Consider the following 230,686-nt stretch of genomic DNA (forward strand, 5'->3'; position numbering starts at 1 on the left):
CGCCGGTCGGACCCGCCTTCCAGCCGGTCCGGACCGATGCCTCGGCGCGGGCGGCGAAATATTCCGTGTCGGCGAAGTAGTTCTCGTTGAGAACTACGAGGAGCCCCTCGCCGTCCGGCAGCGAATCCGCCGCAGCGAAGGTGTCCTCGGCCAATGGTGCGACGATAAGCGAAAAATTCGGGAGAGTGGGATCCTCGGCGATCGCATCGACGATTGCATTCCGAATGGACAGATCGGTCTTGACGGAAATACCTGGCTTGTCCAGTCCCAGCACCTCGATGCCGAACGTTTCGAACAGCTGTGCTGCGATCGCCTGTTTGACACCGGCATCGGGATCCGAAGCGGGGGAGTCGGGCACGGCGGAAGCTTCTTCACGCACCGGTGTCGCCGACGCCGGGGTCGGTCGGTCGTTGGAAACCACGGCCGCCGGCTCTGGCATGAGGACTACATCGGTGCCTTCTGCCCAAGTGAAGCCCGAAGGTGCTGTCGGGCTGGGCGCGAAAACCAGTCCGGTAAGGGCGTCGGAATCATTCGGCACCGGATCGCTCGCATAGCGCAGCTGTCGGAAACCCAGTTGGCCCACCGCGTCCCACACCCGGCGGGCGATATCCGGCTCGAGTACCTCATTGCCCTGGAGTACGCGGTGGACCGCGATACTACTGACCCCGACCGCCTGAGCCACGTCTTCGATCCGTACGCGTCGTAAGGCGCTCTGGCGTGGCAGATCCACATCGATTGCATCTTGCAAGTGGTCCGACAATTGACGAATCGCTGCTTGGCCGATTCGTTGGGATGCTTGCGGCGCAAGCCCCACGGCGGCCGTGGCTTGTGCGGGCGTGAGTCCGTCCAGATAACGCAGCGCCACATAGGTAGCCAGCCTCTCCGGAAGCCGGCCGATGGCACGTTCCAGCGCCCCGCGTGGGACAGCGACCTTATCCGCGTGTAGGGGCATCGCGGACTCGGGTAAAAGTACGCTGACGGCGTCCCACACTCGGCGGGTGATGGTCGGATCGACAATCGCGCCGCCGAGTACCCTCTGGACCTCCATGTCGGTCACGCCGGCTCGCTGTGCCACATCCGGCACCGTCACGGGCCGCTGCCCGTCCACGCGATCCGGCGCCCCGGTTGCCGGCGGCCGGTACGGGTACCCGAGGCCATCGGCCGAATCGAGCACTTGGCGAACAGTGTCCGGGCCAGGCCCGGATCCGCCGAGCAAAACCCAGTGCGTAGTCGCTATGTCGACGTCGGCCGCTTGGGCCACTCGAGCCAATGTGGCATGGTCCGGACCGTCCGCGAGCTTCGGTCGAGCAGCTCGGTTCTGCATCAGGTCTGCCCCGGGGAGACCGATACCCGACTCCGGTTCCTTCTCGAAAACCAGCCCTGTTGCCGCATTCGGCTCGGAGCCCGGAGTCGAATCGCCGAGCAGGCCGATCCGCCCTGCCGCCTCCATTACCCGGTTCGCCGGCTCTTCGGTGACTTCGTCGCCCGCGAGCGCGCGGGCCGCCGTATCGGTGGTTGTTCCGGCAAGCCACGCCGCATCCGCGACAGTGGCTTCCCGCACGGTGCCGTACACCACGGCGTTCTCACTGAGCTCAGCGGCGAAGAAGGCACCGAGATAGGAGAGGGCGGACCTGTGTAGCTGGTCGATATCCGCGTCCGGACCGAGAGCGGCCCGGGTGCCTTCCGGTGAGCGACCCTCCAGATAGCGGAGGGTGACGTACTCCGCCACCTCGGCGGGAAGGTCCTCGGTGGCGCGGCGCAGCGCGGCATGGGTAACCGCCCGAAGCTCCGGCGCACCACCGGACTGGGGTCGGAATCCAGCCGCATCGGCCTCTTCCAATACGCGGGCAGCCGTTTCCGGATCGCGGCTGCCCGCGCCGCGCAGCACGCTGTAGACCTTCTGGGGGGACACCCCCGCCCGCTCGGCAACCTCGACCGCGGTTGCCTCGGCAGCCACCTGGCCGGCGCGGGGCAAGCCTCGGTCCGAAGGCGGCTGGAGGAGCCCGCGACGGCGGAGTTCGTCGCGAACGACGTTCGCGGTCTCCGAGGTCAGCACGGGTCCGTCGCGCAGAACCTTCTCGACGGTCGATACGCCGACGCCGGCCGCGCGGGCCACTGCGGCGCGGGTGATCCGGCCGGTGTAGCCGATTTCCGCGGCTGCCGTGAGCACTAGTTGTCTGGTGTGGTCGTCCACTGTGCCGCGCCCGTTGCCCAGCACCTTGTCGACCGTGGTCAAGCTGACGCCCGCGGCGCGGGCCACGTCAGGTTTCGTGACCTGGTTCCAATACCCGAGGCGATCGGCCGCCTCCCGCACCTGGGCAACGGCTTGCTCGGCGACCGCGGACCGGCCCTGCAGCACCATCTCGACGATGTCGGTACCGACGCCGAGATCAGCGGCGACCTCGGCGATGGCCGCTCGGCGCTCGGCCTCCAGTCGCACGGCTGCCGCCGTCGCCTCCGGATCGGATGTGACAGGAGCAGCGTCGGCGTCTTCGACGTCGGGCTCTGGAGCGCTGACGTTGCGCTCCACCGGCGCGGGTAGCGCCAATCTGTCGAGCGCGCCGCGCTGTAGCAGGCTGATGTCTGCGCCACGTCGCCGCGCGTTCAGAGCCTCCAGAATGAGCTTGCGCTGGTTGGAATTCAGTTGGCGCCACCGGTCCACTACTTCGCCCGCGACGCCCCGCAACCATTCGCCGACACCCGTCCCCTCGGGTACCTGCCACTCTCGACTGTCCGCGAACCCGAACACGATGCCGTTGATCTCTTGCGCCAGCAGCACCAGCGGCGCGACATCCCGGCCGACGGGCGAAGCCGGAACTCCAAGCCTGTCCAATACCTCACGGAATACGTTCTGCCCGTGTTGATTACGCAGCTCTCGAAGCACCGCCGGATCACGGTGCTGTGGCCGTGGCGGTGTCGTGCCTGTGTCCGGCTGCCCGGCAGCACTGGCAGGATCGTCCGCGGTCGAATCCGACGATCGGGCCGCATCCTCGACGTGTGGGTTGGTGACCTGTTGTCGGAGCACCCCGTCTGCCACGGGCGGGCGCGATAACTGGACCTCCATCCAGACCGTCTTGCCCGGCAGTCCATCACGGGCCAGGTCCACCCCGCGCGCGGTCGCGAGCTCCGCGATGATCCCGGAGCCCCGGCCGTGGGTTCCGTCCGCACGCTCCCCCAACGGGTCGGAGTCGGCGGCGTCCAAGTCGTCGAGGGTGAAACGGGCGAGCAGCGCGTCCCGAGCGCCCCGGTCGACCGCGGTCAACGGTGTCGCGTCGTCGTCCTGCTCGACGTCGCTCTCCGGTCGCCACTTCGGCAGACCGCGTGACGCGTCCGCGACTTCCACCCGCAACTTATCGTCGAGCAGCCATGCCCGTATCTCCGCGCCGCCCTGCTTGGCATACAGGCTGACATTGCCGACCAGTTCCGACACCGCCAGCTGTACGTCGTCGATCAGACTGTCGTCCGCGCCTGCGCGCTCCAGCAACTCGCGTGCCATCCGCCGGGCCGTAGAGGTACCGGCCTGGACTTCACCGCGCTGGAGTACCAATTCCGCTGCCGACTCGGGCGTCACCTTCGATGGGTCGTTCTGCCCAGGAGCCGCGAAGAGCGTGAAGTACCGTGTTCGTTCCCCGTTCGCGCGTAACTCGAAACCCCATGTGCCGGACAACCGCTCCACCAGTTCGATTGCTCGACCGGAGTCGGTCGACGCAACCGACTGCTCGTCGCGCGCCGGGGTTTCTCGGCTCTGGTCGGTGACTTCGACCGATATCCACCGGTCGTTTCCCTCCCCGCCGTTCGTCACCCGAATCACCGCGGCCCCTTGCGTAGCCCGCAGAAGTGCCGCGATCATGACCTCGGCCGCCTCGGCGTGATTCTGGACCGGCCAATCGCTCATCACCGTGTCCTGCAGCTGGTGCCGCAATTCTCGGGCTCGTTCCACCGTGATGTCGGTGCCGTCGTCCGGCTGTTGTGTGCGGGAGCCGGGTGGGTTTGCGGTGTGGCCCCACTCCGCGCCGTTGTCGGGATTCCGGTTGAAGCCCATTGCCCACCGAGGCACGTCGCGGGGTATATGGCCCGCCGTCACATCGCGTCGCGCGGGTAGTCCGAGTGCCGAGTCTTGATCCGGGTCATAGTAGGCGTCTACAGCGCCATGCGGTGGTCTGGTTCGCCGGCTCCTTCCGGGAACGGCGCCGCCCCCTCTTGGAGGCGTATGAGCCGCGGCGCTATCCGACGACTCGGTGAGGGGGAGAAGGCCTACGCGGAGCGCCGCCGCCACCATTCCCGCGCGATGATGAGTGCCCAGCTTCTGATTGATGTTGTACACGTAGGTTTTCGCGGACTGGCGGGTCACGCCGAGCGCCGCCGCTATCTCGTTGTCGTCCTTGCCTTCTGCGACATAGGTGAGTACTTCGATCTCGCGAGGAGCCAGGTCGGCTTTGCCGGCCGCAGCTCCCGACCTGCCGGTGACGACGGGCCCAGTCGGCAGGATTCCTGTGCGTATGGCTACCGCGACCGATGCGGCGCGGGTTTCCACACCGAGTTTGCGGTTGGTTCGAGACGCATAGGACTCCACAGTCTGCTGGGTCAGACCTAGTTCCGTGGCTATTTCGGCGCTCGTCATGCCTGCCGCGACCAGGGCGAGTACTTCGATTTCGCGAGCCTTCAGTTCCGGCGCGACAGCGTTGGAAGCGGTTGCCTCCACCGTGCGGGGAAGGATGCCCGTGCTCACTGCCACCGCGACCATTCCCGCGCGTGTGCCCGAGCCGAGTTTGTCGCCAATGCGGTCGGCATGGGCATTCACGGTGTCCGCGGAAAGCCCGAGCGCCGTCGCGATTTGGGTGCTCGATTTGCCATCCGCGATCAGACTCAGCACTTCGATTTCGCGAGGAGTCAACTCGGGCAGGGTTGAATGGTCTGGGTCGGCGTTCTCCTCCTGCGTGTGCGGCAGGATGCCGCGTCGGAGGGCCGCCACCACCGCCGTTACCCGATCCTCCGCGCCGAGTTTGTGTTCGATACGTCCGATGTGCGCCCGGACCGTCGTTTCCTTCAGTCCGAGCAGAACTCCGATTTCTCGGAGCGACTTGTCCTCCGCAACCAGTCGAAGTTCGGTGAGCTCGAGATCGGTCAGTGTGCCGGTGCTGTCGAGCGGCTCCATCGGCAGCAAGCGGGCGAATGTCCGGATCGAGTCGCTCTGTAGAGGGGTGAGTTCCTTGCCCTCGTGGGCCGCGCGTGCCGCGTCTATTACGCGTCGGCGAACGAGCGGACTCAACTCGCCGAGAGTGAGCAGGTCGGCCGGGGCCATTCGCCCTAATGCCTGGCTCACCGGGTGGAGCTCTCCCACCCCCTCCGATTGACGATAGGCGGCAGTGATTCCATCCCTTATGCGGCTGAAGGAGCCCTCGACGGCGACGGTGCTGTGCTCTTCAGCCTGCTTCGACTGTTTCCGACCATTTTCCTGTTGACGTGGCTTGGAGTCCTCGAGCTCGGACCGCGCACTCGGCGGTGGCTGTGGAGGTTCGGGTGGGGGTTGTTTGCGGGGACGTCTGCGTTTGTTGTCGGGATCGCCACCCATCCGGGTGACGAGGCGCTTGGGTTCCGTCTTCTTCGGTTGTGGCGCAGGTTGGAACGGTGGGAGTCCGCCTACGGTTGGAAGGCGGCTGGGGTCCTCGTTGTATTCGAGGGAGTGTGGGTTCAGCTGGGGGCTCGCCGGTTTCTGCGGCGCGCCGGGGGCATCGGGGCTCGGTTCGGTCGCGTACCGGGCGGGCATGACGGGCGCCGCGGGTGGCTTGTCCAGCCCCGCGTCCAGATTGGTTCCCGGCGCGGCGGGATGACGATCCGACAGGGGGTTGAGCACATCCGGGGGGCGTGGCGATGCGGGATCGGGGTTGTCGGGGTTCTGGGAGGTGCGGGCCAAGCCGACGGAATCGTCGGGTAAGGGGGTAAACGCCGGTGGGCGCGGTATGACAGGTATGGCGTCGGCGGGTGGTTCGTCCTCCAGCGGGTAGGAGACGCCGGGGATGGTGACATAGTCCCCAGACGGTTTCTTCTGGACGTTGTGCTCCCGCGGGTCTTCCCAGACGTTGTGCTCCCGCGGGTCTTTCTGGACGTTGTGCTCCCGGGGGTCGTCCACGACGGTTCCCGGCGGTGTGGGGAACTCCTCTGGATCGGCATCGGGTTCGTCGTCGGTTCCCGGCCGGCCGGTTGCGGCGATGGGGGCCGGTGGTGTTGCGGCGTTCTGCGAGGTTTCTCCGGGATCGGTTGTCAGGAACCCTGCGGCCGGAGACGGTGTTGTCGGCGGGTTGGCGTGGGCGGCAGGGTCGTAGACATCCGGCGCGTGGCCCGCCAGCGCGGCCGGTGCGGCGTAAGAGAGGGGGTTTACGCCTCGCGGGGGCCCCGGAGGTGGTGTCGGTCCACCGGCGTGCGGCGTGGTGCCGCTCGCCTCCGGCCTGCTGGGCGGCGGCGTCGAGCGCGTCGCCTCCGGCGCAGCTTTCGATGGGTTCGTCTGGGTGGCGGAGTTCCTGGGCTCCGCGGTGGCATTCGGCGCTGGCTCGGCTTTCGGGCTCGGAACGCTGGTCGCCGTGCCGGAAGTCGGCATGTCGTTCCCGGTGTGCGGCGCGGCATTCGAGGCGGATTCGGTGCTCGCGGGCGACCCGGGGTTTTCCGGAGCGGTGAGCGGAGACGGCGCGGAGTCCGGGGCCTTCGCCGGTGTGTGCACCGAGGGGGCGGCGGTATCCGCACCAACTGGTGCCGGGTTCTGCGCGAATTCCGCTTCGAGCCGGGCGAAGTCGAAATCGGGATCGAGGAGGGGTTGTTCCTCGCGCACGGGCCCGGCCTCGTCCAGAGTTTCGCCGGTCGACCGCGGATTCGTCGCGTCTTGGGAGGCGTCACCGCCGGCCTGACCCAACTCCACCAGACGCATCTCCCCGGCAGGTCCGTGCTCGACCACGTATGCACCACTGCCGTCGTCGCCGACGAGAATCTCACTGGTCGGTTGTCCGATCGTCTCTCCCGCGACCACATCGATAGCCCGCTGATCCGGGCGCACCTGAGGATCGCTGATCTGGAAATGACGGGGCGGAGTCGGTGCGATTGCACCTGCGTCGGGGGGCGCGGCGACCGCGACCGAGCCCTGCGCGGGCTCGGACATGTTCCATGCGGGCCATCCGCCGCGGCGTCCAGGGGATGACGGTGACGAGGGGTGCGACGGGGAGTTCGGGCCACCTGATGGGTGCTCCGGAGCGTTCGGTGTGATTCCGCCGCCTTGGTCGGGTGACTGTCCCGGCCCGTCACCCCGCATGAACGCGACGAGGGCGTCGCGCTCCGGTCCCGCCGGCAGGTCGGCGAACAGATCGCGGAAGATCTGATCGCCTTCCGCCATCATGTCGGGAGTCAGGTCGTCGGGTCGGCCGGTAGAGCCATCCCGGAAGCGCGGCTCGGGAATTCTCCCGCTCGGCGGGTCCATCCGACTGGTGGTGGATGTGGGTTCGGGGGTCGCTGTCCGTGTCTGGGGCGGCTGACCATCCCGTGGCGCGGAAATCCTGGCCATCGGCGCGGCGTCGGGGGGTGCGCCCGAATTCTCGGGCACCCCGGTGTAGGCCCCGGCCCGCACGGCCCGCACCGACGCTCCGATCGACCCCGCCATGCCGGAGCCGAACCCGGTCCACACCATGGCGGCCAGGTCCTTGCCGCGGAGTTCACCTCCGGTCAATCCCCATGCGGTCACTCCGCCCGCCAAGCCACCGGCCATACCGCCCACGCCGCCCGCTGCGACGGTGCCCAGCACGCGCCCGCCCGTCCGGATCGCCGCGGGCGCGATGCGACGGCCTACCTCGACACCGACCAACCCACCGACGGCGCCGGCCGCCGCTCCGATCTTGACCTTCTGCCAATCCACCGTCGTTCGGGAATCGTCCTGCCGACCGCGGGCGCGGTCGGCTTCGCCCTGTGCGATCTGAACACGTTGCGCGATATAGGGGACTCCGCCGCCGATCGCCGCGCCGAAAAACGTGCCTTTCGTGGCCAGCACGAGTCGTGGGTGCTCTGTGACGAACCGTGCGGCCCGCGTCAGCATGGTCAGCACCATGTCGCGCCAGGCGAGTTCCATCCCCACCTTCGCCTCGGCACGATCGGCGATCATCTTCGCGATGCTGCCCGGCGGAGGCAGCGCCATATCGATGATCACCTGGGCCAGCAGCGCTCCCGCGATGCCGATGATGACGTACTGCTGGTACTCGATGGCCGTGGCGTTGTCGTACAACTGCTTGGCCATAGCGTTGTTGAACTCGATCTGCCCTTGGGTGTGGGCGACGATCTTGCGGTACTGCTCCCGCATCTCCGCACCGGTCGCACCCTCGACCGCCTTCTCCAACTGCTCCAACGCCGCTCGCTGCCGGGCCAGCACCGGGACGAGCCCGTTCGCCGCGTCCGACCAGGCGTCGGCGCTGCGCCGCATCGCCTCCGGATCCCCCTCCGGGAAGTGCCCCAGCACCAGATCGGTCAGCCACTGGGGGAAATAGTCCGGAATCTGTACCACTAGGCGCTCGATTGCCCGCGGGCGTGTTCGACGACCATTCGGTGCAGCACTTTCGCCGGCCCGCACGCGGCCTCGCCACGCAGCTCGACCTCGGTGAACGCTTCCACCACCGCCGCCACGGGATCGAAACCGCCGGACAAGCAAGCGCGGATCAGCTGGGCGCGCCACTCCCGGTAACCGCGAACAACCCCCGCCAGCGTGTCGCCGCGATCCCACGGTCCGCTGACGCGCCGGTACTCCATGATCAACGACCGGTGCGCCGACTGCCGGACGTGAGGACCGGACCCCGCTTCGAGGATCCGGCCGAGGTCGCGCACGATGGTCGAATACATCGGTCGCTCCTCGGACCCGGCTACACGCTCGCCCGACCGGATTGCGGCATCGACCTTTTCGGCCAGCAGCACACGATTCGCCGCGGTCACCCGGTCGAGCAGGATCCATCCGCCGACGACCGGGTCTGCCCCCTCGTCGATGGTGCGCTCCCACACCACACGGGACACGGTGCCGTCCGGCAGGTCGGTGATCTCGATCCCGGCCGGCCGCACGAATGGGTACTTGCCGAGGATGTGGTCGACGGCCGCCGCGATCTCGTCGACCGTGTGTTTCGCCACGCCGGAATCGCCGAATCCGACGACCCGCAGGTTATGGCGCGCGGCAAGCGCTTCCGCGGCGGCCACGGCATCCGGGTCGGTTCGCACGCGGGAGCGCTTCGGTTCCGGCGATACCGGCTTCGGCTTGCGCTGTTTCGTGTCCTTGCCGGGTTGGGCCGGTCTCGCCGCGCCGGGGTCGGGACCCTTGCGCCGCGGTGGATAGACCTGACCCGGCCCGGAGCTTCCGGGTGCGCTCCGCGACCACGGCGTACCAGGGGCGTTGCGCAGCCAAGGTGATTGGGCGGGTGGCCTCGACAGTCGGTTTTCCGGGGGTCGTCGCTCGGCCGCCGGGTCGGGTGCGCCGGCTTTGGGGGTTGCCGCGGCCGGGGGTGGGTTAGCCGTGGAAGGTGTGGCAGCAGAAGGTGTGGCCGCGGTGGGCGACGGCGGCTTTTGCCCGGTCGGCGCGGTGCTTCGCGAGGTCGGCGCCGGGCGGTCCGGTACCGAAGGCGTCGGGGTGGCGCCGGGAGACGCCTGCTGGTCGGGCAGGTAGGGGCTGCTGTGCGGGCCGTAGTCGCCGGGGTATGGCTGACCGGGCACGACCGGGTTGCCGCCGCCCGACTGGTAGCCGGGCTGGTCCGATGGCCGTGCGGCATCGGGGTCGGGCGTCTGGTCGGGTGCGGTGGCGCGGGGAGCGGAATTCGGATCGGCGACGTCCGGCGCGGTGGCGGGTCGCAACGGCTCCGGGGTCTGCCATGGCGGTTGATCGTAGGAAGGGCCGACGACGGGGTCGTAGCCGAATGGATCCTGGTTGCGCAGCTGGGAGCCGACGTTCTGATCCTGGTCCTGCAGAGCGTCGCCCGCGTCGGCGACGCTGCTGCTCATCCCGCGCAAATTGTGGACCAGGTTCTCGAATCCGGTGATTCCTTTCTCGGCCGCGGGCTCGTAGCTGTCGCCGAAGACCCGGCCCGGTTCGTCCTCGCCCCAGCACTCGCCCTCGGTGGCGAGCCGGTCCTTCAGGCGCGCGAGTTCCTGCTGTGCCGCGTCGGCGATGGCGGCGAGTTCCGGGGTCAGCGCTCGCAGCAGGTCCGTATCCACCCGCAACGATTGAGCCATACCGCGGCAAACCCTTCACCCTGCGTCAACGACACCGAGAGAAGACATTGTCCTATCGGACGGTCCCGATACGGCGACAGGTCTTCTCGATGCTGGGAAGGAGCGAGGGGTGGCTCGGTTCGATGCGGATATGTCCGGCGAAGCCGGTTACCTCTGTGGTGAAGTCAGCGTCGGCTTGTGCAGGTCGAAGTAGGCGACCTCGGCCATGAGTTCGTTCTCCTCCTCGAACAGCGACCGCAGATCGTCCGGTATCTCCATCTTCTCGTGTTCGCGTGCTTCGGCTTCGGAGGTGAAGTACACGGTCTCGACGAATCCGTCGTCGCCGTAGGTCCCCATCGTGCCGCCGAGGATCTCCGGGCGAACTTCGTGCAGCCGATCGCCGGCCTGGGTCAGGATTTCGCGCATCCGGCCCGCGTTACGGGTGTGGCCTGCCATGACCTGCACGAATCCGGCGCGGTCGGAGCCGCCACCCATCCACTGCGTGACATCGGCGCAGTCCATGAACGTGACCGGCCCGTCGAAGCACTTCTCGGTCTCTTCCCACCAGGCGCGCTGCTCCGGGCGCTCGCTGTTGCGGCGAGCGTCCTGCTCGGATTCGAATCGGGCGAGCGCGAGGAAGGTCCCGTCGTCGCACAGTCCGCTCGTCGTGCCGAGATAGCCGACGGCTCCCGGTTGCAGTTCCTCGTTCCACCGATCCATGCACTGACGCAATCGGGCCGGGTCGGCGGCCTTGCCTTGAATGACTTGGATGAACATCGGTTCCTCCTGAGGCGGAGCGATCACTCCGCGGTGCCGCCGGGCCGTCACGTCGTGGTCCACCGCGGGTGTGACACCGCACGGCCCGCGACCGCGGCCGGCGCACAGTCAATCGTTCGCCGCTGCGTTGCCGCACGCAAGTGCCGTACGCCGCCGATCGGGATCGACGTACCGGAAGATCGAGATGGCGCGGTGGGTGTTCCCGCCGCGAAGACCGCGGGCATACGCGTGCCCGGTCGCGCTCAGGCGGCCGGGAGCGGCGTGTGGGCGCAGCGGGCACCCTCGTTGTCGCGCTCCGCGATGCGGAGGTACAGCCGGAGGAGCACATCGCGCAGGGAGATGCCGAGCTCCGCGGCGTGGATGGCAGCCAGTTCGAGTGCGAGGTCGCTGGTGAGGGTGGTGGGATCGCTGAGCATTTCGTCGAGCACCATTCCGCTCACGGCCTGCTCGCGGGTGAGGGTGACGGTGGGCAGCCAGCTGAGCTCCCAGGCCGTGCCGGTGGAAAAGGGAAGCAGCCGTGCGCTTTCCGGGGTGATGTCGCTGGTGATGATGGACTGGGTGATGTCGAGTGCCATGATCCGCTCTCATTCACTCTGTTTCGGGATGACGCGGACCCACCGTCGGCCGGTGTGCGGTGACCGTGCTCGGTCACGGCCCGAACGCGGTGGATTCGTCCGTGCCTGAGTTGCTGGGGGCCCGAATGCTTTCGGGAGGTCGGCGCGAGTGGTGCAGGTGGGATGGTCACACCCGGCCACGGGCGATGCCTGCGCGGCCCGGCCCGCGCCATGGTGAGGTATCCGTGTCCGGCACCTCCCTGGAGTGATCGGGCCACCTAGGCCGGCGGGGCGGAAAACCGTTGCGCCGACATCGAATTGCGATGGCTTCGAGAACCAGGCTAGGTACGGCCACCCAATGCTGTCAATAAAGCTTTAACGCTTTGTGATGATATAAAATAAGCTTTGAAGCTATGAAATAGACATGTAGCTCAGCGCTGGTCGCGAGTTTGCGTGCTTATCGTTTCTCGGCGGTGAGAGGAAGCCGGTGAAGCGTTTTCTGAGCCTGAGTGGCAGCGCTTGCCTCGCGCGGCTCGGCGGAGCTGCTCGCGCGGCCGGATCTCGCGTTGACAACGAAATTCGGCGAACGCGATTCGTCGGTCACCACTTGACACTCGATGATTAGAATGTCGCCTCGTGACACTTTGTGAGCATGCGTATGCAAGGTGCGGAATGGGAGGCACGGCATGGCTGACTCGGGCTCGCACGAGCAGGTCGGCAACCTGGTTCGCAGGCTACGCCTAGAACGCGGCTACACCCAGGCGGCGCTCGCCACCAGAGCCGGTTGCTCCCGCAGTCTCATTCAGCAGATCGAGAACGGCAGTCGCATACCGCCGCTGGCGCTGCGGGAACGACTGAGCCTGGCCCTCGGTGCGGAACTGCCGACCGACGGCAGCGCCGATCCCGCGACCGATCCGACCAGCAGCGCCTACTACGACCTGCGGATGCGATTCAACGTCCTGCTGGGCAAGAACCCGGAATTGGTCGAGCGCGCACTGGGTATCGCGCAGAGCCTGATCGACGCCTCCGGCGCGCGGGCGGAGATCGAGCCGCTGCGCCTGATCGCGGATCGGCAGTTGGAGCGGGCCGAGGAGATCCTCGCGCAGATTCCGTCGCGCAGCGCCACGGTATGGGAATGGAACACCGTCACCGACTGGCTGACGATCCTGGAGCAGGCGACCGCCTCGGTCCGCGCGATCCACACCGCGGACCTGGGCACGATCGGCGGTGACGTCGGCGACGACTATCACGCGGCGATCCTGCGCCTGGCGGACAAGTCCCATCCGCCGAAGATCGATGTGCGGCGCATGTATGTGCTGGACGACATCTCGGATGTCTGGCCCTATGACGACAAACTGTGGAAACAGGCTCGCTCGGGGGTGGAGAGCGTGCTGGTCAAGCGCGAGTACGCGCGCAACGCGCAGAGCATGCTCGTGGTCGACGATCGCTACGTCGCGGTGGGCGAGTACGACTACTCGCGCCAGGCCAGGGTCGCCACGCGCTTCTCGGTGCTGAAGCACGACGTGGCGTTCGCGGTCCGGCGGTTCGAGAAACTCTACGACCTCAGGCGCGCGGGGACGGCCATCGTGGTCGACCAGATCGTCACGCAACCGCCGCTGGCGGAGTTCGAACGACTCACCGAAGGCAACTGCCGCAGCCTGTTCCGCGCCGCACTGCAGGAGCGGTGGAACGCCATGCCCGCACCGGGGGACTCTTCAGAAGGCGAGGTGCCGTGACTCAGAGCCAGGTGCTCACCGATCCGCTCGCCGACCTGGCGACGCTGACCAAACGCTCGGAGGCCAGGAAAAGGGAAGTGCGCGGCCACCTTTCCCGGGACGCGTGGTTCGCGGGGACCGGCGGCCGCAGCTACACGGGCGTCATCGACGCCTACCACGGTGAAACCGGGCGGGCGCCGGACGCACACGCCGTCGCGGCGCTGGACCGAGCGTGGCGGGAGAGCCTGCACATCGCGCCCTCCGCCGAATTTGTCGACGGCCGGCTGTACGACAAGCGGCAGCCGCTGATCCTGCGCGAGCTGGCGGCCCGCAGGCTTTTCCAGCGCCTGTCGCATCCGGTGGAAGGGGTGCCCGGGGTCCGGGTGCGCGCGGAGGAGGTGATCGTCTGCCCGTATTCCAGCACCATGCTGCTCGAGGAGGCCGTCGCCACCCTGGCCAGGCCCGGTGGGGTCATCGTGTGCCCGGAGGGGTTCTACAAGAGCTCCAGCATCCACGTGGAGAAGTTCGGCTTGCGAATCGTGTCGTGCCCGGTGGCTGCGGACGACGCCTTCAAGATCGACCCGGCCCGCTTGGCCCGCTGCCTCGACGAGCTGCGTGCGACAGGCGAACTCTGCGGCGTGCTGCTCACGCTGCCGGGCAATCCGGTGGTCGCCGACTACACCGCTGCCGAGCTGGCGCAGATCGGGCGGGTTCTGCTCGACTGCGGCGTGCCCGTGATCTGCGATATGGCCTTCGACCGGCTGGTGGCCTCGCACATCCCGATCGCCGCGCTGCACGTGGAAACCGAGCAGGGCACCCGGCGGCTGTACGACGTGGTGCTGACGCTGACCGGAAACTCGAAGGGCTACAACGCCTTCGGTCCGTGCAAGATGGGCGCGGCGTGCACGGGGGACAGTGCGTGGCTGGAGCGGATCCGGGAACGGCTCACCATCTCGTTCCAGCGCGAGACCACGCACCTGGCGCGTGCGATCCTGGAGCACACCCCCGAGGACTATTTCGACCGCAACCACACGCTGATGCGCGCGCAGATCGATCGGGCCTGCGGCCATATCGCCGCGATCAACGCCCGGCTCGGGGCCGACGTGCTGCGACCGCTGGGCAGTCCGGAAGGGATGTTCGTCTCGGTCGTGTTCGATCGCGCGCTCCTCGACCGGGCGGGCGTGCACACCAGCGCGCAGGTGGAGGACATGGTGCTCGCCGTGGCAGGCGTCGACAGCGTCGCGCTGGACCGGACCGGCTCGCTGCGTCCGGGCATCCGGTTGAACATCCTCGCCCCGCGCAAAGCGCCGCGACATGAATCGCCCGCTCTGATCGAGGAACTGTTCGACCGGCTGGAGCAATTGATCCGCGACATCGCGGGCGGACTCACCTATCGGGATGCGCTCGCCACTCGGGGCCTGACCGCCCTAGCCGCTGATCCCGGGGTTGCGCGGTGATCGTCGGGGTGCTGCGTGAGACGGCTCCGCGGGAGGCCCGTGTGGCGCTCACGCCCGAGGGGGTGCGCACGCTTTCGACGGCCGGCCTGGAGATTGTCGTGGAGGAAGGCGCGGGGCAGGGCGCGGGTTTCGCCGACGCGGCCTACCGCGCGTCGGGGGCGGTCGTCGTCTCGCACCGCGCGACGGTCTTCGAGCGGGCGGGCATCGTGGTCTGGGTGAAACCGCCCGCGTTCGCATTGGATTCGATGCCGCTGCGCGCGGGGACCACGCTGGTCGGTTTCCAGGATCCGCACTATCGCCGCGACGAGATCGATCGGTTGCGCGGCCGCGGCATCGAGTCGGTCGCCTTCGAGTGGGTGCCGCGCGAGGCCGCGACCACCGAGTTCGACGCGCTGTCCACCATGAGCCGGATCGCGGGCGCGGTGGCCTACGCCGAAGGCAGGCGACTGCTGGCCGCGCCGCGGCTCACGCGCCCGGTGCGCGCTCTCGTGCTGGGGTGCGGGGTGGCCGGGCTCGCCGCGGTCGCGGCCGCGCGCACGTTCGCCGACGAGAAGCCGACGGCGGTCGGTAACCGCCTCGCGCAGCGGGCGGCCGCTTTCGAGGCGGGGGCAGGGCATTTCGTGCCGAGCCAGGACGACAACGCGGCGGTGCTGGAATCGCTCGCCACGACGCGGCCCGATCTCGTCGTCTGCACCGCCGTGCACCGCGGATCCCGGGCGCCGCGCCTGCTCGAACAGGAGGCGTTGGATCTGCTCGGCTCGGGGACCGTCGTCGTGGATCTGGTAGCGAAGGCGGGCGGCAATTGCGTCGCCACCGTTGCCGACAAGACGGTGACCCTGCCCAACGGTGTGGTGGTCACGCATCGCTCCAACTACCCGGCCAGCCGTCCCGCGGCGGCCAGTCACGCGTACGGCGCGGCGGCGGCCGCGATGGTGCTGCGAATCGCCCGGGCAACGACCGAAGTGCCTTGACGCCCGACGAGAACGTGTTCTAATTTTTGGCATGCGCAGATTTGACGGACGCCGCGTGCTGGTGACGGGAGCGGGCTCCGGCATCGGGCAGGGCATCGCCTTGCGGTTGCTGGACGAAGGGGCGCAGCTGGTCGCCGCCGATATCGACGCGGCGGGCCTGGCGGCCACCGCGGACAAGGCGGGCGACGGCGCCGAACGCCTGCGAACCGTCCAGGTCGACACGGCCGATCCGGCGTCCGTGCGCACGGCGACCGGACAGGCGCTCGAGTTCCTCGGTGGGCTGGACGTGCTGGTCAACGCGGCGGGCATCCTACGGCCCGCGCGCACCCACGAGATGCCGCTCGAGGTGTGGGACCGGGTGATCCGGGTGAATCTCACCGGCACCTTCCTGATGACCCAGGCCGCGCTGCCCGCTCTGCTGGACACCGGACGCGGCGTGGTGGTCAACATCTCCTCGACGGCGGCCTTCAGCGCGGCGCCCTACCTCGCCTCCTACGCCGCGTCCAAGGGCGGCGTGAACGCCTTCACCCACGCCATCGCCCTGGAGTACGCCAAGCAGGGATTGCGCGCGGTGAACATCGTTCCGGCGGGCATCACCAGCGGTATCACGACGAAGTCCATCCTGGACCAGCCCGAGGGGTTCGATCCGCAGCTGTTCTCCCGGATGACCGGATGGCTCAATGGTGGCGCGCTGGGCAGTCCGGAGGACATCGCCGGAGTGGTGGCCATGGTCGCCTCCGACGACGGGCGGTACATGACCGGCACCGAGATCCGGGTGGACGGCGGCGCGCTGATGTAGTCAGCGCGGGGTCGCGACCAGCAGGTGATGCGGGATCGGCTTATTCGCCAGCGGCCGGTGCTCGACATCGCAGCCCGCCTGTTCCAGCGCCGCGATCACCTCCGGCACCGGACGCAGCGTGAAGCCGTAGGACGTGAACGGCAGTTTCGCCATCGCGTCCGGATCGCCGATGCCGATCACCAGCCGGCCGCCCGGCCGGACCACCCGGGACAGCTCGGCGCAGGCCGCGGTCAGATCCGGCACGAAATAGACGGTGTTCACCGTGATCGCGGCGTCGAGGCTGTCGTCCGCCAGCGGCAGCGCGGTGAGCGAACCCTCGGCCAGGCGCAGGCGACCGGAATCGAGGTCGCTCGCATGGACCGAGCGTGCCCGGGCCAGCATGTCGGCCGAGATCTCCACACCGTGCACCACGCCGTCCGCGCCGACCCGATCGAGCAGCAGCGAAAGGCCCGCGCCGCCGCCGAATCCGACGTCGGCGGCGGTGGCGCCCGGTACGACGCCCGTGGCCGAGACCGCCCCGGCGATGGCGACCTTGTTGCCGCGATTGAGCAGGAAGGCGACACCTTTGCCGAGCACGCCGTGCGGATTGCCGAGCTGACCGGCGAGGGTGGACAGCAGGCGGGCGCGAACGGAGTTCATGGGCGTCATCGTATCGGCACCGCCGTACCGGACGAGGCGGTGAATGTCCGAATACTGTTCCCCTGGTATCCGTTCGGATACCGCGCTGCCTAGCGAAGGACGACCGCGATGCGCCGACCGATGATCGTTTTCGCCGCCTGCGCGCTGGCTCTGCTGTCCGGTCGGCCCGCATCGGCTGCCGAGCCGTGGGGGCCGCTCGCGTCGCCGAATCCTTTCCTCGGGCCGCCCGGCACCGCGACCATGCACGGCGACGCTGGGTCCTCGGACGTGACCGCGCTCGCCGGGCCCGGCGTCCGTGCCGCGCCGGTCGCGGCGTATCCGCTGGCCTCCGCGTGCCCCACGCTGCTGGAAGGATCGGACCGTCTCGTGGTGGCCCTGTGCACCGCGATCGCGGGACAGACCCCGACGGTGCAGCTGCTCGATCCCGCGGCTCCAGGACCGCTGGCGGGCTCGCTCGCGGCGCTGCCGTTGACCAAAGGCAGTTTGCTCGGCGGCGTCTATGCCTACCTAGACCAGGACGACCGCTTGGTGGTCGTGGACGGCACCGACCGGCTCCTCCGGATACGCCACGAGCGGGACGCGGCGGGGGCCTGGCGGCTGATCAGTGAGAACGCCGCCGATCTCGGCGCGGTGCTCCCGCCCGGGGACGATGTGACCGGTCTCGTGCCGGATTGGTCGGGCAATGTGTGGTTCGCGACCGGCCAGGGCGTGGTGGGATTCACCACCGCCGCCGGTCAGGTGTCGACGCTGGCGCTGCCCGCGGGAGAACGCGTGGCCAACAGCATCTCGGCGGCGCCGAGCGGGCACGTCGCGGTGGCGACGACGCACGCGCTGTACGAACTGCGCGTCGCCGCGTCCGGGGTCGCGGAGATCGTATGGCGCGCGGCCTACGACCGGGGATCGGCGCGCAAGCCGGGGCAGCTCAGCTGGGGCACCGGCTCCACACCCACCTACTTCGGGCCCGCGACCGGCGCGGACTATCTGACCATCGTCGACAACGCCGACGGACAGGTGCACGCGCTGGTATTCCGTTCGGGGACCGGCCAATTGATTTGTGCGGCGCCGGTGCTCGGCGAAGGCGGCCCCGGCAGCGAGAACTCGCCGATCGGGATCGGCCGCTCGGTCTTCGTGGCCGGCACGTACGGATACCCGTACCCGGCGATCCCAGAGGGCGCGGGACCGGCGGTGCCGGCGAGCGCGCCGTTCACGGGCGGGATGACGCGCGTCGATGTGACCGGCGACGGATGCCGCGTGGTGTGGGAGAACACGATTCGCAGTGCGGCCGTACCGCGCCTGTCCACCGTGGACGGGCGGCTGTACACGGTCACCCGCGTCGGCGCCGACCACACCACGCCCCTCGACGGGTACGCGTTCACCGTCCTCGACCCGGAGACCGGAGCGGTCACCGCCTCGCACCCCCTTCCCGGCACCATCATCGACGATCCGCTCCAGACCGCGCCGCTGATCAGCCAGGACGGTCACCTGCTGCAAGGAACGATCACCGGAATCTTGCGCGTGGGCTGACCCGCGATCTGCCGTCAGCCACGTCCGCGGATCGCCGTTGTGGTTGTGCCGCGGCAGCATCGCGGGCCGCCCGACGGTGGTCGCGGCCGGTCAGCGGACTGTGATGTGCGTCTCTCGAACTCGGATGTCGCGGTGTCGATTTCGCGAGGTTCCGGCCTGCGCGGAGGGTAGTGAGGCGAAGATCACATACCGCGTTACGGTTGCGGCCGAGGTGCTGAATCGATCGGGCGAACCGGTCGTCTCGCCCCCTTTTTCCCGCCCGGTTAATCCGGAGCCTGTCGGGGAACTGGCCGGTCTTCCTCGCGTGCCACTATGTCCTTACCCGGTTTATTACCGCGTAAACAAACTTGTGGTCTCTTTCTTTCGCGGGAGTGTCAGCAACTGACATTTAGTGCAAATGAACGTGCAGGTGGGAGGCTATGTCGGCAACCATGGAGAGGTCTATCTTCTGGCCCGGCTAACGCCGCGGAGAAGTTCCCGAGCTATTGCGAAGCCGATTCCGGGTGCGTGTTTCGCCGCGCTCGCCGACATGGTGCCGGGTCGTCGAAACGGCGAGCGCGCGGGTCGCATACGGTTAGCTGGCACGGGGTCGAAGAGGGGGCCCGCAAGGGTTTGCTGGAGCGCTGCTTTATACGCTTGACCTCGGCGGGGAGGGTTGCGTAGGGATAACGATTGTGTAGAGTTGACGGTAACGCTGGCCGCAGCTCGAGCCGGACTCGCTGCGGCCAGCGGAACTCAAATGGGGGAGTGCCGAAGCGATCTGGAAGCCACGTAGCTGCCGATTGTCCCGACTGTGTCGCTCAGGGTGTGCTGAATGTTGGCTGCGTCACAGTGGAGAGCACATCGCCCCTCGTCACGCCGGCCGGGTTCGCCTGCGTCGTCACCGCACGCCGCCCCACACCGAACACGTACACCAGGAACAACGCCTCGGCGGTGAACCCGATCGCGATGCGTATCGGTGCGGGCAGCGGACTCGGCGTCACGAACCCCTCGATGAAGCCACACACCAGCAACACTCCGACCAGGCCGAGCGCCACGGTCGCGGTCGCCCTGCCCTGCCTGGCCACCGCCTCCACCCGGCTGAGCCGGCCGGGATCGATCAGTGTCCAGCCGAGTTTCAGGCCCGCGCCGCCCGCCACGAACACCGCGGTCAGCTCCAGCGTGCCGTGCGGAAGGATGAAGCCGAAGAACGAATCCAGCCGCCCCGCGTCGGCCATCAGCCCCGCGCTGACGCCCAGATTGAGCGCGTTCATGAACAGCAGGTAGACCGCGGGCAGGATCAGCACCCCGGTGAACAAGGCGATCGCCGCCACCCACGCGTTGTTCGTCCACACCTGGGCGGCGAAAGCCCCCTGCGGATGCTCCGAGTAGTACGTTTCGAACGCGCCGCCCGGCGCGGTGAGACTCCGTGTGTCGCTCGGAATCCCGAGCACTTCGCGAGCCGAATCGAACCGGTCCACCCAGACGGCCAAGCCGGCCGAGACGAACAGGAACACCGTCGCCACGCCGACCCACCACGGCGACGAGCGATAGAGCGCCGCCGGGAAGCGGTGGCTGAAGAACCGGCCGATCTCCTGCCAGGTGTCGGCTCGCGTCCCGAGCACCCGGCCCCGCGCACGCGCCAGCAGCGCGCTGAGTCCGGCGATCAGCTCCGGGTCCGGGCTGTGCGACTGCAGCCGCGCCAGCTGCTGGGAGGTGCGGCGGTAGAGCATGACGAGTTCGTCCGCCTCCGCCCCGGTCAGCTTGCTCCGTTTGGACAAGTAGTCGAGCCGGTCCCACGCCCTGCGGTGCGCCAGGCTGTATGCGTCCACGTCCATTCGGTTGCCTCCCACTCCCGCCGGTCGCAAGAATGCTATCGACATGGCTGAGTTCACCACCGGCGAAGCAGTAGCCCTCGAGCTGCCGATCGCCCGGATCCCCACGAGGGCCAGCGCGTTCCTGATCGACGTGCTGGCCCAGTGCACGCTCGCGTTCGTGCTGCTGTTCGCGACCGTCACGCTGCTGTTGCCCGCGGGCGTCGACTCGGCCTGGCTGGACGTGGTGATGCTGGTCACCATCGTGACCGTGCTGGTCGGCTATCCGGTGACCTGTGAGACCGCTTGGCGGGGACGCACACTGGGCAAACTGATGCTCGGGCTGCGCGTGGTGCGCGAGGACGGCGGGCCGATCGACTTCCGGCACGCGCTCACCCGCGGCCTGGCGGGCGCGATCGTCGATTTCTGGATGCTCGGCGGGTTCGGCGCCATCGCGGTGCTCACCTCGATGTGCTCGCCGCATGCGCGCCGGATCGGTGACGTGCTCGCCGGCACCGTGGTGGTGCACGCGCAACGACCGCTGCCGCCGCCCGCGCTGGCGATCGCGCCGCCGTGGCTGACCGGGTGGAGCGCCCAGCTGGATCTGGCCGGGCTACCGGAGGATCTGGCGTTGGCGGTGCGGCAGTACCTGACGCGCTTCCGCACGCTGACGCCCGCGGCGCGACATCATCTGGGCACGGCGCTGGTGTCCGAGGTGTGCGGGCGGCTGCGTGTCGCGCCGCCCACCGGTTGTCCCCCGCTGCAGATCCTCGGCGCGGTCATCGCCGAACGACAGCGCCGGGTGCTGCCGCCGCCGGTGTTCCCGGTGTTCCCGCCGCGGCTGCCGCTGCCGCGCGCCGGTCAGCCGTACGCCGCGACGTAGTCGTCGACCTCGCGGACGAAGGCGTCCTGGCGAGCGGGCGTGATCCAGGAGGCGCGGAACGAGTTCCTGGCCAACTCGGCCAGCCGATCGATCCCGAGACCGGCCTGCTCGGCTAGTGCGAGGTAGTTGTCGGCCACGTACGCGCCGAAGTACGCGGGGTCGTCGCTGTTGACCGTCACGGTCAGGCCGCGATCGAGCAGACCGGCGATCTCCGCCGACTTCATCTGCGCGGTGACGAACGAGTTCGACACCGGACAGCAGGTGAGCGCGATTCCCCCGGACTTCGCCAGTTCCACCAGGCGGTCGTCCGCCACGATGTTCGTGCCGTGATCGAGGCGGTCGACGGCGATGTCCTCCAGCGCCTGGCGGATGTGCTCGACGGAATCCGGCTGGTCGATGTCGCAGTGCATGGTCAAGAGGAACCCTTCGGCACGGGCGCGCTCGAAGACGGCGGCGAACTTGCTCGGCGGGTTGCCGCGCTCGTCGGAGTCGAGCCCCACGCCGACGATCCAGCTCTTGTAGGGCAGCGCTTCCAGCAGCGTCGCCATGGCGTACTCCGCCGAGTGGTCGCGCAGGAAGCACAGGATGAGCTCGGCCGAGATCCCCAGCTCACGCCGCGCCCGTGCGATCGCCGACCGGTATCCGCTGATCACCGTGGGAAACGGAACCCCGCGCCCGGTGTGCGCCTGCGGATCGAAGAACAATTCGGCATGACGCACGCCTTGCCCGTGTGCCCGGCGCAGATAGTCGAACGCGAGATCGTGGAAATCCTCAGGGCGCTGCAATACGCGCATCGCGGGGTAGTAGACCTGGAGGAACGACGTCAGGTCGTGGAATCGATAGGTCTGCTCGACCTCCTCCACGCTTTTCTCCGGCAGGTCGATACCGTTGCGCCGGGCGAGGCGGAACTTCAGCTCCGGCTCCAGCGTCCCTTCCAGATGCAGGTGCAGCTCCGCTTTGGGCAATCCGCGGACGAAGGCGGCGAGATCCGAGGCCATAGGGACATGATCCTCCTCAGAGGGCGCCGGACTGCTTCAGTTCCAGGTATTCGTCCGCCAGGGCTTCCGGCAATCGTGCCGGGGACGCCGCCACCACCGCGATCCCGGTGCGGCGCAGTGATTCCCGCACCAGCGCCCGTTCGGCCAGCACGGATTCGGCCGCGGCCGCCGCGTAGAGGTCGGGCAGGGTGTCGCGCCGAACGGCGGCCGCGGCGACATCGGGGTCGGTCACCGAGACGATGAGCACCCGGTGCCGCTGCGCGAGAACCGGCAGCACGGGCAACAGGTTCTCCTCGACCGCCGCGCCGTCGAGGCTGGTGAACCAGACCACCAAGCTGCGCCGGCGGGTGCGCTGGATGGCCGCCCGCACCAGTCCGGAGCTGTCGGTGTCGACCAGGGCCGCGGTGATCCCCGCCATCGCGTGCATCAGCTTCAGCTGCAACCCTTTTCCACCGGCGCCACGGACCTCGGCGCGCGGCCGGCGGTCGAAGGCGAGCAGGTCGACCGAGTCCCCGGCCGCCGCCGCCAGACCGCCCAGCAGCAGGGCCGCCTCGATGCTCGCGTCCAAGCGCGTGCCGTCACCGACCCGGCCCGCGCTGACCCGCCCGGTGTCCAGGAGCATCAGCATGTGCCGGTTGCGCTCCGGACGCCAGGTGCGGACCAGGACGTCGGTGGCGCGGGCCGTGGCGCGCCAGTCGATGGCGCGCACGTCGTCCCCGGCGACGTACTCGCGGAACGAGTCGAATTCGGTGCCCTGCCCGCGCAGGTTGGCCACATTGCGGCCGTCGAGATGTTGCAACCGCTTGACTTTCGACCGCAGCAGCCGCTCGGCGCGGAACGCGGGCAGCGCGCGGATCCGGGCGGGCACGCTGCGCCTGGTCTGCCTGCCCGCCAGTCCCAGTGGGCCGAGCAGCCGCACCGTGACCTGGCCCGCGACCCGATCGCCCCGGTAGGTGGGCGTGAGCGTGGTGCGCAGCCGGACCTTGGTGCCAGGGGCGAGATCCAGCCGGTGCGCGCGGTGTTCGGCGCGTGCGCTGTCGGGCCAGTCGTCCCACACCGTGCCGCGCAGCACGCGGGTTCCGGTGTTGACCGCCACGAGCTCCACCTCGGCGGAGCGCCCGAGCCGCACCGTGGTCATGGCCGCGCGCGACAGTGTCAGGTCGCGCGCCCGCCCGGCCGCAGCGAGGTCGATGAGCAGCCCGGCCGCCAGGACAGAGGTCAGCGCCACCACGCCGAGCAGGGACGGCAGGACCAGGGTGACGAACAGGGCCGCCACGCCTGCCGCGGCGGCCAGCCGACCGGTGACGACCATCGCTACACCGGGACCGGAACCGACAGCAGCAGCGACGACAGCACGCCCTCGGTGGTCACGCCGTCGAGTTCGGCCTCCGGACGCAGGTGCAGACGGTGCCGCAGCACGGCGACCGCGACGGCTTTCACATCGTCCGGCGTGACGAATCCGCGACCGTTGAGCCAGGCGAACGCGCGCGAGGCCGCCATCAGCGCGGTCGCGCCGCGGGTCGAGGCGCCGTGCTGCACGGCGGGCGAGGTGCGGGTGGCCCGGCAGACGTCGACGGTGTAGGCGAGTACCTCCGGGCTGATCGTCGTCTGCGCGATCGCCGCGCGGGCGGCGGTGATGTGCTCGGGGCCCGCCACGGGACGCAAGCCCGCGGCGGTCAGATCGCGGGGATCGAAGCCGGCGGCGTGGCGTTGCAGAATGCGGAACTCGTCGTCGCGGCCGGGCAGGTGGATGTCCACCTTGAACAGGAACCGGTCCAATTGCGCCTCCGGCAGCGGATAGGTGCCCTCCTGCTCGATCGGATTCTGGGTGGCGACCACGACGAACGGATCGGGCAGCGGCTGCGGCTTCCCGTCCACCGAGACCTGCCGTTCCTCCATCGATTCCAGCAGCGACGACTGGGTTTTCGGCGGCGTGCGGTTGATCTCGTCGGCGAGCAGCAGGTTGGTGAACACCGGACCGTGCCGGAAGGTGAACTCCGCGGAGTGCGGATCGTAGATCTGCGACCCGGTGACGTCACCGGGCATCAGGTCCGGGGTGAACTGCACTCGGGCGTGCTCCAGATCCAGCGCCGTGGCCAGCGCCCGCACCAGCAGCGTCTTCGCCACCCCCGGCACGCCTTCGAGCAGCACATGCCCCCGGCACAGCAGGGCGAGCACCAGGTACATGACCGCGGAGTCGTTGCCGACCACCGCTTTGCCGATCTCGGCGCGCAGAGCGTGGAACGCGGCGGCCGCTTGCTCCGCCGTCGGGGTGGTCTCGGTGCTGGTCATCGCATCTCCTGTGGTTCGCGGGAGTTCCCGCCTGCCGTTGGCCGGACAAGGGTGGGGCGAGGGCGTCTCATCCGACCTCCGATTCGATCCATTCGAGCTGCGCCGCGACTACCTGGAGCGCCCCGGTATCGGGGACGGGGCCGAACAAGGCCGCGCCGATCAGCGCGGGATCGGTTCCCAGGCGCGCGGCGAGTTCGGCGACGATACGGTCCGGCGGAGTGCCGGCCGTGATGCCGAGCGGAGTGCGGACGCGGCGCAGCGTGGCCGCGCGCAGCTTGCCGGCGACGTGGTCGTGGTCCTTCGAGCGGCGGTACAGGGCGGCCTGTCCGGCGAGCAGTTCGTTCGCCGCCACCTCGACCGGACGCGGCTCGCGCACCAGGGCGCCACGCCTGCGGGCACGCCACCACACCACCAGCGCGGCGGCGATCAGGAACTGCACGCCGCCGTAGAAGACCGGCGCGGGAAGCCGGTCCCAGATCGGGTCGTCGCCCGGCCCGAAGCCCGGAGCGTCCGGCGGAGGAACATCGGGCAGCTCTGGTGGCGGCTGCGTAGGCGGAGGGGTGGGCGCGGTCGGCGCGCCGCAGGATTGCAGGGAGCCGTAGACCACCAGCAGCAACGCGGCCGCCCCGGCGAGCACCGCCCAGAACTTGGGGTCGCGCAGCAGCTTCGGCAGCGGCGGCAGCGTGCGCCTGGTGCGCGGCGCCTTCTCCACCGCCTCGACTTCGGTGGGTTCCGGCGCGGGCGGCGGCGCGGAGGCGGAGAACCGGTCGGCGTATTCCAGCCTGCGGTATTCGTCCTCGGTGGCGCGGCGGCCGCCGTAGACCACCTCGTCGAAACTGTGTGCGGCGGGTTGGATCTCGGTGGCGACCTCGAGCGGCAACGCGGTCGTGACGTCGTCGGCGGTTTCCCGCGCGGTGCGTGATCGCCGGACCTCGAGCACGCCACCCTGTTCCAGGCCGCGCAGCACGGCGCGGAAACGTTCGCGCAGGGCACGGTCGAAATCCCGGTGCCGCGCGGCCGCTTCGGCGGCGGCGCGGTGGTGGGCGGCGGCGCCGAGCCGTGGTGTGCCTGGCGCCGGATCGTGCGTCGTGGCGGGGTCCTTGTTCAGCGTGACCTCGTGCGACGGTCGGGGATCGCTCATCGCGTCTCCTGCCGGGGGACGCGAATGTCCAACCCTTCCCTGCGGCAACGGCGGTCGACATAGCAGACCACGCGCGAAGAAGCTTCGACCACCTCGCCGAATGCCGCGAGCAGCAGCACCGCCGAGGTGGTCAGCACGATCACCGGCCACTTGTGGGTGCCGGAGAAGTCCGAGACGAACAGCGGAACGGCCAGCAGCGGGACCGCGAGCAAGCCGAACAGGGCGCGCTGGGCGATCCACAGCCCGGTGGTCGGCCACTCCGCGCCCTCGGTGAGCAGTTTCGCGCGGGCGATGCCGTCGCGGTGCGAGGTGCGCTCGACGAACAGCACGGGCACCGCGACCCAGCGGCGGGCGCGCAGCCGGCCCAGCCAGATCACCGCGAGCGGTAGCGTCACGATCGGCAGGCCGCTCACCGCGAGCACGCCCCCGCCCGCCAGCGTGAACAACAGCTGGAACACCAGCAGCGGGCCGAATGCGGCGCCGAACCGGCGCAGCGCCGTCGTCAGGCCGATCGGTGCGCCGCCGACGGTCGCGACGCCCAGCGCCACGGTCGTGCCGCGTAGCGCGAACCGCAGCAGCCACGCACAGCCCGCGGTGGACAGGATCGCCGCCCAGGCGGTGCCCGGGTCGGAGCCGTCGGTCAACTCCGAGACGCCCGCGGTCACCGCGATCACCACCGTCTCGGCGATGAGCAAACCCGTCGCGCTCACCGCGGCCAAGGCGCGGATGTTCGCCTGGATCAGCGCGAACGGCACATCGAGCAGTTCACGGAAACTCAGCGGTCGGATCGGCACCGTCGTTCCAGGAGACCCCGGTACCGGATCTGTTCCCGCCCCGACGGCGCCGGCCGGTTCGGCGGCTGGCAGCACGGGCCGAGTCTAACCGTCAGCCCCGCAGCAGGCGGTCCACCACAGGGCGGTAACGGGCACCACGAGTTCATCAGCCCGGCCATCGCCTGCTGCACCTCGCCGGGCGCCGGGGTGGCGTCGATGGTGCGCATGGCCGCGCGTAACCAGGCGGGACGGCCCGCAGGGCTTGCGCTCTTGGCGCGATGCGCTGCGGGACCGCTATGCGGGGCGCGCGAGGCGGGTAGGCGCGAGGCGGCCGCGCAGCGTGACGGATTCGCCGAGCCGCCACTGCTCGGCTTCGGTCACGGCGGCCGCCGCGACGGTGTTGCCGGAGGCGAGCAGCAGACCCTCCTGCTTGGCGAGCTCGCACAGGCGGGCGGCCTCGTTGACGGCGTCGCCGATCACGGTGAACTCGTAGCGTTGATGAGCGCCGACATTGCCCGCGACCACCCGCCCCGCCGCCACACCGATGGCGGCCACGAAATCGCCGCCTGCGGTGTCGAGCCGGGCCCGGATCGCACGGGCGGTGGCCAGCGCCGCACCCGCCGCGTCGGACAGGCGCGCGGGCGTGCCGAAGACGGCGAGGGCGGCGTCACCCTCGAATTTGTTGACCAGCCCGCCGTGGCGTTCCACCTCGTCCACCACGATGCCGAAGAACCGGTTGAGGATGGCGACCATCTCCGGCGCGGGGATGGTCGCGGCCATGGTGGTCGATCCGACGATGTCGATGAACAGCGCCGCCGCGTCGGTCTCCACGCCGCCGAGCGCCGGGTCGCTCGCCAGCGCAGCGGCGGCGACCTCCCGCCCGACGTGTCTGCCGAACAGGTCCCTGATCTGTTCGCGCTCGCGCAGCCCCTCCACCATGTGGTTGAAACCGCTTTGCAGCTCACCGAGTTCGGTGCCGTCGTAGACGGCCAGCGCGACATCGAGGTCGCCGTCCTCCACCTGACGCATCGCGCGGCGCACACCGAGGATCGGGGCCACCGTGGCGGCCAGGGTCTGCGTCATCAGCAGCAGCCCGAAAACCAGGGTCGCGCCGCCGAGGGACAGCACACAGACCGCCAGCCGCGCCTTGCTCACGTCGTCCAGCACGAGCGCGAGCACCGCGAGAACCATCATCCCGGCCACCGGAACGCCCGAGCCGACCAGCCAGACCACCAGCGATCGCCCGAAGACGCCGATGCCGCGCCGCCGACCGGAAGCCGCGGCTTCCAGCACCCGGGCGGTGACCGGCCGCAGCGCGAATTCGATGATCAGGTAGCTGTTCGCGCACACCACGATGGCGCTGATCGCGATGCCGAAAGCCACTTTCGGCACGAGCCGCGGTTCGGCCAGGCCGTACAGCGTGGTCAACAGGACCAGTCCGCCGAACCACAGCAGCGCTTGGTCACGCACCAGCCTGCGCGGGATCGCCGTGGCCGCGGCCTGTTCCTCCTCGGTCGGTACGCGCTCCGGATCGGTGGCCCAGCGCAGCGCGCGCAGTCCGCGGGTGGTGCCCCACCACAGCCCGATCAGCAGCGCGCAGGTCGCGTAGAGCGGTGCGGCGAGCACGTCGAGCAGGAGCAGATCCCGGGTGAACACCGACGGCCCCGGCAAGACGAAGCCGACCAGGGCGATCGACACGACCATGCCCGTCAGATTTCCCAACAGGGTGGGCACGGTGATCAACAGCTGGACGCGGATGCGTCGCAGCCCCGACGACTCCTCAGCCGACCCGAGCAGTCGCGACCCCCACGGCGCCGCGGCGAGCGTCACCTCCCTGTGTTGCATGCGTGCAGCGTATGCCGACCGGCGACCTGCCGCCCCAGGTCGTCTTCCCCCCGATCTTCGCACGCGCGCAACCGGCCCCCTGGGCTCCGGTCAGCGCCCGGGTGGCAGTTCGCGGCGGCTGGGCTCGGGCAGTTCCGGCTGGTGGTGAGCGGGCAGTTCGTCTCGGCGGGCGCCGGTGGGTAGTCCGTAACCCGCGGCGCCGGTGGGCGGGAGAGAGGAGTACCGCGGGGCGTGCGGCGCCGGGTAGTCGGCGTCGACGACGGTGGAGGCGATGTGCTGGGCGTGCGCGATCTCCGGGGAGCCGGGCTGGAGCTGGTAGCCGGCGGCCTGCGGCTGCGACGCGTGCCCATCGACGGTGACCTTGCGCGTACGGCGCAGCGTGAAGGTGATCTCCTCGACCTCTTCGAACGCCTGTCGCGCGGTACGCAGCGGATGCGTCGCCGTGTCGATCGCGTTGGCGACGAACGACGGGACCAGCGGCCGGATGAAACGCGCCGCGGTATCGCTGAACGGCACTGTGCCGATCAGTGGCAGCTCGAGGCCGCCGCCGCTGTGTGGCGGCGCCGGTGTGGCCGCGGCCGGGGGATGCACCGCCACCGGGGCGGGTAGGTGCGGCGTCACCTCGTGGGGCATGGCGCTGTCCTTTCGATCGCCCGCCGCGGCGGGAAGTTCGGGGCGGCGCGGCGGTTCGGTGATTCCGATCTCGATGCCACCGATCGCCGCGATGATGCGAGTGCGCTGCCGTTCCCGGTCGATGGCCGTGTCCGCCTCGACGGCGAGGCGGGCGGCGGTGAGCTGCTGCTCGGCGCGCAGGGTCTCGGCCTCGGCGCGCACCTCGGCCTGCTTGACCGCGATGGCCGCGTCGGCCTCGCGTTCGGCGCGGTCGTGCACGGTGCGCGCCGCGTTGTGCCGGTCGAACGACGTCTCGCCACGCCACCAGCGCAGCACCAGCGGCAGCAGGGCCAGCGCGACGAACGCCACGATGGTGAGGATGCGCAGCGGCAGCGCCTCGCGCACGGTGTAGTCGTTCATCGCCTGCCAGCGCGCACCGAGCCCGCGGTCGGCGTCGTCGAAGGCGGCGGTCCGTGCGGCTGCCAGAGCGTTCTGGCCTGCGTCGATCCGGCGGTCGGCGGCATCAACCCGGCTCTGCGCGGTGGCGAGCTGCTTGCGGGCGTCGTCGAGCATGGCGTTGGCCGTCTGCGCCTCCGGCCCGCGGCCGGGCACACCGGTGATCCTGGTCCGCGGGCACTCCGGGGTCGGATTGAATTCGCAGCGGGCGATCACCAGGGCGTGATCGATGTCGTTCTGTGCCATGCCGATCGCCTGTTCGAGCGCTGCCCGGTCGGCTTTCGCCCGGTCCAGGTCGGCGTGCGCCGCCACGACCCGCGGCGCCGAATCGAGCGAGCGCTGCGCCTTCTCGTCCAGCAGCCGGTCGACGGACCCGCTGAACAGCACGATCGCGGCGAGTTCGGCGATCAATCCACCGGCCAGCACGGCGAGCGCGATGCGGCCGATCAGCCCGAGCCGGTCCGGCCCACCGCTCGGCCGCGCCGTCGCCAGCGCCCGGGCGAGTGCGCCGGTCAGCGCCGCGGCCACGATTCCCGCCGCCACCGCGGCAGGCCACGGCCAGGCGGATCCTGCGGCGAGGGCGCCGACTACACCGGAGATCGTCGCGAACAACAGCACGACAGCGCCCGTGACGGCATACCCGGCGCGCTCGTGGCGATCGGTGATCCCGCTGGTCCTGCCTCCGCCGAGCCAGGTGAACAAGCCGGTGACGCTCATCGGAATACCCATCCTCCACGTCCCAGGCGCTTTCACGGGCGCGACGAAACTGTCACGGATTCGTTGTGACAGCGTGACAGGCCCCTCGGCCCGGCAGCGAGCAGGGAAGGCCGGATGTGTTCAGGCTCACAGGCCGGTCACGGTCGTACCCGGTGTGGCGGGCGGATGCGCCTACGCTGGCGCGGTGATTCGTTTCGGTGCGAACGATCCGAGGAGGTCCTTGCGTGCGCGGAGTGGTGCTGGCGCTCCTCGTGGCGGCGCTGCCGATGTGGCCGGTTAGCGCGGGCGCGTCCCCGGCGGACGGGTCACTGGACCGGCTGGTCGCTCTGGTGGTCGAGCGCCTGGATACCGCCGACGCCGTGGCCGCGGCGAAGTGGGCGGCCGCGGGCGAGCACGGCGTCGAGCCCGCCATCGACGATCCGGCCAGGGAAGCCGAGGTCTACGACGCGATGGCGCGGCTCGGCAACATCCGTGACCTGCCGGAGAACTGGGTGCGGCAGGTTTTCCTCGGGCAGATCGAGGCTCACAAGACGGTGCAGCGGGGCCTGATGCTGCGGTGGCGCTTCGACCCGGCGGCGGCACCCGAAGCGACCGCGGGGCTCGCGTCGGTGCGCCCGGCGATCGACCGCGTGAACGTCGAGATCCTCGACCAGCTGGCCACCCGCCGAGCGCAACTGACCGCGCCGGATTGCGCGGAACGATTGGCGCGCAGCGTGTTCAGCGTGTTCACCACCGGCGGCGGCGACCCACTGCACCGAGCGGCGCTGGTGCGGGCGGCCGCGTCGCTCTGCCCGGCGTAGGCCCGGCCCGGCGGGTCGTCCGGAGTGCATCGGAAAGATGTGTCCAATACCACTTCCCGATATTTGCTGGCTATGTGCTGAATGACACATCGGACAAAAGAGGCCGGACGGTCGGATCGCATTCATGGCTTGTCACGCCCGTGTCGCAAATATCTCACCCGCCCGTTCGGCGAGTTAGCCGCCGCCGCTTGGTTTGCCGTGTCGCGAACCGGGGAAATCCTTTTCGACGCAGGTGAGGGCGGTTTCCCGGCCTGGTGAGGAAGGTCTCCGGGCGGTGTCGCGCGCCGGTTTTCCCAGCTGGCACCGGGTGCCACGGGGATCGATCGCACGGCACTCGCTGCTTTACACTGGACGACGCGCACACGTGGAGGACCGAATGCAGAAGCCCAGCTAAACCCGGTTATTAGCGCAACCTAAGTTGGTTGGGCCCTGGACCTGACTTATCGTTTGCTCTTACGCCGAACACAGAACGTTCGGCTACCTAGCCCGCTCGGGCAGCCCCTAGCCAGGTGCTCAGCGTAGCGGGCGGGCACCCGCTCGGAGGTAAGGATCTTGTTAGGGATCCGTTACCGAAGGGCACCCACTACGTCACAGAAGCGGGTGGAGACAACTGCAGACCTGACTGCACGCCGAAGACCATCAGCGCGGCTGGCTTCGGAACGTACGGGCGCAGTCTTGTACGGAGGCATTCGACGAAAGGCCGTTTTTTCTTCGAAGGCCGACTTTCTTGAAGGCAGAGGCATGACGCAACTTCCTGGCCACCGGTCACCTGGACCCATCGGGCTCTACGACCCGGCGAACGAGCACGACGCTTGCGGCGTCGCGTTCGTCGTCGACATGCACGGCCGCCGCAGCCGCGACATCGTCGACAAGGCTATTACGGCTCTGTTGAACCTGGAGCACCGTGGCGCCGCGGGCGCCGAGCCCAACAGTGGTGACGGCGCGGGCATCCTGATCCAGGTCCCGGACCGCTTCTTCCGCGCCATCGTGGACTTCGAGTTGCCGCCGGAGGGCTCCTACGCCACCGGTATCGCCTTCCTTCCGCAGGCCCGCCGCGAAGCCGCGCGCGCGGCCTACGGCGTGGAGAAGATCGTCAAGGAAGAGGGCCTCGAGGTCTTGGGCTGGCGCGAGGTGCCGATCGACGAGTCGTCGCTCGGCGCGCTGGCGCGCGACGCCATGCCGACCTTCCGGCAGATCTTCATCGCCTCGCCGAAGAACGCTTCCGATCCACTGTCGGATCTGGATCTGGAGCGTCGCGCCTACGTGGTGCGCAAGCGGGTCGAGCGCGAGCTCGGGTCGGCCGGTGCGGGTGAGGGCGCGGTCGGCAGGGAGTCGGTCTACTTCCCGAGCCTGTCCGGGCAGACCTTCGTCTACAAGGGCATGTTCACCACGCCGCAGCTGCGCGCGTTCTACCTGGACCTGCAGGACTCCCGGGTGGAGAGCGCGCTGGGCATCGTGCACTCTCGCTTCTCCACCAACACCTTCCCGTCCTGGCCGCTCGCGCACCCGTTCCGCCGGGTGGCGCACAACGGTGAGATCAACACCGTCACCGGCAACGAGAACTGGATGCGCGCTCGCGAGGCGCTGCTGCGCAGCGACGTCTTCGGCGTCGACTCCGCGGGCAAGAACCGGCTGGAGAAGATCTTCCCCGTCTGTACCCCGGGGGCGAGCGACACCGCCCGGTTCGACGAGGTGCTGGAACTGCTGCACCTCGGCGGCCGCAGCTTGCCCCACGCCGTGCTCATGATGATTCCCGAGGCATGGGAACGCAACGAGACCATGGACCCGCGTCAGCGGGCCTTCTACGAGTACCACTCGATGCTGATGGAGCCGTGGGACGGCCCCGCATCGGTGTGCTTCACCGACGGCACCGTCGTCGGCGCCGTCCTCGACCGCAACGGCCTGCGGCCGAGCCGCATCTGGGTGACCGACGACGGCCTGGTCGTGATGGCCTCCGAGGTCGGCGTGCTGGACATCGACCCGTCCAAGGTGGTCAAGAAGGCGCGTCTGCAGCCGGGCCGCATGTTCCTGGTCGACACCGCCGAGGGCCGGATCGTCGGCGACGACGAGGTCAAGTCCCGGCTCGCCGCCGAACACCCCTACCAGGAGTGGCTGGACGCGGGCGTATCCCGCCTGGCCGACCTGCCCGACCGCCCGCACGTGCACATGTCGCACGATCGCGTGCTGATCCGTCAGCAGATCTTCGGATACACCACCGAGGAGCTCAACCTGCTGATCTCGCCGATGGCCAAGACCGGCGGCGAAGCGCTCGGCTCGATGGGCACCGACACGCCGATCGCGGTGCTCTCGGCCCGGCCGCGCCTGCTGTTCGACTACTTCTCCCAGCTGTTCGCGCAGGTCACCAACCCGCCGCTGGACGCGATCCGGGAAGAGGTGGTCACCAGTCTCAAGCGCAACATCGGCCCCGAGGCCGACCTGCTGCACCCGGGCCCGGAGTCGTGCAACATGATCGCGCTGGAGCAGCCGATCCTGGACAACGACGAGCTGGCCAAGCTCGTGCACATCAACGACGACGGATCGCACCCCGAGTTGCGCTCGGTGGTCGTGCGCGGCCTGTACCCGGTGAAGAAGGGCGGCAAGGGCCTGCGCAAGGCGCTGGAGGCGATCAACACCCAGGTGTCGGCCGCCATCGACGGCGGAGCGCGGATCATCGTGCTGTCCGACCGCGAGTCCAACGAGAAGCTGGCGCCGATCCCGTCGCTGCTGCTCACCTCTTCGGTGCACCACCACCTGGTGCGCGAGCGCACCCGCACCATGGTCGGCCTGGTCGTGGAGGCCGGTGACGCCCGCGAGGTGCACCACATGGCCACCCTGGTCGGCTTCGGCGCCGCCGCGATCAACCCGTACATGGCCTTCGAGACCATCGAGGACATGCTCGAGCGCGGCGCGCTGGAGATGCCGGGCAGCACCGGCGATCTGGCCGCCGACTACCGCAAGGCGGTCGCGAACTACAACAAGGCCGCGGGCAAGGGCGTGCTGAAGGTGATGTCCAAGATGGGCATCTCCACCCTGGCCTCCTACAACGGCGCCCAGCTGTTCCAGGTGATCGGTCTGTCGCAGGACCTGGTGAACGAGTACTTCACCGGTCTGCGCTCGCACCTGGACGGCATCGGCCTGGACGAGATCGCCGAAGACGTCGCGCAGCGGCACCGGATCGCGTTCCTGGAGAACCGCAACGAGCGCGCGCACCGCGAACTCGAGGTCGGCGGTGAGTACCAGTGGCGGCGCGAGGGCGAGTACCACCTGTTCAACCCGGACACGGTGTTCAAGCTGCAGCACGCCACCCGGTCCGGCCAGTACTCGATCTTCAAGGAGTACACCAAGCTGGTCGACGACCAGTCCGAACGGCTGGCGTCGCTGCGCGGTCTGTTCAAGTTCAAGCACCGGGCGCGCAACCCGATCCCGATCGAGGAGGTCGAGTCGGCCGCGGAGATCGTGAAGCGGTTCTCCACCGGCGCGATGAGCTACGGCTCCATCTCGGCCGAGGCGCACGAGACGCTGGCGATCGCGATGAACCGGCTCGGCGGCCGGTCGAACTCGGGTGAGGGCGGCGAGTCGCCGGCCCGCTTCGAGCCGGAGGAGAACGGCGACTGGCGGCGCAGCGCGATCAAGCAGGTGGCCTCCGGCCGCTTCGGCGTGACCGCGCACTACCTGACCAACTGCACCGACATCCAGATCAAGATGGCCCAAGGCGCGAAGCCCGGTGAGGGCGGCCAGCTTCCGGCGCACAAGGTGTACCCGTGGGTCGCCGAGGTGCGGCACTCGACGCCGGGCGTCGGCCTGATCTCGCCGCCGCCGCACCACGACATCTACTCGATCGAGGATCTGGCGCAGCTGATCCACGACCTGAAGAACGCGAACCCGCAGGCGCGCATCCACGTGAAGCTGGTCGCCGAGCCGGGCGTCGGCACCGTCGCGGCGGGCGTCTCCAAGGCGCACGCCGACGTCGTGCTGATCTCCGGTCACGACGGCGGCACCGGCGCCTCGCCGCTGACCTCGCTGAAGCACGCGGGCGGTCCCTGGGAGCTCGGCCTGGCCGAGACCCAGCAGACGTTGCTGCTCAACGGGTTGCGCGACCGCATCGTCGTGCAGGTCGACGGCCAGATGAAGACCGGCCGCGACGTGATGATCGCCGCGCTGCTCGGCGCCGAGGAGTACGGCTTCGCCACCGCTCCGCTGGTGGTCTCGGGCTGCATCATGATGCGCGTCTGCCACCTGGACACCTGCCCGGTCGGCGTCGCGACACAGAACCCGGTGCTGCGCGAGCGCTTCACCGGCAAGCCGGAATTCGTCGAGAACTTCTTCCTGTTCATCGCCGAAGAGGTCAGGGAGCTGTTGGCGCAGCTGGGCTTCCGCACGCTGGACGAGGCCATCGGCCGGGTCGACCTGCTCGACACCTCCAAGGCCAAGCAGCACTGGAAGGCCAGCAAGCTGGACCTGTCGCCGATTCTGGACGACGTCGAGACGGCGTTCATGTACCAGGACCGCCGCTGCACCAAGTCCCAGGACCACGGCCTGGACAAGGCGCTGGACCAGCAGCTGATCGTGCAGAGCCGCGACGCGCTGGAGCGGGGCCAGGCGGTGAAGTTCGAGACCAAGATCACGAACGTGAACCGCACGGTCGGCACCATGCTCGGCCACGAGGTGACCAAGCTCTACGGCGGCGCGGGCCTGCCCGACGACACCATCGACATCACCTTCACCGGGTCGGCGGGCAACAGCTTCGGCGCCTTCGTACCGGCGGGCATCACGCTGCGCGTGCAGGGTGACGCGAACGACTATGTCGGCAAGGGCCTCTCCGGCGGCCGGCTCGTGGTGCGCCCGTCGCTGGACGCGCCCGGCGAGTTCGTCGCCGAGCAGAACATCATCGCGGGCAACGTGATCCTGTTCGGCGCCACCAGTGGTCAGGTGTTCCTCAGCGGTGTGGTCGGCGAGCGGTTCGCCGTGCGCAACTCCGGCGCCACCGCGGTGGTCGAGGGCGTGGGCGACCACGGCTGCGAGTACATGACCGGCGGCCGGGTGGTCATCCTGGGCGAGACGGGACGCAACTTCGGCGCCGGTATGTCCGGCGGTGTGGCGTTCGTCTTCGACCCGGAGGGCAGCTTCGCGGCGAAGCTCAACCCCGAGCAGGCCGACGCCGTCGAGCAGCTGGCCGGTGACGACTTCACCTGGCTGCACGACATCATCACCCAGCATCGTGACCAGACGGGTTCCCCGGTGGCCGATCGCATCCTGAGCGATTGGTCGCAGCAGGTGAACCACTTCGTGAAGGTCATGCCGCGCGAATACAAGAAGGTTTTGCTCGCCATCTCCGAAGCTGAGAAGAGCGGCAAGGACGTGGACGAGGCGATTATGGAGGCCGCTCGTGGCTGACCCCCAAGGATTTCTGAAGCACACCGCACGGGAACTGCCCAAGCGGCGCCCGGTGCCGCTGCGCCTGATGGACTGGAAAGAGGTCTACGAGGAGAAGTTCTCCCACGAGACCTTGCGTACCCAGGCCAGCCGGTGCATGGACTGCGGTATCCCCTTCTGCCACAACGGCTGTCCGCTGGGGAACCTGATCCCCGAGTGGAACGACCTGGTCTACAAGGACCGCTGGCGGGAAGGCATCGACCGGCTGCACGCGACCAACAACTTCCCGGAGTTCACCGGCCGGTTGTGCCCCGCGCCGTGCGAGGCGTCCTGCGTGCTCGGCATCAACCAGGATCCGGTCACGATCAAGCAGGTCGAGGTCGAGATCATCGAGAACGCCTTCGACGAGGGCTGGGTGACCCCGGTCTACCCGACCCGCCTCACCGGCAAGAAGATCGCCGTCGTCGGTTCCGGCCCGGCCGGTCTGGCAGCGGCGCAGCAGCTGACTCGCGCCGGGCACACCGTGACCGTGTTCGAGCGCGCCGACCGCATCGGCGGCCTGCTGCGCTACGGCATCCCGGAATTCAAGATGGAGAAGCGCTTCATCGACCGCCGCCTGGCGCAGATGGAGGCCGAGGGCACCATCTTCAAGACCGGTGTGAACGTGGGCGTCGACATCACGGCCGAGCAGCTGCGTGAGCGGTACGACGCGATCGTGCTGGCCGGCGGCGCCACCCTGGCGCGTGACCTGCCGATCCCGGGCCGCGACCTGGACGGCATCCACCAGGCCATGGAGTTCCTGCCCTGGGCCAACCGGGTGCAGCACGGCGACGACGTCACCGATGACGAGGGCCTGCCGCCCATCCACGCGAAGGGCAAGAAGGTCGTCATCATCGGCGGCGGCGACACCGGCGCCGACTGCCTCGGCACCTCGCACCGGCAGGGCGCGGCCAGCGTGCACCAGTTCGAGATCATGCCGCGTCCGCCGGAGGAGCGCGCCGACTCCACCCCGTGGCCGACCTACCCGCTGATGTACCGGGTCTCCTCGGCGCACGAGGAGGGCGGCGAGCGGGTGTTCTCGGTGAACACCGAGCGCTTCGTCGGCGCGGACGGCAAGGTGACCGGCCTGGACGCGCACGAGGTCAAGATGGTCAACGGCCGCTTCGAGAAGGTCGAAGGCACCGACTTCACCCTCGAGGCCGACCTGGTGCTGCTGGCCATGGGCTTCGTCGGTCCCGAGAAGCCGGGGCTGCTCACCGATCTCGGCGTCGGCTACGACCAGCGCGGCAACGTGCAGCGCGACAAGAACTGGGCGACCAACGTTCCCGGCGTCTTCGTCGCCGGTGACATGGGCCGCGGCCAGTCGCTCATCGTCTGGGCCATCGCCGAGGGCCGCGCCGCGGCCGCGGGCGTCGACCGGTACCTGGAAGGCGAGACCGCGCTTCCGGCGCCGATCACGCCCACCATGGTGGCTCAGCGCTAGTCTCCTCTCTTACCGGAGCGGAAAGAAGGCGCCTGTGGACAACTTGTCCACAGGCGCCTTTTCGCGATCGATGAGCTTCCGCACCCGTGCTCCTGCCGGACCGGCGACGGAAATCCGACACACGAAGGCGTTCGAATGGCATTGCGGCGTTCGTGGCTTTATTGTGATCTTCGGCGTGCTGCTGATCTTGGGATGCGGTTGTGAGTGCACGTCAACCGATCGGGCGACCGGTGTTCACCCGGCGTGCACTGGAACGACATCCGGTGAGTTCAGCATTGACGCGGCAACTCGGCGGGAAGTTCGACGAGGGCGAGGTTTGGAGCGGTATGCAGTGGAAGAAGGTCGTCGCGGCTCTGGGCGCGTCCGCGACCGTGATGTCCGGCTTGGTTTTCGGCAGCGGGTCGGCGAACGCCGCTCCCGGATGCCCGAGTTTGTACGTGGTGGCGATCCCGGGTACCTGGGAGACGGGGCGGGACAAGACCCCGCAGCCCGGCATGCTCGCGGGCGTCACTCGGGGCCTGCCCTCCTCTACCGAAGTCGACTATGTGACCTACGCCGCGACCGCCTTCCCGTGGGAGGGTGAGGTTTACGGCAACTCCAAGAAAGAGGCGGTCGACAACGCGCGCGGCCTGATCGCGAACATGGCGCAGCAGTGCGGCGCGACGAAGATCGCACTGGTCGGCTACAGCCAGGGCGCGGACGCCGCAGGCGATCTCGCCGCCGAGATCGGAACCGGTCTCAGTGTCGTGCCGGCCGATCGCATCGCCGGTGTCGGCCTGATCTCCGATCCGCGCCGTTCGCCCACCGACGTCCAGGTCGGCCCGCCCGCCCCCGGTGCGGGCGCGGGCGGCCCCCGGGTCGGCGGCTTCGGCTGGGTCAGCGACCGCACCCGCACCATCTGCGCGGTCGACGACCTCTACTGCGCGACGGCGACCGACGACTTCGTCACGCGGTTCGCCGGCTTCCTCGCCCAGGCGTCGGACGCCAACCCCGCCAACATGTGGCGCTACCAGATCGAGGCGGGAAACATCCTCGGCGACCTGATGACTTCCGGTGGCGTCCCGGTCCTGCAGGCCCAGCTCACCGACTCGGCCAACCAGCAGCGAGCCAAGGACCTGGAGCGCTTCTACAAGTCGCAGGCGCACACCGTGTACGGCAGCTACTCGGTGGGCGGCGGCCAGACCGCCATCTCCTGGATGCACAACTGGATCGCCGGCATGGCCTGAGCCCCGCCGAACCATCGGGCCCACCTCCGAATTCGGAGGTGGGCCCTTTTCGATGGAGGCGACGGACTAGCTCGAACCGGTCGGCGGCAAGTCGTGCCGGAAATGCTTGATCACCGGGCCGTCCTGGCCGGGGCAGTCATCCGGCCCACGGCCCGGCCTGTCCGGCCGACCTGGGCCGTCATGCCGTTCGTAATGTTCGAAATGACGGGGCCGGCCATTGATGTCGGCGCCCTCCTGGGGCGCGTCCACCAGCTGTACCTGGCCCTGGTCGGCGGGAGTTTCGGCGGACGCGGTCGCGGTGAGGGCCGCGAGCGGGACGGCGATCAGCGCACCGGCCACGGCCACCCGGGTGAGATGCCGCAGTGGCGTAACGGTTTTGGAGAGCGACACGGAATTCCTTTCTCTCGAACCGTGAGCCACTGATCGGCAGCGGCTCACCGGTCCCATCGAAGATTCCGTCACTGGGACAGCGGTGCGACCGGCCTGGCAATCCGCTGTGAATGCTCAGCGCGGCTCGATATTGCGCGGCAACAGATCCCAGACGTGCCCGTTCTCGTTGACGGTAGCGGCCGTGCGGCGGCCGGTGCGGGAGAACAGGAGCCGGGTGATCGAGCAGTAGTCGATGGGAAAGGTCAGCGGCCGCGCCAGACCGAGGACCTCTTGCAACAGCACGTTGATCACACCGCCGTGTGCGAACGCGACCACCGTGTCGGCCGGATCGGTGGCCGCGACGATATCGGCGACGGCGGCGTGCACCCTGGCCTTGAACGACTCGCCGTCGACCTGCACGGGCAGATGCCCCGCCTTGATCCGGTCATAGGCGTCGCGGAATTCGACCTTGGCATCCTCGATCGGGATGTAAGCCGGCAGATCGCGATCGTATTCGGCGAGACCGTCGACGATCTCGACGCCGAGGCCGAGCTTCGCGGCGGTCGGCGCCGCCGTTTCCCTGGCCCGTCGCTGCGGGCTGCTCACCACCCGGGAGACCCGATGATGACCGAGCGCCGCGGGCACCCGCTCGGCTTGCTCCAGCCCCACCGGTGCCAATTCCGGATCGGCGGGCCCACCCGAACTCAGCATCCGGACCGGCTGGGCATGACGAACGAGAATCAACTGCACCCGCCCCACTCTGCCCCATGCCCCTGACCTGTTCCATCCGGCCCCCACGGACCCTACGCCCGGCACCAGCGGGGGTGACACACTCGGACCATGACTGTCGAGCGGTTTCCGCGGTGGCTGCGTCCGCCGCCGGGCGGGTTCGTCGCCGAGGATCTCGATCGCCTACCGGACCTTCCCCCGCACACCGAGTTGATCGACGGGAGTCTTGTCTTCGGGAGTCCGCAGGCGCAGTTCCATATGCTGGTCATCACGCTGCTCGACTCGACTCTCCGCCGCCTCGCCCCGTCGCAGTGGCGGGTGCGACGGGAGATGACCGTGACACTCGCCCGGGACCAGCGTCCGGAACCAGACATCATCGTGATCCACGCCGAAAGCGTCGGTGGCCCCGAACTGACGACGTACCATGCCGATGACGTCATCTTGGCAGTGGAGGTCGTGTCCGCCGAATCACGTACCCGCGATCGTGAGCGCAAACCGCAGCTCTACGCCCGCGCGGGAATCGCTCACTTCTGGCGGGTCGAGAACGTGGATGGCCGCCCGGTCGTCTATGTCTACGAGCTGGATCCGGCCACGAAGGCCTACGCTCTCACCGGGATTCACCACGATCGCCTGAAGCTGACCGTGCCGTTCGATATGGACATCGACCTCACGGAAATTGATCGGCTCTGAATCCGGTGGATCCGCTCGATCGACCGAGTACCTCGGTGGGGACCTGCGATAGTGCGCGCCCGATCCCCAGGCGCTGACCATTCGGGCTTCAGCTCGTGTGTACGAGCGCGGCATTGATGGTCGCCGTGCGGGTGGATGTGGTCGGTCGCGGCGTGGAACGGCCCGGTTCGCTTCGCGCGAGCCGGGCCGTCGATGCCTGCCTCAGTTGTTCTTCTTGCGCTTGGTCAGCAGGTAGACGCCGCCGACGATCAGCGCGACCACCAGCAGGCAGCAGATCGCGCCGATGATCAATCCGCCCTTGCTGCTCTTCTTCTTTTTGGCGGCCAGATCGAGCGCGGAGTTCCAGGTGTCCGGGCTCGCCCACACGGTGTGGTCCAGCAGGCTCGCGTTCGTCAGCAGGTCAAGGTACATATCCAAACCCCTTAAGGTGTAGCGGCCTCCTCCCGGGGCCGAATCTCCAAGGGTAGCCGTCCGATTAGCTCGATGAGAAGTCTTCGGTCCGAAGGCCCGGTCAGCGTGGTTTCACCAAAGGGAACGGCAGAGTCTCGCGAATGCTGCGTCCGGTGATCAGCATGACGATCCGGTCCACGCCCAGTCCGAGCCCGCCGGTCGGCGGCATCGCGTGCTCGAGAGCCTGCAGGAACTCCTCGTCGAGTTCCATCGCCTCCGGGTCGCCGTTGGCCGCGAGCAGTGACTGCTCGGTGAGCCTGCGCCGTTGCTCCACCGGGTCGGTGAGTTCGCTGTAGGCCGTGCCGAGTTCGACGCCCCAGGCGACCAGGTCCCAGCGCTCGGTGACGCCGGGTATCCGGCGATGCTGCCTGGTCAGCGGGGACACCGAGGTCGGGAAGTCGATGTAGAACGTCGGCTCCTCGGTGTGGGATTCGACCAGGTGCTCGTACATCTCCAGCACCACCTGGCCCGCGTCCCAGCCGTGCTGGAAAGGGACCTCGGCGTTTTCGCAGAGTTCGCGTAACTCCTCGACGCCGGTCTCGGGGGTGATCTCCGCGCCGATCGCCTCGGACACCGCGCCGTGCACCGTCCGCACCCGCCACTCGCCGGAGATGTCCACCTCTTCGAACGACCCGTTTCCGTTGGGCCGCAACGCCACCATCGCGCCGTTGGCCGCGATCGCCGCGTTCTGGATCAGCCTGCGGCAGGTGTGCATCATGCGCTCGTAGTCGCTGTGCGCCTCGTAGGCCTCGAGAATGGTGAACTCTGGGTTGTGGCTGAAGTCGACTCCTTCGTTGCGGAAGGTCCGGCCGATCTCGAACACCTTCTCCATACCGCCGACGCACAGCCGCTTCAGATACAGCTCCGGCGCGATCCGCAGATACAGGTCGAGGTCGTAGGCGTTGATGTGCGTGACGAACGGCGTGGCGTTGGCGCCACCGTGCACCTGTTGCAGGATCGGCGTCTCCACCTCCAGGTACCCCAGGGAGTTCAGCGAGTCCCGCAGTGAGCGCACCACCGCGCTCCGCTTGGCCAGCACCTCGCGGGTCTCGGGGTTGATCGCCATGTCGACGTAGCGCTGCCGCACCTTCGCCTCGGGATCGGCCAGCCCTTTCCACTTGTCCGGCAACGGGTGCAGGCACTTGCCCAGCATCCGCCAGTCCGCCGCGAGCAGCGAGAGCTCACCGCGCCTACTGGCGCCGATCTGCCCGCTCACCTCGATCAGATCACCGAGATCGAAGAACTCGCCGAACTCGGCGCTGCGTTCCGCGCCGACCCGGTCGCGATCGATGACCAGCTGGATGTCGTCGGTCCAGTCGCGCAGCACCGCGAAGATCACCCCACCGTAGTCCCGGATGCGCAGCAGCCTGCCGCAGACGCGGACCGTGGTGCCGCGTGGGGAACGCCGCGCGTCGGCGACGGTATGCGTCGGGGGGTAGGCGACCGGGTAGGGATCAATGCCGGAGTCGGTGAGGCGCGCCAGTTTGTCCATGCGCACGCGCACCTGCTCGGGCCTGCGCGGCAACTGCTGCTCGCCCTCGAGCTCGGCGATGTCGGGCGGACTGCCGTCGGTGTGCAGCCCCGTCACGGTCGAGGGCACCGCGATGTGCTCGCCGGTGTGCGTCGAAGTATCCGGTTCCTTGCCGAGCCGTGGCAGGAAGCCCTCGGCCAGCGCGCTGGCCACCGCGACGCGCGGTAGCTGCCTGCGCTCCTCGAACAGGAAGAACCGGGGCGCCCAGTGCGGCTGGTATTTCACGTTCGACCGATACAGCGCCTCGAGCTGCCACCAGCGCGAGAAGAACAGCAGCACGCCGCGCCACAAACGCAGCACGGGACCGGCACCGATCCGGCCGCCCTCCTCGAACACCGAGCGGAACACGGCGAAGTTCAACGACACCTTGGTGACGCCGTACAGCTCGGAGTTCAGCGCGAGCTGGGAGATCATCAGCTCCATCACGCCGTTGGGCCCGCCGGGGTCGCGGCGCATCAGCTCCAGCGAGGCCCCGGTGCGGCCCCACGGGACCAGCGACAGCATGCCCAGCACCCGGCCCTGCGGGTTGACCGCCTCCACCAGTAAGCAGTCACCGTCCAGCGGATCGCCCAATCTGCCCAGCGCCATGGAGAACCCGCGCTCGGTCTCGGTGTCGCGCCAGCTGTCCGCGCGGGCGATGACCCGGGGGAACTCCTCGCCGGAGATGTCGCGGTGCCTGCGGATGCGGACCATGACGCCGTGCTTGCGCAGCCGGTTCGCGGCCTGGCGCACCGGTTTCATCTCCGGCCCCGCCAGCGAGAAGTTCCTGGTGTCCAGAATGGCTTCGTCGCCGAGGCGCAGCGCGGACAGGCCCGCGCGCCGGTACGCCGTCGCACCGACTTCGCTCGCGCCCATCACCGCGGGAGCCCATCCGAACTGGTCGGCCTGCCGCAACCACGCATCGATCGCCTGCGGCCATGCCTCCCGAATGCCGATCGGGTCACCGCTGGCCAGGCTGACACCCAGCTCCACGCGATAGGTCACCGCGGCCTTGCCGCTGGGCGCGAAGACCACCGCCTTGTCCCGCCGGGTGGCGAAGTAGCCGAGTGAGTCCTCCACGTCCGAGCGCTCCAGCAATCCGCGGATCGCCGACTCGTCGGTGCCGGTCATGGCGTTCGCGGCGCGCTGCGAACGCAGCAGAATGATCACCGCGGCCAGCAGCGCGACCGCGCCGAACAGGCCAAGCAGGAAGTTGACGAACGGCGGCGGATGCCCGTCGAAGTGCTCGTTGTCCGCCAGCACCGCGGCGGTCACGCGGTAGATCGCCCAGCCCGGTCGCTGCACGCCCTGCGGCAGGCTGCCGGGGAACAATTCCACCAGTCCCCAGCCGACCAGCGCGCCGATCGCCAGACCCCCGGCCAGCACGCCGAGCGCTTTCCACCCCGCTCCGCGGCGCACCTTGGTGTAGAACTCGGGCCATGCCGCGATGAGCACGCCGATCACGGCGAGGTGCACCACCATGGCCACCAGAGCGTGGATACTGCCGCGCTCGGCGAAGGTGACGCCGTTGACCACCGTATAGATCGCGAGATAGCCGATCAGCAACCACCAGGCGATCCGTTTCCGGCTGGCTATCGCGCCTGCCGTCAGGCCGACGACCAGCGCCCACATCAGGTTCGTATCCGGCGCGTCGAAGTAATAGGTGTCGATATAGCGGCGCGGCACCTGGGTCAGGAAACGCAGACCGGGTGAAAGGCTCCAGAGGAAGCACAGCACCGCGAATACACCGAGCGCCAATCCCGCGATATGCGGCACTTCCGAAAGCCGTCCGTGACCCCGGTGTGGAACCGGCGGAGTCGGTTTATCCGCGGGTGGTGCGGTGTCGCGATGTTGCTGGGCTTGCGTCGAGGTCACGGAACCAGTGTGTACGTAGGTGTGTCTGATTTGCCAAGCCCGCGGTGGGCGTGTTTGTGCGGTATTTGCCCGACCGGGACTTCCTCGCGGCGTGTTCGTGGCCGGTTGGAGACCTGGGCGGAGGGACCGACGGGTGTCGGCGTCAATTCGGAACGTGGGGTCGATCGGTCGCATTTCTACGCGGTGCGGGCGGGACGGGTCGAGTTGCTCGGTGATCGCTGGGGGATGTGGGGCGGTGTTCGGCGATTCCAGAAGGGGCTGTAAATATTTACTTCATGTCGGAACCAGTCGAAGTACCGATCGATGAGGACGTTATTCGGCTCGGCCAGTTTCTGAAGCTGGCCAACCTGATCGAATCCGGTTCGGAGGCGAAGACGGTGATCGCCGCCGGGTTGGTGCGGGTCAACGACGAGGTCGAGCTGCGGCGCGGACGACAGCTGCACGTCGGCGACGTGGTCGCCCTGGCCGGTCACAAGGTCGTCGTGTCCGCCTGACCCACCCCGGTGGAGGTGGCCGCCGCAGAAATATCCCCGGGCGCGCCACCGGGCCCGCTCAGTCCTCGGCGCGGACGACGACGCCGTCGTGGTCGCTGTAGAGCATGTCGCCGGGCACGAAGGTGACCCCGCCGAACTCCACCGGCACGTCGCGGTCGCCGCTACCGGTCTGCGTGCTCTTACGCGGGTTGGTGCCCAGTGCCTTGATGCCGATGTCCAGGGTGCGCAGGATGGCGGAGTCACGCACCGCGCCGTTGACGACCACGCCCGCCCAGCCGTTCTCGACGCCGCGCCCGGCGATGATGTCACCGACCAGCGCGGTGTGCACGCTCGCACCGCCGTCGACCACCAGCACCTTGCCCTCGCCCGGTTCGCCGAGCGTCTGCTTCACCAGCAGGTTGTCCTGGAAGCAGCGGATGGTGGTGATGCGTCCGGAGAACGCCGCACGCCCGCCGAACTGGATGAACTGCGTATCGCAGCTCCGGATCTCCGGGCCGATCTCGTCGGCCAGGTCGGCGGTGGCGCTTACATTCTGCGATTCGGTCACTGGGCTATTTTGCAGCGCCTTCGGCGCTGCGTGTTCGCGGCCCCCTGATGGCTCGCGTCCGAGCGACCGCCGCTTGCTCCTGCGTCGCGGACGCGGCGGCCACTCGGACGCGAGCCGGGCCGCGAACGGCGCATGCTCGGTCTCGCTTCGCTCGAAACCGGAAGCTGGGCTGGTGTGGGCGGGTGGGGCGCTAGCGGTGGCCGTAGCGCAGTTCGTAGAGGTCGCGGTCGTGGTCGGTGATCTTGCCGTGGTCGACCAGTTCGGGGTTCAGGCCGTGCTGGACCAAGCGGAAGCGGCGCCAGACGTAGCTGAGAGCCACCGTGAAGACCACCATCGGAACGATCATCATCACGATCAAGCCGATCTTCAGCGGCATCGGCCCGGGGAACAGCAGGACCAGAGCGAAGAACGGGATGATCGGCCCGAGAAAACGGACGAGATAGCGTTCCATCGCCCCGTGTCCGACGAGGTCGTGGACGACCCACTCGTGTAGCTCCTCGGGGAGCTCGCGGCCCAGATCGTAGGTGATCCGCTGCCGAAACGTGGGCTTTTTCATGCTTCCAGGCTATGCCCGTGATTTACGCCACGCTAGACTTTCGCGGGCTCAACCGCGTCCGTGCCTGCGCTCGTAGTCGAGGCGTTCGCGCTCGTCCCGGCGGCGGGCGTCGGCATCCGCGAGCGCGGGGTCGAGACCGTGCTTGATCAGCCGATGCCGCCGGTAGACGTACAGCAGCGCCACTGTGAAGTAGATCAGCGGGATGTATAGCAGCGCCATCATCGCCAACCCCATCCACAACGGGCCGGGCAGCAACAGGAACAGCATGAGCACCGGAAGCACGGGCACCAGGAAGCGCAGGAGATAGCGCCGCGTAGCGCCCGGCCCGACCAGATCCTCGCGCACCCAATCGGACATCGATTCCGGCAGCGTGCGGCCGAAGACATAGCCGATCCGCTGTCCGAACGAGGGTTCAGCACTCACCCCTCCAGCATCCCGACCCCACCGTCCCCGGCGCAACCGGCCCCTACCGAGCGGCGTGGAATGCGGCGATCTGGGTGACCAGGTTGTGCGTGGTGTGCTGCACGGCGATCTTGACGAACGGTTCGATGGTCTTGCCGAGCGCCCGTCCCGCGAGGCCGCCGGGCACCCGGTAGTCCACGATGGCGTCGACGGTGCACAACCGGTCGCCCTTGTCGTGGAACAGGAACGTCGACTCGATCTGGAAACCCTTGATCGACTTGACGCCGATCGCGTAGTTCTCCTCCCAGCGGACCACCTCGATCCGCGACTTCAGCGAGGCGGGTCCCAGTTTCATGTGCCCGTCGAAAGTCGCGCCGACCCCTTCGGTCTGCTCGCCGACCGGGGTGAAGGACTCGACGCCGTGCAGGAAGCGCGGCAGGTTCTGATAGTCGTTGACGAAGGCGAACGCGGACTCCGCCGAGGCCACGCAATCCTCGACGATCTTCACTACGGTCATGCGGAAACCCTAACCGGGGCACGGCCTGGTGCCTCAGGCGGTGACGGCCAGGGTCGCGGCCAGCCCGAAGGCGAGCGCCATCACGACCACCTCGGCGATCGCGCGGCGCAGCGAGTCCTTCGCGTCCATCCGGTGGTCGGCCGCCCGGGGCACCCAACTGCGGCGCCACCACCAGCCGAGTGCGAGCAACACGAGCAGCACCACGGTCTTGGCCAGCAGGATCCGGCCGTATCCGGTGCTGACGAACGGGGTGATCCCGCCGACCCGGATCAGTCCGTTGAGCAGGCCCGTGACCGCTACGACCGCGACCAGCGGCAGCGCCACCGCCGAATACTTCGGCAGCACCACCGCCCACTCACCCCGGGTCCGCACGACCAGCGCCAGCGCGATCAGCAGTCCGAACCAGGCGCCGGCCGCCAGCGCGTGCACCGCGGCGAGCACGGAGCCGAACGCCTGCTGCGACATGTGCCCGGTGATCGGACGCAAGGCCAGCGCGACCGCCGCGAACACCAGCACCAGGTCGGCGGAGGCGGACTCGGGCCTGCGGAAGGCCAGCGCGGAGCCGCAGGCCACCGTCGCGACGCCGACCAGGATCGCGATCCCGACCTGCCCGCCGCTGACGTCCACCAGGTAGGTGCCGAATTCCGCGGCGCCGAGTTCGGTCACGGGCACACCGACCACCTCGGCCGCCTCGAAGACCAGCACGGCGAACTCGGCGGCCGCCCAGACCCCGGCGAGCGCCGCCAGCAGCCGCCAAGGTGTTCGCAGGCGCGGGGAGACCCTGGGCAGAGCGGCCAATCCCAGCACTGTCGCCCCGACGCCGTCGGCCCCCACCCGGACCACTGCCTCCCCGGGCAGCGGCCCCGGCAGGATCAGCGCCCAGGCGAGCGCTACGCCGACCAGCCCGGCCGGGACGGCGAGCAGCAGTGCCGGCCAGGGCGTTCGGCCGGGGGCGGGCCGGGTACCACCCCGTCCGCCGATCCGCATCTCGTTCACCGCCGCGGGTTGCGGCTCCTGCCGCCGAACAAGGCGAACGCGAGCCCACCGCCGAACAGCACGACCGCGCCGACGATGAACACCCACAGCGGAATGCCGCCCGAGCCGTCCGAGCTGCCGTCGGATTTGGCATTCGGTTTCGGTCCCGGCGTGCCGTTGCCCGGCTTGCCGAGCGTGAAGTGCCGTTTGCCGCTGACGGGGTGACCGTCGGCCGAGGTCACCCGGTAGGCGATGGTGTACTCGCCGGCCGGGCCCAGCTCGCCCACGGCGACGCTGACCGTCTTGCCCTCGACCACCGGGTCGCCCTTGGACCACAGATTGCCGTCGGGTCCGACGACGGTGAGCGACGGGAAGCTGGGCTGGAGTTCCTCGTTGAACGTCACGCTGGCGCGCTCCGGACCGGCGTCGACGGTCGCGTTGTCCTCCGGGACGCTTCCGGTGGCCGCGGAGTGCGCGGCGGCGATGCCCGTTGCGGCGATGCCGAATCCGAGCAGAAATACTCCCGCCACGAGGGCGGTCAGGAGGCGGCGGGTCATGCGCGCCGCCCGCGGATCACATTGCCGAGGCCGAGCGCGACACCGAGCAGGCCGAGCGCGAGGCCGATCCCGCCGAGCCAGCGGGCGGTCTGGTCGTCGTGGTCGGTGTCGTCGTCCGAGGCTTCGCTGCTTACTTTGTGCCCGTCGTCCGCGTCGTCTTTGCTTGCGGACAGGGTCAGCGACGGGGCCGGATGTTCGGGTTCGTCGCCGTCCTTTCCGATCGGCTGGTCCCAGCTGACCACCTTGCCGTCGGAATAGGTCTGCTTGGCGGGGAAGCTGACCGAATCCAGGGCGGGCAGCGGGCCGACGGAAACCGCGAAACGCTGGAACTGACCGGGCGCGATGCCCGGCGCGCCCGGATCGGCGGTCCAGGTGATCGCCGTGACCTCCTTCTTGTCGTTGCGTTCCACTTTGGCCGACCAGCCGGGAACCGGTTCGGTCCGAGCGGATTTCAGATTGGGCAGGGTGACGGTGAGCGCCGTGGTGCTCGCGGTGTCCGATTCGGTGGGCACCCGGAAGGTGGCGACGGCGTAGCCGCCTTGCGTGGCGCCGGGAGCGTCCACCGTGACGTGTGCCGCGGCGGTGCCGCCTGCGAGCAGAACGAGTGCTGTTGTGGTGACCGTTGTTCCGACGGCGCGCGAAATCGAGCTGTGCATGCTGATGCTCCTGTGCGAGAGGAATAGGGTGTCGGGGCTCAGGCCGACAGCGGCGGCGCGCGCGGACCGAGCGCACCCAGCGGAGCACAGCGACAGGGCAGGAAACCGGGATCCGACCAGGGCGGCGCGCCGGCGACGCGCGTCTGCCGCGGTGGGGCGAGTATCGCGCGCAGCGCACCGGAGACGGCGGCGTAGAGCCGCTCGGCGAGCGCGATCAACGCAGCGCAGCCGACCGCCGCCACGATGTGCGCGAGCAGCATCCAGGCGGTCGGCAGCGGGGAAACCGTTGCGACAGCTCCGGTTCCGGAGTGGTGGTGCCCCACGAGGATCGACAACGCGGCGTGGCTGAGCAGCTGACCGGCGCCGAGCAGCCCGGCCGCGACGGACGGGCGCAGGCACGCGCGCGAGGTTCCCGCCGCCGCGCCCACTCCCGCGGCGATCAACAACACCAACGTCAGTTCGGTCGAGCCCGGCACACCTGCACCGGCCGACCCGTGCGCCGCGACGGCCAGCACGCCGACGAGCACGCCGACCAGGCCACCACGCAGGTGGCCGGTGATCGGGTGCGGGGACATGGGGACGAGGAAGGTCAGCGCACGCCGAGCCGGGCCAGGATGTCGGACTCGATTCCGGACAACTCGTGGGAGATCGACGCGTGCACCGAACGGCGGCGGTTGGCGGGCATCTGGTCGGAGGTGTGCACGGCGGCGGTCAGGCTGCCGAGACGGTCCTTGGTGGCGGTGACGAACTTCTGCGTCTCGCCTTTGTCTTTGCCGTTCTGCGTGCCGACTTTGTCCAGCGCCGCTTCGGCATTCGTGATGCGCGCCTGCAGCTTGGCGCCGTGCCCGGTGAAGTCACCGAGCTGGTCGATACCGACGCCGAGTTGCTGGGCGCGGCGCGTGTCGAGTTGCCCGCGCAGGAACGTCGCGCCGCGATAGGCGAGCGGGGCGAGCACCGGAATGAGCACGCGGGCGACGCCGAGGTATTTCTTCACCTGACCGGCGCTGAACGGATCGCGTTCGGCCTTGGCCGCCGCCTTCAGTGCGGCCTTCTCCTCCGCCTGGAACGCCGCGATCTGCGCTTTGGCGACCTTGCGTTGCGTGCGGGCCTCGACGCGGCGCGCCTTGCGGTCGTTCTTCGCGGCGAGCTTGGCCTCGATCACGGCCTTGTGCTTGAGGGCTTTCGCCTCGGCCCTGCGGCTCGGCCGCCGTTTGCGCTTCGTGAACAACCCCATCGAAGGCCCTCCGTCATGCTGGGTTCGCCATGGCAGTACGACGCCGGGGAAGCCCGTCCGCCCATGTCACACGCTTTGCCGTTACCCTATCGGGTCCATGCTGACAGCTGCGAGGGTAGTGCGACCCCCGCGCGCGGCACCTGGCAATTCGCTGGTCTCGATCCGAGTGGGTCTGCCCGCGGCAGGTTGTGAGCGACCTGACGATCAGCCGCCCCGAGCCACGCGCACTTCGTCCGGCACTCGAAGACAAACGCGCCCCAATCCGGGTTTCGAGTGAAGCGTGACGCAGCATCCGCCCGTTTTCGACCCCCGCTCTCATCCGAGCATCGGCTCGTGGACCACGATCACTGGTCGATCTGACGATCAGCCGCTCCAAGCGGCTCGCGCTATGTCCTGCGCTCGAATGTCAACGTGCCCGGCGCACCCCGACCCCAGGTTTCGAGCGAAGCGAGACCGAGCATCCGCCGTTCGTGGCCCGGCTCGCGTCCGAGTGGCCGCCGCGTCCGCGACGAAGTCGCCAGCGGCGGTCACTCGGACGCGCATAAGGGGGCCGCGAACACCCAGCGCCGCAGGCGCTGGTCGAACAAGCACAGAATTCAACACTGTCGGGGGCAGGGACCATACTGCTTAGCGTGGATTCGGACATCGGTGACCAAGACGGTCGCAAGCGCAACGGAACGGCCGTGGATCGGGCCTCCGGCGCGCCGACCGCCTTCATCGACGCCAGGGCGCTGATCGGCTGTCGTCATCGCCTGCATCTGGACGCGACGCACCCCGACGCACTGGTGGGAATCACCGAGGACGCGGGCGTGCGCCAGCGCCGCGATGCCGCCGCGGCGCATCGCGGCCGGGTGCGCGACGCACTGGTCGGCGCGGCTCCCGACGCCTGGGTGGTGATCGACCCCGGGCTGCGCGCCGCCGAGCGCGCCGAGGCGACGATGCGCGCGTGCGAAGAAGGTGCGCGGCACATCTGGGGCGGACTGCTGCCGCAGGAACCGGACACCGGCAGGCGCGGTGGTTCGGAGATCCTGCTGCGCGATGCCGACCGCGGTGGCTATATCCCGATCATCGTGGTGAACCACAAGGTGACCGACCCGCGCCAACCCGAGCCGGCCGACTTCCACCCCACCACCACCGACCCCTTTCACTGGAATCCGCAACCGGATCCGCATCGCAAGCTGCGCCAGCAGCCCCGCGACCAACAGCGGCTGGCGCATTTGCACCGGATGCTGCAACGGCACGGTCTGGCCAGCCCCGCGCTGGTCGGCGGCGTGATCGGCTTCGACTTCGATCGGATTCTGGTGCACGATCTGGCGCCGCTGCTGGCCGATTACGACCGCCGCTACGCCGACCGGATCGCGGTGGTGCGCGGCGAGTTGCCGACCATCCCCTCGAAGGTGCCCGAGTGCAGGCAGTGCCCGTGGTGGACGCGGGGGATCGACGGGCCGGGCTGTGAGGGCTGGCTGATCGAACATCGCGACGTCAGCCTGGTGGCGCCGGGTTCGCGCGCCGAGGTGCTGCGCAGGCACAACGTGGAGACCATCGACGAGCTCGCCGCCTGGGTGGGCGAGGAGCCCGAGGACTGGCAGCACGGCCCGTTCGACGAGGCCGTGGTCACGGCGCGCGCGTGGATCGCGGGGGCGCCGCTGGTGCGGCGGGTCGAGCGCGTGCGGGTGCGGCGGGCCGACGTGGAGGTCGACGTCGACCTGGAGAGCTTCCAGGAGTACGGCGCGTACCTGTGGGGGACGTTGCTGAACGGTGTGTACCGCCCGTTCGTCACTTGGGATCCGTTGCCCACCGAGGACGAGGGCCGTTCCTTCGGCGAGTTCTGGACCTGGTTGATGCGAGTGCGCGCGGAGGCGGCCGCGGCGGGCAGAACGTTTGCCGCCTACTGCTATTCGCGCACCGCCGAGGACAAGTGGCTGTACGAATCGGCGCGCCGGTTCGCAGGCCGGCCCGGCGTGCCGACGGTGGAGCAGGTGCGCGCGTTCGTGGACGGGCCGCAATGGGTGGACATGTTCCAGGCCGTCTCCGACCAGTTCATCTGCCCGAACGGCAAGGGGCTCAAGAAGATCGCGCCGGTCGCCGGGTTCTCCTGGCGTGATCCCGAGGCGGGCGGCGAGGCGTCGATGAGCTGGTATCGGCTAGCGGTCGGGTACGACGGCGCCGCACCGGATCAGACCCAGCGCACCCGGTTGCTGGAGTACAACGAGGACGACGTCCGCGCCACCCAGGTGCTGCGCGAATGGATGACCACCCGCGCCGACGAAGAGGTCCCCGGTCTCGCCGACTTCCGGTCGATTGCCGATTCGCGGGCGGCCGGAGGCGTTCCGGGTTACGCGGTGGTGCCTCCTTCGACTCCGTAGCCCCGCGCGGCGGTACCATCGCGTCGTGACAGAGCACGTCGAACAACTCGAGTTCCAGGCAGAGACCCATCAGCTGCTCGAGCTGATGATCCATTCCGTCTACTCCAACAAGGACACCTTCCTGCGGGAGCTGATCTCGAATTCCTCCGACGCGCTGGACAAGCTGCGGCTGGAGTCCTTCCGGGACAAGGATCTGCACGTCGATACCTCCGACCTGCACATCGAGCTGGAGGTCGACAAGGACAATCGGATCCTGACCGTCCGGGACAACGGCATCGGCATGTCGCGCGCCGAGGTCGTCGACCTGATCGGCACCCTCGCCAAGTCCGGCACCGCCGAGCTGCGCAAGAAGCTGAACGAGGCCAAGTCCGAAGCGGCGGCCGAGGAGCTGATCGGCCAGTTCGGCATCGGTTTCTACTCGACCTTCATGGTCGCCGACACGGTCACGCTGACCACCCGGCGCGCGGGGGAGACCACCGGCACCAGGTGGCAGTCCAGCGCGGGCAGCTCCACCTACACGATCGAAGAACTCGACGAAGCCCCGCAGGGCACGTCGGTCGCACTGCAGCTGAAGGCGGTGGACGAGGAGGATCACCTCTTCGACTACACCCTGGAGTGGAAGCTGCGGGAGATCGTCAAGAAGTACTCCGACTTCATCGCCTGGCCGATCCGCATGCAGGTCGAGCGGACCGTCACCGAGGGCGAGGGCGAGGATGCCAAGGAGACGACCATCCTCGAGGACCAGACGCTCAACTCCATGAAGGCGCTGTGGACGCGCCCCAAGAGCGAGGTCTCCGACGAGGAGTACAAGGAGTTCTACAAGCACGTCAGCCACGGCTGGGACGATCCGCTGGAGATCATCCCGATGAAGGCCGAGGGCACCTTCGAATACCAAGCGCTGCTGTTCATCCCCTCGCACGCGCCGTTCGACCTGTTCACCCGCGAGCACAAGCGCGGTGTGCAGCTCTACGTCAAGCGGGTGTTCATCATGGACAACTGCGAAGAGCTCATGCCGGAGTACCTGCGCTTCGTCAAGGGCGTGGTGGACGCGCAGGACTTGTCGCTCAACGTCTCCCGCGAGATCCTGCAGCAGGACCGGCAGATCCAGATGATCCGCAAGCGGCTGGTGAAGAAGGTGCTGTCCACGGTCAAGGATCTGCAGGGCGCCGAGGACCAGACCAGCTACCAGACGTTCTGGAAGGAGTTCGGCCGCGTCCTGAAGGAGGGTCTGCTCTCGGACTTCGACAACCGCGAGACCATCCTGCAGGTGTCCTCGTTCGCCTCGACGAACTCCGAGACCGAGCTGACCACGCTGGCCCAGTACGTGGAGCGGATGCCCGAGGGGCAGGACACGATCTACTACATGACCGGCGAGACCCGTCAGCAGGTCGAGAGCTCCCCGCACCTGGAGGCGTTCAAGGCCAAGGGCCGTGAGGTGCTGATCCTGACCGACCCGGTCGACGAGATGTGGGTCGGTTCGGTGCCCGAGTTCGACGGCAAGTCGTTCCAATCCATCGCCAAGGGCGAGGTCGACCTGGAGACCGAGGAGGAGAAGAAAGCCTCCGAGGCCCTGCGTGAGCAGCAGGACAAGGACTTCGCCGATGTGCTGGCGTGGCTGGGCAAGACGCTCGAGCAGAACGTCAAGGAGGTGCGTCTGACCAATCGGCTCACCACCTCTCCGGCCTGCCTGGTCGGCGACGTCTTCGACTTCACGCCGATGCTGGAGCGGATGTACCGGGCCTCGGGTCAGGCGCTGCCGGAGAGCAAGCGGATTCTGGAGCTCAACCCGGCGCACCCGCTGGTCACCGGTTTGCGCGACGCGTACGCGGCCGAGAAGGAGCAGGCCGACGCGGGGACCGCGACCGAGCTGTCGGAAACCGCCGAACTGCTGTTCGGCACGGCGGTGCTCGCCGAGGGCGGTGAGCTGAAGGATCCGGCGCACTTCGCGCACATCCTGACCGATCGGCTCACGCGCACGTTGTGAACCGACCGCGACCGGAGGACAACGCGTCCTCCGGTCGCGGCGGGTGCGGCGGCGCGACGTTTCGGCCATTTCCCGGTTACAAGGACCGCCGAGGTGGCATATTCGCAGGACTGGGGAGTTCGCCCCTGGGTGGCGCGGTTAGATGTGGATGCCTGAAAGGATCGTCACAACATGTCCGCAAACCCGCTTGCCGTCGCCGAGCCGTGGAATCTCGTAGCCGACGGATACGCCGAGTTCGCACCCGCCATCATGCGACCGTTCTCGGCGCGGGCGCTGGAGTTCGCCTCGCTGTCGCCGCAGGCGCGCATCGTGGACGTCGCGGCGGGACCGGGCACGCTCAGTCTGCTGGCCGCGGGCTACGTGGCCGAGGTCGAGGCGATCGATTTCTCCGAGCCGATGATCGCGCGGCTGGCCAGGGACGCCGCTGCCGCCGGGTGGACGAATGTCCGCGCGCGGGTGGGTGACGGACAGGATCTGCCGTACGAATCCGACCGGTTCGACGCCGGGTTCTCCATGTTCGGACTGATGTTCTTCCCCGAGCGCGCACGGGGGTTCGCCGAGTTGTTCCGGGTGTTGCGGCCGGGCGGCACGGCGGTGGTGTCGAGCTGGGCGCCGATCGCGGACTCGCCGCTGATGCGGATGATGTTCGGCGCGTTGACCGCGGCCGACCCGAACATCCAGGAGCCGCAACCGAACTTCCTGAGTCTGGAGAATCCGGAGGTCTTCGAATCCGAGATGCGCGGAGCGGGTTTCGAAGCCGTGTCCATCCAACGGCATTCGATCGCGCTCACCTTCGACAGCCCGGAGCAGATGTGGGAGGCCATGGTGCGCAGCAGCGCCCCGCTGGAGCTCATGCGCCACAGTGTGAGCGCGGAGGTCTGGGCTCGGCGCGCCGCGGTCATGAAAGCGTTTCTGGCCGAGAAGTACCGGCCGAACTATCCGTTGTCCACCACGGCGTACCTGGGCATCGGGCACAAGCCGCAGGGCTGAGCGACAGCGGCGCGCGGCCCTTCCGGGGAAGGACCGCGCGCGGCCGGTCAGTGCGGCGGAATCAGCGCGGGGCCATGCGCAGCGCGCCGTCCATGCGGATGGTCTCGCCGTTGAGGTAGTCGTGCTCGACGATGTACTGCGACAGCTGCGCGTACTCGTCCGGACGGCCCAGGCGGGACGGGAAGGGCACGCCCGCCTCGAGGCCCTTGCGGTACTCCTCGGTGACGCCGGCCAGCATCGGGGTGTCGATGATGCCGGGAGCGATGGTGTTCACCCGGATGCCGAACTGGGCCAGGTCGCGTGCGGCCGGAACGGTCATGCCGTGCACGCCACCCTTGGAGGCCGAGTAGGCGATCTGGCCGATCTGGCCCTCGAACGCGGCGACCGAGGCGGTGTTGATGATGACGCCACGCTGGCCGTACTCGTCCACGGCGTCGGTCTTGGCGATCGCGTCGGCGGCCAACCGCATGACGTTGAAGGTGCCGAGCAGGTTGACCGTGATGACCGTGCGGAACAGCTCCAGATCGTGCGGGCCGTTCTTGGACAGGATGCGGCCCGCCCAGCCGACACCGGCGCAGTTGACCACGATGCGCAGCGGCGCGCCCGATTCGGCGACCTGCGCCACAGCGGCGCTGACCTCGTCGTTGCTGGTGACATCGGCGGGAATGAGGGTGACCCCGTCCGGCACGCTGTCGCCGGCGCGCTCGATCGACTGCGGTACGTCGAGTCCGAAGACGGTGGCGCCGAGATCGGCGAAACGCTTGGCGGTGGCGGCGCCGAGGCCCGATGCGCCTCCGGTGACAATGGCGGCGGAACCCGAAATCTCCACGATGGTCCTCTCGTTCGTGACAGCCAGTTGGCCCTTCGTCAATTGCACCCTAACCGGTGCCGGGCGCGCGGCCCCGCACGGCTCCCTCACCCCGTTGCCCACTGGCAAACTATCTGCGAACACGACTGTTCTCCGGTGGTACGGTCACACCATGGGCGCTGCGCCGTCCGGGCGTGTGCGCCCGCCCAGCCGTGCACCCTGTGCACCGGATCCACGGAACCGACCGCGCAGAATGGAGCAGCCCAGTCAGCTCGACCGAATACCGGAGTCACCGTATGACCGAATCGGCCATCAGCGCACGCCTCCCCCGGGGGAGGCATGGACTCCCGCGAGAGCAGGTGATCGCCTCACAGCGCGAGCGAATCCTCGTCGCGACGGCGGAGGCCATGGCCGAAAACGGTTACATCGGGACGTCGGTCGCGGCGATCCTGAAGCGGGCGGGCGTGTCGCGGGAGACCTTCTACGAGCAGTTCCGTTCCAAGGAGGACTGCTTCGAGGCCGCGTACGAGCGTGCGGTGCAGTTGCTACTCGACCGGATCGCCGAGGCCACCGAGACCGAAGACGGCGCGCCGGGCGACACGGATCCCATGGCTCGAATGGATCGGATCTTCCGGGCCTACCTCCAATATCTGGTGGACGATCCGGCCAGCGCGCGACTGTTCTTGGTCGAGGTCTTCGCGGTGGGATCCGCGGCCATCGCGCGCCGAGCCCAGCTGCAAGAACGGTTCGTCGAGCTGATCGCCGCCGTGCTCGACGCGCGGACCCGCCAGCAGCGCTTCGCCTGTCAGGCCCTGGCCGCCGCGGTGGGTTCGATGGTCACCGCTCGGATCGCGGCGGGGGACTCTGCCGGTCTGCTCGTGCTGCGGGAACCGCTGCTGGAGCTGTTGCGGCGGGGTGGCGGACTGTATGGAGCCGCTCTGGGCTCGTCCGCCGAGCCATCCGCGTGAGCAACAGCGCCGCACCGGCAAGTGCGGGAGCGATCGTCGCGATCGCGGCGACGGCAGCGCCGCCGAGGGCCGGTGTGGCCGCGCCCAGCAGCGTGGCCGCACCGAAATAGAGGAACAGCAGGCCCGAGCCGATGCCGATCGCGTGTTCCGGCAGGTGTTTGCCGACCAGGATGCCGGCCGCGATGGCGAGCGCGTCGGCGGCGACCATGCCGATGGTGGAGCCGAGCCACACGCCCACCCAGTCGTAATCGGTGGCCAGCGCGGCGGTCGCGAACATGGTCCGGTCGCCCAGCTCGGCGAGCAGGAACGCGGACAGCACCACGAAGAACGGCGCGCCCGCGGCCCTCGGCGTCTTCGGCGCGGGATCGTCATCGCCGGGGCCGAAGTGCTCGCGCAGGGTCCACAGGCCGACGGCCAGGAAGGTGATCGCGGCGATCAGCGAGATCGTTCTGGTGGGCAGTGCCGCACCGAGGAAATGGCCGACGCCGACCGAGATCAGGTGTACCGCGGCGGAGGCCGTCGCGATGCCGCCGAGCACCACCCACCAGCGATAGCGCAGCGCGAACGTCAGCGCCATCAGCTGGGACTTGTCGCCCAGTTCGGCGAGAAAGACTATGCCGATACTCAGCAATACGGTGGCGATCATGTGTGGTCGGCTCCCAGGTCTCCGGCCTGCCGGTCGGAGCTACTACGGGTAGCCTCCGGCCGACAACGAAATGGTTGTCCAGGCCGAAGGTCTCGCCCACCGACGGATGCCGGTTCACACAGCCGGACCCGAACCCGGAAGGACCGGTGGGTCAGTATGTCGACTGTGCGATTGGGGGCTACTCCCCTTCGCTGCAGCCGACTCTACCCGCCGGGTCAGCGCTTGCCAACTCGCTGTAATCGAAATCGCAATGCGCACAATAAGTTTGGCGATCCAACCGGCGAATTTCGGTTACCCTCACGCGGCCAGCAGCATGGCCAGAACCGCGGTGTCGGGATCGCTGATCGGGTCGAGTCCGACCCGGCTGACCAGCGAAGTGACCGTTCCGTCCGACTCCGCCTCCACCCAGGCGGCGCGGTGCTCGAGCCCCAGATGGGGCACGCCGGGCAGCAGGACGCAGCCGGACGCCGCGCCGGTGCACTCGGGTAGTGACGGGCGGGTTTCCGATGGAGGATGCAGCATCAGCAACGCCGGTGGCACATGTTCGGCGAAACGGCCCGGCTCCACCGCTTCCTCGCCCAGCACGGGGCCTTCGGCCAGCACCAGGCCGACCGTGCCGGGGGCTGGATCGTCGGGCAGGTCCTCACGGACGCCGAACACCGTCGAGGTCGTCAGCAGCCCGGGTAGCGTGGCCACGCGCACCGCGAGCACGAGCACCTGGGCCCATTCCTTGGTGGTCTCCGGCCAGCGTCCGGAGATCACGAAGCCCCGCAGCGATCCGCGCGAATGAAACGGCGTGATGCCGATCGGTTCGTTCGTGCGCATTTTCTGCCTCCCGTTTGTCGAACCCGGGGGCGACCTTGCCCGTCCCTTTGGTGTGGATTTCCCGAATATGAACCACGAGTCACCTGGCACACAAGTACCAAAGAGTGCCAATCGGACAGCCGGAGGCCGGGCGGGAAGCAAACGGGCTGCGCACGCGGCGAATCGGGCACGACCTCCCAGAGTCCGATTTCGCGGCGAGTGGGCCGGGTTCTCGGCAAAGCGTCCGCGTCCCCGGAAAACAGAACGGGCCCGCGACTCCAGCCGCGCGTAGCGCGACGGATTCGCGGACCCGGTTCCGGTATGCCGAGTCGGCTCAGCCGAAGATGAGGCCCTTGGCCTGCGACGTCGCCTTGGCGAAGCGCTCCTGGACGTCGGCCCAGTTGACCACGTTCCAGAACGCGGTGACGTAGTCCGCCTTGACGTTCTTGTACTGCAGGTAGAAGGCGTGCTCCCACATGTCGACCTGCAGCAGCGGGATGATGCCCAGCGGGACGTTGGCCTGCTGGTCGTAGAGCTGGAAGGTCAGCAGCTTCTGGCCGAGGGTGTCGAAGCCGAGCACCGCCCAGCCGGAGCCCTGCAGACCGTTGGCCGCCGCGGTGAACTGCGCGCGGAACTTGTCGAACGAACCGAACTGGTCGTCGATCGCCGCGGCCAGCTCGCCGACCGGCTTGTCACCGCCGTTGGGGGAGAGGTTCTTCCACCAGATCGTGTGGTTGACGTGCCCACCCAGGTGGAATGCGAGGTTCTTCTCGTGCAGGAAGATGGCGCTGTGATCGCCCGACTCGCGAGCGGCTTCCAGCTTCTCCAACGCGGTGTTCGCACCGGCGACGTACGCGGCGTGGTGCTTGGAATGATGAAGCTCGTTGATCTGCCCGGAGATGTGGGGCTCCAGGGCGCTGTAGTCGTAATCCAGATCTGGCAGCGTGTACTCAGCCACGATGTCCCTTCCTATGTCGGGCTGGTTGTGCCCGTTGTTCCGTGCACAGCCAACCATCATTCGTACACCCGGTCGATTCCAACCTGGGCCGACCTCCGCACATTCCGGTGACGCCGCTCACACGGGACAGGTCGCGTCCCGTCACATCACGCACATCGGCACCACTGGAAACGCACGCGTAGCATCGAACCATGTCGTGGTACGACGAACTAGTCGGGCGGCTCAGCCTTCCCGAACCCGTCATGGTCGCACCCGAGCACGCCCTCCCCGGCCGGGCGGAGCCGCTCGACGTGCCGGATACCCACTACGTCAACGGTCACCCGACCCGCCCGCCGTTTCCCGGCGGGCTGCAGCTCGCGGTCGTCGCGATGGGGTGTTTCTGGGGTGCGGAGAAGGGTTTCTGGGAACTCGACGGCGTCTACACCACCGCGGTCGGCTACGTCGGCGGGTTCACGCCGAACCCCACCTACGAAGAGGTCTGCGGCGGGCGGACGGGTCACACCGAAGCGGTGCTCGTCGCGTTCGATCCGGCGGTGATCGGCTATTCGGGCATCCTGCAGCACTTCTGGGAGAACCACGATCCCACCCAGGGCATGCGCCAGGGCAACGATCGTGGCACCCAATACCGTTCCGCCGTCTTCACCTTCGGCCCTGAGCAGGCAGCTCTGGTCCGCTCCACCGCCGAGGCATACGGCAAACGCCTCGCCGGGGCGGGATACGGCCGGATCACCACGGAGATCGCGCCGCTGCCCGGGTTGGCGGCCTTCTACTACGCCGAGGGGTACCACCAGCAGTATCTGGCGAAGAACCCCGGCGGATATTGCCCGGTGCACGCCACCGGAGTGAGCTGCCCGGTCGGCCTGGACGCCTGAACTCGCCGCGAAACCGCACGGCCGCTTCCTGCGGGCATGCGGTTCCTCGACGGCGTGATCACAGTGGCGGAGCGATACCCGGACGGGTTGCCCGTGGATCGCCCGCATCGTGCGCCCGCCACCATCGCGCGCCACCCGCCACGAAGTCCGTCAGCGGGATCTGCTTGCCCCGCGAATCGTGCACGACGATGTCGTCGAACCACACGCGGACATCCAGCTCGCGCGGATCGATGCCCTCCTCCTGGGAGAACTCCAGAACGTGCGTGGATGCGTGATCGTCGATCCGGGTATCGAAGCTGAGCAGCTCGCTCCACAGCGCCCACCCGCTGTCGTCGAGATCGATGAACTCCCAGCCGTGCAGCCGCCCGCCGCCGAAACTGCGGATGGCCTCGTCCAGGCCGTCCAGTTGCAGCGGCAGCACCTGGGGTTCCAAGTCGTCCCAGTGCTGTGTGCGCAGTGACGCGGCGACCCGGCTCACGCCGGTGAACGTCACCTGCACCCGGTAGTCCTCGGCCGCCGTCCCTTCCTCGGGAAGGGTCAGCACTTCGAGGTCGAGTCGCAGTTCGTTGGCCGTCTCGTCCACCGCGAGGCCGAGGCACGTGGCCTCGGACAGCGCGACGTTGAGACCTGCGGTGTCCATTCCGTGGCGTAGCCCCCTGCTCACGTTCATGCGCCCAGGCTACCGATCGCCACTGCCGGATCGCGGTATTTCGGCGGCGTTCCGAATTCGATGGAACCGAACGCGTCCGCGCTCCGTCCAAGTAGATATCGGAACCGCTTCGGCCGCAGGTTCCGATGTCGGCGACGAATGGCCGCTCCGGGATGGATCTGGAGGGGAGTCCCGGATCGGCCATTCGCATCGCTCGGCGGGGGAGTTGATCCGTCGTCCACCCCGGAATCACGCTGAGTACAGACCAAAAGTCGGGTATCGCCCCCGAAAGATAGCCGAGCGGTTGCTTGGTTGCCCGACACTTCCGGCAAATCGCCGTCGAAGGCCGCGCCTTGTGGATCAGGCTGTGGATTATGTGGATAACTTCGACCTAGTTATGCACAACCAGCATCGAGCAGGGGCGCGGTCGAGTTCCAGAGGGGAGAACATACCTGAAGTCGTAGCTCGCTGTCGAGGCGCTTCCCGGGCATGGAACTGCACGGCCGCTCGCCGCCCATGGCAGGATCGAATCTGTGACGAGCCCCCACGTTCCGTCGGTCACGGTGGAGGACGTGCCTGCCGAATTCGACGGCAGCGCGCCCGCGTCGGCCGACACGCCGCGACCGATCCTGCTCGACGTCCGCGAGGACGACGAGTGGCAGCTCGGACACGCCCCTGGCGCGCTGCACATCCCGATGGTCGACGTGCCCGCCCGGATCGACGAGCTTTCCTACGACGCGGAACTGTACGTCGTCTGCAGGCAGGGCGGCCGCTCCCTCCCGGTGGTGGAGTACCTCACGCATATCGGCTACGAGGCCATCCAGGTCCGCGGCGGCATGGTGGCCTGGCAGCAGGCTGGCCGGCCGCTGGTCGCGGAGGGCGACCACGAGGCGAAGATCTACTGACGAAAGAACGAGGTGCGCGGGTGAGTACGGTGGTGCAACCTTGTGCGCGCTGCGGCGCGCGCTGGGCCGTGCAAGGGGCCCCGATGCACTGGTGCCCGCGCTGTCGGGGCGTGCTCCTCTCGCCGGCGCCCATCGACGCGCCCGCCGAGCGCCGCAACTACCGCTGGGTGGCGCGCAAACCCGACCACCGCGTCCGCCGGGGGCAGCCCGCCCGCCCGGCCACGCAGAGCCGTACGCCTCGATACGCGCAGATGCCTCGCTGGGGCCTGGTCGACCCGCCACCGCAGGCCGAGGGCGTAGTACGCCGTCCGCTCGGCAGACTGACCGACGCGGTGGCCACAGTGCTCGTCGCGACCGCGTGCGTCTTCGCGCTCGCCGCCGTCGCCGAGCTGGCGCGCTACGCGGTTCTCCTGCGCAACCGGACACGTCTGATCCACCCGGCGGTACTCTTCGCCTCCGACGCGTTCGTCATCGGCACCGGGGTGCTCGCGATCGCGGTCGCGCTGGCGGCGGCCCTGGCCACGGTCGGAAGGCTGATCGCGATCAGGCGCTCGGCTTACGCCGCCGCGGGGCGGCGCGACCCGCGATCGCCGCGAGTGCTCGCGCTCGGTTGCCTGGTCCCGGTGGTCAACCTGCTGTGGCCGGGGGTCTACCTGAGCGAAGTCGCCACCCTGCAGGGTGACCCCCGGGCGCGCCGCGCGGCGCGGATCTGGTGGGCTGCGTGGGTGTTCGGCGGCCTCGTCACGGCGGCCGCGCTGCTGTGGCGGACCGCGGACTCGTTGCAGGCCAAAGCGGACGCGGTGCTGTTCACCGCGTTCACCGACGCGGTCGCCGCCGCGGTCGCGCTGGTGACCCTGTGGGTCCTGCGCACGATCGAGGGGCGCGATCTGCTCGGTCGCAGCCGCACCGCGCGCCGCTGGCTGATCGCGGTCGATCCCGCCGTACCGGTGATCGAGCCGGTGCATCCCGGCGGACGCGAACCCGCGGCCGAACCGGCACACGCCGAGCCGACCACGGCGCACGAGGACAACGGTGCTGAGGACCGTGAGCAGAAGGAGGTTATGGCCAAGTGAGCCACGGCAGTCGCGCGCCATTCGTCGTCGCGCATCGAGGCGCCTCGGCGGCGCGCCCCGAGCACACGCTCGCCGCCTACGAGCTGGCGCTGCAGGAGGGCGCCGACGGCGTCGAATGTGACGTCCGGTTGACCAGGGACGGGCATCTGGTGTGCGTGCACGATCGCACCGTCGACCGCACCTCCTCGGGCAGCGGGCTGGTCAGCGAGATGACGCTGGAGGAACTGCGAGCGCTCGATTTCGGCGCCGACGGATCGCCCGCCTCGGTGCTGACCCTCAGCGAGCTGATCGGCCTGGTGCTGGACTGGCGCAGCAGGCCGACCAAGCTGTTCATCGAGACCAAGCACCCGGTGCGCTACGGCGCGCTGGTGGAGAACAAGCTGCTCGCCGAGTTGCAGCGCTTCGGTATCGCCACGCCCGCCTCGGCCGACCATTCCCGGGCGGTCGTGATGTCGTTCGCGGCCACCGCCGTCTGGCGCATCCGCCGCGCCGCCCCGCTACTGCCCACCGTTCTGCTCGGTGAATCGTCGCGCTACCTGGGCGGTTCGGCGGCCACGACGGTCGGCGCCACCGCCGTCGGCCCCTCGGTGAAGACATTGCGTGACCATCCCGAGCTGGTCGACAAGGCCGCCGCCGCGGGCCGCGCCACCTACTGCTGGACCGTCGACGATCCGGACGACGTCCAACTGTGCGCCGACCTCGGTGTCAGCTGGGTCGCCACCAACCATCCCGGCCGAACCAAGTCCCTGCTCCCCGCCGCCTGAACCGGCCCGGCCGGGCGGTCGGGCTGCTCGGGCGCGTGCTGCGAGCCGCCTCCACGTGCAGCGACGGATTCGCGGTCGGAAGAGCAGTGGTTCCTGTCGCACACTCCCTGCGGCTGTGTCCGGCTGGCCGTCACGGCAACGAGCAACTCGGCGGCGGCACAGTCCGCGCTGTCCCGGCCACCCGATGCACCGCAGTCGCGTGGTGACGGCCCAGCGCCACGACACCGGCACAACCACAGGGTTCGGAAGGAACCCAGACCGAGCAGTGCCCGTTCGCGGCGAGGAAAACTATCGAGGGATCGCGACACGCTGCGATGAAACCGCGCCTAGTGAGTGTGAGTCCCGCGGTTCATACCCCCGGACCGCACCCGAGTGGCTGCGGTCTTTACCGCGTGCGGTATCTCGATCCTGCCGCGGAACTACCTCGAAATACGAGTAGCGCGGCTAGGCACCTATGTCACCGGTGCACCCCAACTCCAGGTTTCGAGCGAAGCGAGACCGAGCATGTGCCGTTCGCGGCCACAAAAGGGCCGCGAACACGCCGCGCCGCAGGCGCGGCCAGACCAACCCTGTGTAGGTTGACCCCTCGTGGGTAAGAGCAAGCGCAACAGTCCGAAGCCCGGCGGAAACCGGGCGCAGCGTCTCGCCGAGCGGCGGGCGGCGCAGGAGCAGGCGGCCCAGGCCGCGACGCGTCCGTTCGAGGGCCTGGCCGCGGAGTGCGATCTGGTCGCGCTGCGCGAATTCGTACCGTCGGCCACGGCGCGATTGACGCTGTCGCCCTCGGTCGCGGCCGAACGACCGGTCGTGCTCGCCACGGTGCTGCCCGGTGCGGTGGCCGCGCTGGTGCGCGCCGGTGACGAGCCGAACGGCTATGTCGGCGCGCAGGTGCAGTTCCAGGGCGCGGACCCGGCCGCCGATCTGGCCGCGGCGATCCTGTGGACGCAATCCGCTGAGCCCGGTGACTCGCTGACCTCGGTGGAAAGCGTCGCGGGCGGCCCGCGGCTGGCCGACGTCATCGATCCCGCCGCGAGCCTGGAGCTGACCGTGCACCAGGACTTCGACTGGTGGGTGCCCGAGGGTGTCGAACCCGACCCGCAGGTCGCCGCCACCATCGAGCAGGCCAAGCAGGCGATCATGCCGTCGGCGCGGCTGGGGCTGGACGCGGACGCGATCGGCGCCGCCTGGTGGGTGGATGCGGGCGAGAAGGCGCACATCCGCTGGGTACGGCCCGAGGACGAGGACGCTCTCATGCTGGCGCTGGCTCGCGTGCACGCCTCAGGCGGCCTGAACCTCGGCGAAGGTTCCCGCTTCGCGGGGTCGTTCCGCACGCACGGCGTGCTGGTTCCGGTGTTCGACCTGGACCGCGAGCGGCACCCCGACGAATGGGTGAAGCCCGCAGCCGAATTCGGCGCGCGTCTGTCGGAGGCGCTGGCTGTCGACGCCCCGTTGACGGCCGAGGAGCGGCGCTCCCGCGACGGTCTGCGGTCACGTCAGGTCACATTGCGCTGAACCGGAATCGGTGGGGAATTCGAGTGAAACGATTTCCGCCGATGGTGAGCTTCGATAGCCGCTGGCCTGCTGAGGTTAGGAAAGTCTCACCGAACCGTCGCCTGTGGCGAAATCGGGCAGGTCTTCGCGGATAACTCGGCGGGTAAGAACCAAGAACGGTGACAGGCCCGGTTCCTCTTGCGGAACCGGGCCTGTTCGTCTTTTCCGGCAAGGGTCTCAGACGGAGCCGCCTGCCGCCGAAGGCGCACCGGAGGCGTCGCTCGGGCCGCTCATTTCCCGGGCCACGAATTCCTCCAGGTCGAACAGGTTCGACCCAGCGCGATCGGCGATGGTGAGCAGGGTGGTCATGTTCGCGACTTCCTCGACCTGTTCCTTCAGGAACCACTGCATGAACTGTTCGCCGAGGTAGTCGCCCTCTTCCCGGGCCGTGCTCGCCAGCTGGATGATCTGCTCGGTGACCGTCTTCTCCTGGGCGAGCGCCAGTGCGATCGGCTCCCTGGCATTCTCGAACCGCGATTTCGCGGCGTCGATGCCGGAAATCTCGATACTGATATCCCGGTCCAGGAAGTACTGCACGATCATCATCGCGTGATTGCGTTCTTCGACCGCCTGCTTGTAGAAGCGCTTGGCCAGTTGCGGCAGGTCGGCATTGTCGAACCAGACCGCAATCGCGATGTACTGATGCTCGGCATTGAATTCATGCCGGATCTGATCGTGCAACAGGCTGTGAAATTTGCTGCGGGGGGATTCCGGATGGCTTGACATGGCATCGACATTAGCGCTGGTCAGGTTGCGTGTCATCCAAGTACAGCCTTATTGAGGCTAGTGTTGCCTAATTAATTCTTCGCTGCGCCTGCCATTTTCGGCGCCGGGATATCGGTACGCGGCCGCCCCCGCAGCTCGCGGGCGACGAACTCCTCGACGTCGAACAACTGGCCTTCGGCGCGGTCGATCACCGACAGCAATGTGGTCATCCCGGCGACGTTCTTCACCTGTTCCTCGAGAAACCACCGGACGAATCGTTCGCCCAGATAGTCACCGGAGGTGCGGGCCGCGCGGGCCAGAGCACCGATCTGGGCGCTGCGGATCTGCTCGATCTCGAGCAGCTGAGCCGTTGCCGCATGCGGGCTTTCGAAGGTCGAGTCGATCGGCTCCAGCCCGCCGATCTGCACCGGGAGATCCCGGTCCAGCAGATACTGCACCATGCGCAGCGCATTGCCGTAATGCTCGCGGGAGCGGCCGTAGGCGTGCCCGGCCAACTGTGGCAGTCTGCGGGCGTCGAAGTACACGGCGGCGGCGAGATACTGCTGGGCAGTGGTGAATCCATGGCGGATCTGCGTGCGCAGCAAGTCGGGGAAGGACTCGTCGGCATCGTCGGTGTCCGGCATGGCATCGACGCTACCGTGTCAGCAGGTCCTCCGGGATGGCGCGGTCGTCGGCCAGCGCGTCGAAGAACCGGCTCGCCTTGTCCTTGTCCCACAGCAGGACATTGCCGCTGTCGGTGTCGTCGAATCCGCCGACCGGTACCGCCGTGGCGACGGTTTCGCCCCGCAGTGCCCAGCCCAACCCGCCGAGGTCCCAGATGTGGTCGCCGTTGTCGACCTTCAGCGACTTGGCGGTGTCGGAGGCCAGCGGCCAGAGCTTGAACGGGTTGGCCAGGGTGGCGCCGCTGGTCGCCTTCTTCAGCAGGGCGGCCATGAAGATCCGCTGGTTGTTCATCCGGTCCAGGTCGGCGAGCGAGGTCGCGCGGCTGCGGACGAAGCCCAGTGCCTGCGGTCCGTTCAGGCGCTGGCAGCCCGCGGGCAGGTCGATGCCCGCGAGCGGGTCGTCGATCGGCTTCGGCACGCAGACATCGATGCCGCCGAGCGTGTCGACCACGCTGGCGAAGCCACCGAAACCGATCTGCGCGTAGTGGTCGATGCGCAGGCCGGTGGCGATCTCCACGGTCTGCACGAGCAGTGCGGGCCCGCCGAGGGCGAACGCGGCGTTCAGCTTGTCCTTGCCCTGGCCCGGGATGCTGACGTACGAGTCGCGCGGCAGGCTGACCAGGGTGGTCTTGCCCGACTTCGGCACGTGCACGAGCATGATCGTGTCGGTGCGCTCGGGGCCGACCTCACCGCCGGTGGCGAGTTCCTGCTCCTGCTCGGGGGTCAGGCCGCCGCGGCCGTCGGAGCCGACCAGCAGCCAGTTCGTGCCGGGGGTGTCGCCGACCCGCTTGGCGTAGTTCGCCAGCGCGGGGATGCGGTTGAGCGAGTTGTCCAGTTGGATGACGGCCCCGACGGCGGCGAGTACCAGCACCAGCAGGAGCACCAGGAACCAGCGGAAGGGGTGGCGCTTGCGGCGCGGTCGCGGCGCCCGGGGCGGGCGTTCGCCACGCGGCGGCACCGGAGGGGGACCTTGGCGAGAGCGGCGCGGCTGGTGCGGCGGCGCTTGGGGCGGCCCCTCGTTGTATGGGACCGGTCGTTGCGTGGGTGCGTGCGCGGGGCCGTCGTGATGCGGGACAGGTCGTTGGGTGGGGGCGTGCCTGCGAGGCGCGGGAGGCGGCGGTGTGCGCCGTGCGTGTTCCGGCGGTATCTGCGAATACGCCAACGGCTGGGCATGCGGGTCGGCTGTTCCGCCGCGGCGCATCACCTGGGTGGGCTCTATCGGCGGCGGGGCGCCCGGTCCCGGAGGGGGCATGCGCCGGCCCATCGGAGGTTCACCGGACCTGCCGGGCGGCGGCATCCGGCGCGGACGCGCGTTGCGCTGGGGGTCGTCGCCGTTCATCACTGAAACTCTACTTATCAGGTGAGTGTGAGGTGCCGCATGCGGACACCGCGCACGCGGAAGCGGCGCTGCTTCGTAATTCGCCAGGGGCGCCGCGCTGTTAGCGCTCCGAGGAGCACAATTGCGTCACGGAAGCCATGAAACATGGCCGCGCAGAACGATGTAGCCGATGTACGCGACCGAGTCGATGGTCGCGTGGGCGAGCACCAGCGGCCAGAGTCGGTTGGTGCGCTGCCAGTAGCGCCCGAATATGACGCCCATCACAATATTTCCGAGCCCGCCGCCCAATCCCTGGTACAGGTGATAGCTACCACGCAGCAGCGCGGAGGTGAGCAATGCCGAGTTCGCCGACCAACCGAGCCTGCGTAACCGGGTGAGCAGGAACGCCACCACGATCACCTCTTCGGCCAGCGCGTTCGCGCAGGCCGACAGGATGAGCGCGGGCAGCCGCCACCAATAATCGCCCAGCGAGGCGGGCACGATCGTCACGCTGAAGCCCAACGCGTGTGCGGCGAGATACAGCCCCAGCCCCGGCAGCCCGATGATCGCCGCCAGCGCCAGGCCCGGCAGCACGTCCGCGCGCCACCGCACCCGGTTCGCCAGCCCGATCAGGCGTGGCCCGATGCCGCCGCGCCACAGCAGATACAGCCCCAGCGCCGCCCATCCGACCAGTCGCAGCACGCTGAGCAGCTGAAACAGCAGATCGATGGTGGATTGCGTGGATCGCGACGGGTTCAGTGCGACGGTTCGGCCACCGATCCCGCCCGGGGCGAGCGCGCTCTCCACCAGCGAGAGCGCGGCACTGAGCCCGCTGAGCCCGAACGTGACCAGCAGCACCACGGTGATCTCGAGTTTGATCGCCAGCCGCTCCTGATCGGTCGGCTCCGCCTCGTCCCAGTGGGCATCGGACTCCGCACGCATGGGTCGAATCTATTGCGCTTGCTCGGCACGGCACGCGGCGCGTCGGCGTCGAACCCGCTCGACGGGCCGCAACCGGCGTCGATACCGCCCATGTAGGCAGGGCGCCGTCTCCCCGGCGCTGCCTGCTGGGACCGTGGCGACGGATGCGGTGGGCACCGCGATCACGGCGTCGCTGCACTGCCACACGTGGCGCACGGACGCGGGCCTCGAATCGGTGCCGGGCGTAACCGACACTGCGTGCTCCGCGTGGCCGCACGCACTGCGCACTGACTCGGCGGCGATGTCGCCCAACTTCGGCGCCACGCTTCGCGTCGTGGTCGCTCAACGCGGGCGCGCACCCGATCGGAGCTTGCGCGCGTTTTCACCCGGTACGGTGCAGGTCCCGCGCGAGCGGGCTGCGGAACCACGGGAATCGGCGAAAGCCTTTCCGCGGGAGTTTGTCAGCGTGCGCTTGCTCGCGGCGGCCAGTCGGCAAACGACGGCAGTGGAGGGGAACTGATCGCGTCGCCGGACCGGGTCAGATCCGTCGCAGGCCGTTGAGGAACGGGCAGCCTGCCAGCATGCGCACAGCCCGGCTGAGCGCCTCGATGTCGTCGGCCGGCGCGCTGAACGGCAGGCGGAAGTCGTGGTCGCCGTCGTGTCCTTCCACCCGCAGGGTGAGTCCGTAGCGGTCGATGGCCAGCGGGTGCACGATGCCGCGTTGCAGGCGCGGCGGCAGGTGCCTGGACAGCTGGGCGACGACGTCGGCGTGGTCGGCCTGCATGTGCTGCAGCCACGCGGATTCCATGGCGCAGAACGGATCCGGCTGAGCCAGCCGCAGCTCCTCGCTGCTCACCGACTCGGCGCCGGTCGAGTCGGCCACCACCGCGGAGTTGATCACCAGCCGCAGCAGGGTGGCGCCGAAGCCGATGTCGAGCAGCTCGGGATGGGGGTTCTCCTTGGCCACCTCGGTGGCCAGCGCGCGCTGCGCCTGCGTGGGCACCGCGCGCACCCAGCCGCGCAGCCAGACCAGTGCGCGCACCGGCTCGCGCAGCGGCAGCGGGGCGTGGTCGGTGAGCTCGAGCACCGCGGGCGCACCGTGCTCCCCGGAGTTGCCGGCCAGTATCGCGGCGACCGACGCGGTGGGCACCGCGATCACGGCGTCGCCGCACTGCCGTACGTGGTGCACGGACGCGGGCGTCGGATCGATGCCCGGCATGGCCAGCACCGCTTGCTCCGCGTGGGCGCACGCGCTGCGCACCCGCTCGGCGGTGGACGGTGCGACGGTCAGGGACGGACGCGGCATACAAACCTCCGTGGAGCGGGCGGCGCTTCAGCGTGTGGATTAGGTTACCCTAAGCTAAGTCACGATGTCTGGTTCCGCAAGCATTTCGATCGAGTCGAGCGAAGCGAACTGGCTCGATTCCGGGCCGATCGGGCTTGTTACGGTGAGGGCGTGGCGGAAGGAACGGAATCCGGGCAACCGGTGTTGGTGACGTTGTCCGCGCCCCCGCGGCGCGGCCTGGCCGACGGCTTGGTCCGCAACCTCGGCGCAAGCCCCGCCGCGCCGATCTTGGAGTTGGACGCTCCGGATGCCGAGATCGCCGACTTCCTCGCGCATGTGGCCCACACCGATACCGGTTTCGTCGCGCGCACCTCCTCCGGGGAGCGTGCGGTGGCGATCGTCGCGGCAACGGCGGCCGCCCTGTGCGGTGACGACGTCGGCGCCGCCTTGCGCAACCCCGATATCGCCTTTCTGACCTCGTTGAAACCCCCGGCCGTGGAAGCGGTGCGATCCGTTCTGCTCGCCGTGGAAACCGAAGCACCCGGCCGGGTGAACGACGCGTTGCGGGTGCTCAACGGAGGTTGAACGGTGCTCGTGCGGCCGTGGAACAGCAGCCGTGCGGGGGCCGGGCACTTGCAATTGATGGGGAGCCGGGCGAGTGCGCAAGTAATCTCGTAACCGTGCCGCGAATCGCGTACTTCGGGCCGTCCGGAACCTTCACCGAGATGGCCCTCGCTCAACTCGAATCCTCGGGGACGTTCGAAGGACCCGTGGAGCGGATTGCCGCGCCCAGCCAGGGGGCCGCGCTCGACCTGATCCGCTCCGGCGACGTGGACGGCGCGGTGGTGCCGATCGAGAGCTCCGTCGAGGGGTCGATCTCGGCGACGCTGGACTCACTGGCAATCGGCCCGCGTCTACAGATCGTCGCCGAGACCGAACTCGAGGTGAGCTTCACGATCCTCGGCAAGCCGGGCACCGCGCTGTCGGACGTGCGCACCCTCGCCGCGTATCCCGTGGCCGCCGCCCAGGTACGGATGTGGGTGGCGCGGCACCTCCCGCGGGCGCGGTCCTACACTTCGGCGTCCAACGCCGCGGCCGCCGAAGACGTGGTGGCGGGCCATGCCGACGCCGCCGTGTCGACCGCCCTGGCGGGAGAACGGCTCGGATTGATCGCATTGGCCTCCGGTGTCGCCGACCACGAGCAGGCGATCACGCGTTTCGTGCTGTGCACCCGGCCTACGGTGGCGCCGCCCTCCACCGGAACCGACCGCACCTCGATCGTGCTGGAGTTGCCGAACGTACCGGGCTCGCTGATGCGCGCCTTCGCCGAATTCGCGACGCGCGGTATCGATCTCACCAGGATCGAGTCGCGTCCCACCCGAACCGGCATGGGCACCTACCGTTTTTATCTCGACTGCGTCGGGCACATCGATGACACGGCGGTGGCCGAGGCGCTCAAGGCACTGCACCGCACCGCGCGGATCCGCTTTCTCGGATCCTGGCCCGCGACTTCGGCGACCGGTGCGCCGCCACCGTCGGACGAAGCCGCGGCGGAGTGGTTGATCCAGCTGAGAAAGGGGATGGCGGACCTATGACCGGAAGGTTGATCCTGGTCCGGCACGGGGAGACCGAAGGTAACGTCGCCAAGCTGCTGGACACCAGGATTCCGGGTTTACCGCTGACCGAACGCGGTGCGGCACAGGCCAAGACGTTCGGTGAGGGCCTGCTCCGCCCGCCGAAGGTGCTGTTCTCCTCGGCGGCGCTGCGCGCGCGGCAGACCGCGAGTTACATCGAGGCGGCGACCGGTGTGGCCGCCATGGTGCTCGACGGATTACACGAGGTACAAGCCGGTGACCTGGAGGGGCAGCACGGCGAGGAGGCCCACCGGACCTTCCAGCAGATCTATCGTGCCTGGCACGAAGGGGATCTCCCGCTGCGGGTGCCCGGTGGGGAATCCGCCCAGGACGTGCTGGACCGGTTTCTGCCCGTGATCGCGGAATTGCGGAACACGTACCTGACGCCCGACGACGAGAGTCATGGCGACGTGATGGTGGTCAGCCACGGCGCCGCCATGCGGCTCGTGGGCCGCACCCTCGCGGATGTACGGCCACCGTTCACCACGAACAACCACTTGGACAACACCGAGACCATCGAGTTGGTCCCGGTGCCGGACGGCGGTTGGGAGTGCATTCGCTGGGGCCGGTTCACGCCGCCGTTCGGATACGACGTCGCGCCGACCTCCGACGACCCGATGGGCTAGCCGCCTGCTCGGTGCGGTCAGGAGAGCTTCGGATTCCGGGGGAAATCTTCCCGTTCCGGCAGGGAGCTGATCAGATCCTGCACCGCCGTGCGCAGGCGTGCGGGAGTGCCGCTGCTGAGTGACGTCCACTTCACGCCGTCGTCGGACTTGCTCGCGGTCGCGATGAATCGCCCTGCGCGCGTGTTGAAGACGGCTATGTGGTTGTCCGCCACTTCTCTGCTGCCATCGCCGTACACCACGCCGACGATCTCGGCGTACGAGTGGATTTCGACCAGTGCCGCGGCCAAAGTCTTCGCATCCTGACTGGGGTTGCCCACCTTCGTCAGCCGCTCCGCGGTGGCGGCGGCATCGCCGGTGTCGCCGAAGATCGCGGCCAGCTCTTCGGTTGGGGCGTTCATGCCGTAGAGCTCGAGCGGCTCGGCGTAGCCGAGTGCTGCGAGAACTGTGCCGGGCAGGTCGGTTCCTGCCTCATCGATGACATAGGAGTCCTGCCCCCGCAGGGCGACGACCGGAAGGTCGACGCCCTGCGCCAGACAAAAGCGGCTCACCCACCCGTCGACGACCAACCGCAGCGCGATGATCCAGTGGGGCCGGTTCAGCGCGCACAGCCGATTCTCCAGATCGCGATGCACAACGCCGTCGATGAGGAGCTTGCGCTGGGCGAGCGACTCGGCGGCCGCGTCCATCGCCGCCTTGTGGTCGGTCAGGTTGTCGTAGCGTGCCCGCGCGTTCAGGACGACGGGGACTTCGATCTGCAGTTTCTCCACGAGAAACTGCATCTCATCGAGCGACAACACGACCGCCTCGAGCGTCGACGGGTCGCGGCCCGCACCGAGTACGGTCACCTAGCCGTCCCGCTGGTGTCACCACCGATGACGCCGTCGGCGGTGAACCGGCCGTCGTTGAAGTGCTCGGTCGACCGCAGGTAATCCCGGCCGTTGTGCTCGGACTCGTCGTCCTCGTCGCTACGAGCCTGATTACCGAGCAGGGGGTTGCCGCTGCCGTTGTTCGCCGACCGGACCGGTGCCGCCTCCGGGGCCTTCACCGCGACGGTCTCCTGCACCTGAGCGGCGCCGCCGCCGATAGTGCCGTTCGAGCCCCAGCCTTCCGGAAGCTTGAGCGAGCCGTTGCTGATGCCCGCCGACCCGAGGCCGGAGAACGACACCGCGCGAGTCGAGGCGCCGGCCGCGGTGGCCGCCGCACCGACGCCCACAGCCATCGGAGCCATACCGGAGAAGGTGGGCGCGGAGGTGCTGGTGGCCGCCGCGATCGCGCTGCCTGCGACATTTCCGACGGTGGAGACGCCTGTGGTCGCGATCGAGCCGACGGCCTGAGCGGCCTGGGTGGCAGCGCTCGCCACACCGGGGTTGCTCAAGAACGCCTGGGTGGCGGCGACGGCGGCCTGGATCGGATCGGCCGGGACCTCGCTCGCCGATTCCGCCGCCTGCTCGGGGGTAGCCGTACCCGCGCCCTTGGCGATCGGCGGGGGCTGCACGAACTCGGCCGGGGTCGCGATCATGGCGCTGGTCGCGGCCTCGTAGGTCTCCATCACCAGCGCGGCACGGATGTCCATGGCGTGCCTGGCCACTTCCGCGACCTCGAACGCGCCGCTCAGCACGCCCGGCGGGTTCGCGGACGCGGCCAAGGCGGTGTTGACGGCCGCGATCTCCGGCGGGCTCGGCATCGCCAGCGCGGCGACGGTGTACGCGGTGGCGTTGGCCGCGGCCTTCGCGCCCATCGCGGCCGCTTGCACGCCCTGCTGCTCGGACCAGCCGAGGAAGCCCGTGAGCTTGCCCAGCGCGGCGATGCCGTTGATGCCCTGCATCCCGACGCCGAGTTCGGCCATCACCCGGGCGACGGTCGTCGTCGCGTCGATCCAGGCGGCGGTGAGCCCGCCCCATGCGGTGGCGGCGGCCGAGATCGGGATCGCGTGCGCGCCCGCGTGAAGGGTGGCCGAATTGATCTCCGATGGGCGCGCAGCCCAGATCACCCCGGTGACTCCTGCAACCATGTTCGACTTCTCCCCTGCTTGAAACGTTGTTTTCTGGTCTCGGAACTACACCTGGATGGCGCTGATGCTCGCGGCGCGCACCACATCACCTGCGACGTGCTGGGCCAGCTGCGTGCGCAGCGTCGCCGCCGCGTGATGGCATTCCAGAATCGCCTGCGCGATCGCCCGGTCGTGCGACATCGCGCCCTGGTTGAAATGGCTCGCGCTGAGGAACGAGACTTCCTCGGCGCCGGAGGGCAGCACGTGCGTCGCGGGCGCGGTGATCGCCGCGGCGGCGGCCAGGCGTTCGGCGACGAGGTCGAGTTCGGCCGCGGCGGCGAGAATGGCTTCGGGTGCGATCAGTACATGTCCAACCATGACTCGACTCCTTCTAGTGGCTGTGGGGCGGAACCACGAGAATTCCCCCTTCGAGTGATAGGACGCGACAGCAACGCGATCGGTTCCATCGAATCCCCAGTTTTTCGATCTCCGTGCCGATTACACACCCACCGCTTGGGGTACGCAATACAGCTCGGTCCAGACTATCCCCATCCCAGCTGATGCAGGCGGTCTTCGTCAATGCCGAAATAGTGTGCGATCTCATGGATCACGGTGATCGCCACCTCTTCCACCACTTCCGCCTCGTCGGAACAGAGTTCGAGAATGACTTCGCGGTAGATGGTCACCGTGTCCGGAAGCGCTCCGCCGTACTGACTGTCGCGTTCGGTGAGGGCGATGCCGTGATACAGGCCCAGCAGATGTGGATCTTCCGGATTGCGCGGCTCGATCAGCACCACCACGTTGTCGATCGCGCGGGTCAGCTCGGGCGGAATGAGATCCAGTGCGTCGCCGACCAATTCCTCGAACCGGTCGTCGGACATCGAGACGGGCATCGGCGCTCGGCTACCTCGGCTGGGGCTGCGGCGGCAGCGGCGCGGCGCCGGGCAGCGGTGCGGGCGTGGAACGTCCGCTGTTCGGCGGCGGCACCGGAGCCTGGCCGTTGATCAGGATGTCGCCCTTGGCCGACCCGGTGATCGGCGCGAAGCCCTCCCGATCGGCGCCCTTGCCGATCATGCAGTCCAGCTTGCGGCTGCCCGCCATCCAACTGCGGGCGTCGATGTAGTCGAAGAACAGTGTGAGCGTCTTGTTGCGGATGACGTCCGGCGCGCCCAGGTACTCGGTCGAGGTGCGGGAGCACTCCTCCTCCACGAACTTGTCCTGATCCTCTTTCGCGGGCGGGCCGCCGGTGAAGTGGGTGCCGAGGTCGACGGTGGCGACGATCTCCACGGCATGCGGCTGGGCGCAGTCCACCGGATCGGTGGGCAGGTTCTGGTTGATGCCGAGGCAGACGCCCGGCTCGTACACCCTGGACTGATCGTGCTCGGTGGCGCTGCCGACCGACGGCGGCGTGCCGACGCTGGCCGCGACCTGCAATCCGCAGCGCAACGTGCGGTCTCCGTGCTGCCAGCCGTCCGGGCTCGGGTACATCAGCCCGACGATGTACTTGCCGCGCGGGTCGAAGCGGCCCGACATGTACCGCTGCACGGCGGGCACGCAGTGCTCTTCCTTCAGTTCGGTGAGCCGCAGCGAGTCCGGGAACCGCGAGCCGGGGCCGAACTCCTTGCCCGGATACCTGCTCATGTCGATGTCGGCCGCGACCTCGAACATGTGCTTGCTCGCGCAGTTCACCTTGACCAGGTCGGACCGGTCGGGCTTGGTCCAGCTCAGGCAGTCGCCCTTGGCCGCGGTGCCGAACTCCTTGTCCAGCACGGGCTGGGCGGGCGCGCCGGGATTGTGGGCCTCCAGGCCCTTCTCGTTCTCGAAGCCGGTCACGAACAACGTCACCAGGGCCGCGACCACGGCGCCGACGGCTACCGCGAGCAGGCCCCAGCGCAATGTGCGCGCCGACAGACGCACGTCGCGCAGTTCGCTCGCGGCGAGCGCCGCCTTGGCCGAGTCGAACGAGCGGCGTACCGCGTCGGCGCGCGACGACGCGCCGCGCTTGGGCGCCTTCGGGGACCGGGACACATGTTCGGAGGACATCGCGGTCCATCATGGCAGCGTCGGTGCCCTGGTGCCACGACCTGCCCCGATCGGCGCGGCACGAGCCGCGGGCGGTTCAGCCGCGCAGGGCCGACAGAAAGACCCCGGGCAGCCGGGCCGGATTGGCGCCGGAATAGAACTCGGTGAGCCTGCGCCCGGTGACGGCGGCCGTCTCGTTGCCGACGAACCACGGCGGCTTCGGGGAAAGGGCGAGTTCGCGGCCCAGCAGCGAGCGGGGCGCGGGACGGAACGGGCCGCGCACCACCGTGCGTTCCACGTCGTCGAGCAGCAGCGCGTTGTGCACCACGCCGATCCCGCTCTGCACGTCGTCCAAGGTGTGCCCGGGGAACGCGCCCCAGGCGGCCCGCGGCGCGAGGAAGGCGAGGCCGGTCCAGGTGTTCACCGCGATCGCGCCGTAGCGCAGCCGCTCGATCGCGCGGTCGAAGGCGATGCCGAGCCTGCGGATGGTCGTCGGATGGGCGATGACGTTCGCGCCCAGCGTCCCGGTCAGCTCCGCGTTCGCGAAGTCCACCGCACGCTGCAGGAACTCACCACCCGCGTAGGGCAGCTCGACCACGCCGAGCACGGGGGAGAAGTACTCGGTGCGCAGCAGCGGTGTGCCGGTTCGGGGCAACCCGGCCACCAGCACCCGCCCGGCGCCGAGCCGCTCGGCTTCCGGATACGAGGCCAGCGCACCGGCGACGCGCGTGTCGCTGCCGGGGTAGTACGCGGTGCGCTGTGGCGCCCGCTCCATGGCCAGGCGCAGCTCCGCGAGGAACTCGTCCTTGCGGTCCCATTCGGAGGCGATCACCACCGCCTGCGCCGCCACACAGTTGTAGCCGCCGTTGTGCAGCCGCTGGGTCGCCACATGTTCGGCCTGGTAGCGCAGGTCGGCGGCGGACCAGTCGCCCGGCACGACGATGGTCGGCGAGACGCCGCCCAGCTCACTGGTGATCGGCTTGTCCAGCAGCGGCCGGTTGTCCTTCTTGCGCTCCAGGCCCTCCGCGCCGGGACCCCAGACGATCGCGTCGTGGGTCTGCGCGCTGCCGGTCATGTGCACGTGGGCGACATCGGGGTGGCGCACCAGGTAACCGCCCTGCTGCGCGCCGCCGGTGAGGATGCGCAGCACGCCGAGTTCCAGCAGCGGCTCGAACACCATCTCGAACACGGTGAACAGCGGGTCGGTGATCGGGTTGAGTTTCAGCGCGACCACCCGGTTGTGCGCGAACAGCTCGTAGAGCGCGTCCAGCGGTGGAATCGACGTGATGTTGCCCGCGCCGAGTACGGCGCCGATCCCGCCGGTCGCGGTGGGGTCCAGCTGGGCGAGTCCGGCCCGCCTGCGCGCGGTGTCGGCGTCGACGCCGGGCCGCAGCCATACCTCGCCGCGGAAACCGTTGAGCAGTAGCCGGTCGTAGACGCCGAACGGAAGGATCGGCACGGCGACCCGGCCGCCAGGCGCCTCCCGCAGCGTGATGCCGGTGAGCGGGCTGCGCCCCGTGTCCAGCGCCGCGAGGGTGGCCGACAGCGCGTCGGTGGCCTGCAGCATGGCGAGCGGGCCCGACATCCATTCCTCGCCGGCCAGCGGCGAGTCCTCGGGGAGGTCCTTGACGACGCACGCGGCCCGCACCCAGTCCTCGGCGAAGCGGCCGGTTCTGGCGTGGATCTGGTCGAGCAGTTCGCGGCGGCGGCGCAGCGGGGTCGTGGCCCACACTTTCTCGCCCGCCGTCAGGTCGGCCAGCGCGTTGTCGATGGCTGTCTCGTCGAAAGCAATGCCCACCAGCCCACTATGCGCGCGATCCGGGGCCGATGGACCGCATCCTGGGATATCGGCGTGAAACGGCAACACACCGACCACTAGGCTGGTGGCCCATGATCGACCTCCGATTCCTGCGGGACGACCCCGACGCGGTCCGCGCCTCGCAGCGCGCCCGCGGCGAAGACCCCGCCCTCGTCGACGCGCTGCTCGAGGCGGACGCGGCGCGCCGTGCCGCGGTGGCCACCGCGGACAACCTGCGCGCCGAGCACAAGGCGATGGGCAAGTTGATCGGAAAGGCGAGCAAGGAGGAGCGCTCCGCGCTGCTTTCGCAGGCGTCGGAGATGTCGGTCAAGGTCAAGGAGGCCGAGGCCGCGCAGCACGCCGCCGACGCGGATCTGGACACCGCGCACCGCGCCATCTCGAACGTGGTGCAGGAGGGCGCGCCCGCCGGCGGCGAGGACGATTACGTCGTGCTGCAGACCATCGGCACCCCAAAGGAATTCGACTTCGAGCCGAAAGACCATCTGGAGCTCGGCGAGTCGCTCGGCCTGATCGACATGGAGCGCGGAGCGAAGGTGTCCGGCGCCCGCTTCTATTTCCTGACCGGTTACGGCGCGCTGTTGCAGCTGGGTCTGCTGCAACTGGCCGCGCAGAAGGCCGTGGCCAACGGCTTCACCATGATGATCCCGCCGGTGCTGGTGCGCCCCGAGGTCATGGCGGGCACCGGATTCCTCGGCCAGCACTCGGCCGAGGTCTACCACCTCGCCGACGAGGACCTCTACCTGGTCGGCACCTCGGAGGTGCCGCTGGCGGGCTACCACTCGGACGAGATCCTCGACCTGAGCGGCGGGCCCAAACGGTATGCAGGCTGGTCGTCGTGTTTCCGCAGGGAGGCGGGCAGCTACGGCAAGGACACCCGCGGCATCATCCGGGTGCACCAGTTCGACAAGGTGGAGATGTTCGTCTTCACCACCCCGGACCAGGCCGAGGCCGAGCACCAGCGCCTGCTCGCCTGGGAACAGGAGATGCTCGCGGCGGTCGAGGTGCCCTACCGGGTGATCGATGTCGCGGCGGGCGATCTCGGTAGCTCGGCCGCACGCAAATTCGATTGCGAGGCGTGGGTGCCCACCCAGCAGACCTACCGGGAACTGACCTCGACCTCCAACTGCACCACGTACCAGGCCCGCCGGCTCTCGGTGCGCTATCGCGACGAGAACGGCAAGCCGCAGATCGCCGCCACGCTGAACGGCACACTGGCGACCACCCGCTGGATCGTGGCCATCCTGGAGAACCACCAGCAAGCCGACGGGTCGGTCCGCGTTCCCGCCGCGCTGGTTCCGTTCGTCGGTACCGACGTGCTCCGACCGTCCAACTGACTACGCGCGAATGACGTTCAGGTGAATAGCTACTGGTTCGCCATGCCGGATTCCCGGGATGTGGCAACCGGCGGGATTCCTTGTGTCTAGGCTATTCATCGTGCGAGGAATCGGGTCTCGCGGCGATACCCGAACCCGGGTGCGGGCCGCGTCTGCGCTGGCGACGGCTATGGTCATGGCTCGGACCACCGGGGCGTTCTACGTCATGGGCGGGGTGCTCGGTCTGCTGATCACCGCTGTCGCCCCTGGTGAGGAGGGTAGTCGGCCGCTGGTAGGCGGGGCAGCAGCGATAGCGCTGGTGCTCGGTCTCACGCTGCTCGCGTGGGGGCCGCGGCTGCCGCATTCGATCCACCACGTCTACGTCGCGATCGCGACGGTGCTGGTGACGATCGCGGTGCACTCCTTCCCGAACACGGTGGGCGCGATCAGCCTCGCCGCGTTCTACGTCTTCATCGCGTGCGACGCCGCCCTGTTCTTCGCCTGGTCGCAGGCCGCCGCCCATATCGCGTTCGCCTTGGCGCTGTGCCTGTGGGTGCTGCCCGCGCGACCGGTGACGCCCGGGCTGCCGTGGTGGTCGGGCCTGATCCCCGCCGGTGTGACGTTCGGCGTCGGCGTCGTCGTCGGGATCCTGACCAGGATGGCGTCCGAAGCCGACATCGACGTGCTCACCGGCCTGCTCAACCGCCGCGGCTTCGACCGGGCCCTGAACACCGCGATCCAGCAGGCCACCAGGTCCGGCCACGGGCTCGCGCTGGTGCTGGTCGACCTGGACCGCTTCCAGAAGATCAACGACCATCTCGGGCACCGCGCCGGTGACGCGGTCCTGCAGCGGGTGGCCGACACCTGGTCGAAGTTGCTGGCCCCCGACCAGCGCCTGGCGCGCTACGGCGGCGACGCGTTCGCCTTGCTGCTGCCGAACACCACCGAGCAGGCCGCGATCCTGCTCACCGAGCAACTGCGCGCGGCGGTGACCACCGGCTGTTCGGCCGGCGTGACCTCCTGGCAGCCGGGGGAATCCGGATCGTTGCTGGTCAGCCGTGCCGATGTCGGCCTGTACCGGGCCAAGCAGGCCGGACGCAACCGGACGGTGCTGGAGTCCTCCCGGCAGCTGCCGCTGGCGGTGGAGCTGCGCGAGGCGATCGACCGCGGCGCGCTCGACGTGCACTACCAGCCGATCGTCAGCCTCACCGAAGGCGGCGGCAAGGCGGTCGGCGTGGAGGCGCTGCTGCGCTGGTCTTCCAGCGCACAGCCGGATGTCACCACCGAGGGCTTGATCCGCGTCGCCGAGGAGTACGACCTCATCGCCGATCTGGACGAGCTGGTGCTGCGCCGGGCGTGCGCGGACGCCGCGCGGTTGCAGGACACCTTCGCGCAGCTGGATCTGACGCTGAACGTGAACGTCAGCGGACTGGAGCTGGCCGAGGCCGGGTACGCCGACAAGGTGGCGGGCATCCTGGCCGCCACGGGGTGGCCCGCCGATCAGCTGGTGCTCGAGGTGACCGAGAGCGAGCTGGCCGCCGAATCGCAGACCGCGATCGAGAATCTGCACACGCTCCGCGATCGCGGCGTGCGCATCGCCATCGATGACTTCGGCACCGGTTACTCCTCGCTCAGCAGGCTGGCCACGCTGCCGAGCGACATCCTCAAGGTCGATCAGTCCTTCGTCGCCGCGATCCGCTCGGATTCGCCCGCGCCGCCGTTGCTCGGCGTGATCGCCGCCCTGTCCAATGCGCTGGACCTGCAAGTCATCGCCGAGGGCGTGGAGACCGAGTACCAAGCCGCGGTGCTCACCGAGCTCGGTTTCGCGCTCGCGCAGGGCTATCACTACAGCGACTCGCACCCGGTCTCCGAGCTCATCAGCGACCTCAACGAGAACCAAGGCCGAGTCGGCCCGGGTGTCACGGACCGGGAACTCGGCGACGGGGACTCCGTGGCGGCCAACGGCTGGGTACCGCTGCCGTAATTCGCTTGACGCGTGCACCGGTCGTGAGCATGCTGATCGACATGCGTTTGCTCCTCTACGGCAGTTGATTCGCCGAAGCGCTGCGTGCCCGTCGGGCGGGTAGCGCGCATCCCATCGGCCTGCGCTCGCTGACGGTTCGGGCGGTGCTCTTCAAGAGCATCGGTGAACTGATTCCGCTGTACGCGCTGTACGCCCTGCTTTTCGCCGACCACGGCATGAGCACGGGGCAGATCTCGTTGCTGTTCGCGATCTGGTCGACGACCGCGTTCCTGCTCGAGGTGCCCTCCGGTGCGTGGGCGGACACGGTGTCGCGGCGGGGACTGCTCGTGCTCAGCGGTGTCTTGCTCACGGCCGGATTCGCGCTGTGGACCGCCGCGCCCTCGTTCGCGGGTTTCGCCGCCGGATTCGTGTTGTGGGGCACCTCGGGCGCGTTGGCCTCCGGCACCTTCGAGGCGCTGCTCTACGACGACCTCGCCGCCCGCGGTGTGTCCGGGTCCTACCCGCGCATCCTCGGTTACACCCGTGCCGGTGCGGAGGCGGCCGTCGTCGTCGCGATCGTCGCCGCGACACCTCTGTACCTCTACGGTGGCTATGCCCTGGTCGGCTGGTCGAGTGTGGTGATCGCGGCCGTGCACACGCTGGTCGCGCTGTCGCTGCCCACCGCGCCCAAGGCGGTGTCCGCGGCGGATGTGGACGACCTGGAAGAAGAGTCGCCGTCGGACGCTCAGCCCATGGCGGACGCCTCCGACATCACAACCGCAACTATCGGACCGGACTCGGGCGTGCCTGCCGCCTGCGACGGCGATGCCCGCGCCGTGGATTCGCGTATCGCTATCGTATCGGAGGCCGATGGTGTCGGGCCGGAAAGTGTTGCGGCGCAGCGGCGGCCGTTCGCGCGATACCTCGGCATGCTGAAGGCCGGTGTGGGTGAGGCGGTTCGCGTGCGGGCCGTGCGTTATGGCGTGCTGCTGGAGGCGCTGCTGTTCGGGATCACGGCGTTCGACGAGTATTTCGCCCTGCTGGCGGAGGAATCGGGCGTCTCGACAGCCGTGGTGCCCCTGCTGATCGGTCTCACCGTGCTCGGTTCCTTGACCGGTTCGCTGCTGGCGGGGCGTACCGAAGGGATGTCGGGCCGGACGATGTCGATCGCGGTGGGTGTCGCGGGCCTGCTGTTCCTCGGCGGTGCGGTGATCGCCGGTCTCGCGACCGGCCGTCCGGACGCGGTGTATCTGCTGACCGGTCTCGGGTTCGCCTCGATCGGCGTCTCCTACGGCATCGTCTACAACGCCGGAATCGTCGCGGGCGCTCGCCTCCAGGACGCCATCGAGGGTCCTGCCCGAGCCACCGTCACCTCGGTCTCAGGGCTGCTCGGCGAAGTGATCGCCCTGGTGGTCTTCGGCTTCGCCGCCCTCGTGACGCTCTGGTCCTCCATGTCCACCCTCCTGGCCCTCCTCGGCGCCGCCATCCTCGCCATAGCCACTCTCGCCCCCCGCTGGCTTCCCCGACGCGCCGACCGACCGTGAGTCGAGTGGCACACCATGGAGAGTTCTTCTCGGGAAACGCCGCGACCATGTGCCCCTGGTGGCCGGTAGCGTGCGGGAGGTGAGTAGGCAGGTGCGGGTGGGGGTGGTGTTCGGGTTTTGGATCGGGGCCGGGGTGGCGGTGCAGGGGCGGATCAATGGTGCGCTCGGGGCTCGGTTGGAGGATGGGGTTGCGGCGGCGACGATCAGTTTCGGGACGGGGCTTGTTGCGCTGGCGATTGCGTTTGCGGTGAGTGGGCGGGTGCGGGATGGCGCGCGGCGGGTGCGGGGGGCGTTGTCCGAGGGGGCGCTGCGGCCGTGGCAGTTGCTCGGGGGCCTGTGTGGCGCGTTCTTCGTCGCGTGCCAGGGCCTGACCGTCGCGGCTATCGGCGTCACCGCGTTCACCGTGGCGACCGTGGCGGGACAACTGCTCAGCAGTCTGGTCGTGGACCGTCTCGGTCTGGGCCCGAGCGGACGCACGCCGATCACGGTGGTCCGTCTGGCCGGTGCGTCGCTCGGTGTGGTCGCGGTGCTGGTCGCGGGGTTCGGTCACACCCGTGCCACCGGTGGTCTCTCCGTGCCCGACGCGCTGCGCGGCACACCGGCCGCTCTGCTGATCGCCCTGCCCGCGCTGGCCGGAATCGGCCTGGCTTGGCAACAGGCGGTGAACGGTAAGGTCGGCGCGGTCGGCGGAGCCGTTTCGGCGGCCATGGTCAATTTCTGCGTCGGCCTGGTCGCGCTCTCGGTCCTCACCGCCGTGATAGTCGTGACCTCTGGAGGTCCGGCGGCCTTTCCCCCCGAGCCGTGGCTGTATCTCGGTGGAGTGATCGGCGTCGCGTTCATCGCCCTGGCCGCGCTGACGGTCCGCTGGATCGGCGTCCTGCTCCTCGGTCTCACCTCGGTGGCGGGGCAGCTGCTGGCCTCCCTGGTCCTCGATGTGCTCACCCCGACCAGTGCGGGCCTGACCGCCACCGCGATCGTCGGCTGTGTGCTGACCCTCGTCGCGGTGGCTGTCGCTACGCGATCACAGTCGTGAGGACACTCGCCCGGTCAGTCATGTTCTGAGCGCATAAGTGTGGGATGGTGCGCTCATGCTGATCGAATACGGGGTGTGGGTTTCGCGGCTGGGTCTGTGTGTGGTGTTCGGGCTGTCGGCGTGGGGCAAGCTGGCGGATCGGAGCGCGACGCGGCAGGCGGTGGCAGATTTCGGGGTGCCGCTGCGCTGGGTGCCCGCAGTGGCCTGGGGGTTGCCGGTCCTCGAGGCGACGATCGCGGTCACCGTGCTGGTTCCCTGGATTTCCGGGCTTGCCGCGGTGGCGGCGCTGGCGTTGCTCGCCGTGTTCACGGTAGCGATCGTGCGTTTGCTGCGACGCGGCGAGCGGCCCTCGTGTTCGTGTTTCGGCGGGGCGAGTGCCGCGCCCATCGGGCCGAAGACTTTGCTGCGCAACGGTGTTCTCGCTGCGCTGGCCTTGGTTGTCGATGTCGGCGCGCTGACGTATCCGGGCGTGCCGATGGGCCTCCCGGCCGACCACGCGATCGGCTGTGCGGTGGTGGCCGCGCTGGTGGCGGTGCTGGTGTGGCTGGCGGGGCAACAGCGTTCCCTGCGCCGCCGGGTGGACGAGCAGGCACTGTCCACGCTGGGCGCGGAGGGATTGCCGGTGGGTGCGGTGGCGCCCGAGTTCGAACTGTTCGACGCCACGGGAGCGAAGACCACGCTCGAGGGCCTGCTGGCCGGTGCACGTGCGGTGCTGCTGGTCTTCGTGCATCCAGGTTGCGAGCTGTGTGCGGCGCTGGCCAGGGAATTGCCCCGCTGGCACGCGCGGACCGGTGATGCGCTGGCCATAGTGGCGGTCGGCAACGGCGACGCGGCAGAACAAGCCGCATGGGGCGTCGAGAACGGATTGGGCGAGATACCGTCGCTCGTGCAGCAGGGCAACGAGGCGGCCTTGCGCTATCGCGTGCGCGGCACCCCGTCCGCTGTGCTCATCGACCCCGACGGACGCGTCGCCGCGCCGGTGGCCAGGGGCGGTATCGCGATCCGGGAGTTGATCGGCACGGTGAAGGTGGTGCGCCGCACGCCGAGCCCCGCGCACGACGGGATTCCGGCCGGGATCTCCCGCTGAGTTCCGGGTTCCACCTTCTCGCCGCACAGACCGCCCTCAGACCCGTTATGCGCTGGTTAGCAAATTTCTGGCAAATATCTTGCGTCGCGCCGATAGGATCGAGTCGCACCGGTGCGGAATTCGTCATCCATCGACCAGAGGACCCACCGACAAGAGGGGAAGACATGGCGCTCTTCGCGTTCACCGACTACTCAGGCAAAGAGTTCGTCATCCAGTTGAACAACGAACAGCGGATCCAGGAAGCCCGCCGCATCCTGTCGGGCGACGAGCAGATGTCGATCCACGTCATGGGGCGGATCCGGAAGATGCCAGCGCCCTACAACCCGGGCTGGGACTTCCATCTGGATCCCGACACCATCACCTTCTTCACCATGGCGATCGAGGTCTGCGACGCCAGCATCATGTACGTCAACGACCACTTGGACGAGGCCTGTGGCGCATTCCTGCCGGGCTGTATGTGGTGCCCGTGGTCGTCGAAGCTCACCCGCGAGGTCAACAATATGTAGCAATCGTGTGGCAACCGCTTCCGGCCGGTGTGGACACGCCGGTCGGAAGCCGGGGCCTCAGTCCAGCTTGCGCGAGCGCAGTTCGTGGCCCTTGGACGTCTTGCACCGTCCGGATTCCAGGTCCCACTGCCAGCCGTGCAGGTTGCAGGTGAGGGTGTTGCCTTCCACCACACCGAATTTCGACAGGTCCGCCTTCAGGTGCGGGCAGCGGCGCTGCACTTCCCAGCCGCTGAGTTCGGTGGAGGCGGAATCGTCGTGCGCCTCGGCGAACCAGCCGTCGGCGTAGGCGATCCGCTCGTCGGTGAGGCATTTGAAGAACGTGTAGAGGAACTCGTTGTATCCGCCGATGCGCCAGGCTTGGAAGCGGGTGGACAGGAAGATGGTGTTCACCCAGTCGGGCTCCTGGTCGCGCAGCACGGTGCGCACCAGTTCCGGGGCGATGCGGAAGCCGTAGCGGTAGCGGCCCTCGCCCTCGACCGGCTCGCGCACGGCGCGCTTGGGGAAGTCCAGCACGATGGTTTCCTCGCCGATCACCAAGCCGACCGGGTAGCCGATGCCGTCGCAGATTACGTTGCTCTGCGCCATGATCGGCTCGAACAGCTTCCGCAGCGGCTCCAGCAGGGAGCCTTCGCCGCGTTCCCAGGTCGCCTTCTCGGCCTCCAGCACCGGCGCGAGGCGCTGTGCCATCCGCTCGATGTACTCGGCTTTGTTGTCGTAGATCTCGCTGGGATCGCTCGGATGGGTCAGCGTCAGCTCGGCGCCGCGCACGTCGGCCACCGAACCCGGGATCATCAGGACGCCGCCCGTGTTGCCGTGGATCTCCATCTGTTCCAGGAACACCTTCTGGTCCGGGAAGATGTTGCCCTCGTCGCCGCGATCGTCGTTGAGGTAGCGCAGCTCGTCGTCCAAGAACACCGGCGGGCCGGCGGAGGGCACCACCCAGGTCGCGCCGACCTGCTCGATGTAGCTGCGGGCACGGTCCATGCCGCGCTGCCGCTTCTGCTTGCCGAAATTCGACTTGGTGCGGGCCGGGATGTCGTAGACCATCGGGTACCAGATCGCGCCCGAGTACTGCAGCAGGTGGATGTCGACGTGGCCGAAGGCGTCGTGCAGCACGTCCATGTCGACGGGGCGGGCGTCGTTCATGTTGAAGCAGGTGGTCTCGCCGTCGGAGACGACCAGGCCGGAGTCGCCGATCGGGCCGTCGGCGGGGGCGCGCAGCGCGATGATCATGACGTCCAGGTCCCCGCCCGGTCCGGTCACCGTGTGCTTGACCGAGTCCTCGGTCTCGAAGAACTTGTGGAAGCCCAGCTGTTCGAGTTCTCGCCGCAGGTCCGGCACGGGGTAGTCCGGCAGCAGCACGGTCGCGTCCTTGCTGACGTGCTCGGTGAGCGTCTTCGCGTCGAAGTGGTCGCGGTGCAGGTGCGAGACGTACAGGAAGTCGCATGCGCCCAGCTCGTCCCAGTCCAGCTGGGTGTTGTCGGGGAACGGGAACCAGGACCCGAAGTACGCGGGGTTCACCCAGGGATCGCAAAGGATCGACCCGGCCGCGGTGCGGATGTGGAATCCGGCGTGTCCGACGCTGGTGATCTGCACTAGCTGCTCCTCCTGCTGTTACCAGCCAACCAGGGTAGTAGTTACGGCGAGATGTCGCCGATGCAGTAGCCCTCCGGGCCGGATCGCAAGGTGAAGGTGCGGGTCTGCGTCACACCGGCGGAGTTGGTCACCGGCACGAGCACCGCGATGTACTCGGTGTTCACCTGCTCCGACCGGATCTGCTGGTCGGCGAACTCGGTGGCCCCGGTGAGCACGCCCTGGTTGTTCGCCAGCGGCGCGGGGCTCGGACGCCCGGTGCCCTTGGGATCCCAGGTCGCCGGGGACGCCTTACAGATCAGAGGGTAGTCGCCCTCCTTGTCGGCGGGGGCGAGCGGAGTGCCGACGAAGCGGGACAGGTACCGGCGCACGGTGTGCCGGGCGTCGGCGTCGTTGTAGGCGATCTCCGCGCCCGCCGTGGCGACGCGCGGACAGGCGTAGCCGGTCGCGACCTCGGCGCGCTCGACCGCGACCGTGGTGGTCGCGTTCGTCCACACGACGGTGTTCTCGACCGTCGTGCCGGGCTGCGCCAAGGCGGCGAGGATCGCCTGCGGGTCGGCGTACATGTCGGCGACGTTCTTCGGCGCGATGGTCCAGCACTTCTCCTGCAGCTCCGCGATGGTGCGTGACTGCAAGTCGGCCGCCCAGCGCTGCACTGCGGGCGCGGCCGCGGGCAGTCCGGCGACCCCGCCGACCGGTGGGGCGTCGGCGGGGACGGGCGGCAGCGCCGAGGTGCTGGGCGGGGCAGCCGCCGGGACCGCGGCCGGGGGCGTGGTGCGCACGGCCGCTTGCGGCGCGCTCTCGTCGGGAATGCCGACCACCGAGTCGCAGCCGGTCACCGCGACCGCTCCGACCAGGGCGAGGCCGCCGATCAGCGCGGCGCGCGTGCGCCGGGTGGCCGCCCGATCGCGTGCGGTGCGGTCGTGTTCACGCGATGCCGGCCGGGCGCGTTCCACTTCGACGATCCTCTTCTCTCAGGCTTGCGGTTGGGGCTGGTCAGGGTGTCCTCGCTCCGCTGCGCCGCACGATGGCGGCGAACTGCCGGTGGGGACGATCAGCGACTACGCTAGCGGACTTGTGGAACCCGTCTATCGGACGATCATCGGGCTGGCCCGTACCGTCTTCTTCATCGAAGGTCTGAAGTTCACCGTCAAGGGCGATGAACATATCCCCGCTCAGGGTGGCGCCGTGCTGGCGGTGAACCACACCGGCTACATGGACTTCACCTATGCGGGCCTGCCGGTGCGCACCCCGAAGCGCTACATCCGGTTCATGGCCAAGAAAGAGGTCTTCGACGACAAGATCTCCGGGCCGATCATGCGCGCGCTCAAGCACATCCCGGTGGACCGTTCGGCGGGCGCGGACTCCTACCAGGCCGCCGTGGAATATCTGCGCCGTGGCGAGCTCGTCGGCGTGTACCCCGAGGCGACGATCAGCCGCAGCTTCGAGATCAAGGAGTTCAAGTCCGGCGCGGCGCGCATGGCGATCGAGGCGGAGGCGCCGATCATCCCGATCGTCATCTGGGGTGCGCAGCGGGTCTGGACCAAGGGCTTCCCGAAGCGGCTCGGTCGCACCAACACGCCCATCTCGATCGCGGTGGGCGAACCGATCCAGCCGTTCGAGCCGGCCGCCGAACTCACCGCGAAGCTGCGCTCGACCATGCAGGACATGCTGCTGGACCTGCAGAAGGACTACGTGCACGAGCCCGGCGCGTACTGGGTTCCGGCCCGGCTCGGCGGCAGCGCTCCTACCCTGGAAGAGGCGGACGCGATGGATGCCGCCGAAGCCGAGGCCAAGGCCGCGCGCAAGAACGCGGCGGAGCAGTAACGGGAGCTGTGATGGCGCGCGAACCGGTCTACGACATCCTCACCGGCTTGGCCCGCGCCATCTTCTTCGCCCAGGGTCTGCGGATCGATATCGAAGGGCAAGAGCACATTCCGCGCTCCGGCGGCGCGGTGCTGGCCGTGAACCATACGGCCTACCTCGATTTCATGGAGGTCGGACTGGTCGGCCGCAAGTCCGGCCGCAACGTCCGGTTCATGATGAAGGCCGAACTCGAGCACGGCCTCGTGGGCTTCCTCATGAAGCACTGCAAGGCGATCGGCGTCGATCGCACGGCCGGAGCCGAGTCGTACGCCCGCGCGGTCACCGCTCTGCGCGAAGGCGAGTTGGTCGTGGTCTATCCCGAGGCGACGATCAGCCGGAGTTTCGAGCTGAAGGAGTTCAAATCCGGTGCGGCGCGCATGGCGGTGGAAGCCGATGTTCCGATCGTTCCCCTGGTCATCTGGGGCGCCCACCGGGTCTGGACCAAGGACATCCCGAAACAGCTCGGCCGCCACAACTTTCCGGTGCACATCCGCATCGGCGAGCCCATTCCTCCTGCCGAACCGACCGAAGAACTCACCGCCACTCTGCGCACCCGCATGAACGAACAGCTGGAGCGCGCGCAAAAGAACTACCCGATGCAACCGGGCGCCCGCTGGGTCCCCGTTCGGTTGGGCGGAACCGCACCTACCCTCGCGCAAGCCGCGGTCCTGGAGCGGGAGGAAATGGAGCGGCGTCGAGCGAAGGCGCGCCGACGCGGCGACTCGGATCCGTCGACTCGTCACTGACCGCTAGCTCGGCGCTGCGGGCCGTCGTCGGCTGATTCGCGCTGTTCAGGCCGATATCGACTCGTGGCGAGCGACATTCGGTCGCCACGGATGAGCTGTTCTCCAGCGGCCAGAGCTGCGGCTCGGGTGACGAACTCTTCGCGCAGCCCTCGGAGTTGTCCAGCGTCCAGGGTCAGGACGTCGTAGTACTTCTCGAGAGCGGACTCCCAGACTTGTTCGGGCGTGGCATGCACCGCAGGTGCGATCTCTGTCCAGGCGATCGGTTCGAAACCAGCTGGTGTCAGCAGTTCGTTCAGTCCTTCTCGCGTTCGGGTGCGGCGGTCGCCGAGAGGGGGCACAGCGTCCTGCGCCGTCGCGAATGTCGGCCGGGCCAACTTCAGGAACAGCTCGAGCCCGCTTCCCGGCGTGGGACGCCCGCCTACGACGATCGCCAGCCGGCCAGCGGGTTTCAATACTCTGGCGGTCTCGGCGACGACCTGCTCCACGTCCGACATCAGCATCAGTGCCATGTGGGACACCACGGCGTCGAACGAGTCGTCGGCGAACGGCAGTCGCTGGGCCCGCCCCTCGAGGAGTTCGGCGTCGGCCAGTTCGGGCCTCGTTCGGGCCAGCGCGAGCTCACCCGCGGACAGGTCGATGCCTGCGAGCCCGATCGCGCCGTCGCGGGCGAGCACTGCCAGTAGCGAACCGTCGCCGCATCCGAGATCGAGCACCCGTTCGGCGCCCGCCACCTGTTCAGCGAGGAGTTCATAACTCGTTCTCCCGTCAGGAAGAGGGTTCGCGGCGACATACCGCCCCATCGCTCCAGGGAATTGGTTGTGACACTTCCGCAGGAATGCCTCTCCAGCGCCTACTTCATCAACCGTGGTCATGGCGTCTACCTAACTGCATGGGGTGTCCGACATGCTCCTCGCCGCCTTCCCGCACCCGCTCGTAGCACCGTCGACACGATTGATCAGCGCAGGCGTGTGAGAACGCGGCAAGGAGAAGGGGCAGGGACTTCGCCCCTGCGGAACGACGTCGGTGGAACGCCCATCAGACTGCGGAAATCGGCCGTCATATGGGATTGGTCGTAATAGCCCGTGCCGGTGGCGATTTCGGCCAACGGCATGTCCTCGGCCTGGGAAAGGACCCGCCGGATTCGGTCGATGCGGGCGAAGTGTTTGGGGGAGACGCCGATTCCGCTGGTGAACAGGTTGCGGAGCTGCCGCTCGCTCACCGACAGGCGCGCGGCCAGCTCGGCGACGGAAAGGGGATGATCGGCGGTGATGGCGGCTACGGCGGTGGCGAGCAACCTGCGGTGCCCGCGCTGGGCCGGGTTGTCGGGAATGCGGCGCGGCAGCTCGTTCTCGAGATACGGGGCGACCTCGTCGTGCTCGAGTTCGACCAGTTCGGTGGCGAGCTGGGCGACCGGACCGGGCAGGTCGTCCAGGCGTAGCACGCGATCGGTGAGGTCCGCCGCCGAGACGCCGAGCAGTGCGGGGGTCGCGCCCGGCGCCACCCGCAGCCGGACGCAGCCCGCGGGCTTGCTCGCGCGCGAGTAGCTCGCCTTGGTCTGCGGCCCGACGACGAGCGCGACGCGGGTATCGCCGCTATCTCTGCGCGCGTCACGGCGCACGCCGACATCGCCGTGCTCGGCGCGCAGCACGATCGTGGTCGCTGTCTGCGGGAAGTGCGCGAACGGCTCGGACACGTCGAGCACCGTCGGGATGCGGCCGAATTCCGCCAGCCACGGTCGCAGCGACTCCGGCGCCGGTTCGGATACCTCGATCAGATCGTCGGTCACGACGGGCGGGCGCAGCAGGGCGGTCACCGCATCAACTGTAGGCAGTGCGCGCCCGGCGAGGTGTGCCGAAATCTCCTAGCGACCTCGGCGTATGCCCCGGCACGGTGGTTCACATGATCGTGATCACCGGTGCGACGGGCACCATCGGCAGTGAAATCATCCGGCAGTTGGCCGCTCGCGGCGAGCGGGTACGGGCCGTCACCAGGAACCCCGATCGCGCCCGAGTTCCGGCGGGCGTCGAAGTGGTGCGTGGTGACTACATCGACCTCGCGTCCATCGCCGCCGCGATGCGCGAGGCTCGGGCCGCGTTCGTCGTCGGCGTGCTCGGACCGGAATACGTGGCGGCCGACCGCGCGCTGATCACCACCGCGCGAGAGGCCGGAGTGGGCAGGATCGTCAAGCTTTCCGCCATCGGCACCGGTGATACCGGGCTCGGACGGGTCGGCGCCTGGCACCTGCCCGGCGAGCAGGCTGCGCGCGAAAGCGGCGTCGAGTGGACGATTCTGCGCCCCAGTTCCTTCGCGTCCAATACGTTGAGCTGGGCCGAGGCCATCCGCTCCGGACAGCCGGTGCCGAATATGACCGGCGATGCCGCGCAGGGTGTGATCGATCCGCGCGACGTCGCGGCGGTTGCGGTCGAAACGTTGGTGTCCGCCGAACACGCGGGCCGGATCTACACCCTCACAGGTCCCGAGCTGCGCACCACGCGTGATCTGGCCGCCACCTTGTCCGATGTCGTCGGCCGTCCGGTGGATGTCGCGGACATCCCGGAAGCCGAAGCGCGCGAATACATGCTCGCGTCCGGAATGTCCGTCGAATTCGCCGACGGTGCGCTGGCGGGTCAGGCTTACGTGCGCGCCGGGCACAATGCCATCGTCACCGATGACGTGCGGCAAATCCTCGGTCGCGCCCGGACTTACGCCGAATGGGCAACCGATCATGCGAATGCGTTCGTGGCCGACGGGAACGCATCGTAGGGTGTCTGTGATTGGCCTCACATCGAATTGCCGAACGCTTTCTGCTCGGCAAGGGTGACATGACCGGCCGGACGGCTGGTGTGCTTACACGAAAAGGGGATTCGGATGCGTCAACGGATCATGACGGTCTTGGTGGCGGTTGTAGCAGGCGGATCGGCCGCAGCGTTCGGGGGCGCGAGCGCGTCCGCGGTCGCGGTGAACCCTTTTCCCGGCGGCACGGAGGTCTACTTCGACAACGGTGAATCCGCGGCGATCGCGAACCTGAACCTCGGGCCCGCGCTGAGTCAAGTGGCCGTCGCCTGGTCCCCCGGCGCGAAAGCGATGCTCGGAGAAGGGATCACCGAACATGCCCGATGGGCGGGTGAGTCCCCGACCGGAGGCGTCTCGATCGAGGTGTACGGCAGTGTCCTCCAGCCCGAACTGGTCACCGTCACCACGTTGCGCGGCTGAGCGAAAACTTTGTTTCGGATTTCGTTGCGCTGGGGGTACTCTCACCCATGGCGTTATGCGCATGTGCGCTGACGAGTGAGCCGCCTGGCGATGCCCGGACGGGACGGCACTCCGTGTGCGGTCCCGTCCGGTGTTTCCTCGTTACGCCGCCGTCGAGCGGAAGCCGCGCAGCCGCAGGCTGTTGCTGACCACGAAGACCGAGGAGAACGCCATCGCCGCGCCCGCGAGCATCGGGTTGAGCAGACCCGCCATGGCCAGCGGGATAGCGGCCACGTTGTAGGCGAAGGCCCAGAACAGATTGCCCTTGATGGTCGCGAGAGTGCGGCGCGACAGGCGGATCGCGTCGGCCGCGGCCCGCAGGTCGCCGCGCACCAGGGTCAGATCGCCTGCCTCGATGGCCACGTCGGTGCCGGTGCCCATGGCCAGGCCCAGGTCGGCCTGGGCCAGCGCCGCGGCGTCGTTCACACCGTCGCCCACCATCGCGACCACTTTGCCTTCAGCCTGCAACCGCTCGACGGTGTCGACCTTGTCCTGCGGCAGCACCTCCGCGATCACCTCATCGATGCCGACCTGCGCGGCGATCGCGGCGGCGGCCGCCTGGTTGTCGCCGGTCAGCATGATCGGGGTGAGGCCGAGGGCACGCAGCTGGGAGATCGCTTCGGCGGAGGTCGGTTTCACCGCGTCCGCCACCACGAGCACGCCGCGCGCCTTGCCGTCCCAGCCCACCGCGACGGCGGTCTCGCCATCGGCTTCGGCCGCGCGGATCGCTTGGGACAGCTCGTCGTCGAGGTGCTGTGACCAGTCGGCGAGCAGCCTGGCGCGGCCGACGAGCACCGCGTGGCCGTCCACCATGCCCTGCACGCCGAGACCCGCTACGTTCGCGAAGTCCTCTACCGGCTTCAGCTCGCCCACTCGCTCCCGGGCGCCTTTGGCGATGGCCTGGGCGATCGGGTGCTCGGACGAATCCTCCAGCGCCCCCGCCAGTTGCAGGATTCGCGTGACCTGCTCGCCTTCGGCGGGCACCACGTCGAGCAGAGTCATCTTCCCCGCGGTGATCGTGCCGGTCTTGTCCAGCACGATCGTGTCCACTCGCCGGGTCGACTCCAGCACTTCGGGACCCTTGATCAGGATGCCCAGCTGCGCGCCGCGTCCGGTGCCGACCATCAGCGCGGTCGGCGTGGCCAGCCCGAGCGCGCACGGGCAGGCGATGATCAGCACCGCCACCGCCGCGGTGAACGCCGCGGCCACCGAACCGCCGGTGCCGAGCCAGAAGCCGAGCGTCGCGACCGACAGCGCGATCACGATCGGCACGAAGAACCCGGAGATCCGATCGGCCAGCCGCTGGGCCTGCGCCTTGCCGGTCTGCGCGTCTTCGACCAGTTTCGCCATCTGCGCCAGCTGGGTGTCCGAGCCGATCCTGGTGGCGCGTACTACGAGTCGTCCGCCCACGTTGACGGTCGCGCCCACCACGGCGTCGTCCGGGCCGACCTCCACCGGCACCGACTCACCGGTGAGCATCGAGGCGTCGACCGCCGAGGAACCTTCCACCACGACACCGTCGGTGGCGATCTTCTCGCCGGGCCGCACCACGAACCGGTCGCCGACGGTCAGCTGCTCCACCGGGATACGTCGTTCGGTCCCGTTGCGCAGCACCGAGACTTCCTTGGCGCCCAGTTCCAGCAGAGCACGCAGCGCGGCACCGGCCCGCCGCTTGGCGCGCGCCTCGAAAAAGCGCCCGGCCAGCAGGAACGTGGTGACGCCCGCCGCGGCCTCGAGGTAGATGCTGCCGGTGCCGTCCATCCGGGAGATGGTGAACTCGAACGGATGCGTCATGCCCGGTGTGCCCGCGGTGCCCCAGAACAGCGCGTACAGCGACCAGCCAAGCGCGGCCAGCGTCCCCATCGAGATCAGGGTGTCCATGGTCGCGGCGCCGTGACGCAGATTGGTCCACGCCGCGCGGTGGAACGGCAGCGCGCCCCACACCACCACCGGCGCGGCCAGGGTGAGCGAGAGCCACTGCCAATTGGTGAACTGCAGCGCCGGGATCATCGCCATGGCGATCACCGGCACCGACAGAACCAGCGAGACCAGCAGGCGAGTGCGCAGCGCGGCGGCTGGGTCCTCTTCGGGGGCGGCGGTTTCCTGCGGCTTCGGTGCGGCGGGCAGCACGGCGGTGTAACCGGCCTGCTCGACGGTGGCGATCAGCTCCTGCGGCGAGATCTCGCCGGTGACCTCGACCCTGGCCTTCTCTGTCGCGTAGTTGACGGTGGCGGTGACACCGTCGAGCTTGTTGAGTTTCTTCTCGATGCGTGCGGCGCAGGACGCGCAGGTCATTCCACCGATCACGAGTTCGACCTGCCCGGCGGGCGGCGGTTGTGTCGCGGTGGTCATCGTGGGTGCTCCGTTTCTGTGCGGCGCGGTGCGGACGTCGGATCAGTGGCCGTGGCCGTCCGGCGCCTGCTGCTGACCAGTGTGTTCGTTGTGGGTCGAGGCGTCCACGTCGGGGGTGCCCGGCGCGACGGTCAGGGTGAATTCGGCGGTGCGGACCACGCCCTCGTGCTGGAAGTCGAGGAACAGGCGATAGTCGCCCGCGTTCGGCGCGGTGACGGCGAAGGTGATGCCCGGCCCGGCCGGAGTCACGCCGTCACCGGGGTGACCTTCGGGGTGGACGTGCAGGTAGCCCAGGTCAGCGGCGCGCAGCGCCACCAGGTGGCCGTAGGCGCCGAGGTAGGGCTGCAAGTCGGTCACCGGTTTCCCGGCGCGGCTCACCGACAGCGTCACCTTCGAGGTCCGGCCGGGGGCGACGGTGCCGTCCAGCGTGACGGTGTAGTCGCCGACGGTGGCGGTGCGTGTGGGGGTGGGCAATCGCTGCGGGTCGTAACCTCCCGCTACCCGGAGGTCCGCGCCCAGCGTCAGGTTGTCGGCGCCCTCGGGTGTGAAATCGGCGAAAACCCGGTAGTCGCCCGCGCGGGTGAGATCGAGCGGGACGCTCCAGGTCCCGTTGCCGTCGAGCACCGGGTGCACGTGCTGGTACGCGGCCATGTCGCGGCGCACGACGATCAGGTGGAGATCCTTGTCGTGGCTGCGCACGTAGCGGGTGACGGGCTTTCCGTCCCGGTCGAGAATGGTGAAGCGCAGCGGCACGTTCGCCGCGGCGGCGGTCTGGGTGGTGTCGAGCCGCAAGGTGTAGCCGCGGTCGGTCGCCATCATTCCTCCAGGTAGAGCGTCTGAGCGTGTTTCGCCCTCGGCGGGGTGTGCTGTCGAGTCGTGGGTGGCGGGTTCGGTGGGCTCCGGTCCGAGGACCGAACCGGCCACGAGGGCGATCCCGAAGACCGCGGCGAGGCCGAGGGCGAAGCCGCCGAATTTGGTGGACGCGTTCATCGCCGTGCTCCTCGTCAGCCGGCGACCGTGTAGCCGGCGCGGGCCACGGCGGCGGCTACCTCGGCGCGCTCGATCGGGCTCGTGCTCTCGACGGTCACCAGTCCGTCGGCGAGATCGATCGCCACGGAGCCGACGCCGGAGATGCGGCCGATCTCGGTGCGGACCGAGGCGGCGCAGCCGCCGCAGGTCATGCCGGTCACGGTGACGGTTGTGGTGCTCATTGTGGTCCTCCTCGGGTAACTGCTTCAATGACTACGATACCCCCCTAGGGTATACGGATGTCAAGTGTGGTCTCCAGCGCATACGAGAAAGCCCGGTCCGCAGCGGGCTGGGGACCGGGCTCGGTGTGGACCGCTCAGGATGCGTAGGTCACGAGCGCGACGGCGGGAGCCGAGACGATCTGTACTGCGGCGGAATCGGAGACCTTGACGTGCAAGAACCCGCCCTCGATCGCGATGTGCGCGTCGTCGGCGGTGCGTACGGGCTGTCCGTTCCGGTCCAGCAGGGAATAGCCCTCGACCAGGGTGACCTTGGTCGCGGGCCGCCATTTCGTTTCCATCGCGGTGCCTTTCGCCGGTGCCGCGGGCGGGAAGTCGAGTTCCGGCTCGGCGACGTGGTTGAAGTAGTTGGACAGGACGTTCAGCGCGATGTGGCCGACGATCTCGCTCAGTTCGGCATCGCTCACGCCGACCGCACGCGCCGAGGCGAGGGTGGCGTCCTCGATCCGGCCGCGGGTGTGGAGCACGTCACGGGCGATGCGCAGGATCGCGTCGGTGTGCGGGTCGGCGGCGCGCGCCGCGCGGGTGTCGATGATCGCCTGCTCGGTGAAGCCCATCCGGCTCGCGCGCATGGCGTGCGCGGCTGTGCAGTAGTCGCAGCCGTTCTCGCTCGCGATCAGCAGGGCGAGCTGTTCGCGAATACGGGCCGAGAGCTTCCCTCGGCCCAGCGCTTCGCGCAAATTCAGGTAGCCGCGCAGGGTTGCCGGGCTGTTCGCCATGGCGGCATAGAGATTCGGGACGCGGCCCAATTGACGCTCTACCTCGGTGAGCAGATCGGTCTGCTCGGCGTCGGCGGAGTCGGTGTGCACAAGGGTCAGGCGGGACATCGAAGCCTCCAGCTCGGACAAGATGGTACCGATCGGTGCCGAATTGAGACGGTACTGAGTGGTTCCATCTTGGTCAAGCGGGACGGTACTGACCGGTTCCGTTCTGCTACCGTGGCAGCATGGCAACCCGGGCCAAGCAGCGCTTGCTCACCACGGCGGAGGACCTGTTCTACGCCGAGGGCATCCGTGCCGTCGGCATCGACCGCCTGCTCCATGAGTCGGGCGTGGGCCGTGCCTCCTTCTATCGCCATTTCGCGAGCAAGGACGACCTGATCGTCGCGGTGCTGGAGGACCGCGACCGCCGCTGGCTCAGCTGGCTGCGGGAATCGGTCGAGGCGAAGACCGACGACCCGGCCGCCCGCCCGCTCGCCGTCTTCGACGCCTTGGCTGACCGCTTCGCCCGCAAGGATTTCCGCGGCTGCGCGTTCATCAACACCATGGTCGAAGTCGCCGATCGCGCCAGCGCCGCCCATCAGGTCGCCGATCGGCACAAACGCCGTGTCATCGCTTATCTGAGCGAACTCCTCACCGAGGCGGGGAGATCCGACGCCACGGACCTGGCCGCCGAACTCGCGCTCCTGGTCGACGGTGCGATCGTCACCGCCGTCCGCGAGGGAACCCCGGACGCTGCGACCCGTGCGCGAACCATCGCCCGGCGTTTGCTCGCCGCACAGTAAGCACGCTGGAAACGCCGCGAAGCGTCTCCCGGATGTGCGAGCTCGGCGCGTGTCGGTAGCGCGCCGAGCTCGGGTGGAGGGTTACGACCGGCCCATCCGGAGGATGGACTCGCTGTCGCGTGACAGCGGCATCCGGCGGATCAGGCGGAGTGCAGGTTGCGGGCGGTCGGTGACGTTTCGGTGGTGGCCGGGTCGGGGTAGGTGCCGAAGAGGCGGTCTGCGGTGCCCGAACTGGTGACCGTGAACCAGTAGTGCTCGTTCTTGTAGTGGTGGTGGCGATGGTTGCGCCAGACCGCCCGGTAGAGCGAGCCTTTCGGCTTGTAGTCGGTGTGCACGAGGTAATGGGTCCACTCGTAACCGAGGCCGAGCAGGGTGATGGTGATCAGGAAGGTCAGCCCGAGGCCCAGGCGCGGGAAAGCGAACAACGCCAGCGCGACCAGCACGACGACCAGCACCGACAGTGTTTTCGTCGGGATGAAGATCAGCGGGATGTCGCGCGGGTCCACGTGGTGCTCGCGGTGCTTGCGGGCCAGCTCGCTGTCCAGCGCGATCGGGCCGAGCCGCCGTGGCCGCCAATGCAGCACGGTGACGTGCACGATCCACTCGAAGACCGGGAACATTGCCAGCATCACGGCGGGAACCAGCAGGTCGGTCGGCTGCCAGTCGCCGACGACGATCCGGGCGATCACCGCGCCCACCAGCGTGGTCCCGATCATCCACGGCGATGGATGACGGCGGAATTCTTCGAAGGCCTGTCCGAGGGTGAGTCCGCGGCGCAGTGCCCGCTCGTCCCTGCGTACTCGTGCCCGCGCGTCGGCCTCGATCGAATCGCGTTCGGATGCCTTGGATTTGGTCATGTTCGTTCCTAGTGCCGCATCAGGCTACGTTTGCCCTGTTGACGATTTCGTGTAGCCGTTGGTCTTCGACGTGCTTGTTCCGCCAGATGATGTAGCGCCGGATCATGGACGCCTGTTCACGATGACTGCCGTGGTCGGTGCCGTCGAGCGCGAAGTACCGCAACGCGGTGAACTGCGCCTCGATACGGTTCAACCATGAACTATTCGTCGGCGTGTACGCGATCTCGACGTTGTTCTCCTCGGCCCACTGGGCGACCCGTTGGCACTTCTTCGTCGTCAGATGCGGCGAGAAGTTGTCGCACACGATCGCCATGCGGACCTCGGCCGGATACAAGGTGCGCAGGTACCGGCAGAACTCGAGAAACTTCGTGCGGTTCTTCGTGGCCTTGACATGCCCATACAGCTTGTCCTTACCGAGGTCGTACGCGGCGAACAAATGCCGTACCCCGTGCGGGCGGGTATAGGTTGCCCGCCGACGGCGCCTGGGTTCGCGATCCGGATCCTTATGCTTGCCACCGCGTTCGGCCCACTGCCGGCCCGGATGCGGCTGCAAGTTCAAAGGCCCGAACTCGTCGAGACAGAAGATCACCTGTGGCTCATCGGAGTCGGGCACGACCTCACCGTCGGCGATGGCGTACAGGTGCTCGACTCGGGCCTTCTTGGCCTTGTAGTCCGGGTCTTTCGACCGCTTCCAGGTTTTCACTTTTTGAAACGAGACACCCTCCTCACGGAGCAGCACGCGCAGACCCTCGTGGCTGATGTCGTCGACCACCCCCTCAGCGACCAGGAACTCGGCGAGTTTGGTCAGGCTCCAGGTCGAGAACGGCAGATCGTGTTCGGTCGGGGCAGATTTGGCGAGCTTCTTGATCTCGCGGCGTTCGGGCAGCGTGAACGTCTTCGGTCGGCCACCGGCGTATTTCGGGTACAGCGAATCGAATCCGTCGGCATTGAAGTTGTGGATCACATCGCGGACCCGGTCAGCACTGGTGAAGCTGACCTCGGCGATCTTGGGCACCGGCATGCCCTGAGCGGAGAGCAGGATCATCTGAGCGCGCCGCCAGGTCACCACCGATCCGGTACCGCGGCGAATGATCCGCACCAACCGTCTGCCTTCATCGTCGTCGAGCTCTCGCACCCGTACTCGTTCTGCCACCCGACCAGGCTGACCGATGCCCTGACCGGCACGCCGCAACCTGTCGGCGTGTCGGTTACAACAGGGCAAAGGTTCCCGGGCGCGGCACTAGCTGTGCGTGACCGGCGGTCCGCCGAGGACCTCGATCAGAGCGGTGGTCGCCGGCTCGAGCAGCGCCCGAGCGGTGGTGGCGGCCTTCTGCGGCCGTCCCGCCGCGATGGCGGCGGCCAGTTCGCGGTATGCCTCGACGTTGCCCACCTCGGCGGACATGATCGGGGCCAGCGCCGCGAGCGCCGGTTCATAGGCGGCGCGCAACATGTTGAACATCAGCCGGAAGACGATCGAGTCGGCCGCGTCCACGACGTGATCCCAGAACTCCATCGCGTGCCGCTGCCGCGCGATCGGATCCTGTTCGACGGCAAGCGCTCCGACCGACGCTTCCAGCAGCGGGCGAATCTCGCCGGCGCCGATCACGCCGACCCGGCGCGCGGCCAACTCCGCCACCTTCGGCCCGTTGTGCAGCCGGGCCTCCAGAATGCTGCGAGCGACGGCCGGATCCAGCTCCCCGGCCTGCACCAGCAGCCTGGGCAGAACCTCGAGCCCGGCGCCGCGCCGATAGTCCAGCACAGTCGTCGCGTCACCCTGCCGCACGGACACCAGCCCCGCCGCGGCCAGCCGCTGCAGCGCTTCCCGCACCGCGGGCCGGGACACCCCCAGCGCCTCCGCCAACTGCCGCTCACTGGGCAAGGTCGCCCCCGGCGCCAGCTCGCCGCTGAGCACATCCGCGGCGATCTGCTCGAACACATCCGCCGACACCGACCGCTTGACCACAGGTTGCAACGCCATGGGTCTACTGTGCGCCGTATTGGTCAGGAGGTCAAGTGGTCAGACCAGTTGCGTTGCTTCCTTAATTCGCTTGGCCCGTCCCTCACGACGGCGCTAGCATCGCTCGTTCGATTTCGATTAGTAGTGCACCAAGGAGGTGGGGCGGGATGACCGCGCCGGAGAACGCCGTCACACACGACGCCCGGATTGTTCAATTGCCCCGGGTCCCGGTCTGATTCTCTTCGTCCGGCGTTCGTGTTGCGAGCCATCCGGCTCGCGTGACGGTGGTGCCTTGTCCTAGACCGGCCCGACCATCAGAACACGGAGAATCCGAGTTGAGTCCCACCATCGATTGGCGTGTGCGCGCCGAAACCGATGCCGATATCCCCGCCATCCACGAGATCAACCGCGCGGCCTTCGAGAGAGCCGAAGAGGTCGATCTGGTCGACGCCCTGCGCGACGACCCCGCGTGGATAGAGGGTCTGTCCCTTGTCAGCACGCTGCCGGACGGCACGCCGGTCGGCTTCGCGTTGCTGACTCGCTGCCACGTCGACACCACACCGGCCCTGTGTCTCGGCCCGTGCGCGGTGCTGCCGGAGTACCAGAAGACCGGTGCGGGTGCGACCGCGATTCGCGCCGCGCTCGCGGCCGCGACGCGGATGGGCGAGCTTTTCGTCATCGTGCTCGGTCATCCGACGTACTACCCACGCTTCGGCTTCGGCCGGGCATCCGAGTACGGCATCGGCCTGAGTATCGAGGTGCCGGATGAGGCGTTGATGGCGTTGACGCTCGACCCCGCACACCCGCTACCACGCGGCACGGTTCGCTACGCCGCGCCGTTCGGTATCGACTAGCAAGAACCGTTAGCTTCGACGGCTGACGGTACCGGTGGTGGGGCGGCTCGAGATCCGCCCCACCACCGGGGTCGGGCAGCGTGGGTGCTCGGTCAACCACCGACGCGCGCCGACCGCACGCGCCCGGCCATCGCGATGTGGCGGCACGTCGAAGGGGGGCCATCGGCCAGGCGGCTCGTCGGCTGCGCGCTCTGGATCCACGTCAGCGGAACCGTTTCGGCCGGCTCGACTATCTGTCGGTGGCGGAGGAGTTCCGAGGCAGATCGTATGGTTCGACGCTTACCCGGCATGTGCTGGCCGAAGCGGCACGTACGGAGGGGATCGAGCGTGTCTATCTCAGTGTCGACCCAGCCAACGACATCGCACGTCGCGTGTACCGTGCCTGCGGCTTCACGGAAGGGATAGCCTGGCGAAAGTACTCTTACGAGCGCGAATAGCCGGCGCGGCGGTACCGCTTGGCGGTTACGTGGGATCGGAGCCTCGAATGGCGGAGAGCCAGATCGAGCACGCGGCCGCGATGGTGGTGGCGGCGAGGAAGGCTGGAAAACCACCGCCATCGATGTAGACCCACAAAAGCGCCCCGATAGGGGCGGCGACAGTAGATTGCGCGTCGAGCAGGAGACGGCGGCGCAGCCGCGTGACCTGCGCGACGTGGGCAGGCGCGTCCGGGTCGGGGCGACTCGGGTTGTCGACGAGACGGCCGGGCGGTTCGGCCTCGCGTACGCGGCCGGACGGGTAGAGGCGTCGTCCCGCGACGTGAATCGTACGGTCGGTGATTTCCGCTCGGGTCGCGGTGAGGGTGACCAGCGCTGGATCGAAGTACACCGGTAGCCATCGTGGTCGCCCCGTGCCCTCGATCTGCAACCACGACCGGCTGACCAGGCGGTGTTGCTGGCGGACCCGAGTGACCCGCACGGTGCGCGCGGTGTCCGAACGGCGGAACGGAAGCACGCCCAAAGCGACGGCAAGCCGGTATCCCGTGTACCCGGTTATGCCGAGCGCGACGGCCACGATGGCCGCCACCTGGTCCAGAGTGCCGAACGGCGCCCAGGCGGCACAGACCGCGAGGGCGCCGATCGTCACCGTGATCGGATAGGCCAAGGTGTGGCCCGATCCGAAGCTCACTTCAAGAAACCGATTTTCGTGTAGTCGTAAGACGCCAGGCCGGGGGCGCCGTAGTTCGCCAAGTCGGCGCGCACCGCGACATTGCCCGTGGACTGCATCAGGGGCAGCGAGTGGCCTTCCTCGAACACCTTGCGATCGACCTGGTTCGCCAGCTCAATGGCCTTCTTCGGGTCGAGTTCGGACACCGTCTGCTCGATCAGCGCGTTCAGTTCCGGCGATCCGATCCGGCCGTAGTTGCCCTGCAGGTCATTCGGGTTGTAGCCGTAGATCTGGTTCAGGCTGCCGAGCGGGAACGGGTCACCCACCCAGGTCCACTGGCCGACGTCGAAGTTGCCCGGCTGGATCACGTCGGTGAAGAAGCCCTTGCCCGGCTTGGTCTCGATGTTCAGCTTTACGCCGACCGCGGCCAGGTTCTGCTGGATGATCTGCGCGATCTGCACCCAGGTGTCCTCCTGGTACATGACGTCGCGGATCTCGAGTTTGCGGCCGTCCTTCTCGCGGACGTCGCCGTTGAGCTTCCAGCCCAGATCGTCGAGTTCCTTCGCCGCGGCGGCCGGGTCGAAGCCCAGGCTATTGTCCTGGTAGCCGGCCTGCCCCTGGATGTAGATGTGGTTGTTCAGTGGCTTCGGGTTCTCCACCAGGCCGTTCTGGATAGCGGTGACGATGCCCTGCCGGTCGATCGCCTTCGAGATGGCTACGCGCAGTTTCGGATCGGCGAGGATGGAGCCGGGCGCGCCGTTGAACGTGAAGTGGTTCCAGCTGTTGCCCGGCGCCCGCCGGATCGCGATGCCCTGGGTGTTGCGCGCGGTCCGCAGTTCGTCGCGCGTACCGAGCCCGACCGCGTCGATCTCGTTGTTCTGCAACGCGGGCAGTTGCGCGGAGGAGTCGAGCACACTGAAGGTGATCGTGTCGAGCTTGGGGGTGTCACCCCACCACTTGGGATTGCGGCCGAGGACGATTCGTCCCTGCGCCCGATCGGTGGACTGCACGAGGAACGGCCCTGCGGTCAGCGTGATGCCGTCGACCTCGCCCTTGTTGAACGCCTGGGGGTTCGCGGTGACGGATTTGGGGATAAGGAAGTTGTTCCCCGCGAACTGTCCGCGCCAATCGGCGAAGTGCTGCTTGAACGTGATGATCGCCTGCCGATCATCGACACCGCGCTCGACTTTCTCGACCCGGTCGAAGCCGTTGTTATTGGCGATCAAGAACGACTTGTCGGCACCGCTGAGCGCGTTGGCCTGGGATCGGATGTCCTCCCAGGTGATCGGTGTGCCGTCGGACCACACCGCCTTCGGGTTGATCGTGTAGGTCACCTGCTGGGGATCGGTATTGGTCAGCTGGACGTCAGTGAAGTAATCGGTGTTGATCGACAGCTCGCCGGCGGCGTTGGTCTTGAACGCCCGCGGCAACATCGGTCGCTCGATGGCCGTGATCTGGGCGTCGTTCCCGTCGTTGGACAAGCTGTTCCAGTTCGCGGGGAACGACGAGATCGCCAGTCGCAGGTTGCCGCCCTCGCGCAACTCGCTGACATCGTGCGGGTTGATGTCGTTGGTGGTGCCGAGTTCGGCGGCAGAGCCCGCCGGCGCGCCTTCGTCGTCGGAACTACACCCGGAGGCCACCAATCCGATCGCGACGGCGGCGATCGCCAGACGTGTCGTGAGTGAACGAATCCGCATGGTTCGCTCCTTCCCGCAGCGCTGCTGCGTGTCTACTTCAGGAAACCGATCTTGGTGTAGTCGTACGACGCGAGCCCGGGGGAGCCGTAATTGGCGATGTCGGCGCGTACGCCGAAGTTTCCTTCCGATTGGGTCAGCGGTAGCGAGTGGCCCTCTTCGAAGACCGCGCGATCTACTTGATTGGCCAGTTCGATGGCCTTCGCGGGATCCAGCTCCGAGAGGGTGCGATCGATCAGGGCGTTGAGTTCCGGCGACCCGATCCGGCCGAAATTACCCTGCAGATCGTCGGGGTGGTAGGCGTAGATCTGCGGCAAGCTGCTCAGCGGAAACGCGTCGCCGGAGAAGATGAACTGAGCGGCGTCGAAATCACCGGGCTGGATGACTTCGGTGAAGTAGCCCGCACCCGGCCGGGTGTCGATCTGCAGCCCCACCCCGACGGCGGCCAGGTTCTGCTGGATGATCTGCGCGATCTGCACCCAGGTCGGGTCGTTGTACATGACGTCGCGGATGACCAGTTTGCGTCCGTCCTTCTCGCGGACGTCGCCGTTGAGCTTCCAGCCCAGATCATCGAGTTCCTTCGCCGCGGCGGCCGGGTCGTAGCCGAGACTGTTGTCGCGATAGCCCTCCTGCCCTTGCAGGAAGATGTGGTTGTTCAGCGGCTTCGGGTTCTCCACCAGACCGTTCTGGGTGGCGGTCGCGATGCCCTGCCGGTCGATCGCCTTCGAGATGGCTACGCGCAGTTTCGGATCGGCCAGGATGGAGCCGGGGGCGCCGTTGAAGGTGATGTGCCGCCAGCGATTGCCCGGTGCCCGGCGCACGACCATCCCCGAGGTGTTGCGGACGGTCTTGACGTCATCGATCGTGCTCAGCCGCACCGCGTCGAGTTCGTTGTTCTGCAGTGCGCCCACCCAGGCCGCGCGGTCGAGCACGCTGTAGGTGATGGTGTCCAGCTTCGGCCGCTCGCCCCACCACTTCGGGTTGCGTGCCAAGACGATGCGGCCCTGAGTGCGGTCGGTGGACTCGACCACGAAAGGCCCCGCGGTCGGACCCATCCGGTCGACCAAACTGTGGTTGAACGCCTCCGGGTCCGCGGTCACCGACTTCGGGAACAGCGCCATGTTCCCGGCGAACTGGCCCCGCCATTCCGCGTAGTGCTGCTTGAACGTGATGACGGCCTGCCGGTCGTCCACGCCGCGCTCGACTTTCTCGACCCTGTCGAACCCGTTGGTGATGGCGATCAGGAAGCGCTTGTCGGCGCCGCTGAGCGCGTTGGCCTGCGCGCGGATGTCCTCCCAGGTGATCGGGGTGCCATCGGACCACACGGCCGCAGGATTGATCGTGTAAGTGACCTGCTGCGGTTCGGTGCCGGTCAATTGGACGTCGGTGAAGTAGTCGGTGTTCACCGTCAGCTGCCCCGCCGCGTCGGTGTGGAACGCGCGCGGCATCAGTGGCCGCTCGATGTCGCCGATCTCGCCGTCGTTCCCGTCGTTGGACAGCGTGTTCCAGTTCGCCGGGAAGGTGGTGGTGGCCAAGCGCAGGTTGCCGCCCTCGCGCAGGTCGCCGGCCTCGTGCGGATTGATGTCGCTGGTGGTGCCGAGCGCGTCGGACAGGCCGGTCGCCGACTCACTGTCGTTCGCCCCGCACCCCGCGACCACCAGTCCGAGCGCGACGACCGGGACCGCCCAGCGTGCCGAGCGTCGCCGGGTGCAGCCTCGGGTGGACCGGATTCGCATCGTGCTCCCTTTCCTACCGGATCACGGCCGGCACCGGCACGGCGTCGATCAGCGCCCGGGTGTATTCGTGCGTCGGCGCCGCGAAGATCTGCTCGGCGGAGCCGTATTCCACGATCTTGCCCCGATACATCACGGCGATGTGGTGTGCGAGGTTCCGCACCACCGACAAGTCGTGCGAGACGAACAGGTAGGACAGCCCGCGCTCGGTCTGCAGATCGCGCAGCAGGTTCAGCACACCGGCCTGGATCGAGACGTCCAGCGAGGAGACCGGCTCGTCGAGCACCAGCAGTTCCGGGTCGAGGGCGAGCGCGCGGGCGATGCTGATGCGCTGCTTCTGGCCGCCGGAGAAGTCGGTGGGGTAGCGGTCGGCGTGCTCGGGGCGCAGGCCGACCTGCTCGAGCAGTTGCGGGACACGGCGTGCGATTTCGGCCTTCGGACGCCCGTCGATGCGCAACGGCTCGGCCACCGCGTCGAAGATCGGCAGGCGCGGGTCGAGCGAGGCGGTGGGATCCTGGAAGACGATCTGCATCTTGCGGCGGATCTCCCGCTTGCGGGCCTTGCTCAGCGACGCGACGTCGCTGCCCATGATCTCGATCGCGCCCGCCTGCGGGGTGACCAGATCGAGGATCTGGGTGAGCGTGGTGGACTTGCCGGAGCCGGACTCACCGACCAGCGCCAACGTCCGCCCGCGACGCACCTCGAAACTGATGCCGTCGACCGCCCTGATCTCGCCCTTGCGGCGGCGCAGCAGCACGCCCGACGTGATCGGGAAAACCTTCACCAGATCCGAGACCCGCAGCACCACATCCGACTCCACCTCGGCCTCGGCGTCCGGCTCGGAGATCTCGCTGCGATAGGCCTCGAACAGCGCGTCGGTGCCGACCTCGCCGGTACGGATGCAGGCGGCGGCGTGCCCGGGTTCGATCGGGTCCAGCGGGGGTTCCGCGGCGGTGCAGTCCTCGATCGAGACCGGGCAGCGCGGCGCGAAGGAGCATCCCGGCGGCAGCGCGTGCATGGCGGGCGGTGCGCCGACGATCGGGATCAGCGGACGTCGAGCCGGGCCGTCCATGCGCGGAATCGAGCCGAGCAGGCCCACGGTGTAGGGCATCCGCGGCGCGTTGAACAGGTCCGCGGTGGTGGCGGTCTCGACGATCCTGCCCGCGTACATGACGGCTACCCGGTCGGCCAGCGTGGCGGCGATGCCCATGTCGTGGGTGATCATGATGACGCCGGCGCCGGTGATGTCACGCGCCTTGCGCAGCAGGTTCAGGATCTGCTTCTGCACCGTCACGTCCAGCGCGGTGGTCGGCTCGTCGCAGATGATCAGCGCCGGATCGTTCGCGATCGCCATCGCGATGACCACGCGCTGACGCTGACCGCCGGAGAACTCGTGCGGAAACGCCTTCGCCCGCACCTCGGGATCCGGGATGCCGACCAGGTCGAGCAGCTCCACCGCGCGCTCGGCGGCTTCGCTCCTGCCCATCTTGCCGTGGGCCAGCAGGGCTTCGGCGATCTGATCGCCCACCCGGTACACCGGCGTGAGCGCGGAGAGCGGGTCCTGGAACACCATGCTGATGGCGCTGCCGCGCAGCTTGGACAGTTCGCGATCGCCGAGCCCGAGCAGTTCGCGTCCGTGGAACCGGATGGAACCGGTGATCCGCGCCTGCTCCGGCAGCAGCCCCATCACGGCCAGCGAGGACACCGACTTGCCCGAACCGGACTCACCGACGATGGCGAGCACCTCGCCGTCGGACACCGTGTAGGTGACGCCGCGGACCGCGTCGATCCGGCCTTCCTCGCTGGGGAAGGACACCCGCAGATCGGTGATCTCCAGCAGCGGCGCGGTCGAGGCCGTCTGCTGGGTTGCTCCTGCGCTGGTCATGCTTTCGCCTTCTTCTTCGACCGAGCCCGCTTCGCGCCGGGGTCGAACGCGTCGCGCAGTCCGTCACCCACGAGGTTCGCGCACAGCACGGTGATGATCAGCAGACCACCCGCGAACAGGAACAGCCAGGGATAGGTCAACGCTGATTTGGTGCCCGCGGCGATCAGCGAGCCGAGCGACACATCCGGCGGCTGCACACCGAACCCGAGGAAGCTCAGCCCCGTTTCGGCCATGATCGCCGAGCCGACGGTGAGGGTGGTGTCGATGATCAGGATCGAGGCGATGTTCGGGATCACGTGACTGAGGATCACCGTGCGGGTGGGCGCTCCCATGTACCTTGCGGCCCGGACGAATTCGCGATCGCGCAGGCTCAATGTCAGGCCACGCACGATCCGCGCCGAGATCATCCAGCCGAAGCAGGACAGCAGGACGATGAGCAACAGGATGGAACCGCTGCCCTTGGTGCGCGGTGCGAACAGCGCGATGATGATGAAACTCGGCACCACCAGCAGCAGGTCGACCAGCCACATGATCGCGCGGTCGGTCCACCCGCCGAGCAATCCGGCCAGCGCACCGGCGGTGGCCGCGATGGTAGTGGACAACACTGCTACGCACAGGCCGATGACCAGGGACTTCTGCAATCCGCGCAGGGTTTGCGCGAGCACGTCCTGACCGATCTGGGTGGTGCCGAACGGATGCTCCAGGCTCGGCGGCTTCAGCAGGGCGGTGTAGTCCAATTGCTGGTAGTCGTAGGGCAGCAGGGGCGGGAGCGCGAAGCTCGCGACGAACAGCACGATGAGGATCGAGCCACCCGCGACGGCCGGCTTGTTGCGCAGGAAGCGCCGCAGGACCAGCCTGCGCCGCCCGGTCGCGGTGACCTCGGGGGCGCCTTGGACGATGATTTCGGCTTCTGTCATCCCACACGCACCCTCGGGTCGAGAAACGCGTACACGATGTCGGACAGCAGACCCGACACCAGCACGACCAGTCCGGCGAACGCGGTCACCGTCACCACGACATACAGATCCTGGGCGTTGATCGAGTCGACCAGCCACTCGCCGACGCCGTGCCAGCCGAAGATCTTCTCGGTGAACGTCGCGCCGGTGATCAGGCCGCCGAGACTGTAGGCGAACAGCGTGGCCATCGGGATCAGCGCCGTGCGCAGCCCGTGCTTGTACAGCGCCTTGCTGCGGGTGAGACCTTTCGCGCGAGCGGTACGGATGAAATCGCTCTGCAGTACGTCGAGCATGGCGTTGCGCTGGTAGCGGCTGTAACCGGCCATGGCCCCGAGGGCCAGCGCGGTGGTGGGCAGCACCAGGTGCTGGATGCGGTCGAGCAACTGTGGCCAGAGCCCGTCGATCTTGTTCGCCGACGTCTCGCCGGTATACAGGAAGATCTGCGATCCGGTGAGCGAATTGATCTCCAGCGCACCGTATTTCAGCAGCGTCGCGAGCAAGAACACCGGCGTGCTCAGCACCAGGAGTGAGATCACGGTGGTGAAATAGTCGCTGAACTTGTATTGCCGGATCGCACCCGCCGCACCGATCAGCACGCCGAGCACCGTGCCGACCAGCGAGCCGACGACCAGCAGCCGCAGACTCACCGCCACCCGCCGCGGCAGCTCCGCGCTCACCGGCTGACCGGCCAGCGTGGTGCCGAAGTCGCCCTGCGGAATGCCCTTCAGCCAGGTGAGATAGCGCTGCGGGATCGGATCGTTGAGATGCAACTCCTCGGCCTTGGCGTCGATCACTGCCTGTGGCGGGCGCGGGTTGCGTTGTTCGAGACTGTCCAGCGGCCGGAACGTCAGTGACGCCAGGCTGAACGTCAGGAACGAAGCCAGCAGCAACAGCACGACATAGTTGAGCGCGCGTCGTAGCAGGAAGCCGGTCATCAGTCCTCTGGTCTTTCGGCTGGACGGGCCAGCGTCGGTATTAGCCCCGATCATAAGGACGTGGTCGGCGGCGCGCGTGCCACATGACATCCGGGCATGTCCGAGGCATGGCCGGACACGGGGCCGGGAACGCCGCGGAAGCCGTCCGGCAGGATGGAATGGGTGACGCCCCTGCACCTGCCCAAGCCGAAGATGGTCGCCACCGATGTGGACGGCACGCTGATCGATCACGACGAGCGGGTCACCGCGCGGACCAAGGCGGCGGTAGGCGCCCTGATCGCCGACGGTGTGCCGTTCGTGCTGGCCACCGGGCGTCCGCCGCGCTGGATCGCCCCGGTGGTGCAGGGCCTGGGCTACGCGCCGCTGTGCGTGTGCGGCAATGGTGCGGTGATCTACGACAGCGCCGCCGACCGGGTACTGGCCAGCATGACGTTGGACGTGCCCACGCTCTCCTGGCTCGCCGACGTCGCCGAGCGGGCGCTGCCCGGCTGCGGTCTCGCGGCCGAACGCGTCGGCGAGAGCGCGCACGACGCGGTGACCCCGCAGTTCGTCAGCTCGCCGCAGTACGAGCACGCCTGGCTGAACCCCGACGACACCTCGGTGGCCCGCGAGGAGGTCATCGACGCGCCCGCCATCAAGATGCTGATCCGCTTACCGGGCGCGCGCAGCTCGGACATGCGCACGGTGCTCGCTCCGCTGATCGGCGAACGAGCCGACATCACCTACTCGACCGAGCACGGACTCATCGAACTGTCCGCGCCCGGCATCACCAAAGCCGCGGGCCTGTCCGTGGTCGCCCAGCGACTCGGCGTGGACGAGGCGACCATTGTCGCGTTCGGCGACATGCCCAACGACGTCCCCATGCTCACCATGGCCGGCCACGGCGTCGCGATGCGCAACGCCCACCCGGAGGCCCTCGCCGCGGCCGACGAGATCGCCGAATCGAATTCCGACGACGGAGTCGCACGCGTCCTCGAACGCTGGTGGACATGAGCTGGTTTTCGCTTCGCAGCGCCGCGAACGGGCGATGCTCTCTCGCGTTGGTCGTCAGGGGGCGCGGGTCGCGCGGGCGGTGAAGTATCCGGAACGACGCGGAGCCCGCGCACCGTGCGCGGGCTCCGGATCAGGTCGGGTCGTTCGCGATCAACCTTCGGGGGATGGCGATGAGTTGGCGAATGTGTCTCCGGAAGGGGGCGCGACCTCGGGTGCTGGAACGTGCGGTCGCTGGACGGCGTCCGGCTTCTGCGCGCCTGGCGGGGACGGACCGAGCGAGGCTGGAATGCCTGCTTCCGCCGGTCCTTGGGTGAGCGGAGGCTGTCCCTCGGGACCGGCGGGAGTCGGGGCGCCTGCCTCTGCGGGTCCTTGGGTGGATGGGGTCTGTCCCTCGGGCCCGGCCGGAGTCGGGGCGCCTGCCCCTGCGGGTCCTTGGGCGAGTGGGGTCTGTCCCTCGGGACCGATCGGAGTCCGAGCGCCCGCCTCCGCCGGAGCCTGGGCGAGTGGGGTTCGCGCCTCGGGAGCAGGGCCGACGACGGAGGGCGCGGGGGTACCAGCCGGAACCGGCGCGCTGTCCGGAGCCGGTGTTCGACCCGCAACCGGGGCGCTCACCTGGGCCGCGACCGGATTGCGGCCCATTTCCTCCTGGTAGGTGTCGTTGTAGGTCTTCCACACCGTCGTGACGATGCCGGTGAGCTGGTTGAGGATCAGTGAGCCGTGCTCGAAGTCGGCGCGCAGGCCGTCCGGGACCGGGTAGGCGTTGCGCAGCGGGAGTCCGAGGACGCCCGCGTCGGCGCCGAGTTGCAGGAAGCGGTCCAGGATGGTGCCGATTACTTCGACGACCTGCCCGTCCGCCGCGGTGTAGACGTAGCCGTTGGAGAACTGCGCGTACTGCCGGCCGTGCACGGCGGGCAGCACGTCGGATCGCACGGGCCCGAGCGGTCCGTCCGGTCCCCCGGACTGCGACCAGTGCCTGGCGATGATGTTGTCGTGCACCATGTTCAGCAGCTTGGTGGTGAGCGCGGCGAGGGCCGCCACATCGGATTCGCTGGGTGCGGGGGGTTGGCTGTCGTGCGTGCGGGGCGCGCTCGGCGCACCGGCGGCGATGTCGCGGATCCGATCCATCAGCGCGTACGCGGCGTCACCGGGGCAGGTGGTGTTGCCGACGTCGCGATGCGCGAAGACGATCGGCAACCGCACGGCTTCGCCCTGTGCGTACGGGGTGAAAGAAGTGCCCTCGGAGTACATCGTGGTGTGGCCCTTGGGATCGAGTCCGGCGACCTTGGCGCGCCAGCCGACGAAAGCCCCGAGCGCCTCGATCGACGCCTCGGTCGGTTGCTCGGACTCGTAGTTGCCCATCAGGGCCACGCCCGAAGTGTTCTCGTTGAACCCGCCCGCGTGCGCACCCTGCACCGGGCGGTCGAGGCCGCCGAAGCGTCCCTCGAAGACCTGGCCGTACTTGTCCACCAGCGCGTTGTAGCCGATGTCGCACCAGCCCAACGTTTTCGCGTGGTAGGTGTAGATCGCGCGGACGATTCCCGCCGACTCGGACTTGCTGTAGTCGTTGCGGCCTGCGGTGTGGTGCACGGTGACGCCGCCGATGTGGTCGTCGTAGGTCGGCTGATCGCAGCGGATGGATTCGTCGGCGCCCCACTGGGCGCGGGTGATCACGCCCGGCCCGCCGCCGGGCAGCTCTGCGGCGACGTTGTGCAGCGCGTCGTCGACGGCGCCGCGGCCCGGATCGATGAGCACGGCGGTCAGGTCGGCGGGCTGCTGGGCCTGGTCGTCGGAGCGCGGCACGGGTTGCCGGGCCGGGTCGCCCAGCTGCGCGACCGGGCCGCCCACGATGGGGGCTGTCTCGGCCACCGGCCGGATCGTCTCTGCCGCCGCCTGCTTGCGCGTGACCAGGACCTGGACCGCGTTGGTGTCGCCGACATAGATCGGTTCGGTGCCGTTGGTCGGGCCGGGGCCGGAACGGTCGGTGCGGTGGGTGTCGACCGGTTCGGCGTCGTACCAGGGCCCCCACGTGCCGTCGGGCTGCCGAGCGCGGATCGTGGCCGTGGTGTCGGCCAACTCCTTGGCGGTGAGCGCGACCATGCTGAAGGGAGTCTCGCTGGAGAGTTCCTTCACCTGGGCCCCCACTTGGCTCATCAGTTGGGGGGTCACGGCGCCGGGAGACAGCGCGGGCGTGTCGGGAGTAGTGCCGGGCTGGAGCCGGGCGGGATCGGCGATGAAGCGCACACTGCCCGGTGCGCGTTCGGGAAGCGGCTGAGCAGGGGAATTCGGCCGGTCGGTGGTCCGGCTCGAAATGTTGGGGCCGGAGGTTTGGCCGGAATGAGAACTGGGTAGTCGTATTTCTTCTGGCCGCGGTACGTCCGGGGGTAGGGGCGGTGAGTCGGCAATCGGAATGGACTCCGGAATCGGCAGCATGCGCAGATCGGAAAGATGCAGATCAGGCAGGCTCAGTCCGGTGAGTTCACGCAGCGGCAGCACGATATCGGGCGCGTTCGTGAGCGCGACCTCGGCGAGTTCGGCCGGTACGGCGGCCGAACTCGTGGTGTTGGCGCTGCGGTAGTCGGTCGAATCATCGAGCGCGAGGGTGGCGAGCGGGGCCGCTACCGCGAGGGTCGTGACTACCGGGAGCACGTAGGAGCGTTTCGGTTTGCGGTACCGCACGAGCGTCTCCAATCAGGTCGAACCGGCGATCACCTGCGATTCAGATTGCTTCCTGATGTATCAATGATCACAATAGCCACAATTGTCACATAACTAAACCTCTTGTTGAGGATTATGTGATTGCTTGAATGTAACTCTTGGATCGCTGTCCTATCTACGCACCATGCCTGATCGATCCGCCCTGGAAACCGTGGGAGTGCACGTATGCGCCGTAATGCGAACACGCGGAGGGCATAAAAATGCTGGTGAGAAGTATCTTCGAGAGCTTCGGACGTAAGGGGCCGCGCCGGCTGCCAGGTGGCGGACCGGTGATCCGTCCTGTGTTGCTTTGTGGAGTCCTGCTGATTGCTAGCGCGGTGGTGACGCTGGCTGCCGCGCGGGATGATGTCCCGTTTCAGACACTGGCTGGTCCAGGCCACGGTCGGGGCATGAGCCAGCTGGGCGCGTTCGAGAGCGCTCGCGAGGGATGGTCGGCCGAACGCATCCTCGCGCATTTCTACCCAGGCGCGGCGCTCGCCACCATCGCGCCGACGGCCGTTCGCGTCCGGCTCACGGGGCAGGACGATTCGTCTGTCGACGCCTTCGCCGCCGCCGGTCTGCGCGTGGGCGGTCGGGAGGTCGCGCCCGGCCAGGTCGCGCATCTGACGCCGCTGCCAGGTGGCGGCGCGAACGTGGCGGTGACCGTCGGCTGCGACGGCGACGTGCTGTGGCAGGCGCAAACCGACGACCCGTGGCTACATCCCATCGATGCGCGGCCGAATCGTCCTGCGGCAGAACATCTCACGCTGTGCGGCGGCGCGGCGTACCGCGGTGCGCTCGGGGTGGCGCTCCAGGGAGGCGCGGCCCGCACGATCAACCAGGTGGACGTCGAGGACTATCTGCTCGGCGTGGTTCCGGCCGAGGTGCAGGCCAACTGGGCGGACAAGGGCGCGGCAGAGGCGTTGCGCGCCCAGGCGATCGCGGCGCGCTCGTACGCCCTTGCCGAACAGCGTTATCCATTCGCTCAGACCTGCGACACCACCGACTGCCAGAGGTATCCAGGTACCGCGCAGGAGGACCCGCGGACGGCAGTAGCCGTCGCGGCCACGGCGGGCGCGGTCCTGCTGCGCGAAGGCCGGATCCTGCGGACGGAGTACTCCGCCGCGCCCGGTGGCGGGGAACCCGCCGACATCCGGACCATGGCCGTCGGACCCGCGCCCGGCGAGCTGGTCACCACCGTGCCACCCGACGATCCGCGCGAGCAGGCGGTCGCCGAGTCCGCGATCGATGCCGAGTACCGCCGCATCGGCGGCGCGAACAGCACCATCGGTACGCCGCTCGGGCCGGAGATGATCCTGCCCCGGCGTGCGGGTACCTACCGGCACTACACCAACGGCGTCATCATCGTGACGCCCACGTTGGGCGCGCAGGTCGTGGACTACTCCCGCATGCTGCAACCGGTGCCGGAAGTGGCTGAGGGGCAGGAGGGTCCGTCCGCGCCGTTGCCCGGCAGTGCGCCTTCTCCAGTTGCGGTCGCACCTGGTGGGGCTCAGTCCGGTGCCACTGCACCCGGCGGTGGGTCCACGCCTGGCGGCGCTACCGCGTTCGATGGTGCGGCTCAGCTCGACGGCGAGGCTCTGCCTGGTGTTGCGGCTGCCCCCGATGGTGCCGCTCTGCCTGGTGGTGCCGCTCTGCCTGGTGGTGCCGCTCTGCCTGGTGGTGCCGCTCTGCCTGGTGGTGCGGCTCAGTCTGGTGGTGCGGCTGCACCCGATGGTGCCGCTCCGCCTGGTGGTGCGGCTCTGCCTGGCGGTGCGGGTCAGCCAGATGGTCCGGCTCAGCCAGGTGGTGCGGTTTCACCTGGTGGTGCGGCGGCTGCTGCTGCTGCTGCCAATGAAATGGCCGCGCCGGGCCGTGGCGCTACGCCTCGTGGTGCTGGGGCGGCCCTCCCTTCGCTTGCGGAGCCTGTCGGCTCGTCACGAGCCGCAGGAGAAGTGCCCGCCACTCCGCCTGCCTGGCAGGCGCCCTCCCGCTAGTGCGGCGCCGCCCCGGTGCGGCGTCCGCTCTCGATCCTCGCCGCGGATGCCCAGTCCGGAGGTATGTCGCCGAGTGACTCGGCCAACGTGCGCAGCGAACCGGTCAACTGCTCTCGGGAGGTGCGGTCCAAGGCCGCGAGCAACCGCTGTTCGTTCGCCATGTGCTTGGGCTGCAGCCCGCTTATCAGTGCTCGGCCCTGCTCGGTGAGGTCGATCCCGACCGCCCGGCGATCTTCCGCGCACGGTTGGCGCACATCCAGGCGTTCGGCCTCCAGCCCGATCGGTTGGTGATGGCGCCTGAGGTCACCACGACCACCTGGAGCAACGGACCTGCGGTGGGGCCGCGCGCTGCTCGGCTAGGCGGTCGGTGCACCGACGGCACCGGCTCGTACGTGCCGTCGCCCGTACTGGTCCCCCTGCTCCGAGACTGCGCCGAGCGCCGGAAATTCCTGCTGAATACGGGGTTGACCTTGACGTAGCGTCAACTTGCAAGCTGGTTACACCGACGAGAGAGAAGGGAGGACAGGGTCATGGAAGCCGGGGAATGGTCCATTCAGGATCTGGCGAAGGCGGCCGGTACCACCAGTCGCACGCTGCGCCACTACGGGCAGCTGGGGCTGTTGCCGCCCAGCCGGATCGGCGCCAACGGCTACCGCTATTACGACCAGGACTCCCTCGTGCGGTTGCAACGCATCCTGCTGCTGCGGGAACTCGGGCTCGGCCTTCCGGTCATCGCCGAAGTCCTCGCCGGAGAGCAGGGCACCGCCGCCGCGCTGCGCACGCACCTGGAACTGCTGCGGCAGGAACAGGATCGGATCCGGCGGCAGATCGAGTCGGTGCAAACCACGCTGCACAAGACGGAAAGAGGTGAACAACTCGTGGCAGCAGAAGTTTTCGACGGCTTCGACCACACGCAGTACAAAGACGAGGTGATCGAACGCTGGGGCAAGGAGGCCTACGAGAGCGGTGACCGCTGGTGGCGCTCGATGTCCGACGCGGACAAGAAGACCTTCCAGCAGACCCATCTCGACATCGCCGCCGATTACGGCCGCGCACGCGCCGGCGGGCTCGCGCCCGACGCCGACGAGGTGCAGGCCATCGTCCAGCGCCACTACGACTGGATCGGCATCGGCTGGCAGGGCCGTCCGGTGGTGAAGGAGGCCTTCGTCAACCTCGGTGAGATGTACGTGGCCGACCCGCGTTTCGCGGTCAACTACGACGTGCACGGAGCGGGCACCGCCGAGTTCGTGCGCGACGCCATGAAGATCTACGCCGAGCAGCGGCTGTAGAGCACAACTACCCGACGGCCGGTACGCAGTCACGCGTACCGGCCGTCGACCGTTCGGTGGTCGTCCAACGCCACCCATTCCGCTGGGCAGGAGCCGGTTTCGAGTCACCGCAGTCACTCCCGCCGCACTGACGCGCGGTCCGGCTCGCTCGCCGTCGCACCGTATCCACGCCACGGCGTCCTAGGCCTGGTCGTCGTCGCGTCCGAGCGCGTGCATCAATTGGTCTTCGGTGATCGGCGGCACCGGAAGAGGATGAGCGGCCTCCGCGCGTAGGCCGTCGAGTATGAGGCCGAGGTTGCGGCGCCAGGCTTCGGGGGCGATCTGACTTGTCGCCTCGACGATCCTGGTGTGTGACCAGGTGATGAAGGCGATGTCCTCCAGTACCCAGTCGGTGCGCAGAACTCCGGCTTCCTGTGCGCGGGTGATGATCCGGCGCATCAGGCCGTGGCCGTATTCCTGGGCTCGAGCGATGGCGTGGCTGGGAGCCGCGCGTACGGCGAGTTCGCTGAGCAGCCGGTCGGCGGCTTGCAGCGCGCAGACCTGTTCCACCAGGTAGACGAACGACTCCCAGGGGTCGTCCATGGCCAGCGCGGCTTCGGCGATGCGGCTGCCGGCTTCGATCCGGTCCTCGACCGCCGCCGCGATGAGGTCGTCGCGGGTGGGGAAGCGGTTGTAGAGCGTGCCGATGGCGACCCCCGCGCGGGCGGCGATCTCCTTCAGCGGTGCGTCCAGGCCGCGTTCGGTGAAGACGGCGCGGGCGGCGGTCACGAGCGCGTCCCGGTTGCGCTGGGCATCGCTGCGTAACGGCTTGTCCACGCGCCGATCCTACAAATCGGTCGCCGCAAATATGTTGAGCATAGGTTCAACTTAAGCTAACGTCGAGCGTGAACTTGAACCATGGCTCAACTTATCGGGAGCGGAAATGACCAAGACCATCGCGATCTTCGGGTACGGCCCCGGCCTCGGGGTCGGCACCGGGCGCAGATTCGGACGCGAAGGGTTCCGCGTGGCGGTCATCGGGCGCGACCCCGAGAAGGCGCGGCGGCATGCCGAGGAGTTGACGGCCGAAGGCATCGAGGCCGCCGACTTTCCCGCGGACGTGACCGTCGCCGCGCAGGTCACGGGCGTGATCGAGAAAATCGAGGCGACCTTCGGGCCGATCGACGTGGCGATGCACGGCGCGGCGGGCAATATGAGCGACCGGCTGCCCTCCACCCTGGAGGTGGACATCCCCTCCCTCGACGTGCCGATCGCGCTGAAGCTGCACTCACCGATCCTGATGACGAGGGCGCTGGCGCCGGGAATGGTGGCGCGTGGCGACGGCGCGCTGCTGTTCTCGTCGGGCTCATCCGAGCATTTCGTAGCGCCCTACCTGGCGAACTTCGGTATCGCGCTGGCCGCGCAGCGCGGTTATCTGCGCCAGCTGGAGGTGGAACTGCGCGGCACCGGCGTCTACGTCGGGCTGCTCAATATCGGCGTGCTGATCGACCGCAGCAAAGCCGCGCAGATCATCGACGAGCACCCGGAGGTGATTCCCGAGGGCCTGGAGATCGTCCGGATGAGCGGCGACGAACTCGGTGACCACTACTGGCGGCTGTACACCGAGCAGGACAAGGTCGAGCTCGATGTAGGTTTCCCGGCCTGAGCGCGGCCGACACGAGGGAAGCACCTGGATCGCGTCCCGGTTCGTGGCGGCCCATGGGAACGGACAACACCGCGAAGCGGGCGCGCTCTTTCGGCCAGGGGAGTAAACAGCCCGTTGGTTGCCGACGAAGCCCATTTCGGCAAACATCGGGCGAAATCAGGAGGTCGGAGGGGTGAAATCGGGTGCGGTGAGCGGTGCCGCTCAGCGCACTTCCGACTCCACCCGGACGCGGCGAGGACTTCCGATACTCTGGGCTCCCGTGACCGTCGCATCGTCCCCGGGTAACTCCGTCCATTCCGCCTCACAGTTCGATCTGATCGTCGTCGGCTCCGGATTCTTCGGGCTGACCGTCGCCGAACGCGCCGCCACCGTGCTGGGTAAACGGGTTCTGGTGATCGAACGGCGCCACCACCTCGGTGGCAACGCCTATTCCGAGCCGGATCCGGAAACCGGGATCGAGATCCACAAGTACGGCGCCCACCTGTTCCACACGTCGAACAAGCGGGTGTGGGATTACGTCACGCAGTTCACCGAGTTCACCGGCTACCAGCACCGTGTCTTCGCGATGCACAAGGGTCAGGCCTACCAGTTCCCGATGGGCCTCGGCCTGGTCTCCCAGTTCTTCGGCCGCTATTTCTCGCCGGAAGAAGCCCGCGAGCTGATCGCGGAGCAGGCCGCGGAGATCGAGACCAAGGACGCGCAGAACCTCGAGGAGAAGGCCATCTCGCTGATCGGCCGCCCGCTCTACGAGGCGTTCGTGCGCGACTACACCGCCAAGCAGTGGCAGACCGACCCGAAGGAGCTGCCGGCGGGCAACATCACCCGGCTCCCGGTCCGCTACACCTTCGACAACCGGTACTTCAACGACACCTACGAGGGCCTGCCCCGCGAGGGCTACACGAAGTGGCTGGAGAACATGGCCGCCTCCGACCTGATCGAGGTGCGGCTGAACACCGACTGGTTCGAGGTGCGCGAGCAGCTGCGCGCCGAGAGCCCGGACGCGCCCGTCGTCTACACCGGCCCGCTGGATCGCTACTTCGACTACCGCGAGGGCGAGCTGGGCTGGCGCACCATCGATTTCGAGACCGAGGTGCTGCCGGTCGGCGACTTCCAGGGCACCTCGGTGATGAACTACAACGACGCGGACGTGCCCTACACCCGCATCATCGAGCCGCGCCACTTCCACCCGGAGCGCGAATACCCCACCGACAAGACCGTGATCATGCGGGAGTACTCGCGCTTCGCGCAGACCGGTGACGAGCCGTACTACCCGATCAACACCCCGGAGGACCGGTCCAAGCTGCTGGCCTACCGCGAGCTGGCCAAGCAGGAGACCGCCTCGGCGAAGGTCGTCTTCGGCGGCCGTCTCGGCACCTACCAGTACCTGGATATGCACATGGCGATCGGCAGCGCGCTGAGCATGTTCGACAACGTGCTGCGGCCGCACCTGGCCGACGGCGCGCCGCTCGTGGACCAGGAGGCTTAGGAGCACCCATGACCTCCCAATCCATTCTGGAAGACATGACCACCGAGACCCGCGCGAAGTCGCTGCTGCAACGCATCATCCTGCCCCGGCCGGGCGAGCCGCTGGACGTGCGCACGCTCTACGTCGAGGAGTCGCAGACCAACGCCCGGCGCGCGCACGCGACCACGCGCACCTCGCTGTCGATCGGCGCGGAGTCCGAGGTCTCGTTCTGCACCTACTTCAACGCGCTGCCCGCGAGCTACTGGCGGCGCTGGAGCGTCCTGTCCTCGGTGGTGCTGCGGCTGGAACTGGCCGGTCACGGCCGGGTGGACGTGTACCGCTCGAAGGCCGACGGCTCGCGAATCCACGTGCAGGGCAAGGAATTCGCCGTCGCGACCGGCGCCGATTCGGTGATCGTGGAATTCGAGACCGACCTGGGCCCGTTCGAGGACGGCGGCTGGATCTGGTTCGACATCACCACCGACACGGCGGTCACGCTGCTGTCCGGCGGCTGGTACGCGCCGGTCGAGGCGCCCGGCGAGGGCAGCATCGCGGTCGGCATGCCCACCTTCAACCGGCCCGCCGACGCGGTGAAAACCCTCGCCGCCCTCGGCTCGGATCCGCTGGTGCTGGAGAAGATCAAGTCCGTCATCATCCCGGACCAGGGCACCAAGAAGGTCGTCGACGAGCCCGGCTTCGCGGAGTCCTCGGCGGCGCTCGGTGATCGCCTGTCCATTCACGACCAGCCCAACCTCGGCGGCTCCGGCGGCTACAGCCGGGTCATGTACGAGGCGCTGAAGACCACCGACGCCGAGTACATCGTCTACATGGACGACGACATCGAGATCGAGCCGGACTCGATCCTGCGCGCGCTGGCCTTCGCCCGGTTCGCCAAGTCACCGGTGCTGGTCGGCGGCCAGATGCTCAACCTGCAGGAGCGCTCGCACCTGCACGTCATGGGCGAGGTCGTCGACCGCGGCATCTTCATGTGGACCGCGGCGCCGAACGTCGAGTACGACCACGATTTCTCGAAGTACCCGCTCAAGGACCGGGACAACTCGAAGCTGCTGCACCGGCGCATCGATGTCGATTTCAACGGCTGGTGGACCTGCGTCATCCCGCGTCGCGTCGCCGAGGAACTCGGCCAGCCGCTCCCGCTGTTCCTCAAGTGGGACGACGCGGAGTACGGCCTGCGCGCCCGTGCCGCCGGGTACCCGACCGTCACCCTGCCCGGCGCCGCCGTGTGGCACATGGCCTGGAGCGACAAGGACGACGCCATCGACTGGCAGGCGTACTTCCACCTGCGCAATCGCCTGGTGGTCGCCTCGCTGCACCTGCCGGGCAACGGGCGCGCCATGGTCGTCAACACGATCAAGGCCACCCTGAAGCACTTGCTGTGCCTGGAGTACTCGACGGTCGCGATCCAGAACCTGGCCATCCGCGACTTCCTCGCCGGCCCGGAACGGCTGTTCCAGCTGCTGCCGAGCGCGCTCGGCGCGGTGCACGAACTGCGCAAGCAGTACCCGGACGCGGTGATCCTGCCCTCGTCCACCGAACTGCCGCTGGCCAGCCACGTCGGTGTCGGAGCGGTCGGCGAGCCCGCCAACCCGATCGCCAAGGTGGTGCGGTTGGCCAAGGGCGTAGTGCACAATTTCCGCCCCGCGCACACCGAACATCACGACACCCCGCAGCTGAACGTGCCCACGCTGGACGCGCGCTGGTTCCTGCTCTCGCAGGTCGACGGCGTCACCGTCACCACGGCCGACGGTCGCGGCGTCGTCTACCGCAAGCGCGACCCGCGTCAGGCGCTCGGCCTGTTCAAGGAGGCCATGCGCCTGCGCAAGGAGCTGGCCGCCCGCTTCCCGGAGATGCAGCAGCGCTACCGCGCCGCTCACCCGCAGCTGACCAGCACCGCGGCGTGGGAGAAGGTCTTCGGCATCGACACGAAGGATGGGCAGCAGTGAGTCTCGGAGCGAGCGCCCCCGACGACGCGGCGGTGCAGCCGCCCCTGCACAGCGCGAACGGTCACGGCGGCCCGGTGTCGGCGCGACCGGCGGCTGCCGAGCAGGCGCCGCCGGAGGTCGCGATCATCAACGCCGTGCAGGCCACCCTCGGCGGCAAGCCCGCCGTGGTGTCCGCGGCGCGCGGGCTGTCGCACTTCGGTGAACACGCGCTCGGCTGGGTCGGCATCGCCGCCGCTGGCTGGCTGGTGGACAAGCCGCGGCGCAGACAGTGGGCCGGGGTCGCGGTGGGCGCCGTCGGCGCGCACGCTGCCTCGATCGTCATCAAGCGCGTGGTCCGCCGTCCGCGGCCGAACGATCCGTCGGTGCAGGTCAACGTGGGGACGCCGAGCAAACTCAGCTTCCCGTCCTCGCACGCGACCTCCACGACGGCGGCGGCCGTGTTGCTCGGCAGATTGACCGGGCTACCCTTGCCTGCGGTGCTCGTCCCCCCGATGCTGCTTTCCCGGGTGGTCCTCGGGGTGCACTACCCCTCCGACGTGCTCGCCGGTTCCGCGCTCGGCGCCGCGTCCGCCGCCGCCCTGCTCGCCGCCGAAAAGAGACTCGACAGTGACCGCACAAGAAAGAGCCTTGGTTGACATGAGTGAAGAGCCGACCGGCGCCGACCTCGCCGAGGCGGTAGTCAAGGGTCCGCCCAAGACGCTGGCCGGCGGTCTGTTCAAGGCAGTCCGTCCGCGGCAGTGGGTCAAGAACGTCCTGGTGCTCGCCGCCCCGCTGGCCGCGGGCACGGCCACCGACGTGAACGTGCTCGCGCCCGTCGGTATCGCCTTCGTGGTGTTCTGCATGGCGGCCTCGGGCATCTACCTGGTGAACGACGCGCTCGACGTGGAGGCCGACCGGGCGCACCCGACCAAGCGCTTCCGGCCGATCGCCGCGGGCGTGGTCCCGGTGAACCTGGCCTACCTGCTGTCGGCGGCGCTGCTCGCCGGATCGATCGCGGGGTCGTTCCTCGCGTCGTGGCACCTGGCCGTGGTGATGGCGGTCTACATCGGTGTCCAGCTGGCCTACTGCTTCGGCCTGAAGCACCAAGCCGTGCTGGACATCTGCATCGTCTCCTCGGGCTTCCTGCTGCGCGCTGTGGCCGGTGGCGCCGCCGCGAACATCGAACTGTCGCAGTGGTTCCTGCTGATCATGGCCTTCGGCTCGTTGTTCATGGCGGCGGGCAAGCGCTACGCGGAATTGCAGATCGCGCTGAGAACCGGCGCCAAGATCCGCAAGTCGCTGGAGTACTACACGCCCACCTACCTGCGTTTCATCTGGACCCTGGCCGCTACGGCGGTCGTGGTGTTCTACGGGCTCTGGGCGTTTCAGCAGGACGGCATCAAAGACACCAACTGGTTCGCGATCTCGATGCTCCCGTTTACCATCGCAATCCTGCGTTACGCGGTCGACGTCGATGGCGGCGAGGCCGGGGAACCAGAAGAGATCGCGCTGGGGGACCGCATCCTCCAGTTCCTCGCAATCGCCTGGATCGGAGCGGTAGGTGTCGCTGTCTATCTCACCTGACGAGATGCTGGTAGCGGAGCGAACGGAATACGCGGCGCAGCGGCAGGCCGATGAGCAGAGCCGCTCCGCGTCGCGGTTCGCGCGTCTATCCAAAACCATGTTCGTCGGTGGGATCGCGCTCACCGTTGTCCTTTTCGCGATCGGTGGCTGGCAGCGGCGGTGGATCGCCGACGACGGCCTCATCGTGTTGCGCACCGTGCGCAACCTGCTGGCGGGCAACGGGCCCGTCTTCAACGAGGGCGAGCGCGTCGAAACCAACACCAGCACCGCGTGGACCTATCTGGTCTGGTTCTTCAGCTGGCTGACCCAGGCGCGGCTCGAGTACGTGGTGCTCGGCGTCGCACTCACGGTGTCGCTGGCCGCGGTGGTGTTCGCCATGCTCGGTTCCGCGCGGCTGTGGGGCGGGGCAGCCGCCGGGCTGTTGCTGCCCGCGGGTGTGCTGGTCTACATCGCACTGCCCCCGGCCCGCGACTACGTCACCTCGGGCCTGGAAAGCGGTCTGGTGATCTGCTGGATCGGCCTGCTGTGGTGGCAGCTGATGCGCTGGAGTCAGGCGAAGTCGGTGCGCGTGCCCGGCCTGATCGGACTGGTCTTCCTCGCCGGTCTCGCGCCGCTGATCCGTCCCGAGATGACGCTGGTCGGCGCGCTGGCGCTGTTGATGATCTTCTGTGCCCCCATGCCGGAGAGCAGGGTGCGCCCGATCGTGCTGCGCGCGGTGATCGTCGTGGTGGCGGGGCTGGTTCCGCTGGGCTATCAGATCTGGCGGATGGGCTACTACGGCCTGCCGTACCCGAACACCGCCGTCGCGAAGGACGCGGGCGGCGCGAAGTGGGGGCAGGGCTTCACCTACCTCTGGGACCTGGTCGGTCCGTACTTCCTGTGGGCGCCCTTGCTGGCGCTGCTGATCGCCGGTGTGCTCGCCGCGCGCACGCGGGCGCGCCGCACCGCCCCTGCCGATGGAGACGCGGCGCGCGGCTGGTCGGCCGGCCGAGTCCGGCAGTGGCTGCGCTCGCCGGGCGCGGTGGTCACCTTGGTCCTGGTCAGCGGATTCCTGCTGACCCTGTACGCGCTGCGGGTCGGCGGTGACTTCATGCACGGCCGCATGCTGCTGCCGCAGCTGTTCCTGCTGCTGCTCCCGGTCGCTGTGCTTCCCATTCGAGTGCCGCAGGGTGGCCTGCGCGCGGCGACAGCCGCCGACTGGCCCCTCGCGGCGCTCGCGGTCGCCTTCGTCGGCGTCACGGGCTGGGCGCTGTTCGCGGCCGACACCACCGCGATCAAGACCGGCACCAAGATCAGCTCGACCGGCATCGTCGACGAGCGCGTCTATTACGTCCTCAACACCGGGCACGACCACCCGATCCTGGCCGAGGACTACTTGGACTACCCGCGCATCCGCGCGATGGTCAACGACATCACCAACACCCCGAACGGCGGCCTGCTGCTCAACTCGCCCTCGTTCATGTTCTGGTACATCGCTCCGCCACCGCAGCCCATTCCGGACGGCGGCGCCGGGCACACGGTCTACTTCCTGAATCTCGGAATGACCAGCATGAACGTCCCGCTGGACGTGCCGGTGATCGATCCGATGGGCCTGGCCTATCCGCTGGCGGCGCACACCGATCGGCTCACCGACGGACGGATCGGGCACGACAAGAGCCTCTACCCGGACTGGGTCGTCGTCGACACCGGCATGGTGGACAGGAAGCCGTGGATGCCCTGGTACCTGGACGAGAAGTGGGTCACCCAGGCGCGCACCGCGATGTCCTGCCCCGACACCCAGGCGCTGATGATCTCCCACCGTGATCCGCTCACCTTCGAACGTTTCCGGCACAATCTGCGCAACGCGCTGCGGTTCGCGAAGTACCGCATCGACCGGGTGCCGAAGTACGAGATCCAGCGTTGCGGGCTGGTCGATCCGTTCCCCCAACCGCTCGCGCCGCGCTGACGCCGGAATCACACTGGGCCCATCCGTCGCGATGGGCCCAGTGATCACGACCTCCGAGGTAGATTGAGTGGCGTACGCCGCTTTATCTCTTTTTGGTAACGCCTCCGTGTCGATACCGATATACGCTACGACCGTATGCCCGGCCTGGCGTCCACCGGTCGTGGGCATCGGCGGGTTACCGTGTGGACGGCTTGCCGCTGTCGCTTGTGAAAACGAAAGGTTGAAACTGATGCGAGGCGTGATCGGGCGTCGTCTTGAAAATCGAAGAGCAGGTTCTTGGCTCAAGCGCTCCATGCTGGTGTCGCTGGCTGTTCTGCTACCGCTCGGGGTGTCGGTGGCAGGTCCTGCCGCCCCGGCCTCCGCCGCGTTCAATCCGGACGGGTTCGACTTCTGGGTCGATTCCGAGATGGGGCCGATCAAGTCGCGCGTTTTCCGCGCCGCCGACGGCAACACCGGGCGCGTGGTCTACGCGCTGGACGGCATGCGGGCGCGTACCGACCTGAGCGGCTGGGAGATCGACACCGAGGTCGTCCGCGAGCTGACCAAGTGGAACATCAACGTGGTCATGCCGGTCGGCGGCCCGTCCAGCTTCTACGCCGACTGGAACGGGCCGAGCGACTTCTTCGGCCTGGGCAGCGCGGGCTCGTCCTCCACCGGTTCGGCGAACTCGGGCTCGGGCCTGCTCACCGGTTCCGCCGGCGGACCGGGCAAGACCAGCACCTACAAGTGGGAAACCTTCCTCACCAACAACTTGCGCTGGGCGCTGCGCGACCGGCTCGGGTTCAACCCGAACGGCAACGGCGTGTTCGGTCTGTCCATGGGCGGCAGCGCCGCGCTCACCCTGGCGGCCTACCACCCCGACCAGTTCCGCTACGCGGGTTCGTACTCCGGGTACCTGAACATCTCCGCGCCGGGCATGCGCGAGGCGCTGCGCGTGGCGATGCTGGACGCGGGCGGCTACAACATCGACGCGATGGCGCCGCCGTGGGGCCCGCAGTGGCTGCGGATGGACCCGTTCGTGTTCGCGCCGCGGCTGAAGGCCAACAACACCCGCCTGTGGGTCTCGGCCGGTAGCGGCCTGCCCAGCGGGGTCGACGGCCTGAGCTTCAACACCATCAACGCGATGGGTCTGGAAGCGCTGGCCCTGGCCAACACCCGGGCCTTCCAGGTCCGCATGCTCACCCTGGGCGCGAACAATGTCACCTACGACTTCCCTGCCGTGGGTGTGCACAACTGGAACTACTGGGCCGATGAGGTCTACCGGATGATCCCGGACCTGTCCGCGAACATCGGGTAACAAGCCCGGACAAGCTCGGCGAAAGACCGCTTCGCGTCAATGGCGCGGGCGGTCTTTCGGCGTTTCCACGGACGTCCGTGGGTACACGAGCAACGAATACGAAGAGAAAACGCCTTCGGTAGTTGTGGTATGGATCACCATCCAGCAACATGAAGGCATTCGCTTCCGATTGATACACGAACAACATGCACCAAGGTCGATTCGTCCGAGTACTGGCGGAAGTCGTGCCTCGGTGCCTGATGAGGGTGCCGGTAGAGATCGCTAGATGTTTGCTGATCAGGCCGCCTGAGGGAAAGGTCGAATGTGATGCGAAGTGCGCGCAGCAAGCGCGGGCCCGAGAGGTCTCGAACATCCGGTTCCTGGTTGCGAAGGTCCGTTCTCGGCGTCGCCGTGGCGATGCTGTTGCCGCTCGGCACGGCCATCGCGGGCTCGGGCGCCACGGCATCGGCCGCGTTCAACCCCGCGGCCTTCGACTTCTGGGTCGACTCCGGCATGGGGCCGATCAAGACCCGGATCCTGCGCGCCGCGGACGGCAACACCAACCGCGTCGCCTACGTGCTGGACGGCATGCGGGCGCCGGAGTCGCTGAACGGCTGGGAGATCGAGACCAACATCCCGGAGGTTCTGGCCGGTCGGAACATCAACGTGGTGATGCCGGTCGGCGGCATGTCGAGCTTCTACGCCGACTGGAACTCGGCCAGCGAGTTCTTCGGCGTCCCGGCGGGCAGCGGCTCCAGCACCGGCTCCGGCGGACTGGACGGGTTCGCGGGCGGACCGGGCAAGAGCTACCGCTACCAGTGGGAGACCTTCCTGACCAACAACCTGCGCTGGGCGCTGCGCGACCGGCTGGGATTCAACCCCTACCGCAACGGCGCCTTCGGCTTGTCGATGGGTGGCAGCGCGGCACTGACCCTGGCGGCCTACCACCCGGACCAGTTCAGCTTCGCCGGCTCGTTCTCCGGCTACCTGAACAACTCGGCGCCGGGCATGCGGGAGGCGATCCGCGCCGCCATGCTGGACGCGGGCGGCTACAACGTCGACTCGATGGCCCCGCCGTGGAGCCCGCAGTGGCTGCACATGGACCCGTTCGTCTTCGCGCCCAATCTGGTCCGCAACGGCACCCGCCTGTGGATCGCCGCCGCCAGCGGCCTGCCCGCGAGCAGCGACCCGCCGAGCTTCGGCACCCTCAACGGCATGGGGCTGGAGACACTGGCGCTGGCGAACACCCGCGCCTTCCAGGTCCGGATGGGGAGTCTGGGCGGCGGCAACGCGGTCTACTCCTTCCCGCCGTTCGGTATCCACGCCTGGAACAACTGGGCCGACGAGGCGATGCGGATGATTCCGGATATGTCGGCGCACATCGGCTGAAATTTTGGCAGCGCCAGCGGCGCTGCGTGTTCGCGGCCCCTGGATGGCTCGCGTCCGAGCGGACGAGACTCGCGCCTGCGGCGCATGCGCTGTGTTTGTTTTGCAGCGCCTGCGGCGCCGCGTGTTCGCGGCCCCGAGAAGTCTCGCGTCCGAGCGACCGAGACTCGCGCCTGCGGCGCATGCGCTTCGGTCACTCGGACGCGAGACGGGCCGCGAACGGTGCTCGTAAGACTCGCACCCGGCGGGGTTAGGGGGTTGGGGTGCTGTGTTTTAAGGCTCAGGGGTGGTTAGGGGGAACATTGATTCGTTTTGTTCGGTGGCTTCCTTTTGGGGGGAGTCGTGTGGGGGGTGGGGTAGCCGGGAGGGGGGTGGAGGGCCTCGGCGTTGGGTGGTTGAGGGGTGCGGCGCGCTGGTGGTGGGGGACGGGCCCCTCTGTACGTTTGCTACTTGATCGCTGATGTATGGTCATCGGTGATGGGAGCTGTTTGCTCGAGGTTATTTCCGGACTGATCACGGTAGATCTCGGTCCCGATCACGGTCCGGTCACGGGCTTCGGCGCGGTGTAGCTCACGCGCTCGGATGCGCGGGTGCGGGCCGGGGGCTGTGGCTGGTGCCGGGATTGCGAAGATCTCGGGTCGGTGACAGTTCCCGCCAGGAGCGCAAATATCTTGCGATCCAACACGACATCACCGCGAGAACGCGATAAGGTCACCGCATCATTACCTTGTGCAAACGGACGGATTTCGGCCAGTGGAAAGACCCGGATCTTGCTAAAGCGAAGGGCGTCGAATATCGTCCAGCGAGCGCAAGTGTGACCAGATCGTTGTAGCGCCGCCACGGGTAACGGATTGTCGGGACCCTGTCCGTGACGCGCGTCTCGTTGGCAACACGGGTACCGCTTCGCCCTTCGGGTGGCGAGGTGGCACCACAACAGCAGAAAGAGAGCAGGATTCATGCGTTTCGGCAGGGCGGCCGCGCCGAAGAGAACACAGTCGGGACGGCGAGGCACGCCTCGCGGTTGGCGTAGTCGAATTCTGGCTGTCGGTGCCGCCGTACTGGCGCTACCGATCGCTGCAGGCATGGCGACCCCGACTCTCGCCACCGCGGCGCCTTCGGCGCACGCGCCGGTGTTACGGGCGCCCGCAGGTGGCTTCGAGGACCTGATGGTCCCCTCCAGCATGGGCCCCATCAAGGTCCAGGTGCAGTGGGCCTCGCGCGGCGGCAACGCGGCGCTCTACCTGCTCGACGGTCTGCGCGCACGCGACGACCGCAACGCCTGGTCGTTCGAGACCAACGCGTTGCAGCAGTTCGGCAACGACAACATCACCCTGGTGATGCCGGTCGGCGGCCAGTCGAGCTTCTACACCGACTGGTACGCGCCGTCGAACCTGAACGGCCAGAAGACCACCTACAAGTGGGAGACCTTCCTCACCAAGGAACTCCCGGCCTTCCTGGAGGGCTACGGCGTCTCGCGCACGAACAACGCGGTCGTCGGCCTGTCCATGGGCGGTAGCGCGGCGCTGGCTCTCGCGGCCTACCACCGCGATCAGTTCAAGTTCGCGGCCTCCTACTCGGGCTACCTGAACATCTCCGCGCCGGGCATGCGCGAGGCGATCCGCATCGCGATGCTGGACGCCGGCCGCTACAACGTGGACTCGATGGCCGCGCCGTGGAGCTCGCAGTGGCTGCGGATGGACCCGTTCGTGTTCGCGCCGCAGCTGCGCGGCCTGCCGATGTACATCTCGGCGGCCAGCGGTCTGCCCGGTCAGTTCGACCAGCCGAACTCGGCGGTCGGCGTGTTCAACACCGGCAACGCGATGGCGCTGGAAGCCCTCTCGCTGGTGAACACCCGCGCGTTCCAGGCCCGCCTGAGCTCGCTGGGTATCCCCGCCCGGTTCGACTTCCCGGCCGCGGGCACCCACTCCTGGAAGTACTGGGAGGGGCAGCTGTTCGCCTCGCGCAACATGATCCTGGATGCCACCGGCGCCTGGTGACCTGATTCGCTCGACACATTCGGGCCGCACCGATTCGGTGCGGCCCGAATTGCGTTTGGGGGCAGCCTCGATCGCCATGCGGCGAACATAGTTTGCTGTGCAGCGCGTGTCGCCCGTAAACCTTGCTATAACGGGAGTACAAAGCTCTAGTGGCAGGGATTACGCGCGGTAGCTGTGGCATACGCGGGCGTCTCGGCGCCCGTTCGGCACGCGAGCGGCTGATGCTGTTCGCCACCGCACTGGTGGTCCCACTAGCCGCGAGCATGTCCGTGGAGGCACCCGCCACCGCGCAGCCGACGGCGGCCGTGACCGCGCCCGTGCTGGAAAAGGTCCAGTGGCTCAGCGAGCGTCGTGTGGCGCTGTGGGTGACCTCGCCGTCCATGGGGGTGCCGATCCAAGTGCAACTGCTGCTGGCCAGGGACTGGAACGCCCGCCCGGAGGCCCGCTTTCCCGTCCTGTTCCTGCTCGACGGCCTGCGCGCGACCGACGACGAGAACGGCTGGACGAAGGAGGCGGGGGCGGTCGATTTCTTCGCCGACAAGAACGTCACCGTGGTGCTGCCGGTCGGCGGGCAGTCCAGTTTCTACTCCGACTGGCTGGAGCCGAACAACGGCCGCACCTACAAGTGGGAGACCTTCCTGACCAAGGAGCTGCCGCCCCTGCTGGAGAGCCACTGGCGGGCGACGAGCGTGCGGGGCGTGGAGGGGCTGTCGATGGGCGGTACGGCGGCGATGTTCCTCGCCGCCCGCAATCCCGGCTTTGCGCGGCACGCCGCGTCGTACTCCGGCTTCTTGACCACGACGACGCTGGGCATGCCGCAGGCCATCGAGTTCGCGATGCGCGACGCGGGCGGTTTCGACTCCGCCGCTATGTGGGGCCCGCAGACGGGCCCGGCGTGGGACGCGCACGATCCGTACGCGCTGGCCGACAAGCTGCGGGGCGTCAGTCTCTATGTCTCCAGTGGCAGCGGCGCGATCGGCCCCTACGACCAGGCCCTCGGTATTCCCGGAGTGAGCACCAACGTCGCGGGCATGGGCCTGGAGATCCTCTCCCGGCTCACCTCACAGAACTTCGTGACCAAGCTGTCCAAGCTGGCCATTCCGGCGCAGGTGAACTATCGCCCGTCCGGCACTCACTCCTGGCCGTACTGGGACTTCGAGATGCGTCAGTCCTGGACCCAGGCCGCGGCGGCCCTCGGCACCGACCAGGAGAAGCCCGCTTGCCAGCCAGGGGGCGCGATCGGCCCGGTGGCCGCCGCGAACGGCTGGCTCGGCGAATGCCTCACCGCGGAGTACGCGGTCGCCGGAGGCACCGCTCAGGACTTCAAGGGTGGCCGGGTGTTCTTCACGCCCGGCAGCGGCGCGTACCCGGTCGGCGGCGTGCTCGCCACCGGTTACCAGGCGGCCGGTGGGCCCGCCGGACCGCTGGGCCTGCCGACCGGTGCGGAGCGCGCGCTGGAGGACGGCCGCGGGAGGTTGCAGACTTTTCAGCACGGCTCGCTGTACTGGACGCCGCAGACCGGCGCCCAAGTCGTCCGCGGCGCGATCCTGGACGAGTGGGGCAAGCAAGGGTTCGAGCGTGGCCCAGCGGGCTATCCGGTCGCACCGGAGATCAAGACGCCGAGCCGTGACGGTGCGGTGCAGGCGTTCGAGAACGGTCCGTTCTACTACAGCCCGTCCACCGGCGTGCACCACGTCCAGGGTCTCATCCTCGGCAAATACGCCCAACTGGGCTTCGAGAACAGCCCACTCGGTTTTCCGGTCGCCGGGGAGCAGGCGCTGAAGGACATGGGCCGGTTCAGCCGCTTCGAGGGCGGAAACATCTACTGGAGCCCGGTCTCGGGCGCGTGGTCGGTCCGCAACGGCCCGATCCTCGACGCCTGGCGCGAGACGGGCTACGAGAACGGCAAACTGGGCTACCCCACCGGCGACGAATTCCCGCTCTCGGACGGCATACAACAGAACTTCCAAGGCGGATTCATCACCGTGCGCGACGGCAAACCGGAAGTCCACGGCTTGTGAACCGCTCACGTCACCGGCCGAGCCTGGCATCGCATCCGAGCGGCGGCGGACCGAACCGTCCGCGACGGCGAACCGGAAGTCCACGGCTTGTGAACCGCTCACGCGACTGGCCGCGCCCACGATCGAATCCCCGCGGAGGCAGACCGAGAATGTGTCAGCGGCTCGACTCGCCTGACCACGACCCGTGCATGCGGATGGTGAGTTCACGCTCGCACGGCCGCGTCGGCCCGACCCCCGGTTTCGAGCGAAGCGAGACCTAGCATTGTCCGTTCGCGGCCCGGCTCGCGTCCGAGTGGCCGTCGCGTCCGCGACGCAGTCGCCAGCGGCGGCCGCTCGGACGCGAGCCACCAGGGGGCCGCGAACACGCCGCGCGACAGCGCGGCAAATCCAACACAGCTAGCCTGGTGGGCGACCCGACCCCCGCTCAGCGACAGATCGAGGACAAGAATTCATGCATCGGACCCGTGGAAAGGTATTCGGCGCGGTAGCGGCGATCGCCGCGACCGGCCTGCTCGCCGCGTGCGGCGACAATGATTCGACCGCGACGAGCACGCCGACGCCGACCCGCACCACGGCGGTGGCGACGACATCGCCTGCTGCATCGACGCCCGCCGATACCGGGCAGCCCGCTCCCGCGCCGGAGCAGCCCACGACGACGGTGGCGCCCGAACGTCCGCAGCCGGTGCCGACCGAAGCCGTCCCGCCCGCGGACACCTCCAAGCTCACCGACAAGGACAAGCGTTTCCTGGACGATCTGGCCAAGCAGGGTGTCACCCCGTCCACCCCGGACATCGCGTTGAGCATCGGCGCTTATGTCTGCCAGGGCACCGCCGCGGGCGCGTCCGATCAGGATCTGATGACCTTCGTCAACGCTATGGCAGGTTCCGATCCGTCCTTCGACCCGGCCAAGATGCCGGTGGAGAAGGCCGGGCAGATCTACATCTCGACCGCTCGCGCCACGTACTGCCAGTGAGTTCGCGTGTCCGTTCGACCTCCCGCCGGTCCAAGCCGGCGGGATGTCTGGTCGTGATCGGCGTCGTCCTGCTGATCGTCCTGGTCGTACTGCTGCTGTGGTATCTGCTCGCGGGCCGTCTGCGCCCGCCCGGTCCCGGGCCCAAGCCGCCGGAACGGCCGACCTCGCAGCCGGCCAGCTGTCCGGACGTGCAGTTGATGTCGGTGCCGGGCACCTGGGAGTCCAACAGCTTCGACGATCCGCACAATCCGATCGCCAACCCGGTGTCGCTGATGCTCAATGTCTCCGGCCCGGTCGCCGAGCGGTTCCCGAGCGAGCGGGTGGAGGTGTACACGGTTCCGTACGTCGCGCAGTTCTCCAATCCGATCGCGATCCCGCCGGACGGCCAGCAGTCCTACAACAACAGCCGCTCCGAGGGCACGCGCCGGATGGTCGACGTGATGGCCGCCCGTCATCAGGAGTGCCCGCTGACCACCTACGTGCTCGCGGGGTTCTCCCAGGGCGCGGTGATCGCGGGTGACGTGGCCGCGCAGATCGGCGCGGGCAACGGCCCCGTGCCCGCCGACCTGGTGCTCGGCGTGGCGTTGATCGCCGACGGACGCCGTACGGGCGAGACCGGCCCTGGTCAGGCGATCCCGATCGGGACGCCGCCGCCCGGGGTGGGTGCCGAAGTCGCGCTGAAGGGGTTGAACGTGCCCGGCATCACGATGACGGGTCCGCGTCAAGGGGGCTTCGGCGAGCTGGCCGACCGCACGTACACCATCTGCGCGCCCGGCGATCTGATCTGCGACGCGCCGCGGGAGGCCCTGAGTCCGTGGAACATCATGGGCAGCGTGAATGCGCTGGTCCGTGCGGCCGGGAACCCGGTGCACGCGCTCTACAACGGCTTCGTCGTCGACGGTGACGGCACCACCGCCACCCAGTGGACCGCGGCTTGGGCCCAAGGCCTCGTCGAGGCAGCGCCGCATCCCGCCCATTCGTGAGAATTCACAGGCCGTGAGATACCCCGCACCCGATTGGCGTGACAAGCGCAACTCGAATTGGGTAGCACGCTGTAAAGTGCGCTGGTGATCGCGACGCCGGGCACCGCCGCAGCGCAGACCTCGGGCGGGCGTCGCGCCCGTAATTTCCTTACAGCCAGGAGCATGAGTTCATGACAGAAGCCGCCGCACCGGCCACCACGGCGAGCCGTGACGCGGATGCTGCGTTGACCGCGCTGGGCACTCCGTTGCGCCCGTTCCGCTTCGCGGCGGCCGGTGAAGGAAACAAGCAGGAGGGCGGTGCGCGCAAGTTCGTGCAGACCGCTCAGCAGGCCGAGGAGTACGGCTTCGATACCTTCGTGGTGCCCGACCACCTCGGCGAGCAGATCGGTCCGATCGCCGCGCTCGGCGCGCTGACCCAGGCCACCGAGAAGATCCGGCTCGGCACGTCGGTGCTGGCCAACGGTTTCCGCCACCCCGTGGTGCTGGCCAAGGACCTGGCGACCATCGACGTGCTGTCCAAGGGCAGGCTGGAGGTCGGTCTCGGCGCGGGCTGGATCAAGGAGGAGTTCGAGAACGCGGGCATCTCCTACGAGTCGCCCGGCGTCCGGCTGGAGAAATTGGACGAGGCGCTGACCATTCTCGACGTGCTGCTGCGCGGCCAGGAGTGCAACTTCGAGGGCAAGCACTACCAGGTCCGCGGCGTCAAGGGGACGCCACGGCCGCGGCAGGGCCCGCGCCCGCCGATCTGCACCGGCGGCGGCGGTCCGAAGATGCTGCGCTTGGCGGCCAAGCACGCCGACATCGTCTCCGTCGTTCCGGTGACCACCAAGAACGGCAAGGGCCTGCTCTCCGGCATCACCATCGAGAAGGCCGTGGAAAAGGTGAATCTGATCAAGGAGGCCGCCGGTGACCGGTTCGCCGACATCGAGCTGAACTGGGCCATCACCGCCGTCGTGATCACCGACGATCGCGAGAAGACCGCGGAGATGGCCCTGTCGGCGTTGGACCGGGGACTGCACCCGAACCTGGAGGTCGATGTCCAGCTGTCCGTCGAGGACATCCTGAACTCGCCCTACGTGGCGATCGGTACTTTCGAGGAGATCGCCGAGCAGATCCGACGTGTGCGGCAACTCACCTCGATGTCCTACGTCGGTGTATTCCCCACCCAGATGGACGCGTTCGCCCCCGTTATTCCCCTGCTGCGGGACGAGTGAACCGGTCTTCTCTGTAACATGACTCTGGTTTGAGTACATCTAGCCGATAGCGGTCACCGCGCAGACCGCACAAAATCTGCAGGCTGGCTCTGCACTTGGAGCACCCGCGGGCGAAAGCGAGTCGGGGCCTCACAGGTAAAAAGCGGCGATCTCGCCGTCTTGCTGCGTGTGCCTCGGAGGAGAAGAAGGAATGGACGAGACTTTCGACGACTACCTGGACGAAACCGGGAACATCCGCATTCCCGAGGATCACACCCTGGTTGATCACGTCGAGAAGCACACCCGGAACGACGCGAACACCCTGGCGTATCGCTACATCGACTACTCGCGCGAGCGCGACGGCGAGGCGCAGGAGCTGACGTGGCGTGAGTTCGGTATTCGGCTGCGCGCGGTGGCCGCTCGACTGCAGCAGGTGACCAACCCGGGCGACCGGGTCGCGATCCTCGCACCGCAGGGCTTGGACTACGTGATCTCCTTCTTCGCCGCGATCTACGCGGGCACCATCTCGGTCCCGCTGTTCGACCCGGACGAGCCGGGCCACACCGATCGCCTGCACGCGGTGCTCGGCGACTGTGAGCCCTCGGCCATCCTGACCGCGAGCTCCTCCGCGGCCGGGGTCCGGCAGTTCTTCCGCTCGCTGCCCGCCGCCCAGCGCCCGCGCATCATCGCGGTGGACGCGATCCCGGACAGCGTCGGCGAGAGCTGGGTGCGTCCGGACATCGCGATCGACGACATCGCCTACTTGCAGTACACCTCGGGCTCCACCCGGGTGCCCGCCGGTGTCGAGATCACCCACCGCGCGGTGGGCACCAACCTGTTGCAGATGGTGGACGCGATCAACCTGGACTGGAACTCGCGCGGCGTCACCTGGCTGCCGCTGTTCCACGACATGGGTCTGCTGACGGTGATCCTGCCCGCGGTGGGCGGCAAGTACATCACGATCATGTCGCCGAGCGCGTTCGTGCGCCGTCCCTACCGCTGGATCAAGGAACTGGCCGCGGTTTCCGACGGCGCGGGAACCTTCGCCGCCGCACCGAACTTCGCGTTCGAGCACGCCGCGGCGCGTGGTCTGCCGAAGAACGGCGAGTCGCTGGACCTGTCGAACGTCATCGGCCTGATCAACGGCAGCGAGCCGGTGACCACCTCGTCGATGAAGAAGTTCAACGAGGCGTTCGCCCCCTACGGCCTGCCCAAGACCGCGATCAAGCCGTGCTACGGCATGGCCGAGGCCACGCTGTTCGTCTCCGCCACCAAGGCCGAGGACGAGGCCAAGGTCACCTACGTCGACCGCAAGGAGCTCAACGCGGGTCGCATGGTGAAGGTCGATCCCGGCCACGAGGACGCGATCGCGCAGGTGTCCTGCGGTTACGTCGCGCTCTCGCAGTGGGCGGCGATCGTCGATCCGGAGTCCGTCGAGTCCGGTGGCGGCCGCGAGCTGCCCGACGGGCACGTCGGCGAGATCTGGCTGCACGGCAACAACATGGGCATCGGCTACTGGGGTCGTCCCGACGAGACGGCGGCGACGTTCCAGAACAAGGTCACCGAGCGCCTGCCCGAGGGCAGTCACACCGAGGGCACCGAGCCGGATTCGAACTGGATGCGCACCGGCGACTACGGCGTGTACTTCGAGGGCGAGCTCTACATCACCGGCCGGGTCAAGGACCTGGTGATCGTGGACGGCCGCAACCACTACCCGCAGGACCTGGAGTTCTCCGCGCAGGAGGCCAGCACCGCGCTGCGGCCCGGCTTCGTGGCGGCGTTCTCGGTGCCCGCCAACCAGCTGCCGGCCGAGGTGTTCGAGCAGGGCAGCCATTCCGGCCTGCAGTTCGACGCCGACGACGCCTCCGAGCAACTGGTCATCGTCGGCGAGCGGGGGCCGGGTGCGGGCAAGGCCGACCCGCTGCCCATCGCCGACGCGGTGCGCGCGGCGGTCTCGCAGCGCCACGGCGTGACCGTTCGAGACGTGCTGCTGGTGCCCGCGGGTTCGATCCCGCGCACATCCAGCGGCAAGATCGCCCGACGTGCCTGCCGGGCGGCCTATCTGGAGGGAACGCTGCGGGGTGGTTACACCCAGCAGGCTTTCCCCGATGCACCGGAAGAGTAATTGCCAGGGGCGGCCTCGGACCGACCATCGACGCTCGGCGCCGACCTTCCCACGCGCCGGGCGTCGATACACGGTACGCCCGGTACGCAGACAGGTAGCTTGAGGAATTGATGGCTGACAACGAGGGCACGCCCACCCAGACGACCGACACCCCGCCCGCGGAGACCGTCGCCGACGCGGCGGCCCCGGCCGAGTCCGCGAACAGCGGCGTGCAGACCGACATATCGGTGGCGGAGCTGCGCGAGTGGCTGCGGCGCTGGGTCTCCGAGGCGACCGGGCAACCGATCGAGCAGATCACCGTGGACCGGCCGATGGAGGAGTTCGGGCTCGCCTCGCGTGATGCCATCGCCCTCGGCGGGGATATCGAGGAACTGACGGGCGTGATGCTGAACGCGACCATCGTGTATCAGCATCCGACCATCGCCGCGCTGGCCGAGCGGATCGTCAACGGCGAGCCGGACGTGCCGGAGGAATCCAAGGACGACGCCTTCTACACCGCGGGCTACCGCCCCGGCGAGGCGCACGACATCGCGATCGTGGGCCTGTCGACCCGCCTGCCCGGCGCGGGGGACACCCCGGAGTCGACGTGGGATTTCCTCATCGGCCGCGGTGACGGCATCCGGGAGCGGCCCGAGGGACGCTGGTCGGAGTTCACGGCCGAGCCGCAGCTGGCCGAGGCGATCGAGAAGGCCAACACCAAGGGCGGCTACCTCGATCAGGAGGTCGTCAAAGGTTTCGACGCCGAGTTCTTCGCCATGTCGCCGGTGGAGGTCGAGCGGGTCGATCCGCAGCAGCGCCTGATGATGGAGCTGACCTGGGAGGCGCTGGAACACGCCCGGATTCCGGCCAGCGATCTCAAGGGCGAGCCGGTCGGCGTGTTCATCGGCTCCTCGGGCAACGACTTCATGCTGCTCGCGGCGCTCGGGCTGGGCGGCGAGCGGGATCCGAACGTGCCGGTCTCGGCCGAGGCCTACGCGATCATGGGCAGCGTCACGTCCATCATCCCGAACCGGGTCTCCTACTTCTTCGATTTCCGCGGACCGTCGGTGGCCGTCGACACCGCGTGCTCGTCGACGCTGGTCGCGGTGCACGAGGCGGTGCAGGCGCTGCGTGGCGGTGAGGCCGACCTGGCGCTGGCCGGCGGTGTGAACATGCTGCTCGCGCCGATGGCCACGCTCGGTTTCGACGCCAACGGCGGGGTTGCCAAGGATGGCCACATCAAGGCGTTCTCCAGCGACGCCGACGGAATGGTCCGTTCCGAGGGCGGCGGTCTGGTGGTACTGAAGCGCCTGGCCGACGCCGAGCGCGATGGCGACACGATCTACGCGGTGATCAAGGGTTCGGCGGTCAACAACGACGGGCGGTCCAACGGCCTGCTCGCCCCGAATCCCGACGCGCAGGCCGAGGTGCTGCGGCGCGCCTACCGCGACGCGGGCATCGCTCCGTCCACGGTCGACTACATCGAGGCACACGGCACCGGCACGCTGATCGGCGACCCGATCGAGGCGGACGCGCTGGGCCGCGTCGTCGGCCGTGGCCGCGAGGCGGACAAGCCCGCGCTGCTCGGTTCGGCCAAGACCAACTTCGGTCACCTGGAGTCGGGCGCCGGTGCGGCGAGCCTGGCTAAGGTGGTGATGTCGTTGCAGCACAACGTCATTCCGCCGAACATCGGCTTCGCCGGTCCGAACCCCTACATTCCGTGGGACCAGGCGCACCTGAAGATCGTCGACGAACCCACCGAGTTCCCGCGCTACAGCGGCAAGGCCACCATCGGTGTCTCCGGCTTCGGGTTCGGCGGCACCAACGCGCACCTCGTCGTGCAGGAATACGTGCCCGCCGTCGCGGAGGGGGCGCAGGCGCCGTTCGCCGAACTCGAGTCGCAGCTGAACGAGGACGTGCTGGACGAGGAGACCACGGACGTGGTCGCGGAAGCCGATGCCGTGGTCGCCGAAGCCGAGGTCGCGGCCGTCGCCGATGCCGCCTTGGCTGCCGAAGCCGCGCCCGCCGCGGAATGGACCGCCGAGCGCACCGAGCCGCTGCCGCAGATCCTGCCCGTGTCGGGCTACCTGCCCTCGCGGCGCCGCCGCGCCGCCGCCGAGCTGGCCGACTGGCTGGAGTCGGAGGCGGGCGCGCGAACTCCGCTCGCCGACGTGGCGCGGTCGCTGGCCAAGCGCAGCCACTGGCGTTCGCGCGGTGTGGTGCTCGCCAAGACGCACGAGGAGGCGGTCGCCGGACTGCGTGCCCTCGCGGCGGGCAAGCCGGGCACCGGTGTCTTCACCGCTGACGCGCCCGCCGCCATGGGCCCGATGTGGGTGCTCGCCGGTTTCGGCGCGCAGCACCGCAAGATGGGCAAGCAGCTGTACCTGGAGAACTCGATCTTCGCCAAGGCCGTCGACGAGGTCGACGAGCTGGTGCAGGACGAGGCCGGATACTCCGTGCGCGAGCTGTTCCTGGACGACAGCCAGGACTACAACGTCGGCACCTCGCAGGTCGGCATCTTCACCATCCAGATCGGCCTGGCCGCGCTACTGCGCGCGCACGGGGCGGAACCCGACGCGGTGGTGGGCCATTCCATGGGTGAGGTCGCGGGCGCGTACATCGCCGGTGGTCTCCCGCTCGAGGACGCGGTCCGCGTGATCTGCGCCCGTTCCCGCCTGATGGGCGAGGGCGAGCAGATGATCAGCGACGACGACGTGCGCAACATGGCGCTCATCGAGTACAGCGCCGAGGATGTCGCGAATCTGCTGCCGGACTACCCGGACGTCGAGGTCGCGGTGTACGCGGCGCCGACCAACACGGTGATCGGCGGCCCGCAGGAGCAGGTCGCGGCCATCGTCGCGCGGGTGGAGGCGGAGGGCAAGTTCGCCCGCGTGCTGCAGACCCGCGGCGCGGGCCATACCTCGCAGATGGATCCGCTGCTCGGCGAGCTGGCCGCGGAACTGGCGGGCATCGAGCCGACGAAGCTGAAGGCCGGCCTGTACTCGACGGTGCACAAGGAGGAGTACTTCCGCCCCGGCAGCGACCCGATCCACGACGAGGACTACTGGGTCAAGAACATGCGCCACAGCGTGTACTTCACCAACGCGGTGAAGCTCGCGGTGGACGCGGGCCACACCACGTTCCTGGAGCTGGCGCCGAATTCCGTGGCGCTGATGCAGGTCCTGGGCACCACCTTCGCCGCGGGCGTGCACGACGCGCAGCTCATCCCCACGCTCAAGCGCAAGGAGGACGAGTCCGCGGGTGTGATCGCCGCGCTCGCCCAGCTCTACGTGCACGGGCACAAGGTGGACCTGTTCTCGCTGCTCGGGCCGGGCGACTACGCCGACATCCCGCGCACCACGTTCCTGCGCAAGGAGTACTGGCCGAAGGTCCAGCTGTCCACGGGCGGCAACGGCCGGGTTCCCGGTGCGCACGTCGCGCTGCCGGACGGCAGGCACGTCTGGGAAGTGCAGGCGTCCTCGGTGACCGATCTCGCCGGATTGGTGCGCGCCGCCGCGGCGCAGGTGCTCAGCGACGTCTCGCTCGGCGCGTCCGTTCCGCACGCGCCGATCCCGGGCGCGGGCACACTCACCACCACGCTCACCCCGCATCCCGGCGGTGCTTCGGTGCAGGTCCACGCCAAGGAGGGCAACGCCTTCCGGCTGGTGTTCGACGCCGTGCTGACCTCGAGTCAGCCCGCCCAGCCCGCGCCGGAACCCGTCGCGGCCGAGCCGGTCCCGGCGATCGCCGCGCAGACGCAGAGCGACGCCGATATCGAGGTCGTGGAGACCTTCGGTGACCGCTGGGACCCGAACGGCACGCAGACTGTGGAGGAGCGGCTCGCGCTGATCGTCGCGGAGTCCATGGGTTACGCGGTCGAGGATCTCCCGATGGAGATCCCGCTGATGGAACTCGGCTTGGACTCGCTGATGGCCATGCGCATCAAGAACCGGGTCGAGTACGAGTTCGACATCCCGCAGTTGCAGGTGCAGGCCGTGCGCGACGCGAGCCTGCACGAGGTCGGCAAGGTGCTGCGGTACGCGATCGAGCACCGCGACGAGGTGCAGGCGATGGCCGATCAGCAGGCGGCCGACAAAGCGGCGGGCGGCGGAGGCGAGCTGACCGTCGATGCCGACTTCATCGCCACGGCTCGTGCTGCCCTGGCCACCGGCGCCGACCCGGTTGCCGCGGTGGCGGGCGCGGCGCCGGACGCCGGTACGGCCGGGGAGGGCGACGCCACACCGGAAAGCGCTGTACCAGAGGCCGATTCGGCTCCCGCGGCAGCGACTACACCGGCTGCGGACAAGGCGGCCGAAGGTGACACTGCTCCCGCTGCGTCACCGGTCGCTCAGGCGGCACCGGTCGCGGCGGCTCCGGCCGCCGTGTTCGGCGGCGCGCAGCAGCCCGCCGACGAGGACGACGTCCCGCCGCGCGACGCCGCCGAGCGCCTGACCTTCGCCACCTGGGCGGTGGTGACCGGTAAGTCGGCCGGAGGCATCTTCAACACGCTGCCGATCCTCGACGAGGACACCGCGGAGAAGCTGGCCGCGCGCCTGACCGAGCGGGTCAAGGCCGAGGTCACCATCGACGACGTGCTCGATTGCGAGACCATCGAGCAGCTCGCCGACATCGTCCGCGAACTCCAGGACAGCGGTGCGGATGTGGACGGTTTCGTCCGTCCGTTGCGACCGCGCGCCGACGGCTCGAACGCCGTGCCGGTGTTCGTGTTCCATCCGTCGGGTGGGAACACACTGGTGTACGAACCGCTGATGAAGCGGCTGCCCGCCGAGACGCCGATGTACGGCTTCGAGCGGGTCGACGGGTCGATCGAGGAACGAGCGCGCCAGTACCTGCCCGAGCTGCGCAAGATCCAGGGTGACGGTCCGTTCGTGCTGTACGGCTGGTCGCTGGGTGCGGTGCTGGCCATGCAGACCGCGCAGTTGCTTCGGGCCGAGGGCGCGGACGTGCGCGTGGTCGGCCTGATCGACCTGGCCATCCCGACCGAGGACGAGGACAACAGTCCCGAGGAGCGGGTGCGCCGGATCGAGCGCTATCAGGCGTTCGCGAAGAAGACCTACGGTGTGGACGGCGAGCTGGACCGTGATCAGTTGGAGACGCTGGCCGCGGCCTCCGACGAAGAGCAGTTCAAGATGATCAGCGACCTGATCAAGATCAGTGGCGCGAAGATTCCCGGTGGCGTCCTGGAACACCAGCGCACGTCGTGGATCGATAGTCGCCACCTCGCCCGGACGCAACCCTCGCACTACGACGGCGACGTCGTGCTCTACCTCGCCGATCGCTATCACGACGGGATGATCGAGCTCGAGCCGCGCTTCGCCGACCGAGTGCCGAACGGCGGCTGGGACGAGTACATCCCGAATCTGGAGGTCGTCCACATCGCCGGCGACCACCTGCAGATCATCGACGAACCGCGGATCGGGAAGATCGGAGCCGACCTGACCGCGAAGCTCGCCGCGATCGAGGCGAAAGGGGCCAAGTGAGCACTACTGCCGAAAAACTCGCCGACCTGCGCAAGCGACTGGAACTAGCGCAGGAACCGGCGGGTGAAGCGGGGGTGGCCAAGCGGGCGAAGAAAGGTATCCCCAGCGCCCGCGACCGGATCAACATGCTGCTCGATCCGGGCACCTTCGTGGAAATCGGTGCGCTGGTGCGCAAACCGGGTGATCCCGCCGCGCTCTACGGCGACGGCGTCGTCACCGGGCACGGCCTGGTCGAAGGCAGGCCCGTGGCGGTGTTCTCGCACGACCAGACCGTCTACGGCGGTTCGGTCGGCGAGATGTTCGGCCGCAAGGTGGCCGGGATCCTGGAATACGCGGCCAAGGTCGGGTGCCCGGTGGTCGGCATCAACGACTCCGGCGGCGCGCGCGTGCAGGAGGCGGTGACCTCGCTGGCCTGGTACGCCGAGCTGGGGCGGCGGCAGGAGCCGCTGTCGGGGCTGGTTCCGCAGATCTCGATGATCCTCGGCAAGTGCGCGGGTGGCGCCGTCTACGCCCCGATCAACACCGACGTGGTGGTGGCGACCGAAGAGGCGTACATGTTCGTCACCGGCCCCAAGGTGATCCGTGAGGTCACCGGCGAGGACGTGAGCCTCGAGGAACTCGGCGGCGCGCGCAGCCAGGCCGAATACGGCAACATCCATCACGTGGCCAAGGACGAGACGTCCGCGTTCGAGTGGGTGCGCGAGTACCTGGGCTACCTGCCGACCAGCTGCCAGGAACTGGCGCCGATCGTGAATCCCGGCCTGGAGCCGGAGACCACCGACAGCGACCTGGAGCTGAACTCGATCGTCCCGGACTCCGACAACGCCGGGTACGACATGCACGAGATCCTGCTGCGCATCTTCGACGACGGCGCCTTCCACGAAGTGGGCGCGTCGGCGGGCCGCAACGTCATCACCGGATTCGCCCGGGTCGACGGGCGCAGCGTCGGTGTGGTCGCCAACCAGCCGATGGTGTACGCGGGTGCGCTGGACGCCCGGGCTTCGGACAAGGCCGCGCATTTCGTGCGCCTGTGCGACGCGTTCGAGATCCCGTTGGTGTTCGTCGTCGACACGCCCGGGTTCCTGCCCGGTGTGGAACAGGAGAAGATCGGCGTCATCAAGCGCGGTGGCCGCTTCCTGTTCTCCTACGTCGAGGCGACGGTACCGAAGGTCACCGTGGTGATCCGGAAGTCCTACGGCGGCGGTTACGCCGTGATGGGCTCCAAGCAGCTGGGCGCGGACGTGAACCTGGCCTGGCCGACGGCGCGGATCGCGGTCATGGGCGCGGAGAGCGCGGTCAGCCTGATCGGGGCCAAGCAGATCGATGCCGCGCCGGAGGATCAGCGCGCCGGGATCCGCCAGCAGATGATCGACTTCTACAACGCCACCGTGGCGACGCCGTGGGTGGCCGCCGAGCGCGGATACATCGACGCGGTGATCGAGCCGTCGAAGACCCGGCTCGAACTTCGCCGCGCGCTACAGCTGTTGCGGGACAAGTCACTTGCCCGCAACCCGCGCAAGCACCATCTGCTGCCGCTGTAGCCGCTACCGGACACGATCGGGCCGCACCCCGTGGGGCGCGGCCCGATTCGCGTCGTCGGTACGAAAAATCAGCTCACGGTGGCGGATTCGATGACGACGTCGTCGACCGGCACATCCTGGTGCATGCCCGCCGAGGACGTGGCGACGCCCGCGATCTTGTCGACCACGTCGGTGCCTTCGGTCACCGCGCCGAACACGGTGTAGCCCCAGCCCGCCGCGGTGGGTGCGGAGTGGTTGAGGAAATCGTTGTCGGAGACGTTGATGAAGAACTGCGCGGTGGCCGAGTGCGGGTCGTTGGTGCGGGCCATCGCGACGGTGTATTTGGCGTTCTTCAGACCGTTGTCGGCTTCGTTCTTGATCGGGGCGTTGGTGCCCTTCTGGCGCAGACCGGGCTCGAACCCGCCGCCCTGGATCATGAAGCCGGGAATGACGCGGTGGAAGATCGTGCCGTTGTAGTGGCCCGCGTTCACGTAGTCCACGAAATTGCGCACCGTGTTCGGAGCTTTCTGATCATCCAGTTCGAGGACGATCGGTCCGTAGTTCGTCGAGAGATTCACCTTGGTCATACGCCCCACCTTTCCATTGTGGTCGGCACCGGTCATCAGTACGGGGTCTATTCGTCGCCCCCATCGCGGCGTCGAGCGCGAATTTTCCGGGTTGTCGGCACAACATTCTGGCAGTCGGCTCCGAACATACTGAGGACCCACGATTTCTCCCGGCGACGCGACGCCCACGCGAACACAAGGGCAGATAGCATTGCCAACCGTGCCCGACGCCGCTACCGCTGTTCTGACGAAACCCCCCGCCGCCCCGGTGGTGACCAGGAACGATTTCCGCACCGCCCGGCTCATCGCACTGGTCGCCGGGTTGCTCGGCGCGCTGTTCGCACTGGCGACGCCGTTCTTGCCCGTCACGCAGACCACGGCGGTGCTGAACTGGCCGCAGGGCGGGACGCTCGGCAACGTTCAGGCGCCGCTGATGTCGCAGGTCCCGATCGACCTGAAGGCGACGATCCCGTGCGAGACGATCGCCCAGCTGCCCGAGCGGGGCGGCATGCTGCTGGCCACCGCGCCGCCGCAGGGCGACCGGGCCGCGCTGGAAGCCCTGTTCGTGCGGGTCTCGGAGACCTCGGTGGACGTGATCGACCGCAACGCGGTCGTGGTGTCCGCCGACCGGAGCCGCATGGGCGAGTGCACGTCGCTGAGCATCAGCTCGGACAGCGAACGCACTTACGGCGTGTTCAACGGGCTCACCAAGCAGGTGGAGCGGCCGGTCGAGGGTGGGGCGCCCGGGGCGACCGAGATGGCCACCGTACCGGTGGAGGGGCAGCTGAGCGGCGATCTGCGGCCCCAGGTGGTCGGAGTGTTCTCCGATCTGAAGGGCGCGGCGCCCGCCGGTCTGGCGTTCGACATGACGGTCGACACCCGATTCTCTTCGAGCCCGACCGCGATCAAGCTGATCGCGATGATCGCGGCGGTGCTGTGCACCTTGATCGCGCTGGCCGCGCTGGCCCGTCTGGACAGCAGTGACGGGCGCGGGCACCGCCGGTTCCTCCCGGCGAACTGGCTGAAGCCGACCTGGGCGGACGGCGCGGTGGTCGGCACGCTGCTGCTGTGGCACTTCGCGGGCGCGAACACCTCCGACGACGGCTACATCCTCAGCATGGTGCGGGTGGCCCCGCACGCGGGCTACATGGCCAACTACTTCCGCTGGTACGGCGTGCCGGAGGCGCCGTTCGGCTGGTACTACTACGTGATCGAGGTCTTCGCGGAAATCTCGACGGCCAGCCCCTGGGTGCGGTTGCCCGCGCTGGCCTGCGCGATCCTCTGCTGGCTGGTGATCAGCCGCGAGGTCGTGCCCCGCCTCGGCCGGGGCGTGCGCACCAGCAAGGTGGCGCTGTGGACCGGCGGACTGGTGTTCCTGGCGTTCTGGCTGCCGTTCGACAACGGTCTGCGCTCGGAGCCGATCGTTGCGCTCGGCGCGCTGCTGACCTGGGTGTCCATCGAGCGGGCCATCGCGACCGGTCGCCTGCTGCCCGCCGCGGTGGCCATCCTGGTGGCGGCGTTCACCCTGGCGGCCGCGCCGACGGGCCTGATGTGCGTGGCGGCGCTGCTGGCCGGCATCCGTCCACTGGTGCGCATCGTGGTGCGTAAGCATCGGCAGTTCGCGGCGCTGGGCGCCGGGCGGTGGGGCTCGACGCTGCCGCTACTCGCCCCGATCGGCGCGGCCGGTGTGCTCGTGCTGACGGTGGTCTACAGCGACCAGACCTTCGCGGGCATCCAGGAGGCCAACCGGGTGCGTCAGGTGACCGGGCCGAACCTGGCCTGGTACGAGGACTACCTGCGCTACTACTACCTGTTCGTGGAGACGGTCGACGGCTCCCTGTCGCGCCGTTTCGCCTTCCTGGTGATGCTGCTGTGCCTGTTCACCACCATGCTGGTGCTGTTGCGGCGCAGGCTGGTCCCCGGCATCGCGAGCGGGCCGACCTGGCGGCTGATGGGCGTGGTCTTCGGGACCATCTTCTTCATGATGTTCAACCCGACCAAGTGGACCCACCACTTCGGCGCGTACGCGGGCATCGCGGGCTCGCTGGCGGCGGTCACTGCGGTCGCGGTCTCGGCGAGCGCGCTGCGGGCGCGCAAGAACCGGGCGATCTTTCTGGCCGGGTTGCTGTTCGTGCTGGCGGTGGCGTTCTCCGGGATCAACGGCTACTGGTACGTGTCCAGCTTCGGCGTGCCGTGGTTCGACAAGCGGATCTCGCTGCACGGCTATCAGTCGAACACCGTCATGCTCATGCTGTTCGGCCTGGCGCTCGCACTGGTCGGCTGGTACGCGCTGCGCGAGGACTACACCAAGCCGCAGCCGTCGGCGAAGACGGCGCGCGGCAGGCGGATCCGCCGGTTCGCCGCGATCCCGCTGACCGTGGTCGCCGCGCTGATGGTCGCGCTCGAGGTGCTCTCCCTGGTCAAGGGCGCGGCCTCGCAGTACCCGGCCTATTCGCTGGCCCGGTCGAACATCGATGCGCTCGGCGGCAGCACCTGCGGCCTGGCCAACGACGTGCTGGTGGAGCCGGACCCGAACGGTGGCAGGCTGGAGCCGATCATCGACCCGGCCCGTCCGGTGACCGATCCGCTCGCGGGGGTCGATTCGGTCGGATTCGACCCGAACGGCGTGCCCGACGATCTGTCCGCCGACAGCGTCGAGGTGAAGCCGGGCACCGGCAACACCTCCACCCAGTCGGTGGGCGCGGCGTTCGCGGAGGGCCAGAGCGCGGGCACCGGCGGTGGTCAGGGCGCGCTCGGCGTCAACGGCTCCACCGTCGCCCTGCCGTTCGGCCTCGACCCGGCGACCACGCCGATCCTCGGCAGCTACCAGAACGGCATGCAGCAGCCCGCGAACGTCACCTCGAGCTGGTACCAGCTGCCCGCCCGTTCGGACGACAAGCCTCTGGTGGTGATCTCGGCCGCCGGCCGCATCCTCTCCTTCGACGACACCGGCGCGATGAAGTACGGCCAGTCGCTCACCGTGGACTACGGCAAGCACCTGCCCGACGGCACCGTGCAGAAGCTCGGCACCTACCTGCCGCGCGACATCGGCCCCTTCCCGTCCTGGCGCAACCTGCGGGTGCCGCTGGACGAGATCGCCCCCGACGCCGACGCGGTGCGCATCGTCGCCAACGACCCGATCCTGATCGGGGACCAGTGGCTGGCGTTCACGCCGCCGCGGATGCCGAAGTTGCAGACGCTCAACAGTCTGCTCGGCTCCCAGCAGCCGATCCTGCTGGACTGGGCGGTGGGCCTGCAGTTCCCGTGCCAGCGGCCGTTCGACCATGAGAACGGTGTGGCCGAGGTGCCCGGCTACCGCATCCTGCCGGACCGTCCGCTGGCGATCAGCTCGACGAACACCTGGCAGGCCGAGGAATTCGGTGGCCCGCTCGGCTTCGCGCAGATGCTGGCCAAGTCGACCACGGTGCCCACCTACCTGAAGCACGACTGGGCGCGTGACTGGGGTTCGCTGGAGCGCTACGACCAGTACGACCGCAACGCGGTCCCGGCGAAGCTGGACACCGGCACCGCCACCCGCTCCGGCTTCTGGTCCCCGGGCAACCTGCGGGTGTTCTGATCGGTTTTGCCCGAACACGGTGCCGTCGCGTAGGAGTCGACCTGCGCGACGGCCCGTCGCATCACACGATGCGTTCTATACACACGTGAGTGTGTATATTTGGTCATATGACTCGGCTCAACGTTTACGTCCCCGATGAGCTGGCTGAGCGCGCCCGTGAGCGGGGGCTCAACGTGTCTGCGCTGACCCAGGCCGCGATTCTCGCGGCACTCGAAAAGAGCGCGACGTCGGCTTGGCTGGCTGAGTTCGACGACGACCGCCCCGAGGTCTCGCACGAGGCCGTTCTTGCCGCCATCGATGCGGCGCGGGATGAGTTCGGCCGGTGACCGATTCCGAACAGATCGTTCTGGATGCCAGCGCGATGGTCGACATCCTTGTGCGCAATGACCGCACGGCCGCTGTGATTTCGAGGATCACGACGACAGTCATGCATGTCCCGGCGCACTTCGACGCCGAAGTCCTGTCCGCACTCGGGCGACTGAACCGAGCGGGCGACTTGACCGATGGCGACGTCGAGACCGCACTGAGCCGCCTCGCCCGCGCGCCACTGACCCGGCATCCGCTTCTGAACCTGACCAAAGGCGCTTGGGCTCGTCGTGCTGCGATCAGGCTGACCGATGCGCTCTATGTCGAACTCGCCGAACAACTGGACATGCCGCTGATCACCACGGACGGACGCCTCGCTCGAGCATCCTCGCGTGCCGAGGGAATCCGCGCTGCGGCGGAACTCCGCGAATAGCCGCAGCGCGGGCGCCTGGCGGTGGTTGTCACGGAGCCGGGCGACGGAATCGAGCGGTACCGGCTTTCCGAAGGACGTGTATATACAGGGCCGCCGCGCAGATAGGAATCCTGCGCGGCGGCCCTGCCGTTCGTTTACCGGTGCGGAACCGGGGCTCAGACCTTCAACCGAAGACCGAGCTCGCGCCGGAGCACCTCTTGCGAAGGGAGGCGGCCGAGCACGCGCAGCACCGCAGGCCGCAGCTCCCGTTGTTCCTCTTCGCTGAGCAGTCCGACAAGATCGCGCAGATCCATTTCATCGAATGCCGTTGTCATGGAGATCAGATTAAGGCCAGGAGCCCGATTCGTCCTGCGATGCTTCGCCACAGGTGGGAGCATATTTTTCAGACCGGACAACCGGTTTACTGCCCGGTGCTGTCGTAGCGCTCCCGCGCGGCGATCACGTCGTCCATGCGCGTTTCCGCCCAGGCTTTGACGGCGCTCATGACCGGTTGCAGGCTGTGCCCGAGCGGAGTGAGTTCGTAGTCGACTCGGACCGGCACTTCGGCGGTGATCCGCCGCTCCACCAAGCCGTCGCGTTCCAGGCCGCGCAGCGTCTGGGTGAGCATCTTGGGGCTCACGCCCGCGATGACCCGATTCAGCTCGGCGTAGCGCAGTGGGCCCTCGGCGAGCGCGGCCAGCACGAGGCTCACCCACTTGTCGCTGATCCGGTCCAGCAGCTGTCGCGTCGGGCACTCGGCGATGTACGCGTCGTACCGCTGTTTGGCCAGGTCGCGGCGCTGCGCCGCGGTCGTTGTCGCCATCGAAGTACCTCGCTACCTCTAACGCACTTTCAGGTAACTACTACCCGGAAGATAGTACTACTCCTAGGTTGGGCGATGTCCTAGAGGAAGGAATCTCATGCGTGCAGTAGTGGTCCGTCACCCCGGTGTGGTGGAGATCCTGGAAGTACCGACCCCGCAGCCGGGCCCGGGGACGATCCGCATCGCGGTCGCGGCGGCGACGGTGAACCCGGTGGATCTGATGGTGCGCGCGGGCGTCGGCGGCACGCCGTTCGCCGCGCCGCGTGACCGATGGGGCGTCGGCTGGGACGTCGCGGGCACGGTGGACGCGACCGGCACGGGCGTCACCGAATTCACCATCGGGCAGGCCGTGATCGGCATCAGCGACCGGCTCGACGTCTCGCTCGGCGCCCAGGCGGACTACGTGGTCCTGGAGGCCGGAAATGTCGCGCCTGCGCCGGTTTCGGTCTCGCCGGTGCAGGCGGCCACCCTTCCGCTCAACGGTCTCACCGCCGTCCAGGCGCTCGCCGCGCTGGATCTCGCGTCCACCGACACGCTGCTGGTCACCGGCGCGGCAGGCGCCGTCGGTGGCTTCGCCGTCGAACTTGCCGCGGCGCGCGGGCTACGGGTGATCGCCTCCGCCTCGCCCGCCGACGAGGACGCGGTCCGTGCGCTCGGCGCCACCGATTTCGTCTCGCGCCACGCGTCGCTCCCGGAGGCCGTACGCGCCTTGATTCCGGGCGGAGTGGACGCCGCCCTGGACGCCGCCGCACTCGGCCCCGAGACGCTCGCCGCAGTGCGCGGCGGCGGGCGTTTCGTTTCCATCAGCGTCCCGAACACTCCGATCCCGCTGCGCGGCACCGACGTACGCACGGTCCTGGTCCGCGCCGACCGACCGCAACTCGACCAACTCGTCGCTCACGTCGACGCGGGCGAACTCACACTCCGGGTAGCCGAAACCCTGCCCCTCACCTCCGTCGAAGCCGCCCAGAAACGCCTAGCGGCAGGCGGCGTCCGCGGCCGCCTCGTGCTCATCCCCTGACATCGGCCGTGAGTGGCACATAGCCATCATGTGCCTCTCACGGATGAGGCTTCGCGGTCAGCGGATGCGGATGGGGGTGTCGGTGGCGAGGCCGTTGGTGGTTTGGACGGTGACGCCGATGGTGGCGGGGGTGACGTCCGGGGCGTAAGGGGTGAATTTTTCGAGGGAGCCCCAGTCGCGGGCCCAGTCGTGGCCGAGGTAGCTGGGGACGGTTTGGGATTTCAGGAGGAGACCGGTCCAGCCGAGGGGGCCGCCGCCGATGTCGTCTTGCCAGGCGTTGGAGGCGTCGGAGCCGACGCGGTCGGGCAGGATGCGCCAGCGCGGGATCTCCGCGACGCCGTCCTTGTGGTCGAACGGACGCTGGCACGGGAACGCCAGGCCGACGTGCCAGTCGAGCAGCACCGGATCGCGCGGCCCCACCACGGAGTTGAGCGTTGTCAGCTTGGGCAGCCGGGGCGGGGTCACGGCCAGCCACTGCTTGGGCGTGATGTCGTTGTCGATCGCGACCAGCCGCACCGCGTTCACTTCCGCGGGCAGTCGAGCCAGCGGCACCCGCAGGTTGCGCCAGGACGGCGCGGGGCCGATGTCCAGCGGATCGATCGAGCCGAGCGTGCTGACTTCGCCGTCCGCGCCCCGGACGCCGTACTCCAGGTGCAGTTCCTGTCCGTAGGTGAGCACACCGTCGGCGTCGATCGAGCGGATCCGGCCCGCCGCGGTGATCGCGAGCACCTGGTAGGCGGGGTCGTGGCGCATGCTGTCGGTCAGATCGAGGCGGTACCACTGGGTGGTCAGCTTCGCTTGCTGCTGCTCGCCCTCCTGGTAGCTGCCCAGCACCGGGGTCTTCGCCGGGTCCAAGCCGAACGGCAGCGCGACCGTGCTGCCGTTGATGCCCGCCTGCTCGGTGGTGCCGCCACCGGTGCCCGCGCCGGTGGTCTTGGTCGTCTTGTTCTCGGAGTCCTTGTCCACCGAGTTCGCGCCGCCGGTGACCGTCTCCTCGGCGTCGGCGGTGAGGTCGCCCGCTACTCCGTTCGAGGTCCAGCCCTTGTTCTGCGCGGCCAATCCGTCCGCGGGCGATCCGGTGACGGGTTGCAGCAGCGAATCGGCGGTGTCGGTCTCCACCAGCACCTCGTTCGCCAGCGCGCACGAATCCCCGCGCATCGATTCCACGTTCGACTTGGTGATCGAGTAGGCGGGGTACTGCGTGGCCGCGGCCTTGGTCAGCGAGGCCACCTCGAAGATCACCAGCAGCGCGGCGGCGACGGTGAGCGGCGCCGAGGCCCACCGGTCGAAACGCCGTGGCGCCCCGCGGCTCTCGCGCCGGTACGGCTCGCGGTAGTGCAGCCAGATGGCGATCAGCAACGCGACGCCGCTGAGTCCGAGGAACAGCGTGGACAGCCCCTTACCCGCGAGCAGCGGAGCCTTGTCCCACCACGGGACACCGTAGCTGGACACGTACCACCACCCGTTGGAGCCGGTGAAGGTCACGGCGAGCAGGAACAGCACCGCGGCGGCGAACAGCGCGCGGTTGCGCGGTGAGCGAATGCCGGTGGTGCCCACCGCGACCGCAGCCAGCGCGGCCAGCGAACCGGCCAGTCCGGCGTACACGCCGAAGTGGTGGGTCCATTTGGTGGGGGTGAACATCATCAGGAACAGCGACGCGAACACGATGCCCAGAATGCGCACCGAAGGGCCGCGCGAGGTGCCGGGAATCCGCCCCTTGCGCAGCACTTGCAGCACGCAGACCAGCAGGCACAGCAGCATCACCAGCACGCCGAACCGCCGCGCCAGCGAACCGTCGGGCGAGAGCATGAGCAGCGAATCCCAGCGGGTGCGCTCGTCGAACCACGCGACGTTCGGGCCGACGATCGTGCGGACCCGGGTGGCCTCCAGCACCGTCGCCAGCGTCTGGTCGGCGAAGATCACCACGAGCACCAGCGTGCCTGCGGCCAGACCCGGTGCGAGCAGCGCGGCGGACCGGAACACCGTGGCGGCCCGGGACGGCTTGCGCACGTCCGCGGGGGCGTTCACGGCGGCCGCGGCTTCGGTGGAGCCTGCGGCGGCCGCGTCCGCGTCGGGCCCGGTGCGGGCCGGGACGACCCCGCGGGCTCGTTTGACGATGATCAGCAGCACCGGTCGCGAACCGGCGATCAGCGCCGCGATGCAGATCAGGCCGGTGGGACCGGCCGCGAGCGAGAACGCGGCGATCAGGACGGCCACCGCGGCGGGCAGCAGCCGTCCGGTGGCGATGGCGCGTTCGATCGAGCACCAGGTGAGCAGCGCGCCCGCCGCGATCAGCGGCTCCGGGCGCAGACCGTTGTCGTAGGGCAGCCAGAACGCGAGGAACACCAGTCCCGCCGTCCACAGCGCCACCTTGTTGCGCCGCACCCGGGCGCCCAGGCGCGGCAGCACTTCCCGGCTGATCACCAGCCAGCAGACGACGCCGGCCAGCAGGGTGGGCAACCGCATCCACAGGCTGGCGTCGGAGACCCGGGCCATCCAGGCCAGCACCTCGTAGGACCAGCCGAACGGGGCCTCGGGCACCGCGAACCAGCGGTAGTAGTTCGCCATGTAGCCCGCGTGCTCGGAGGCGCGCGCCATGTTCAGGATGTAGCCGTCGTCGGAGGTGTTCGCCCCGATGACGTGCCACAGCGCCAGAATGCCCAGCACCGCGCCGTCCGCGGGGGTGACGCGCCACCAGTGGGCGGGCAGGAAGCGCCGCGGTTTGCGCCCGTCGGTGGTATCCAGTAGATGCAGTGCGACCAGTGCGATCAGCGTGAACACGGCGGCGGCGATCATGGCGGCCAGCTTCAGCGGCGTCGGCGTCGAGGAGAAACGCGAGTCGATGTCCGCGTGCACCTGCGCCCCGGTGAGCCGGCCCGCGTCCAGATCGGTGAACACTCCCACCATCTGCGGCCGGATGTCCCGGCCGACGGTGGACCGGAACGGCGTGCCGTCCTGCCGGGTGACCCCGGTCAGTTCAGCGGTCGTCGCGGCGGCGTCCGAGTCGACGCGGATCGTCGCGCAGGAGCCGATCTCGGACAGCGGCGCCGACAGCAGCGGGATGTCGCGCAGCACCACCGAGAGGACGCCGTCGCCGACCGAGACCACCAGCCCCTTGGTCGCCGCTTGGCCGGAGGACACCGGAGCGGTGGACAGCAGCGTGCCCGTCGCGCCGAGTTCGCCCACCAGCGAGCAGGGCAGCGTCGCGCGCAACCGCAGCGGCTCGTAGGACACCAGCGGCGCCGCGACGCTCGCGGGGCCGGGCTGGGGCCAGTCCAGGCTCGCCCGGTCCTGCCGCACCGGCAGCAGCGGGGTCAGCAATGCCAGCAGGAATCCGAGAAGCCCGGAGAGGAGGGCGATCAAGCGGATACGGGTGAACGCTCGAGTAGATCGGTCCGGTCGCACGGTGGTTGATGCTAGCTACCGCCCGGTGTGATGCCGACTGCCCCCGACGACCGCAGCGTATGAACGTCCCACAGCCAGACGTCCTCGACCCGGGTGGGCGCGAAGCCGAGCAGCTGCGTGACGGTTTCGCGGAGCACCTCGCCGTTCTTCGTCGCGGGCAGCACCAGCACGTCGGCCTGCCAGAACCGCAGGTCGGTCAGCGCGCGGGCGCGCACGTCGGCGTCGATCGGGGGGACCACCCCGGTGTCCTGCGCCTGCACCAGCAGTGCGGTGGTCGGGCGGGTCTCGGGGCCGTAGATCCCTTTCTTGGTCGTCCCGGTCGGGCCGACGAAGTAACCACCGGCCAGCGGGAAGGAGAAACCGGCGTCGGCCTGCCAGCGCAGCGCCCGCGCGTCGGGCGGCCGGGGCGGCGGCACCATGACCACCGAGCCGTCGCCGACGTAATCGCGGACGGTGCCGTCGGCGAAGAAATCCGGTGTCGGCGCCCGTTCCACGACGGGGAGGATGGTCGGGGTCAGCGGCAGCAGCGCGCAGATGACGGCGGCGAACCACGCGAGCGGCTTCCAGTCCACCGCCGACTGCGTCCAGGTGGTCACCGCCCGCTCGGTGGCCAGCGCGAGCACCACCGCGATGGCCGGGATCGCGGCCATGCTGAGCCTGCTCTCCAGCACGGTGTTCAGCAGCGGCACCTGTTCGGCCCAGCGCCAGGGCAGTTCGACGCCCGTCGGCCGCTTGCCGATCGTGGCGACCGCGCCCAGCGACAGCACGCCGAAGACGGCGATCACGATCCCCGCGGCCCGCACGACGCGGTCGCGCCACAGCAGTCCCACCGTGCACACCACCAGGAGCAGCAGCGGCCAGCCGAAGTAGGCGTTCTGCTCGGTCGGGTTGATCGCCACGTTCTCGCCGGGCGCGAATACCCCGCCCAGCGATTCGGAGGGGAACTGCACCAGCGCTCGCAGGTCGTTGCCCATCGGCCCGTGGTCGATCGAGCGATAGCTCTGTGGTCCGAAGAACTGCCACCACAGCGGAATTTCGGTGAGCGCCAGCGTGATCACCGCGGCCAGCAGCAGGGTCGGGGCGAGCGTCCGCGTCACGCGCCGTGCGATGCCGGGAACATGCAGGTAGTAGACGAGCGCGAACAGTCCGAACGCGAGAGCGAAGATCAACAACGGTTCCTCGCCGAGCGCGATCTGCAGGGCCACCAGCAGACCGAGGGTGACGGCATCGCGCACCCGTCCGCGCGGCCGGTCCGGTTCCGCCGCGGCGGCTCGCCGCGCCATTCCGATCAGCCGGCCCGCGATGATCGGAAGAAGCAGCAGAACGACGAAATTCGGATGCGCGTTGGCGTGCGAGATCATCCCGGGCGCGAAACCGCAGAACAGGCCGCCGATCACCGCCGCGACCCGGGAACGGACGAGCGTATGGGCGAACAGGAGATACCAGGCGAACGCGGTCCCGGCCAGGCCGAGGGTGAGCACGAGCACGAACGTGACGGTGGGACCGAACAGCAGGGTGACCGGTGTCAGCGGCACGCCGACGCCGAACATGGCCGTGTTGGCCATCATGTTCACTCCGGCCGGGAAGTTCTGCAGATCCGTGCCGAGCGGATTCCGCAAGGTGGCCACCGAGTGCGCGGTGACCGCGAAGAACCACTCCCACATCGTCTGGTCCTGACCGCTCTTGATCAGGTATCCGCTGCCGGTGTCGCGCCACTGACCCGACAGCACCGTCGCGGCCAGTGCCAGATAGCCCATGCCGACGAGTAGATCGGCGCCACCGATTCGAAAAGTCCGGCGCGTGCGCGTGGGGCTGCTGAGCACTCCGGCCGCCGTCGTCTCGCTCGTCGCGACTGCGACCGCCGCCGATTCCGCCTGTTCGCCGGGATCGACGTCCTGTGCCCATGCCACCTGCGCATCACTCCTCGCCAGCGCTGAATCAGTCGCCTTTCGTACCAACCACGCTGTGCGCGGACCGACAAACGAAAGGGTTATCCATTCGGCGCGAGTTCAATCACCCGTGTGGGTGAGATCGCTCAGCGGTGCACGGTGACGAGGGTGAACGGCCCGATGTCGGTGTTCGTGAAACGCGGGTCGGCGAACAGCTCCTTGGGGAAGCTCACCGAGTAGCGCTCGACGTTCGGGTCGTTCGGGTAGACGTCCTTGGCCAGCCGCAGCGTGTAGGCGTCGCCGCTGCGCCGGAACAGGAACGCGTCCGGCGCGCGCCACGGGCTCGTCGCCAGCGCGTCGAGCAGCTCCTGCGGCGTCTTCAGCTTGCTCCAGCGCTCGATGGTCGCTGCCCGGCCTGCGAAGTCGGCCAGCGGGTTGGCGTAGTGCGAGGTGAGGGCCTGGAAGCCGAAGTAGGGATAGAAGGAGAGGAAGCTGGTGTCGGCGGTGAGCACCACTGTGTCCGAGCGCGGCCGTCCGGTCTGCGCGGTGAGCGCCGCGTCCACCTCGTCGAAGTGCGACACCGCCGAGACGCCCCGCTGGTCGGCACGGTTTCCGTCGCCGTCGGTGTCGGTGTATGCGGTGGTGATCTCCGAAGACAGGACGTGCGGGATGTCCTGGCTGAAGGCCAGCGCGCCGATCGTCGCGACGACGATCGCGACGATCCGGAACCGGGCGGGCTCGTTCAACGCCTGGTAGATCGCCCGCGCACCCTCCACGAAGCCGAACGCGCCCGCCACCGACAGCAGCACCAGCAGCACCGGCTCCAAGCGGAACGACAGCAGTGTGGTGCCCGCGGCGGTCGCCGCCATGGACAGCAGCGTCCACAGGTAGATCGCCGCCACACCGACCCCCAGCGCCTGCGCCCGTCGCGACGACGCGGCGCGCAGAACCAGCCAGATCGTGCCGATCAGGCACAGCGCGCCGAGCAGCGAGAAGTGGAACATCGGAAGTGGCAGCTCCGCGCCGGCTTCCGGCAGGTAGTGCAGGGCGGTCCCGGAACTCGCCGTGGTGCTGCGCAGCGCCTTCGCCAGGTACGGCCCCCATACGACGAGTGCGATGAGACCCGAGATCGCGCCGATCACCACCAGCCGCGTCAGCGGCGGGATTGCCGCGCGCCAGGCGGGACGGCCGGCGTCCACGGCCTCGCGGGGACGGCGTGGATGGTTCGTCCGGCGCTGTTGACCGACCGCGAGCACGGCCGACAGCAGACCCATCAGGGCCACCGCGAAGGCGGCCACCAGGAAATAGAGCGTGTAGAAGGTGGCTGCCCAGCCGAGGAACAGCCCGGTGCCGACAACCGCACCCCAGCCGCCCGCGGTGCGGTGCTCGGCCGATCCCGATCGCGCGTCCTCCAGGGGCCGGTACAGCGCGCCCCAGGCGAGCACGAGCGCGGGCGGAAGCAGCAGCACGATGACGGCGCTGTACGCCTCGGGCGCGGCGTAGGCCAGCGTGACCGCCGTACTCGCCGCCGTGACGCCCACGGCCCAGTCCGCGCGGATCAGCTTCGACCACAGCACCAGCGCGACGACCGCGGCCACCGCGAGGAAGCCGATCGCGTACGGCTTGAACACCTCCCAGCCGTCCATGCCGAGCAGGTTCGCCACCCGTCCGCCGATCCAGAACCAGCCCGCGGGGTAGAACGACGGCAGATCCGTGTACGTCATGTCGCGCAGCGCGGCGGAATCGGTGAGCCGAGTGAGGAATTCGGTGCGGAACTCCTGATCCACCGAGACGCCGAACAGGTACAGCTTCGTCGCCGCCAGCGGCATACCGAGGGTGAACGTGACGAACGTCGAAAGACCGACCCAGGAAAGCAGTTTCGCCGCCCAGGGCCACTTGTGCAGCCGCAGCAGCGCGATGGCGACCGCGAGCAGCGCCGCCGCGCCGACCTGCCCCACCGTGGTCAGCGCCCGCGTCACGTTGGAGGAGTTGAAGGCGGGCCACTGCACCATGGAGAACGCGACGAGCCCGATGGCGGCCACCACCGCGGCCACGAGGGCGGCGAGCGCGGCCTCACCCACCCCGGCGGCGATCTGCCGCACCACCAGCGCCTTCCGCCCCGGCGCCGGGGCCGGATCGACGGGACGCGGCGGCGCTGCGCCGGTCGCGGTCACCGTGCTCAACGGACCGCTCCGCGCACGTCGCATGGGGTTACTCGCATGGCGCCTCCGGGTTCACAGGATCCACTCCGTCAGACGATAGGTGCCCGCGCGATCATCGATCACGCGGGCACTGGGTCCGAGCTCGTTCGCCGAAGGTCAGATCGGCAGTCTGCGGAAGATCGAGCGCGGGACGTGCCGCAGGACCATCATCACGTAGCGGAAGGCTCCCGGCGCCCAGACCAGTTCCTTCCCCTTCTGCGACGCCGACACCGCCAGCACCGCGATGTCTTCCTTGTCGACGGTGAGCGGAGCCTCTTTGACGTGCGCGGAGAACCTGGTCCGCACCATGCCGGGCCGGATCACCAGCACGCGGGGCCCGTGCGGGCGCAGCGCTTCGCCGAGTCCGAGGTAGAAGCCGTCCAGGCCAGCCTTGGTCGACCCGTAGACGAAGTTCGAGCGGCGCACCCGTTCACCGGCGACGGAGGACAGGGCGATGATCCGCCCGAAGCCCTGCGCCTTCATCTTCTCGCCGACCAGGACGCCGACGGACACTGCCGCGGTGTAGTTGACCTGGGCGACCAGCACCGCCTTGCGCTGGTTCTGCCACAGCTCTTCGGCGTCGCCGTCGAGCGCGAAGGCGACGATGGCGACGTCCACGTCACCGGAGTCCCACGCCGCGTCGATCACCTTGGCGTGGCCGTCGGTGTCGAGCGCGTCGAAATCGATGACGTCGACCTCGCTCGCGCCCGCGGCCTTCATCTGGGCGACCGCGTCCTCGCGCAGCGGATCACCGGGCAGCGCCGCGAGGGTGATGCGCGCGGGGCCCTTCTTCAGGTACTCCGCGCAGATCGCCAAGCCGATCTCCGAGGTGCCGCCCAGCAGCAGAATCGACTGCGGGTTGCCAACGGCATTGATCACTGCAGCTCCAGCCTTCTCGCCATATCGGACATGAAAACACCGGTGGGATCGACGCTGCGGCGGACCTTGATCCAGTCGTCGATCCGGGGATACATCTTGTGGAAGGTCTCGGCGGTGGTCCGCGAATCCTTCGCGGTGTACAGCCGCCCGCCGAACTCGAGCACCCGCCGGTCCAGTTCGCCGACGAGTTCGTTGAGGCCCGGCTTGATCGGGAAGTCGACGCAGATGTTCCAGCCCGGCATCGGGAAGCTCAGCGGGGCCTGGTTGCCCGGGCCGAACAGCTTGAACACGTTCAGCGCGGAGTAGTGCCCGGACGCCTGGATGTCGACGATGATCCGCTTGAACTCCTCGACCGCCTCGGTCGGCACCACGAACTGGTACTGCAGGAAGCCGTTGGAGCCGTAGCCTCGGTTCCACTCCGCGATCATGTCCAGCGGGTGATAGAACTGCGTCAGGTTCTGCACCTTGCCGGTGTAGTTGCCGCCCATCCGGTAGTACGCCTCGCCGATGGACATCAGCGTCAGCTTGTTCATCGTCCAGTTCGGGAAGATGTCCGGGACGGTCATCAGCTGCGGCGCGTCGAACTTCAGCGGTTTGCTGCGCAGCCGCTTCGGCAGCTCGTCGAGCTTCGCGAGCCTGCCCCGGGTGATCGTGGCCCTGCCCAGCTTGGGCAGCGGGCTGATCACGTCGAACCAGGCGCTCGAGTAGGTGTAGTTCGACTCGCTGCCGTCGCTGTGCGCGGCGATGGTCTCCTCGAGGGTCGTGGTCTTCACGCCGTCGTTGAGGAAGTAGGCGGTCTCTGTCGGCACCATCTCGATGGTCGCGCGCATGATGATGCCGGTGAGCCCGTTGCCGCCGACGGTGGCCCAGAACAGCTTGGCGTTGCGCTTCGGCGTGAGGTGCTGAACCTGCCCGTCGGCGGTGAGCAGATCGATCGAGCGCACGTGGTTGCCGAAGCTGCCCTCGCTGTGATGGTTCTTGCCGTGGATGTCGGAGGCGATCGCGCCGCCGATGGTCACCTGGCGGGTGCCGGGCAGCACCGGCACCCAGAGGCCGAACGGTAGCGCGGCCTTCATGAGCTGGTCCAGGCTGACGCCGCCGTCCACGTCCACGATCCGGGTGTCGCGATCGATGCGGTGGATGTTGTTCAGCGCGGTCATGTCGACGACCAGGCCGCCCGCGTTCTGCGCGTGGTCGCCGTAGGAGCGGCCGAGGCCGCGTGCGATCACGCCGCGCCGCAGGTGGGCGGGCTTGCTGTCGTTGTCCTCGGCGACCATGGCGACTGCCTTGGCGATCAGTTCGGGATCGCTGGTCGAGAGCACTTCGGAAGAGGTAGGCGCGGTGCGACCCCACCCGGTCAACGTACGGGTGCGCGTCGGAAGAGTGAACGCGGTACCCGCGGCCGGGTCGTCGTTCGTGACGCCGGCGCCGTTCCCGGTTGTCTTGGTGGCGGTCGGAGCTTTCGTGGACATCGGCATAGAGGCTACAGGTATGACGGCGGATCGGGTCGGGGTCGCTCTACCCATGGGTAGTGACGTACGCGTCGTTCAGCACCGAATCCGCCGCTCGCCCCGGTCGGCGCTACGCTCGTCGGCGTGCAAGCCGAACCCCACCTGCCGCTTCCGGCGGAGTTGCCCCTGGTCGACGAGCCCGGCGGCACCGAGGTCGACCTCAGGACGCAGATCATCCGGTTCACCCTGACCGGCGGGTTCTCGGCCGTCGTCGACTATGGGCTCTACAGCCTGCTGCTCAACCTGGTCGGCCTCCCGGTCAGCGTCGCGAAGTCGATCGGCTTCGTGGCGGGCACCACAACGGCCTACCTGATCAATCGGCGCTGGACCTTCCAGGCCCCACCCAGCCGCGTCCGCTTCCTCGCGGTGGTCGCGCTCTACGCGGTGACCTTCGCGGTGCAAGTCGGCATCAACACAGCCCTGTACTTCACCCTGCCCGACGAGTGGTGGCGGCAGCCGCTGGCCTTCGTCGTCGCCCAGGGCACCGCGACGGTCATCAACTTCGTCGTCCAACGCTTGGTGATCTTCAAGATCCGCTGAGCGATGAGCGGGCCCTAGCATCCTGCTCGGGATTCGAAACCGGCCGGATGATCATTCCAGCCAATCATCCGGCACATCCGGTTGATCCGATATCACCCGCTCTACATCAGGGAGAATCTGGTTGAGCATCTCGAAGGCTTCAGCCATCTCCGCGTAGATATACAGGCGAGAGTCAGGCTGAAACGTGCGACAGGCAGCGGCGGCTCGTGTGGGAGGGTGCCGCCGAAAGCAATGGCCCCAGCGCTCACACCGTGAAGCAGGTACGTCGTGCCCCCCGCTCCCGGAGAGAATGGTGGCGCGGTCGGGGTGGGGGTTACCGGCGCGCTGAAGGAGGGTCCTGCTGGTCCTGCCTTCCCGCTCGTACCGACCCTATCTCGATCGCTCCGTCGAAAGTGCCGTCGACCACTCGCACCCCAGTTCCGGTGGATTGCACCTCCCGGATCCGCAATGCCGCTGCGGCGACCCGTTCCAGATCCACACCAACTGCCGCTCCCGCCGCAGTCTCATGGGCGCGCACCATCGCGATCAGCGTCTGGGCTGCCGCCAGCAATTCCGCATCCCCGTCAGCGCCGGCACGCTGCAGATCCTCGGCCAACTCCTGGCGGCGGTGCTCCGAAGCCGGCCGCTGCTCCAGCGCGACCACGTCCACCTGCCCGTAGCGGTTGTTCACCAGGCTTTTCAAGTGCTGATAGGCATCGGCCACTGCCTGTTTGGCGGACTCACCCAATCCCGCGACCGCACCCGCTGCCAACGCCTGGGCCACGATGACCGCCACTGTCTCTGCCACCACGACGCCATCCCCTCCCGATCCTTGCACCCGGAACGGATGCGCCTACCGACCTTTGACCGCAGAACTCTACGCTCGCCACCACACCAATGGCCGATAAACCGAAACAAGCAGCACGATTTCGCTCGGGTCCTCAGCGCCCAGCCGGCTGTACCCAGCGGCGCAGGGCGTCGATGGTGGTTTCCGGTGAGGTGTTGAAGCAAAAGCGTATTCCGGGCGCGAGTTCGGTGACCACATTCACGAGACGTTCGAACAGCAGGGTGTGCTCGGCCGCCATGCGTACGCCTGCGCCGATCATGGCGACATGGAATGACCCGCCCGCTGCGCATTCGCGCAGTTTCGTCTCGGCCGCATCGGGGTCGGCGGGCACCTGGCAGGAAACGAGGTCGAATCCGGCGTCGCGGAGCGCGGCCTCGCCCGCCTCGATGCGCGCGGTGAGGGTCGCTTCGTCGATAGCCGGGTAACGGCTGTAGTCGACGGCGCTGGGATGCAGTCCGATCGACAGCACGGTCGTGTCGCTGGAATTCTGTCGTTCCACTGGATGATCCTCCGGTCTCACCATGAATATGAACAGTGCCACGCACAGGCCCAGCAGCGTGACGACCGCCGCTGCCCTCACCACGGGGTGGTTCCATTCCTATCGAAGAACCCGCCGGTGGGCCCGTCGGGACCTACGGATGCCAGCTCGACGATGGCGTCGGTGCCCTCGGTGACGGTCTGCAAACCGGTATGACCGTTGAGGTCGGTGGCCGTGAAACCGGGATCCACCGCATTGACATGGATGTCGTTCAGGGCGAGGGCGTACATGGTTGTGAGCATGTTCATGGCGGCTTTGGTCGTCGGGTAGCCGAGTGCGAGCGGCAGGCGGCCCTCCCACTTCGGGTCGGTGAGCGTCGCGATCGATCCCATGCCGCTGGAGACCATGACGATGCGCGGGTGATCCGAGGCGCGCAGCAGCGGCAGGAAGGCATGAATCACCCGGATCGGGCCGAAGACATTGGTTTCGAACGCCTCGCGCACCTCATCGACGCGCGTATCAGCCGGATGAGTGCGCGGGCCACCGATAGCGGCATTGTTGATCAGCACGTCGAGGCGGCCTGCATAAGCCTTCACGGCGTCGGCCGCCGCGGTCACGGATTCGTCCGACGTCACGTTCAGTTGGACGAAGCGGGCCTGCCAGCCCTCCTCGGCCAGTTCGGCCACCGCCCTGGTGCCGCGCACAGTGTCGCGTGCGGCGAGGAACACCTCCCAACCCGAGCCGGCCAGTCTGCGTACGGTTTCGCGCCCGAGTCCTTTGTTCGCTCCGGTCACCAGGGCAATCGTCGTTGTCGTCATGGTCGTAGCCTCGCGCCGGTGACCCGCCGACTCCAGGGCCTGCGAGGCATGGGACTGCCGGTACCACCCCGGACCGTCGGTCCTGCGGCAGGATGTGCAGGTGGACAGAGTCGAATTGGCCATGGTGCTGCGCACCGCGCGCTCGCGCATCCAACCCGCCGCCGCGGGACTGCCAGGCGGATCCCGCAGGCAGGTTCCGGGGCTGCGGCGCGAGGAGGTCGCTCAGCTGGCCGGGCTCAGTGTCGATTACATCGTCCGGCTCGAGCAAGGGCGCGGCCCCAAACCCTCTGAGCAGGTGCTGGACGCATTGTCCCGGGCGCTGCGGTTGACCGACTCCGACCGTGATCTGATCTTCCGGCTCGCCGGATCCGATCCGCCGCAGGCCGGGCGCATTCCCATGCAGATCCGCCCCAGCGTCCTGCGCCTACTGGACCGCATGGTGGACCTGCCCGCCCTGGTGCTGTCCGCCAAATCCGATGTGCTGGCTTGGAATCCGCTGGCGGCGGCGCTGTTCGGCGACTTCTCCGAGCGGCCACCGGCCCAGCGCAACATCATGTGGCAGCGGTTCCTCGGCGCCGGGCTCGACCGGTTGGTCATGACGCAGGAGGAGGAAGCGGCCAACGCCGTCGACTGCGTCGGCTGTCTGCGCACGGTACAGGCCAAGTACCCGAAGGATCCGGGCCTCGCGCAGCTGATCGACGAACTTCGATCCGGTAGCGCGCGATTCGATGAGCTGTGGCGGGCGGGACGTTCCGGACGGCTGCGCAGCCTCACCAAAACCGTCGCACACCCGGACCTGGGCATCCTCACCCTCGACTGCGACGCCCTGCTGGTAGCTGAGGCCGATCAGAACGTCGTCGTCTACTCGGCCGCCCCGGGCACTCCTACGGCCACGGCCCTCGAGCTTCTCCGTGTCACCGGCCTGGAACGATTCGAGCCGACCAACTAATGTGCCGTGGCCGCCCTCGCGACGAGATAGGTGGCAACCGAGGCTGATTCCGCGGCCAAGTGGGTCGGGTTGGTCGCGATGAACAGTGAGTCGGCGGCCAGATTGCCGACCAGGTGCCAGGCCGGGTCCGGGTGTCCATCGACAAGGAGGCGACGGGTGCCGGACTGCGTCCGTAGGCCTCCGGTCGGCGCGAACTGCGCCGCGCCGGCCGCGAGCAGCGACTCCAGCAAAGGCTCGGTTGCCTGAGGTGTCGTGTAAGCAGGCGGATTTACCGCGTTGACGACGATATCGGCGGTCCACACCGTCTCATCGGTGATGCGGAAACCATCTTCGTCATCGGCCTCGATCTTGGTGACGCCACGATGCAAGCGCAGCTGCCCCGAGTTCAGCAGCTCGAGGACGATAGTGGCGTTGTGCGGAACCATAGGTGAGGTCAGGCTGTTGATCGTGCGGAAGTATTCGGCGCGCAGCAACTCCTGGTGTCGGACCGGGAGCGCGGGCCACAGAATGGGCCCCACCATCCGGGTCACCATGACCAACAACCGGCGGCCGAGCTCCGGGGAGTCGATCTCGGCGATCTGACGCTTCAATCGGGTGACGGGCTCGTCGGCTCCGGTGTCCAGAATCTCCGCCGCGAACCTGTCGAAGTCTTCGCCCAGGTCGTCGAGTTCGGCGCGCATGAGCGCGACCACATCACCGAGGCCTGCGCCCGCTGCCGCGAGGCGCATCGCGTTGGGCGGGACGAGGTGACGCGGCGCCAACGGCGTGGGACGCTGCATCACAAAGGGAAGGACACCGCTTCGAGACAGGAAGCTGATCGGGCCGATGTGGCCGTTCGCCTTCAGCGATGCCGCGATATCCACCGCCGTGAGACCGCTGCCGATCACCGCGACATGCGCATCCGGGCGCACGTGGGTCAGCGTGTCCGCCAGCGGATACGGCTCGACGAAGAACCCGGCGTTTCCGGTGAGCCCGTAATGGTCGCGAGGGCTGCCGCTACCGACGCAGAGAACGGCATGGTCCACGTGATAACGACCGCCGCTGCCGGTGACCAGAACATTCGAGTCGTCGCGCACGAATCCTGTGACGGGCTCGTTCACCACTTCGATCCGCCAACCTCCATTGCGCAGTCGCGCGATAGCCGTCTGGGCGGTCTCTTCGAGGTAATCGCCGTACACCCTGCGGGGGACGATGGGCACGCCCAATCCCTCGTCGTGGAACATGCTCCAGTCACCGTGCTTCCGCAGCCAACGTTCGAAGTGTCCTGCGTCATCGAGGCGCATCGACATCCGTGCGGGTGGGGCGTTCACGCGCACCGCATCGAGGTCCGGCTGGTACGGGCGGCCCCGCCACAACACGGGCGAGGCATCGAAGACCGTGATGTCGCCGGGCAGTGGATCCAGCCGGGCGAACGCATCGAGCAGGCCCACACCTGCGACGCCTGCTCCGACGATGCCGATCTTCATCGCTTCTCCATCCTGTGGTCGGTTCGCGGAAGGTGGGGCCTAGGACCCCGGCGAACCCTGCGCTGTGTCTGCGCAGCCAGCGTCGCTCGGCGGGTTCACGAGTGGAATCCCGCGATTGCGGGGACATGGTCGACACGTAGGGCGTCTGCGGGACGGACGATGGTGGTGAGAGTGTGGCGGGACCGGCCTCCCGAAAACCGCGGGAAGCGATCCCTCGATTGCGGGATGGTCGGCCTCCACAGGCGAGACCAGAATGGTCGATATGAGCGCGTCCGGCCATACGATCGAGGCCCTGTTCACCAGCATCGACCGGGCGTCCGACGCACATGCGCTGTTCGCTGTCGCGTCCACCCGGTTGCGCGAGATATCTCCGTTCGACGCTGCGGTCTGGGTGGCGACCGACCCGCTCAACGGCCTGACCACCGCACCGGTGCGGGTGGAGAACCTGCACGAGGGAGGATGCGGGGACTACTGGGAAACCGAGCTCTCAGCCGAACATGTGAACACGTTCCGCGATCTGGCACGCGCTTCGGTGCCCGTGGCGGGGCTGCGCGAGGCCACTGGAGACCGCCCTGCATCGAGCCCCCTGTACCGAAAATTCATGTGTCCACGCGGTTTCGATGATGAGCTGCGGGCAGTTCTTAGGGTCGACGGCCAACGATGGGGACACCTCAGCCTGTTTCGCGAGCGAGGGCGACATCCGTTCCGCGACGAAGACATCGCGCTCGTCCACGCGATCTCCGTTCCGATGGCGCGGAGACTCCGGAGCTTCGCGCGTCCGGTAGCCGGCGCTCCCCGAGACCTGGGCGCGACTCCCGGCATGCTGCTGTTCGACACAGCAGGCTCGCTCGTATCGATCAACGACGAGGCGCGCCACCTACTCGCCGAAATGCCTGTCGGTCCCGCCCTTCCGACTGAGAAGGGGATCGCCCTGCCCCTACCGACCTGGGTCCTCACCACTGCGGGCCATACTCGGATGACCGGAGAGAACGCACGTATTCGCGTCCGGACGAGAACCGGACGCTGGTTGGTCTGTCACGCGTCGAGCCTGCGGGACAGCGCCGACGCAGCGGCCATGACCGCACTCGTTCTCGCACCGGCCAGACCCACGGACGTGGCATCGCTGATCGTGGCGGCCTATGCCCTGACCGATCGAGAAGTGGATGTCACCGAACTGATCGCCCGAGGTCTGTCCACCGCGCAGATCGCCGCGCAACTGTTTCTGTCGGCACACACCGTCCGCGACCACGTGAAAGCCATCTTCGAGAAGGTCGGTGTCACCAGCCGCGGCGAACTCGTCGCCAAACTCTTCACCGACCACTACGAACCCACCGCCGCCCGAAACACACTGCGCATCGTGGACGGCGATATAGACCAGCGACTCATCTGATGCGGACCTAGCGAAAGATCGAGGTCAGATCGGTGTTCCCACAACTGGGGTCACCTTGCTTGCTTGGGGGATCAGCACTCGGGTAGGGCTTGTGATGTGCGGCGCAAGTGGCGCTGGTCGAGAAAGGGGTGCCGATGCTCATCGAATTCTTGTTGGGTATGTGGAACAACATTCTGACCACCGGCAGACCGTTTCTGGGCTCCTGAACCACCTCGCCGCTCAGCGAAGCACGCAGAACGGCCCGGCCTGACCTTTCCAGGTCGCCCGCTGGCAGTCATCCTGTCCGGCGTCCTGCATCACGTGCCCGACAAACTCGACCCCGCCGGAATCGTCGGCGAGTACACCGAACTCCTGCCGCCCGGTTCACATCTCGCGCTCAGCCACTACCTCGATCCCAGCGGCGATCCCGGCGCTAACCGACTCGCACGCGAACTCGAGCATCGATTCGTCCACGGGCTGGGTTCGGGCTGGTTCCGCACCCGGGAACAGATCGCCTCCTACTTCGGCGGGCTGGAGCTGATCGACCCGGCCTGGTCGAGCTGGGCGACTGGTGGCCTCGCGGTCCCGCGCTGCGCTCACGATCGCTGGAGGGGCGGCTGATGTTGGGCGCGCTCGGCCGCGTACCGACCTTCAGGGACCACTGATCAGCGTGTCGGCCAGCTCGTTCTTCTGCGCCTTCGCGCCGAAGTAGTCGCCGCCCTTGGCGCGCACGTTGTCGGTGCCCCACTCACGCTGTTCGCGCGGGGCGGGCACCAGGTGCGGGATGTGCTTGCGGCAATGGATATAGGCCTCTTCCACGTCGACCACTACCCAGTGTTCGGCGACGCGGCCCTTGTGGTTGACGGGCAGGTCGGTGACGACGCTGCGGAGGGCTGGGTCGGAGACGAGGTGTGCCGAACCATTGATGTGCAGTCCGATGAGGTCGCGCACGAAATCGATGAGCAGGATCCCGACGTGCGGATTCTCCAGGATATTGCCGAGACTGGCCATCACGCCGTTGCCACGGTATTCCGGGTAGGCGATCCTGCGCTCATCGATGACGTGGAGAAAACCGGGCAGCCCGGCCCGGAAAGTCGAGTCGCATTCGCCGTGTTTGTCCGCCGTGGCGATGAACGCCATGTCCATCCGGCCGATGAATTCGATCATCGTCGGATTGAGCCGATCGAGCACCTGATCGTCGTAGAAGCGCTGGGCTCGATCTTGCGTTCCGTACCGTTCCTGCAGCTCACGCTCACCGTCGCTGCCGTTGTGTGTGCCGGGCATTGCCGCCCCCTCTGGTCGCCGGAATGCTGGGTTCACCAGGCTCGACGTTGAACCGCGGTCGTACCGAGATCGCGCCAATTTTAGATGATCCGTACCCGGCAAAACGTCGGAATCCACGTAGATGATGCCTGTGATTCGCGTGCGGCGCAGGGGTTTCCGTAGATTAGCTAAGAGCCGACCGGCCGGAATTATTTCCGGCCGGTCGGGATTTGCGGAAGTGATGTGCGGTGCCTCAGGCGGGGGTCAGCGTGACCGGAACACCGTTGAACACGGCGTTTCCGGAAGGCGCGTCGACCACCGAATCATCGGTGAGCACATTGGCATTGACGCCGGCGTGCGCGCGGGCCACGGTCTGCGTGCTGTCGACATGTCCCCACCCGTGCGGCAGGCTCACCACGCCGGGCATGATGGCCTCGGTCGGCTCCAGCGGAACCGTCAGCGTCCCGGCGGCGGACTTGACCACCGCTCGGTCGCCGAGTCCGAGTCGCGCCACGTCGGCCGGATTGATGTGCAGTGTGCAGCGATTCGATCCGCTCACCAGCGTTGCGATGTTGTGCATCCAGCTGTTGTTGGACCGCAGCTGCCGCCGCCCGATCAGCACGATCTCCGGTGCGGCGTCGGACAGTCGCGCCCGCATCCGCGCCACGTCGTCGAGCAGCGGCCGCGGGGCGAGGTCCACCTTCGCGGTCGCGGTGCGGAGCACGCCGGGCAGGCGTGGCTGCAACGGGCCGAGGTCGATGCCGTGCGGGTTGTCCAGCAGCACTTGCAGGTTGAGGGTGCCGCCGTTCCATTCCCCGTACGGTCCGAGACGCAGCATCAGGTCGATGCGCTGCTCGGTGCTGTTCTCGCCGATCAGGTCGCCGCGCCGCTGCGCGAACCCGGCCTTGTGCAGCAGCCCCGCGATGACGAGTTCGTCCACGGCGGTGAGCGGATCCACCCCGTCGGAGCCGTCGTGCGGCCTGCCGGTCAGCGCCGCGGCGAGACGAGCAAGGACGGCGGGCTCGGACGGCCGGTCGCCCAGTGGCACCAACGGGCGCGAGTAGCGGGTGTAGTTCCGCACGGCGAATTGCAGAAGCGCGAAATCGTAGTGCGCCGACTGGGTGGGGCGCGGGGGAGGCAGGATCACATCGGCGTGCTTGGTGGTTTCGTTCAGGTACCGGTCCACGCTCACCATGAAGTCGAGCTGGGCGAACGCCTCGTCCAGGCGTGCGCCGCTCGGCGCGGACAGCACCGGGTTCCCGGCTACCGTCACCAGCGCGCGGATCTGCCCCGGGCCGGGCGTGGCGATCTCGTCGGCGAGCGTCGCGACGGGCAGTTCACCCATCGCCTCGGGCAGCTCGCGTACCCGGCTTGTCCAGCGCCCGATGCGGAACGGCCTGGTACGCGGGATGCCGCCCGCGGCGGCGGTGGCGAACATCGCGCCGCCAGGGGAATCGAGGTTGCCGGTCAGCGCGTTGATCGCGTCGACGAGCCACTGCGTGATCGTGCCGAACTCGGCGGTGCAGGTGCCGATGCGGGCATACACCGCCGCGGTCGGCGCTGCCGCGAGTTCGCGAGCCAGGCGCACGATCGTGGACGCGGGGACGCCGGTGCGGGCCGCGACCGTATCCGGGTCGAAGGCCGCGGCGGCCGTGCGCAATTCGTCCAGGCCGGTGACCTCGACGCGCAGATCGGTCAGCTGCTCGGCGAACAGCGTGTGCACGATGCCGAACAGCAGGTAGGCGTCACTGCCCGGCCGGATGAACAGGTGCTCGTCGGCCAGTTTCGCGGTGCGGGTCACCCGGGGGTCGACCACCACGAAGCGGCCGCCCCTGCCGCGCAGCGCCTTCAGCCTGCCCGGGAAATCGGGTGCGGTGCACAGCGAGCCGTTCGATTCCAGCGGATTCGCCCCGAGCATCAGCAGATAATCGGTGCGGTCCAGATCGGGCACCGGCACGGTCAGCGGGTCGCCGAACATCAGTCCACTGGCCACCTGCTTGGGCATCTGGTCTGCCGTGCTGGCCGAGAAGATGTTCTTGGTGCCCAGCGCCCGCAGCAGTATCGGCAGGTACAGCGCTCCGGCCACGGTGTGCGCGTTGGGGTTGCCCAAGTAGGCCGCAGCCGATTGGTTTCCGTGCTCGGCCACCACGGCGGGAAAGCGTTCGGCGATGTAGTCGAAGGCTTCGTCCCAGGTCGCGCTACGCCAGGTGCCGGTCGCGCGATCGCGGATCAGCGGTTCGGTCACCCGGTCCGGGTCCTCGTCGAGGTGGCCCAAGCTGGCCCCCTTCGGGCAGATGAAGCCCTTGCTGAAGGGGTCGCTGCGGTCGCCGCGGACCGAGGTCACGTGGTCGTCGGGGTCCAGGGTGAGTTCCAGGCCGCAGACCGCCTCACAGAGTGGGCAGGTCCGCAGCAGATTGCGCGATTGCGTGATCGGGGCCATACCCCATCTTGTCGTCCGGTGGCGAAACTGAAAAGCGAACGCACGATATCGACAACGCCGAACATCGACAACGCCGAACGACCGGTACCCGGCGGCGCTCCGGGGTGGGGAGCCGGAGCGCCGGGATGGATACCGGTCGCAAACAGGCCGGGTAGCGTGGCCCCGGCCCGCGATCAGCAGGTGAACTCGATCAGGGGCGCGTTGCTCAGCAGGCGATGGTCAGCTTCGCGCGGCGCGACGCGGTGGCCGCGCGCACGGCCGCGGCGATCGCGACGACCGGCGGCACCCAGCGGGCCTCGGCGGGCGCGACGCCCCAGCAGGCCGAACCGGCCGAGAGCTGGGTGGGCGGCAGCGGGATGCCCGCGCCGTCGGTGTACAGGGTGGCGCCGGCCTCGCGCAGCGCCTGCAACGCCATCGCGGCCTTGCGGACGCCGGTGACCAGGTGGATCTCACGACGCTCCGGGCCGGGGATCTCGATGACCGCGCCGGACAGGTTGTTCGCGCGCAGGAAGCGGCGGACCTCGCCGGCCAGTTCGCCGGAGACCTCGATGCCGGACAGGTCGTCGTCGGTGATCAGGCTCAGACCGTTGGCCGTTTCGGCGACCGTCCACCCGCGCTGGTTGTAGTCCTGCGCAGCGGCGGTCAGTTCGGCCGCCGTGACGGAAGTCGGAAACGTGGTGCGCACTGTCTTCTCCATTCCCCGGTAGATCTCTGGGTCCTGCATTCATGGGTCGTATCGGCGCGGGCAGCCGCGGGCGTTACGGGTTCTCCGAAAGAATTTCCGGAGTGTCGCCTACGTCTCATTTCCGAGAGGGTTCGTCGGCGTTCCGCCGGGCATCCCGAGGTGGCTCGCCACGGTTGCCACGCAGCTACTTTCAGCCGCGGACCTGGATTCTCGCTGCGCCGAGGCTGCGAGATCGCTGTGGACGGTTGTGAACGATGTTGCTGGTGCGAAAACATCCCGGTCACGTGCGTTTCCGGCTGGATCCGCGCGCGCCGGGCAGGGAGGATTCCGGCATGAGCGTCAGGCCGGAGGCGGCAGCTTGCGTGACCACGCAGGGCCCGCGCATGCCGAAGGAGGGCAGAGCATGAGCGTCAGGCCCGGAGGCGGCAGCTTGCGTGACCACGCAGGGCCCGCGCATGCCGAAGGAGGGCAGAGCATGAGCGTCAGGCCCGGAGGCGGCAGCTTGCGTGACCACGCAGGGCCCGCGCGTGCCGAGGAGGACAGCCCATGAGCGCCGGGCCCGGAGGAGGACACGGTATGAGTGACGAACCCAACGGCACCGGCGGGCCCGCCGGTGCGCCTGCGGACGAGGGGGAGTACGAGGCCGAAGCGCGCTGGATCGCCTGGAAGGAGTCGGCGGCCAGGCGGTTGTCCGGGGCCGCCGCCGACGAGGATCAGCCCGCCGAGCCGTTCCGCAGCCCGCGTGCGTTCGCGCAGTGGAGCGCCGCGGCCGCGCGCGCCCTGATCGACGTGCAGTTCCACCGCCCGGCCACCCGCACGCTGTTGCCGCTGGCGTACATCCTCGGGCTGGTGTTCGCCTTCGCCGTCCCCATCGCGCTGACGGTGTCGGCGTGGCGGGTGTCGGCGGTGCTCGGCGTGCTCGCCGCGGTGCTGGGCGTCCCGCTCGGCCTGACCATCGCGGCCGCCGTCCGCCTGATGCTCGAGTTCCTGGTGAACGCCTCGCGCCTGGCGACCAGGGTGGAGCACATCAGCGAGCTGGCCGACGACCTGTTCCAGGCGCTGTCGGACGTGGCCGAGCCGGTCAACCAGTTGTCCGAAGACGTTCGGGCGGTGCAGTTCTGGCGCTTCCGCAAGCGAAACCCGCGCAGGTAGGAGCGAAAACATGCCGGGCGGAAGTAGTTTGACTCCCAGGGGCCACCGGCCTAGCTGAGACACGCACCGTGACCGGTGTGAGTTTCACTGTGAACAATGCTGTTCGGATACCCCGCAGATCCACCACGGGTGTCCGGAGAGGCGGCCGCGTCGCGGACCGAGCACGGATCACGGTGCGGCCGGTGTACGGCGAAACAGGGGGGAAGTATGGCTCTACCACAGGGGACGACCGGATCGACTATGCCGCGACGGCAGCTCGGCAGGCAGCTGCGCGATCTGCGCAACCGGGCGGGGATGACCACGCGGGTGGCCGCGCAGCAGCTGGAGTGGTCGGAGGCGAAGATCTGGCGGATCGAGACCGGGCAGACCTCGCTGCGCGGACTCGATGTCGAGGCGATGTGCAAGGTCTACGGCGCGCCGCCCGATCTGCTCGAACCGCTGCGTGCGTTGGCCCGCGACACCAAGGCGAAGGGGTGGTGGACCGCCTACGGCGACGTGATCCCGGAGGGCTTCGACGTCTACATCGGACTGGAAGAGGCGGCCACCCGGCTGGCCACCTACGAGAACGAACTCGTCCCTGGACTGCTGCAGACCGAGGGTTACACCCGCGCGGTGTTCGCCGCGGCGTACCCGGAGTTGTCCACCGACGAACTCGAACGCAGAGTCCGCTTACGGCAGGCCAGGCAGGCGCTGGTCTCGCGGAACGACGCACCGCTGCGGCTGGACGCGCTGATCGGCGAGGGGGTGCTGCGGCGGCGGATCGGCGACCCGGGGGTAATCGCCGAGCAACTCGACCAGCTGCACCGCATGGCCGAATTGCCGAACGTCCGGATCCGGCTGGTGCCGATGGATTCCCGCTATCACGACGGCATGACCTCGGGCCGGTTCGTGCTGCTCGATTTCCCCGAGGCGCCTTCCGGCGAGCCGTCCGAACCGCCGGTGGTTTATGTGGAGGCGTTCACCGGACCGATCTACGTGGACAAAGAGCACGAGATCGCGCGTTTCCGCGCGGCGTTCGCCGGCATCGAGGCGGTGGCGGTCGACGCGCGGGCAGGTATCGAGGCCGCCCGCCGGGCCCTGTGATTCGCGGGCTTTCGCGCGCTGATCAGCACTTCGGCGGGCCCGGCAACTCCCAGGTGTCGCTCAGGACGGCCCGGTGGGTGGGCAGGGCCTGTTCGTAGACCTCGCGGCCCTTCTCGGTGAGGCAGACGAACACGGCGCGGCGATCCTCCGCGCACATGGTGCGCCGGACGAGACCGTCGCGCTCCAGCCGGGCCACGGCCCGTGACAGCGCGCTCTGACTCAGGTAGATGTCGTTGGCCAGGTCGCTCATGCGGTAGTCGCCGCAGTCCGCGTCCACCAGGCGGTCCAGCGTCTCGAATTCGCTGAGCCCGATGTGATGGCCGTTCTGCAGCGCTTTCTCGAGCGCGCAACTCACCGTCGCGTGCCGGTCGAGCAGCTCGCGCCACTCTCCAACCAGCCCGGTGGGCGCGGGGGCGCGCCGGGCCGTGCTCACGGTGGTCGGCTTCGACATGGCCCCATCTTAGTGGCGCCGGCATGTCCATGCAACTGCATTAAATGTGTTGGCATTTAATGCACGCGCATGTAATGTTCCCCGCATGACTTCACCAGCCACGCTCTCGGCCGCCGCGGCGACCGATCCGACCAGATGGTCAGCCCGGCTCTGGGGCATGCTGATCACGCTGTGCATCGTGCTGTTCCTCGACGGTCTCGACGTTTCGATGATCGGTGTCGCGCTCCCGTCCATCGGCGCGGAACTCGATCTGTCCACCTCCACCCTGCAGTGGCTGGTCAGCGGCTACGTGCTCGGATACGGCGGTCTCTTGCTGCTCGGCGGCCGCACCGCCGACCTGCTCGGTCGGCGCAAGGTCTTCCTGATCGCGCTCGCGGTCTTCGCGGTCGCCTCGCTCGCCGGTGGTCTGGTCAGCTCCGGTCCGCTGCTGATCATCACCCGATTCGTCAAGGGCCTCGCCGCCGCGTTCACCGCGCCGACCGGCCTGTCCATCATCACCACGAACTTCGCCGAGGGACCGGCCAGGAACAAGGCGCTGTCCATCTACACGGTGTTCGGCGCGGGTGGCTACTCCATGGGCCTGCTGTTCGGCGGCCTGATGACCGGTGTCGGCTGGCGCTGGACGTTCCTGCTTCCGGTGCCGATCGCGCTCGCCGCGCTGGCCGCCGCCTACGTGCTGGTGCCCAAGGACAAGCCCGCCGAGGAAGGCGGACACGACCTGCTGGGTGCGCTGCTGTCCACCGCGGCCATGCTGCTGCTGGTGTACACCGTGGTCGCCGCGCCCGAAGCGGGCTGGGCGTCGGCGCGCACCATCGGCTCGTTCGTCGCGGTCGTCGCGCTGTTCGCCGGATTCGTCGCGGTGGAGAAGCGGGTGCGCTACCCGCTGGTGCGTCTCGGCATCCTGCGCAAGTCCTCGCTGGTGCGCGCCAGCCTCGCGATCGTCGCGGTGGCGGGCTCCTACTTCAGCTGGCAGTTCATCGTGACGCTGTACATGCAGGACACGCTCGGCTGGTCGCCGCTGAAGCTGTCCATGGCGCTGCTGCCGGTCGGTCTGCTCGTCGTGCTGTCGGCGTTCTTCTCCGACAAGCTGGTGGATCGTTTCGGCACCGGGCCGGTGATCGCGGTCACCATGGTCGTGATGGCCGTCGGTTACCTGCTGTTCCTGCGGCTGGACACCGCGCCCTCCTACCTGACGATGCTGCTGCCCGCGGTGCTGCTCATCGGCATCGGCTGGGTCGGCTTCCCGGCCATCAACATCCAGGCCACCAACGGCATCGAGGACGAGGAGCAGGGTCTCGCCGCCGGCGTGCTGCAAACTTCCATGCAGGTCGGCGCGGCCATCGTGCTCGCGGTGACCACGGCGATCATCTCCTCCGGCGCGCACGCCGACATCTCGGCCGCCGGGATGCTCGACACCTACCGGCCGGGCCTGGAGTTCGCCGCGGGCGTGTCCATCGTCGGCGCGCTCGTCGCCCTGCTGGCCTTCGCGCCGCGCTTCCGCGCCCAGAAGCGGACGGAGGACGAGGTGAAGGAGCTGGAACTCGTCGCCTGACCGCGCAACCGCCGAGCGCCGCCCCCGTACCGGGTGGCGGCGCTCGGCATATGGGCGCTTATGCGGGTCGGGAGAACGGCGGGGCCGCGGTGTCTTTCGCGGAACGGACGAAGGTGAGTTCGCTGCCGTCCCGCGCCACCCGCGGCCACTCGATGCCGAGCGTGGGATCGAACGCGTCGATGTCGTGGTCGAATTCGGGCCGGTATTCCAGCGAGCACAGGTAGGTGACCGTCGATCCGTCCTCCAGGGAGAGGATCGCGTGGCCCAGTCCTTCGGACAGGAAGACCGAGCGCCGGTCCACGTCGTCGAGCAGCACGCTGTCCCAGCGCCCGTAGGTCGGCGAGCCGGGGCGCAGATCCACCACCACGTCGAGGAACGCGCCGCGCACGCAGGTCACGTACTTGGCCTGACCGGGCGGGTCCTCGGTGTAGTGGATGCCGCGCAGCACACCGGCTGCCGAGACCGAGCAGTTCACCTGCCGCAGGTCGAACGCCCGCCCGGTCGCCTTCTCGAACTCCGAGGCCTTGAACCCCTCGAGGAACATGCCGCGATCGTCGCCGTGCTGACGCGGGGTGACCACCCAGGCGCCGGGCACGGCGAGTTCCCGGAACTCCATGCTCACCAGTCCCGTCCGCGTTCGAGCAGATCGAGCAGGTAGCGGCCGTAACCGGAGCGGACCAGCGGTTCGGCGAGCGCGCACAGCTGCTCGTCGTCGATGTAGCCCATCCGCCAGGCCACCTCCTCGGGGACGCCGATCTTCAGGCCCTGCCGCTCCTCGATCGTGCGAACGTAATTCGCCGCGTCCAGCAGGGAATCGAAGGTGCCGGTGTCCAGCCAGGCGGTGCCGCGGGCGAGCACGTCCACGCTCAGCCGATCCTGTTGCAGGTAGGCGCGATTGATGTCGGTGATCTCGTATTCGCCGCGCGCCGAGGGCCGCAGCGAGCGGGCGATCTCCACCACGTCGTTGTCGTAGAAGTACAGCCCGGGAATGGCGTAATTGGACCGCGGCGCCTTGGGCTTCTCCTCGATGGACACCGCGCGCCCCTCGGTGAACTCCACGACGCCGTAGGCGGTCGGGTCCGACACCCAGTAGGCGAACACCGCGCCGCCGTCGATCTCGTGGAAGCGGTGCAGACTGGTGCCGAGACCGGGCCCGTGAAAGATGTTGTCGCCGAGCACCAAGGCGGCGCAATCGGTGCCGATGTGGTCGGCGCCGAGGACGAATGCCCTGGCCAAGCCGTCGGGCTCGGGCTGAACCACGTAGCTGAGCGACAGGCCGAACTGCGCGCCGTCGCCGAGCAGCCGCCGGAACGCCGCGGCGTCGTCGGGCGTGGTGATCACCAGGATGTCCCTGATCCCCGCGAGCATCAGCGTGGACAGGGGGTAGTAGACCATGGGTTTGTCGTAGACCGGGACCAGCTGCTTGCTCACCCCGCGCGTGATCGGGTGCAACCGGGAGCCGGTGCCGCCCGCCAAGATGATTCCGCGCATGCATGGAGTCTGCCAGTTTCCCGGCGCCGGGATTCGGTGAGGTTCCGACTAGTCCTCGATTCGGTTACGGGCGTTTCGCTACGGCGGGTATCGGGCGATTCTGTTGCATAGATCACGATGCTCATGGTGTTCTGAAAAGACACTGTGTGAGATGTCAGCGCCGACACCTCGCCTGGGCGACCTCGGTCCGGTCGTGAATCGGCGCGCCAGTTCGAGGTAGGTGCGCGATGGCGACCAGACACGGCGAGCCCGGCGTGGTGATGAATCCGAAGGGCCCCAGCGCGCAATCGCGCCTGCTGCTGGCCACCTGTATGGGCGTGGTGCGGCCGGTGCTGCGCACGTTCCCGGTCACCAGGACGACCATTCCTTTCGGCGCGGCCACGGTGAACGGGCTGGCGCGGTTGCGTCCGCGGCCGCACGGCATCGATCGGGAGCAGGTTTCGCTGCACGGTATCCGCCTGGAGATCATCCGTCCGGCCGGTGCGGCGCGGGCGCTGCGCCATGGCGCCGTGCTGTACATGCACGGCGGTGGCTTCGCGATCTGCGACACCTGCAGCCACCGTCCGGTCGCGGCGAGCCTGGCCCGCCGTACCGGGCTGCCCGTGATCAACGTCGAGTACCGCCAGCTGCCCCGCACCCGCATCACGCAGTCGGTGCAGGACTGCCTGTCCGCCTACCGCTGGCTGCTGCGCCACGGCGCGGATCCGGCGCGGATCGTCTTCTCGGGCGACTCCGCGGGCGGATTCCTGGCCTTCGCGACCGCACTGCTGGCCCTGGAGTCGGGACTGCCCGCGCCGGCCGGTTTGGTCGGTCTGAGCCCACTGCTGGACCTGGACTACGGGGCGAAGCGGGACTACGTGAACGTCACGCGCGATCCGTACATCCCGCTGTCGGCATTGCAGGCGGTGGTGCGCATCGGCGCCGAGGTCGACGGGATGCTCGATCCGAGCCTGTCACCGGTCAACGCGGCCCTGGGCGGGCTGCCTCCGGTGCTGTTGATCGCCGCCGAGGACGAGGTGCTGCGGTTCGACTCCGAGTTGATGGCACAGCGGCTCACCGCGGCGGGCGTGCCGAACACGCTGGAACTGTGGCGCGGCCAGGTGCACGCCTTCATGAGCATCGCGCCGGGCCTGCCGGAGAGCAGGGCGGCGCTGGCGCGGGTCTCGCGGTTCGTGCGGGCCCGCATCGAGGACGACCAGCAGGCACGGACAGCTTGACCGTCCGGCCTTCCGAGGCGAGCCTCGTTCCGCATCAGCCGGGACGGGGCTCGCGTCCTTTGTGGGGTGCGCCGACGGCGATGTCGGCGGGCTGCATCCCGTCACGACCGCTGTTTCGGTACATGCCGCTCGAAGCGACCAGGAACCCAATTGATTCCGAACTGAAGTTATCTGTCCTTGATAGTGCAGGTCAGCTCCGGGCAAAGTATATAACTTCCATTTTGTTCAGCGTGTGTTCACCTTCGGCAGGCAAGTGGAACAACGGAAGCCCCGTCCGCGTGATCGCTCGGACGGGGCTTCCGTTATCGATTCAGTTGTACGCGTTCAGCCGTGGATTACTTGGCGGGCGTGAACGGCTGGTTGATCGTGGTGAAGTACTGGATCGCAGCACCGATCGCGACCGGCGCGGTGATCAGCAGCTGCCCCGCGAGGGTGCCCAGCGCGCCGACGGCGAGAATGCCGCCGAGGCAGCCGATGGCCGCGGCCGGGATGAACGCGCCGAACAGGCCGATGATCGCGGCCGAGGCGACGGTGGCGCCGGCGATGCCGCCGAGCACACAACCGACGGCGCCGCCGCCGATGCCGCCGACCAGGGTGCCGATGGCGGCACCGGTCGAGATGGTGTCCTTCATGCGGTTGAAGGCGGCCACCTCACGGTCGTACTCCGACTTCCACGGCGCCTTCTCCTCGAACGGGAGGGCGACCGGCTTGTAGGTCGCGTGCGCCATGTCGAACTGCGGGGTCAGGGTGGCGGTGCGGTCCGCGATCTCGGCAGCGATCGGGAACTCGAAGTCGTCCACACGGAAGGTGAGCGGCATGCCGGTCAGCACGTCGCCGTTGGCGGCCTTGACCTTGAAGGTGCCATCCTCGACGACCATGGAACCGGCATCGGTCGTGATGATGGACTGGGTGTCGGTCGCGTGGGCGGTGAAGTTCACCGCGCCATCGGCCTCGGGGGCCGGAGCCGCGTTCACGGTGCCGGCGGTGACGCCGAGAGCGGCGATCAGCAGTGCCGACGTCGCGGCGAATTTCCTCATCAGCATTTTGTTTGGAACCTCGATTGGAACGTTCGGAGGGGACTAGATGAGCAAAATCTAGAGCAGCTAACGCGTGGTGAACCCGTTGTGACTATTTATTCAAATTTTGTTCACCATCGAGACTTGCGGCTTGGTGGGGTCGCGGAAATGTGGGCGATGACCGGGGTTTTCCCTGACAAATCAATCCGGAAGTTCTTCCGGCTGGGAAGTCAATGAGACGAAGGTCACAGATCCAAAACCTGGAGTGGCCCTCGGCCGCATCGGATTTCGAGTCCGTCGCAGGGGCGCACCGGCCCCACGTAGAGTCATGGGGTGCGATTGCTCGTCACCGGTGGCGCCGGTTTCATCGGCGCGAACTTCGTCCAGCAGACCGTGTCCGACCATCCGGATACGACCGTCACCGTCCTCGACGCTCTGACCTACGCGGGGAACCGGGCCTCGCTGGCCCCGGTGGCCGACCGCGTCGACTTCGTGCACGGGGACATCGCCGACCTCGACCTGGTCGACGAACTGGTCAGCGGCGTGGACGCGGTGGTGCACTTCGCCGCCGAGTCGCACAACGACAACTCCCTCGCCGAGCCGTGGCCGTTCGTGCAGACCAATATCGTCGGCACCTATTCGCTGCTGCAGGCCGTGCGCAGACACGACGTGCGCTACCACCACGTCTCGACCGACGAGGTCTACGGCGACCTGACCCCGGACGACCCGGCGTTCACCGAGACCACCCCGTACAACCCGTCCAGCCCCTACTCGGCCACCAAGGCCTCGAGCGATCTGCTGGTGCGCGCCTGGACCCGCTCGTTCGGCGTGCGTGCCACCATCTCCAATTGCAGCAATAATTATGGGCCCTACCAGCACGTAGAGAAGTTCATCCCGCGCCAGATCACCAACCTGATCGACGGGGTGCGCCCCCGGCTCTACGGCGCGGGACACCAGGTGCGCGACTGGATCCACGTCGAGGACCACAACCGCGCCGTGTGGGAGATCCTGCGGCGTGGCCGGATCGGGCAGACCTACCTGATCGGCGCCGACGGCGAACTCGACAACAAGTCCGTGGTGCGGATGATCCTCGCGGAGTTCGGCCGCGACCCCGACGATTTCGACCACGTCACCGACCGGCCCGGTCACGATCAGCGCTACGCGATCGACGCCACCCTGCTGCGTGCCGAACTCGGCTGGCACCCGCGCTACGCCGACTTCCGCGCCGGTCTGGCGGCGACCGTCCAGTGGTACCGGGACAACGAAGACTGGTGGCGCCCGTACAAGGCCGACACCGAGCGGGCCTACCTCGCGGCCGGCGAGCGGACGCTCAGCGCGGCCGGGGACTGAGACGGCGACGGCGCCCCGGGGACCAGCCCCGCGGCGCCGCGACCGAATTCCTTCTCGCTCAACCCCAGACGATGGTGTAGTACTTCGCCGCCGCCGCGACCAGGGCCACACTCGACGCCACGAGCACGGTGACGGCCGGGCCCACCGAAGGGATCTTCCCCGCGGAATCGGTGAGCCGCAAGGGCATCCAGCGCAGCAGCACGGCGAGCGTGACGATCGCCAGCGGCACGAAGTAGCGGCCCTGCACACCGTCGACGATGTAGTAGCCGACCGGCGTGAACGACATGTAGAGCGTCACGTAGATCATCGCGACGCTCGCGGCCATGGTGAGCGCGACGATCAGCGTGCGACGGAAAGCCGGGGCGGTCATCCGCTCGGCGACGCCGAGGCTCACCGCGAACGCCAGCAGGCAGGCCAGCATCGAGAGGGCGGGCACGTCGACGTAGGCGAAGCCGAGTTCGCCGAAGAACTGGCTGAACCAGCGCTGGTCGCGCAGCGCGATGCTCTCGCCGAACACGTGCGCGAACTCCGGCGGATCGCGCAGGATGCCGCTGAGCTGATCGCCGGGACGCACCGAGTGCCACTGGTGCGGCGGCCGCATCAGGCCCATGCCGTCGCCGGTCGGCGACGCGATCTTCATCCACACCGCGAAGGCGAGCGCACCGGTCGCGGCGAAAGCCCAGGGAATCCCGCGCCGCCAGCCGCTGAACCCGAATCGGTCCGCGGGCACCAAGGCGACCAGCAGTGCGAGCAGCACGTAGGTCGGCTTGCTCACCGGCAGCAGGATCGTCGCGGCCAGCAGCGCGCCGATCTCCACCCGGCCCAGGCGCTCGCCGAGGAACATGGCCTTCACCAGCAGCGCGGAGACCAGGATGGCCAGCGCGTTGGTCATCGTGTCGGCGGTGACGGTGCCCGCCTGGAACACCGCGATCGGCAGCACGGCGACGGTGAACGCCAGCCACTGCACCCGGTGCGCGCGCAGTGCGTACAGGCCGAACCCGACCACCGTGAGGTAGGCGAGAAGTCCGGCGAGCCGGGTGAGCAGGAGCAGACCGCCCACGTCGAGCCCGAAGAGTTCGCCGAGCCGGATGCCGATGGCCGCGGGGATATAGGGGACCGGCGAGTAGGCGGCGGTGTTGGTGAACCAGACGGGCTCGGTGGCATCCGAGACCGCGGCGCCGGTCAACTGGTCGTAGCGTGCCGGGTCGCCCACCATCGGGTCCGGCTCGTCCGGGTTGGTGGTGTAGTCCGTCAGCGCGTAGCCCATCAGCGCGGTGATGCTGGACGGGACGTCGCCGCCGTAGGCGATGCCGCGATCGTCGTGGATCCGCTGGGGCAGGAATCCGCCGTGCGCGACCTGGTAGGCGCGGCCGAACTGGGTGATCTCGTCATGGCCCCAGAACGGAGGGGTGAGGACGGTGAACAGCGCGCCGAAGATCGTCGCCAGCAGGGTGAAGGCGATCGTCGCCCCGCCCAGCCGCGCCACCAAGCGGCCCGCGAAGCCTTTCCCGGGCCGGTCCGTGCCGGGAGCGGTCGCCGCCTCGGCGTCGACCGCCGGTAGCGGTGCGGTGTCGGTCGCGGGTAGCGGCGCCGTATCAGCGGGCTCGTCCAGATCCTTGTCCGGCGTCGCGGTCGGATCCGCCGAGGTCGTCAACGCCCGGCCTCGGCGTCCCGGGCGGCGCCGTTGCCGGTGATCCGCGGGTCGTCCGCGCCCACCGCGGTGTAGCGCAGGTAGACCAGGCGCGCGGCCTCGTGGCGGGAGCGCCGGATGCCGTCGAGGATCAGGCCCGCCGTCCAGGCGAGGCTGCCCAGCAGCAGCAGGGTGAAGCCGAGGAACAGCGTCGGGAAGCGGGGCACCTCATGGGTGTTGTAGAACTCGACGACGATCGGGATGGTCAGGATGATCGAGACCAGCCAGCTCAGCGTGCCGAACAGGCCGTAGAACGCGACCGGCCGCTCGTGCCGGGCCAGCCCGACGATCAGGGCCAGGATCTTGAACCCGTCGTGGTAGGTGCGCAGCTTGCTCTCGCTGCCCGCGGGGCGATCCCGGAAGCCGACCGGCACCGCCGTCTTCGGCACCCGCAGGTGCAGCGAGTGCACAGTGAGCTCGGTCTCGATCTCGAACTCACGGGACACGGCGGGGAAGCTCTTCACGAAACGGCGGGAGAACACCCGGAAGCCGGAGAGCATGTCCTCGACGTTCTCGCCGAACACTTTCCCGACCACGCCGTTGAGCACCTTGTTGCCGGTCTCGTGTCCCGCGCGATACGCCGAGCCGCTCTCGTCCTGCTTGCGCACGCCGAGCACGTGATCGTAGGGCCCGTCCAGCAGCGTCTTGATCATCAGCGGCGCGGCGGACGCCTCGTAGGTGTCGTCGCCATCGATCATCAAGTACACGTCGGCCTCGATGTCGGCGAAGGCGCGGCGCACCACATTGCCCTTGCCCTTGGTGTGCTCGTGCCGCACGATCGCTCCGGCCTCGCGGGCACGCTCGGCGGTCTTGTCCGTGCTCAGATTGTCGTAGACGTAGACGACGATTCCCGGCACGGCGGCCTGCAGATCGGCCACGACCTTGGCGACCGAAGCCTCTTCGTTGTGACACGGAACCACGGCGGCAATACGGAGCTCGGTGGAGTCCACCCGGGTCAATCCTCGCGATCGGTGAATGTGGGAACACGGGGAGGGTACAGGGAACTCACAGCCTGTGCGTGGCCGACCTCACCGTGCGCGGGAGCGGTTTTTCCCGTCGTGGGCGGTTCCCCGGGCCTGCGGTACCGTCGGGCGGTGCCATCCAGTGAGTCCACCGCGTCCGTGGGCGAGTCAGTGACGCCGGAGACCGGAACGGTCGTTCGCAGAGTGCTCACCGCGCTGCGCAGAGGCGGGGCTTTCCTGGTGGTCGGCGCGATCGGGTTCCTGGTGGACGCGGGCACGTACAACCTCCTGGTCTTCTGGGGTGGCGAGGGCGTGCTCTATCACTACCCACTACCGGCCAAGATCATCGCGATCGCGGTGGCGACGGTGGTGACCTATTTCGGCAACAAATGGTGGACCTTCGCGCACAAACGGACCGACAATCCCGGGCGCGAGTACCTCCTGTACGCCGTGTTCAACGTCGTGGCGATCGGCCTGCAACTGGGCTGTCTCGGCTTTTCCCGCTACGTGCTCGACCTGTCCAGCCCACTGTCGGACAACATCTCCGGTACCTTGATCGGGCAGATCGTGGCCGTGGTGTTCCGGTACTGGGCCTACGACAAATTCGTCTTCACCGGGGCGCGCGCGGGCACTGGCAGCGCCACCGACAACGAATCGGCGAACGTTTAGCAATGGTTCGACCACACGTCGGCGTGGCCGCACGGCGGGCAAGCGCACACAGCGGTTGATATCCTCACCCCCGCCGTGAAGGCATCGAGGGGCGTGTCCGTCCCGTCCGGCACAATGAGAATTTCGAGGATTTCATGGATCAGTCGGCTATCGAGGCCGTTACCGAAACAAACGATCGCTCGACGGCCGCTGAGGCGCCTGCCGCGCTGCGCGCCGACCATCGGGCGCCGGACCGGCTCGTCTTACAGCGCGGTATCTTCACCGGCCCGTCGGCGAAGGTGAGCGACGAGCTGTATGCCGTGGTGAAGGGTGGCGCGCACCGCGAACGCCAGACGCTGCGGTTGGACAAGGGCGCGACCGCGCACACCAACACCTACTTCGGTCGGTTCGCCGCCAGCTACTGGCAGCGCTGGACCACGGTGACCGAAGTCCGGGTAACCATGGTGCTCGACGTGGTCGCCAAGGCGAAGATCCGGCTGGTGGCCTCCGACATCGCCGGGCACCGGCGGATCATCGACACCGCCCGGGTCGAGGCCGGCGGCTCGGTCACGCTGACCGCCCCGCTCGATCAGTACGTCGACGGCGGCGCGCTGTGGCTGGAATTCGACGCCATCGGCGGCGCGCTCGGGATCGCGGAGCTGACCTGGACCGCCGTCGCGCCGGAGCGGGTGCGTCCGGTCGCCATCGCCATCTGCACTTTCAACCGCGCCGCGGACTGCGCCGAGACGGTCGCGGCGCTGTCCTCCGATCCGACCGTGCTGGCCGCGATCGACGCGGTGTACGTCGTCGACCAGGGCACCGATCTGGTGGAGAACCGGCCGCGCTACCAGGAGGTCGCCCCGGTTTTCGGCGAGAAGCTGCGCTACCTGCGTCAGCCGAACCTCGGCGGTGCGGGCGGGTTCACCCGCGGGCTCTACGAAGTGTCCGCGGTGAACGAGCACGCCGACGTCATCCTGATGGACGACGACATCCTGTGCGAACCGGAGACCGTGCTGCGGCTCAACGCGTTCGCCAACCTGACGGTGGAACCGACCCTGGTCGGCGCGCAGATGCTGTTCCTGCTCAACCCCGACTACCTGAACGTCGGCGCCGAGGAGGTGCACCTGCACCGGCTGCGGCACGGCCAGAAGGTGCCGAAGGCGCTGCGCAACACGAGCATGTTGAAGAAGAACCAGGAGCGCCGCGTGGACGCCGGCTACAACGCCTGGTGGACCTGCCTGATCCCGGCCGAGGTGGTCGCGAAGATCGGCCTGCCGATCCCGATCTTCTTCCAGTGGGACGACGTGGAGTACGGCATCCGGGCGCGCGAGCACGGTTTCGTCACCGTCACGCTGCCCAACGCCGCCGTGTGGCACGCGGACTTCTACTGGAAGGACTACGACGACTGGGCGCGCTACTTCAGCACGCGCAACTCGCTGATCGTCGGTTCGCTGCACGCGGAGCTGGACGGGAAGGAGATCACCCGCAAACTGTTCCGGGAGATGTCCGAACAGCTGGTCGCGATGCAGTACGGCCTGGTGCACACCACTTTGCAGGGCATCGAGGACTTCTTGAAGGGTCCGCAGGTGTTGCGGGACGGCGGTATCGAAGCGCTGGCCGCCGCGCGCACCACCCGGGGTGACTACCCCGAGACGATCAAGCACCCCGCGGCGACGCCGCCGGTGCGCTCGGCGGACATCCAATTGCGCCGCGCCGGTGGGGAGCCCAGCCGTGTGACACTGGTGCTGATCAAGCGCGCGATCAATCAGTGGCTGGGCCGCACCCAGCACGGCATCATCGGCGTCACCAGGGAAGACGCCTACTGGTGGCACGTCTCGCTGTTCGACCACGTGGTGGTCACCGACGCCTCGCAGTCCGGCGTCCGGGTGCGCAGGCGCGACAAGGCCCGCGCGCGTCAGCTGCTGCGCCGGATGGTGCGGGTGCTGCGCCGATTGCGCCGGGAACTGCCCGCCTTGCAGGCGCAGTACCGCGCCGCCATGCCGGAACTGACCAGCCGCGAGAACTGGGAGCGGTTGTACGGGATCGAAGTTTCCGAGCGCGACAGCTGATGTCGTTGGCACATGGGTAACTCGGTGGGGGCGGGCCAACTGGCCCGCCCCCACTTCCAGCCGCGAACGCTGTCGTGGCAGCTGAGTCCGGCCTACAAAAACAAGTCGGTGGTCAGTTCGCCGTCGCCGGGCGTGACGCGGTACTTGTCCAGATCGGTGATGCCGTGCGCGGCCAGCACATCGTCATCGATGAAGAAATTGCCGCTGGTCTCCTTGGCGGGTGCGGTGAGCACCAAGTAGGCGGCGTCGGCGTAGATGTCGGGGGTGCGCGAGGTGGAGATCATCTCCTCGCCGCCGAGCAGGTTCTTCACCGCGGCCGTGGCGATGGTGGTGCGCGGCCACAGCGAGTTGACGCCGATGCCGTCGCCCTTGAGTTCCTCGGCCAGCCCCAGCGTGGTCAGCGACATGCCGTATTTGGCGATGGTGTAGCCCAGCGCCATGCCCGCCCACTTCGGGTCGAGGTTCAACGGCGGGGACAGGGTGAGGATGTGCGGGTTGCGCCCGGCCTTCGCCGATTCGCGCAGATGCGGGATGCTCAGCTTGGACAGCAGGAAGCTGCCCCGGCAGTTGATGTCCTGCATCAGGTCGTACTTCTTCATCGGCAGTGCGTCCGTGGGGGACAGGTCGATCGCGGAGGCGTTGTTCACCACGATGTCGATGCCGCCGAAGCGCTCGACCGTCCGGCGCACCGCCTCGGCCACCGACTCATCGATGCGGACATCGCCCACGAACGGCAACACCTGCCCGCCCGCCGCCTCGAGCTCCGCGGCGGCGGTGTGAATCGTGCCGGGCAGCTTGGGGTGCGGTTGGTCGGTCTTCGCGATCAGGGTGATGTTGGCGCCGTCGGCCGCGGCACGCTTGGCGATCTCCAGCCCGATGCCGCGGCTGCCGCCGGACATGATCATCGTCCGGCCCGCTAGCGGCTTGGATCCCGGTTCCGTCATATGACCTGCTCCTTCGTTTCCGCCACAGGCGGCAGCCCGCGGCTGTACGCGCTTGCAGACTAAGCGTAAACCCCGGCCCTATGCAATCAGTTGCATAGGGTGTGCGAAGAGAGGGCACCGGCGTGCCGGTGCCCTCCTCCCGGTTCAGATCGTGGCGATGAGCAGGATGTTCAGCAGGAACATCAGTCCGACGAGGGCCCAGACGATGTACAGGAACAGCATGCCCGGCGCCTTCTGCGGAACCGGTCCGATCGCGCCGTTGAGGAAGATCACCACGGGGGCCTTGTAGTAGAACCGGGTGGCCTGTCCGTCGGCGATCGGCACGGTCACATTCGCCGGACCCATGTCGAACAACCACGGAGTGGTGACCCGGACGTGGTACTGCCCGGGGCCGACCGGGATGTGGTTGGCTCCCCAGCGGGTGTTGGGCACCCGCTGGCCGTTGACCAGGATCTTCGGTTTGGTCAGCGCGAGCAGGAACGTCCAGACCGAGTACGAGGCATCGATGGTGATGCCGGGCGGGTCGGCGGGCTGGCCGTAGCCCTGCTGCGGAGCGAACTGCTGCGGCTGCCCGTACGGTTGCGGCTGCCCGAACTGCTGCGGCGCACCGTATGGCTGCGGTTGGCCGTATTGCGGTGCGGGCTGGCCGAATTGGGGCTGCCCGTACGGCTGCTGGCCGACCTGGGGTTGGACGAGATGCGGTTGGCTCGGATGCTGCCCCGCGGGCGGCGCGTACTGCGCGGGCGCCTGCGGAGGCGGGTACTGCCCGACGGGCGGCTGCTGACCGAACGCCGGCTGCCCAGGCCATTGCCCGGGCTGCTGGCCGTGTGGCGGATACCCGCCTGGATGACTCATCTATCCCTCCCAGATAGCGAACGATGCGAGGGGCACCCTACCGTGCCCCCGCTCGGTCAGCGTCGCGAGTTCTTTTCCCGGAACATCTTGCGGTGCTGCTTGGTGATGCCCCGCCAGGCCCGTTCCCGTTCGGCCTGCAGCCGCTTGTCGGTGCGGGCCTGCATCCACTCGTTCTCCCGCGCCAGCTTGTTGTAGCTGTCGAGCCTGCGCTGGGTGAGTTCGCCGTCCTCGATCGCCGCCCGCACCGCACAGCCCGGTTCGCCGCGGTGCGCGCAGTCGCCGAAACGGCACTGCGCGGCAAGGGATTCGATGTCACTGAAGGTCTTCTCGATGCCTTCCGTGGCGTCCCACAGCCCGACGCCACGCAATCCCGGCGTATCGATCAGGGTGCCGCCTCCCGGCAGCGGGCGCAGTTCCCGGTGCACCGTGGTGTGCCTGCCTTTCTTGTCCGCGTCGCGGACCGCATTGGTGGCGAAGATCTCCGCGCCGAGCAGCGCGTTGGCGAGGGTGGACTTCCCAGCACCGGAGGGTCCGAGCAGCGCGACGGTGCCGTCGAGCATCGCGGTGAGCACCTCGAGTCCCAGGCCGGTGTTCGCGCTCACCGCGAGTACGGCAGCGCCCGGCGCGACGGCGCGCACCTCGTCGAGCGGGAGATCGGTCGCCGAATCGGCTTTGGTGAGCAGCACGATCGGCTGGGCGTTGCTCTCCCAGACCAGCGTGAGCATGCGCTCGATGCGCCCGAGGTCCACATCGCCGTCGGCGGCGGTGCAGATCAGGACGGTGTCGACGTTGGCGGCGAGCACCTGGCCGTGCGAGCGGCCGGAGGCCGACGACCGCACGATCGCCGATCGGCGCGGAAGCAGGCTGCGCACCGCCGAGGCGGCGTCTACGGTCACCCAGTCGCCGGTGCACAGGCCACTGACTTCGGCATCCGGGCGCGGGCAGCGGGCGCGGGCGAGCCCGTTCGGCGTGGCCACGTCGCATTCACTGCGATCCATGCGGATCACGCGCGCGGGCACACAGCCTTCCTCGATCATCGAGGCGTAACGGGCGGAAACGGCTTCGGTCCAGCCGTAAGGGACGAGCAGGTCGTGGTCGACCATGGGGGATGGAATCCTTCGTCGGGCGCCGAACCCGACCAGGGTTCAGCGAGCGGAGAATGAGGTGGAGTTTCGTGTGGCGGCGCGACTGATGTCAGCTCGCCCGGACACGACAATCCGCACGTTCCTCGTCACGGTCCACACCTCCTTCCGCTGTCGCAGTCCACCTTCGCACTTGTCCCCGCAGGCGCACAACCGAATTTCCGCCTCCGCGGATTCGGGCGCCCGCGGCGCCCGCCTCCGCGAGGACGAACCAACTGTGACTAGTCGGGTTTGCCGAACTGCTCGTGGCGGCCCAGGGAGCGCAGGTGGAACCATTCGCGCAGGCCGGCCGGGTCGCGGCGGGTGACCAAGAAGAACCAGGAGAAGCGAATCCATTCCTGGGGAAGCAGTTTCCGCATGCCCGGCTGGGACATCAGGTAGCCACGGTTGCGGTAGGTGAAGTAGCGCTTCACCGGGTCGTCGGGGTACTGGGTGTGCATCCGGCCGCCGAGGATCGGCTTGAACTCCGCCGCGCCGTTGGGATGCAGGTACGCCGTTTGCAGGCAGGTGCCGAACGGCAGCCCGGAGCGCACCAGCCTGCGATGCACCTCGACTTCGTCGCCGCGCACGAACAGGCGCAGGTCCGGCACGCCGATCACGTCGACCGCCTGCGCGGAGATCAGCGCGCCGTTGAACAGCGAGGCGATGCCGGGCAAGAAGTCCTCGTCGCCGAGTTCCGAGCGCAGCCTGCGCCAGACCACGCCCCGGCGCAGCGGGAAGGCCAGGCGGTCGGGTTCATCGATATCGCAGACCACCGGCGATACCTCGACCAGGCCGTACCGGTTCGCGCAGTCCAGCAGCGTGGACAGCACGTCGGGGCCTTCGGGCCTGCCGTCGTCGTCGGCGAGCCACACCCAATCCGCGCCGATGCTCAACGCGTGCAGCATGCCGAGCGCGAACCCGCCCGCGCCGCCGAGGTTGTGCGCCGAGCCCAGGTAGGTGGCTTCCACCGGCTGGTCGCGTACCAGGTCGGCGACCTCCTGCTCGTTGCCGTTGTCGACCACGATCAAGTGATCCACCGGCCGAGACTGGGAGGTGACGACTTTCAGCGACTCGGCGAGCAGTTCGCGGCGCTTGTGCGTGACCACGACGGCCACCACGCGCGGCTGCGAATCGGAGTCCGCCGCGGTGGATTTCGCCGCGAGCGAGGCGGCGGGGGCGTCGAGCTCGACGGCCTCCTCCGGCGCGGAGCCGATCCGGGCCTTCGCCCCTTCGTCGATCGGGGTGTCCTGCCCGGTCGGCTCACTCATGCTGCGGCCTTTCCGGCAGGAGCGGGGCCCTCCATGGTCACGCTTCGCTGCCGCCTCCGGGCCTGACCGCTCATGCTGTGTCCGGTGTCGGCATGAGCGGGGCCCTGCGTGGTTACGCTTCGCTGCCGCCTCCGGGCCTGACCGCTCATGCCTTGTTCCGCTCCAATTCTCGTTCGTTTCCACCAGCCCGTTCGGCTTCCATTTCGCGCAGCACCGTCGCGACGTGATTCCCCGCATCCGGCCCCTCGTAGGCTCGCACCACTTCTTCGATGCCGCCACGCAAGCGGATCTGGCCGTGGTCGATCCACAGCGCCGTGTCGCACAGCTGCGCGAGGAATTCGTTGGAATGGCTGGCGAAAACCAGGATGCCGGAGCGCGCCACCAAGGACTGCAACCGCAGCCGGGCCTTCTTCATGAATTCCGCGTCCACCGCGCCGATGCCCTCGTCGAGCAACAGGATCTCGGGATCGATCGAGGTGACCACGCCCATCGCCAGGCGCACCCGCATACCGGTGGAATAGGTGCGCAGCGGCATGGACAGGTATTCGCCGAGTTCGGTGAAATCGGCGATCTCGTCGATCTTCGCCAGCATCTGCTTGCGCGTCTGGCCGAGGAACAGGCCGCGGATGATGATGTTCTCGTAGCCGGAGATCTCCGGATCCATGCCGACGCCGAGATCGAACACCGGCGCCACCCGCCCGCGGATGCGCGCACTGCCGCGCGAGGGTTCGTAGATACCGGAGAGCAGGCGCAGCAGCGTCGACTTGCCCGCGCCGTTGTGCCCGACCAGGCCGACCCGGTCGCCTTCTTTCAGCGAGAGATTGATGTCCCGCAGTGCCTCGACCACGACGACGTCGGACTGATTGCGCCCGATCGCGCCGCCCGCTTTGCCGAGGAACGCTTTTTTCAACGACCGGGATTTGGCGTCGAAGATCGGGAATTCGACCCACGCCTCCTGGGTCTCGATACTCACACGACTCATCGGGGCGCTCCTATACCCAGTACGGTACGCGCGAACGGTACTGCTTCATGGCGAAGATCGCCACGATCCAGCCGACCAGGGTGATCGTGCCGACGATCACCCAGTGGCGCAGTTCCTGCGGCTCGCCGAGCAGCGGCGCCCGGACGATTTCGAGATAGTGGAACGTCGGCACGAGTTCGGCCAGTTTCGCGCGGTCGCCGGTGCCGACCTGCGATTCCAGGGTCTTGGTCGTCCACATCACCGGGGTGAGCACGAACAGCATCAGCGTGGTGCTGCCGAGAATCGGCGCGATATCGCGGTAGCGGGTGCTGAAAATGCCGAACACGATCGCCACCCACATGGAATTCAGGAAGATCAGCGCGATCGCCGGTATCGCCATCAGGCTGGCCACGCCGAGGTGGCGCCAGACGCCGAACGCGGCGAGCATCACCAGGTAGATGACCATGTTGTGGGCGAAGAACAGCAGTTGCCGCCACACCAGCCGGTAGACGTGCACGCTCAGCGCGGAGGGAAGCTGTTTGATCAGGCCCTCGTTGGCGATGAAGACCTCCGAGCCCTCCAGGATGCTCGCGCTGATCACGTTCCAGATGATCAGCCCGACCGTCACGTAGGGCAGGTACTCGAGCAGCGGCTGGCCGAGCAGGGCCGCGTACAGCACGCCCATCGCGACGGCCTGCAAGCCGGTCGCGATGGTGATCCAGAACGGGCCGAGCACCGAGCGGCGGTACCGCTGCTTGATGTCCTGCCAGCCCAGCGACAGCCACAGCTCGCGCTGGGCGAACCCGACCGCGAAGTCCTGGAACGCGCGCCGGAACGTCTGGGAATCCGGCACGATCTTCGCCACGGTGGCGCCGGAGTGCAGGGTCTGCGTGTCCGGCGTGGCCGCGCTCACCGGACGCTCCTGCGAGTCGTCGCCCGAAGGCGCCGTGTGCTCGGCCGGGGAGGTCGGTGAGCTGTCATCTGAACGCGCTTGGTCATCGGAACCAACTGAGCTCTCTTCAGGACGCACCGCACTCGGTTCGGAGACCGAGTCGGAGCGAGCGGCAGCGGCGGGCACGGTGCACGAGACTACCCCTGCGGCTTCCCGGCACCGTGTGGCACACGCGCGTCGACCGTCTCACAGGTACTGGCCGGAACCGCCGGTGACGTGACTCGCTTGACCCCCGCGCGGGTCGGCGGCGTGGATGCCGGGCGGCAACGCGCCTTGACGCATCTGCTCGAGCTGGGCGCGGGCGGCCATCTGCTGGGCGAACAGCGCGGTCTGGATGCCGTGGAACAGGCCCTCCAGCCAGCCGACCAGCTGCGCCTGCGCGATCCGCAGCTCGGCGTCGGTAGGAACACCGTCGTCGGTGAACGGCAGGGTGAGCCGTTCGAGCTCCTCCCGCAGTTCCGGGGCGAGACCCTGCTCCAGCTCCCGCACCGAGGACTTGTGGATCTCCTTCAGGCGGTTGCGGCTGGCCTCGTCCAGCGGAGCCGCCCGCACCTCCTCGAGCAGCTGCTTGATCATGGTGCCGATCCGCATCACCTTCGCGGGCTGCTCGACCATGTCGGCGAGCGATTCGCCGGAGTCGTCACGGTCGTCCGACTTGTCCTTATTATCGTCGTCGGTCACCACCTGCGCGGTGAAGGGCGCCTCCGAGCCGGCTGCCGCCGGAATGGCCAACGGCCTGCCGTCGGGTCCGACAACGACGATGTGGTCCGGTGCCTCATCCGAGTGCGTCATGGTCCCTATCATGTCGTGTTCGGTTCGAACGCGCTAAGCCGGTGGTCCGAGGGCGGTTGTGGCGCGCGCCGCCGGTCCCCGCCGCCGGAGGGGGCAGGCGTTCTATTCTGTTCGGGTCGTGTGGTTCGGATTTGTCGAAAGTCGGTCACCATGCTGAGTCCCAGGTCGCTGTGCTCCCGCCACGATGTGGAGGGGAACGCGGTTACACAGGCTCGCCCGCTGCCCTTAGAGTGGCCAGCATGACTTACGACGTCGCGAGGGTTCGGGGCCTGATACCGTCCCTGGGCGACGGCTGGATCCATTTCGACCCGCAAGCGGGCATGCTGGTTCCGGACGCGGTATCCCGCGCCGTATCGACGGGTTTTCGAACCTCTTCCTTTTCCCATATCGGCCGCAACGGCGCCGCCGTGCGCAGCGCGGCGATTCTGGACGCGGCCCGCGAGGCGGTGGCCGACCTGGTCGGTGGTGACGCGGCGGGTGTCGTGCTCGGCCCCGACCGGGCGGTCCTGCTGGCCTGGCTCGCCGAATCGCTGAGCTCCCGGCTCGGCCTCGGCACCGGCATCGTGCTGTCCCGGCTGGACGACGAGGCCAACGTCGCGCCCTGGCTGCGCATCGCCAACCGCTACGGCGCGCACGTGCGCTGGGCCGAGGTGGAGATCGAGACCTGCGAGATGCCGTCTTGGCAGTTCGAGGAACTGATCGGGCCCACAGCGCGCCTGGTCGCGCTCACCGCCGCCTCGCCGATCGTCGGCTCGGCGCCTGCCGTACGGGTGGCCGCGGACCGGGTACACGAGGTGGGCGGTCTCCTGGTGGCCGACGCGTTCGGCGCCGCGCCCTACGCCCTGATCGACATCGATGAACTGAACGCCGACGTCGTCGCGCTCAGTGCACCGGCTTGGGGTGGGCCGCAGATCGGCGCGCTGGTCTTCCGTGACCCGGCGTTCCTGGACCGCATCCCGTCCATGTCGTTGAACCCCTATGCGAAGGGCGCCGAACGACTGGAGGTCGGCGGGCACCAGTACGCGCTGCTGGCGGGCCTGACCACCTCGATCGACTTCCTGGCCGGGCTGGACGAGCGGGCGCACGGCACCCGGCGTGAGCGCCTGGAGATGTCGATCACCTCGCTGCAGGACTACCACGACCAGCTGTTCGAGCACTTGATGAGCGTGCTGGACTCGATCCCCGGTCTCACCGTGATCGGCCGCGCGTCCACCCGCATTCCCACGGTCAGCTTCACGCTCGCGGGCATGCAGGCGGAGAAGGTCGCGGCCAAGCTCGCCGACAACCGGATCGGCACGGTGAGCGGCGTACACGGCGGCAGCAGGCTGCTGGACGCGCTGGGCGTCAACGACGAGGGCGGCGCGGTGACCATCGGCCTGGCGCCCTACACCACGAAGTTCGAGATAGATCAACTCGGCAGGGCCCTGCTGGCGCTGGAGTGATCCGCGGGGTCGTGCTCAGAGTTCCGCCACCCGCAGCACCACCTTGCCGAACACTTCGCCGGAGTCCAGCAGCCGGTGCGCCTCGGCGGCCTCCTCGATCGGCAGTTCGGCGGCGATGATCGGCGCCACCGTGCCGTCGGCGAGCAACGGCCACAGCTGTCGGCGCACCTCGGCGACGATCTCGGCCTTGCTGCCCGCGCCGGTCGCGGGCCGCGCGCGCACGTTCGTGGCGTGCACCGTGCCCCACTTGCGCAGCAGGGCGCCCAGATTCAGCTCGGCGGTCAGTCCGCCCTGCATGCCGATCACCACGAGGCGGCCGTGCTCGGCCAGCGCCTCGACGTTACGTCCCAAGTAGGCCGCGCCCATGTTGTCGAGGATCACGTCGGCGCCGGGGCTGCCCGCCCCCGATCGCTCGGCGCGCACGACGGCGACGAAGTCTTCCTCTTTGTAGTTGATCAGCACGTCCGCCCCGAGCTCCGCGCAGCGCGCCAGTTTCTCGGCCGATCCGGCGGTCACCGCGACGCGCGCGCCGAGGGCTTTGGCGACCTGGATGGTGTGTGTGCCGATCCCGCTGCCGCCGCCGTGGACCAACAGCAGCTGACCGGCCCGCAGATCGGCGGTCATCACCAGGTTCGACCACACGGTGGCCGCCACTTCGGGCAGCCCGGCCGCCGCGCCCAGGTCGAGGCCGTCCGGGACCGGAAGCACCTGGGTCGCGGGCACCGCGACCCGTTCGGCGTAACCTCCGCCGGACAGCAGCGCGCAGACCCGATCCCCGACCGCCCACTCCCGCACTCCGTCGCCGAGTTCGGCGATCACACCCGAGCATTCGAGGCCCAAGAGCGGGCTGGCTCCCTGCGGGGGCGGGTAATAGCCCTGACGCTGCAACAGATCGGCGCGGTTGACGCCCGCCGCGGCCACCTCGATCAGCACTTCGCCGTGTCCGGGCTTCGGATCCGGCACCTCGGCCAAGGACATGACCTCGGGTCCGCCGAAACCGTTCAGATCAATCGCACGCACCGTGCCATAGTGCTCCGCCCGGACCGACGGCTGCGCGCTGCCCCCCTCGAGTCGCTCTCGGGGCCGCGGGTGCGCCGAGCAATCTGGCCAGCCGCCTGCGGTGACCGGCGTCACGGACTACCGTTCCGGTGGTGAGCGGCGGCTTCATCGATTTCCAGAACGAGATCTACCTGGGCGGCCTGAGTGGCGTGCGACCCGAATTGCCCATGACCGCCGCGGGTTTGGAGTCGCTGGCGCGGGAGCGGCTGGATCCGGCCGCCTTCGCCTACGTCGCGGGGAGCGCGTCCGCGGAGCGCACCGCCGCCGCCAACCGGTCCGCCTTCGAGCGCTACCGCCTTCTGCCGCGCATGCTGCGCGGCTCCACCGGGCCCGGCGCTCGCGATCTGTCGGTGGAGGTGCTCGGCACGAAGCTGGCCGCACCCGTGCTCACCGCGCCGATCGGCGTCCTCGAACTGCTGCACGAGGGCGGCGAGGTGATCGTGGCCGAGGTGACCAAGGGATTGGGCATCGGCACGGTGCTGTCCACCGCCGCATCGTCGACCATCGAAGACGTCGGCGCGGCGGCCGGTGCGTGGTGGTATCAGCTGTATTGGCCCGCGGACGACGAACTGGCCTGCTCGTTCGTCCGGCGCGCCGAGCGGGCCGGGGCTTCGGCGATCGTGGTCACCGCCGACACCCCGACCCTCGGGTGGCGGCCGCGCGATCTGGAGCAGGCGCACCTGCCGTTCCTGCACGGCAAGGGCCTCGCCAACTACCTGTCCGATCCGGTGTTCCTGGACAAGCTGCCCGCGGCGCCGGAGGAGAGCGAAGAGGCGATGCGCACGGCCGTCCTCACCTGGGCCGGACTGTTCGGCAACCACACGCTGCGGCCCGCCGACCTGGCCCGTCTGCGCGAATGGACCGATCTGCCGATCGCGGTGAAAGGCATCCTGCATCCCGACGACGCACGCCAGGTGGTCGACGCCGGCGCCGACGCGGTGGTGGTGAGCAACCACGGCGGCCGCCAGGTGGACGGCTGCATCGCGGCACTGGACGCGCTACCCACGGTGGTCGCCACCATCGGCGACCGCGCCGACGTGCTGTTCGACTCCGGTGTGCGCACCGGTTCGGACGTGCTCGTCGCGCTGGCCTTGGGCGCGAAGGCGGTGCTCTACGGGCGGCCGTGGGCCTACGGCCTCGGTCTCGCGGGCGCGGCGGGCGCCCGGCACGCGCTGCGGGCGCTGCTCGCCGATTTCGACTCCGCGCTCGGCCTGTCCGGGTGCGCGAACCCGGCCGCGGTGAGTCGGGCCCTCTTGTCCACGGTGCGCTGACCTGCGATGCCTGCCCATTTCCGCAGTTCGCCGCGCTTAGAATGACCATCGTGCATCCCGAACCGAGCGGTCGCGTCGTGGCCGAGCCCCGCTGGCTCACCCCGGCGCAGCAGCGCGCCTGGCGCGCCTACATGGACGGCCATCAGCGCCTGATGACGGCGCTGAATCGTCAACTGCAGCGCGACAGCGACCTGACCGTCGCCGAATACCGGATCCTGGTCCTGCTCTCCGAGGCACCCGACCACTCGCTGCGGATGAGCGAGCTGGCAGACGGCGTGCTGTCCTCGCGCAGCAAGCTGACCCATCAGATCCGGCGGCTGGAGGCCCAGCAGATGGTCCGGCGCAACACTTGCCTGGAGGACGGCCGTGGCGTGCTCGCCGAACTCACCGAGGAGGGCATGCGCCGCCTGGAAGCCGCGGCCCCCGGCCACGTCGAAGCCGTCCGCCGCCACTTCATCGACCTGCTGGCCCCGGCCCAGCTCGAGGTGATCGGCGAGGTCTTCGAACGCGTCGACGAGGAAATCGGCAAGCACTCCGCCTGAGGCGTCCGCTACGATCAGGTCCCTGGAGACGTGGCAGAGCGGCCGAATGCACTCGCCTTGAAAGCGAGCGTCGCGAGAGCGACCGGGGGTTCAAATCCCTCCGTCTCCGCAACTGAAAGCCGCTGGCCGGGCCGGAAAATCAGGTGCCTGCCAGCGGTTTCGCTATTCAGCTTTGCGCCACGGGGTAGCGCGGGTCACAGTGCCCCGTCCGCGACGACTCCCTCCTGACGAAGTTCGGCCGGATCTCCAGGTCGGGCGGGTCGTAGTAGCGGTGGAAGGTCGGGGTCAGCCCGGAGGAGATGGGCGGGTTGATCCAGGACCAGTCGGTGGGGCAGGTCCGGCCGGCGGCCTCCTCGCGCTTGACGTGATCGCAGAACTGCTTGGCCACGGTATGGTGGTCGACCATATACACGCCCGCCTTCCGGAAGCTGTGCAGCACCGCGCGGTTGAGTTCGACCAGGGCTTGATCCCGCCACAGGCTGCGCTCGGACCTGGTGTCCAGGCACATCATCTCGGCGATCAGCGGCAGCATGTTGTAGCGGTTGGCGTCGCTGAGGTTGCGCGCACCGATCTCCGCCCCCAGGTACCAGCCGTTGAACGGCGCGAACGGATACGTCATGCCGCCGATCTCGAGGTTCATGTCGGACACCGCGGGCAGCGCGTGCCAGCGCAGGCCCAGTCCGGCGAACCACTCGAACTCGGGGTGCTCGAGTTCCACCTCGCGCGCCAGCTCGGGCGGAATGTCGAACCAGCGAATCGGCTCGTCGGGCGTGCTGATCAACAACGGAAGGATGTCGAAAGGCGTTCCGGCGCCGCGCCATCCGAGCTCGGTCGCGAATGCGGTGAGCTCGATGTTGGCGGCGTCGCCGGTGACCGTGCCGTCCCCGTTGCGATAGCCCGCGTAGCGGATGATCTGCGGGCTGACGATGCGGAACTCGCGCCCGTCCGGCTGCCGCGGCGGGCCGACGGTGATCATCGACTGGATGGCACCGCCGTTGGTGGCCATGTGCAGGTGCTGCCAGCAGACCTCGGCCAGGTCGCGGGCCGAGCGCACGCGCCGGGCGTCGAGCAATTTCAGGGAGCGCCAGTGTTTCCGGCCCACGCATCGGGCGTGATTACGCCAGGCCAGTTTGGCTCCGATGAGGATCTCCTCGGCGGTCTGCAGATACGTGCCGGTCTGTTCGAGCTGCTCCAGCGCGCCGCGCCTGCGCTGGGCGTTCAGGTGCCCCAATTCGGGCAGCCGGAAGAACTCGTCGCACTCCCGCATCCGGCGTTGCAGGTCGGGCAGGAAAGGCTTCCTCTCCGATTCGTTCTCGATCGAGGCGACTGGTGACACTGGATTCACGGTTTTCTCCGGTCGGGCATAGGTGCTGCGATGAAACAGGCGAGTCGAGCAGAGAATTCGCGCGCGAGCGCAGCTGGCACCGGCTGTGTCGCGGCGGCCCGCGCAGGCGCGATGGACAGATGCTAAGAAATAGCCTCCGTCCGATACTCATCCGAACACCCGACGGGCTGTCGCGACTGCGAACCGAGCGGCCGGTCCGCTCGGCGCGTCGAAGCCAAGCCGGTTGACCTCGACGCCAGTGCGGTGAAAACGCGATCATGCCCGTCCTAGTTCGATACCCGGAAAGGACCGACGCTCAGCGTACGGCGGGTGTGCTGACGGTGTGCCATGATTTGCTGGATTTGCTGGATCGCCCGAAGACGCGGAACGGAATCGGCGCTGTCGAGTATCGTTGACGTGATCTGCTTTTCGAGGGCTGAGGGGTTCGCTCGTGCGCAGTGTCATCGGTATGTCGGTCGCCGTCGTCGCGCTTCATATCCTCGGCTGGGGCACGCTACTGCTGTTCGTCGCGCCGGGGCACTATGTGATCGAGGGCTCCGTCTTCGGTGTCGGTCTCGGCGTGACGGCGTACACGCTCGGCATGCGGCACGCGTTCGACGCCGACCATATCGCCGCGATCGACAACACCACGCGGAAACTGGTGGCGGAGAACGGGAAGCGGAATGTCCAAACCGTCGGTTTCTGGTTCGCGCTCGGCCACTCCACCGTGGTGTTCGTGCTGGTGGCGTTGCTCGCGTTCGGCGTGCGGGCGCTGGCGTCCAACCTGGAGGACGAGGATTCGGCCCTGCAACGCTGGACGGGCCTGTGGGGCACCAGCGTGTCGGGCACGTTCCTCATCCTGATCGGCCTGCTGAATCTGGCGTCGCTGGTGGGCATCTGGCGGGTGTTCCGGCAGATGCGCCGGGGCGAGTACGACGAGGCGCAGCTGGAACGGCAGCTGGACAGCCGGGGCCTGCTCAACCGGGTGGTGCGGCCGGTGATCGGCCTGGTGCGCAGGCCGAGGCACATGTATCCGGTGGGCGTGTTGTTCGGGCTCGGTTTCGACACTGTCACCGAGGTCGGGCTGCTGGTGATCGCGGGCGGCGCGGCGGCGACCGGGCTGCCCTGGTACTCGATCCTGGTTCTGCCCGTGCTGTTCTCGGCGGGCATGGCGCTGTTCGACTCACTGGACGGTTCGTTCATGAGCTTCGCCTACGACTGGGCCTTCGCCAAGCCGGTGCGCAAGATCTACTACAACCTGGTGATCACCGGGCTGTCGGTCGCGGTGGCGCTGTTGATCGGCGGGCAGGAGATCGTCTCGATCCTCGCCGAGAAGCTCGAGGTCGAATCGGGCATCGTGGCCTGGATCGGGAATCTCGATCTGGGTGATCTCGGCTACATCATCGTCGGGCTGTTCGTGCTCACCTGGGCGGTCGCCATCGCGGTATGGCGTTTCGCCGGAGTGGAGCGGCGCTGGCAAGACGGTCTGGCCGCACGGTGAGCGCCGCGTACCCGCCTGGACACGGCAATGGCCTGCCACCCACCCTCGGGGGCTCTGGCAGGATGGGTCGCATGCTGTCTCGGCGGGGCGTGCGGCGTTGGGTCTCCAGCGCTTTGATAAGCGCCGCACTTGTCTCCGGTGCGGTGGGGTTCGGCGCTCCACAGGTCACGGCCGCGCCCGGCAATCCTCCGCCGGTGAACACCGGGTCCTCGGACGGTCCCGGCCCGGCCGAGCCGACCAGTAAGCAACCCTCGACTCCCCGGATCGAGCGCGTGGAACCGATCAACGATCGGTGGCTGCGGGTCTTCGTCGCCTCGCCCGCGATGAGCCGTGTGGTCGAGGTGCAGGTCCTGCTGCCGCGCGACCGGTCGCGCCCGCGTCCGACCGTGTACATGCTCGACGGACGCAGCGCGAGCCCCGACAGCAACAACTGGACCGAACTCGGGCACGCCGACCGCTTCTACGCGGACAAGGACGTCAACGTGGTGCTCACCGTCGGCGGTCCGGCCAGCTTCTACACCGACTGGCAGCAGCCCGACCCGGTGCTCGGCACCAACAAGTGGGAGACGTTCCTGGCCAAGGAACTGCCCCCGCTGATCGACGCGAAGTTCGAGGGCAACGGCACCAACGCGGTCATGGGCGTCTCGATGGGCGCGGAGGCCGCGATGATGCTCGCGTTCCGTCAGCCGACCCTCTACCGGGCGATCGCGGCGCACAGCGGCTGCTTCTCGATGGGCACCGACATCGGCCAGGCGCAGGCGCGGGCCGTGGTGGCCACCTACATGGGCGAGCCGGACAACATGTTCGGCAAGCAGGACGATCCGGCCTGGCTGGCGCACGACGTCACCCTGCACGCGGACGCGTTGCGGGGCAAGACGATCTATCTGTCGGTCGGCAGCGGCCTGCCCGGCGTGCACGACGTGCCCGGCACCCCGAACGTCGATCTCCCCAGCGCCATCACCTTCGGCGGCCCGCTGGAGGCCGCGACCAATGCCTGCACCCGGCGGCTCACCGAACGGCTGCGGTCCCTCGGCATCCCGGTCACCGCGCACTTCCGGGCCACCGGCACGCACTCCTGGCCGTACTGGGAGGACGAACTGGCCCTCTCCTGGCCCACCATCGCGCCCGCGATCGGCGTCCGCTAACCGAGGAACCGCGCGAGCACCTCCGGCTCCCTGGCGAAGCTCAGGAACAGATCGTTCTCGTGTGGGTCGCCGATGGTGACGCGCACCCCGTCGGCCCCGTACGGCCGCACCAGCACGCCGGCGGCCGCGCTCGCCTCGCCGAACTCCGCGCTGCGCGCGCCCAGGGGCAGCCAGACGAAGTTGGCCTCGCTCGGCGGCACCGCGTACCCGGCGCCCACCAGCGCGTCACGCACCCGTTCGCGTTCGGTGACCAGAAGGTCGGTGCGATCGAGCAATTCGTGACGGGCCTCCAGCGACGCGATCGCCGCCGCCTGCGCGAGCCGGTTGACGCTGAACGGGATGTGCACCTTCAGCAGCGCCGTGATCACGGCCGGGTCGCCCACCGCGTAGCCCACCCGCAGCCCGGCCAGGCCGTATGCCTTGGAGAAGGTTCGCAGCACAACCACATTGGGCCTGGTGCGGCGGATCTCGACGCCGTCGGGGTGGTCGGCCAGCCGCACGTATTCGTAGTACGCCTCGTCCAGCACCACCAGCACGTTCGACGGCACCGCGTCCAGGAACCGGACCAGTTCGGCCTTGCCGACGGCGGTGCCGGTGGGATTGTTCGGATTGCAGACGAAGATCAACTTGGTCCGCTCGGTGACAGCGGCGGCCAACGCGTCCAGATCGTGGACCTGGCCCGCCGTGAGCGGTACCTGCACAGCGGTGGCGTTGCCCACCTTGGTGACGATCGGATACGCCTCGAACGACCGCCAAGCGAACAGCACCTCGTCGGACGGGGACGCGCAGGTGATCTGCACCAGCTCCTGGCACAGCGCGACGCTGCCGCAACCGACCGCGACATTCTCGAAGCCGACCCCGAGGAACTCCGCCAGCGCCGCGCGCAGCTCGGTGACCTGGTTGTCCGGATACCGGTTGGCCAGCTCGGCCGCCTCGGCGATGGCCTTGGCCGCGGCGGGCAGCGGGGCAACGGTCGTCTCGTTGCTGGCCAGCTTGACCGCGCCTGGATTGCTGCGGCCGGGGGTGTACGCCGGGATCGATTCGAGGTCCGGCCGGATCTGCGCTGTCACACTCCAACCCTAATCCGCGCCGTGGTGTGCCCGATCGGCGTACCGGAAATTATCTGGCCGATAGGCCCTCACGTGCAATTTCTACCGAAGATCAGCAACTCGCCCTACGCTGGTTTCATGTCGGGCACCTACGACGATATGGCCCCGCTGCGGGGTAGCGACCAGGAAGACGTGCGGCCGACCAGCGGTGGGCAGGTGCCCATCACGGTGGTGGAGCCAGAAGGAAATGCTCGCGGCGGAATCGTGCTGCTGCACGAGTCGCGGGAGTTCACCGGGGCGTTACGCGACCTGATGAACGCATTGGCCGGCGAGGGTTGGACGGTGATCGCGCCCAAACTCTTCCATGGGGTGGACGGCGAACCGGGCAACGGGGTCTTCGGCGACGAGCTGTTCCAAGACTTCGACGCCTGTTTCGACTGGCTCACCCGGCGCGGGGTGTTCCCCGACACCATCGGCGTGCTCGGGTTCGACACCGCGGGCACCGCCGCGTTCCTGGTCGCGACCAATCGTCCGATCGGCGCCGCGGTGAGCGTCGCGGCGCCAGGCATCACCGAGCCGCTCACCGACCAGGCCGACGCCTTGGTGCGCGCCGCGCCGCACCTCCAGGCCCCGTGGCTCGGCCTGTTCGGCACCGACGACCCGGCCACCCCGCCCGCCCAGGTCGACGAGCTACGCGACGCGACCGCTCGCGCCGCCGTCGCCAGCCTGGTCGTCACCTACCCCGGTCTGCACCACCGCGCCGACACCTCCGAGCCGGACGACGGCGACGCGGTCGATTCGCAGACCAGAATCTTCGATTGGTTCGACAGTAACCTACGCTGACCAGCCGTTTTGTGATCTGGACGGTAGCTCCTGTAACCTTTCTGCTCGGCGGTTCGAAAGGACCGGTGCCCTCGGAAGAGAAGGCTCCAGGAGGCGTGCCAGAGCGGCCGAATGGGACTCACTGCTAATGAGTTGTCCCTTCACGGGGACCGGAGGTTCAAATCCTCTCGCCTCCGCCACACCCGGGAAACCGGGTACAACTGAATAACACATGCGCCCGTAGCTCAACGGATAGAGCATCTGACTACGGATCAGAAGGTTAGGGGTTCGAATCCCTTCGGGCGCACCAGGTAGAAGGCCCCTCCGGTAGCAACGGAGGGGCCTTCTGGCTAGGAATAGTTGTCCAGCATCTCGGTGGACCACCGAGCTTGCCGAATCTCTCCCCGTGGACCGCACTGCGCGAACCATGGCTTGATGTCCAACACGGGTGTTCCGTCTACCGCGTCCAGCTCGGCTACGTGCAGGTCCAGCCCGTCCACTCGGAGCAGTCGAGCGCGGGTGACCCCGAGCCAGTTGATCCGCGGCATGTCGCGATGCGCGAAGATGCCGACCTCCGGCCATGTGGGATTATCCCGTGCACTGGAACCACCGAAACCCAAATCCGTTGGGTTGGTCAGGCGGAACCGGAACACGATCTCGAGATGGCTGAACTCCTCCAAGCCTTGCACCGATTTCACGGTGAACCGGCGATCATCTATACGGATGATCGCCTCGGTACCCCAGTGATCGTCGGTAGCTTCGCGGCGACCACCGATGACATGGGCAACGGGCGCTACCTCGAACACTTCGTCTGTCATACGACCTTGTCCTACTTCCCACTGGCGGCTAGGTACTCTGCTGCTTGCTCGTGAATCCGGCGGTCGTTTCCGTGATGGTCAACGGAGAGGACACGGGGAAGACGACCGGCAGCTCTGTCAGAGCCCGGTGGAACGGGCCGGGCCGCCACACCAGCTGCTCGGGTGGCACAGCCAGTCGCAGCTCCGGGAGGGCGTCGAGAAGCTGGTCTATGGCCTCCTGCACGATGAGGTAGGCCACGGACTTGGCCGGGCAGGCATGTGGTCCGGTGCTCCAGGCCAGATGTGAGCGATTGCCGGTTCGATCCCCGCCACGGATCTCGGGGTCGTTGTTGCACCCGGCCAGGCTGATGAGCACCGGCTGATGCGCAGGCAACCAGGTGTTGTCGATCAGGATCGGCTGCCGTGGGTACGTCGCGCAGAAGTTGGCCAACGGCGGGTCGTTGAACAGCACCTCATCGAGCGCGTCACGCGTCGACATACTCCCGCCGAGCATGTCGCCGCCGAACCGGTCGTCGGTCAGCATCAGCAACAGGGTATTGGTGATCAGATTCTGCTGCGGCTCGATACCCGCACCGTAGAAGCTGATCAGCTGGGAGAGCATTTCCGTGTCATCGAGGCCGGCCGGATGATGCGCCAGCCGCGAGGTGACGTCGTCCGCCGGCTCCGCGCGTCGCAGCTGAATCAACTCCATCAGCGCCTCGCTGAGCATCTGCATGCCGCGGGCAGCCTCGACAGTGTCGAAGAGCGCGGCCATGCCGGTCGCGACCCGCCGCCCCAGTTCCGCCGAGCAGCCGACCATCTCGTTGAGGGCCTCGAAGACGAGGGGAAACGCGTACTGAGACACCAGGTCGGCGGAACCGGCCGTACAGAAGCTGTCGATCAGCGGGATCGCGATCTTCTCGACCGTGTCATGCAGAGCGTGTAGGTCGATCCCGTCGATGCTCGCGGTATACGTCTGGCGGTAGCGAGCATGTGCTGCTCCGGTGTTGCGCAACGCGTTCGGATGCCACTCCATCATCGGCTTGATGGGGGAGTCGTGGGGAATACTTTGCTGCCAGGTCCGCGGATCGGCCGGAAAACGGTCGGGGTCGTGGAGGATGCGCAGTGCGGTGCGGTATCCGATCACCAAGGTCGCGGGCACATTCGGTGCCAACTCCATCGGAACCAGCGAGCCGTGCTGCTGACGCATCTGGCGGTAGCCGCTGTGCGGATCAGCGGCGAACTTCCGGCTACGCAGGCAGACCTGAGGCGTGTCGGTATTGATCGGCGACCCCTGGACAGGGCAGGTTCGGGAAGCGGTGGTGTGGGCCGCGGGTATCGAGGAGTTTGCTGTGGTCATAGATGCGACTCCGGGCGAGAGAACAGGAATCCGGCGAGGGTGATCGGTGAGCCGCCGGCACGTGGGTGGGTCATGCGCGCCGACTTCTCCGTGCCTTCGTTGCAAACATCACGCTAGTGGGCCCGGGCGGCCGAACCTACTGTCGGAAACGACATATTTGGTACTGAAACCGACATGATTGGTGACGCGGCTCCGGCTGGCGCTGATGATCGCCCACCGCTCGAGGGTCGCGGAGCAACGGTCGGGCCGCGGTTCGCCTCCGTGTTGCCCGGCGATTCCGGGCCGGATAGCCCTCATGCGGGATTCAGCGAGTCTGCGCCCGTGACCGGTGCCGCTGTCCGAGAGCCGTGGTCGGACCGGCGCGAGTGGTCACTACGGAGTGGTCTTCTCGGCCGACGCCGCGGCGGTGTTCTCCTGGTCGGCTTACTTCCAGGCCGGAAGGGGCGGCAGGTCGCCGCTGAGGTCGGTGCCGGTGCTGCGGCCGAGTAGCCAGGCGGCGAGGGAGGAGGCCGGGCCGGAGATGAGGTGAGTGGTGGGGGCGGTTCCGATGGTGGCGGTGAAGTCGGAGTCCGTGGCTCGGAGGGTGAACGGCTCGAGGGGATTGTCCGCGGTGAGGCGGGTGAGGTCGGCGGTGGCTTGGGGGAGGATGCGGGCGACGAAAGGGGTGGGCCAGTCGGACGGGTGGTAGCCCGCGTTCAGGTCGACGTGGTGAATTTCGACCTCCTGCAAGCGCATCCACAGCACTTCGGATGCTGGGATCGGGCGGCCCTGGCGGGTGCGGACCTGTGCTCGCCAAGCGTCGTCGGTGAGTGAGCGGGCGAGGGCGAGGAAACGGGTGGTGGCCGCCTCGTTGTCGGCGAGGTGTTCGGGGAACGGGCGGGCCGCGCCGGCTTCGATGTCGTGGTCGCGCAGGAAAGGGCTGGCGTATTGCGGGATTTCGACGCCGGTGTGGGCCCACAGCAGCAGGTTGACCAGGCTGTCGGCGTTGCGGGCGAGGTGGGCCAGGACGTGGCCGCGGGTCCAGCCGGGCAGTGCGGAGGGTTCGGTGACGGCGCGTTCGTCGAGGCCGCGGATGGTGTCGAGCAGGCGGGTGGTCGCCTCGGCGACGGCGTCGAGCTGCACGGGGGTCTGTGAGGCGGCGGTGGTCACGGCTTCGACCCTAGCGAGGGAGAACCGGGCTCGCCGCGATCGCGTCGGCTTCGATCTCCACCAGCAGGGCCGGGGTGATCAGGGCTTTGATCTCGTACATGGCCGTCGCGGGACGGATTTCGCCGAACACCTCGGCGTGCGCCTCGGCGACCTCGGGCCAGCGCGCGATATCGGTGACGAAGATGCGGGTGCGCACCACGTCGGACAGGCTCGCGCCCGCCTCCTCCAGCGCGGAGCCGATGCGCCGCAGGGTTTCCCTGGTCTGCTCGCCGATGTCGTCGCCGCCGACGGCCGTGCCGCCGGGCGCCGAGGCGGTCGTTCCGCTGACCGCGATGACATTGCCGAGCCGGACCGCCCGCGAGTAGCCGACGATGTCTTCGAACTCCGAACCCGAGGAAATGTTCATGCGATCACTCATGCGCGAAAGCATCGCACGGGCGCCGGCGCGGCCACGTGGCGGACAGCCGGGCGCCGCAGGCCCGTTGGGCGGGTAGGTGCGAGGGTGACCTGGCGTGGCCCTGCCAGCGCGCCGAGTTCACCGCCGCTGGTGCTCAGGGCGACCGGTCGGCGGACACAGCACGGCGGTACTGCCGTTTGCGCGTAGCCGACTAGCTCGGTTCGGCCCGCTCGTGCCCCTCCACGACCACCGCCGCGGCCAGTGCGATCAGCCACAGCGACATCGCCCCCACCTGAATCCGCTGGGCGATCCCGAGGGCGTAGTTCCCTGGCAGGTTGTCGGCCACCAGCATCCACACTGTCGCCAGCGCACCGATCACCAGCACGACGAGACCGAATTCGCGTAGTACCCGCCAGCGCCGATAGCGGAACGCGGCGACGCTGAAGGCGGAGGCGGCGACCGCGATCGAGGTGACCGCCAGCGTGCTCGTCAGGGCGTGCGGCTGATGCAGCTGCGGGAAGAGCTCGCGCGGGCCGCCACACCCGCTCTCGCCGGGGGTGCAGTCGCGCAGCGGTAGCAGGACGTCGGCGATGGTCGACGCGCCGAAGCAGAACAGCGCGATCCAGCCGATCGTGGTCGCTCCGCGGCGCGGCAGCACCAGAAGTCCGGCGATCGCGGCAGGTATGAGCAGCGCCCCCACGACCAAGTCCGCGGTCGCGAACACCTCCCGGTACGGCTTGCCCTGCGCGTCCAGTTCACTGAGGAATGTATCGACCGGGTCGAGGTCGATCGGCAGCACGAATTGGAGCACCCAGGACGAGTAGCAGAGCCCGGCGATCGCGAGGGCCGCGGCGACCAGCACCGTTGCCGGTCGCACGCGCCGAACGGCGATCTCCGGGCCACCCGTCACGTCCCCATTGTGCTGGTTGCTAGAGCGCGCCGGGCAGCGGCAGGCCGCATACGTCATTACCATCCGGGACACAGGGTCTTGTCAGCTTCGCCCGGCACGCTGGACGACAGCTGCAACTCGAGGAGGTCCCCATGCTCGGTTTCGCGACTGCCGCTGCCGGAATCGCGGTCATGACGGTGATGGTGGTGTCCGGCTACCTGGCCGCGCACGCCCCCCGTTCACTCGTGCGGGTTCGGCACCGCTGACAGCGTCGCTTGGACGCGGTCGGCCGCGCTGACGGGATCCTCGTGCTCCCAGACGCGGACCACGTGCCATCCCGCCGCGATCAGCGCCGCGTCGGTGGCTCGATCCCTCGCGACGTTGCCCGCCAGCTTGGCGGCCCACCATTCGGCGTTGTTCTTCGGATCGGTGGCGTGCTGTGGGCAGCGGTGCCAGAAACAGCCGTCCACGTAGACCGCGACCCGCCGCCGCGGAAACACCAGGTCGGCGCGTCGGCGCTGCCCGCGGATCGGTGCGCGGTCGACGAAATACCGCAGCCCGCGCCGATGCAGTTCCCGGCGCAGAGCGAGCTCGGGATCGGTTCCGGTGCGCCGTTGGCGTGCCATCCGCGCACTGGTGACCGCGTCGGTGAGGGGCCGCCGGTTCATGCCGCCCAGCCGCCCATCCGGTCCAGATGGCTTTCCACGTCGGCGAGGAAGCCGGGCGGGAAACGCAGACTGCCCATGGTGGTGCGGCGCAGGAAGCCGGCCGTCGCGCGGGCGGAGAGCAACTGGGCCTCGGTGAGGAAGTGGGTCAGGTCCTCGTACGGCTCGTGCACCGGCCAGGTGGAGACCGGCACCCGATAGGCCAGACCGCGGTGCCCCCACGCGGCGACCGGCCACGGCGTACCCGGCGCCAGCGGTTGACCGCCGGAGATCGGATCGAGCGGGGCGGCCAGTCGCGAGCCGACCCAGGCCGCCATCCGCACGCTCACCGCGTTGCCCACCAGCTTCCAGCGGTGGCCCTTCCGTACGCCCGGCACCTCGGTCGCGGGTGCCGTCCAGCCCGCGTCGAAGCCCTGCAGGCGTTCGGCGTCGGCGATGCCGGGCGTGACGATCTCCCCCGAAGGCAGCCGCACCGCGGGCGGGCTGGCGATGCCGAGCGCGGAGCCGCCCTTCAGCGTCGGTACCGCGTTCACCGCCCAGCCGAGCCCGCGCACCCCCTCGGTCCAGTAGAAGCCGCAGGGGTCGATGCCGGGATCGCCGATCGCGCGGGGACCGGCGTCCTCGCCGAACAGCACCGCGCGCGGGTCCTCGGTGCGGGAAGCCAGCATCAGTACCCGCTGCCTGCGCTGGGGCAGGCCGAACGCGCGGGCGTCCACCACCCGGTAGGCCCAGGTGTAGCCGAGTTCGTCGAGCGCGGCGGTGATGTGCCGCATGGCCGCGCCGCGGCCCAGTTGCAGCATGAACGGCACGTTCTCGATCAGCAGCCAGCGGGGGCCGCGCTTGCGGCGCACGAGCCGGAACACTTCGTCGACCAGACCCGAGCGCGTGCCGGTGATGCCCGCGGTGCGCCCGGCCTGGGATAGGTCCTGGCATGGGAATCCGGCCGCGACCAGCTCCGTCCCCGCCGGGATCGCGCGCAGCCGGGTGATGTCGGCGTGCAGGGGCACATCCGGGAAACGGGCGGCGAGTACGCCCTGGGCGCCGGGTTCGATCTCGCACAGCAGCTCGGTGTGCCAGCCGTGCCTGGCGAGGCCGAGTTCGAGCCCGCCGATCCCGGCGAACAGCCCGACCATCCGCGCGCCCGTCAACGACCTTCCCTTTCTCGCGTCCACACCGGACGCCGCCCGCGCGTCCCATGCCCGGGGAGCAGGTTACTCGAGTCGTCGGGGTGATCCCCGAAGTACGCGACCATCGTCTCCGGCACCTGGTAGCGTCCGCGTGTCACGCAGTGTGATCGGTGCGAATTTCCAATAATGCACAGGGGTGGTCGCACACGGACGTGATGACCGGCCGTTCCGCCTGCGTTCCAGTGCTATCCGTGCGGGCCGCCCACGATCCTGGTGGCGCGCGTTCGCGCATTGCTTTTGCTCGACGAAGTTCCAGAGCGACGCTAGGGAAAGTGAGCGAAACATGCAGATGCCTTCCACGAAAAACGGACAGTTCCCCTCTGTGGTGGTTACCAGCCTCGCGGCGACCACGTCCATCGCGGGTGACGTGGATTCCACGTGGAAGGGCCTGCTCAACGGGGACAGCGGCATCGACGTTCTGGAGGACGATTTCATCGATGATTTCGAGCTGCCGGTCCGTATCGGTGGGCACCTCGCGGTCGCGCCCGCCACGTATCTGGACGTGGCGGAGGCCCGCAGGCTCTCCTATGTGGAGCAACTGGCCCTCGTGCTCGGGCGTGAGGTCTGGCGCAACGCGGGCAGCCCCGAAGTGGACAAGCACCGTCTCGGGGTGGCCATCGGCACGGGGCTCGGCGGCGCGGAGGCGATGATCCACGCTCGGGACAAGCTGCGCAATGGGGGCTACCGCAAGGTGTCGCCCTACACCGTCCAGGCCGTGATGCCGAACGGCGCCGCGGCCTGCGTCGCGCTGGACATCGGTGCGCGAGCCGGTGTGACGACGCCGGTGTCGGCGTGTTCCTCCGGTGCGGAGGCGATCGCCAACGCGTGGCGGACGATCGTCATGGGCGATGCCGACGTGGTGGTCACCGGCGGTGTGGAGGGTTCGATCCAGGCCCTCGCGATCGCGGCGTTCACCATGATGCGCGCCATGAGCACCCGCAACGACGCGCCGAAGAGCGCCTCGCGTCCGTTCGACGCCGACCGGGACGGATTCGTCTTCGGTGAGGCGGGCGCGCTGATGGTGCTGGAGACCGAGGAGCACGCCAAGGCGCGCGGCGCGAGCATCCACGCCCGCCTGATGGGCGCCGGCATCACCTCCGACGGCTTCCACCTGGTCGCGCCGGACCCCGAGGGCGTCGGGGCCGCGCGCGCGATGACGCGGGCGATGCGGACGGCCGGTCTGGCCAAGGCCGATGTCACGCACGTCAACGCGCACGCGACCGCCACTCCGATCGGTGACACGGCGGAGGCGCGCGCGATCCGCCAGGCAGTGGGCGACCACGCGTCGGTCTACGCGCCCAAATCGGCCCTCGGTCATTCCATCGGCGCGGTCGGTGCGCTCGAATCGGTGCTCACGGTGCTCAGCGTGCGAGACGAAATCATCCCGCCGACACTGAATCTGGACAATTTGGATCCCGAGATCGATCTCGACGTGGTGCGCGGCAGCTCCCGGCCCGGCCGTATCGATTACGCCCTGAACAACTCTTTCGGATTCGGCGGGCACAATGTGGCGCTCGCCTTCGGCCGGTACTGACCGCCAGGTGGCCGGGACACCTGCTAGCCTTCCCGGCGCTTCGTTATCGACCTGTGTTCGGTGTCATTGCACGGCCTGAGTGTCTGTGCGCTGGAAAAGGATAAGGCGATGATCGACGAAACCTTCGACGACTATCTGGACGATCAGGGCAATATCGAAATCCGCGGGGACAAGACTCTGATCGACTTCGTCGACAAGCACAGCGCGGAGAACGGCGACGGCCTCGCCTACCGCTTCATCGACTACTCCCGGGAACGGGACGGCGAATACCACGAACTCACCTGGCAGCAGTTCGGTGTGCGCCTGCGCGCGGTGGCGGCCCGGCTGCAACAGGTCACGCGGCCGGGCGACCGGGTGGCGATTCTCGCGCCGCAAGGGCTCGACTACGTCGTTTCGCTGTTCGCCGCGGTGTACGCGGGCAATATCGCGGTTCCGCTGTTCGATCCGGAGGAACAGGGCCACACCGACCGCCTGCACGCGGTGCTGGGCGACTGTGCGCCCGCCGCGATCCTCACGGTGGGCTCCGCGGCGAGTGGCGTGCGGAAATTCTTCCGGCACCTGCCGCCGTCGCAGCGTCCCCGGATCATCGCGGTGGAGGCGATCCCGGACAGCGTCGGCGCCTCCTGGGTGCGCCCGGACGTCAACATCGACAGCGTCGCCTACCTGCAGTACACCTCGGGATCCACGCGGACGCCCGCGGGCGTGGAGATCACCCATCGCGCGGTGGGCACGAATCTGCTGCAGATGATCGACGCCATCGGCGTCACCGAGCATTCGCGCGGGGTCACCTGGTTGCCGCTGTTCCACGACATGGGCCTGCTCTGCGTGATCCTGCCGACCGTCGGCGGCGGGTTCATCACGATCATGTCGCCGAGCGCGTTCGTACGCCGCCCCTATCGCTGGATCAAGGAACTGGCCGCGGCCTCCGACGGCGCCGGAACTTTCGCCGCCGCGCCGAACTTCGCGTTCGAGCACGCCGCGGCGCGCGGCAAGCCCAAGCCGGGGGAGGAATTGGATCTCTCCAATGTGATCGGGCTGATCAATGGCAGCGAGCCGGTGTCGGTGTCGTCGATGAAGAAGTTCAACGAGGCGTTCGCGCCGTACGGGTTGCCGGAGACGGCGATCAAGCCCTGCTACGGCATGGCCGAGGCCACGGTATTCGTCTCCGCCACCCGGGCCGAGGACAAGGCGAAGGTCGTCTACGTCGACCGGACCGAGTTGAACGCCGGGCGGATGGTCGAGGTGGACGCGGACGCCGACAACGCCATCGCGCAGGTGTCCTGCGGATACGTCGCGCGCTCGCAGTGGGCGGTGATCGTCGACCCGGAGCACGGCACCGAGCGCGGCGACGGCGAAGTCGGTGAGATCTGGCTGCACGGCGAGAACATGGGCATCGGGTACTGGGGGCGTCCCGAGGAGACCGAGGCCACCTTCCGCGCCAAGCTGACCGCTCGCCTGCCCGAGGGCAGCCACGCGGAGGGCACGCCGCAGGACGCCAACTGGATGCGCACCGGCGATTTCGGCGCGTATCTCGACGGCGAGCTGTACATCACCGGACGGGTCAAGGATCTGGTGATCGTCGACGGTCGCAACCACTATCCGCAGGATCTGGAGTTCTCCGCTCAGGAATCCAGCACGGCGCTGCGACCCGGCTTCGTCGCGGCTTTCTCGGTGCCTGCCAACGAACTGCCCGCGCTGGTCTTCGAGCAGGGCAGTCACTCCGGACTGACGTTCGACGCCGAGGACACCTCCGAGCAGTTGGTGATCGTCGCCGAGCGCAATACCGGCGCAGGCAAGCTCGAGTCGGAGTCGATCGCCGACACGGTGCGGGCCGCGATCGCGCGGCGCCACGGTGTCATGGTCCGTGACGTGCTGCTGGTGCCCGCGGGTTCGATTCCGCGCACGTCCAGCGGCAAGATCGCTCGCCGCGCGTGCCGGGCGGCCTATTCGGAGGGCACGCTGCGCGGCGGGCACCAGCAGCAGGCGTTCCCGGACGAGGCGCAGGACTGGGATGCCGAACCCGTGGTGACGGGCTAGAGCCGTCGGCGCCCACGATCTGGGCGTCGAGGTCGCCCGAGGTGCCCGTGCCGCGGAAGCGTTCCACCGCGGCACGGGTCGTCCAGCGCTCGTAGACGTCGACCCGATCGGGTTCGAGCAGGTCGGCGCCGAGCGCGCAGTCCAGGCGCTCTTCGGTGGCGCGGGCGAGCGCCACCGCCTCCCGGCAGGGGCCGAGGTAGCGGTCGCGATCGGTGCCGCGCAGATATCCGGCGACGATCAACATGCGACGGAATCCAGTTCCGGCGGGCTTGACCTCGAGGTCGCTCGAGGTTGTTCGCTGGGTGCGTGAGTGCCGAACCCTCTGCCGCGTCGAGCGCCCTGTCCAGCACGGATGCGTCGCAGCGGCCGAAAAATCGGTTGGTCGACGCACGCTGCGGTGCGACCCTGGAATGTCGGACCCCGATGCGAACATCACCGGAGGTCCTGCTCTCCGCCGCCAGTCACATACCTCGAGGGGGAGTTTTGTCTGTCGCACTGGACGTTTCGTCGGCCGAACCGGAGGCCGACAGAACGGAGCGGCCCGCCGCCACCGGCCGCCTGCATTCCTTGCGCCGATTCTGGCCGTATCTGCGTCCGCATGTCGTCATCCTGCTCGCCGCCAGCGGCCTCGCGCTGCTCGCCGGGCTGACCGCCGTCGTGATCCCGCTGATGATCGCCCGGATCATCGACGGCCCGGTCGCCCACCGCGATTTCGCGGGCGTGCTCGGGCCGGTGGCCGTGGTCCTGGCGCTCGGCCTGCTGGAAGCCGGTGCGGTGTGGGGACGCCGCTGGCTGATCGCCGCGCCCGCCACCCGCTTCGAGATTTCGCTGCGCGCCAGAGTCTTTCGCAAGCTCCAGGCGCTGTCGATCGGCAGGCACGACGCGTGGGAATCGGGTCAGCTGCTGTCGCGTGCGATCGATGACCTGGCCACCATGCGCCGGTTCGTCTCCTTCGCGGGACCGTTCCTGCTGGTCCACACCGTGATCATCCCGGTCGGCCTGCTCGTCCTGATCGGGCTGAACCCGCCGATCGGCCTGATCTTCGGCGTGATCTCGATCCCGTTGGCGTTCCTCTGCATTCGCTTCGAGCGCCGGTATTCGGTGGCCTCGCGGCGTTCCCAGGACCAGTCCGGCGACCTGGCCACCACGGCCGAGGAGTCCGCGCAGGGCGTGCGGGTGCTCAAGTCGTTCGGGCGGGGCGTGTTCTTCGGCCGCCGTTTCACCGCTCAGGCGCACGAACTGCGGCGGACCGAGCTGCTGAAAGCACGCCTGGACGCCACCTTGTGGTCGAGCATGGTGAGCCTGCCGCAGCTGGCCATCGCGTTCGCGCTCGGTTACGGCGGTTACGCGGTGGCGCACGGCACGATGACGCTCGGCACCTTGGTCGCGAGCATCACGCTGGCGACCTTCTTGCAGTGGCCGATCATCTGGACCGGCTTCCTGCTCGCCGAACTGAACGACGCGCGCACCGCGGCCGATCGGTACTGGGAGATCATCGACACCCCGGTGGACATCACCGACCCGGCCCGCCCGGTGGATCTGCCGGAGCAGGTGCGCGGCGAATTGCGTTTGGAGAGTGTGCGTTTCGCCTTCCCTGATGCCGAAGGCGAGGTGCTGCGGGACGTTTCGCTGCGTGTGCGGCCCGGTGAGACGGTGGCGCTGGTGGGGGCGACGGGCAGCGGCAAGACGGCACTGCTGAATCTGATCCCGCGCCTGTACGACGTGACGGGTGGCGCGATCACCATCGACGGCATCGACATCGTGGCGATGCGTATCGCCGACCTGCGCTCGCTGGTGTCGGCGGCGTTCGAGGACCCGGTGCTGTTCTCCGCCAGCGTGCGGGAGAACGTCGCGCTCGGCGATCCGGCCGCCACGGACGCCGACGTGCGCCGCGCGCTGGAGGTCGCGCAGGCCACCGAATTCGTGGACGACCTGCCCTGGGGCCTGGACACCAGGATCGGCGAGCAGGGCCTGAGCCTGTCCGGCGGTCAGCGCCAGCGCCTCGCGCTGGCCCGCGCGGTGCTCACCGGCGCGGGCGGGGGCAGCCGGATCATGGTGCTCGACGACCCGCTGTCGGCGCTGGACGTGGAGACCGAGGAGCGGGTGCAGGCCCGCCTGCGCACCGTGCTGGCCGACGCGACCACGCTGCTCGTCGCGCATCGTCCGTCCACGGCGGCGCTGGCCGACCGGGTGGCGGTGCTCGCCGAGGGCCGGATCGTGGCCGAGGGAACCCACGATCAACTGCTGCGTACCAGCAGAAGCTACCGCGAATTGATGGGAGGTGAGTAGCGATGAGTACCACGACCACGGTCTCGAACGACGACGCGCCGGAGGATGTTTCGACACGCGAGGAAGCGGCGGCCGACTGGCGCGGCATCGCGGGCGAGGACAAGGAGCTCACCGAGACCGGAAACCTGGTGCTGGCCGGACGCTCCCGCCGACTGCTGCTCGACCTGGTGAAGCCCTACCGCAAGCTCGCCGTCCTCGCCCTGGTGCTCATCGTGCTGGACAACATCGCGATGGTGTCCGCGCCGCTGTTCATCGCACACGCGCTGGACACCGGCATCGCGCGCGGTGTCGAGGGAAACTGGGCGCCGCTGGCCTGGAGCGTGGCCGGTTACCTCGGCTCGGTTCTGCTCGGCGTGGTCTGCACGTTCTCCTTCCTGCGGGTGTCGGGCAGGCTCAGCCAGAGCGTGCTGTTCGACCTGCGCGTGCGCGCGTTCACGCATGTGCAGCGGCTCAGCGTCGCCTTCCATGAGAAGTACACCTCGGGCAAGGTGGTGGCGCGGCTCACCGGCGACATCGAGACCCTGCAGGAACTGCTGGAAAGCGCGCTCAACCAGGCACTGAGCGCGATCCTGTCGGTGCTCACCATCGCGGCGCTGCTGATCTACCTGGACCAGACCCTGGCCGCGATCGTGCTGGCCGGATTCGTCCCGCTGGTGGTGGTCACCCGCTGGGCGCAGCGCAGGCAGCGGGCGGGCTACCGCCGCACTCGCGCCGCGATCGCCAAGGTGGTGGTGCAGTTCGTCGAGTCGATGGGCGGCATGCGGGCGGTGCAGGCGTTCCGGCGTGAGCAGCGCAACGAGTCGGTGCTCGCGGTCGAGGACGCCGAATATCGGCACGCGACCACCGCGGCCATGCGCGGCATGGGCGACTACGCGGGACTGACCAAACTGCTCGGCAACCTGACCACGGTGATCATCATCGTGGTCGGCGCATGGCGGGTGATCGAGGGCGATCTCGCGGTCGGCGTGCTCGCGGCCTACCTGCTGTACCTCAACGAGTTCTACGGGCCGCTGGACGAGCTGGCGCAGGTGTTCAACGCCTACCAGTCCGCGGCGGCGGCGCTGGAGAAGATCTCGGGCGTGCTCGAGGAGGAGCCGTCGGTGCCCGAGCCCGCCCAGCCGGTGGCGCTGGAGAAGGCCTCCGGCGCGGTGCGGATGGCGAAGGTGTGGTTCGGCTACGGGGCTGGTTCGCCTGCCGACGCTCCGGCAGGCGCGTCCTCCGGAGACGTCGCCGGATCCCCCTCCGGCCGTTCCGATCGCCGGGCACGGCCGGTGCTGCCGGAATTCACCCTGGACATCCCGGCCGGGCAGGTGATCGCGCTGGTGGGTGCGACCGGCGCGGGCAAGTCGACGCTGGCGAAGCTGCTGACACGGTTCTACGACCCCTCCGGCGGCGTGGTCACCCTGGACGGCGTCGACCTGCGCGACCTGTCCGACGCCGACCTGCGCCGCAACGTGGTCATGGTCACCCAGGAGTCCTACCTGTTCTCCGGTTCGGTGGCCGACAACATCCGGCTCGGCAGGCCGGAGGCCACCGACGCCGAGGTGTTCGCCGCGGCGCGCGCCGTCGGTCTGTACGACTTCGTGCAGGCGCTGCCCGAGGGCTTCGCCACCGATGTGCGCAAGCGCGGCGGCAGGCTCTCGGCGGGCCAGCGGCAGCTGGTCGCGTTCGCGCGGGTGTTCCTCGCCGATCCCGCCGTGATCGTGCTGGACGAGGCCACCTCGAGCTTGGACATCCCCAGCGAGCGGCTCGTGCAGCATGCCCTGGAGACCGTGTTGCGCGGCCGCACGGCGGTGATCATCGCGCACCGCTTGTCCACGGTGGCGATCGCGGACCGGGTGCTGGTGCTGGAGTCCGGCCGGATCGTCGAGGACGGCGCGCCGGAAGCCCTGATCGCGGGGACCGGCCGGTTCGCCGACCTGCACGCGGCATGGCGGGAGTCGCTCGTGTGATGAGCGGCGGTTGTGCGGGTGGGGGCTGGGTGTCGCTTACGGTAGATACGTGACAACCCCAGCCCCCGACCCCGAGAGCCCCGCCGCGAGCACGCAGGAATCCCGGTGGCCGGCGATCCTCACCTGGCGCGCCCACGACGCGACCCGGATGGAGTCGGTGCGGGTGCAGCTCAACGGCAACCGCATCCGTGCCGCCGGGCGCATGATCGGCGGCGCGAGCGGGGAGCACCCGGCGTTCAGCGCGTCCTACGACCTGGTCACCGACGAGAACGGCGTGACGAAGCGGCTGTCGTTGCGGACCACAACGGCCGCCGGTGAGCGGCACGCCTCGATCGCCCGCGACGAGGAGAACTACTGGCTCGTCGACGCGGGCGGCAACCACGTGCGCTCCACCTTCGCCGGCGCCCTCGACGTGGACGTGGTGCTCAGCCCGTTCTTCAACACCCTGCCCATCCGCCGCTACGACCTGCAGCACGCGGTCGAGGACGTGCAGGTGCCGGTGGTCTACGTGCGCCTGCCCGACCTGCTGGTCCAGGAGGCCACGCTGATCTACAGCAGCGCCGCCGACGGCATCAGCGTGCTCTCGCCGGTCTCCAGCGCCACGGTCACGGTGGACGCCGACGGCTTCCTGCTGGACTACCCGGGACTGGCCGAGCGGATCTGACGCGGCGCCACTCGCAACGGCGTCATACGAGGCGTGACGCTGTTGCGCCGAGCTGTCGCGCGGAGGGCCGGATCGTCGCGTCCACGCCTCGGTGGTTTTCGGGCGTCAGTGGGGACCAGTGTGGCGCGCACTGCCGGACCGGCTGGTGCCACGGCTGCCATTGCAGGCGGACCTGCGATGACGTCGAGTTCGGCGGGCGCCGCGAGTTCAGCTCAGCTGGGTGATGACGCCGCCGCGCGCACCGGCGGCGCGCAAGTTTTCCAGCCAATCGCGGTCGCCCGGGCGGACATCCGTGATCTCCCAGCGCCGCGCGGATTCGTAGCGTCGGCGCGCATCGTGCCCGGCCTCGGCCAGATCCGCGAGGGACCGCTCGGCGTGCAGACTGTCGCGAGCCGCGCCGAGGACGGTGAGCGTTTCATCGAGGACTTCCAGTAGCGCGGCGGAATTCGGTTCGCAGATCGCGCGAACCAGATCGGGGGCTGTGCCCGCCACCCGGGTGCCGTCCCGGAACGACCCGGCCGCCAGTCCCAGCGCGAGGTCACCCCCCGCGGCGCCCGCCAGGGCCAGTGCCTCGGCCAGCACATGCGGGAGATGGGAGATGCGCGCGACGGCACGATCGTGCTCCCCGGCCACCACCGGTACCACCACCGAGCCGCAGTCCAGCGCGAGCCGCACCACGCGGGTCCACGGGTCGACCCGAGTGCCGTCGTCCACGCCCACCGCCCACACCGCGCCGCGGAACAACTCCGGATCGGTGGCTGCCCAGCCGGATTCGGACGTACCCGCCATCGGATGACCGCCGACGTACCGGTCGGCGAGACCGTGCCCGCGCACGGCCGCCGCGACCGGTGCCTTCACGCTCACCACATCGGTGAGCGCGCACTCCGGGGCGTAGGTCGCGATCGCGGAGAGCAGATGGTCCACCGCGGGCATCGGCACCGCGACGACGATCAGCGCGCCGGTTCGCGCGGCGCGGCGCAGCGCGGCGGGCAGGTCTTCGGTGACGTCGAATCCGTCGGTGCGAGCGGCCTGCGCTCCTGCCCCGGACCGGTTGTATCCCCACCCGTCGTAGCCCGCGGCGACGGCCGCGCGCAATAGCGACCCGCCGATCAAACCGGTCCCCAGGACGCATACGGGTGCTTTCTCCGTCGAAGTCACCGGAACAGATTGGCATACGACTTCAACATTTCAGCTCGAGCAGACTACCGTTGCGGCCATGGCAGCACAGCGCTCGAGCACGAACAGGGCGGCGTCGGACGATTACGACGACGTGGAAGGGTTCGCAGTGGCGGTTGTCCGCGAAGAAGGCAAATGGCGGTGCAGTCCGCTGAGCCGGGACGCGCTCACCGATTTGTCCGCCGCGGAAACCGAACTGAAGGCTTTGCGCAGCTCCGGGGCGGTGTTCGGATTGCTCGACATCGACGACGAGTTCTTCATCGTGCTACGGCCGGCGCCGAGCGGGACCCGGATGCTCGTGTCGGACGCCACCGCCGCGATCGATTACGACATCGCCGCCGACGTCCTGGAAGCTCTGAACGTGGAAATCCCCGACATCGATCCGGACGAATTGGACGACGTCGAGCCGTGGGAGGAGGGCGACCTCGGTGTGCTCGCCGACCTCGGGCTGCCCGAACCGGTGCTGAGCGTCATCCTCGCCGAGACCGATCTCTATCCGGACGAGCAGCTCGGCATGATCGCCCAGCGTCTCGGCTTCGCCAACGAACTCTCCGCGGTGCTGGACAAGTTGCCGCGCTGACGTGGCTGCCCTGCCGAACGCCCCGATCCGCTCGGACGCCGATATGGTGCGGGCCGCCCTCGACGCCGCGGCGGCCGCCGGGGATCGTGACGTGCCGGTCGGCGCGGTCGTATTCGACTCCGCGGGCAAGGAACTCGCCCGCGCCGCGAACGCGCGCGAAGCGCTCGGCGATCCCACCGCGCATGCGGAGATCCTGGCGTTGCGCCGTGCCGCCGCGGTGCACGGCGACGGGTGGCGGCTGGAGGGCGCGACCTTGGCGGTCACGCTGGAGCCGTGCACGATGTGCGCGGGCGCGCTGGTGCTCGCGCGGGTCGGCCGCCTGGTCTTCGGTGCGTGGGAGCCGAAGACCGGCGCCGTCGGGTCGCTGTGGGACGTGGTTCGTGACCGCCGTCTCAACCACCGGCCCCAGGTCCGCGGCGGAGTGCTCGAGGACGAATGCGCGGCCATGCTCGACGAGTTCTTCCGCACCCAGCGCTGAGGTCGCGTTTCCGCGGGTCTCTTGGCGATTTAGTGATCCGGCGAGGGTCCGGTATGGTTGTCGGCGGTGGCGTGTCCGAGCGGCCTAAGGAGCACGCCTCGAAAGCGTGTGAGGGGTAACCCCCCTCCGAGGGTTCAAATCCCTCCGCCACCGCCACAGCCCCTTACCTGTCAGCGCAGGTGAGGGGCTTTTTCTTCTCGTGTATGCCAAGTTCGCCGCCAGTGGAAGGAGGCCACCCGATGACCGGACCCGGCCATCACTATTGGATGAACCGCGCCATCGAACTCGCGCGGTTGTGCCCGGTGGCCGCGGGCGCGTTCTCGGTGGGTGCGGTGATCGTCGCCGAGGGTGTAGAGATCGCGACGGGTTACTCCCGCGAGTCCGACCCCAAGGAGCATGCCGAGGAGGCCGCGCTGGGCAAGCTGGACCCGGAGGATCCGCGGCTGGCTGGGGCCACGCTCTACAGCACGTTGGAGCCCTGTTCGGAGCGGGGGACGAAGGATCGGATGCCGTGCACCGATCGGATCCTGCGGGCGGGTATCCCGGTCGTGGTGATCGCGTGGCGGGAGCCGTCGACCTTCGTGGTGAACTGCGTCGGAGTGGAGAAACTCCGGCAGGCGGGGGTCACTGTGGTGGAGCTTCCCGAATTGGCCGAGGCGGCGATGTCGATGAATCGGCATCTCGATCTGTCTTAGGCGCTCAGTCGTTGTAGTCCCAGTACTGCAGCCATCGCACGGACGCGAACAGCAGCAGCGTCACCGCGTAGAGCACGACGACGACCGCTGCCCCCACGATGCTGATCCGCCGTCCCGCGCCGTCGATCGGGTCGAGCCACCGCCGGAAGTAACTCGCGACCGCGGGCGACAGGAAGTAGCTCATCAAGCCAACGCTCACGATCTGGCTGAGCCACATCGCCAGCCACGGTTGCGCTCCCAGCCGGTCCAGCACCGGGCCGAGGAAGCGCGACAGCACCATCACCGTCGGATAGAGCACCAGCAGCACCAACATGGCGATCTTCCAGGTCGGCGTCATCCTGGTCTTGCCGCCGACCGTTCGCACCGTGGAGCCGAACGGCGTGGTGTGCGCGTCCACGGTGAAATCCTCGGTCAGTTTCGAGCGCAGTTCCGGCAGAGCGGCCGCGCGTTCGTCCGAGCGCATCCATTCCGACAACTGCCGTGCCGTGCGGAAGCGGAGCACCGAGAACCAGCGTCCGCCCTCGGACGGAAAAAGCGCGGCGCCTTCGAATCCCGGGAACCGGGAACTCGCCGCGATCAGGCGCGCCTCCGTCGCCGTGAATTCGGCCTCCTTTTCGTGTGCGACACGATGCCGGAATATGCCGATACCGGGTGGTGGAAGCTCGCCTTCGATGACGACCAAGTCGGAACTCTTGCAATGGAAGCCGAGCGTTTCGCCCTCGGACAACACTTCCGCGCGTTCGGTCGAGTCCAGAAATTCGTGCAGCAACGGCTCCGATCGGAAAGTAACACTGAATCCCGGTTCGAGGAACGGGTCTTCGGTCACCGCTACCGAGGAGTGCGCGAATCCGTGGTCGTCGCGGGCGATTTCGGTCATCCGCGCCAGCCAGGTGCGAAAAGCCGCCTCGTCCGCAGGCCGGTGAAAGATCGTGACTGCGGTGGCGGTGGCGTCCATCGACGGCGTCAGCGTACGTCGATGCGGCGGCCCTGCACGTAGACCTCGGCGATCGCGGATTCGCGAATACCCATCAGCAGCGCGAACAGCGTCTGATCCCGGGCCAAGGCGGGGTCTTCGGAACGAATGCCGTGTGCCAGTGTGCCGTCCAGCGCCGGAACACGCGCCGGTTCGACTACCAGGAAATCGGCTTCCTTGCCGACATCGAAATTCCCGAACCGGTTTTCCATGTCCAAGGCCCGCGCACCGGCCAGCGTGCCGGTGAACAGCATTTCCGCCGGGTGCATCGAGACGCCGTGCTCGCCGGGCTCGGAAATATGCACCTTGAACGCGGCCGACAGCACCTGCGGAATCAGCCATTCGTCGCCGCCGCCGTAATCGGTCCCCGCGGCCACCGTGACGCCCGAAGCGAGCGTTCGCTGCCACGGCATGGTGCCCGAGCCCAGGAACTGCTGCGAGACCGGGCAGTGTGCGACCGACGTGCCCGTTTCGGCCATCCGCCGCAGTTCGACGTCCTGGCAGTGCACGCAGTGCGCGAGGATGCTGCGCCTGCCGAGCAGGCTTTTGCCGCCCACCGCCGAGCCCCGCAGGAACTTGCCGTCGTAGGTGTCGAGATAGGTGGCTACGCCGTATGCCTGCTTGGTGGCGTCGACTTCGCCGGTTCCCGGGCGATTGTTCTCGTTAAGATGACTGTGGAAATATACTCCGCGTTCGCGCACCGAATCGTACAGCTCGCCAAGGTTTTTCAAGGTGTGTCGAGTCACCGCCAGGGAGAAGCGCGGAATTATCGCGACGTGCAATAGCGCCGTATCCACGTCACCGGTGTCAGTGGCATGCCATTTGTCGATTTCTTCGCTCGTCAGGCGTATGGCGTCGTCCTCACTGGTGATCAGTGGCGCCGCGGAAGGCTCTCCCGTCGTCTGGATACCGCGCCCGCTGACCATCCGCAGACCGCGCCGCCGGGTCTCGGTGAACAGCGCGTCCTGCGCGTGCGGAAAGGCCGATCCGAAGACCATCGCCGCCGTGGTACCCGCCGCGATGCGCCGCTGACAGAATTCGGTGGCCGCCAGCCGCGCGAATTCCGGCTCGGCGTAGCGGGATTCGGCGGGATAGATGCACGATTCCAGCCACTCCAGCAGTTGACCGCCACCGTAGGCGTCCCCGGCGAAAGTCTGCGGAAAATGGATGTGTGTGTCGACGAACCCGGGCAGCAGGAATGCGGGCCGATGATCGAACACTTCTGCGTCGCGGTACGCGGCCGGGATATCGGATCCGGCGCCGCAGTATGCGAGGCGGCCGCCGGCATCGATTATCAGAGCACCGTCCGGTACCTCGACCAATGCGTCGGCCGCATCGCCGGTGGTAGGACTTCCGGCGATGTGGAAAATGTGCCCCAAGTGGACTTGGCTCACCATTCGAGGAGAACACAAATCCACCCGGTAAGCGAGCGGATCGATCGAAATGGAATCAGACGCCGCGGGAGAACAACGTCACCGGTGGCGGCATGCGGTACCCGGCGAGTTTGATGAACCGCGCGCCCACGCTGCGCTGCCTGCCCTCGAGCGGGCCCGCTCCGACGGTGTTCATCATCCGGTTGATCACGTTGAAGCAGGTGCCCACCCAGACCGCCTCGTCGAACGCCTCCCGGGAGATGCCAGCCAGGCGGACCACCGCGGCGTCCTCCGGCGTCAACCCGTCCGGGTCGCGGGCCATCTTCGCGAGGAATCCGAGCATGACGCGCGCTTCGGGACGCAGCGGGGAATCCGCGCCGTCGGCCAGAGCGCGCGTCACCACGTCGGCGTCGACGTACGCGCCCGCGATCGCCTCGTGCGAGGTGGCGCAGAACGGGCACTCGTTGGCCCGGGACGTCCGCGTCGCGAAGATCTCGCGTTCGGCCACGGTCCAGTACGACGGTCCGCGCATGGCGTCCTGGATCAGTTCCGACAGCGGCGAGCCGAAGAATCTGTGCCGGTAGAACAGCACTTTGAGCACGGCGGGAACCTCGACGCCGCTGAAGCGCCGCATGGTCCACAACACGAGCTTGGTCGGCCGGTCGTGCCCGGATCGGACGGCCTCGAGCCACATTTCAGTACCCTTCCCAAGCCAGTCGCGCGGCGCGCAGACGCCGGTCGGCCGCGCCGTAAGCGGCGAGCGCGGTCGCCTCGAAGATCTCGTCGTCGGTGTGCCCTGCCGCCCGCAGCGCCGCGATCCGGTCCTCGGTGACCCGGTAGGACCGGTCGGCCACCAGGTCGGCGAAGGCGGCGAGTTCGGGCGGGACGTCGCCGTCCGAGCCGCCCGTACCGGCGGCTCTGGCCCGCAGGCTCCGGCGGACCCCGCTCGCCAGCCGTCCCGGCGCGGATTCGAGGTGCTCGCCGAACCGCTGCCACTTCTCACTCATCGAGCCACCCATGGGCCCATTCTGGCCGAGCCGCGCCGCCTTCGCCGAGTATCGCGAGGGCACAGCGGAACTCGCTGCCGGCAGGGACCGCATCGCGCCGCGCCGAACGAATCCGAAAACTGGCCGTTTCAACGCGGGTAACCCGCGGAATCCGGGGTATACGCCCGATACGGAAAGTGCGGGAAGGACGCGATGCCAAATGCGCCGTCGGACAATCCGCGCGGGAACGATGCGCGAGAGAAACATGAGAATCGGAAGTGTAATCGTCTTGATCTGGTTGCTGATCGGCGTGATCGCCGCGGCACAACGCCACTATTTCGACAGCGGACCGGTCAACTGCGCCGGTTTCGGAACCATCGTGGTCACGGTCGTCTCGGGCCCGCTCAACTACATGGGCGTGAACCCGAAGGTCGACGATTGCAATGTCCCGCAACCGAGCCCGTAATCAGAGGGGGTCACGACGGACGGCCGGGGTATGTGCGCCACCCGGCCGTCCGTTTTCGTGCGCTCGAGCGGCAGCGCGACCGGTCGGTCTGATCTGTGTGGGGCCGATGGGATAACCGCGGGGAAGCCGGGTATCTCCCGCGCACGGGGGAGCACGGAAGGAACCGATGAGATGCGTGATTACGAATCTCGTGCGCGTGCCAGACGTGGCCCGAGCGCCGGGTCCCGGCTGCTGGGGTTCCTGCTGATGGCCTGGCTGGCGATCGGATTGCTCGCGGCCGGTCAGCGGCACTATTTCGACAGCGGCCCCCCGATCAACTGCGCCGGTTGGGGCACGATCGCCCTCACCGCCGTAGCGGGGCCGCTCAACTACGCCGGCGTGAATCCGCGGGTGGGAGCCTGCGACATCCCGCAACCGAGCCGGTGAAAAGCACTCGGCCCCACACCCCAGGTCGGGGTGCGGGGCCGAGCGACGGTTCTCCGATCAGCTGACGCCGACCGGCTCCTTCGCCGTGTCGGACGAACGTTGCTGCAGCTCACGCAGCTTCGTGCCCTCGACGTCGATGTCGGGCAGGATGCGGTCGAGCCACTTCGGCATCCACCACGACCACTTGCCCATGATCACCAGCAGCGACGGAATCAGCACCATCCGGACCACGAACGCGTCCAGCAGCACACCGACCGCCAGCGCGAAGCCCATGGACTTGGCCGTCACGTCGGTCTCCATCAGGAAGGAGCCGAACACCGAGATCATGATGATCGCCGCCGCGGTCACGACGCGGGCGCCGTGGTGGTAACCGGCGACCACCGCCTCCGTCGGCGACTTGCCGTGCACGAACTCTTCGCGCATCCGGGTCACCAGGAACACCTGGTAGTCCATCGCCAGGCCGAATACCAAGCCGATCAGCATGATCGGCAGGAAGCTGACCAGCGGATGCGGATCCTCGATCAGGCCGAGCGCGCCCTCCTGGAAGATCAGCACGGTCGCGCCGAAGGTCGCGGCCATCGACAGCAGGAACCCGAGCGCCGCGGTGAGCGGCACCAGGATCGACCGGAACACCAGGATCAGCAGGACGAACGCGGCGCCTGCCACGAGCGCCAGGTAGGGCACGATCTTGCTGAGCAGCACGTGGTCGATGTCCGCGTAGATCGCCGTGGTGCCGGTGACGCCGTATTCGATGCCGTACTCGGCCTTCAGCGCTCCTTCGGCCTCGCGGGCGTCTTGCACCAGGTCCTTGGTGTCCTGGTTGTTCGGGCCCGACTTCGGCACACCGTCCAGCAGCGCGCCCGCCTTGTCCTCGCTCCACTGCGGTGCGGTCACGTAATCCATGCCCGGGTAGGACGCGAGCTTGGCGCGCAGAGCGTCGACCGCCGCCTCCCGGTTGTCGGCGGGGACGTTGGCCAGATCGACGGCCACGTTCAGTATGCCGTTGCTGCCTTCGCCGAAGCCTTCGGTGCGCAGCTCGTAGGCTTTGCGGACGGTAGAGGTCTTCGGCATGCTGTCCTCGCCGGGCAGGCCGAGATTCAGGCCGGCGGCGGGGGCGGCGAGCGCGCCGAGCACCACGACGCTGAGGACGAGGGCGGCCCACGGCGCCTTGCCGATCAGCTTGCCGAAGCGCATGCCGTTGGTGACCGAGGCGTCGTCCTCGGGGTCGTGCTGTGCCACCACGGGCAGCTTCGGCTTGAACAGGAAGCGGCCGAACGCGCCGATCAGCGCCGGCATCAGCGTGATCGCGGTGAGCACCGCGAACGCGGCGGCGATCGCGCCACCCAGACCCATGAAGGTCATGAATTTCACGCCGACGACGCTCAGGCCGCCGAGCGCGATGATGACCGTCAGGCCGGCGAACACCACCGCGGAGCCCGCCGTGCCGAGCGCGGCGCCCGCGGCCTCTTCCGGCGAGTCCTGCACCGCCAGTTCGTGCTTGTACCTGGACACGATGAACAGCGCGTAGTCGATGGACAACGCGATACCGATCATCGAGGCGAGGAACGTGGTGAAGCTGGGCACTTCGATCACCGAGGTGCCGACCATGATCAGCGAGGTCGCCGCGCCGAGGCCGACGATCGCGGTGACGATCGGCACGAACGCGGCGACGATCGCGCCGAACGCCACGATCATCACGACCAGCGCGACGGCCATGCCGATCATCTCGGACTTGCCGCTGGGCGCTTCCTGCTTCTGCGCGATCGAGCCGCTCATCTCGACCGTGAGCCCGGCGTTGCGCGCGTCGGCGGCCACGTCGTAGGCGGCCGCGCGATCCTCATCGGTCACGTCGGAGAACGTCTTGATCGTGAACGGAACGTTGATCACCGCCACGGTTTCGGGGGCGGTCTTGCTGAGCACGTTCAACGGAGCGCCACTGCACTGCGCCGGGTCGGGGTTGGTCAGGCAGCCCATCTTCTCGGCGGCTTCGACCGGATCGACGATCGGCTTGCTGTGATCGACGATGTCGAGCTGGCCGAGTTTGGCGATGAACGCGTCCAGCGCGGCACGGTTCGCCGGGTCGGTCAGCTTCTGCCCGTCGGGCGTAGCGGCGACGTAGGTGCCGGTGACCGCGTCGAACTTGAACGCGGCGGAGGCGCCGGGAAAGTGCTTGTCGAGGATCTCGTTGGCACGTTCGGAAGGCAGGTTCGGCAAGCTGAAGTCGTTGGTCATCGGCTTGCTGAGCTGCGCCCCCAGGCCACCGAGGAGCACGAACAAGACGAGCCAGACGGGAAGGACTATCCATTTCCGGCGGAAAGCGAACTTTCCCCATCTATACAGATAAACGGACACGAGTGGTTACTCCTAGCGATGACTGGGACCGTGCTGGTTCTGCGTGTAGACAGCACTCGCGGGGATGCCCTGCCTGGCCCCGCCTCCACTGACGCTTTCTGCCTACCGTGCGGTAGGTAGACTACCCAGGAGCTAAGCGGAGGTACAACCTCTATTCTGCGTGCGAACTTCGCTCGATGCGAAGGTGATGAGAGGATCATCGGATGGTTGTGCGTGACACACCCGGCGCTGTCGCCGCAGGTGGGGGCACTAAAAACGCGATTCGAGACGCTGCGGTGAAGCTGTTCGGAGCCAAAGGATTCGAGCAGACGAGCCTGCGCGAGGTCGCGGATGCGGTGGGAATCACAAAGGCGTCCCTCTACTATCACTACGCGTCGAAGCTCGATCTGCTATTGGCGATCATCGATCCGATCGTCGATCACATGCGTTCGGTCGTGGACGATCTCGACCAGGTGCCGCACAACGCCGAGAGCATACGTCAGGTTCTGCGGGCGTATCTGCGCGGCCTGATCCATCACCGCGACGCGGGGGCGCTGGTCGTGCGCGACACGGTGGCGATCATCAACGCCATGGCCGACCGCTATCCGGATCTGGTCAACGCCAGCCGGGCACTGCGCGAGTGGCTGGCCGGGCCGGACGCCACCGACGAGGCGCAGTTGCGCGCCTGCGCGGCGCTCGAGGTGATCGGTGTGGCGCTGGTGTCCAAGGAACTCGTGCCTGGTGCCGACGACTCGCTGGTGGAATCGTCACTGCTGGACGCCGCGACCTGCGTGCTGGCAGGCGGCGGCGCCGCGTAGATTCGAGTCATCCCATCTCGACGCCAGGAGTCACCGCTGTGCACATCACCGCGAAGGTCGATTACGCGGTGCGGACGCTGCTGGAAATCGCCAGTGCGCCGCGGCTGGACCAATCCGTGGCCGGGCTCGGCGCACCCCTCGTGCAGGTCGCGCCCGCGGTCAAAGCCGAAGCGATCGCCACCGCCCAGCGGATTCCACCCAAGGTGCTCGAGTCGGTGCTCGGCGAACTGCGCCGGGCCGAACTGGTGATCAGCAGGCGCGGTCCGGACGGCGGCTACTGGCTGGCCAGGCCCGCCGCCGAGATCTCCATCGCCGACGTGATCCGCGCGATCGAAGGCCCCCTCGCCTCGGTGCGCGGCGCGCGGCCGGAGGACGTCCACTATCCAGGCGCGGCGCAGCCGCTACAGCGGGTGTGGATCGCGCTGCGGGTCAATATTCGTGCGGTCCTGGAAAACGTCACCATCGCCGACATCGCGAGCGATCAGCTGCCCGGCTTCGTCGACGCGCTCACCGAAGACCCGGGCGCCTGGGCGCGCCGCTAGCCGCGCGCACCCCGACTGGAGAGCATTCATGCAGGTCAACAAACCGCACGACGTATCGCGGCAACAGCCGGTAGCCTGCGATTCATCATGCTGACCAGACTGCTCCGCACGCATCTCCAGCCTTACCGCGCCCAGCTGGCGGGGGTCGTTGTGCTTCAGCTGATCTCCGTCATCGCGATGCTGTATCTGCCGAGCCTGAACGCCGACCTGATCGACAACGGCGTCACCAAAGGTGACCTCGGCTACATCTGGACCACCGGGCTGTGGATGCTCGCGGTCACCGGCGTCCAGATCGTCGCCTCCGCCGCCTCGGTCT

At 68.4% G+C, this 230,686-nt stretch carries 197 protein-coding genes, 4 tRNA genes and 2 pseudogenes (2 of these 203 cut by a window edge); 96 read left to right on the forward strand and 107 right to left on the reverse strand.

All coding sequences use genetic code 11. The annotated features are described in order from the left end of the window. Positions 1–6,130, reverse strand: the beginning of a protein-coding gene (locus tag LTT66_RS12985) for an alpha/beta fold hydrolase (RefSeq protein ID WP_233067175.1). Its footprint begins 33,056 nt before the window's first position; 6,130 of the gene's 39,186 nt are visible here — the first part of the coding sequence; the start codon lies at positions 6,128–6,130; its stop codon lies off the left edge, out of view. A 295-nt stretch (positions 6,131–6,425) separates the two neighbouring features. Between LTT66_RS12985 and LTT66_RS12990 the strand changes: the two genes are divergently transcribed. Continuing rightward, positions 6,426–6,899, forward strand: a complete 474-nt coding sequence (locus LTT66_RS12990) for a hypothetical protein (protein WP_233067179.1) — start codon at positions 6,426–6,428, stop codon at positions 6,897–6,899. A gap of 1,280 nt (positions 6,900–8,179) precedes the next feature. Here LTT66_RS12990 and LTT66_RS37590 read toward each other — a convergent pair. The 4 genes and pseudogenes from LTT66_RS37590 to LTT66_RS13010 all read right to left on the reverse strand — a co-directional run. Continuing rightward, positions 8,180–8,452, reverse strand: a pseudogene (locus LTT66_RS37590) (WXG100-like domain-containing protein); the annotation flags it as partial. Positions 8,453–8,532: 80 nt separating this feature from the next. Next, positions 8,533–10,236 carry a WXG100 family type VII secretion target gene (locus LTT66_RS13000; protein ID WP_233067184.1) on the reverse strand — a complete coding sequence of 568 codons (1,704 nt, stop codon included), beginning with the start codon at positions 10,234–10,236 and terminating at the stop codon, positions 8,533–8,535. A 147-nt stretch (positions 10,237–10,383) separates the two neighbouring features. Continuing rightward, entirely contained in the window at positions 10,384–10,992 is a 609-nt protein-coding gene (locus LTT66_RS13005) for a hypothetical protein (RefSeq protein WP_233067186.1), read from the reverse strand. A gap of 242 nt (positions 10,993–11,234) precedes the next feature. After that, entirely contained in the window at positions 11,235–11,567 is a 333-nt protein-coding gene (locus tag LTT66_RS13010; RefSeq protein ID WP_233067188.1) for a hypothetical protein, read from the reverse strand. Positions 11,568–12,232: 665 nt separating this feature from the next. Here LTT66_RS13010 and LTT66_RS13015 point away from each other — a divergent pair. The 4 genes from LTT66_RS13015 to LTT66_RS13030 are packed head-to-tail and all read left to right on the forward strand — an operon-like array spanning position 12,233 to position 16,488. Beyond that, positions 12,233–13,282: a helix-turn-helix transcriptional regulator gene (locus LTT66_RS13015; protein ID WP_233067190.1), complete on the forward strand. Its 1,050-nt coding sequence runs from the start codon at positions 12,233–12,235 to the stop codon at positions 13,280–13,282. Further along, complete coding sequence (locus tag LTT66_RS13020) at positions 13,279–14,718, forward strand: pyridoxal phosphate-dependent aminotransferase (protein WP_233067192.1); 1,440 nt, start codon at positions 13,279–13,281, stop codon at positions 14,716–14,718. Before LTT66_RS13015 ends, LTT66_RS13020 begins: the two co-directional genes overlap by 4 nt. Continuing rightward, positions 14,715–15,689: a Rossmann-fold NAD(P)-binding domain-containing protein gene (locus tag LTT66_RS13025; protein WP_233067195.1), complete on the forward strand. Its 975-nt coding sequence runs from the start codon at positions 14,715–14,717 to the stop codon at positions 15,687–15,689. Before LTT66_RS13020 ends, LTT66_RS13025 begins: the two co-directional genes overlap by 4 nt. Before the next feature lie 31 nt (positions 15,690–15,720). Next, a complete protein-coding gene (locus LTT66_RS13030) occupies positions 15,721–16,488 on the forward strand; it encodes an SDR family NAD(P)-dependent oxidoreductase (protein WP_233067198.1) in 768 nt (255 codons plus the stop codon). On the opposite strand, the gene LTT66_RS13035 is transcribed toward LTT66_RS13030, so the two are convergent. Continuing rightward, positions 16,489–17,127: a class I SAM-dependent methyltransferase gene (locus tag LTT66_RS13035; RefSeq protein ID WP_233067201.1), complete on the reverse strand. Its 639-nt coding sequence runs from the start codon at positions 17,125–17,127 to the stop codon at positions 16,489–16,491. A 108-nt stretch (positions 17,128–17,235) separates the two neighbouring features. Between LTT66_RS13035 and LTT66_RS13040 the strand changes: the two genes are divergently transcribed. Beyond that, entirely contained in the window at positions 17,236–18,651 is a 1,416-nt protein-coding gene (locus LTT66_RS13040) for an NHL repeat-containing protein (RefSeq protein ID WP_233067203.1), read from the forward strand. Positions 18,652–19,451: 800 nt separating this feature from the next. Here the strand turns inward: LTT66_RS13040 and LTT66_RS13045 are convergent. Then, entirely contained in the window at positions 19,452–20,468 is a 1,017-nt protein-coding gene (locus LTT66_RS13045; RefSeq protein ID WP_233067205.1) for a stage II sporulation protein M, read from the reverse strand. Positions 20,469–20,511: 43 nt separating this feature from the next. Between LTT66_RS13045 and LTT66_RS13050 the strand changes: the two genes are divergently transcribed. Continuing rightward, on the forward strand, positions 20,512–21,327 hold the full coding sequence (locus tag LTT66_RS13050; protein ID WP_233067207.1) for an RDD family protein: 816 nt from the start codon (positions 20,512–20,514) through the stop codon (positions 21,325–21,327). Here the strand turns inward: LTT66_RS13050 and add are convergent. The 7 genes from add to LTT66_RS13085 form a co-directional block, all read right to left on the reverse strand. Continuing rightward, positions 21,306–22,325: an adenosine deaminase gene (gene add, locus LTT66_RS13055; RefSeq protein WP_233067209.1), complete on the reverse strand. Its 1,020-nt coding sequence runs from the start codon at positions 22,323–22,325 to the stop codon at positions 21,306–21,308. The two genes, LTT66_RS13050 and add, sit on opposite strands and share 22 nt — an antisense overlap. A 16-nt stretch (positions 22,326–22,341) precedes the next feature. Continuing rightward, positions 22,342–23,637: a DUF58 domain-containing protein gene (locus tag LTT66_RS13060; protein ID WP_233067212.1), complete on the reverse strand. Its 1,296-nt coding sequence runs from the start codon at positions 23,635–23,637 to the stop codon at positions 22,342–22,344. 2 nt (positions 23,638–23,639) lie between these two features. Beyond that, complete coding sequence (locus LTT66_RS13065) at positions 23,640–24,617, reverse strand: AAA family ATPase (protein WP_233067214.1); 978 nt, start codon at positions 24,615–24,617, stop codon at positions 23,640–23,642. A gap of 67 nt (positions 24,618–24,684) precedes the next feature. Continuing rightward, positions 24,685–25,758 carry a DUF4129 domain-containing protein gene (locus LTT66_RS13070; RefSeq protein ID WP_233067216.1) on the reverse strand — a complete coding sequence of 358 codons (1,074 nt, stop codon included), beginning with the start codon at positions 25,756–25,758 and terminating at the stop codon, positions 24,685–24,687. After that, a complete protein-coding gene (locus tag LTT66_RS13075) occupies positions 25,755–26,552 on the reverse strand; it encodes a hypothetical protein (RefSeq protein WP_233067218.1) in 798 nt (265 codons plus the stop codon). Before LTT66_RS13075 ends, LTT66_RS13070 begins: the two co-directional genes overlap by 4 nt. Before the next feature lie 273 nt (positions 26,553–26,825). Next, on the reverse strand, positions 26,826–28,376 hold the full coding sequence (locus LTT66_RS13080; RefSeq protein WP_233067221.1) for an adenylate/guanylate cyclase domain-containing protein: 1,551 nt from the start codon (positions 28,374–28,376) through the stop codon (positions 26,826–26,828). 90 nt (positions 28,377–28,466) lie between these two features. Next, entirely contained in the window at positions 28,467–30,161 is a 1,695-nt protein-coding gene (locus LTT66_RS13085; RefSeq protein WP_233067223.1) for a DUF4407 domain-containing protein, read from the reverse strand. A gap of 224 nt (positions 30,162–30,385) precedes the next feature. Here LTT66_RS13085 and LTT66_RS13090 point away from each other — a divergent pair, with 224 nt between their 5' ends. The 4 genes from LTT66_RS13090 (at position 30,386) to LTT66_RS13105 (ending at position 39,043) form a co-directional block, all read left to right on the forward strand. After that, a complete protein-coding gene (locus tag LTT66_RS13090; RefSeq protein WP_233067225.1) occupies positions 30,386–30,961 on the forward strand; it encodes a chorismate mutase in 576 nt (191 codons plus the stop codon). Positions 30,962–31,702: 741 nt separating this feature from the next. After that, the gene (gltB, locus tag LTT66_RS13095) at positions 31,703–36,355 is read left to right on the forward strand and encodes a glutamate synthase large subunit (protein ID WP_233067227.1); all 4,653 of its coding nucleotides are present in this window, start codon (positions 31,703–31,705) and stop codon (positions 36,353–36,355) included. Beyond that, positions 36,348–37,817 carry a glutamate synthase subunit beta gene (locus LTT66_RS13100; RefSeq protein WP_233067230.1) on the forward strand — a complete coding sequence of 490 codons (1,470 nt, stop codon included), beginning with the start codon at positions 36,348–36,350 and terminating at the stop codon, positions 37,815–37,817. The genes gltB and LTT66_RS13100 overlap by 8 nt, the downstream gene beginning before the upstream one ends. 326 nt (positions 37,818–38,143) lie before the next feature. Next, complete coding sequence (locus tag LTT66_RS13105; protein ID WP_233069205.1) at positions 38,144–39,043, forward strand: cutinase family protein; 900 nt, start codon at positions 38,144–38,146, stop codon at positions 39,041–39,043. Between the two features lie 66 nt (positions 39,044–39,109). Here the strand turns inward: LTT66_RS13105 and LTT66_RS13110 are convergent, their stop codons facing one another. Then, entirely contained in the window at positions 39,110–39,433 is a 324-nt protein-coding gene (locus LTT66_RS13110) for a hypothetical protein (protein ID WP_233067232.1), read from the reverse strand. A 114-nt stretch (positions 39,434–39,547) separates the two neighbouring features. Further along, positions 39,548–40,162 carry a histidine phosphatase family protein gene (locus LTT66_RS13115; protein WP_233067234.1) on the reverse strand — a complete coding sequence of 205 codons (615 nt, stop codon included), beginning with the start codon at positions 40,160–40,162 and terminating at the stop codon, positions 39,548–39,550. Between the two features lie 90 nt (positions 40,163–40,252). On the opposite strand from LTT66_RS13115, the gene LTT66_RS13120 reads away from it, so the two are divergent. Next, positions 40,253–40,831, forward strand: coding sequence for a Uma2 family endonuclease (locus LTT66_RS13120; RefSeq protein WP_233067236.1), 579 nt, complete (start codon positions 40,253–40,255; stop codon positions 40,829–40,831). A gap of 201 nt (positions 40,832–41,032) precedes the next feature. On the opposite strand, the gene LTT66_RS13125 is transcribed toward LTT66_RS13120, so the two are convergent. Both LTT66_RS13125 and lysX read right to left on the reverse strand, forming a co-directional pair. Further along, positions 41,033–41,242 (reverse strand): hypothetical protein, encoded by a 210-nt coding sequence (locus LTT66_RS13125; RefSeq protein ID WP_233067238.1) that lies wholly within the window; start codon positions 41,240–41,242, stop codon positions 41,033–41,035. A 100-nt stretch (positions 41,243–41,342) separates the two neighbouring features. After that, positions 41,343–44,666, reverse strand: coding sequence for a bifunctional lysylphosphatidylglycerol synthetase/lysine--tRNA ligase LysX (gene lysX / locus LTT66_RS13130; RefSeq protein ID WP_408638787.1), 3,324 nt, complete (start codon positions 44,664–44,666; stop codon positions 41,343–41,345). A gap of 275 nt (positions 44,667–44,941) precedes the next feature. Here lysX and LTT66_RS13135 point away from each other — a divergent pair, with 275 nt between their 5' ends. After that, a complete protein-coding gene (locus tag LTT66_RS13135; protein ID WP_181725710.1) occupies positions 44,942–45,160 on the forward strand; it encodes an RNA-binding S4 domain-containing protein in 219 nt (72 codons plus the stop codon). A gap of 58 nt (positions 45,161–45,218) precedes the next feature. Here the strand turns inward: LTT66_RS13135 and rraA are convergent, their stop codons facing one another. From rraA to LTT66_RS13180, 9 genes are all read right to left on the reverse strand, one after another. After that, positions 45,219–45,707 carry a ribonuclease E activity regulator RraA gene (gene rraA, locus LTT66_RS13140; protein WP_233067240.1) on the reverse strand — a complete coding sequence of 163 codons (489 nt, stop codon included), beginning with the start codon at positions 45,705–45,707 and terminating at the stop codon, positions 45,219–45,221. A gap of 190 nt (positions 45,708–45,897) precedes the next feature. Next, complete coding sequence (locus LTT66_RS13145) at positions 45,898–46,263, reverse strand: DUF5313 family protein (protein ID WP_233067242.1); 366 nt, start codon at positions 46,261–46,263, stop codon at positions 45,898–45,900. A gap of 48 nt (positions 46,264–46,311) precedes the next feature. Next, positions 46,312–46,620 (reverse strand): DUF5313 family protein, encoded by a 309-nt coding sequence (locus LTT66_RS13150; protein ID WP_228829609.1) that lies wholly within the window; start codon positions 46,618–46,620, stop codon positions 46,312–46,314. Positions 46,621–46,729: 109 nt separating this feature from the next. Next, positions 46,730–47,182, reverse strand: coding sequence for an SRPBCC family protein (locus tag LTT66_RS13155; protein WP_233067244.1), 453 nt, complete (start codon positions 47,180–47,182; stop codon positions 46,730–46,732). Positions 47,183–47,215: 33 nt separating this feature from the next. Then, positions 47,216–48,169, reverse strand: coding sequence for a CopD family protein (locus LTT66_RS13160; protein ID WP_233069208.1), 954 nt, complete (start codon positions 48,167–48,169; stop codon positions 47,216–47,218). Positions 48,170–48,174: 5 nt separating this feature from the next. Beyond that, on the reverse strand, positions 48,175–48,714 hold the full coding sequence (locus LTT66_RS13165) for a copper resistance CopC family protein (RefSeq protein ID WP_181724607.1): 540 nt from the start codon (positions 48,712–48,714) through the stop codon (positions 48,175–48,177). After that, entirely contained in the window at positions 48,711–49,370 is a 660-nt protein-coding gene (locus LTT66_RS13170; protein WP_233067246.1) for a YcnI family copper-binding membrane protein, read from the reverse strand. Before LTT66_RS13170 ends, LTT66_RS13165 begins: the two co-directional genes overlap by 4 nt. Positions 49,371–49,408: 38 nt before the next feature. Next, positions 49,409–49,945 (reverse strand): hypothetical protein, encoded by a 537-nt coding sequence (locus LTT66_RS13175; protein ID WP_233067249.1) that lies wholly within the window; start codon positions 49,943–49,945, stop codon positions 49,409–49,411. Positions 49,946–49,959: 14 nt separating this feature from the next. Beyond that, the gene (locus tag LTT66_RS13180) at positions 49,960–50,604 is read right to left on the reverse strand and encodes a DUF6474 family protein (RefSeq protein WP_233067251.1); all 645 of its coding nucleotides are present in this window, start codon (positions 50,602–50,604) and stop codon (positions 49,960–49,962) included. 683 nt (positions 50,605–51,287) lie between these two features. Between LTT66_RS13180 and LTT66_RS13185 the strand changes: the two genes are divergently transcribed. The 3 genes from LTT66_RS13185 to LTT66_RS13195 all read left to right on the forward strand — a co-directional run bounded on the left by LTT66_RS13185 (position 51,288) and on the right by LTT66_RS13195 (position 55,944). Next, on the forward strand, positions 51,288–52,970 hold the full coding sequence (locus tag LTT66_RS13185; RefSeq protein ID WP_233069209.1) for a TM0106 family RecB-like putative nuclease: 1,683 nt from the start codon (positions 51,288–51,290) through the stop codon (positions 52,968–52,970). Positions 52,971–52,995: 25 nt separating this feature from the next. After that, positions 52,996–54,954 (forward strand): molecular chaperone HtpG, encoded by a 1,959-nt coding sequence (htpG, locus tag LTT66_RS13190; protein ID WP_233067253.1) that lies wholly within the window; start codon positions 52,996–52,998, stop codon positions 54,952–54,954. A 171-nt stretch (positions 54,955–55,125) separates the two neighbouring features. Continuing rightward, positions 55,126–55,944 carry a class I SAM-dependent methyltransferase gene (locus LTT66_RS13195; protein WP_233067255.1) on the forward strand — a complete coding sequence of 273 codons (819 nt, stop codon included), beginning with the start codon at positions 55,126–55,128 and terminating at the stop codon, positions 55,942–55,944. Positions 55,945–56,005: 61 nt separating this feature from the next. On the opposite strand, the gene LTT66_RS13200 is transcribed toward LTT66_RS13195, so the two are convergent. Further along, the gene (locus tag LTT66_RS13200) at positions 56,006–56,773 is read right to left on the reverse strand and encodes an SDR family NAD(P)-dependent oxidoreductase (RefSeq protein ID WP_195067043.1); all 768 of its coding nucleotides are present in this window, start codon (positions 56,771–56,773) and stop codon (positions 56,006–56,008) included. A 386-nt stretch (positions 56,774–57,159) separates the two neighbouring features. Between LTT66_RS13200 and LTT66_RS13205 the strand changes: the two are divergent. Continuing rightward, positions 57,160–57,216: pseudogene (locus LTT66_RS13205) on the forward strand (hypothetical protein); the annotation flags it as partial. A gap of 373 nt (positions 57,217–57,589) precedes the next feature. On the opposite strand, the gene LTT66_RS13210 reads toward LTT66_RS13205, so the two are convergent. From LTT66_RS13210 to LTT66_RS13220, 3 genes are all read right to left on the reverse strand, one after another. Next, positions 57,590–58,366, reverse strand: coding sequence for a TMEM165/GDT1 family protein (locus tag LTT66_RS13210; RefSeq protein ID WP_233067258.1), 777 nt, complete (start codon positions 58,364–58,366; stop codon positions 57,590–57,592). A 297-nt stretch (positions 58,367–58,663) separates the two neighbouring features. Continuing rightward, positions 58,664–59,191, reverse strand: a complete 528-nt coding sequence (locus tag LTT66_RS13215; RefSeq protein WP_043684671.1) for a hypothetical protein — start codon at positions 59,189–59,191, stop codon at positions 58,664–58,666. A gap of 313 nt (positions 59,192–59,504) precedes the next feature. Next, positions 59,505–60,128, reverse strand: coding sequence for a superoxide dismutase (locus LTT66_RS13220; RefSeq protein WP_043684967.1), 624 nt, complete (start codon positions 60,126–60,128; stop codon positions 59,505–59,507). Between the two features lie 191 nt (positions 60,129–60,319). Between LTT66_RS13220 and msrA the strand changes: the two genes are divergently transcribed. Further along, positions 60,320–61,000 (forward strand): peptide-methionine (S)-S-oxide reductase MsrA, encoded by a 681-nt coding sequence (msrA, locus tag LTT66_RS13225; RefSeq protein WP_233067260.1) that lies wholly within the window; start codon positions 60,320–60,322, stop codon positions 60,998–61,000. A 58-nt stretch (positions 61,001–61,058) separates the two neighbouring features. Here the strand turns inward: msrA and LTT66_RS13230 are convergent, their stop codons facing one another. Further along, positions 61,059–61,670 (reverse strand): hypothetical protein, encoded by a 612-nt coding sequence (locus LTT66_RS13230; protein ID WP_043684677.1) that lies wholly within the window; start codon positions 61,668–61,670, stop codon positions 61,059–61,061. 512 nt (positions 61,671–62,182) lie between these two features. Between LTT66_RS13230 and LTT66_RS13235 the strand changes: the two genes are divergently transcribed. From LTT66_RS13235 to LTT66_RS13250, 4 genes are all read left to right on the forward strand, one after another. Continuing rightward, on the forward strand, positions 62,183–62,554 hold the full coding sequence (locus tag LTT66_RS13235; RefSeq protein ID WP_408638788.1) for a rhodanese-like domain-containing protein: 372 nt from the start codon (positions 62,183–62,185) through the stop codon (positions 62,552–62,554). A gap of 110 nt (positions 62,555–62,664) precedes the next feature. Beyond that, on the forward strand, positions 62,665–63,627 hold the full coding sequence (locus LTT66_RS13240; protein WP_233067262.1) for a DUF4328 domain-containing protein: 963 nt from the start codon (positions 62,665–62,667) through the stop codon (positions 63,625–63,627). Next, positions 63,624–64,391: a glycerophosphodiester phosphodiesterase gene (locus tag LTT66_RS13245; protein WP_181724595.1), complete on the forward strand. Its 768-nt coding sequence runs from the start codon at positions 63,624–63,626 to the stop codon at positions 64,389–64,391. The genes LTT66_RS13240 and LTT66_RS13245 overlap by 4 nt, the downstream gene beginning before the upstream one ends. Positions 64,392–64,979: 588 nt before the next feature. Then, positions 64,980–65,900 carry a DUF5926 family protein gene (locus LTT66_RS13250; protein ID WP_181724594.1) on the forward strand — a complete coding sequence of 307 codons (921 nt, stop codon included), beginning with the start codon at positions 64,980–64,982 and terminating at the stop codon, positions 65,898–65,900. A gap of 216 nt (positions 65,901–66,116) precedes the next feature. Here LTT66_RS13250 and LTT66_RS13255 read toward each other — a convergent pair whose 3' ends face one another. From LTT66_RS13255 to LTT66_RS13275, 5 genes are all read right to left on the reverse strand, one after another. Next, positions 66,117–66,665, reverse strand: coding sequence for a ferritin (locus tag LTT66_RS13255; RefSeq protein WP_233069211.1), 549 nt, complete (start codon positions 66,663–66,665; stop codon positions 66,117–66,119). Positions 66,666–66,736: 71 nt separating this feature from the next. Then, positions 66,737–67,288, reverse strand: a complete 552-nt coding sequence (locus LTT66_RS13260) for a ferritin (RefSeq protein WP_233067264.1) — start codon at positions 67,286–67,288, stop codon at positions 66,737–66,739. 10 nt (positions 67,289–67,298) lie between these two features. Beyond that, entirely contained in the window at positions 67,299–68,666 is a 1,368-nt protein-coding gene (locus LTT66_RS13265) for an LCP family protein (RefSeq protein ID WP_233067267.1), read from the reverse strand. Between the two features lie 126 nt (positions 68,667–68,792). After that, positions 68,793–69,587: a CPBP family intramembrane glutamic endopeptidase gene (locus tag LTT66_RS13270; protein ID WP_233067269.1), complete on the reverse strand. Its 795-nt coding sequence runs from the start codon at positions 69,585–69,587 to the stop codon at positions 68,793–68,795. A 517-nt stretch (positions 69,588–70,104) separates the two neighbouring features. Continuing rightward, positions 70,105–70,872 carry a DUF2470 domain-containing protein gene (locus LTT66_RS13275; protein ID WP_233067271.1) on the reverse strand — a complete coding sequence of 256 codons (768 nt, stop codon included), beginning with the start codon at positions 70,870–70,872 and terminating at the stop codon, positions 70,105–70,107. Positions 70,873–71,022: 150 nt separating this feature from the next. Between LTT66_RS13275 and LTT66_RS13280 the strand changes: the two genes are divergently transcribed. From LTT66_RS13280 to LTT66_RS13290, 3 genes are all read left to right on the forward strand, one after another. Beyond that, positions 71,023–71,436, forward strand: coding sequence for a hypothetical protein (locus LTT66_RS13280; RefSeq protein WP_233067273.1), 414 nt, complete (start codon positions 71,023–71,025; stop codon positions 71,434–71,436). A gap of 95 nt (positions 71,437–71,531) precedes the next feature. Further along, complete coding sequence (pheA, locus tag LTT66_RS13285) at positions 71,532–72,446, forward strand: prephenate dehydratase (RefSeq protein ID WP_233067276.1); 915 nt, start codon at positions 71,532–71,534, stop codon at positions 72,444–72,446. Further along, positions 72,443–73,111, forward strand: a complete 669-nt coding sequence (locus tag LTT66_RS13290) for a histidine phosphatase family protein (RefSeq protein WP_233067279.1) — start codon at positions 72,443–72,445, stop codon at positions 73,109–73,111. Before pheA ends, LTT66_RS13290 begins: the two co-directional genes overlap by 4 nt. Before the next feature lie 17 nt (positions 73,112–73,128). Here the strand turns inward: LTT66_RS13290 and LTT66_RS13295 are convergent, their stop codons facing one another. The 6 genes from LTT66_RS13295 to LTT66_RS13320 all read right to left on the reverse strand — a co-directional run bounded on the left by LTT66_RS13295 (position 73,129) and on the right by LTT66_RS13320 (position 78,921). Next, positions 73,129–73,956: an ESX secretion-associated protein EspG gene (locus tag LTT66_RS13295; protein WP_181724587.1), complete on the reverse strand. Its 828-nt coding sequence runs from the start codon at positions 73,954–73,956 to the stop codon at positions 73,129–73,131. Continuing rightward, positions 73,953–75,122, reverse strand: coding sequence for a PPE domain-containing protein (locus tag LTT66_RS13300; RefSeq protein ID WP_233067282.1), 1,170 nt, complete (start codon positions 75,120–75,122; stop codon positions 73,953–73,955). Before LTT66_RS13300 ends, LTT66_RS13295 begins: the two co-directional genes overlap by 4 nt. Positions 75,123–75,167: 45 nt before the next feature. Next, on the reverse strand, positions 75,168–75,479 hold the full coding sequence (locus LTT66_RS13305) for a PE domain-containing protein (protein ID WP_174188264.1): 312 nt from the start codon (positions 75,477–75,479) through the stop codon (positions 75,168–75,170). A gap of 164 nt (positions 75,480–75,643) precedes the next feature. Next, the gene (locus LTT66_RS13310) at positions 75,644–75,994 is read right to left on the reverse strand and encodes a metallopeptidase family protein (RefSeq protein ID WP_043684737.1); all 351 of its coding nucleotides are present in this window, start codon (positions 75,992–75,994) and stop codon (positions 75,644–75,646) included. Between the two features lie 10 nt (positions 75,995–76,004). Further along, on the reverse strand, positions 76,005–77,144 hold the full coding sequence (locus LTT66_RS13315; RefSeq protein ID WP_233067285.1) for a septum formation family protein: 1,140 nt from the start codon (positions 77,142–77,144) through the stop codon (positions 76,005–76,007). Between the two features lie 76 nt (positions 77,145–77,220). Beyond that, on the reverse strand, positions 77,221–78,921 hold the full coding sequence (locus LTT66_RS13320) for an aldehyde dehydrogenase family protein (RefSeq protein WP_233067288.1): 1,701 nt from the start codon (positions 78,919–78,921) through the stop codon (positions 77,221–77,223). Between the two features lie 92 nt (positions 78,922–79,013). Here LTT66_RS13320 and serS point away from each other — a divergent pair, with 92 nt between their 5' ends. From serS to LTT66_RS13350, 6 genes are all read left to right on the forward strand, one after another. Further along, positions 79,014–80,276, forward strand: coding sequence for a serine--tRNA ligase (serS, locus tag LTT66_RS13325; protein WP_233067290.1), 1,263 nt, complete (start codon positions 79,014–79,016; stop codon positions 80,274–80,276). Between the two features lie 175 nt (positions 80,277–80,451). Further along, positions 80,452–82,239, forward strand: coding sequence for a putative bifunctional diguanylate cyclase/phosphodiesterase (locus LTT66_RS13330; protein WP_233067292.1), 1,788 nt, complete (start codon positions 80,452–80,454; stop codon positions 82,237–82,239). Between the two features lie 143 nt (positions 82,240–82,382). Beyond that, a complete protein-coding gene (locus LTT66_RS13335) occupies positions 82,383–83,762 on the forward strand; it encodes an MFS transporter (protein ID WP_233067294.1) in 1,380 nt (459 codons plus the stop codon). Positions 83,763–83,841: 79 nt separating this feature from the next. Beyond that, positions 83,842–84,795 (forward strand): DMT family transporter, encoded by a 954-nt coding sequence (locus LTT66_RS13340; RefSeq protein WP_233067296.1) that lies wholly within the window; start codon positions 83,842–83,844, stop codon positions 84,793–84,795. A 55-nt stretch (positions 84,796–84,850) separates the two neighbouring features. Continuing rightward, entirely contained in the window at positions 84,851–85,882 is a 1,032-nt protein-coding gene (locus LTT66_RS13345) for a MauE/DoxX family redox-associated membrane protein (RefSeq protein ID WP_233067298.1), read from the forward strand. Positions 85,883–86,046: 164 nt separating this feature from the next. Further along, on the forward strand, positions 86,047–86,388 hold the full coding sequence (locus LTT66_RS13350) for a BP74-related protein (RefSeq protein ID WP_195067028.1): 342 nt from the start codon (positions 86,047–86,049) through the stop codon (positions 86,386–86,388). Positions 86,389–86,445: 57 nt separating this feature from the next. Here LTT66_RS13350 and LTT66_RS13355 read toward each other — a convergent pair whose 3' ends face one another. Both LTT66_RS13355 and LTT66_RS13360 read right to left on the reverse strand, forming a co-directional pair. Beyond that, positions 86,446–87,984 carry a Rieske 2Fe-2S domain-containing protein gene (locus LTT66_RS13355; RefSeq protein WP_233067300.1) on the reverse strand — a complete coding sequence of 513 codons (1,539 nt, stop codon included), beginning with the start codon at positions 87,982–87,984 and terminating at the stop codon, positions 86,446–86,448. A gap of 41 nt (positions 87,985–88,025) precedes the next feature. Next, a complete protein-coding gene (locus tag LTT66_RS13360; protein WP_233067302.1) occupies positions 88,026–88,937 on the reverse strand; it encodes a hypothetical protein in 912 nt (303 codons plus the stop codon). 121 nt (positions 88,938–89,058) lie between these two features. Here LTT66_RS13360 and LTT66_RS13365 point away from each other — a divergent pair, with 121 nt between their 5' ends. Further along, a complete protein-coding gene (locus LTT66_RS13365) occupies positions 89,059–89,808 on the forward strand; it encodes a lysophospholipid acyltransferase family protein (protein ID WP_233067304.1) in 750 nt (249 codons plus the stop codon). A gap of 11 nt (positions 89,809–89,819) precedes the next feature. Continuing rightward, positions 89,820–90,593 (forward strand): lysophospholipid acyltransferase family protein, encoded by a 774-nt coding sequence (locus LTT66_RS13370; RefSeq protein ID WP_233067309.1) that lies wholly within the window; start codon positions 89,820–89,822, stop codon positions 90,591–90,593. Here the strand turns inward: LTT66_RS13370 and LTT66_RS13375 are convergent. Next, complete coding sequence (locus LTT66_RS13375) at positions 90,587–91,324, reverse strand: class I SAM-dependent methyltransferase (protein ID WP_233067312.1); 738 nt, start codon at positions 91,322–91,324, stop codon at positions 90,587–90,589. The two genes, LTT66_RS13370 and LTT66_RS13375, sit on opposite strands and share 7 nt — an antisense overlap. 224 nt (positions 91,325–91,548) lie before the next feature. Then, on the reverse strand, positions 91,549–92,406 hold the full coding sequence (locus tag LTT66_RS13380) for a helix-turn-helix domain-containing protein (RefSeq protein ID WP_233067314.1): 858 nt from the start codon (positions 92,404–92,406) through the stop codon (positions 91,549–91,551). Positions 92,407–92,492: 86 nt separating this feature from the next. Between LTT66_RS13380 and LTT66_RS13385 the strand changes: the two genes are divergently transcribed. Both LTT66_RS13385 and LTT66_RS13390 read left to right on the forward strand, forming a co-directional pair. After that, positions 92,493–93,356 (forward strand): NAD(P)H-binding protein, encoded by an 864-nt coding sequence (locus LTT66_RS13385; RefSeq protein WP_233067315.1) that lies wholly within the window; start codon positions 92,493–92,495, stop codon positions 93,354–93,356. A gap of 105 nt (positions 93,357–93,461) precedes the next feature. Beyond that, on the forward strand, positions 93,462–93,806 hold the full coding sequence (locus tag LTT66_RS13390) for a hypothetical protein (protein ID WP_233067317.1): 345 nt from the start codon (positions 93,462–93,464) through the stop codon (positions 93,804–93,806). Positions 93,807–93,947: 141 nt separating this feature from the next. On the opposite strand, the gene LTT66_RS13395 is transcribed toward LTT66_RS13390, so the two are convergent. The 4 genes from LTT66_RS13395 to LTT66_RS13410 all read right to left on the reverse strand — a co-directional run bounded on the left by LTT66_RS13395 (position 93,948) and on the right by LTT66_RS13410 (position 98,292). Beyond that, positions 93,948–96,197 carry a heavy metal translocating P-type ATPase gene (locus LTT66_RS13395; RefSeq protein ID WP_233067318.1) on the reverse strand — a complete coding sequence of 750 codons (2,250 nt, stop codon included), beginning with the start codon at positions 96,195–96,197 and terminating at the stop codon, positions 93,948–93,950. A 42-nt stretch (positions 96,198–96,239) separates the two neighbouring features. Beyond that, the gene (locus tag LTT66_RS13400; RefSeq protein WP_233067320.1) at positions 96,240–97,187 is read right to left on the reverse strand and encodes a hypothetical protein; all 948 of its coding nucleotides are present in this window, start codon (positions 97,185–97,187) and stop codon (positions 96,240–96,242) included. A 14-nt stretch (positions 97,188–97,201) separates the two neighbouring features. Further along, a complete protein-coding gene (locus tag LTT66_RS13405) occupies positions 97,202–97,408 on the reverse strand; it encodes a heavy-metal-associated domain-containing protein (RefSeq protein ID WP_181723780.1) in 207 nt (68 codons plus the stop codon). A gap of 134 nt (positions 97,409–97,542) precedes the next feature. Next, positions 97,543–98,292 (reverse strand): carboxymuconolactone decarboxylase family protein, encoded by a 750-nt coding sequence (locus LTT66_RS13410; RefSeq protein ID WP_233067322.1) that lies wholly within the window; start codon positions 98,290–98,292, stop codon positions 97,543–97,545. A gap of 119 nt (positions 98,293–98,411) precedes the next feature. Here LTT66_RS13410 and LTT66_RS13415 point away from each other — a divergent pair, with 119 nt between their 5' ends. Further along, positions 98,412–98,969 carry a TetR/AcrR family transcriptional regulator gene (locus LTT66_RS13415; RefSeq protein WP_233067324.1) on the forward strand — a complete coding sequence of 186 codons (558 nt, stop codon included), beginning with the start codon at positions 98,412–98,414 and terminating at the stop codon, positions 98,967–98,969. 140 nt (positions 98,970–99,109) lie between these two features. Here LTT66_RS13415 and LTT66_RS13420 read toward each other — a convergent pair whose 3' ends face one another. The 3 genes from LTT66_RS13420 to LTT66_RS13430 all read right to left on the reverse strand — a co-directional run bounded on the left by LTT66_RS13420 (position 99,110) and on the right by LTT66_RS13430 (position 101,804). Then, the gene (locus tag LTT66_RS13420; RefSeq protein WP_233067326.1) at positions 99,110–99,826 is read right to left on the reverse strand and encodes a sterol desaturase family protein; all 717 of its coding nucleotides are present in this window, start codon (positions 99,824–99,826) and stop codon (positions 99,110–99,112) included. A 19-nt stretch (positions 99,827–99,845) separates the two neighbouring features. Next, positions 99,846–100,979, reverse strand: a complete 1,134-nt coding sequence (locus LTT66_RS13425; protein WP_223520231.1) for an IS630 family transposase — start codon at positions 100,977–100,979, stop codon at positions 99,846–99,848. 87 nt (positions 100,980–101,066) lie between these two features. Next, complete coding sequence (locus tag LTT66_RS13430) at positions 101,067–101,804, reverse strand: FadR/GntR family transcriptional regulator (protein ID WP_233067329.1); 738 nt, start codon at positions 101,802–101,804, stop codon at positions 101,067–101,069. A 314-nt stretch (positions 101,805–102,118) separates the two neighbouring features. Between LTT66_RS13430 and LTT66_RS13435 the strand changes: the two genes are divergently transcribed. Both LTT66_RS13435 and LTT66_RS37425 read left to right on the forward strand, forming a co-directional pair. Next, positions 102,119–102,637 carry a GNAT family N-acetyltransferase gene (locus LTT66_RS13435; protein WP_233067331.1) on the forward strand — a complete coding sequence of 173 codons (519 nt, stop codon included), beginning with the start codon at positions 102,119–102,121 and terminating at the stop codon, positions 102,635–102,637. Between the two features lie 137 nt (positions 102,638–102,774). Further along, the gene (locus tag LTT66_RS37425; protein ID WP_408638789.1) at positions 102,775–103,074 is read left to right on the forward strand and encodes a GNAT family N-acetyltransferase; all 300 of its coding nucleotides are present in this window, start codon (positions 102,775–102,777) and stop codon (positions 103,072–103,074) included. A gap of 25 nt (positions 103,075–103,099) precedes the next feature. On the opposite strand, the gene LTT66_RS13440 is transcribed toward LTT66_RS37425, so the two are convergent. From LTT66_RS13440 to LTT66_RS13465, 6 genes are read right to left on the reverse strand one after another with little or no spacing between them, the layout of a single operon-like run. After that, on the reverse strand, positions 103,100–103,762 hold the full coding sequence (locus tag LTT66_RS13440) for a hypothetical protein (RefSeq protein ID WP_233067333.1): 663 nt from the start codon (positions 103,760–103,762) through the stop codon (positions 103,100–103,102). Then, a complete protein-coding gene (locus tag LTT66_RS13445) occupies positions 103,759–105,438 on the reverse strand; it encodes an ABC transporter family substrate-binding protein (RefSeq protein ID WP_233067335.1) in 1,680 nt (559 codons plus the stop codon). Before LTT66_RS13445 ends, LTT66_RS13440 begins: the two co-directional genes overlap by 4 nt. A gap of 32 nt (positions 105,439–105,470) precedes the next feature. Then, positions 105,471–107,171: an ABC transporter family substrate-binding protein gene (locus LTT66_RS13450; protein WP_233067337.1), complete on the reverse strand. Its 1,701-nt coding sequence runs from the start codon at positions 107,169–107,171 to the stop codon at positions 105,471–105,473. 13 nt (positions 107,172–107,184) lie between these two features. After that, the gene (locus LTT66_RS13455) at positions 107,185–109,053 is read right to left on the reverse strand and encodes an ABC transporter ATP-binding protein (RefSeq protein ID WP_233067339.1); all 1,869 of its coding nucleotides are present in this window, start codon (positions 109,051–109,053) and stop codon (positions 107,185–107,187) included. After that, positions 109,050–109,970: an ABC transporter permease gene (locus LTT66_RS13460; protein ID WP_233067341.1), complete on the reverse strand. Its 921-nt coding sequence runs from the start codon at positions 109,968–109,970 to the stop codon at positions 109,050–109,052. The genes LTT66_RS13455 and LTT66_RS13460 overlap by 4 nt, the downstream gene beginning before the upstream one ends. Then, complete coding sequence (locus tag LTT66_RS13465) at positions 109,967–110,944, reverse strand: ABC transporter permease (RefSeq protein ID WP_195067011.1); 978 nt, start codon at positions 110,942–110,944, stop codon at positions 109,967–109,969. Before LTT66_RS13465 ends, LTT66_RS13460 begins: the two co-directional genes overlap by 4 nt. Positions 110,945–111,097: 153 nt before the next feature. Here LTT66_RS13465 and LTT66_RS13470 point away from each other — a divergent pair, with 153 nt between their 5' ends. Further along, on the forward strand, positions 111,098–111,937 hold the full coding sequence (locus tag LTT66_RS13470; RefSeq protein WP_233069212.1) for an HAD family hydrolase: 840 nt from the start codon (positions 111,098–111,100) through the stop codon (positions 111,935–111,937). A 150-nt stretch (positions 111,938–112,087) separates the two neighbouring features. Here the strand turns inward: LTT66_RS13470 and LTT66_RS13475 are convergent, their stop codons facing one another. After that, the gene (locus tag LTT66_RS13475; protein WP_332909683.1) at positions 112,088–114,613 is read right to left on the reverse strand and encodes an N-acetylmuramoyl-L-alanine amidase; all 2,526 of its coding nucleotides are present in this window, start codon (positions 114,611–114,613) and stop codon (positions 112,088–112,090) included. Between the two features lie 428 nt (positions 114,614–115,041). Here LTT66_RS13475 and LTT66_RS13480 point away from each other — a divergent pair, with 428 nt between their 5' ends. After that, the gene (locus tag LTT66_RS13480; RefSeq protein ID WP_233067343.1) at positions 115,042–116,625 is read left to right on the forward strand and encodes a SpoIID/LytB domain-containing protein; all 1,584 of its coding nucleotides are present in this window, start codon (positions 115,042–115,044) and stop codon (positions 116,623–116,625) included. Here the strand turns inward: LTT66_RS13480 and LTT66_RS13485 are convergent. Beyond that, entirely contained in the window at positions 116,622–116,786 is a 165-nt protein-coding gene (locus LTT66_RS13485) for a hypothetical protein (protein ID WP_233067344.1), read from the reverse strand. The genes LTT66_RS13480 and LTT66_RS13485 overlap by 4 nt on opposite strands. Between LTT66_RS13485 and LTT66_RS13490 the strand changes: the two genes are divergently transcribed. Further along, on the forward strand, positions 116,787–117,104 hold the full coding sequence (locus LTT66_RS13490) for a hypothetical protein (RefSeq protein WP_233067347.1): 318 nt from the start codon (positions 116,787–116,789) through the stop codon (positions 117,102–117,104). It begins immediately after the preceding gene. 51 nt (positions 117,105–117,155) lie between these two features. Then, positions 117,156–117,914, forward strand: coding sequence for a MerR family transcriptional regulator (locus tag LTT66_RS13495; protein WP_233067349.1), 759 nt, complete (start codon positions 117,156–117,158; stop codon positions 117,912–117,914). A gap of 180 nt (positions 117,915–118,094) precedes the next feature. Here the strand turns inward: LTT66_RS13495 and LTT66_RS13500 are convergent, their stop codons facing one another. Continuing rightward, entirely contained in the window at positions 118,095–118,730 is a 636-nt protein-coding gene (locus tag LTT66_RS13500; protein ID WP_195100636.1) for a TetR/AcrR family transcriptional regulator, read from the reverse strand. 106 nt (positions 118,731–118,836) lie between these two features. Between LTT66_RS13500 and LTT66_RS13505 the strand changes: the two genes are divergently transcribed. The 16 genes from LTT66_RS13505 (at position 118,837) to LTT66_RS13580 (ending at position 145,471) form a co-directional block, all read left to right on the forward strand. Then, positions 118,837–119,559, forward strand: a complete 723-nt coding sequence (locus LTT66_RS13505; protein ID WP_233067351.1) for an SDR family NAD(P)-dependent oxidoreductase — start codon at positions 118,837–118,839, stop codon at positions 119,557–119,559. A gap of 259 nt (positions 119,560–119,818) precedes the next feature. Then, positions 119,819–121,045, forward strand: a complete 1,227-nt coding sequence (gene glf, locus LTT66_RS13510; RefSeq protein ID WP_195067004.1) for a UDP-galactopyranose mutase — start codon at positions 119,819–119,821, stop codon at positions 121,043–121,045. A gap of 8 nt (positions 121,046–121,053) precedes the next feature. Beyond that, on the forward strand, positions 121,054–122,988 hold the full coding sequence (locus LTT66_RS13515) for a glycosyltransferase (RefSeq protein ID WP_233067354.1): 1,935 nt from the start codon (positions 121,054–121,056) through the stop codon (positions 122,986–122,988). 74 nt (positions 122,989–123,062) lie between these two features. Further along, positions 123,063–123,623 (forward strand): phosphatase PAP2 family protein, encoded by a 561-nt coding sequence (locus LTT66_RS13520; RefSeq protein WP_195067135.1) that lies wholly within the window; start codon positions 123,063–123,065, stop codon positions 123,621–123,623. Position 123,624: 1 nt separating this feature from the next. After that, positions 123,625–124,551, forward strand: a complete 927-nt coding sequence (locus tag LTT66_RS13525; protein WP_233067355.1) for a decaprenyl-phosphate phosphoribosyltransferase — start codon at positions 123,625–123,627, stop codon at positions 124,549–124,551. Between the two features lie 4 nt (positions 124,552–124,555). Beyond that, complete coding sequence (gene zomB / locus LTT66_RS13530) at positions 124,556–126,496, forward strand: flagellar motor control protein ZomB (RefSeq protein WP_269822020.1); 1,941 nt, start codon at positions 124,556–124,558, stop codon at positions 126,494–126,496. A 229-nt stretch (positions 126,497–126,725) separates the two neighbouring features. Then, positions 126,726–127,793: an alpha/beta hydrolase gene (locus LTT66_RS13535; protein WP_269822008.1), complete on the forward strand. Its 1,068-nt coding sequence runs from the start codon at positions 126,726–126,728 to the stop codon at positions 127,791–127,793. A 306-nt stretch (positions 127,794–128,099) separates the two neighbouring features. Then, on the forward strand, positions 128,100–129,161 hold the full coding sequence (locus LTT66_RS13540) for an alpha/beta hydrolase (protein WP_269822009.1): 1,062 nt from the start codon (positions 128,100–128,102) through the stop codon (positions 129,159–129,161). A gap of 953 nt (positions 129,162–130,114) precedes the next feature. Then, positions 130,115–131,155 (forward strand): alpha/beta hydrolase, encoded by a 1,041-nt coding sequence (locus LTT66_RS13545; protein WP_408638790.1) that lies wholly within the window; start codon positions 130,115–130,117, stop codon positions 131,153–131,155. A gap of 221 nt (positions 131,156–131,376) precedes the next feature. Continuing rightward, entirely contained in the window at positions 131,377–133,176 is a 1,800-nt protein-coding gene (locus tag LTT66_RS13550; RefSeq protein ID WP_233067357.1) for an alpha/beta hydrolase-fold protein, read from the forward strand. A gap of 451 nt (positions 133,177–133,627) precedes the next feature. Then, entirely contained in the window at positions 133,628–134,149 is a 522-nt protein-coding gene (locus LTT66_RS13555) for a DUF732 domain-containing protein (RefSeq protein ID WP_181723291.1), read from the forward strand. Beyond that, entirely contained in the window at positions 134,140–135,132 is a 993-nt protein-coding gene (locus LTT66_RS13560; RefSeq protein ID WP_408638844.1) for a cutinase family protein, read from the forward strand. The genes LTT66_RS13555 and LTT66_RS13560 overlap by 10 nt, the downstream gene beginning before the upstream one ends. A 170-nt stretch (positions 135,133–135,302) precedes the next feature. After that, positions 135,303–136,346 (forward strand): LLM class F420-dependent oxidoreductase, encoded by a 1,044-nt coding sequence (locus LTT66_RS13565; RefSeq protein WP_233067363.1) that lies wholly within the window; start codon positions 135,303–135,305, stop codon positions 136,344–136,346. A 190-nt stretch (positions 136,347–136,536) separates the two neighbouring features. Further along, positions 136,537–138,450, forward strand: coding sequence for a long-chain-fatty-acid--AMP ligase FadD32 (fadD32, locus tag LTT66_RS13570; RefSeq protein WP_181723289.1), 1,914 nt, complete (start codon positions 136,537–136,539; stop codon positions 138,448–138,450). A 110-nt stretch (positions 138,451–138,560) separates the two neighbouring features. Then, complete coding sequence (gene pks13, locus LTT66_RS13575) at positions 138,561–143,930, forward strand: polyketide synthase Pks13 (RefSeq protein ID WP_233067365.1); 5,370 nt, start codon at positions 138,561–138,563, stop codon at positions 143,928–143,930. After that, on the forward strand, positions 143,927–145,471 hold the full coding sequence (locus LTT66_RS13580; RefSeq protein WP_233067368.1) for an acyl-CoA carboxylase subunit beta: 1,545 nt from the start codon (positions 143,927–143,929) through the stop codon (positions 145,469–145,471). The genes pks13 and LTT66_RS13580 overlap by 4 nt, the downstream gene beginning before the upstream one ends. 68 nt (positions 145,472–145,539) lie before the next feature. Here LTT66_RS13580 and LTT66_RS13585 read toward each other — a convergent pair whose 3' ends face one another. Beyond that, positions 145,540–146,037 carry a peptidylprolyl isomerase gene (locus LTT66_RS13585; RefSeq protein WP_181723286.1) on the reverse strand — a complete coding sequence of 166 codons (498 nt, stop codon included), beginning with the start codon at positions 146,035–146,037 and terminating at the stop codon, positions 145,540–145,542. Positions 146,038–146,236: 199 nt separating this feature from the next. Here LTT66_RS13585 and LTT66_RS13590 point away from each other — a divergent pair, with 199 nt between their 5' ends. The 3 genes from LTT66_RS13590 (at position 146,237) to LTT66_RS13600 (ending at position 150,332) form a co-directional block, all read left to right on the forward strand. Further along, positions 146,237–149,593 carry an arabinosyltransferase domain-containing protein gene (locus tag LTT66_RS13590; protein ID WP_233067370.1) on the forward strand — a complete coding sequence of 1,119 codons (3,357 nt, stop codon included), beginning with the start codon at positions 146,237–146,239 and terminating at the stop codon, positions 149,591–149,593. Between the two features lie 107 nt (positions 149,594–149,700). After that, complete coding sequence (locus LTT66_RS13595) at positions 149,701–149,919, forward strand: type II toxin-antitoxin system CcdA family antitoxin (protein ID WP_233067373.1); 219 nt, start codon at positions 149,701–149,703, stop codon at positions 149,917–149,919. Positions 149,920–149,954: 35 nt separating this feature from the next. Further along, a complete protein-coding gene (locus LTT66_RS13600) occupies positions 149,955–150,332 on the forward strand; it encodes a type II toxin-antitoxin system VapC family toxin (protein WP_332909691.1) in 378 nt (125 codons plus the stop codon). Positions 150,333–150,487: 155 nt separating this feature from the next. On the opposite strand, the gene LTT66_RS13605 is transcribed toward LTT66_RS13600, so the two are convergent. Together LTT66_RS13605 and LTT66_RS13610 are read right to left on the reverse strand one after the other, a co-directional pair. Next, entirely contained in the window at positions 150,488–150,646 is a 159-nt protein-coding gene (locus LTT66_RS13605; protein ID WP_168434190.1) for a hypothetical protein, read from the reverse strand. An 86-nt stretch (positions 150,647–150,732) separates the two neighbouring features. Beyond that, on the reverse strand, positions 150,733–151,134 hold the full coding sequence (locus LTT66_RS13610) for a winged helix-turn-helix transcriptional regulator (protein WP_181723283.1): 402 nt from the start codon (positions 151,132–151,134) through the stop codon (positions 150,733–150,735). Between the two features lie 97 nt (positions 151,135–151,231). On the opposite strand from LTT66_RS13610, the gene LTT66_RS13615 reads away from it, so the two are divergent. Then, the gene (locus tag LTT66_RS13615; RefSeq protein ID WP_233067376.1) at positions 151,232–152,155 is read left to right on the forward strand and encodes an NADP-dependent oxidoreductase; all 924 of its coding nucleotides are present in this window, start codon (positions 151,232–151,234) and stop codon (positions 152,153–152,155) included. Positions 152,156–152,212: 57 nt separating this feature from the next. Here the strand turns inward: LTT66_RS13615 and LTT66_RS13620 are convergent, their stop codons facing one another. From LTT66_RS13620 to LTT66_RS13640, 5 genes are all read right to left on the reverse strand, one after another. Then, positions 152,213–155,560 carry an arabinosyltransferase domain-containing protein gene (locus LTT66_RS13620; RefSeq protein ID WP_233067378.1) on the reverse strand — a complete coding sequence of 1,116 codons (3,348 nt, stop codon included), beginning with the start codon at positions 155,558–155,560 and terminating at the stop codon, positions 152,213–152,215. Positions 155,561–155,571: 11 nt separating this feature from the next. Further along, positions 155,572–157,383, reverse strand: a complete 1,812-nt coding sequence (locus LTT66_RS13625; RefSeq protein WP_408638845.1) for a glycosyl transferase — start codon at positions 157,381–157,383, stop codon at positions 155,572–155,574. A 212-nt stretch (positions 157,384–157,595) separates the two neighbouring features. Beyond that, positions 157,596–159,656 (reverse strand): galactan 5-O-arabinofuranosyltransferase, encoded by a 2,061-nt coding sequence (locus LTT66_RS13630; RefSeq protein ID WP_408638791.1) that lies wholly within the window; start codon positions 159,654–159,656, stop codon positions 157,596–157,598. 111 nt (positions 159,657–159,767) lie between these two features. After that, a complete protein-coding gene (locus LTT66_RS13635) occupies positions 159,768–160,529 on the reverse strand; it encodes a decaprenylphospho-beta-D-erythro-pentofuranosid-2-ulose 2-reductase (RefSeq protein WP_181723278.1) in 762 nt (253 codons plus the stop codon). Then, on the reverse strand, positions 160,526–162,007 hold the full coding sequence (locus LTT66_RS13640; protein WP_233067383.1) for an FAD-binding oxidoreductase: 1,482 nt from the start codon (positions 162,005–162,007) through the stop codon (positions 160,526–160,528). Before LTT66_RS13640 ends, LTT66_RS13635 begins: the two co-directional genes overlap by 4 nt. A 117-nt stretch (positions 162,008–162,124) precedes the next feature. Here LTT66_RS13640 and LTT66_RS13645 point away from each other — a divergent pair, with 117 nt between their 5' ends. Then, entirely contained in the window at positions 162,125–162,580 is a 456-nt protein-coding gene (locus tag LTT66_RS13645; RefSeq protein ID WP_233067385.1) for a GtrA family protein, read from the forward strand. A gap of 313 nt (positions 162,581–162,893) precedes the next feature. Here the strand turns inward: LTT66_RS13645 and LTT66_RS13650 are convergent, their stop codons facing one another. From LTT66_RS13650 to LTT66_RS13660, 3 genes are all read right to left on the reverse strand, one after another. After that, entirely contained in the window at positions 162,894–163,367 is a 474-nt protein-coding gene (locus LTT66_RS13650) for a hypothetical protein (RefSeq protein ID WP_233067387.1), read from the reverse strand. A 133-nt stretch (positions 163,368–163,500) separates the two neighbouring features. Continuing rightward, positions 163,501–163,905, reverse strand: coding sequence for a hypothetical protein (locus tag LTT66_RS13655; RefSeq protein ID WP_233067390.1), 405 nt, complete (start codon positions 163,903–163,905; stop codon positions 163,501–163,503). 77 nt (positions 163,906–163,982) lie between these two features. Further along, on the reverse strand, positions 163,983–164,702 hold the full coding sequence (locus LTT66_RS13660; RefSeq protein WP_233067391.1) for an SDR family oxidoreductase: 720 nt from the start codon (positions 164,700–164,702) through the stop codon (positions 163,983–163,985). A gap of 100 nt (positions 164,703–164,802) precedes the next feature. Between LTT66_RS13660 and LTT66_RS13665 the strand changes: the two genes are divergently transcribed. Further along, on the forward strand, positions 164,803–165,651 hold the full coding sequence (locus LTT66_RS13665) for a helix-turn-helix transcriptional regulator (protein WP_233067394.1): 849 nt from the start codon (positions 164,803–164,805) through the stop codon (positions 165,649–165,651). Here the strand turns inward: LTT66_RS13665 and LTT66_RS13670 are convergent. Further along, entirely contained in the window at positions 165,648–167,117 is a 1,470-nt protein-coding gene (locus LTT66_RS13670; RefSeq protein WP_233067396.1) for an FAD/NAD(P)-binding protein, read from the reverse strand. The two genes, LTT66_RS13665 and LTT66_RS13670, sit on opposite strands and share 4 nt — an antisense overlap. 262 nt (positions 167,118–167,379) lie before the next feature. Here LTT66_RS13670 and LTT66_RS13675 point away from each other — a divergent pair, with 262 nt between their 5' ends. Continuing rightward, positions 167,380–168,507, forward strand: a complete 1,128-nt coding sequence (locus LTT66_RS13675; protein ID WP_233067398.1) for a helix-turn-helix domain-containing protein — start codon at positions 167,380–167,382, stop codon at positions 168,505–168,507. A 300-nt stretch (positions 168,508–168,807) separates the two neighbouring features. Then, on the forward strand, positions 168,808–169,107 hold the full coding sequence (locus tag LTT66_RS13680; protein ID WP_233067400.1) for an SAM-dependent methyltransferase: 300 nt from the start codon (positions 168,808–168,810) through the stop codon (positions 169,105–169,107). A 30-nt stretch (positions 169,108–169,137) separates the two neighbouring features. Here the strand turns inward: LTT66_RS13680 and LTT66_RS13685 are convergent, their stop codons facing one another. From LTT66_RS13685 to LTT66_RS13695, 3 genes are all read right to left on the reverse strand, one after another. Then, complete coding sequence (locus LTT66_RS13685; RefSeq protein ID WP_233069219.1) at positions 169,138–169,770, reverse strand: pyridoxamine 5'-phosphate oxidase family protein; 633 nt, start codon at positions 169,768–169,770, stop codon at positions 169,138–169,140. Positions 169,771–170,002: 232 nt separating this feature from the next. Next, positions 170,003–172,189 (reverse strand): molybdopterin-dependent oxidoreductase, encoded by a 2,187-nt coding sequence (locus LTT66_RS13690; RefSeq protein ID WP_233067402.1) that lies wholly within the window; start codon positions 172,187–172,189, stop codon positions 170,003–170,005. Positions 172,190–172,394: 205 nt separating this feature from the next. Further along, positions 172,395–172,913, reverse strand: coding sequence for a hypothetical protein (locus tag LTT66_RS13695; protein ID WP_228820319.1), 519 nt, complete (start codon positions 172,911–172,913; stop codon positions 172,395–172,397). Between the two features lie 537 nt (positions 172,914–173,450). On the opposite strand from LTT66_RS13695, the gene LTT66_RS13700 reads away from it, so the two are divergent. After that, on the forward strand, positions 173,451–174,026 hold the full coding sequence (locus tag LTT66_RS13700) for a DUF4282 domain-containing protein (protein WP_233067404.1): 576 nt from the start codon (positions 173,451–173,453) through the stop codon (positions 174,024–174,026). 240 nt (positions 174,027–174,266) lie between these two features. Then, entirely contained in the window at positions 174,267–175,109 is an 843-nt protein-coding gene (locus tag LTT66_RS13705) for a helix-turn-helix domain-containing protein (protein ID WP_233067406.1), read from the forward strand. A gap of 22 nt (positions 175,110–175,131) precedes the next feature. On the opposite strand, the gene LTT66_RS13710 is transcribed toward LTT66_RS13705, so the two are convergent. Then, positions 175,132–175,560: a MarR family winged helix-turn-helix transcriptional regulator gene (locus LTT66_RS13710; protein WP_233067408.1), complete on the reverse strand. Its 429-nt coding sequence runs from the start codon at positions 175,558–175,560 to the stop codon at positions 175,132–175,134. Positions 175,561–175,645: 85 nt separating this feature from the next. Here LTT66_RS13710 and LTT66_RS13715 point away from each other — a divergent pair, with 85 nt between their 5' ends. Continuing rightward, positions 175,646–177,112: an MFS transporter gene (locus LTT66_RS13715; protein ID WP_233067410.1), complete on the forward strand. Its 1,467-nt coding sequence runs from the start codon at positions 175,646–175,648 to the stop codon at positions 177,110–177,112. Between the two features lie 58 nt (positions 177,113–177,170). Here the strand turns inward: LTT66_RS13715 and LTT66_RS13720 are convergent, their stop codons facing one another. Both LTT66_RS13720 and rfbA read right to left on the reverse strand, forming a co-directional pair. After that, positions 177,171–177,728: a dTDP-4-dehydrorhamnose 3,5-epimerase family protein gene (locus LTT66_RS13720; RefSeq protein WP_233069220.1), complete on the reverse strand. Its 558-nt coding sequence runs from the start codon at positions 177,726–177,728 to the stop codon at positions 177,171–177,173. Positions 177,729–177,730: 2 nt separating this feature from the next. Continuing rightward, a complete protein-coding gene (rfbA, locus tag LTT66_RS13725; RefSeq protein ID WP_181723267.1) occupies positions 177,731–178,603 on the reverse strand; it encodes a glucose-1-phosphate thymidylyltransferase RfbA in 873 nt (290 codons plus the stop codon). A gap of 227 nt (positions 178,604–178,830) precedes the next feature. On the opposite strand from rfbA, the gene LTT66_RS13730 reads away from it, so the two are divergent. Then, positions 178,831–179,820, forward strand: a complete 990-nt coding sequence (locus tag LTT66_RS13730; protein ID WP_233067413.1) for an alpha/beta hydrolase — start codon at positions 178,831–178,833, stop codon at positions 179,818–179,820. Positions 179,821–180,155: 335 nt separating this feature from the next. On the opposite strand, the gene LTT66_RS13735 is transcribed toward LTT66_RS13730, so the two are convergent. After that, a complete protein-coding gene (locus tag LTT66_RS13735; RefSeq protein WP_181723265.1) occupies positions 180,156–180,863 on the reverse strand; it encodes a hypothetical protein in 708 nt (235 codons plus the stop codon). Positions 180,864–181,169: 306 nt separating this feature from the next. On the opposite strand from LTT66_RS13735, the gene rfbB reads away from it, so the two are divergent. Continuing rightward, positions 181,170–182,186, forward strand: a complete 1,017-nt coding sequence (gene rfbB, locus LTT66_RS13740) for a dTDP-glucose 4,6-dehydratase (RefSeq protein ID WP_233067415.1) — start codon at positions 181,170–181,172, stop codon at positions 182,184–182,186. 58 nt (positions 182,187–182,244) lie between these two features. Here the strand turns inward: rfbB and LTT66_RS13745 are convergent, their stop codons facing one another. Then, positions 182,245–183,840 carry a DUF2142 domain-containing protein gene (locus LTT66_RS13745; protein WP_233067417.1) on the reverse strand — a complete coding sequence of 532 codons (1,596 nt, stop codon included), beginning with the start codon at positions 183,838–183,840 and terminating at the stop codon, positions 182,245–182,247. After that, positions 183,837–184,826, reverse strand: a complete 990-nt coding sequence (locus LTT66_RS13750) for a glycosyltransferase (RefSeq protein WP_195031226.1) — start codon at positions 184,824–184,826, stop codon at positions 183,837–183,839. Before LTT66_RS13750 ends, LTT66_RS13745 begins: the two co-directional genes overlap by 4 nt. Before the next feature lie 144 nt (positions 184,827–184,970). Here LTT66_RS13750 and LTT66_RS13755 point away from each other — a divergent pair, with 144 nt between their 5' ends. Then, a complete protein-coding gene (locus LTT66_RS13755) occupies positions 184,971–185,507 on the forward strand; it encodes a GtrA family protein (protein WP_233067420.1) in 537 nt (178 codons plus the stop codon). A gap of 134 nt (positions 185,508–185,641) precedes the next feature. Continuing rightward, complete coding sequence (locus tag LTT66_RS13760; RefSeq protein WP_233067423.1) at positions 185,642–187,555, forward strand: glycosyltransferase; 1,914 nt, start codon at positions 185,642–185,644, stop codon at positions 187,553–187,555. 92 nt (positions 187,556–187,647) lie between these two features. Here the strand turns inward: LTT66_RS13760 and LTT66_RS13765 are convergent, their stop codons facing one another. From LTT66_RS13765 to LTT66_RS13795, 7 genes are all read right to left on the reverse strand, one after another. Then, positions 187,648–188,499 (reverse strand): SDR family oxidoreductase, encoded by an 852-nt coding sequence (locus LTT66_RS13765; protein WP_181723260.1) that lies wholly within the window; start codon positions 188,497–188,499, stop codon positions 187,648–187,650. A 144-nt stretch (positions 188,500–188,643) separates the two neighbouring features. Continuing rightward, positions 188,644–189,354 carry a chromosomal replication initiator protein DnaA gene (locus LTT66_RS37085; protein WP_228820419.1) on the reverse strand — a complete coding sequence of 237 codons (711 nt, stop codon included), beginning with the start codon at positions 189,352–189,354 and terminating at the stop codon, positions 188,644–188,646. A gap of 56 nt (positions 189,355–189,410) precedes the next feature. Continuing rightward, entirely contained in the window at positions 189,411–190,457 is a 1,047-nt protein-coding gene (rsgA, locus tag LTT66_RS13775) for a ribosome small subunit-dependent GTPase A (RefSeq protein WP_233067425.1), read from the reverse strand. Between the two features lie 260 nt (positions 190,458–190,717). Then, positions 190,718–191,746: a galactofuranosyltransferase GlfT1 gene (glfT1, locus tag LTT66_RS13780; RefSeq protein ID WP_228833945.1), complete on the reverse strand. Its 1,029-nt coding sequence runs from the start codon at positions 191,744–191,746 to the stop codon at positions 190,718–190,720. Between the two features lie 145 nt (positions 191,747–191,891). Then, positions 191,892–192,728: a galactan export ABC transporter ATP-binding subunit Wzt/RfbE gene (gene wzt, locus LTT66_RS13785; protein ID WP_233067428.1), complete on the reverse strand. Its 837-nt coding sequence runs from the start codon at positions 192,726–192,728 to the stop codon at positions 191,892–191,894. 10 nt (positions 192,729–192,738) lie between these two features. Further along, complete coding sequence (wzm, locus tag LTT66_RS13790; protein WP_228820372.1) at positions 192,739–193,590, reverse strand: galactan export ABC transporter permease subunit Wzm/RfbD; 852 nt, start codon at positions 193,588–193,590, stop codon at positions 192,739–192,741. Between the two features lie 255 nt (positions 193,591–193,845). Next, complete coding sequence (locus tag LTT66_RS13795) at positions 193,846–194,451, reverse strand: bacterial proteasome activator family protein (RefSeq protein WP_181723256.1); 606 nt, start codon at positions 194,449–194,451, stop codon at positions 193,846–193,848. A gap of 239 nt (positions 194,452–194,690) precedes the next feature. Here LTT66_RS13795 and LTT66_RS13800 point away from each other — a divergent pair, with 239 nt between their 5' ends. After that, positions 194,691–195,893: a cysteine desulfurase-like protein gene (locus tag LTT66_RS13800; protein WP_233067430.1), complete on the forward strand. Its 1,203-nt coding sequence runs from the start codon at positions 194,691–194,693 to the stop codon at positions 195,891–195,893. A 15-nt stretch (positions 195,894–195,908) separates the two neighbouring features. Here LTT66_RS13800 and LTT66_RS13805 read toward each other — a convergent pair whose 3' ends face one another. Beyond that, on the reverse strand, positions 195,909–196,871 hold the full coding sequence (locus LTT66_RS13805) for an NAD(P)H-quinone oxidoreductase (RefSeq protein WP_408638847.1): 963 nt from the start codon (positions 196,869–196,871) through the stop codon (positions 195,909–195,911). Between the two features lie 173 nt (positions 196,872–197,044). On the opposite strand from LTT66_RS13805, the gene LTT66_RS13810 reads away from it, so the two are divergent. The 3 genes from LTT66_RS13810 (at position 197,045) to LTT66_RS13820 (ending at position 198,874) form a co-directional block, all read left to right on the forward strand. After that, positions 197,045–198,223, forward strand: a complete 1,179-nt coding sequence (locus LTT66_RS13810) for an alpha-hydroxy-acid oxidizing protein (RefSeq protein ID WP_233067434.1) — start codon at positions 197,045–197,047, stop codon at positions 198,221–198,223. A 41-nt stretch (positions 198,224–198,264) separates the two neighbouring features. Then, positions 198,265–198,765 carry a MarR family winged helix-turn-helix transcriptional regulator gene (locus LTT66_RS13815; protein WP_408638792.1) on the forward strand — a complete coding sequence of 167 codons (501 nt, stop codon included), beginning with the start codon at positions 198,265–198,267 and terminating at the stop codon, positions 198,763–198,765. 24 nt (positions 198,766–198,789) lie between these two features. After that, a tRNA-Ser gene (locus tag LTT66_RS13820) sits at positions 198,790–198,874 on the forward strand. 57 nt (positions 198,875–198,931) lie between these two features. On the opposite strand, the gene LTT66_RS13825 is transcribed toward LTT66_RS13820, so the two are convergent. After that, positions 198,932–200,032, reverse strand: a complete 1,101-nt coding sequence (locus tag LTT66_RS13825) for a nitric oxide synthase oxygenase (protein WP_233069222.1) — start codon at positions 200,030–200,032, stop codon at positions 198,932–198,934. Between the two features lie 526 nt (positions 200,033–200,558). On the opposite strand from LTT66_RS13825, the gene nicT reads away from it, so the two are divergent. Together nicT and LTT66_RS13835 are read left to right on the forward strand one after the other, a co-directional pair. Continuing rightward, the gene (nicT, locus tag LTT66_RS13830) at positions 200,559–201,590 is read left to right on the forward strand and encodes a Nickel transporter NicT (RefSeq protein ID WP_233069224.1); all 1,032 of its coding nucleotides are present in this window, start codon (positions 200,559–200,561) and stop codon (positions 201,588–201,590) included. A 71-nt stretch (positions 201,591–201,661) separates the two neighbouring features. Further along, positions 201,662–202,735 carry an alpha/beta hydrolase gene (locus tag LTT66_RS13835; RefSeq protein WP_233067438.1) on the forward strand — a complete coding sequence of 358 codons (1,074 nt, stop codon included), beginning with the start codon at positions 201,662–201,664 and terminating at the stop codon, positions 202,733–202,735. On the opposite strand, the gene hisC is transcribed toward LTT66_RS13835, so the two are convergent. Continuing rightward, positions 202,732–203,805, reverse strand: coding sequence for a histidinol-phosphate transaminase (gene hisC / locus LTT66_RS13840; protein ID WP_233067442.1), 1,074 nt, complete (start codon positions 203,803–203,805; stop codon positions 202,732–202,734). The two genes, LTT66_RS13835 and hisC, sit on opposite strands and share 4 nt — an antisense overlap. Before the next feature lie 117 nt (positions 203,806–203,922). On the opposite strand from hisC, the gene LTT66_RS13845 reads away from it, so the two are divergent. From LTT66_RS13845 to LTT66_RS13855, 3 genes are all read left to right on the forward strand, one after another. Beyond that, positions 203,923–204,627, forward strand: coding sequence for a dienelactone hydrolase family protein (locus LTT66_RS13845; RefSeq protein WP_233067445.1), 705 nt, complete (start codon positions 203,923–203,925; stop codon positions 204,625–204,627). A gap of 89 nt (positions 204,628–204,716) precedes the next feature. Beyond that, positions 204,717–204,806: transfer RNA gene (locus tag LTT66_RS13850), tRNA-Ser, on the forward strand. Between the two features lie 34 nt (positions 204,807–204,840). Then, positions 204,841–204,916, forward strand: a tRNA-Arg gene (locus LTT66_RS13855). A gap of 40 nt (positions 204,917–204,956) precedes the next feature. Here LTT66_RS13855 and LTT66_RS13860 read toward each other — a convergent pair. From LTT66_RS13860 to LTT66_RS13890, 7 genes are all read right to left on the reverse strand, one after another. Next, the gene (locus LTT66_RS13860; protein WP_233067447.1) at positions 204,957–205,424 is read right to left on the reverse strand and encodes a TrmO family methyltransferase domain-containing protein; all 468 of its coding nucleotides are present in this window, start codon (positions 205,422–205,424) and stop codon (positions 204,957–204,959) included. A 28-nt stretch (positions 205,425–205,452) separates the two neighbouring features. Then, the gene (locus LTT66_RS13865) at positions 205,453–206,763 is read right to left on the reverse strand and encodes a cytochrome P450 (RefSeq protein ID WP_233067449.1); all 1,311 of its coding nucleotides are present in this window, start codon (positions 206,761–206,763) and stop codon (positions 205,453–205,455) included. Between the two features lie 423 nt (positions 206,764–207,186). Continuing rightward, positions 207,187–207,912, reverse strand: a complete 726-nt coding sequence (locus LTT66_RS13870) for a maleylpyruvate isomerase family mycothiol-dependent enzyme (protein ID WP_233067451.1) — start codon at positions 207,910–207,912, stop codon at positions 207,187–207,189. Positions 207,913–207,922: 10 nt separating this feature from the next. Continuing rightward, positions 207,923–208,330, reverse strand: coding sequence for a RidA family protein (locus tag LTT66_RS13875; protein ID WP_233067453.1), 408 nt, complete (start codon positions 208,328–208,330; stop codon positions 207,923–207,925). Positions 208,331–208,520: 190 nt separating this feature from the next. After that, on the reverse strand, positions 208,521–209,219 hold the full coding sequence (locus LTT66_RS13880) for a DUF998 domain-containing protein (RefSeq protein ID WP_233067455.1): 699 nt from the start codon (positions 209,217–209,219) through the stop codon (positions 208,521–208,523). Between the two features lie 218 nt (positions 209,220–209,437). Then, positions 209,438–209,866, reverse strand: coding sequence for a very short patch repair endonuclease (locus LTT66_RS13885; RefSeq protein ID WP_181725627.1), 429 nt, complete (start codon positions 209,864–209,866; stop codon positions 209,438–209,440). After that, entirely contained in the window at positions 209,863–210,996 is a 1,134-nt protein-coding gene (locus tag LTT66_RS13890; RefSeq protein WP_233069226.1) for a DNA cytosine methyltransferase, read from the reverse strand. Before LTT66_RS13890 ends, LTT66_RS13885 begins: the two co-directional genes overlap by 4 nt. 337 nt (positions 210,997–211,333) lie before the next feature. Between LTT66_RS13890 and LTT66_RS13895 the strand changes: the two genes are divergently transcribed. The 5 genes from LTT66_RS13895 (at position 211,334) to LTT66_RS13915 (ending at position 219,526) form a co-directional block, all read left to right on the forward strand. Beyond that, positions 211,334–212,584: a KasA/KasB family beta-ketoacyl-ACP synthase gene (locus LTT66_RS13895; protein ID WP_233067458.1), complete on the forward strand. Its 1,251-nt coding sequence runs from the start codon at positions 211,334–211,336 to the stop codon at positions 212,582–212,584. A 108-nt stretch (positions 212,585–212,692) separates the two neighbouring features. Continuing rightward, positions 212,693–214,621, forward strand: a complete 1,929-nt coding sequence (fadD32, locus tag LTT66_RS13900; protein WP_408638793.1) for a long-chain-fatty-acid--AMP ligase FadD32 — start codon at positions 212,693–212,695, stop codon at positions 214,619–214,621. Between the two features lie 483 nt (positions 214,622–215,104). Then, entirely contained in the window at positions 215,105–216,910 is a 1,806-nt protein-coding gene (locus LTT66_RS13905; protein ID WP_233067460.1) for an ABC transporter ATP-binding protein, read from the forward strand. Positions 216,911–216,912: 2 nt separating this feature from the next. Beyond that, the gene (locus LTT66_RS13910) at positions 216,913–218,862 is read left to right on the forward strand and encodes an ABC transporter ATP-binding protein (protein ID WP_233067462.1); all 1,950 of its coding nucleotides are present in this window, start codon (positions 216,913–216,915) and stop codon (positions 218,860–218,862) included. Positions 218,863–219,010: 148 nt separating this feature from the next. Continuing rightward, positions 219,011–219,526, forward strand: a complete 516-nt coding sequence (locus LTT66_RS13915; RefSeq protein ID WP_043685306.1) for a putative glycolipid-binding domain-containing protein — start codon at positions 219,011–219,013, stop codon at positions 219,524–219,526. A gap of 207 nt (positions 219,527–219,733) precedes the next feature. On the opposite strand, the gene LTT66_RS13920 is transcribed toward LTT66_RS13915, so the two are convergent. Next, complete coding sequence (locus LTT66_RS13920; RefSeq protein ID WP_233067464.1) at positions 219,734–220,684, reverse strand: prephenate dehydrogenase; 951 nt, start codon at positions 220,682–220,684, stop codon at positions 219,734–219,736. 58 nt (positions 220,685–220,742) lie between these two features. Between LTT66_RS13920 and LTT66_RS13925 the strand changes: the two genes are divergently transcribed. The 4 genes from LTT66_RS13925 to LTT66_RS13940 all read left to right on the forward strand — a co-directional run bounded on the left by LTT66_RS13925 (position 220,743) and on the right by LTT66_RS13940 (position 222,455). Further along, positions 220,743–221,282 carry a tRNA adenosine deaminase-associated protein gene (locus LTT66_RS13925; RefSeq protein WP_181721047.1) on the forward strand — a complete coding sequence of 180 codons (540 nt, stop codon included), beginning with the start codon at positions 220,743–220,745 and terminating at the stop codon, positions 221,280–221,282. A gap of 43 nt (positions 221,283–221,325) precedes the next feature. Further along, positions 221,326–221,760 (forward strand): nucleoside deaminase, encoded by a 435-nt coding sequence (locus LTT66_RS13930; RefSeq protein WP_181721139.1) that lies wholly within the window; start codon positions 221,326–221,328, stop codon positions 221,758–221,760. A gap of 65 nt (positions 221,761–221,825) precedes the next feature. Further along, a tRNA-Ser gene (locus LTT66_RS13935) sits at positions 221,826–221,916 on the forward strand. A gap of 83 nt (positions 221,917–221,999) precedes the next feature. Beyond that, positions 222,000–222,455 (forward strand): deaminase, encoded by a 456-nt coding sequence (locus LTT66_RS13940; RefSeq protein ID WP_195066946.1) that lies wholly within the window; start codon positions 222,000–222,002, stop codon positions 222,453–222,455. 4 nt (positions 222,456–222,459) lie between these two features. Here the strand turns inward: LTT66_RS13940 and LTT66_RS13945 are convergent, their stop codons facing one another. From LTT66_RS13945 to LTT66_RS13960, 4 genes are read right to left on the reverse strand one after another with little or no spacing between them, the layout of a single operon-like run. Continuing rightward, complete coding sequence (locus LTT66_RS13945; protein WP_233067466.1) at positions 222,460–223,410, reverse strand: antibiotic biosynthesis monooxygenase; 951 nt, start codon at positions 223,408–223,410, stop codon at positions 222,460–222,462. A gap of 8 nt (positions 223,411–223,418) precedes the next feature. Next, positions 223,419–224,825, reverse strand: a complete 1,407-nt coding sequence (locus LTT66_RS13950) for an amidohydrolase family protein (RefSeq protein ID WP_233067468.1) — start codon at positions 224,823–224,825, stop codon at positions 223,419–223,421. A 52-nt stretch (positions 224,826–224,877) separates the two neighbouring features. Further along, positions 224,878–225,495, reverse strand: coding sequence for a carboxymuconolactone decarboxylase family protein (locus tag LTT66_RS13955; protein WP_181721051.1), 618 nt, complete (start codon positions 225,493–225,495; stop codon positions 224,878–224,880). Position 225,496: 1 nt separating this feature from the next. Further along, on the reverse strand, positions 225,497–225,808 hold the full coding sequence (locus tag LTT66_RS13960; protein ID WP_233067472.1) for a hypothetical protein: 312 nt from the start codon (positions 225,806–225,808) through the stop codon (positions 225,497–225,499). Between the two features lie 244 nt (positions 225,809–226,052). Here LTT66_RS13960 and LTT66_RS13965 point away from each other — a divergent pair, with 244 nt between their 5' ends. Continuing rightward, complete coding sequence (locus LTT66_RS13965) at positions 226,053–226,253, forward strand: hypothetical protein (RefSeq protein WP_181721053.1); 201 nt, start codon at positions 226,053–226,055, stop codon at positions 226,251–226,253. Positions 226,254–226,424: 171 nt separating this feature from the next. Next, positions 226,425–226,679: a hypothetical protein gene (locus LTT66_RS13970; protein WP_324195299.1), complete on the forward strand. Its 255-nt coding sequence runs from the start codon at positions 226,425–226,427 to the stop codon at positions 226,677–226,679. A 57-nt stretch (positions 226,680–226,736) separates the two neighbouring features. Here the strand turns inward: LTT66_RS13970 and LTT66_RS13975 are convergent, their stop codons facing one another. Beyond that, entirely contained in the window at positions 226,737–229,031 is a 2,295-nt protein-coding gene (locus LTT66_RS13975) for an MMPL family transporter (protein WP_233067474.1), read from the reverse strand. A gap of 203 nt (positions 229,032–229,234) precedes the next feature. Here LTT66_RS13975 and LTT66_RS13980 point away from each other — a divergent pair, with 203 nt between their 5' ends. The 3 genes from LTT66_RS13980 to LTT66_RS13990 all read left to right on the forward strand — a co-directional run. Continuing rightward, entirely contained in the window at positions 229,235–229,828 is a 594-nt protein-coding gene (locus tag LTT66_RS13980) for a TetR/AcrR family transcriptional regulator (protein ID WP_233067476.1), read from the forward strand. A 38-nt stretch (positions 229,829–229,866) separates the two neighbouring features. Next, positions 229,867–230,370 (forward strand): RrF2 family transcriptional regulator, encoded by a 504-nt coding sequence (locus LTT66_RS13985; RefSeq protein ID WP_195100513.1) that lies wholly within the window; start codon positions 229,867–229,869, stop codon positions 230,368–230,370. A gap of 87 nt (positions 230,371–230,457) precedes the next feature. After that, a protein-coding gene (locus tag LTT66_RS13990) for an ABC transporter ATP-binding protein (RefSeq protein ID WP_181721057.1) crosses the window boundary here: on the forward strand, positions 230,458–230,686 show its 5' end (the start). The gene runs 1,505 nt beyond the window's last position; only the first 229 of its 1,734 coding nucleotides appear in the window; it begins with the start codon at positions 230,458–230,460; the stop codon falls past the right edge of the window.

Source organism: Nocardia gipuzkoensis (assembly GCF_021183645.1).
In the GTDB taxonomy this organism is placed as follows: Bacteria; Actinomycetota; Actinomycetes; order Mycobacteriales; family Mycobacteriaceae; genus Nocardia; species Nocardia abscessus.

Bases quoted from the DNA above. Each gene is read 5' to 3' on its own strand.
- LTT66_RS13000 (WP_233067184.1), bottom strand. From the start codon at position 10,236: ATGGCTCAATCGTTGCGGGTGGATACGGACCTGCTGCGAGCGCTGACC.
- LTT66_RS13005 (WP_233067186.1), bottom strand. From the start codon at position 10,992: ATGTTCATCCAAGTCATTCAAGGCAAGGCCGCCGACCCGGCCCGATTG.
- LTT66_RS13010 (WP_233067188.1), bottom strand. From the start codon at position 11,567: ATGGCACTCGACATCACCCAGTCCATCATCACCAGCGACATCACCCCG.
- LTT66_RS13015 (WP_233067190.1), top strand. From the start codon at position 12,233: ATGGCTGACTCGGGCTCGCACGAGCAGGTCGGCAACCTGGTTCGCAGG.
- LTT66_RS13030 (WP_233067198.1), top strand. From the start codon at position 15,721: ATGCGCAGATTTGACGGACGCCGCGTGCTGGTGACGGGAGCGGGCTCC.
- LTT66_RS13035 (WP_233067201.1), bottom strand. From the start codon at position 17,127: ATGAACTCCGTTCGCGCCCGCCTGCTGTCCACCCTCGCCGGTCAGCTC.
- LTT66_RS13040 (WP_233067203.1), top strand. From the start codon at position 17,236: ATGCGCCGACCGATGATCGTTTTCGCCGCCTGCGCGCTGGCTCTGCTG.
- LTT66_RS13045 (WP_233067205.1), bottom strand. From the start codon at position 20,468: ATGGACGTGGACGCATACAGCCTGGCGCACCGCAGGGCGTGGGACCGG.
- LTT66_RS13050 (WP_233067207.1), top strand. From the start codon at position 20,512: ATGGCTGAGTTCACCACCGGCGAAGCAGTAGCCCTCGAGCTGCCGATC.
- add (WP_233067209.1), bottom strand. From the start codon at position 22,325: ATGGCCTCGGATCTCGCCGCCTTCGTCCGCGGATTGCCCAAAGCGGAG.
- LTT66_RS13060 (WP_233067212.1), bottom strand. From the start codon at position 23,637: ATGGTCGTCACCGGTCGGCTGGCCGCCGCGGCAGGCGTGGCGGCCCTG.
- LTT66_RS13065 (WP_233067214.1), bottom strand. From the start codon at position 24,617: ATGACCAGCACCGAGACCACCCCGACGGCGGAGCAAGCGGCCGCCGCG.
- LTT66_RS13070 (WP_233067216.1), bottom strand. From the start codon at position 25,758: ATGAGCGATCCCCGACCGTCGCACGAGGTCACGCTGAACAAGGACCCC.
- LTT66_RS13080 (WP_233067221.1), bottom strand. From the start codon at position 28,376: ATGCAACACAGGGAGGTGACGCTCGCCGCGGCGCCGTGGGGGTCGCGA.
- LTT66_RS13085 (WP_233067223.1), bottom strand. From the start codon at position 30,161: ATGAGCGTCACCGGCTTGTTCACCTGGCTCGGCGGAGGCAGGACCAGC.
- gltB (WP_233067227.1), top strand. From the start codon at position 31,703: ATGACGCAACTTCCTGGCCACCGGTCACCTGGACCCATCGGGCTCTAC.
- LTT66_RS13105 (WP_233069205.1), top strand. From the start codon at position 38,144: ATGCAGTGGAAGAAGGTCGTCGCGGCTCTGGGCGCGTCCGCGACCGTG.
- LTT66_RS13120 (WP_233067236.1), top strand. From the start codon at position 40,253: ATGACTGTCGAGCGGTTTCCGCGGTGGCTGCGTCCGCCGCCGGGCGGG.
- LTT66_RS13125 (WP_233067238.1), bottom strand. From the start codon at position 41,242: ATGTACCTTGACCTGCTGACGAACGCGAGCCTGCTGGACCACACCGTG.
- LTT66_RS13135 (WP_181725710.1), top strand. From the start codon at position 44,942: ATGTCGGAACCAGTCGAAGTACCGATCGATGAGGACGTTATTCGGCTC.
- LTT66_RS13145 (WP_233067242.1), bottom strand. From the start codon at position 46,263: ATGAAAAAGCCCACGTTTCGGCAGCGGATCACCTACGATCTGGGCCGC.
- LTT66_RS13150 (WP_228829609.1), bottom strand. From the start codon at position 46,620: ATGTCCGATTGGGTGCGCGAGGATCTGGTCGGGCCGGGCGCTACGCGG.
- LTT66_RS13155 (WP_233067244.1), bottom strand. From the start codon at position 47,182: ATGACCGTAGTGAAGATCGTCGAGGATTGCGTGGCCTCGGCGGAGTCC.
- LTT66_RS13160 (WP_233069208.1), bottom strand. From the start codon at position 48,169: ATGCGGATCGGCGGACGGGGTGGTACCCGGCCCGCCCCCGGCCGAACG.
- LTT66_RS13165 (WP_181724607.1), bottom strand. From the start codon at position 48,714: ATGACCCGCCGCCTCCTGACCGCCCTCGTGGCGGGAGTATTTCTGCTC.
- LTT66_RS13170 (WP_233067246.1), bottom strand. From the start codon at position 49,370: ATGCACAGCTCGATTTCGCGCGCCGTCGGAACAACGGTCACCACAACA.
- LTT66_RS13175 (WP_233067249.1), bottom strand. From the start codon at position 49,945: ATGTCCCCGCACCCGATCACCGGCCACCTGCGTGGTGGCCTGGTCGGC.
- LTT66_RS13180 (WP_233067251.1), bottom strand. From the start codon at position 50,604: ATGGGGTTGTTCACGAAGCGCAAACGGCGGCCGAGCCGCAGGGCCGAG.
- LTT66_RS13195 (WP_233067255.1), top strand. From the start codon at position 55,126: ATGTCCGCAAACCCGCTTGCCGTCGCCGAGCCGTGGAATCTCGTAGCC.
- LTT66_RS13210 (WP_233067258.1), bottom strand. From the start codon at position 58,366: ATGATCGCCACCGTATTGCTGAGTATCGGCATAGTCTTTCTCGCCGAA.
- LTT66_RS13215 (WP_043684671.1), bottom strand. From the start codon at position 59,191: ATGCGCACGAACGAACCGATCGGCATCACGCCGTTTCATTCGCGCGGA.
- msrA (WP_233067260.1), top strand. From the start codon at position 60,320: ATGTCGTGGTACGACGAACTAGTCGGGCGGCTCAGCCTTCCCGAACCC.
- LTT66_RS13230 (WP_043684677.1), bottom strand. From the start codon at position 61,670: ATGAACGTGAGCAGGGGGCTACGCCACGGAATGGACACCGCAGGTCTC.
- LTT66_RS13255 (WP_233069211.1), bottom strand. From the start codon at position 66,665: ATGTCAAGCCATCCGGAATCCCCCCGCAGCAAATTTCACAGCCTGTTG.
- LTT66_RS13260 (WP_233067264.1), bottom strand. From the start codon at position 67,288: ATGCCGGACACCGACGATGCCGACGAGTCCTTCCCCGACTTGCTGCGC.
- LTT66_RS13265 (WP_233067267.1), bottom strand. From the start codon at position 68,666: ATGAACGGCGACGACCCCCAGCGCAACGCGCGTCCGCGCCGGATGCCG.
- LTT66_RS13270 (WP_233067269.1), bottom strand. From the start codon at position 69,587: ATGCGTGCGGAGTCCGATGCCCACTGGGACGAGGCGGAGCCGACCGAT.
- LTT66_RS13275 (WP_233067271.1), bottom strand. From the start codon at position 70,872: ATGCCGCGTCCGTCCCTGACCGTCGCACCGTCCACCGCCGAGCGGGTG.
- LTT66_RS13290 (WP_233067279.1), top strand. From the start codon at position 72,443: ATGACCGGAAGGTTGATCCTGGTCCGGCACGGGGAGACCGAAGGTAAC.
- LTT66_RS13300 (WP_233067282.1), bottom strand. From the start codon at position 75,122: ATGGTTGCAGGAGTCACCGGGGTGATCTGGGCTGCGCGCCCATCGGAG.
- LTT66_RS13305 (WP_174188264.1), bottom strand. From the start codon at position 75,479: ATGGTTGGACATGTACTGATCGCACCCGAAGCCATTCTCGCCGCCGCG.
- LTT66_RS13310 (WP_043684737.1), bottom strand. From the start codon at position 75,994: ATGCCCGTCTCGATGTCCGACGACCGGTTCGAGGAATTGGTCGGCGAC.
- LTT66_RS13315 (WP_233067285.1), bottom strand. From the start codon at position 77,144: ATGTCCTCCGAACATGTGTCCCGGTCCCCGAAGGCGCCCAAGCGCGGC.
- serS (WP_233067290.1), top strand. From the start codon at position 79,014: ATGATCGACCTCCGATTCCTGCGGGACGACCCCGACGCGGTCCGCGCC.
- LTT66_RS13330 (WP_233067292.1), top strand. From the start codon at position 80,452: ATGGCTCGGACCACCGGGGCGTTCTACGTCATGGGCGGGGTGCTCGGT.
- LTT66_RS13345 (WP_233067298.1), top strand. From the start codon at position 84,851: ATGCTGATCGAATACGGGGTGTGGGTTTCGCGGCTGGGTCTGTGTGTG.
- LTT66_RS13350 (WP_195067028.1), top strand. From the start codon at position 86,047: ATGGCGCTCTTCGCGTTCACCGACTACTCAGGCAAAGAGTTCGTCATC.
- LTT66_RS13370 (WP_233067309.1), top strand. From the start codon at position 89,820: ATGGCGCGCGAACCGGTCTACGACATCCTCACCGGCTTGGCCCGCGCC.
- LTT66_RS13385 (WP_233067315.1), top strand. From the start codon at position 92,493: ATGATCGTGATCACCGGTGCGACGGGCACCATCGGCAGTGAAATCATC.
- LTT66_RS13390 (WP_233067317.1), top strand. From the start codon at position 93,462: ATGCGTCAACGGATCATGACGGTCTTGGTGGCGGTTGTAGCAGGCGGA.
- LTT66_RS13395 (WP_233067318.1), bottom strand. From the start codon at position 96,197: ATGACCACCGCGACACAACCGCCGCCCGCCGGGCAGGTCGAACTCGTG.
- LTT66_RS13400 (WP_233067320.1), bottom strand. From the start codon at position 97,187: ATGAACGCGTCCACCAAATTCGGCGGCTTCGCCCTCGGCCTCGCCGCG.
- LTT66_RS13405 (WP_181723780.1), bottom strand. From the start codon at position 97,408: ATGAGCACCACAACCGTCACCGTGACCGGCATGACCTGCGGCGGCTGC.
- LTT66_RS13410 (WP_233067322.1), bottom strand. From the start codon at position 98,292: ATGTCCCGCCTGACCCTTGTGCACACCGACTCCGCCGACGCCGAGCAG.
- LTT66_RS13415 (WP_233067324.1), top strand. From the start codon at position 98,412: ATGGCAACCCGGGCCAAGCAGCGCTTGCTCACCACGGCGGAGGACCTG.
- LTT66_RS13420 (WP_233067326.1), bottom strand. From the start codon at position 99,826: ATGACCAAATCCAAGGCATCCGAACGCGATTCGATCGAGGCCGACGCG.
- LTT66_RS13430 (WP_233067329.1), bottom strand. From the start codon at position 101,804: ATGGCGTTGCAACCTGTGGTCAAGCGGTCGGTGTCGGCGGATGTGTTC.
- LTT66_RS13445 (WP_233067335.1), bottom strand. From the start codon at position 105,438: ATGCGGATTCGTTCACTCACGACACGTCTGGCGATCGCCGCCGTCGCG.
- LTT66_RS13450 (WP_233067337.1), bottom strand. From the start codon at position 107,171: ATGCGAATCCGGTCCACCCGAGGCTGCACCCGGCGACGCTCGGCACGC.
- LTT66_RS13455 (WP_233067339.1), bottom strand. From the start codon at position 109,053: ATGACCAGCGCAGGAGCAACCCAGCAGACGGCCTCGACCGCGCCGCTG.
- LTT66_RS13460 (WP_233067341.1), bottom strand. From the start codon at position 109,970: ATGACAGAAGCCGAAATCATCGTCCAAGGCGCCCCCGAGGTCACCGCG.
- LTT66_RS13465 (WP_195067011.1), bottom strand. From the start codon at position 110,944: ATGACCGGCTTCCTGCTACGACGCGCGCTCAACTATGTCGTGCTGTTG.
- LTT66_RS13470 (WP_233069212.1), top strand. From the start codon at position 111,098: ATGGAATGGGTGACGCCCCTGCACCTGCCCAAGCCGAAGATGGTCGCC.
- LTT66_RS13480 (WP_233067343.1), top strand. From the start codon at position 115,042: ATGAGCCAGCTGGGCGCGTTCGAGAGCGCTCGCGAGGGATGGTCGGCC.
- LTT66_RS13485 (WP_233067344.1), bottom strand. From the start codon at position 116,786: ATGGCGAACGAACAGCGGTTGCTCGCGGCCTTGGACCGCACCTCCCGA.
- LTT66_RS13495 (WP_233067349.1), top strand. From the start codon at position 117,156: ATGGAAGCCGGGGAATGGTCCATTCAGGATCTGGCGAAGGCGGCCGGT.
- LTT66_RS13505 (WP_233067351.1), top strand. From the start codon at position 118,837: ATGACCAAGACCATCGCGATCTTCGGGTACGGCCCCGGCCTCGGGGTC.
- LTT66_RS13515 (WP_233067354.1), top strand. From the start codon at position 121,054: ATGACCTCCCAATCCATTCTGGAAGACATGACCACCGAGACCCGCGCG.
- LTT66_RS13525 (WP_233067355.1), top strand. From the start codon at position 123,625: ATGAGTGAAGAGCCGACCGGCGCCGACCTCGCCGAGGCGGTAGTCAAG.
- zomB (WP_269822020.1), top strand. From the start codon at position 124,556: ATGCTGGTAGCGGAGCGAACGGAATACGCGGCGCAGCGGCAGGCCGAT.
- LTT66_RS13535 (WP_269822008.1), top strand. From the start codon at position 126,726: ATGCGAGGCGTGATCGGGCGTCGTCTTGAAAATCGAAGAGCAGGTTCT.
- LTT66_RS13540 (WP_269822009.1), top strand. From the start codon at position 128,100: ATGCGAAGTGCGCGCAGCAAGCGCGGGCCCGAGAGGTCTCGAACATCC.
- LTT66_RS13545 (WP_408638790.1), top strand. From the start codon at position 130,115: ATGCGTTTCGGCAGGGCGGCCGCGCCGAAGAGAACACAGTCGGGACGG.
- LTT66_RS13550 (WP_233067357.1), top strand. From the start codon at position 131,377: ATGCTGTTCGCCACCGCACTGGTGGTCCCACTAGCCGCGAGCATGTCC.
- LTT66_RS13555 (WP_181723291.1), top strand. From the start codon at position 133,628: ATGCATCGGACCCGTGGAAAGGTATTCGGCGCGGTAGCGGCGATCGCC.
- LTT66_RS13565 (WP_233067363.1), top strand. From the start codon at position 135,303: ATGACAGAAGCCGCCGCACCGGCCACCACGGCGAGCCGTGACGCGGAT.
- fadD32 (WP_181723289.1), top strand. From the start codon at position 136,537: ATGGACGAGACTTTCGACGACTACCTGGACGAAACCGGGAACATCCGC.
- pks13 (WP_233067365.1), top strand. From the start codon at position 138,561: ATGGCTGACAACGAGGGCACGCCCACCCAGACGACCGACACCCCGCCC.
- LTT66_RS13585 (WP_181723286.1), bottom strand. From the start codon at position 146,037: ATGACCAAGGTGAATCTCTCGACGAACTACGGACCGATCGTCCTCGAA.
- LTT66_RS13595 (WP_233067373.1), top strand. From the start codon at position 149,701: ATGACTCGGCTCAACGTTTACGTCCCCGATGAGCTGGCTGAGCGCGCC.
- LTT66_RS13600 (WP_332909691.1), top strand. From the start codon at position 149,955: ATGGTCGACATCCTTGTGCGCAATGACCGCACGGCCGCTGTGATTTCG.
- LTT66_RS13605 (WP_168434190.1), bottom strand. From the start codon at position 150,646: ATGACAACGGCATTCGATGAAATGGATCTGCGCGATCTTGTCGGACTG.
- LTT66_RS13610 (WP_181723283.1), bottom strand. From the start codon at position 151,134: ATGGCGACAACGACCGCGGCGCAGCGCCGCGACCTGGCCAAACAGCGG.
- LTT66_RS13615 (WP_233067376.1), top strand. From the start codon at position 151,232: ATGCGTGCAGTAGTGGTCCGTCACCCCGGTGTGGTGGAGATCCTGGAA.
- LTT66_RS13630 (WP_408638791.1), bottom strand. From the start codon at position 159,656: ATGCGACGTGCGCGGAGCGGTCCGTTGAGCACGGTGACCGCGACCGGC.
- LTT66_RS13640 (WP_233067383.1), bottom strand. From the start codon at position 162,007: ATGCCGATGTCCACGAAAGCTCCGACCGCCACCAAGACAACCGGGAAC.
- LTT66_RS13660 (WP_233067391.1), bottom strand. From the start codon at position 164,702: ATGACGACAACGACGATTGCCCTGGTGACCGGAGCGAACAAAGGACTC.
- LTT66_RS13670 (WP_233067396.1), bottom strand. From the start codon at position 167,117: ATGAAGATCGGCATCGTCGGAGCAGGCGTCGCAGGTGTGGGCCTGCTC.
- LTT66_RS13675 (WP_233067398.1), top strand. From the start codon at position 167,380: ATGAGCGCGTCCGGCCATACGATCGAGGCCCTGTTCACCAGCATCGAC.
- LTT66_RS13685 (WP_233069219.1), bottom strand. From the start codon at position 169,770: ATGCCCGGCACACACAACGGCAGCGACGGTGAGCGTGAGCTGCAGGAA.
- LTT66_RS13690 (WP_233067402.1), bottom strand. From the start codon at position 172,189: ATGGCCCCGATCACGCAATCGCGCAATCTGCTGCGGACCTGCCCACTC.
- LTT66_RS13695 (WP_228820319.1), bottom strand. From the start codon at position 172,913: ATGCAGGACCCAGAGATCTACCGGGGAATGGAGAAGACAGTGCGCACC.
- LTT66_RS13700 (WP_233067404.1), top strand. From the start codon at position 173,451: ATGAGTGACGAACCCAACGGCACCGGCGGGCCCGCCGGTGCGCCTGCG.
- LTT66_RS13705 (WP_233067406.1), top strand. From the start codon at position 174,267: ATGCCGCGACGGCAGCTCGGCAGGCAGCTGCGCGATCTGCGCAACCGG.
- LTT66_RS13710 (WP_233067408.1), bottom strand. From the start codon at position 175,560: ATGTCGAAGCCGACCACCGTGAGCACGGCCCGGCGCGCCCCCGCGCCC.
- LTT66_RS13715 (WP_233067410.1), top strand. From the start codon at position 175,646: ATGACTTCACCAGCCACGCTCTCGGCCGCCGCGGCGACCGATCCGACC.
- LTT66_RS13720 (WP_233069220.1), bottom strand. From the start codon at position 177,728: ATGGAGTTCCGGGAACTCGCCGTGCCCGGCGCCTGGGTGGTCACCCCG.
- rfbA (WP_181723267.1), bottom strand. From the start codon at position 178,603: ATGCGCGGAATCATCTTGGCGGGCGGCACCGGCTCCCGGTTGCACCCG.
- LTT66_RS13730 (WP_233067413.1), top strand. From the start codon at position 178,831: ATGGCGACCAGACACGGCGAGCCCGGCGTGGTGATGAATCCGAAGGGC.
- LTT66_RS13735 (WP_181723265.1), bottom strand. From the start codon at position 180,863: ATGCTGATGAGGAAATTCGCCGCGACGTCGGCACTGCTGATCGCCGCT.
- LTT66_RS13760 (WP_233067423.1), top strand. From the start codon at position 185,642: ATGGATCAGTCGGCTATCGAGGCCGTTACCGAAACAAACGATCGCTCG.
- LTT66_RS13765 (WP_181723260.1), bottom strand. From the start codon at position 188,499: ATGACGGAACCGGGATCCAAGCCGCTAGCGGGCCGGACGATGATCATG.
- LTT66_RS37085 (WP_228820419.1), bottom strand. From the start codon at position 189,354: ATGAGTCATCCAGGCGGGTATCCGCCACACGGCCAGCAGCCCGGGCAA.
- rsgA (WP_233067425.1), bottom strand. From the start codon at position 190,457: ATGGTCGACCACGACCTGCTCGTCCCTTACGGCTGGACCGAAGCCGTT.
- glfT1 (WP_228833945.1), bottom strand. From the start codon at position 191,746: ATGAGTGAGCCGACCGGGCAGGACACCCCGATCGACGAAGGGGCGAAG.
- wzt (WP_233067428.1), bottom strand. From the start codon at position 192,728: ATGAGTCGTGTGAGTATCGAGACCCAGGAGGCGTGGGTCGAATTCCCG.
- LTT66_RS13795 (WP_181723256.1), bottom strand. From the start codon at position 194,451: ATGACGCACTCGGATGAGGCACCGGACCACATCGTCGTTGTCGGACCC.
- LTT66_RS13800 (WP_233067430.1), top strand. From the start codon at position 194,691: ATGACTTACGACGTCGCGAGGGTTCGGGGCCTGATACCGTCCCTGGGC.
- LTT66_RS13805 (WP_408638847.1), bottom strand. From the start codon at position 196,871: ATGTCCTTGGCCGAGGTGCCGGATCCGAAGCCCGGACACGGCGAAGTG.
- LTT66_RS13815 (WP_408638792.1), top strand. From the start codon at position 198,265: ATGACCATCGTGCATCCCGAACCGAGCGGTCGCGTCGTGGCCGAGCCC.
- LTT66_RS13825 (WP_233069222.1), bottom strand. From the start codon at position 200,032: ATGCGGGAGTGCGACGAGTTCTTCCGGCTGCCCGAATTGGGGCACCTG.
- nicT (WP_233069224.1), top strand. From the start codon at position 200,559: ATGTCGGTCGCCGTCGTCGCGCTTCATATCCTCGGCTGGGGCACGCTA.
- LTT66_RS13835 (WP_233067438.1), top strand. From the start codon at position 201,662: ATGCTGTCTCGGCGGGGCGTGCGGCGTTGGGTCTCCAGCGCTTTGATA.
- LTT66_RS13845 (WP_233067445.1), top strand. From the start codon at position 203,923: ATGTCGGGCACCTACGACGATATGGCCCCGCTGCGGGGTAGCGACCAG.
- LTT66_RS13860 (WP_233067447.1), bottom strand. From the start codon at position 205,424: ATGACAGACGAAGTGTTCGAGGTAGCGCCCGTTGCCCATGTCATCGGT.
- LTT66_RS13865 (WP_233067449.1), bottom strand. From the start codon at position 206,763: ATGACCACAGCAAACTCCTCGATACCCGCGGCCCACACCACCGCTTCC.
- LTT66_RS13875 (WP_233067453.1), bottom strand. From the start codon at position 208,330: ATGAGTGATCGCATGAACATTTCCTCGGGTTCGGAGTTCGAAGACATC.
- LTT66_RS13885 (WP_181725627.1), bottom strand. From the start codon at position 209,866: ATGAACCGGCGGCCCCTCACCGACGCGGTCACCAGTGCGCGGATGGCA.
- LTT66_RS13890 (WP_233069226.1), bottom strand. From the start codon at position 210,996: ATGGTCGGGCTGTTCGCCGGGATCGGCGGGCTCGAACTCGGCCTCGCC.
- LTT66_RS13895 (WP_233067458.1), top strand. From the start codon at position 211,334: ATGCAGATGCCTTCCACGAAAAACGGACAGTTCCCCTCTGTGGTGGTT.
- fadD32 (WP_408638793.1), top strand. From the start codon at position 212,693: ATGATCGACGAAACCTTCGACGACTATCTGGACGATCAGGGCAATATC.
- LTT66_RS13910 (WP_233067462.1), top strand. From the start codon at position 216,913: ATGAGTACCACGACCACGGTCTCGAACGACGACGCGCCGGAGGATGTT.
- LTT66_RS13915 (WP_043685306.1), top strand. From the start codon at position 219,011: ATGGAGTCGGTGCGGGTGCAGCTCAACGGCAACCGCATCCGTGCCGCC.
- LTT66_RS13925 (WP_181721047.1), top strand. From the start codon at position 220,743: ATGGCAGCACAGCGCTCGAGCACGAACAGGGCGGCGTCGGACGATTAC.
- LTT66_RS13930 (WP_181721139.1), top strand. From the start codon at position 221,326: ATGGTGCGGGCCGCCCTCGACGCCGCGGCGGCCGCCGGGGATCGTGAC.
- LTT66_RS13940 (WP_195066946.1), top strand. From the start codon at position 222,000: ATGACCGGACCCGGCCATCACTATTGGATGAACCGCGCCATCGAACTC.
- LTT66_RS13945 (WP_233067466.1), bottom strand. From the start codon at position 223,410: ATGGACGCCACCGCCACCGCAGTCACGATCTTTCACCGGCCTGCGGAC.
- LTT66_RS13950 (WP_233067468.1), bottom strand. From the start codon at position 224,825: ATGGTGAGCCAAGTCCACTTGGGGCACATTTTCCACATCGCCGGAAGT.
- LTT66_RS13955 (WP_181721051.1), bottom strand. From the start codon at position 225,495: ATGTGGCTCGAGGCCGTCCGATCCGGGCACGACCGGCCGACCAAGCTC.
- LTT66_RS13960 (WP_233067472.1), bottom strand. From the start codon at position 225,808: ATGAGTGAGAAGTGGCAGCGGTTCGGCGAGCACCTCGAATCCGCGCCG.
- LTT66_RS13965 (WP_181721053.1), top strand. From the start codon at position 226,053: ATGAGAATCGGAAGTGTAATCGTCTTGATCTGGTTGCTGATCGGCGTG.
- LTT66_RS13970 (WP_324195299.1), top strand. From the start codon at position 226,425: ATGCGTGATTACGAATCTCGTGCGCGTGCCAGACGTGGCCCGAGCGCC.
- LTT66_RS13980 (WP_233067476.1), top strand. From the start codon at position 229,235: ATGGTTGTGCGTGACACACCCGGCGCTGTCGCCGCAGGTGGGGGCACT.